Origin of the sequence: Aureimonas psammosilenae (genome assembly GCF_009176975.1) — a bacterium.
In the GTDB taxonomy this organism is placed as follows: domain Bacteria; phylum Pseudomonadota; class Alphaproteobacteria; order Rhizobiales; family Rhizobiaceae; genus Plantimonas; species Plantimonas psammosilenae.
This window is the reverse complement of sequence record NZ_WEZG01000010.1, coordinates 1-175,627: the sequence shown is the minus strand read 5'-3', so window position 1 is coordinate 175,627 and position 175,627 is coordinate 1. Positions and strand designations below refer to the sequence as shown.

The window sequence follows — 175,627 nt, the reverse complement described above, 5'->3', positions numbered from 1 at the left end:
AGGTCGTCATGGGAAGGCTCCGTCCGGGTAAAGGAGCCGGGATCGTCCGCCCGCACCGGGCGACGCTCAATCAGCGCAACGCGCTCGCATCATTCCGCAAACGACGAAGCCGCCGCCCTTCCCGCGGAAGCGGGTTCGTTCATCCACCCTCCCCGGCTGTTCAAGCCGAATTCCGTGGAGGGCCGAAAGCGGGATGCCCGCTTCTGGCTAGCCGATGCGGGAAAGCTGCCGTTCAGTTCACGACAAAAGCAGATGTCGCACCTACATGCTGGGACCAAACATCTACGCGGCCCGGTTCAAATCTGCTGCGTGATGGGCTTGTCAGCGACGTTTGTGGTGCCCGGCGACTTCTAGAAGCATCTGCTAAGGCGGCATGCTCCTTGCATGTTGGAGCTTCGACGATCAGTCTGGTCGCGCAGCACCCCATGCAGAGGTCCGACTATGTCGAACATATCTTCCTCTCAGACCCCAATTCTCGAAGTGGAGGGCCTGACGGTTGCGCTGCCTGGCGGAATGGATCGCCGTTACGCGGTGAGGGACATTTCTTTCACTCTCAACGAGGGCGAAATCCTTTGCATTATCGGCGAGTCCGGTTCCGGCAAGTCGGTGACGGCCAATGCCGTGATGGGCCTCCTGCCGCCGACGCTGACGATCGAAGCCGGCCGCATCCGTTTGAAGGAGACGGACATTCTCGCCGCCCCGGCGCGGGACCTGCGTTCTTTGCGCGGCCGCATCGTCTCCATCGTGTTCCAGGACCCACTTTCGGCACTGAACCCTCTGATGACGATCGGCGCGCAGATCGAGGAAGTGCTGACAGCCCATCCCGGTCATGCCCCGAAGGACCGGACGGCGCGCGTTCTCGAACTTCTAGGAGAGGTCGGGCTGCCGGAGCCGGGGACGCTCCGCCACCAATATCCGTTCCGTCTCTCCGGCGGACAGCGCCAGCGCGTGATGATCGCGATGGCGCTGGCGCTCGACCCCGAAATCCTCATCGCCGACGAGCCGACGACGGCGCTGGACGTCACGACGCAGGCGCAGATCCTCGATCTCATCGCCCGCCTGCAAAGCCGCAAGAGGATGGGCGTCATGTTCATCACCCATGATTTCGGCGTCGTCGCCGACATCGCCGACCGGGTGATCGTCATGGAGAAAGGCGCGATGGTCGAGGAAGGGCCGGCGGAAACCGTCCTCGGTCATCCGACCCATCCCTATACGCGCCGTCTCATCGCAGCGGTGCCGAAGATGCGCGGCGAGACCCGCGCCGCCAACGAGGACGGCCCGGTCGTGCTCGACGTCCGCAACCTCAGGAAGACCTACCAGCTTTCCGGCTCGCTCTTCGGGAAGGGGCGCGAGGTGAAGGCTGTGGACGATGTCTCCTTCACGGTGCGCAAGGGCCAGACGGTCGGCATCGTCGGCGAGTCCGGCTCCGGCAAGTCGACGCTCGGCCGGCTCGTGATGAAGCTGCTGGAGGCGGATGGCGGCAAGATACATTTCGACGGCCGGGAGGTTGCCGGCATGAGGCAAGAGGATTTCCGCCGGCTGCGGCCCTATATCCAGATGATCTTCCAAGACCCCTTTGCGTCACTGAACCCGCGCATGACGATTGGGGGCATCCTCACCGCCGGGCCGGCGGCGCATGGCGTGCCGACGGCCGAGGCGCGGCGAAAGGCCCTCGATCTTCTTGGCCGTGTCGGCCTCGACGCCGGGGCCTACGACCGCTTCCCTCATGAATTTTCCGGCGGCCAACGCCAGCGTGTCGGCATCGCGCGGGCGCTGATGTTCGATCCAATCCTCATCGTCGCCGACGAGGCCGTCTCGGCGCTCGACGTCTCGATCCAGGCGCAGATCCTTGACCTTCTGGAGGCGATCCAGCGCGAGACGGGGGTGGCGATGATCTTTATTACCCACGACCTGCGCGTGGCGAGTCGGCTTTGCGACGAGGTGGGCGTTATGCATCGCGGGCGCATGGTGGAATTCGGCCCGCCCGCGCAAATCTTCCATGCGCCGGAGCACGATTACACGCGATGCCTGATCGCTGCCATTCCAGGCACCGAGTGGGATGCTGCCGTCGCCTGACGGGCCAGTGCCTACCGCCTTATCAGTCTGAATGAGTTGCCTGCCAAGCGGGTCGGTTCGTAGGCATGCGGGCGCGACTAATGCCTACGATCTATGCAAACTTTGGCAATGCCAAATAAAAGCTCTACACCGACGAAAAATTAGTTGTGCTCGTCCACTAACAGGTGAATAGTCGAGGCATCGAAGCCGCTTTTCCTGCAGTTCCGGCCCGCCGGAAACGCCGTCTTCCCTAACGGGAAGCCGAACGGGAGAGGTATGTCCGAGGTATTCATGGCGGATGATGCGAAATCGCCGGTTCGGATCGACCCAGCTCCCTTGCGAGCCGAGGATGTCGATCTCGGCGTTTTGGACGGGACGCTTAGCTACTTCATCCGCTCGATCAACATCGCCGTTACCCGCGATCTCGACCAGCGCCTGGAAGGGCTCGACGTCGCGCGCGGCACCGGCAAGATCACGACGCTCTTCCTGGTACAGCGCCATCCAGGCATCCGCCCCTCCGTGATCGCCGACGTGATCTTGAAGGACCGGTCCGCGATGGGCCGCGTCCTCGACGACATGGAGGCGCATGGCCTCCTAAGGCGCGAGACGGCCGAGGACGCGAGAGCCCAGGCGCTTTTCCTGACCGAAAAGGGCGAGGCACTAGCGGACGAGGTCCGCACGATCGTCGCCGGCTCCCGCGACTTCTTCGCCGATATCGACGACGCCGACTACGACGCCGCGATGGCGGTGCTGCGCCGCATCTACTGGCGGATCGTGCGCAAGAGGAAGACGGTATGACGAAGGTCGCCCTTATCTCCGGCGCGTCACGCGGCATCGGTCTCGCCATCGCGCGGCGGCTCGCGGCGGACGGTTGGAGCCTATCGCTCGGCATGCGCGAGCCGGCGCTGCCGGACTTCGCCGACGAAAGCCGCACACATCTCCAACGCTACGACGCGGCGGAGGGCGGCGAAGACGAATGGGTTGCCGCGGCGCTCCGACGCTTCGGCCGGATCGACGCAATTGTCGCCAATGCCGGGCTGATGATCGGCAAGACGGTGATCGAGGCGGAAGACGAGGAGTTCGACGCCATGCTCGCCGTCAACGTCAAGGCGCCGCGCCGGCTGGCGAAGGCCGCCTTCGAGCCCTTGGCTGCGACGGGCCGGGGCCGCGTGATCGTCATCGCCTCCCTTTCCGGCAAGCGCGTGAAGTCGGCGAAGTCCGGCCTCTACGCCATGACGAAATTCGCCGCCGTCGCGCTGGCCCACGGCATCCGGCAGGCCGGCTTCGATCGCGGCATCCGGGCGACGGCCGTCTGCCCCGGTTTCGTCGCCACCGACATGGCGCGGCCGATCTCCGGCCGGCCGGACGCGGCGATGACCGATCCGGGGGAACTGGCCGATGTCGTCGCCATGCTGATCAGCCTCTCCAACACGGCGAGCGTCGCGGAATTCGCCGTGAACTGCCAGCTCGAGGAATTCTTCTGATGCCCGGTCCTTTTGTCGATCCGTTCCACGGCGATGCGGAACTTCCCGAGAAGGTCGATGTCGTCGTCATCGGCGGCGGCATCATCGGCACGTCCACGGCGCTGGAACTCGCCGAGCGCGGCGTCTCGGTGGCGCTTTGCGAAAAGGGCGGCATCGGCCACGAGCAGTCGAGCCGCAACTGGGGCTGGGTGCGCATCTCACGGCGCGACCCGCGCGAGGTGCCGCTGATGGCAGAGGCGCTGCGGCTCTGGCAGGGAATGGACGCCCGCATCGGCCGGCCGACCGGATATACGCGCGCCGGCATCGTCTTCACCTGCGCCGACGACAAGAGCATGGCCGAACACGAGCGCTGGGGCCGCAATCTCGAACCCTACCAGCTCGAGCACCACATGCTTTCAGCCCGCGAACTGGAAGAAATGATGCCGGGCTCCGCATTCGACGTGAAGGGCGCACTCTACACGCCGGCGGACGGTCGGGCCGAGCCGCAGAAGGCCGCGCCCGCCATCGCGGAAGCGGCGCGCGACAAGGGCGCGCATGTCCTCACCGAATGCGCGGTGCGCGGCATCGAGACGGCCGGCGGGCGCGTTTGCGGCGTCGTTACCGAACGCGGCTCCATCGCCTGCTCCTCGGTAGTGCTGGCCGGTGGAGCGTGGTCGAACCTCTTTTCCGGCCGCTTCGGCATCGACCTGCCGCAGCTGAAGGTCATGAACACGGTGGTGAGAACCAAGCCGCTCGAAGGCGGTCCGACGCAGGCGCTGTGGCACAAGGACTTCGCCTTCCGCAAGCGCCGCGACGGCGGCTACACCGTCGCCTCCGGCCACGAGAACATCGTCGATCTGGTGCCGGCCTCCTTCCGCTATGCGAAAGCCTTCCTGCCGGCGCTGAAGGAAGAGTGGCGCTCGCTCAACTTCCGCCTCGCCGGGCGCTTCCTCGACGAGGTTCGCATCCCCCGCAACTGGGCCTTGGACGAGGCCTCGCCCTTCGAATATGCGCGCGTCCTCGACCCCAAACCCTCCAAGGTGATGACCGACAAGTTCGTTTCCGCCTTGAAGCGGCACTATCCCTTTTTCGAGCAGGCCGAGATCGCGCAAAGCTGGGCCGGCTATATCGACGTGACGCCGGACGCCGTGCCCGTCATCTCGCCCGTCGACGCCATTCCCGGCTTCCACATCGCGACAGGCTTTTCCGGCCATGGCTTCGGCATCGGGCCGGCCGCCGGCAAACTGATGGCCGACCTCGTCACCGGACGCACGCCCATGGTCGATCCGGCCGACTTCCGCTTCTCCCGCTTCTCGGACGGCTCCAAGATCGAACTGATCAGCGGATTCTGACGACAATTCCTGGCTCTGAGGGCCGGGCATGACGGCACCTATCTGGCACACAAAGGGGAATGGCATGACTGACGCTGATCGACCCTCCTTCCGCCCGAACCGCCGGCAGACGCTCGGGCTCATGGCCCTCGGCTCCGCTGGCATCGTGATGCCGGGCCTTTTCGGCCGTGATAAGGCGCTCGCCGCGACGCCGCCGTCCGCACCGACCGGTCAGCTTGTCGTCGCCTTCAGCCAGGAGCCGACGGTCTTCAACCCGCACATGCTGCATATCGAGGTGGACGAAGGCATCCATTTCAGCGTCTTCGATCCGCTCTTCGCGGTCGATCCGGAAGGCAAGTTCTTCCCCGGCCTCGCGGCCGAGGTGCCGACCGTTGAGAATGGGGGCATCTCCGCCGATGGCCTGCAATGGAAGGTCAAGTTGCGCGACGGCGTGAAATGGCACGACGGCAAGCCCTTCACCGCCGAGGACGTGAAGTTCACGCTGGAGCTTCTGGTCGATCCGAACTTCCGCGCCGCGCGCCGCACCGGCCATGACTTGATCCGTGACCTGAAGGTCGTCTCGCCGACCGAGATCACCTGGCGGATGGAAAAGACCTACGCGCCCTACCCTTCCCTTCTCGCCGCGACCTTCATCGTGCCGAAGCACGCCTTCGAGGGCGTCGCCGACAAGAACACCGCGCCCTTCAACAACGCGCCGATCGGCACCGGGCCGTTCAAATGGGTCAGCCGCACCGCAGGCGACAATATCCAGCTTGCCGCCAATGCCGATTATTTCGGCGACGGCCCCTATATCGAGCGGCTGATCTACAAGTACATTCCGGACCTCAACGTCCTCTACACCCAGTTCAAATCCGGCGACATCGACGTCACCGGCCTGCAATGGATCACGCCCGATCATTACGAGGAGGCGAAAACCCTGCCGGGGACGGAAGTCTCGCTGGTGCCGGGCTCGACGGTCGAGTCCTTCTCCTTGAACATGGGCAAGCCGCAGTTCCAGGACCTCGCCGTGCGGCAGGCTCTCTATCACGCGATCGACAAGCAATCGATCATCGACGCGCTCTATTACGGCCTGCCGACGCCGACCGAGAGCTACACGCCGCAGCAGAGCTTCTATTACAATTCCGATCTACCGAAACACGAATATTCGATCGACAAGGCCAAGGCGATCCTCGACGGGGCGGGCTGGAATCCGGGCGCGGGGGGCATCCGCGAGAAGGACGGCGTGCGCCTCGCCTTCACCAATTCCACTACCGCCGGCAACCATATCCGCGAGCAGGTGCAGCAGTTCCTGCAGCAGTCCTTCCAGGAGATCGGCGTCGAGATGACGATCTCCAACCTGCCGCCCGCCGTGATGTGGGGCGACTACTGGATGCAGTCGCAATTCGATTCCGTCGTCGTCGGCATCGACTTCCTGACGGGGCCGGACCCGGATGTTTCAGACTATCTTGGCTCGGCTTCGACCAATGCCAAGGGCGGCTCCGGACAGAACAACTGGCAATATTCCAACCCGGAGGTGGACAAGCTTCTCACCGAGGGCGGCAAATCCTTCGTGCCGGAAGAGCGCAAGACCTCCTACCTCAAGATCCAGGAAATGGTGCGCCACGACCTGCCGCTCTTGCCTATGTTCCAATACACCACCGTTCGCGGCCGCAAGGCGGGCGTCACTGGCTTCCAGCCGAACGTCAACACGCGCATCGACACCTGGAACGTCGGCACATGGTATCGCGCCTCATGATTTGAAGAACGGGAGCGGGCGAGCCCTCCGCTCGCTCCCGCCGGTCCGCCCGCCCTTCTTTCGCATCCAGCCGAGGGAATGCCGCCATGTCCCGCTTCCTCCTCAGCCGTCTCTGGCAGAGCATCGTCCTTCTCTTCCTGGTCTCGCTGATCGGCTACAGCGTTCTCCTTCTCGCGCCCGGCGGGCCGATGTCGCAATTCGCGCTGACGCCCGGCATCACCAAGGAAGACCTCGACCGGATCGCCGCCCAGATGGGCCTCGATCGGCCGGTGATCGTCCAATATGCCGACTGGCTCTGGCATCTCGTCCAGGGCGATTGGGGCCGCTCCTTCCGCGGCGGCGAGCCGGTGCTTGGGATCATCCTCGGCCATTTGCCGGCGACACTGCTCCTGATGGGCACCTCGACCGCCATCGCGGTCGGCCTGGGTACGACGATCGGCATTCTTGGCGCAATCCGCCGCCATTCCGCCTTCGACTACGCTTCGACGGTCGGGGCCATGGTAGCGCTCTCGGTGCCGACCTTCTGGTTCGGCCTCGTCGCCATCTACCTCTTCTCGCTGAAGCTTGGCTGGTTTCCTGCCGGCAACATGTACACGATCGGCAACGGCTCGCTCGCCGACTACCTGCACCATCTCGTGCTGCCGGCGACCGTCCTGGCGCTCGTCGATGTTGCGGTCTGGAGCCGCTACATGCGCACCGCGACGCTCGACGTGATCCACCAGGATTTCGTTCGGACGGCCAGGGCCAAGGGCCTGACGCGTCGCCGCGTGCTTTTCAAGCATGTCGTCGGCAACGCCCTTTTGCCGATGATCACGCTGGCCGGCCTGCAGCTTCCGACGATCCTCGGCGGCGCGCTCGTCACCGAAACGGTCTTCACCTGGCCCGGCATGGGGCGGCTCTTCCTCGATAGCCTCGGCTACAACGACTATCCGGTCGTGATGGGGCTCCTGATGTTCTCCGCGGTGCTCGTGCTCGTCGGCAGTCTTCTCGCCGACCTTCTGAGCGCGATCGCCGATCCGCGCATTCGTCTGGCTTGAGGAACGACCTATGAGCGACGCCGCGCCCCTCGCCGTCATCGCCGCCCCGAAGCCGGGGCTCCTTCAACGCAACCGCACGCTGAAGCGCTTCCTTCGTCATCGCCTCGCCATGGTGGGGCTGACGATCATCGCGGTGCTGACGCTTGCGTGTGTTATCGGCCCCTACCTCCTGCCCTACAACCAGTTACAAATCGACATCCGCGCGCGCTTCGCCCCGCCCTTTTCAGGCGCGCATATCTTCGGCACCGATCCGCTCGGGCGTGACGTCGCTGCCAGACTCTTCATGGCCGGGCGAATCTCGCTCCTCGTCGGCTTCTTCGCCATGCTGATCTCGACGCTCATCGGCATGGGGATAGGCATCGTCGCTGGCTATCGCGGCGGCTGGCTCGGCAATGCGCTGATGCGCGTCGTCGACGCCTTCCTGGCCTTCCCGTCGATCTTCCTTCTCTTGGCGCTTGCCGCCTTCATCAAGCCCGGCCCCTACACGATCACCCTCATCATTGCGGTGACGAGTTGGATGGAAATCGCGCGCATCGTCGCCTCCGAAGTACGCTCTTTGCGAGAGCGTGACTTCATCATGGCAGCGCGGATGCTCGGTCTTTCCAGCGGCTGGATCATGTTCCGCGAAATCCTGCCGAACGTCGTCGGCCCGATCATCGTCGCCGCCTCACTCACCGTTGCACGGGCGATCCTGCTCGAAGCCTATGTCAGCTTCCTCGGCTACGGCATCCAGCCGCCGCTCCCTTCCTGGGGCAACATGCTGAACGGGGCGCAGCAATATCTTCAAAGCGCGCCCTGGCTCGCCATTGTGCCGGGCATCGCGATCACGCTGGCGGTCACTGGATTCAACTTCGTCGGCGACGGTTTGCGCGACGCGCTCGATGCGCGCAGCGACATGCATTGAGGAGGACAATCATGGCACCCCGATTCTCGCCCTTCGATGCGAGCCTCTGGCATGCCACCGCCGAACCCGCACCGGCGACAGGGGTGCTCGAAGGCGAGACGAGAGCCGATGTCTGCGTCGTCGGTGCCGGCTATACCGGCATGACGACGGCCCTCGAACTCGCCAAGGCAGGAACGGATGTCGTGCTCCTTGAGGCGCAGGAGACGGGCTTCGGCGGCTCGGGGCGCAATGCCGGCCATTGCACGCCGACCTTCACCCATTACTCGCTGGCGAACCTTCGCCGCATGCTGGGTGAGCCTTGGGCCGAGCGGCTGATCGCGCGGCAGACGCGGGCGAACGAACGGGTCGGCGCGATGGTCCGCGATTACCAGATTCAGTGCGAATGGGTGCAGAACGGCTATGTGATGGGCGCGCTGCATCCAGGCGGCATCAAAGTGCTGCGGGAGAAAGAAGCGAGCTACAACGCCGTCGGCGCGCGGACGCGGCTGATCGATAAGGCGGAAGTCGAGGAGATCACCGGCTCGCCGCGTTTTACCGCCGGCTGGTTTCATGAGGAGGCCGGGCATCTCAACCCGCTCAGCTATGCGCGGGGTCTCGCGAGAGCCGCGATGCAGGAAGGCGTCCGGCTGTTCACGCGTTCGCCGGTCTCCGGGGTCGAGCAGGAAGGCGGGCGCTGGCGCGTTCGGACGCCCAATGGCTCGGTGCTTGCGGAGAAAGTGATCTTCACGAGCGGCGCCTATACGGTCGGCGGCTGGCCGAAGCTCGACCGGACCTTCCGCATCCTGCGCGTCTTCGTGGCGGCGACGCACCCTTTGTCGGAGGAAACGCGCCGCACCGTCCTACCGAGGAACACGACGATCCATGACGGGCGCGGCGACATCTATGTCTATAAATACAACGCAGAAGGGCGAATCGTCGCTTCGATGTTCCCGATGGGCCGGCGTGGGCAGGACATAGCCTATACGAAACAGGTGATGACCGACCGCTTGAAATGGCTCCATCCGCAGATCCGTGAGGAGATCCGCTGGGACTATCTTTGGTTCGGCGAACTCGACATGCAGAAGAAGACCGTGCCGCGACTCTACGGCCTCGCGCCCGGCGTCGTCGCGCTGACCGGCCTCTCCGGCCGGGGCGTCCCAACCGGTTCGATGCTGGGCTCAATACTCTCCGAATGGGCGCTAGGCGTGCCGGAAAGGGAACTGTCACTGCGCGTCGAGCCTTTGCGGGAAGCACCTCTCTACATGCTGTTCGCCCCGCAGCTTTCGCTGCGCTACCACCGCGCTCTCGACAATTTCGCAGCGCGGCGTCGCGGCAGCGAGGCTTTGCCACCTCATGCGTGATGCGGAACGTGCCGCGTCACCGGAAAGGTGCAGCGCTATTCCCGCTACGAGTCAATGACGGACGCGCCATGGACCTCGGACCGCGCTATAGATAAGCTCGGCGTTGCCTCGCAGGATCGCGATCTGCTCTTCGGGCATGAGATCGGCGACCATATCGTGGATGGCCGCGAGGATGCGGGAAGGCGGCGCGAAAAGCGAGTCCACCGGCAGGTTGGTGCCGATCATCGCGCGCTCCAACTGCTCGAAACAGTCGAGCGCATGGACGGGCAGCGTACGTAGGTCTCTGCTCGTCCAGTCGCGATGGCTTAACCCGAAGCCGACGGGCGCGATGGCAACTAAACCCGTGATGAGTACAAACTAGGAGCCTGTCCGAGTATTCTGCTCGACGTTGGTTCTTGATGCTGATTCACTTGTCTTATGACGAAGGTGTTTCGAACGTGAGATGTTGAGCAGGGCTGGCTTTTGCCACCGTCGCTGCATGAGTTCGTAGCGCTTGGGCACATGGCGCGTTTCGTGCGCGATACGGTGCGAGCGGTCCTCGACCTTTCCGCCATCTTAGAGTCCGTCCGGAAAGTCACGCCGTCCGCGCGATCCGGCGTAGGAGGATCATGACGGAGGCTGCGTAGAGGAAGGCGCTGGCGGAAGCGGGGGTGGCTTCGGTATCCTTCCAAAGGCGCCGGTTTCGGCTGATCCAGGCGAAGAAGCGCTCGACGACCCAGCGCCTGGGATGAACGGCAGAACCGACCTGATCAAGCGGCTTTCTGACGATCTCGACGTCGATCAGCGTAGCAGTGCGCGGCCGCTCGCCGGCAAAGCCGGCATCGGCGAAGGCTTTCGTCACGAAAGGGAAGGACCGCTTCGACAGGCGCAGAACTGGAACGGCGCCGTCGCGGTCCTGGACGCTAGCAAACTGAGGATCGAGAACGAGGGCTCGCCCGTCCGTGTCGACCATGGCTTGGCGCTTTCTGCCCTTCACCTTCTTCCCGGCATCGTAGCCGCGCGGGCCACCAGCCTCCGTGGTCTTGACGCTTTGGCTGTCGATCACGGCAGCGCTGAACGAGGCCTTGCGCCCAACCCGCTCGCGGTCCATCAGATAAGGCGATGGTTGATCCGGGCGAAGACGCCTTCGTCACGCAAGCGGCGGAAGTGGTCGAACACCGTGCTTTTGGGTGGCAGGTCCTTCGGGATCAGGCGCCAGGGAATGCCGCCCCGCAGGACATAGAAGATCGCGTTGACGATCTCGCGCAAAGACCATTTCGCCGGACGGCCTCCCTCCAGCGGCGCCGGCAGCTTGGGCTCGATGATCACCCATTCGGCATCGGTCAGATCGGTTTCGTATCGCAGGTGATGCGGCTATGCTGCCGTCGGGTGGGCGGGGTCGAGATGGCGCTTCCAGGTCAGGCGTCAGATACCTTCCTGGAATCAGCCGTGCCCCGGTCACTCAACCCTTTCCGGACGGGCTCTAATGCGCCCTAAGAACTACGCCTATGGGCTAGCAAAACGTGATCGCACGCAAGCACTGTCTCGCCACGATGGTTAACTACCCGGCAGGTTTCGACCACCCGCCCTTTATCCGGCCGCTTTGGGTCGGGTTCGAGGGCGGAGACGGTCAGTACCGTGTGAATCGTGTCGCCAATAAATACAGGCTTCGGGAAGCGCAGGCGCTCGTAGCCGTAGGTGAAAGCGTGCGGATTGATCTCGCTCGCTGTCAGTCCTATGCCAATCGCAAAAGTCATGGTGCCGTGCGCGATGCGCTGACCGAAGGACGTGGCCTTCATGTGCTCGGCGTCCATGTGATGCGGAAAAAAGTCGCCGGTGTGCCCAGCATGAACCACGAAGTCGGTCTCGGTAATTGTGCGCCCATGCGTGCGCCGTTCTTCACCGAGCGTGTAGTCCTCGAAGTGGCGAGGCCGTTCCATGCCGCTCTCCTAACCCTGAAAGCTCGCGGCGAAAAGCCTGTCGAGGTCGGCGAGCACGGAGCTGGCCGGCTCCTTGGCCCGAAGTCCCGCCGAAATGCGGTGGGAGGCGGCTTCCTGAAAGGCCATGTAGCCGTTGTGGCGGGGGCGGAGGTACGATCCCTCCAGCGTCGCACGCGTGTCCCGATAGAAACTGTGGACGGGGACGTTGACGGCCTCATCCTCCCAGGCCGCCGCGTGTCCCGGCTGGCCGCCGCCGGCCGCATAGGGCCCTCGCTGCGTTTCCGCGCTGGCGATGAAATAGGCGAAGTCGAGCGCCGCGACCGGATGGCGCGAGAAGGCCGAGACGGCGATGCCCGTGCCGCCGAGCGTGGCGCCAACTGGTTCTCGGCCTTTCGCCCGCACGATGTCTGCGAAGGCGAGGCGGCGGGCGCGGAAGCCCTCACGCGCATAGGAAATGTAGCCGTAGAGGTAGGGCGTGCAGTCGGCCGGCGAGTCCGGTTCGGCAAGGCGCTCGTAGACCGCGATCGGGTCGCGCTCGAAGTCGCCGGGATCGAGGTTCTCAGCGAGTTCACCGAGAAGCGACCAGACAGCCTTGCCTGCGGTCCGGTCGATCAGGGGACCCGGCTCCACCGCGCAGGGAGTGCCAAAATGGGCGGCGAGGGTGAAGAAAGTCATCAGCGCGTGCGGCGAGCGAAGCGGCAAGGCGAGGCGCTTCTCGCGGGATAAGGCGCGGATCTCTTCAATTGTCTCGGGCGCACGAGCGAGGCGGTCGGGACGATAAGCGAGTATCTGCGTCGCTGCATCAACGGGAAAGCCCCATTGCCGCCCGTGCCAGAAATAGGACCGGTAAGAGGGACCGACGCTGCCAGCCTCCATCGCCTCCCGCTCGGCCTCGCGGCCGGCCACGTCGAGCGGAAGAAGGCATTTCTCACCGGTGATCTGGCCGACATGAGGATGATCGATCACGAGGAGGTCGTAGGCCTTCGCCAACTCCTCAACGGGAAAGCTCTCGAAATCCTGTAGCGAGCGCTTGTCCCACTCGACCTTGACGCCGGTCTTGGCCTCGAAGAGTGGTGAGCAGGCAAGCATCGGGTCGATGCCGCGCGGGTGACTCCAGGTCATGCCTTTAAGGATCGTCACAGGCCGAACTCCCGTCGAATGCGTTCCGAATGCTCGCCGATGCGCGGCGCCGCCGCCGTGACCTCCGCCCGGTGCCCGTCGAAGCGAAGCGGCACGCGCGTGGTGCGGATCGAGACGTCGTCTCCCCGCGTCACCGTCTGCAGCATGTCGAGGGTGCGGAACCCCTCGTGCTCCATCAGCTCGGCCCAGTTCAGCACCTTGGCGCACCAGATGTCGGCGGGCTCGAGAATACCGAGCCAATGGTCGGAGGTTTCGCGAGTCAGCACCTGAGCGAGGATCGCCTTGATCTCGTCGCGCGCGGTGAACCAGGTCGCCGGGTCGTCGCGATAGGGGGCGAGATCTTCGATTGCCAACAGGTCCGCCAGCTTGGCGATCGGCGTCATCGCGAGGGCGAGGAAACCGTCCCTCGTCGGGTAAACACCGTAGGGCGCCGAGAGATAAGCGTGCGCCGAGCGGAAGGACGAGCGGCGCGGCAGGCGCCCACCGTCGTTGAGATGCGTCGTCAGCACCTCGAACTGCAAGTCGACCAACGCTTCGAGGAGGCTCGTCTCGACGTGCCGCCCCCGGCCCGTAACGCCACGCCCGACGAGGGCGGCGAGGATGCCATGGGCAAGCGCCGCGCCCGCCAGCATATCGCCGACCGCGAGGCCGAAGGGCACGGGCCCCTGCGTCTCGTCACCGTTCAGCCACATGACGCCGGAGCGCGACTGCGCGAGAAGGTCCTGCCCCGGCCGCTTCACCCAGGGACCGTCGTTGCCGTAGCCGGTGATCGAACCGTAGACAACCCGGGGGTTGATCGCCTTGACCGCCTCGTAGTCGAGGCCAAGGCGCTCGATGACGCCGGGGCGGAAATTCTGGATGACCACGTCGGCCCTGGCGATCAGCGTGCGCAGGGCCTTCAGATCCGCCTCGTTCTTTAGGTCGACGGCAAAGCTCTCCTTGGCACGATTGATCGCGTGGAAAATCGTGGAGTCGCCCCCGATCTCGGTGTCGGAAAGGTAGAGGCGGCGCGACAGGTCGCCGCCGTCCGGGCGCTCGACCTTAATGACGCGCGCGCCCATGTCGAGGAGGCGGAGCGAGCAGTAAGGCCCACTGAGGAACTGGCTCATGTCGACGACGACAAGCCCATCGAGCGGCAGGGCGTCTTCAGCGGGCATAGGAGGCGGTCTCCGATGGTACGGACTGGACAAGGAACGGCATCAGGCCTCGGGCAGCGGGGCGAGCGGCGTCGCAGGCGCGGCGCTGGAGGCGAAGCACGCCTCGACGAGAGCCATGGTGCCGAAGGCGTCCTCGACGCTCGTCACGAGGCGCATATCCTCACCGGCCGCGAAGCGCTGGAGGTTCGACATGGTGCCGATGAAGGCGTGGGGGAACCACGCTCCTTCCAGCGGCACGCTCTCCCACCCCCCGCCGCGTGCGCAGATCAAGAGCTCGTCCGACTCGCCGCGAGGATAGTCGAGGTTAACGCCAAGCTTGGCGACCGCCGCGCCATTCGTGCCTTCGAGACGGAAGGAGCAGTCCTGGAAGCGGCGGCCGAAATCGTGGTTGTGGTTGATCGACATCACAGCCCGCACGGTGTCGCCGTAGTCGAGGATCGCCGAGGTGCGGGTCTGCGCGACGTCGCTCGACGGGTGGCCGAGGGTCTTGGCGTGCACCCCTGCCGGGTCGCCGAGGAAATGGCGCATGAGGTCGAGATAGTGGATCGAATGCACCGCGATCTCGACGCGCTTCATGCCCTTGAGGAACGGCCAAAGGCTCCAGGGCGTCATGACGTTGGAGTGCATCTCCACCTCGACCAGCCGGCCGAGCCGCCCCTTCGCGACGGCGTCGGTCAGCGCCAGCATCATCGGCGCAAAGCGGAGCTGGAAGTTCACCGCAGCGACGAGCCGGCGCTCGCGCACAGCCTTCAGGATCGCGGTCGCCTCGGACAGGTCCGTGCCCATCGGCTTCTGGAGCAGCGCGGCGCTGCCCTCCGGCAGTCGGTTCAACACGGAGAGGTGAGCGGAAGGCGGCAGCGCGAGGTCGAAGACGGCGTCCCGCACGGCCAAAGCTTCGTCCAGCGTCGCAAAGGCCGGGACGCCGAAGCGTCCGGCGACGCCGCGGGCCTTGTCCGCGTCGAGATCGAAGACGCCGGCGACCGGAAGCTCGGCGAGGAGATAGGCCGGGAGGTGGGCGTCGGAGACGATGGTGCCGGCGCCGATCACGACGATCGGCCGCGGTGCCGACGGCCGCGACCAGACCTGTGCCAGCGCCTCCCCCATGATCCCCTCCGTATGATCCTTCTTATGTGAATAAGGATTTCATATACGGATCGATGGTGCAAGTGGCTGCGTTAGTCGTGGTGGAAGACCTCCTGCATCGGGGCCCACCATTCCCCGTGCCCACGCGTGTCCAGCGGCGCCTGCATCGGCATACAGAGCGCCCACCAGTCCTGCGTCACCGGGTCGGCAGCCATCTTCGCCATGTCGGCCGTGTAGTCGGTGCCGTGGTACTCGTAGACGGAAAAGAGCAGGTCCTCCGGCTCGCGCAAGAAGATCGTGTAGTTACGGATGTGGCAGGCCGAGATGGTCGCAAGAACCTTTGGCCAGACCTCGGCATGGAGCCGGCGGTATTCCGCCTTGTGCTCGGGTCGAAGCGCGATGACGCCGCCGTAGCGTTGCATAAAAACCCTCCGCTAGAGTCGGTAGATACGCCGGGCGTTGCCCGACAAGACTGCGGCCTTCTCGTCCATTGAGCAGTCGTCGAGCAGCGCGTGCGTCGCCTCGACCCAGCGGGTGAGGCTGGCGGTCAGGGTACAGACGGGCGCGTCGCTGCCCCAGACGATCCGGTCGAAACCGAACTCGGCGATGACGTGGTCCGCGAAGGGTCGGAGGTCCTCGACCGTCCAGTCGGGTTTCGCATAGGCGACGATGCCGGAAAGTTTCACGCAGACATTGGCGCGCTCGGCGAGCGCCGAAATTCCTTCCCGCCAAGGATCGAGCGCCTCCCCCGCGATGTCTGGCACGCCGCAATGGTCGAGCACGAACGAGACGTTCGGGCAGGCGTCCGCCAGATCCACGCCCAGGTGAAGCTGGCGGGCGAGGAGACAAAGGTCGAAGGAAAGCCCGAGCGGGACGAGGCGGCGCAGGTTCTCGGCGAAGCGCGGGGTCTGCGAAAGCGCGTCCGGCGATTGGTGGAGGATGCGGCGAAGGCCCTTCACGCCGGGCTTTGCCGCCAGCCGCTCCGCCTCGATGGCAAAGCCCTCTTCCTCCGGCCGGCAGGCGGCGAGCGCGCCGATCACCGGCGCGCCGTGCGACAGGGCGAAGTCCGTTTCGCGCTCGCGATCCCGCGGCGCGACGTCGACCTCCATGTGGAGCATCGCCTCAATCCCGAGCGGGCTCGCTTCGGCGAGGTAGTCCTCCAGCCGGTAGGGGCGGTTCAGCTTGGGCGCGTCCTCCAGCCAGGGATAGGAGAAACGCTCGGGGTAGACGAGGTGGAGATGGGTGTCGATGATCGTCATTCGCGTCCTCCCTCGGGACCATCAGGCCAATCGCCTCCGGCGGCGGCGGTTATCTCGCGCGCAGCCGCTTCCAGCCGCTCGCGCACCTCGTCCGTCGAGCGCGGGTTGTCGACATCGAGGCGGGGGAGATGGGCGCAGGTCAGGGCCGCGAGCACCCGCCCACTTGGCCCCATCAAAGGCATGGAAATGTTGGTGATGCCGGCCGTCTGCTGGCTCGGCATCATCTCGTAGCCCTGCGCGCGGACCCGGTTCAACCTCTCGTCGAAGTCGGCGACGCGGATCTCATGCGGCATCACCTCACGCTCTTCCAGCATCAATGCGCGCTCGGCGGGGGGGGCGAACGCAAGAAGGAGGTGGCCGGAGCCGGTGTTGAGGAGGCTGATATGCGACCCGACCCTGATCGCGATGCCCCAATATCCCGGCGCGTCGACCTGCGCGATCACGACAAGGCTGCCGCGGTCGTAGACCGTCATGTGACAGGACTGCTCGGCCTCGCGGGCAAAGCAGCGCATGACGGGCAGCGACTGGCTGACGAGCCGGCGCATCGGCGGGTGACGGTGCGCAAGGCCGAAGAGCTTCAGCGTCATCTCGTAGCGGTCCGCGCTGGTGCGCGCGACATAACCCCGGCGCACGAGGCGGTCGAGCATGCGGTAGATCTCGTTCGAGCTGCGGTCGAGCGCTTTGGCGATCTCGGACTGCGACATGCTTTCTTCGACGCCCGACAGAAGCTCGATGATGTCGAGCCCCTTGTCCAGGGCCGGCGCCCGGTAGCGTTCGTTGGTCTCGTCCGTCTTGGACATCGGGGCTCCTTCTCCTCCCGCGCGGCTCATGGCGAGTCTTGCGCTGATTGTGACCGGTTGACCGGACCCGCGCCACCGTGCTTACCTGCGAATTGATCTTTCAAATATGGAAAATCCGGCAAGCTGCGTTCTGGGAGGAACCAATGTCTTTGCGAAACATGCTGGGCGCGCTTGTCGCCTGCACCACGCTGGCCGGAGCCAGCCCCGCGCTCGCCGCTTTCGACTACGGCAAGTTCGACGGCACGACGCTGAAGGTGAAGCTCATCGGCGGTACGCAGTACGAGAAGCTCTACACGCGCACTCCCGAGTGGGAGAAGCTGACGGGCGCCAAGGTCGAGATCGTCTCGTCCAAGAACCACTTCGACCTCGACCGCGAGATCAAGCAGGATATCGCGGGGGGCACGATCAACTGGTGCGTCGCCTCCAATCACACGAGCTTCGCGCCCCAGTACGGCGACATCTACATTGATCTGAAGGAGAAGATACCGGCCGAGGAACTCGCCCTCTACGTGCCGGGCACACTTAAGTCGGCCGAGATAGACGGGCGGCTGGTGCAGCTCCCGCGCGTCACCGACGTCTCCAACCTCTACTACAACAAGCGCGTCTACGGCGATCCAGCGATCCAAACGAAGTACAAGGAGAAGTTCGGCACCGACCTCGCCCCGCCGAAGACCTACGAGGAATACAAGAGCCAAGCGATCTTCCTTTCCAGCCCGCCGAATCTCTACGGCACGGCGTTTCCCGGCAAGGACGAGGGCATGACCGGGCGCTTCATGGAGCTGGTGCGCGCCAACGGCGGCGACATGTTCGACGAGAACTGGAACCCGACCTTCAACGGGCCGGAGGGCGTCGCAGCCGTGCAATGGTTCGTCGACCTCTACAAGGCCAAGGCCGTGCCCGCCGGCACGGTGAACTACACCTGGGACGACATCGGCCAAGCCTTTGCCGCCGGCACCATGGCGATCGACCTCGACTGGCCGGGTTTCGCCGCCTTCTACAACAACAAGGAAACGTCCAAGGTCGCGGGCGACGTCGGCTTCGCGGTCGCACCCGTCGGGGCGTCCGGCAAGCGCGGCGGCTGGTCCGGCTCGCACTCCTTCTCCGTCACCAAGGACTGCCCGACGCAGGACGCCGCCGTTTCCTTCGTCGTCTTCATGACGAACTACGATTCGGAGATGCTGGAGGCGAGCGCCGGCAACCTCCCGACCCGCACCAAGGTGTTCGAGGACGTCGTCGCGAAGTTCAAGGCCGACGGCGACACCTACATGGCCGACATGTTCCAGACCTGGGAGTCCTCGCTCGGCGAGGCGCGCACGCCCCCGCTGGTGCCGCAGTGGATCGAAGTCTCCAACGTGATCTGGCCGCAACTCCAGGCCGCGATCGTCGGCGAGAAATCGGCCAAGGACGCTCTCGACCAGGCCGCGAACGAGGCCCGGACCATCCTCGAAGACGCCGGCATGATCAAATAGCGGCGGGCGGCGAGGCGGCTCTTCCGGCCGCCCCGTTCTACCATCTCGCGGCGGCATGAGGTCGCCTTCCTGTCATCCCAGGACACCCATGCGCTTTCTCCGCTCGCCGCGCGCGATCCCCTATCTCCTGCTTCTGCCCGCGATCGTCGTGATCCTCGGCGTCGTCGCGGTGCCGCTCTGCGTCTCGCTGTGGTCGAGCTTCACGCCCTACAACCTGACGCGCCCGGCGACGCTCTACACCTTTGTCGGCTGGCGCAACTACGCCAGGCTGATGGAGAATGCCGACTTCTGGTGGGCCTTCGGGCGCACCATCCTTTTCATCACGGTGACGCTGAATCTGGAACTCGTGCTCGGCCTTGGCCTCGCGCTACTCGTCAACCAGATCACTGTCGGCCAGCGAGCGCTGCGCACGGTGATGATGTTCCCGATGATGTTCTCGCCGATCCTCGTCGGCTTCCAGTTCAAGTATATCTTCAACGACGCCGTCGGCCTCCTCAACAACGCCCTGTTCGACCTCGGCCTGATCGAGACGCCGATCCCCTGGCTGGTGGAGGGAACGCTCGCCAACCTCTCGATCATGGCCGCGGAAGTCTGGATGTCGACCTCGGTCTTCGCGATCCTCCTCCTTTCCGGCCTCCTCGCGCTGCCGAAAGAGCCGATTGAGGCGGCGAAGGTCGACGGCTGCGGGTCGATCCAGGTCTTCCGCCACATCACCCTGCCCTTCCTCATGCCCTTCGTCTTCATCGCCATGACGATCCGCTCGCTGGACGTGGCGCGCGCCTACGACATGGTGCGGATCATGACGAACGGGGGGCCGGCGGGGCGGACCGAACTCCTGTGGACCCTGATGGCGCGCACGGGCTACCAGAACTCGCAGATGGGGCTCGCCAACGCCATGGGCTACGTGTCGATCCTCACCTCCATCCTCTTCACCGTCTACTTCTACCGCAAGCTCGCCAACGCCCGCCGCTACATGGGAGGGGCGGAATGAGCGCGCGGCCCCTCACCATCGAAAAGCCCTGGCAGCGCTGGTTGATCCGCCTCGGCGTCTTCGTGGCGATGTCAATTCTCTGCATCCCCGGCCTCTGGGTGGTGCTGACGGCCTTCCGCCCGAATATCGAGATCCTTGCGCGCCCGCCGATCTGGATCCCGCAGAACCCGACGCTGTCGAATTTTCAAGGCATCTTCGGCCTCCTGCCGGAGCAGCAGCAGGGCTTGCCGGTCGCGCGCTACTTCCTGAACTCTCTCGTGATCTCGCTGACCTCGACGGCGGTCGCCATCCTTGTCGGAATGATGGGCGGCTACGCATTCGCGCGCTACCGCTTCAAGGCGAAATCCGCCTTGTTCGTTTCCTTCATGCTGTCGCGCACGGTGCCGGGCATCGCCCTGTCGCTGCCGCTCTTCATCGTGTGGAGCCGGCTCGGCATCCTCGACACGTCCTTCGGGCTGATCCTCGTTTATCTCGCGATCAACATCCCCTTCACGATCTGGCTGACCGATGGTTTCTTCCGCCAGATCCCGGTGGACCTTTCGGAGGCCGCGCAGATCGACGGCTGCACGCGCTGGCAGGCCTTCTGGCGGATCGAATTTCCGCTGGCGCGTTCGGGGCTGGCGTCGGCCGCGATCTTCGCTTTTCTCACCTCGTGGAACGAGTACGCGCTGGCAAGCCAGCTCACCCGCACCACGGCGTCCAAGACCATGCCGGTCGGGCTCATGGACTTCACCGCCCAGTTCACCGTCGACTGGGCCGGCATGAGCGCCATGGCCGTCCTGATCATCGTACCGGCCCTCGTCCTCACCTTCGTCGTGCAGAAGCACCTCATCGCCGGCCTCACCTTCGGCGGCGTGAAGTAGAGTATTCGCCCATGGCCAACGTCACCCTCCGAAAGGTCGTCAAGCGCTACGGAGCGGTCGAGACCGTGCACGGCATCGACCTTGCGATCGCGCACGACGAGTTCGTCGTGCTGGTCGGTCCGTCCGGCTGCGGCAAGTCGACGACGCTGCGCATGATCGCGGGGCTAGAGGAGATTTCCGGCGGCGAGATCGAAATCGGCGCGCGCGTCGTCAACGCCCTGCCGCCGCGCGAGCGCAACATCTCCATGGTGTTCCAGAGCTACGCACTCTACCCGCACATGAGCGTCGCCGAGAACCTCGCCTTCGGCCTCAAGATCGCCGGAACGCCGCAAGCAGAGATCGACCGAAGGGTGAAGGACGCGGCCGCCATCCTCGGCCTCGACCCCTACATGGACCGCCTGCCGGCGAACCTTTCCGGCGGCCAGCGCCAGCGCGTCGCCATGGGGCGCGCGATCGTGCGCGAGCCCGACGTCTTCCTGTTCGACGAGCCCTTGTCGAATCTCGACGCCAAGCTCCGCGGCCAGATGCGCGTCGAAATCAAGAAGCTGCATCAGCGCGTCAGGACCACCGTCGTCTACGTCACGCACGACCAGGTCGAGGCGATGACGCTCGCCGACCGGATCGTGATCATGCGCGACGGCCATATCGAACAGGTCGGAACGCCGACGGAGGTTTTCGAGCGCCCGGTGAACCTCTTCGTGGCGGGCTTCATCGGCTCGCCGCCGATGAACCAGCTCGAAGCGCGCGCCGAGGTAAGGGAGGGCCGCGCCTTCGCCGTGCTGACCGACGGCACGAGGATCCCGCTCGCCCCCCTGCCGCTCGACGATGGCCAGCCGGTCGTCGTCGGCTTCCGCCCGGATGCACTGGCGCCGGAAGGCCACGCTCTCTACGGCGACGGCGAGGCGCTGCGGCTGGAGCGCATCGTCTCGCTCGCCGAACCGCTCGGCACCGAGACGATCCTCTTCCTGCCGCTCGGCGGACGCGAGGTCCTGTCGCGCATGCTGAATCCGCGTGTGGTCCAACCGGGCGAGACGCTCGCTTTCCGCCTCGACCTCGCCCATCTCCACGTCTTCGATGCGGCGAGCGGCCGCCGGCTGGAGGCCTGACGCCATGGCGAGGATCGCGCGCGTCGAGTTCCTGATGGTGGACCTGCAGCCGAAAGTGAAGCGGGTCGATGCCATCCAGAGCTTCGTCAGCCAGGAAACGCCGATCGTGCGCATCACCGACGCGGACGGGGTTAGCGGCACCGGCTACAGCTACACGATCGGCACGGGCGGCCCGGCCGTCCTCTCGCTGATCGAGAGGACGCTCGCCCCCGCGATTCTCGGCCGCGAGGCGGGGGAGATCGAGGCGATCTGGCGCGACCTCCTGTTCCTGACCCACGCCACCACCGTCGGCCCCCTCACCGCCATCGCCATGGCGGCGATCGACACCGCGCTCTGGGACCTTCGCTGCCGCCGCGCGAACCTGCCCCTCCACCGCCTCGCAGGCGGGGCTCAAGGATCCGTGCCGCTCTACACGACCGAGGGCGGCTGGCTGCACCTGCCCGTCGAGGCGCTGGTCGAGGATGCGCTGCGGGCGAAGGCGGAGGGCTTCACCGGCGCCAAGTTGAAGGTCGGGCGCCCCGTCCACGAGGATGTCGCCCGCATCGCAGCGGTGCGCGAGGCGGTGGGGCCGGGCTTCGAGATCTTCACCGACGCCAACCAGGCGTTCCGCGTTGACGAGGCGATCCGCAGGGCGCGGCACTACGAGGCGCTCGACATCGGCTGGCTGGAGGAGCCGCTGCCGGCCGACGACATCGACGGCCATGTCCGCCTGTCGCAAGCGACGACGCTTCCCGTCGCGGTCGGCGAGAGCCTCTACAGCCCCTCGCACTTTCGTGAATACCTGCAGCGCGGCGCCTGCTCGGTGGTACAGGTCGATGTCGGGCGCATCGGCGGCATCACGCCCTGGCTGAAGGTCGCCCATCTCGCCGAGTGCTTCAACGTCGCTGTGTGCCCGCATTTCCTGATGGAGCTGCACGTCGCGCTCTGCGCCGCCGTGCCGAACGCGCGCTTCGTCGAATACATCCCCCAGCTCGACGAGATCACGACGGAGGGCCTTCGCATCGAGGCAGGCTGCGCGATCCCGAGCGAAGCGCCGGGTCTCGGGATCGCCTGGGACTGGCCCGAGATCGAACGCCGCAAGGTGTCGGGCTCCGGCGTTCTCCTTGTCTGACGCGTGCCCGCCCTACCGCCGGCGGAAGACGGGCGCACGCTTCTCTTTGAATGCGGCGCGCCCTTCGGCCGCGTCGGCGGTGCCGAAGCAGATCGTCTGGAGGTCGCGCTCGTATTCCGTCGCCTGCTCGCGCGACATGGCATAGGCGGCCTTGATGTTCGCCTTCGCCGTTTCGGCGGCGATGGGCGCACGCGCGGCGATGACCTCGGCGAGCGCGCGGGCGCGGGGCATGAGCGCGTCCGGGGCGAGAACCTCGCTGACGAGGCCCCAGCGCTCGGCCTTCCCGGCGTCGATCGGATCGCCGGTCATCAGCATCAGCGCGGCGTTGGAGGCACCGACGGAATGGGCGAGGCCGGCCGCCATGCCCCCGCCCCCGATCCAGCCGAGCTTGACCTCGGGGGCGGCGAACACGGCCTTGGCGGAGGCGAGGCGGATGTCGCAGCTCATCGCCGTTTCCAGCCCCCCGCCGAAGGCGTAGCCGTTGACGGCCGCGATCGAGGGCTTGAGGAGACGGCGGATCGCGTCGCAATAATCCGAGCGGTTGCGGAAGGCCCAGGGGGTCTCGTAGGCGTCGAGCGTGGCGATGTCGGAGCCGGCGCAGAAGGCCCGTTCGCCCGCCCCGGTGACGATCACGCAGCGGATCGCGTCGCTGGCGTTGCACCGCTCCACGGCGTCAACGATCGCGTCCGCCATCGCCGGCGTCACGGCGTTGAGCTTTTGCGGCCGGTTGAGCGTAATGACGGCGACCGCGCCTTCGATGGCAAAGAGGATGTCGTCCTCCATCCTCAAGCCTCCCCGAGCGAGACGGCGCCGGCATCGGCGAGTCCAGCGATGCGCGCCACGTCGTAGCCCGCCTCCTCCAGCACTTGCCGCGTGTGCTCGCCGGTGAGAGGCGCGCCGCGAGCGACGATGGAAGGGGTCTTGGAGAACCGGATCGGGAAGCCCGGCGTCTTCACGCGCCCTTCCGTCGGATGGTCGTATTCCACGAAGGTGCCGTTGTGGCGGATCTGCTCGTCGGCGACGAGATCGCCATAGCCGTAGACCGGCCCGCACCAGATGTCGGCGGCGCGCATGAGCGCCAGCCATTCCTCCGACGTCTTGGTCTTCAGCTTCTCGCGCGTCCTGGCGAAGATCTCGTCGCGGCGCGTCCAGGTATCAACATCGTCGGCCATGGTGAGGAAGCTGTCTTCGCCTATCACCTCGCCGAGGGTCTTCAGCTTCGGAAAGGCGACGATGATGAAGCCGTCGCTGGTGGCGAACGCGCCGTAGGGCGCGCGGATGAAGACGTGGGCGTGCGGCTCGGCCGAGCGCTGCTGCGGCTTGCCGCCGACGGTGAAGACGGAAAGCTCCTGCATCTGGATCGTCGTGATCGCGTCCAGCATGTTGACCTGCACGAGTTGGCCCTCGCCTGTCCTTTCGCGGTGGAGCAGCGCGGCGAGAGCGCCCTCGAAGGCGCTGTAGGCGGTGACGGCGTCGACGAGATACTGCCCGGCGGCTGTCGGCGGCTCGCCCTCGCGGCCCGCCGACAGCATCGCGCCGGACATGCCCTGGAGCACGAGGTCCTGGCCCGGGCGGTTCACGTAGGGACCGTCCTCGCCATAGCCGGAGATCGAAACGTAAACGAGGCGCGGATTGATCGCGGAAAGCGTTTCGTAGTCGACGCCGAGGCGTTTCGCGACGCCCGGCCGGTAGTTCTGCAGGAAGACGTCGGCGCTCCGCACGAGATCGAGCAGCACCTCGCGCCCGCCCAGCGACTTGAGGTCGACGGCGAGGGAGCGCTTGTTGCGGTTCAGCGACAGAAAGGAAACGTTGACCTTGTTGCCCTCCGCCCCGCCCGCCGCGACATGGCGCTGCCACTCGCCGGCAAGCGGCTCGACCTTGACGACGTCGGCGCCCAGATCGCCGAGGCGCTGCGCCGCGAAGGGGCCGGCCATGGCGATCGAGCAGTCGAGGACGCGGTAGCCCGAAAGAATTCCCATACGTGTCCTTTTCCTGGTGCGGAAGCGTGAAGCGGCATCGAGGGTAGACGAGATTTGCGTCTTGTCTAGAGTGAGCGCTAACATTTCCGGCGGCGCGGAAGAAAGGTGAGCGCTCACTTCGTCGTTGACGCCGTTGCAGTATGTGAATAATCATTTCATGAATGAAGAACGGCGGGAGGCCGTTCTCCTCGGGGGAGGAAGACACGATGCGGACGCTGCACGCGGCCATGGGCCTGACCGTCTCCATGCTGGTCCTGTCGACGGCGCAGGTCCTCGCGCAGGACCGCTCCGGCGCACTCGGCAAGCTGCCGGCGGAGCTTCAGGCGCTCTACACCGACGCCGTCGAGGTCGGGCCGTCGCAATACGCGGACTTCAAGGCGCCGCCGAAACCCTGGCGCTGGTGCCATTCGGAATCCTACATGGGCAATCCGTGGCGCGTGACCTTCAACGCCGAGCTTTCCCGCCTCGTCGACGCTGCCAAGGCGTCGGGCGACGTATCGGAGTTCGTGGTCTCCGATTCCAACGGAGACGCCACGCAGCAGATCTCGCAGATCCGCGCCTTTGTCGAGCAGGGCTGCTCCGTGATCACGACGATCGCGGGTTCCCCGACGGCGCTGAACGCAGTGATCGAGGACGCCTACAAGGCCGGTATCCCCGTCGTCACCAGCGCCGGCGCGGTGATGACGCCGGCCGCCGTCAACGTCATGCACAACCAGAACCTCTGGGGCTACGACATGGGCAAGGGAATCGCCGCCGCCCTGCCGAACGGGGGCGCGATCCTTCAGGTCGAGGGCATTTCGGGTCATCCGCTGGTGCAGCAGGAAAATGCCGGGCTGGACAAGGCTGTGGCGGAGGCCGGCAACCTTACGATCGCGCGCAAGGTCAGCGGCGAGTGGACCGGCTCCACCACCAAGTCCGCCGTTCTTCAGGCGCTCGCGACGACGCCGCAGCCGATCGACGCCGTCTGGTCGACGGGCAGCGAGGCGCGCTTCATCGCGGAAGCCTTCGGCCAGGCCGGCCGCCCGCTGCCGCTGATCGCGGCCTCCATCTCCGGCGACGCTCTCGGCTACTGGAACGAGAACAAGGACACGTTCAAGTTCACCGGCGGCGAGGTCTCGCCGCATGTCGCCGCGCAGAACGCTTTCCGCGTCGCCCTGCGGCTCCTCGACGGGCAGAAGCCCCTCGTCAACACGCTGATCGCGCCGATGCCGAAGGTGACCGAGGCCGATCTACCCACTTGGTACAAGGACTGCATGAAGCCGGACTCGGCCGCGATCTTCCCGATCCCGCCCTCCGATCCGTTTCCGGAAGAGCTGATGAACGGTTATTTCGAGGGCGGCAAGGCGACTCCGGCCTACGACTTCGCCAAGGTCCCTGCGTCCTGCCCACAGTGAGGACCACCGGGGGCGTGCCCTCGCTCTCGTCCCGGAAAGCCTGAAATGCCCGAGCCGACGCAGACCGACCGGGCGACCTCGCGCGTCCACCAGACGATGGCGGCGGCCGCGCGCGGCCGGGTCCGCCCGGCCCCGCCCGTCGAAACGCTCGCGCTCGACGGCATCGCTAAGCGCTACGGCGAGACCGTTGCCCTTGCCGGTGCCTCGCTGACCTTCACGCCCGGCATCCACACGATCCTCGGCGAGAACGGCTCGGGCAAGAGCACCATGCTGAAGATCCTGTCCGGCGTCGTCGACCCCAGCGAGGGTCGCCTTCTCCTGGGCGGGCGGGAATTCACCGCCGGCTCGCCGCGCGAAATGCGCGACCGTGGCCTCTCGACCGTGTTCCAGGAGGTGCTGATCGCCCCGCACCGGTCCGTCGCCGACAACGTCTTCCTCGGCACCGACGGCTTCTTGCGCCGCACGCTCGCCCGAGCCGAGGCGTGGGAGGCGGCGCGAGCCCTTCTCGGCCTTCTCGCCCGCTTCCCCATCGATCCCGATGCTCTGGCCGGCACGCTGCCGCTCGCCTCCCAGCAGATCGTCGTGATCGCCCGCGCCCTCGCCCGCCTGCCCTCGATCCTTCTTCTCGACGAGGCGACGGCCGCGCTCGACTACGCCGACCGCGATCGCGTCTTCGAAGTGGTGGAGGACTATGCGAGGCATGGCGCTCTCGTGATCTTCATCTCGCACCGGATGGAGGAGGTGAAGCGCCTGTCGGACCGCGTCACCGTCCTGCGCAGCGGCCGGCTGGTCGAGACACTGGCGCGGGGCGAGGTGACGAGCCGGCGCCTCCTCGACCTCATGGCCCCGGAGGCCCGTCTTCATGTCGCCTGACGCGCGCGAAGTGCTTGTCTACGAGAACGTCGTCCTCGCGCCCGGTCGCGCCCCGCTCTCCGGCGCCCTTCTGGCCGGCGAGATCGTCGGCTTCGCCGGGCTCGAAGGGCATGGGCAGGAGGAGTTCCTCCTGACGCTCGCCGGGCTTCGCAAGACGGGCGGCGGGCGCATCGCGGTCCAGAACGCCGACCGGGGCTTGGCCGCCTATGCCGACCATCATGCCGCCGCCCGCCACGGCGTCGTTTATCTTCCGCGCGACCGGCGGGCGACGGGCATCTTCCCCGTCCTCCCGGTGCTGGACAACTTCGGCCTGCCCTCCATGCGGCGCTTCTCGATCGCCGGGATCCTCGACCGCAAGCGCCAGCGCGAAGCGCTCGCGCGCTACACCGAATTCCTCTCCATTCGCCATCCCGGCCCCGGCGCGCCGATTTCGGCGCTTTCGGGCGGCAACCAGCAGAAGGTGCTGCTCGCCCGGCTCCTGGCGCTCGAGCCGCGCGTGATGCTCCTCAACGACCCGACGCGCGGCGTCGACCTCGCGACGCGGCTGAAATTCTATGCCGCCTTCCGCGATCTGGCACGCGAGAAGAACATCGCCCTCGTGGTGCTTTCCACCGAGATCGAAGAGATTCTGCAGGTCTGCGACCGCGTCCGGATCTTCCACGATTTTTCCGAGACCGCCGTGATCGAGAAGAAGGACATGACCATGAACGGCGTCATCGCCGCGATGTTTGCGCAAGGGAGCCCCACGCCGTGAGCCTGTCGCGCCTGTTTCGCGGTCGCGAGGACACGCGCCTCGCCGCCCTCCTCTTCGTCCTCCTCCTCGTCGCGAACGCCGTGCTGAACCCCGCGCGCTTCGCGCCGTCGAACTGGGGCTCCGTCCTTGGTCTCGCCGCGCCGCTTCTCCTCACCTCACTCGCCGTGACGCTGCCCTTCCTTGCGGGCCGAGGCTCGATCGACGTCTCGGTCGGTCCGCTGATCGGGCTCGTCAACGTCCTGATCGTCAAGGGGCTGATCCTCGGGGCCGGCCTTCAGTCGCCGCTCGCGATCGTGCCGGCCGCGCTCCTTCTCGGCCTCCTTTCCGGCGCACTGAACGGCTTCCTCGCCGCGATCCTGCGCATCCAGCCGATCGTCGCGACGCTCGGCACCTATCTCGTTTATTCCGGCCTCGCCCTCACGGTCCTCCCCTCGCCCGCCGGCAGCGTGCCGGACTGGCTGCGCGCGCTCGCCGGGCCCTTGTCGGTCCTTCCGGTCGGGGCGGCGGTGCTTCTCTGGCTCGTCCTTCGCCGCCTTCCCTTCCACGACCTCCTGATGGCGACAGGCAGCGACGACCGCGCGGCCTACACGGCCGGGATCGACGTGCCGCGCGTACGCTTTACGGCCTATCTCCTCGCCGGCCTCTTTGCCGGCCTCGCCGCCCTGTCGCTGACGGCCCTCATCGGCTCGGGCGATCCCAATATCGGGCCGGGCTACACGCTGATCGCGATCGCGGCGGCGGCGCTCGGCGGCGTCGGCCTTGCCGGCGGCGTCGGCGGACTGGTCGCCGCCTTTCTCGGCGCGGCCGACATCTTCCTGCTCCAGAGCGTTCTGACGAGCTTCAACGTCTCGACCTTCGTGCTGCAGATGACCTACGGCGCCGTGCTCGTCCTTGCCGTCTGCCTGAACTCGGAAAAGCTGAAACGGCGCCTCGCCCGGCGGAGGGCTGCGGCATGACCGCCTCCTCGCTCACCGGCAACCGCGCGCTGGTCGCGGTCGCGGGCGCCGTTCTCGTCTTCGCGGCTGGAGCGGTGATGATTCCGGGCTTCGCCAGCCTCTTTTCCGTGCGCGCCACCCTGATCCTCGCAGCATTGCTGGCCATCGCCGCGCTCGGCCAGACGCTGGTGATGATTCTCGGCGGCATCGACCTCTCGATCCCCTTCGTGATCGGCTTCGCCAACGTCGTCTTCGCGAGCCTCTACGGCGAAGGCATACCGGCCCCGCTCGCCTTCGCGATCGTGATCGGCTGCGCCGGCCTGATCGGCGCGGTCTCCGGCACGCTGTCCGCTGCGCTCTCGATCCATCCGCTGATCGTGACGCTCGGGATCGGCACGATGGTGCAGGCGCTGGTGCAGATCTGGACGCGCGGCCTGCCGACCGGCTCGGCCCCGCCCTTCGTGAACGGGTTCGTCTCGCTCGGCGGCTCGGTCGGCCCGCTGCCCTTTCCACCGCTCGTGCCCTTCACAGCACTTCTCGCGCTCGCCACGCTCTTCACGCTCCGGCGCACGATCTACGGGCGCAAGCTCTTCGCCCTCGGCTCGAACCCCAAGGCTGCAGAGCTTGCGCTGGTGCGCCCGGTTGCAACCTGGGCAACGACCTTCGCCCTCAGCGCGGTCTTCGCGGCGTTGGCCGGGATCCTCCTTCTCGGCTTCACCGGTTCCTCCAGCGCTGGCGTCGGTGCGCCCTACTTGTTCCAGACAGTCTCGGCCGTCGTGATCGGCGGCACGGCGCTTGTCGGCGGACGCGGTGGCTATGTCGGCACGGTCGCGGGCGCCGTGGTGCTGGTGGAATTGCGCACCATCCTCATCGGCCTCGGCCTGTCGGAAGCGAACGTCCAGGCCGCGCTCGGCCTCCTGATCCTCGGGCTCGTCGCCGTCTACGGCCGCGACCAGCACATCCGCAACCTGATCTGAAGGAAGCCGACCCATGGACGAGCGCCTCCAGCGAACCGCCGCCGCGGTCCGGGCCGCCGGGGCAGACTGGGCGGTCCTGACGAGCCCGGACGCGGTCGCCTACGCCACCGGCCACGTCGTTCCGATTGAAGCCGGCCCCTCGCCCTTTTCCGGCGGCCCGGCCGTCGCGATGGTCGGTGCCGACGGGGCCTGCGGCCTCCTCGTCACCAACCTCGAAGCCGGAACGCCAAGCTGGGCCGCGCGCGTCGTCTCTTATGTCGGATTCTCCCACATGGCGCCCGCCGATATCCCGGCCAACTACCGCGCGGCAACCTCGACACTCGCGCGGGACATGGGCTTCGGCGGCCGGATCGCGGTGGAGGAAAGCTTCCCCTTCGCCCTTCGCGACCTCCTCGGATTGCAGGAGCCGATCCCGATCGACCCGCATCTGCGCGAGGCGCGCGCCGTGAAGACGGCGGCGGAGATCATGGCGCTTCGCGAAGCAGCGCTCACCGCCTCCGCCGGCCAGCGCGCCTTCCTCGCCGCCGCGCGCGCGGGCCGGAGCGAGCTGGAAATCTTCGCCGACATCCGCCTCGCAATGGAAACGCGGGCCGGCGCGCGCCTGCCCGTCACCGGCGACCTCGTCTCGGGGACCGAGCGCACTTCGGCCTTCATGGGCTGGCCGGGCAACCGGCGGCTGGCAATGGGAGATCCGATCATCTGCGATCTTGCCCCGCGCGTCGCAGGCACCTGGGGCGACAGTTGCGCGTCCGCAATGCTCGGCGGCGCGTCGCCGGCCTTCCGCAGGCTCTTCGATGCGGCGAAGACGGCGCTGGACCTCGCCATCGCGACCCTTCGCCCAGGCCTCGTCGCCGGCGATCTCGACGCCCTCCTGCAGGCCCATGTCGCGCGGCACGGCTACGGCTACGCCCACCATTCCGGCCATTCGATCGGCAGCGGCGTCCACGAATGGCCGCGCCTCGTCGGGCACGAGCGCGCTGCCTTGCGCGAAGGCATGGTGCTGATGGTCGAGCCACAGGCCTTCGATCCCGCAATTGGCGGCGTGCGGCTGGAGCACATGCTGCATGTCACTGCGACGGGCTGCGCGGTGATGACGGACTTCCCGCACCAGCCGGACGTTTAAGCGCTGTCCCGAATCATGAGGCGGAAGCCGACATCGATGCGCTTGTCGGCTAGCGGGCGCCCGCTCATGCCTTCGAGGAGGAGGCGCCCGGCCTCGCGCCCGATGGTCGCGGCGGGGACGGCGACCGTCGTCAGCGCCGGGTTGAGGTGGCGGGCGAGCTCAAAGTCGCCGAAGCCGGTGATCGCGATCTCGCCCGGCACCGCGATCCCCTGCCGCCCGGCGGCGAGGAGCGCGCCGGCAGCGATGACGTCGCTCGAGAACATCACGGCGTCGGCGTCCACGTGCTCGGCCCGGACACGCTCCAGAAGGCACGCGCCGGATTCCATCGCCAGCGGCAGGTCGGCGGCGATGCAAAGACGCGGAGCCTCGCCGGGAAACAGCGTTGCCATCGCGGCCAGGAACCCATCCCGCCGCTCGGCCGCGCGCGCGTCGCCCCGGCGCAGGACTCCCGCAAAGACGATGCGCCGCCGGCCCGTATCCGCCAGATGCTTGGCCATCGCCGCGATCGCCGCCTCGTTGGAGAAGCCGACGAGCCCGTCGATTGGCCGGCGCGTCTGGTCCCAGCCCTCGACAACAGGGATGCCGGCGCGGCGGAGCAGTCCGGTGCAGGCGCGCGTGTGCTGCGTGCCGATCACGAAAACCCCGTCCGGCCGGCGCCCGAGGAGGCTGCGCACCACCGCCTCCTCCCGGTCCGGCCGGTAGTCGGTGTTGCCGAGGAAGATCTGGTAGTTCGCGGCGTTCAGCACCTGCGAGAAGTGCTGGATCGTTTCGGCGAAGACCGACGCGGAAAGCGTCGGGATGATCGCGGCGACCGTGTTGCTGCGCGCGGAAGCGAGATGGCTCGCCGCCAGATTCTGGACATAGTGCGTCTTCTCGATCGCCGCCTCGATCGCTTGGCGCGTTTCCGCCGTCACCGTCCCCGGCGCCCGCAGCGCCCGCGAGACCGTCTGCATGGAAACGCCGGCGGCGGCGGCGACCTCGGCCATGGTGACGGCCGAGCCCTTGCGCCGCGCCTTGCGAACGGAAGGCGACGCTGCCTCGCTCACAGGCGGAAGGGGCGCACGCAGACCGGACTGCCGATCGCGATGCGCCGGCCGCTGTCGCGCAAGGTCCCCGCCACCTCGTCGCGGCGGAAGATCGCGATCTCGTCGCTGTTCTGGTTGGCCATAAGAACGAGGCGTCCGTCCGGCGAGAGGGCGAAGTTGCGCGGCGTCCGGCCGCCGGAGGGCACCTGCCCACGCGGCTCCAAGCGCCCGGTCTCGGCATCCACCACGAAGACGGCGAGGCTGTCGTGCCCGCGATTGGACGTGTAGAGGAAGCGCCCGTCCGGCGCGAGATGGATATCCGCGCCGTGGCTCTCGATCCCCAACGGCACGGCCGGCACTGTCTGGACGAGGGTGAGCGCCTCGCCCTGCCGCTCGATCACGGAGACGGTGGAGTCGAGTTCGTTGGTGACATAGGCGAAACGTCCGTCGCGCGACTGGGCGATATGGCGCGGCCCGGCGCCGGGCGGCAGTTCCACGGACCCGGCCAGCGACAGCGCGCCCTCGGCGCCAAGGCGGTAAAGGAGCACGGTGTCGAGGCCGAGATCGGCGACGAGCACCGCCCCGCCTTCCGGCGTCTCGATCACGCAATGGGCGTGCGAGCGCTCCTGCCGGTCGGGTACGCGGCCCGCGGCACCGGGATGGGCGACGCTCGCGACCGGCGCGCCGAGACCGCCTTCATCGAGAACGGGAAGAACGGCGAGCGACTTGTCCGGGCCGCCTTCGCCCATCGCGTAGTTCGCCACGAGAAGGAAGCGCCCGTCCCGGCTGATGGTGTTGTGGGCGGCGATGCTGCCCAGCGTCGGCTGCTTGTTGAGATAGAACAATGCCTGCCCGTCGAAGCGATAGGCGCTGACTGTCCCCTCGTGCCAGCCGAACACCTCGGAATTGGCGTAGATCGTGCCTTGCGCGTCGACGCTGAGGAAGGTCGGGTTGTCGATCGTCGAGGTGCCGGCGACGCGCGTCACCGTCAAGCTCTCCTCGTCGAGCGCGAAAATCGTCAGCCCCTCGCCCCGCGCGCTCTGGAAATAGGGTGCTTCCCGGTTCACCGAACCGACCGCCAGATAAAGATCCAATACCATCCTCCCCGCCTTGCGGCCCTGCACCCCTTCGCGCTCCGTGGAGCGTCGCTCTCCGCGAAGCGCCGTCGCATCCCTTTGCGCCCTCAGCCTTCGGGGATGTTCTCCTTAAACACCGCCTGCATACGCACGAGGAAGCTCGCGAACTGCCGCTGCCCACCGGCCGCCAGGATGAGCCGTTCCACCGCTTCGCGCGCCTCAACGCGCGGATTCTGGTCGATGGCGACGTCCATGGTGCCCGACAGGAGGAAGCGGCGCGAGAACGCCGTCACTTCGTGCCCGACGAAAAGGACGGAGCGCGCGCGGCCCGCCTCCTCCAGCGCCCGCGCGATGCCGCGGTTGCCGGCGCCGATATTGTAGATGCCGGCAAGATCGGGCGTTTCCTTGAGGATGCGCGTCGCCTCCGCATAGGACCGCTCCCAGTCGTCGCGGCTCTCGGCGCGCGCGACGATCTCGAAATCCGGAAATTCTTCGGCGAGGATGTGGCGAAAGCCCATCTCGCGCTCCTCGTGCCCGCGATAGGCGAAGGATCCGGCAAAGAGCGCGATCCTTGCCGGACGCTGCCCGTGAAGGCGGCCGAGGAGGTAGCCGGCGAGACGCCCGGCCGCGCGGTTGTCGATGCCGACATAGCCGGCGCGCGGGGCATGGCTGATGTCGGAAACGAGCGTCACCACGGGCACGCCCGCCGCCTCCAGCATGCGCACCGCCTCGCGCACGGCCGGATGGTCGAGCCCGACGAGGCCGACGCCGCGGCTCGTTTCCGCCAGGCCTTCCAGATGCGCGCTGAGCGCCTGCGGGTCGAAGCCTTCCATCTGATGGACACGCACCTCCGCCTCCGGCCGCCGGGTAGCGGCGAGCGCGTCGGCCAGATTGGCGATGAAGCTGTTGCTGCCGCTCGGCAGCACGAAGTCGAGCGGCAGACGTGCGGCGCCTTCGCGGCCGGCGGTCGGCCCCTCGTCGGACACGTAGCCGAGATGTCGCGCAACGCCGAGCACGTGCTCGCGCGTGCGTGCCTTGACGCCTGCTCGCCCATTGATGACCCGGTCCACCGTCGCCGCCGACACGCCGGCATCCCGCGCGACGTCGGCGAGTGTGGCGGCAGGGCGGCGGGAGATCATGAACATCGGGACGAGCCTGTTGGCGGCGCGGACGAAACGCGCCGCCAAAGGAGGATGCCGCAGCCGGCCCCGCCGCGTCTACCCCTCAGAACACATCAATATCCATCATCTTCTGCCGTCTCGAACATCCCGTTATTGCAAGCGCGAGATCTCGCGTCCACGCAAGGTTTTGAAGCATGGGGACCATCGATGATGGTATTATGCATCGCAATGACGTTTTTATATTGACTTGATGACATCATTTCGCATCAATCTGGTCCGTGCGGTGGAGGCCGCGCGATATCCTTGGGAGGGGATGCATGACCGACGCACTGGGCTTCTCGCCCGACGTCACGGTGCGCGAGCGCGGCTTCACCATCGGCTGCGTCGGGGCCGGCATGATCATGGCGGAATGCCATCTCGCCGCCTACGATCTCGCGGGCTTCCGCGTCGGCGCCATCGCCTCGCGAACGCGCGGCAAGGCCGAGGCGGTCGCCGCGCGCTGGAAGATCCCGGTCGTCCACGACACGCCGGAGGCTCTGATCGAGGATGCCTCGATCGAGATCGTCGACCTCGCATTCCCGCCCGACCGCCAGCCGGCGCTGATTCGCCATGCGCTCAGGCAGCCGCACATCCGGGGCATCCTTGCCCAGAAGCCGCTCGCCCTGTCGCTGGAGGAGGCGAAGGCGCTGCGCGACGAGGCGCAGGCGGCCGGGAAGATCCTCTCCGTCAACCAGAACATGCGCTACGACCAGTCGGTGCGCGTTCTGAAGGAGATCCTCGATCGCGGCGAACTCGGCGACACCGTGATCGCCACGATCGAGATGCGCGCGATCCCGCACTGGCAGGGGTTCTTGGAAGACTACGACCGGCTGACGCTCGCCAATATGAGCGTCCACCATCTCGACGCGCTGCGCTTCCTGTTCGGCGAGCCGGACAGCATCTTCACCGCCGCGCGGCAGGACCCGCGGACGCGCTTCCCGCACGAGGACGGCATCGTCGTCTCGACACTGCGCTTCCTCTCCGGCGTCCTTGCGGTGTCGATGGAGGACGTCTGGTCGGGCCCGCGCGAGGAGGGCTTCGAATCCGACATCTACATCAAGTGGCGCGTCGAAGGGACGGACGGCGTCGCGCAAGGCACGATCGGCTGGCCGGACGGCAAGCCCTCGACGCTCACCTACGCTTCCAAGCGCACGACCGACGGGCGCTGGGTGACGCCGGCCTGGGACACGCACTGGTTCCCGCACGCCTTCATCGGGGTGATGGAACAGCTGCAATACGCGCTTGCTTCCGGCGAGCCACCCGCCCTTTCCGTCGCCGACAACGTGCGCACGATGGCCCTCGTCGAGGCGGGCTACCGCTCGATCCGTGAGCGCCGCGCCGTCGCACTGTCCGAAATCATCGTCTGAAACAGTTCTTGGGAGGAACAACCACCATGATGCAGACCGGTATCTTCAGCGGCTACTTCCCCTATGGCCTTCAGGAAACGGCGCAAAAGATCCGCGCCCTCGGCTTCAACACGGTGCAACTCGACCTCCACTTCAAGGACGTCGACCTTTCCGCCGGGCAGATCACGATGGAAAAGGCTCGCCAGGTGCGCGAGACCTTCCGCGACCACGACCTGCCGGTGTCCTGCATTTCCGGCTACACCAACATCATCCATCCGGACGCAAGCGAGCGCGAGAAGCGCGTCGGCTATCTGAAGGAGATCATCCGCAACGCGCGCCACTTCGGCAGTCCCTACGTCATCTCCGAGACCGGCACCTACAACACCGAGTCCGACTGGGTGCACGACCCGAAGAACAAGACGGAGGAAGGCTTCGAGACCTGCGCGGCGGTCATCCGCGACCTCGCCCAGACCGCCTACGACCACGGCGCGGTGTTTCTGCTCGAGACCTATGTCAACAACGTCGTCGGCTCGGTGGAGGAAACGGTGCGCATGTTCGCGGCCGTCGACCATCCCGGCCTTGGCCTCCTGATGGATCCGACAAACTACTTCGAGACCCACAACATAGATGCGATGGACAAGATCCTCAACCAGGTCTTCGACACGCTGTCGGACAAGATCCGCATCGCCCATGCCAAGGACGTCAAGCGCTCGGGTGACGACAAGTCCGAGAAGCACGCCGATATCGGCGACGCGGACGCGCTGGAAAGCCACACCTTTCGCGGCGTCGGCGAGATCGAGCTCCCCGCCCCCGGCCTCGGCTCGTTGAACTACGACCTCTACCTGAAGCGCCTCTCGGAGAAGCACCCGAACATCCCCATCATCATCGAGCACCTGTCGGAGGACGACGTGCCGCGCGCCAAGCGCTTCCTCGACGGCAAGCTGCGCGCCCTCGGCGTTTGAAACGGGAGCGGGCTGGAATGGTGAAGCTCTTCGGCCGCCAGATGTCGCGCCGCGACGTGGCGGCCCATGCCGGCGCGCTTTCGCAGTTCGCCGGCGTGCGCATGATGACGCTCGGAGACGGGCTGGAACGGGGCATCCGCATGCTGGAGTTCCGCACCGGCACGGGTTTGCGCTTTACCGTCCTCGTCGACCGGGCGATGGACATCGCCGATTGCGAGCACAAGGGCCGGGCAATCGGCTGGCATTCGCCGGCCGGCTTCCGCCATCCCGGCCTTCACGACTACGAGGGCGAAGGGGGCCTTGCATGGCTGCGCTCCTTTTCCGGCCTCCTCGTCACCTGCGGGCTCGACCACATCCTGTTCATGAACGAAGTACCGGCGCAGGCCTACAACTACGGTCCGCGCCGGACGGCGAGCCATTCCCTGCACGGGCGCGTCGGCACCATTCCCGCTCGGCTGACGGGCTATGGCGAGCGCTGGGAGGGCGACACCTGCATCCTTTGGGCGGAGGGGATCGTGCAACAGGCCGCCGTCTTCGGCGAGGACCTGCATCTCGTGCGCCGCATCGAGGCGGTCGTCGGTACGGACGAGATCCACCTCCACGACCGGGTCGTAAATCACGGCTTCTACGAGACGCCGCACATGTACTGCTACCACATCAATCTAGGCTATCCAGTGCTTGCCGAGGGCGCGCGCTACCTTGCGCCCGTCGTCGAGACCGTCTGGGCAGCACATGCAGGCGAGGCTTACCGGCGCCAGGGCGCCGGCTACCGGACGATGCCGGCACCGCAGGAGCGGTTCCACGAGCAGGTCTGGCAGCACGAGATGGCCGCTGGAGCGGACGGCGTCGTCTCCGCCGCCCTGGTCAACGACACGCTCGGCCTCGGCTTCGAAGTGGAAACACGCAAAGACCAATTCCCCTGCCAATACGAGTGGCAGAATTTCCAAGCCGGCCAGTATGCGCTCGGCATCGAGCCCTCGACGCACCACGTCCTTGGCAACAACGCGGCGCTCGAGCGCGACGAGGCGATCCGCCTCGGCCACGGCGAGGCGCGGGCCTACGACACTATTTTCCGCATCCTCGACGGGGAAGAGGAGATCGCCGCCTGCGAGTCGCGCATCCGCACAGCGGGACCGCAGCCGGACGAGGATTATCCCGAGCCGACCAGTCACCACCGTCTGCTAAGGGGGTCGGCATGAGCGCGGCCTTGGATCGCCTCGCGGGGCGCTGTATCCTCTTCACGGGCGCCGCCGGCGGGCTCGGCCGGCCGACGGTGCTGGCCTTCTTGCGCGAGGGCGCGCGGGTGGTCGCCGTCGACAACGATCCCGCCAAGCTCGACGCCCTCCGCGCGGCCGCGGATATGGCCGGGCTCGGCGCGCGGCTCGTCCCCACCGCCCTAGACCTTTCCGACCTCGCGACGCTTCGCACGGGCCTTGACAACTCCTCGGCCGAGACCGGCGGCTTCGATACGGTGATCAACAACGCCGCGATCTATCCCTCGAAACCCTTCGAGGACTACACGATAGAGGAGATTCAGCACGTCCAGCGCGTCAACGTCGATGCGGGAATCGTCTGCGTCCAGGCGGCGCTTTCGCATATGCGGGCGCGCGAGTTCGGGCGCATTGTCAATGTCGCGAGCGTAACGCTCTCCGGCGGCTGGGCGCTGCTGTCGCCTTATGTCCAATCCAAGGGCGCCCTTCTCGGCCTGACGCGCGCCTGGGCGCGCGAGTTCGGCCCCTATGGCGTCACCGTAAACGCTATCGCCCCTGGCGCCTTTCCGACCGACGCCGAGGCGATTCACCCCGATCCCGAAAGCTACCAGCGCTACGTCCTGGAGCGCCAGGCGGTGAAGCGCCGGGGAATGCCCGACGACATGGCGAACGCCTTGCTGTTCCTGATCGCGGCCGAATCTGGCTTCGTCACCGGCCAGATGCTGAACGTCGACGGCGGCTGGTGGATGGGGTAATCTGCTTAGGTGTTCAGTCCCAGCATCTGGTGGATCGGATTGACAATGAATCGGTCTGGCTCTGAGGTCCAGTTCATCGACGAACACGTCCATCAGCCGGACCGGGTTCTCCGCGCCGACGTAATCCTCGACGCAATCCGCCGAAAGAAGGGGCTGGTGTCGCTCGCACCCTTTGACGAAACGGTCCATCCCAGCCCTCCAGTGTTAAAAAGGTAGCCTAGCGTTTCCACATAGCCTCCGTTGTTCGCGGGATGGCCGCCTCTAGGCTCGACTGCCTCATAGCTGCCGGACAGCTCCCGGCCGAACGCTGATGTAGAAACATACCAGCTCGTTGAATGGCTCGAGTTCGGTGAACTCTGAACTCGCCATCGAATGGCGCTAGGAGCCAAGGCCACGCTCCGGCCTGAGTTCTCCGTTCGCCTATAGCCGTTCTCGATTCACTCGCCGCTGAGTTGCTGTAGTTCCAAAAGGTCAATCCGACCCTCCAGGTAATCGGACTGTGCCTTCCGTGCAGTTGATGACACCTCGCGACCGTGCACGATTGCTCGCAGCTCGAACTCCCTCACGACTGCGCTGCGGTCCGGCGTGCCGACTGCTTGCAGGAAGCTGACATCAGGGCCATCAATGACCGCAGCCGTCAGAATACCTGATTGGAAGGCGCCGGTGTCGATGGAGATGCGGTTCGCGGTGAAAACCGGCAAATCGCCGATGATCGTGTGACCGTGCACCACCCGACGCGGCAATAGTCCGTCGTGGTCGAGGAACTCATGCCGGATCCAGAGCAAATCCTGTTCGGCTTGCAGTTCAAGCGCTACTCCCGGCCTGATACCTGCATGCACAAAAAGATGCGTACCGTCATCGTGCGTTAAGGGTAGGGCTGCGAGGAATTCCGCATGGCGATTGAGCGTCGGATCCAAACTGCGAGCTGTCTCACGATCGAGCCCATAGCTGATGATGGTGTGCCAGTAAAGAAGCCATGCCCATTCCGGCAGCCCTTCGCCCGACGTGACAGCTCGGACGAACAGATCGTCGTGATTTCCCCGCAAGCAGACGAATTCGTCCTGTGAACGTTTCGGACCTGCCATCAGGCGTTCGGTAACCCCGCGAGAGTCTGCGCCGCGGTCGACGTAATCGCCGGTGAAGATGATCTTGGCACGTGCGCCACGGATCTCGGCGTCACTCTCGACCTTGCCGAGGAGATTTTCCATGAGATCGAGGCGGCCGTGAATGTCCCCGATCGCATATGTGACAGTGTGCATGCGTGCCGCTCTACAGACCGCCTTTCCAGGGTGCAACTTCAAAGAACCTCGCCCCTTCGGTTACGGTCGGCCTATCCTGTTTGAGCTCAACATCGCGACATGGCTCGCAATCTCGTTAATTGCTTGCCTCCCATAGCCATGCGACGAGGGGCCGGACCCGGTCGCCTTCAGGGTCTCACCTTGGGTTTATCGATTGTCATTTCCACATGTCGCGCATGGACGCAGCTTCCAGCGCTCGCCTTTGAGCCTCGGCGAGGCCGAAATTCGACGCCTATCGCGTCACTGCCTTCGGTACCGTGATGCTGACGACCGTACAGCTTGGTTTCAGCTCAGTACCACGCTCGGCCTGTTCCTTCTCGCGGCGGGACTGATGCTGTATGGAGCGACGTCGGGGGTCTATGCGCTTCTCATGCTGTTTCTTCCGGCCGGTGGACTTCTGGTGCGTTTATTCGGCATTCAGCATGACTGCGGCCACAACTCATTTTTCTCATCCAAACAAATTAACCGTCTCGTCGGGCGCCTCCTCAGCGTCTTCACTCTGACGCCCTTCGGCTATTGGAGCCGCTCACATGCCGTGCATCATACAACGGCGGGTGATCTTGGACGGCGCGGGATTGGCGACGTCGACACTTTGACGGTCGACGAATACGCGGCGCTGCCGGGCGGTGCGAAGCTGCGTTACCGCATCTATCGCCACCCGCTGTTTCTCCATGTGCTCGGGCCGCCGCTCTACTTCATCCTGTTGCAGCGCTCGCCCTTCGGGCAGGCGCTTCCAGTTCAAGATGCTTGGCGCAGCATCATGGGGCTGAACCTCGCCCTCTTGCTCATCTACAGTGGTTTGGCCGCTGCTCTGGGCGGTGCCGTAGTAGCTCTTGGGGTGCTACCGACGGCCTTCGTCGCATCTTGGGTCGGCGGCTGGCTCTTCTTCGTGCAGCACCAGTTCGAGGACACGCATTGGGAAACATCGGAGGATTGGACCCTGCAGCGCGCGGCGCTCAGCGGTAGCTCCTACTACGTGATGCCGAAGGTCCTGCAGTGGTTCACCGGTAATATCGGGCTTCATCACATCCACCATCTGAACCCTCGGATCCCAAACTACCGCCTGCAGTCGTGCCTCGACGACGAACCAGCGTTGGGAGCCCTGTCGCGTTTGACGATCCGCGAGAGCCTTCAGTGCATTGGACTAGCATTGTGGGACCCCGCCCGGCGTAAACTCGTCGCCTTCTGAAACGTTACGGTCCCTTGGGCCGGCGCCAGGAGCACATTCGCGTACGCCTTCTCCATTTGGTAGCCTGCGGGACCGACTGTCTTGGAAGGGTTGTCAGCGTTGCTTGCCGCGGCCTCTGCCGGCCTGACCGCCTGCGCCTCGAGGCTTCGTCCGGTCGCTCTCTGCATTCTCGTTCTGGAGAAGACGCCAGCGCTCCAGCCGCTGAGGATTGATGGTGCCCTCTGTCACAGCCGCCAGCACCGCGCAACCGGGCTCATGCGCGTGGGTACAGTCGCGAAAGCGGCAGCGCGCCGCGAGTTCTGTGATCTCGGCGAACAGAACGTCCAACCCGTCCGCGAGGTCGCTGACCTGCAAGCTGCGGATGCCCGGCGTGTCAATCACCCAGCCTCCACCCCGGATGGGGTGAAGCGAGCGGGCCGTCGTGGTGTGACGCCCCTTGGCATCCTGTTCTCGGATGGAACCTGTTTCCTGTGGCGGCTCCTCAGTTGCGCCGACTAGCGTGTTTACTAGAGTCGATTTGCCGACGCCCGAAGAGCCCACCAGCGCGATCGTCTGCCCGCTTCCGCACCACCGCGTGAATGTGGCGACGGTCTGTGCCGCCTTGGGATGGACCGCAACAACATCGAGCTCGCGTTGCAGTGCCCGTGCCCCGTCCTCGTAGAACGAAAGATCTTCCGCCAAATCGGCTTTGGTCAACACGATCACCGGCTCGATCCCGGCTTGATTGGCCCATGCCAGATACCGCTCCAACCGGGCCGGATTGAAGTCCAGGTTGCACGACGTCACGATGAAGAGCGTGTCGATGTTGGCTCCGCCGAACTGCGGGACGCTGCCGCCAGAAACGCGACGCTCGATCACGGACCGTCGTTCGAGACGCCGATGGAGATGCGCCGTCACGGGATCGATGAGAACGAAGTCGCCCACCGCGAAATGGCTGGTCTCGACGTTTGGCCCAAGCACTGGCTCGACAATCCCGCGCTCGGACAGTGCGGTCAGGCGCGAGCGGTGAACCCGAGCGATTCGAGCTGGCTCGAGACCCGCATCGTCCGGCGTGATCTGCTCAGCGAAGAATGTGCTCCAGCCTAGAGCGTTGAGGGTCTCATGCTCGACATGCTGTCCCAGCGCGTTCAACGTCCAGCTCGATACGGGAAGGCGTGCGAGTTCGGGTTCTCACCCGCTTGGTCAAATCCCGTTGTCATGATGTCTCGTTCCACTTCGCTGCAGGCGCTGGTTCCAACGGCTTCTCGCACCATCCCCTGCATAAGTGTGCGAGCCCGAGGTGGATAGTTGAATGGCAGCTTTTTCGCATGAGATGCCAAGAAGTCGACGTTCCGCTTTCGGCCGGCCCTCCTACCAAAACCGATCGTTCCTCCGGCCTTGTTCTTTAGGCGGCGCTCTCGCCCTCAGCCGTCCTGGCCGTGGGCGAACGACAATGGGACACTCACATTTCGACCCGGCGACGGGAACACGCAGGGCATGGAATGCCGGCCGCACCGTCGGCGCCAAGCGGGCGCTCAAGCCCCAGCAGGTCTGGGCCATTCGGTTCTGACTCGACTATAAGGGTCGTCTGCGAGACCAAGCCCTCTTCGATCTGCTCATTAACAGCAAGCTGAGAGGCTGCGACGTGGTGAAGGTCAAGATTGGCGACCTGGTATCGGGCGGGCGCATCCGTGCCCGAGCGATAGTGGTGCAGCACAAAACGAAAAGGCCGGTGCATTTCGAGCTTATGGAGGCAGCGCGGGCGAGCCTTCTTGCTTGGCTGAAGCGTCGCGGTGGCACGGTTGATGACTACGCCTTTCCGAGCCGCATCGATCACGCGATGCACATCAGCATGCGGCAGTATGCCCGCCTCGTTGATGAGTGGGTGACAGCGATCGGCCTTCGGAAAGAGGACTACGGCACTCATTCGCTCCGGCGGACAATGGCGTCGATTATCTAAAAGGCGACCGGCAACCTGAGAGCCGTCCAGATGCTACTTGCCACACTAAAGATTGAGAGCACCGTGCGCTACGTCGGCGTTGATATCGCGGATGCACTGACCCGTGCTGAAGGCACCGATGTGCCGCCTTCGCATCGCCTGGCAAAATTGTTGCTCGGACTGGCTCCTTGGGGAGCCTATAGAGAACGGATACGACCAGGGGTGGCAGACAGCACGACGATATTCCTGCCAGCGACTACCGTCCCGTAGTGTGGTGCAACGCTTAACGAAAGCTGAGTTTGTGCGAAAACGTTCGGCGTCGAACCACAACATCCAACATACTTTTTGGTAGGATTGCTGGTATCCTCCTTTGTTGCGTCTCAAAATATTAATGAACAACAACACCATGAATGGAATATGTGGTGCCGTCCCTGGGCACCACTTTCCAGCTAAGCATCGCTAGTGTTGTCATGCCCCGAGTGGGGATTGAATGTTGTTTCGTCGGCCCTTGCGCGGCCGATGAACATGCGCCTTGCCGCAAGACATTATGGGGCGCCTGCCAAAGACGCTACCAAAGGCGGAGGCACAAAGGCTTCCATCCACCTTTTGGGTCGCTCGTTTTTCGGGAAGGCTACCGTCCCGTCCGGCCGTCTTTGGAAAAATTCGGGTCTTCGGCGTCCTTCTTTCCCTCCCCCTCTCGTTTGCCTTCGGACGGTGCGTCCCAGCCGCCGCCTTCCGGCACGGCGGTTTCGGGGTCGAGCGGTTTGCCTGGCGGCATCTTGTGGTTCGGGTTCTCGGTTGCGGTCATCAAAGGCTCTCCAAAGACAAGGAAGCGCATCTGGCAGAGCTTGCGTTCCCCCGGAAAACCTTGGCCGCACGAGAAAGCTCTTCTTAAAATCCTGCCGCCGTCACGGTCAGGGTGCGCACGAAGCGCGCCGTGCGCTCGTCCTTGGGGGCGCGCAGCACCTCCTGCGGGGGGCCGGCCTCGACCACCTCGCCGCCTTGCAGAAAGGCGACGTGGTGCGCAATCCGCCCGGCCAGGCGCAGGTCGTGCGTCGCCATCAGCATCGTGGTGCCGCCGGAAGCGAGGCGTCCCAGAACCTCCACCACTTCCGCCGCGAGTTCGGGGTCGAGCGCCGAGGTCGGCTCGTCGCACAAGAGCACCTTGGGCGAGGCGGCGAGCGCCCGGGCGATGGCGACACGCTGTTGCTGACCGCCCGACAAGGTGGCGGGATAGGCATCCGCCTTCCCCACCATGCCGACGCTTTCCAGAAGCTCCATTCCGCGCGCCCGCGCCCGGTCCGCCGGCCATTTCAGGACCGTGGTGAGCCCTTCCGTGACGTTCTCGATCGCGCGGCGGTGAGGAAAAAGCTGAAAGTTCTGGAACACCATTCCGGTGGAGCGGCGAACGGCGAGGATGTCGGCGGGCGGAAGGCGGCGTTTTCCGTCAAACTGGACCGAAAGCTGGTCGATCTCGAGCCGGCCGGCCTCCGGAATCTCCAGAAGGTTCACGCATCGAAGCAGCGTGCTCTTGCCGCTGCCGGAGGGCCCGATCAGCGCCGTGACGCGCCCCGGCGCCACAATGAGATCGACGCCGGCGAAAATGCGGTTCGCCCCGAAGCTCTTCTCGATTCCGGACAGACGGATCACGGGCGGCCCTCCAGATAACCGCCATAGGTGGCGAAGCGGCGCTCCAGCCGGGCCTGCAACGCGGAAAGCACGGACGAAAAGACGAGGTAGAGTAGCGCGGCCTCGATATAAAGCACCAGCGGCTCGTAGGTCACGGCCACCACGCGCTGGGCCTGCTGGAAGAGTTCCGGCACGGTGATCGCGGCGGCGAGCGAGGTGTCCTTCACGAGCGAGATGAAGGAGTTGCCGAGGGGCGGCAGGGCGACGCGCACGGCCTGCGGCACGATCGTGCGCGCCATGGCCTGCCGCCTCGTCATGCCGATGGAAAAGGCCGCTTCCCACTGACCCTTCGGGATCGAGGACAGGGCCGCGCGGATGATTTCGGACGTATAAGCGCCGACGCTCAGCGAAAAGCCGATCAGGGCTGCCGGAAAGGCGTCGATCAGGATGCCGACGCTCGGCAGCCCGTAGAAGATCACGAAAAGCTGCACGAGAAGCGGCGTGCCGCGGATGAACCAGACATAGAAACGCGCCACCGCCGCGATCGGGGCGGGCGCGAAGAGCCGCGCCACGGCGGTCGCGAATCCGAGCGCGAGGCCGAAGGCGAAGGACAGAAGGGCGAGCGGGATGGTGAAGACGAGCCCGGCCCGTACGAGCGGCCAGAGCGAATCGAGCATCAGTTGCAGACTGGGGTGCACGTCGGTCCGTTCCGGTCGCGGGGACAAGGAAACATGCCCCTGTCCCCCGCTTCTTCAATGGTCGGGCAGCCGGGCCGCCCGTTGCTGCTTACTTCGAAACGTCGGCGCCGAAATATTTCTGCGAGATCGTTTGATAGGTACCGTCGGCCTTGATCTCGGCCAGAGCCTTGTTGATCGCGGCCACCAGTTCCGGATTGTCCTTTTGAACGATGATGGCGGAGGCGGAAGCCTCGTCTTCGCTCGCCGCGATCGCGACGGGCGCATTCGGCTTCTGCTTCTTGAAGTCGAGGAAGGACAGGCTGTCGTTGACCGTCGCATCCGCCCGGCCCGTCAGGACGAGCTGGATCGACTGGTCGAAACCGTCCGTGCCCACGAGTTCAGCGCCCGCCTTTTCGGCGATCTTGCCGAAATTGGAGGTCAGCGACTGCGCCGACTTCTTGCCCTTGAGGTCGGCGAAGGACTTGATGTCGGTATTGCCTTGCTTGACGATCAGGACGGCCTTCGAGACGATGTAGGGGTCGGAGAAATCAAAGCGGGCCTTGCGCTCCTCGGTGATGCCGACCTGGTTGATCACGGCGTCGTAGCGGTCCGCGCCAAGGCCCGCGATCAGCCCGTCCCACTTGCCTTCAACGAAGACCGGCTCGACGCCAAGGCGCTTGGCGACCGCGCGGCCGATCTCCACGTCGAAGCCGACGAGTTCGCCGGAAGCGTCGTGGAAGGTGAAGGGCGCATAGGTGCCCTCCGTGCCGATGCGCAGCTTCTTGGCGCTTTCGACGTCCTTCAGGCTTCCTGCCGACGCCGTTCCGGTCAGGGAGGCGAGGGCCAGGGCGACGGCCAGGATTTTCTTCACGGGGTGCTTCCTCTTCAAGAACGAACCGGCGCGGCGTGGAACGGGGGCGAACCGCCCTTGTCCTTCGCGAACCGTCGAATGTGATGCCCGAGGGAAGGTGGGGTCGCCGAGGATTTTGCAACCGTTTTTCGTGGGTTGACGAAAATAGCCAGCCTTGACGGGCGTCGATTCCGGCCTTGTCGGCGGTGAGAGATACACCTTCGAAGCGGTGATCGCACGACGGCCATTTCTTTGCGCGCCAAGGACGCCAAGTCACACGCGAAGGAGAGACCGAGCGTTGGACCGCGAAGACCCGATCATCACCGTGCTGCGCCTCGTCGACGAGATCGAGGGAAACGATGCGGAAGAGCTCGTTTCACGGTTCAAGGCCGTACATCCCGAACTCGACCGGCAGGCCTTTCTCGACGCCTGCACCGTGGCGCTCGACATCATCGACAGCCGGCCGAAGCATCTTCATTAAGAGCGTTTTCGCGTCGGGTAGCGTCGATTGGAGGGTAGAGCCGAACCAACGATCGACGCGCTCCGGCAAACCGTTGGAACGCCGATCCCGCTCTTCCTTCCGGATGAATGGCGCGACTTCCTTAAAGCCGCCGGTTACGACATGAACTGCTCGGCAAACGCTTCAAAATTCTTCCCAATCGTCCGTGCGAGACTGCGGGGCGGCCCCTCCCCTCCCCATGTGCTTCAGTTGCGGCACTGCGGCGCGGGGCGCGGCGCTCGTCCCGGTGAGGGGCGGGATGGGGCGACGGGTTGCGGATGCAGACCTGTCGGCCGAATTTGCCCCGCGAACCTGGAACCGGCCGGCAAGCGACGCCAGTTCCTGCGTTTCGGCGGCAAGCGACTGAGCGGCGGCGGTCGTTTCCTCCACCATGGCCGCATTCTGCTGCGTGACCTTGTCCATCTGGTCGGCGGCGCCGGACACTTCTCGCAGCGAGCCCGCCTGGTTCTTCGCCGCCCGTGCGATCTCCTCCACAATACGCGCCATGTCCGCGACCTGAACGACGATTTCCTGAAGGCTCTGGCCGGACGCCGATACCAGGGAAACGCCTTGACCGACCTGCGCGGCCGACATCTGGATCAGCGCCTTGATCTCTTTGGCCGCTTCCGCCGAGCGCTGGGCGAGGCCCCGCACTTCCTGCGCCACCACCGCGAAGCCCCGGCCCGCCTCACCCGCCCGCGCGGCTTCGACGCCCGCGTTCAAGGCGAGAAGATTCGTTTGAAAGGCGATTTCGTCGATCACGCCGATGATCTTGCCGATCTCGGCCGAGGAGCGCTCGATCTCGCTCATGGCGGAGATGGCTTGAGCGACGATCCGGCCACCCTTTTCGGCGTTCGCCTGCGCCGTGCTGGCAGCGCCCTGCGCGGCTCCCGCGCCGTCCGCCGTCTGGTTCACGCCGCGCGCGACTTCCGACAAAGCCGCCACCGTTTCTTCGAGATTCGCAGCTTGCTGCTCGGTGCGTTGCGCGAGGTCGCCCGAAGCGGTGGCGATCTCGCCGAGGCCGCTGCGAATGGAGCCGATCGAGCCGGTCACGGAGCCGATCGCGTCCTCCAGCGCCTCGACGGAAGCGTTGAAGCGCTGCCGGATCGGCTCGAAGGCCGCCGCCACCGCACCGTCCATGCGCACCGTGAGATCGCCGACGGCGAGACGCTCGAAGCTTTCCTCCACCGCATGCACGAAAACGCGAAGTTCCTCGGCCTTGGCATTGTCGATCGCCGTTTGCCGCTCGCGAGTGGAAGCCTGCGCCTGCCGGCTTTCCTCCGCTTCGGCCTCCAGCCGCCGCTTCTCGCGTGCGGCGTTTCGGAACACGAGCACGGCTTTGGCCATGGCGCCGATCTGGTCACGGCGGTTTTCGCCCGGAACGGTCACGTCGAAATCCCCGGCGGCGAGCCTGCCCATCGCCGCTGTCATGGCGGTGACAGGGCGGATCACCAGGCGGCTCAGGCACATGGCGAGAAGTCCGATCATCGCCACGACCGCCAGCACGGTGGCGAGGATGGCGATCATCTGCATCTGGCCGATGGAGGCATAAGCGGTATCGACATCCACCACGAAGCCGAGAGACCAGTCCACGGACGGCAAGCCGGCAACCGGAACGAAGCTCACCAGCTTGGAGACGCCATCCACCTGCGTGGTCATCAGGCCAGATTGGATCGTCGGGGTCTCGATGGGAAAGGCGTCGGCGAGCGTCTTCATGACAAGCGCGGGATTCTTGTGAACCAGGATCTTGCCGTCCTTGCTGATCAGGAAGACCTGTCCCTTCGCACCGACGTCGATCCCGCCGATCATCGACTGCAGGGTGTCGAGCGTGAAGTCGCTGCCGAAGACGCCCAGCAGCTTGTCGCCGTTCCTGACCGGGATAACGGCCGAAACGATCGTCTTCTGCGTGACGGCATCGGCATAGGGTTCGGTCAGAGCGAGCTTGCCCGCTTGTGTGGCGGCGGCATACCAAGGGCGCTTGCGCGGATCGTAGCCGCTGGGCAGTTCGCCGCGGTTACCGTCGAACATCTTCCCGTCCTGATCGAGCCCGTAGTAGCTGTCCTCGAAGTTCGATTTCAGAACCTTGTTGTCGAGAGTGCGCCATACGGCTGCATCGTCCTGCGCATCCGTCAGAAGATGGCTCCCCATCGTCACGAGCAGCACGCGCCCTTCGATCCAACTCGCGATGCTCTGCGCCGCCTGTTGCCCGGCCTTCGCGATATTGCCCTCGATGGATTGCGCCATCGAATGGCGTTGCAAGCTGAGCATGTAGCTCGAGAAGGCCGCGAACGAGAAGATCACGGCGACGGAAGCGGCGATCAGAATGCCGCTCATCAAGCTCTTGGGCTTCATCATGAAAATCGCGCCTGAGGAGAACCCGTTGTTTTCACGAGGTTAATCCACGGCCATTAAATCGAGTTTAATCGACTTTCCGAAATCCGGGGCCGCGTCGAGGCGAGGCGCTTTCAAGTCCCGGCCGGCGTTGCTCTTCGGTCGCGATAGGGCGGCATCGCTTCCTTCTCGCGCCGAGCTCAGCGCCGCAATCCCTCGGCGTGCCGACGATCCGACCGGTGACGATGCGGCGGCGGAACAAACGCCGCCGCATCGAGCTTGCGGACTTTTCGGATAGCCTCCCACCCTCAGGAGGAAAGCTGCACCGTGCGCAGCGACTTCTTGAAAAGCGCGTTCATGGCGTCGTCGATGCCCTCGGTGGGGCTCACTTCGTAGTAAAGGCCCGGCGAAGCGCATTCCTGCATCTTCGCGCCGAGTTCGGCCTGGAACGGCTTGATCCAGTCATTGTACCATCCGTTGGAAGGGAGCGGCAGATAGGTCGTATAAAGGGCCGCGATCTTGATGCCCTTGGCCTTGATCTTCTTGCAGATCGATTGCGCGACATCGATCGGCGCTTGGCATCGTGTTCCGGTCAGCTTCTTGGTGCAGCCGGTCAAGGGCACGAACCCGTCGTTCACCCCGTCCGACACGAGAAACAGGATTTTCTGCGGCGTTTCGCTGCTGTTGCCATCACCGGCGGCGGTCAGCTTCCCCTCCATCTTATCGAGCGTGGAGTAGAAGTCCGTGGTCTGGTCGTTGTTGAAGCCGTTGAAGGGAATGCTCATCAGATCGACGGCATTGGCTTCGTCGCGCACCTTCTTCATGTCCGAGGTCGGCGAAATGATGGTTTTCAGGCCCATCGTCAGCGCCGTGTCGCCGAAAGTATAGACGCCCATCCGGAACTGGTTGTCGACCTCCATGTTGTCGCCTGCCGTTTCGGTCAGCTTCTTCACCGCCATCCGCACCACGTCGATGCGCATGTTCGCACCGAATGACTTGGCCTTCTTGTAGGCGTTGTTCGCATTGCTGAGATCGTGGCACGCAAAGGCGCAACCCGTCTTGGCTTCGAGGATCGCTATGTCGGCGGCCGTCGCACCGACGCCCATGGAAGGCGTGTTGTCGATGAGGATATGGAAGTCCACGAACTGCGCGAGCATGTACTCGCCGGCGGACCGCCCCTTCATGGAACTCGAATTCTGTCCGAAAATCGCCAACAGCGAGGTTTGCGAATCCACGCCGAAATTAACCTCGGAGCGCAGTCGATTGCCGACCTTCTCCACTTTCACGGTCACGCTGGTCACCGCGGCCCGGTCGGCGGCGTTCAGGTTGGAATAGAAGATTTGCCGCCCGTCGGCCTCCCCGGCCGCCACCACGCCGTCTCCAGCCATCTTCTGAGCTTCCAAGGCAGCGGGCGACTTCACCGCGATGGACGCCAACGCCGCCGCATCGGCCGCGACCTGAAGGCGGTTGCGCAGAAGCGTCGCCCGCGCGAAATCCACCGCCAAGCCCGTGACGCCCATGAGGGGCATCAAGGAAAGGGCGAAGATCACCGCGACGTTGGCCTCGCGGGATTTGAAGAAACCGCAGCGTGGTGCCGGCCTCGGCGCGCCATTTCGAAAGAAAGCGAGCATTCGAGCGAGGATATCAGGACGCATATCCGGGACAGTTCTTTGTAGAGGTGACGTTTTCGAGGTAGCGCGGGCGGAAATAGGAGGAGCGCTTGAACGACACTTCGCCGGTGAGGAAGCTGGTCGCGAAAGGCTTGAAATGCGTTTCGACATCGACCACGACGATCGAATTGGCGCTGAACACCTCGGCCGGAAGGGTGGTGGGGCTGTTGGTGGAGCCGGCGCTGAGTTTGCCGCATTCCCGCACTGTCCCCGAAAGCGTGCGGCTGAAGACCACGCCGGCTTCGTATTGGCATGTCGTGGCGCAGGAATTGCCGATCGGCGTGAAGGCGACGCTGGTGATGGTGATGCTCGCCGCGTTCTCGACCGCGACATCGGCGGCGCGGGCATAGGAGAGGATGTCGGGATCGACGAGCGGCGCCGCGTTGAGGATCTGATTGATGTCGTTTTCCGTCAGCGTCACCTTGGCTTGCGAAACGAGCTGACCCATCGTTTCCGCGAGCTTGGTGGCCTGTTTCGCGGCCGAAACGACGCCGACGACATCCGGCAGACTGCCTAGAAGCAGGATCATGATCGGCGCGATGAGCACGAATTCCAGGGCGGCGATTCCCCGGCGGTCGGCAAGGAAGCGTTTGGCCTCCCCGATCGACCGGCTTGCCCGTCTTTCGGTCAGCATGACGCGCCTCCGGTGGCGAAGGGCTCGTTGCGGAAAAGGCTGGTGGAGCGGATCGTCTTCAGTCCGCCGCCCGTCAACCGATCGAACAAGGCCGACAGGGCGTTGGTGAAGGTATAGGAAACGTCGAGAAAGACGTAGTCGTTGGCCGCGCCGATGCAGAAGCCCCCCGCCGATGAGGGCGAACGCAGAGCCTTCTTGGTCTTGTCGACGAACTGGTAGATGCCTGTCCCGGTCTTGGCATCGGAGGTCAACCCGATCCGGTAAGCGTCCACCTTGATGGCGGAGCATTCGAGGCCGAACAGAAGCCTCGGGCAAAGAAGAGTGTTGCGGAACGCTTCGGCGCTCTGGGTGCTCGCGGGAACTTTTCCCACCATGATCTGGCGCGAGGCGCTGCGCACGGCATCGTCGAGCGATTCCTTGGCGAAGTAGAACAGCGAGATCTGGAACAGCATCATCAGAAGCATCAGAAACGGCGTGGCAACGAGCGCGAACTCGATGGCCGAGGCACCCGAGCGCCCCCGCAGGAACCGCGATGCAACCGATGCCCGTCCCGCGCTCCTTCCACCGCCGCCCATCAAGCCTCGCCCCTTTCCGCGAAATTCAACGCAAGTCTTCGCGCAGGAGAGGGAAAGTTTTCCCTTAAATTTCCCGGCTGGTTCGAATGAAACCCGACCAAGTCAGGTCGTCGTTAATGATTCCAAATCCATCCACCTCATGGCTGAGGGCGGTCGGGCCGACGTCGTGACCCGGACGGAAGTCACGGGTTCACAGAGCATTAGCGATAGTCGGGAAAGTCGGTCGGAATCCCTTCGCCGACAAGGAATGCTGCAAGAATCAGGTCATAGAACCGATCTCGAACGGTGGCGGGAAATCCGATGATCAACAGAAGACAGATACTCATAGGGTTGGGGGTGTCGGCGATGGCCGGCGCCCTGTCATCCCGTCCGGTATTGGCCGACGAGACCATCCTCACGCTTCGCGGGCGCTTCCCGAAGGCCGGCCCGGACGGCAGCGTGTCCAGCAGCCTTTCGGATCTCGACGCCCTGGGCCGAACCTCGTTCTCCACCGCGACGCCGTGGCACGACGGGGTGAACGAATTTTCCGGCGTGTCGGTGAAGAACTATCTCGGCGCGTTCGGCGCCGCGCCCAAGACCATCCGCCTCGTTGCGCTGAACGACTATTCGGTAGAAACGGACGTCGCCGAACTCATCGAGGCCGATGCCCTTCTGGCGACGCGCCGCAACGGGCAGGCCATGCCGATCAGCGACAAGGGCCCGGTCTTCCTGCTCTTTCCCTTCGACGACCGGCAGGAACTGAAGCACCAGTCCTATTACAGCCGCGCCGTGTGGCAGCTCACCGAAATCGACATCGTCGCATGACGGGCGGGGCGAACGGCGTGTTTTTCGGCGGCAGGAACCGCCTTCGTCCCGCATTGCTGGGCATCACGGTGATTCTGGCCGTTCTGGCGGTGGTCTCGTCGTTGCTCGCGGTTCGCTATCAAAGAAGCATGACGGAAGCCTCCCGCTACAACGTCACCTTCGATCTTTCCCAGGCCGCGAGCGAACTCCTGCGGTTCGAAGCGGCGCTCGGGCTGGCGCTTCGTCGCGACAATACGGCCGAGGTCGAACTGCGCTTCGGCATCTTCAAGAATCGGACCGGCGTCTTTCACGACCAGGCCATTGCCGGAGACCCGGACCGGGTCGCCCTTTTCCGGGAGATCGGCGCCGAACTCGCGCGGATCGACCCGCATCGTCTCGGCAACCCTGCCAGCAGCGCCGCCATCACGGCGACCATCGATCGGTTGCGGCCCTTCGTGCCGCGCATCCTGCGTCTTTCTTCAAGCTCCCATTCGCAAGCCGGCGACGAGGTGCAGGAGAATCAGCGCAAGCTGGAGATCATTCTCGGGCAGATCTGCGCCACGACCCTCGCGCTCGTCCTGTTCGGCGCCATTCTTCTGCTCGTCGTGTCGCGCCAGAACCGCCGGCTCGACCGGGTGGTGCGCACCGACGCGATGACGGGTCTTGCCAACCGCTTCGCCTTCAACGCGGCTTTGGGCGAGGCGGAAGGGGAAGCCAAGGCGGTGGTTCTGGTAGGCCTGGATCATTTCAAGGCCGTGAACGATACGCTCGGCCATGAAGCGGGCGACCGCGTTTTGGTGGATCTGTCCCGGCGGCTGGAAGCGGCGGTGCCGGACGCGACGCTCATCGCCCGCACCGGCGGCGACGAATTCGCCATTCTGCATTTTGGCCGCGATTGCGCGCAGCGAAGTTCGGTCGCCGCGAGGGCCATTCTGTCGGCGGTCGCCGCGCGCCCCTTCTCCATCCCGGGCCGCACGGTCGCAGCCACCGTCAGCCTCGGGCTTCAGGTGGCCGAGAACGCGGCGGCGTCGGCCTCGCTTCTCGATGACGCCGACATCGCCCTTTCCTGCGCCAAGCTCGCCGGACGGGCGCGGGCGCTCGCCTTCGAGCCGGCCATGAAGCAGGCCCTTCTCCACCGCCAAAGGCTCTTGGAAGACCTGCGGGGCGCGGCGGCGCGCGGCGAGCTTTTCCTTGCCTATCAACCCATCGTAGACCTCGCGAACACTCGCACGCAGGGCTTCGAGGCGCTTCTGCGCTGGCGCCATCGCGAGTTCGGACTGATCCCCCCGGCGGAGTTCATTCCCCTGGCCGAAGACAGCGCGCTGATCGAATCGATCGGGCTTTGGGTGATCGACGAGGCTTGCCGCCAAGCGGCCTCCTGGCCGAAGGATATCTTCGTCGCGGTAAACGTTTCGGCCCGCCAGCTCTGCGAGCCGTCCCTCGTGGATCATGTCGCCCGGTGCCTTGCCACCCACGACATCGCCCATGGACGGCTGGAGATCGAGATCACCGAAAGCACGCTGATCGAGAACGACGCCACCGCCGCCGAGGTGCTTCTGCGTCTTCACGCCCTGGGCTGCCGCATCTCGCTGGATGATTTCGGCACGGGCTACGCTTCCTTGAGCTATCTGACCCGCTTCCCCTTCCACAAGATCAAGATCGACCGCTCCTTCCTGGGGGGCGGAGCGGACCGGCAGAGCAACGAGGCGATCGTCACCATGGTGTGCGCCCTTGCCGAGAAGCTCGCTCTCGACGTCGTCGCGGAAGGCATCGAAACGGAACATCACCGCCAACTGGCGAAAGCGGCCGGCGGGCGGCTCGGACAAGGCTATCTCTTCGACCGTCCCTTGTCGCCGGATGCCGCCGAACGCCGTTTGGCCGGCGAGGCTCGCGCGCCCGAAGCCGTGTCAGCGGCTGCCTGAAACGCCCGCGAACCGCGCCGGCGGCGCTTGGCTGCATTGACTTCGGCCGTGCGAGCGCTTCCTTTGCGCTTCGTCACTTCAATGGAATCACCAAGACATGGGCGCGAGCATTCGCCTTCAGAGTTCCGCGCTGAACGTCGAGATCCTGCCGGCCGGCGCATCGATCCGCTCGGTTTATCTGGAAGGCGTGCCCTTCCCTCTCGTGATCGGCGCGCAGGACAAGGCGTTCTACGGCCCGGCCAACCGAACCTTCTTCGGCGCCACCATCGGGCGCAACGCCAACCGCCTCGATCGCGGCCGCCTGCCTATCGGCGGCGAGGTGCATCAACTGTCGATCAACGAGCCGCCGCATCATTTGCACGGCGGCACCACCGGCGCGTGGTCGCGTCCATGGACGGTGGAAAGCGTTTCCTCCACCGATGCCGTCCTGGCTCTCGAACTGCCGGCGGGCGAGGACGGCTATCCCGGCATCGCGCGCTTGACGGCCATGTTCGCGGCCGAGGACGAGATGCTGACGATCGTCTACGAGGGCGAGGTCACGGCCCCCTGCCCCGTGAACATGACGTCGCACCTTTATTTCAACCTTTCCGGCCACGCGGAAACGCGCGACCATTGCCTGGAAGTGGAAGCCGACCGCTATCTGCCCGTAGGCTCCGACCTCATCCCCACCGGCGTCGCCGAGCCGGTCGAGGGCACGCCCTTCGACTTCCGCGACGGGCGGGTGATCGGGCGCGGTCCTTCGCTTCTCGACCATAATTTCTGCCTGTCGTCCGAACGCTCCTGGACGCCGCGCCACGCGGCGCGATTGTTCTGCGAATCGAGCGGCGTGTCGGTGGAGATCGCCACCACCGAAAGCGGTCTTCAGGTCTATGACGGCGCTTATCTCGACGGCACGATCCTCGGGCTGGACGGCAAGCCCGTCGCACGCCATGGCGCGATCGCCATCGAACCGCAGAACTGGCCGGACGCGCCCAACCACGAGCATTTCCCGTCCGCGATCCTGCAGCCGGGAGAACGCTACCGACATGAAAGCGTGTACCGCTTCGTCAAAGGCTGAGCTTTCCTGCCCGGCCTCCGGCATGGTGAACGAGGAAATCCGCCTCGTTCATCGGACAGTCAGTTTATTGCGTGCATAGCCTGCCGAGGGGCGGTGGCGCATGCTTTCGCATGTGCTAAGTCCTGTGAGCAGATGCAAACCTGCGAAGGACCGACCGTTTCGTGACAAAGCAGAATTCCATTTCCCGACGCTCAGCCTTGAAGTCCGGCCTTGCACTCGCCGCTTTGATGGCCGGAAGCCGGGCGGGTTTTGCCCAGGAGGCATCGCCGCCTCCGCCGCCGGGCGCGGTTCCCGGAGCCGCCGCCGGTGCCGACGGCACGGTGGTCGAGAATTTCGACTTCGAAGCTTTTTCGGCCATGATGCGCCGGCGCGCCGAGCAGCCCTTCGTGGAAACGCCGATCCAGCTTCCCGAAACGCTGACCGGCCTCAGCTACGACGAGCATCGGGCGATTCGCTTCATTCCCGATCACGCCCTTTGGCGCACCGATCCGATCAATTTCCAGCTTCAGGCCTTTTATCCCGGCGCCCAGGCGCGCGACCTGACGCGCGTCTTCATCGGCGACGGCAAGCGCTTCCAGCTCCAGCCCTTCACGGGCGCGGATTTCGAATATCGCGCGCCCCTCGACCCGTCGCGCTTCCAGTCCCTAGTGCTACCCGGCATCGCCGGCTTCCGCCTTCATTATCCGCTCGAGCGGCCGGATTATTTCGACGAACTCGTGACCTTTCTCGGCGCGTCCTATTTCCGGGCGCTGGGCATGGGCACGCGCTACGGCCTGTCGGCGCGGGGTCTGGCCATCAACACGGCGACGCAGACGCCGGAAGAGTTTCCGCGCTTCTCGGCCTTCTATATCGTCAAGCCGGAGCCCGGCGTGAACGAGATCCGGCTTTTCGCCGAACTCGACAGCGCCAGCCTGACGGGCGCTTATTCCTTCGTGATCACGCCCGGTCCCCAGACGGTGATGGAGGTCACGGCCCGGCTCTTTTTCCGCAACGCGGTGGATCGCCTCGGCGTCGCGCCCCTCACCTCCATGTTCACCTTCGGCGAGAACGACCGGCGCCAGCGCGACGATTTCCGGCCCGAAGTCCACGACAATGACGGGCTCGTCATCCATCGCCGCAACGGCGAGCGCCTGTGGCGCCCCTTGCGCAACCCCGAAACGCTGGCGCTGTCCTATTTCCGCGAAGCCTCGCCCGTGGCCTTCGGCCTCCTTCAGCGCGACCGCGTGTTCTCGCATTACGAGGACACGGAGTCCCGCTACGAGATCCGCCCCTCCCTTCTGATCGAGCCGATCGGCGACTGGGGCCAGGGCATGATCGAGCTCGTGGAGATTCCGACCAAGGCCGAGATCAACGACAATATCGTGGCTTTCTGGGTGCCCGAGAAGCGCCCGGAAGCGGGTTCGCAATACGAGTTCCGCTACCGCATGCGCTGGGGCCTCGATGTCGAGACCCCCTATCGCCTCGCGCAGGTGACCGGCACCTATGGCGGCGTCGGCGGCAATGCGGCCGACGAGACACCGCCCGACACGCGCCGCTTCGTGATCAACTTCACCGGCGGCACGATCGGCAACCTGCCGCCCGGCGCGAGCCTCGATCCGATCGTCGACGTGCCGGAGGGCGCCGAACTCGTTCACACCGCGCTCGACCGGCTTCCGGACGGCGGTTGGAGGCTGTCTATCGAATTGCGGAGGCGTAATGACGCAGCCGTGGAACTGCGCGCGAAACTTTCCACGATGCAACGCATTGTGAGCGAGACGTGGCTCTATCAGTGGACGGGCGCATGACCTCGCACGCCTCCATCTTGCCCAAGCGCTTCGATGCTGCGAAGCATCGCGCCGTTGTTCTGTCCTTGAAACCCGATCCAAAGCGAGCGTCGGCACCGGAAATGCCTTCAGCGAGAATTTATCAGTCGGCCGGCGAGATCGTAGGACGCCGGGACCTTTCCGACGACGTGCTGTTGAAGGCGATCGCCGAGCGCATGGTGTTCGAGCGCCGCGACCCCAAACAAGCTCGCACCGTGTTGAACGCCGCCCTTGCGGGCAAGCAGATCGCCGTGAATTTCGTGCGCAGCCTCGCCTTGCCGATGCCTTCCGCGCCCTTGGAAATGCCGGTTCAAGCGCTTCTCGACGACAAGCCGGAAAAGCCGGCGGGCCGCCGACGCTTTCTTTCGTTCAGTTGGTGAAAGCGGGCGTCCCGCGCTTTCGCCGCATTGATCCGTCAGCCTGCCGCAGCGCGGTTGTTGCCGCTCGTGCCGAGTTTTGCCTGCCTTCTCTTCGGATGATCGTTCGTTGATCGCCTTTCGCCGCTTCCTTTTCGCCGCAACGGCGGTCATCCTGGCTTTGGTCGCCGGGGGACTGTTCGCGGTCGTCGTCACCGCCAGCGGCACGAGCCGCCTTCAGGTTCTGCAGGTTTCGCTTCTGACAATCTGCTGCGTCTGGCTTGCCTGGGGCTTCAACACCGCTTTGTCCGGCATCATCTCGGCGAGCCGGGAGCGTCGCCGCTCGGTTCCGGTGCCGAGCCGCATGACCATGAGCCGCACGGCGGTTCTGGTGCCGATCTACAACGAGGATGCCGACTCGGTCTTCGCCCGCGTCGCCGCCATGATGGAGGGCCTCCGCTCGGTCGGGCGCCTCGACAATTTCGACTTCTACGTTCTGTCCGACTCCACCAAGGCCGAGCATGTCGAGCACGAAAAGCGCTCGACCTTCACGCTTTTGTCCGAGCTTCACGTCGCGGGGCATCTTTATTACCGCAACCGTGAGAAGAACACGGGCCGCAAGGCCGGCAACATCGCCGATTTCGTGACCAAGAACGGCGGCGCATACGAGTATATGCTGGTGCTGGACGCCGACAGCCTGATGCGGCCCCAGACCATTCTGGAGATGGTGACGCGCATGGATGCCGAGCGCGATCTCGGCCTTCTCCAGACCCAGCCGCTCATCATCGGCCGCCGCACCCCGTTCGGCCGCGCGCTGCAGTTCTCGGCGGCGCTGTATTCGCCGATCTTCTCGCGCGGCATCGCTTCGCTGCAAGGGCGCGAAGGGCCGTTCTGGGGCCACAACGCCATTATCCGCGTCAAGGCCTTCGCCGATTGCTGCGGCATGCCGAGCCTGCCGGGCAAGGCGCCCTTCGGCGGCCACATCCTCAGCCACGATTTCGTGGAAGCCGCGCTCCTGTCGCGCGGCGGCTGGCGCGTGCGCGTCGATCCCGATCTCGAAGGCTCCTACGAGGAAGCGCCCTCCAACCTCATCGAATATGCCAAGCGCGACCGGCGCTGGTGCCAGGGCAACCTTCAGCACGGCAAGCTCGTGCTCGCCCCGCGCTTCAATCTCTGGAGCCGGATCTCGATGATCACCGGCATCATGGCCTATGCCGCTTCGCCGATCTGGCTGATGTTCATCATCGTCAGCCTGCTCGATCCGATCATCGCCGCCGATCCGAACTATTTCCCCGCCGACTCGCTGTTTCCCGTCTTCCCGACGCCCGAAACCGGCAAGGCGCTGCTGCTTCTCTTCGGCATCTTCCTTCTTCTCCTTCTGCCGAAGTTCCTGATCGCCATGGCCTCGGCCCTGACCGCGCGTCGCCGCGCCTTCGGCTCGCCGGGACAGGTGCTGGCCGGGGCCTTCGTGGAACTCGTGATGACGAGCATCCTCGCGCCGGTCATGATGATGTTCCAGTCGAAGGCTGTCGCCGAGATCCTGCTGCGGCTCGACAGCGGCTGGCCGTCCACCGACCGCGACGACGGCAAGCTGCCGCTATCGGCCGCTTTCAAGGCGTCGTGGTGGATGGTGATCGCCGGCCTGATCCTCGCCGTGACGACGCTCGCCTATTCGCCGGAACTCTTCCTTTGGATGCTGCCGATCGCCGGGCCGCTTCTCGTGTCGCCCGTTCTCATCAGCCTGACCGGCGACCCCGATCTCGGCGACGCCATGCGCCGCGCAGGGCTCCTGTCGACGCCGTTCGAGATCGATCCGGAGCCGGTGATCCGCGCCTCCGAATCCTGGCGCCGCCGCCTGGAAGCGATTTCCGGGCGCCATGCGGCAGGGGCAGTCCAAAACGCGGTCGCGCCTGACAAGACGGGCATGGCGCCGAGCCCCGCTTGAAGGGGATGTTCATCCAAGGTTCACGCCGGGCTCCCTAAGCCTCAACCGTGAAGCAAGCATCCACTCATTCCCTCGGGCGCGATCACCGCGTGGATTTCTTCCGCGGCATCGCCCTCGCCATGATCTTCGTGAACCATGTCCCGGGCAATCTCTGGGAGAACTTCACGACGAGGAATTTCGGCTTTTCCGATTCCGCCGAACTCTTCGTGTTCCTGGCCGGCTTCGCCTCGGCCTTCGCCTATGCCAAGCCGTTTCTTGCAGGCCATCGCCTTCTGGCGACGCTGAAGGCGTGGCGGCGGGCGGGCATTCTCTACCTCGTCCACGCGACCCTGACGCTCTTCGCCATCGGCCTTTTCGCCTGGGGCGCGCTCGCCTTCGGCGACGGGGGGCTCCTGCGCGAGAACAATCTGGCCGCGCTGGAAGCCGCGCCGGTGGACACGCTGATGGGTCTGGCGACGCTCGGCCATCAGCTCAAGTTCGTCAACATCCTGCCCATGTACATGGTGCTGCTTCTCGCCCTGCCGGCGCTTCTGGCGCTTTGCGACCGGTTCGGACGCGGCGGGATGATGCTGGCATCCTTCGCGCTCTGGGTGGCCTCGGCGCTGTTCTGGCTGAACATGCCGAACCACCCGGCCGATGGCGGCTGGTTCTTCAACCCCTTCTCCTGGCAACTCATCTTCGCGGCCGGCCTTTACTGCGGCCTGGCGCGCTCGGAAGGCGGGGAAGGGCTTCCCTTCTCGTCCACGCTCTACGGCGCGGCACTGGCCTTTCTCCTGTTCGCCTTCCTGTTCGTGGAATTCGAGCTTTGGGGCATGGACCGCGCGCTTGGCCTGCCGGTGATGCTGGCGGGCTTCGACAAGACCTATGTGTCCGTGCCGCGCCTTCTGCACCTTCTGGCACTCGTTTATGTCTTCGCTCATGCGCCGCGCTCGTCGGTGCTGTCGCGCGTGTCGGGCGACAATCCCTTCACGCGCCTCGGCCGCCATTCGCTGCCCGTTTTCGCCACCGGCACGGCCCTCGCCCTGATGGCGCAGGTGGTGAAGTTCGAGGAGCCGCCGGAAATCATGCGCGACACTGTTCTGATCGCGGGCGGCCTTGGCCTGCAATTCGCGCTCGCCCATTTCCTCGACTGGTGGCGCGAGGCGGAACGGCAGTTGAAGGCGAGCGCGGCTTCCAAGGCGAACCCGGCAACCGCCCGTCCGGCACTCGCCGCACCGCGCCGGGAGGACAAACGCCCCGCCGCCCCGGCCTTGCCGTCAGGCAAGAATGCGGGCATCGTCGCCTCGATCATGAAGCGGTGACGATGACCCCCAGCGAACGCAATATAGCCTTTTTCCGCCCCCTTTGGCGGCGCGTCCTTCTACTGGTGGTGCTCGCCGTCTGGACCGGCGTCGAGCTCTTCTACGGAGACCAGCTCTGGGCCTGGATCACCGGCGGTATCCTCGTTTACTCGGTCTGGACCTTCTTCATCACCTTCCCGAAGGACGGCGTGCCGAAGGAAGACGCCAAGGGCTGAGCCTCAGCCCCGATCGGTGACGCCGGCCGCATCGAAGGTCGCCATGCCGGAATGGCAGGCGACGGCGGCCTTGACGATGCCGGCCGCGAGCGCCGCGCCCGTTCCCTCGCCGAGCCGCATGCCGAGCGCCAGAAGCGGCACCTTGCCCATCGCCTGCAACGCCCGCATATGGCCGGGCTCGGCCGAGACATGGCCGAAAAGGCAGTGGTCGAGCGCGCTTGGGTTCAGCTTCCAAAGAACGGACACGGCGGCGGTCGCGACGAAACCGTCGACGATGACGGGCACGCGCTGAAGACGCGCGGCTAGAACGACGCCCGCCATCGCGGCAAGCTCGCGCCCCCCGAGGCGTCGCAGCACTTCCAGGGGATCGCGCAGGTGTGCCCCATGGAGTTCCAGCGCCTGATCCACTACGGCCGCCTTCAGCGCCATGCCGGCGGCGTCCTTGCCGGTGCCCGGCCCCACCCAGTCCGCGCCCGTGCCGCCGAAAATGCCGGCGCAAACCGCCGCCGCGATCGTGGTGTTCGCGATGCCCATCTCGCCGATGCAAAGAAGATCCGGCTCGCCCATCAGCGCTTCCATGCCGAAGGCCATGGTGGCCGCGCAGCCGCGCTCGTCCATCGCCGCTTCCTCGGAAATGTCGCCGGTCGGCACCTCCAGCGCGAGGTCGAAGACCTTGAGCCCGAGATCATAGGCGAGGCAGATCTGGTTGATGGCCGCGCCGCCGGCGGCGAAGTTCGTCACCATCTGCGCCGTCACTTCCGGCGGAAAGGCGGAAACGCCCTTTTGCGCGACGCCGTGATTGCCCGCGAAGATCGCGACGAGCGGGCGTGTCACGGCGGGCGCACGGCCCTGCCATGCGGCCAGCCATTCGGCGATCTCCTCCAGGCGCCCGAGCGAGCCGGAGGGCTTGGTCAGGCTTTCCTGGCGGTGGCGCGCCTCGTGCCGCGCCGCATTGTCCGGTCCGGGCATCCGGGCCAGAAGCGCGCGGATGTCGTCGAAAGGCAGGCCGGTGGTGGACATGACGTGTTTCCTTCTCGGAATGCTTGAAGGAGCCTGTAAGGAAAGACCTTGCCGAGGCCAAGCGATTCCCATGATGCGCCAACTCTTGCCCGCGACGCTCCGCGCCCTCGGCTTTCTGACCCGCCTCCCCATTCCGCCTTCCGTCTTCGCCGAAGGGCGGCCGCTCGGCGCGGACGCCCATGCCTTTCCCTTGGCCGGCCTCGCCGCCGCGCTGCCCTCCGCGATTCTCGTGCTTCTCGGAGCCGCTTTGGGGCTTTCGCCGACAACCACCGCGGTCGGCGCGATGACGCTTCTCGTGATGCTCACCGGCGCCCTCCACGAAGACGGGCTCGCCGATGTCGCGGATGGGCTTTTCGGTCACAAGCCGAAGGAACGCGCTCTTCTGATCATGAAGGACAGCCGCATCGGGGCCTACGGCGCGCTGGCGCTCGTGTTTTCCGTGCTGTTGCGGGTGTCGCTCCTCGCCGATCTCCTGGCGACGAGTGCGGAGGCGGGCGCCGTCGCGCTTCTTCTCGTCGCCGGTTTTTCGCGCGGGCTGATGGTCTGGCTCTGGTCGAGCCTGCCGAGCGCCGATCCGAACGGGCTTGCGGCGAGGGTGGGGGCACCGGACGGAGCCGCCGGGCGTTTGTCGGCGGCCATCGGCACCGGAATTCTGGTTCTGCCGGTCCTTGTTCTCTTCGGCCTCGGCGCGGCGCTCCTGCCGGTTGCTCTCGCCGCCCTCGCGATCCTCGCCTTTCGCGGCTTCCTTCTTCGCCGGCTCGGCGGGCAAACGGGCGACTGTCTCGGCGCGGGGCAGCAGATCGCCGAGATCGCGGCGCTTCTCGGCTTCGTGCTGGCGATCAGATGAGGCTGCCGAGCGTGAAAAGAACGAGTGCGGCGATCAGGAGGTCCGACAGGCGGCGAAGCAGCACGAGGGCGGCGTCGATATCCTCCGGCACCGCATCCCCGCGTCCTTCGGGGTGGAGTTCGGGCGCGTCCACCACCACTTCGCCGTAGCGGCGCGGACCGCCGAGGGCGAGACCGAGCGCGCCGGCCATCGCGGCTTCCGGCCAGCCGGCATTGGGCGAGCGGTGGAGCCGCGCGTCGCGCCATGCCACGCGGATCGCGTCGCGGAACCTGCCGCCGGCGAAGGGCGCCAGAAGCGCGAAGGCGAGCGCCGTCAGCCGCGCCGGCACGATGTTGGCGAGATCGTCCAGCCGCGCGGAGGCCCAGCCGAAGGCGCGGTGGCGCTCGCTCATATGGCCGATCATCGAATCGGCGGTGTTGAGAACCTTGTAGGCGAAGATGCCCGGCAGCCCGAAAGCGAGATAGAAGAGCCAAGGGGCCACCACGCCGTCCGAGGCGTTTTCGGCCAAGCTTTCCACCGCCGCGCGGCAGACACCGGACTCCGACAGCCCCTCCGGATCGCGCCCGACGATGCGCGAAACGGCGACGCGCCCTTGCCTGAGGCCTCCCTCGCGAAGGGCTTTGCCCACATCGCTCACGTGAACCGACAAGCTCTTCTGCGCCAGAAGCACCGCAACGATCAGCGCTTCCACAAGAACGCCGACCGGACCGATCGCCATCAGGAGCCAATGGAGATCGTAGCCGACGAGAACGGCGAGGAAGAGAAGGAGGAGGATCGCGCCGACGCCCCGCCAGCGGCGCGCGGAGGAACGCAGGCGCGGATCGTTCCAGCGCTTGTCCATCCAGTCGATCGCCCGTCCGATCAGGACAACCGGATGGGGCACGCGCCGCCAAGCCCAAGGCGGATCGCCGACCAGCCGGTCGACCAGCGTTCCCAGAAGCAGCGTGAACAGATGGACGATCATGCCCCATCCATAGCGTCGATGACGTGACAGAACGAGCCGGCGACCCGCCCGCGCCGCAGACCCATCGCGCCCAGGGGTTCGCGGAGTGCGTCCTCGGCCTCGAACAGGCGCTCCGCCTCGCCCTCATGGGTGACGGTGGCGTAATGGAACTCGTGGGCCGTCAGGGGCATGGCCCAGGGAAAGGACCCGAGGGGGCGAAGGCGGCGATAACCGAGATGCCGCTGGCGTTTGGCGAAGCTCGTTTGGAGCGGCAAAAGGCCGAGCATGGGATGGGACGCGCCGTCGGCGTCCTCCAGCGCCTCGCCGAGAACCATGTAGCCGCCGCACTCGCCGTAGATCGCGGCGCCCGCTTCGGCCTTCGCGCGCATCGCAGCCTTGAAGGTTTCGGCCCCCGCCAGCCGGCCGGCGTGAAGCTCGGGATATCCGCCGGGCAGGAACAGGGCATCGGCCGAGGGCTCCGGCGCCTCGTCGTCGAGCGGGGAAAAGAAGGAGAGTTCAGCCCCCTGTTCCCGCCAGCCGTCGAGGAGATGCGGATAGCAAAAGGCGAAAGCCTCGTCGCGGGCAACCGCGGTCCTCTGGCCGAGCAGCGGCAGGCGCGAAACGGGCTCAGCCACCTTCGGCCGGATGGCGGCGAGTGCAGCGACGGCCTCCATATCGAGGCCACCCACGATCCAGTCGGCGGCGCGCTCGATGAAGGCGTCGAGATCGCGGTGCTCACCGGCCTGCACAAGGCCGAGATGGCGTGAGGGCAAGGCGAGGTCGGTTCTGGCGGGAAGCGCACCGAGAACCGGCAGGCCCAACGGCTCCAGCGCGCTTCGCAGCAGCATCTCGTGGCCGGCACTGCCGACACGGTTGAGAACGAGGCCGGCAATTCCGAGTTCGGGCCGATGGTCGCGAAAACCGCGCACGAGGGCGGCGACCGAATGGGACTGGCGCGCGCAGTCCACCACGAGAACGGTGCGCAGCCCAAGGGCGAGGGCGAGATCGGCCGCCGACCCCTGCCCGTCCGCCGCGCCGTCGAAAAGCCCCATCATGCCTTCCGCGACGAGAAGGTCGGCTTCGTTGCACGCCTCGTCGACGAGCGCATGAAGCAGCGCCGGCCGCATCGCCCAAGGGTCGAGATTGACGCTTTCTCTCTCGCTCGCAGCGGCGTGAAATGCCGGATCGATATAATCCGGGCCGGCCTTGGCGCTCGCCACGCGGTGGCCGGCGCGTTTCAAGGCGCGCAGGAGCCCGAGCGTCACCGTGGTCTTGCCCGAACCGGACGATGGCGCGGCGACGAGAAGCCCCGTCATCGCTTTGCACGCCTTCCCGTGCGGTCTATATGGCGGGCATGGACTTCCATCCCGGCGCAGGCGCCCCTCAGGACGGACGCGTGCTGCGTCGCGGCTGGACCACCGGCGCCTGCGCCACCGCCGCGACGAAGGCGGCGCTCACCGCGCTTTTCACCGGCGAGTTCCCCGACCCCGTGGAAATCGTACTGCCGAAGGGCGAGACACCGAGCTTCGTTCTGTCCCGGCAACGCCTCGACGCGAACGAGGCCACCGCCGCGATCGTAAAGGATGCCGGCGACGATCCGGACGTGACGCATCTGGCCGAAGTCAGCGCGACGCTTCGCTTGGGTCAGCCCGGCAGCGGCATCTCCTTCCATGCGGGCTCCGGCGTCGGCACGGTGACGCTGCCCGGCCTGCCGATCCCTCCGGGCGAGCCCGCGATCAATCCCGTGCCGCGCCGCATGATGCGCGCCGTGGTCGAGGAGCTCTGCGCCGCCCATGGCCGGACACCCGATGTCGCGATCACGCTCAGTGTCGCGGATGGCGAGCGGCTGGCGGAGAAGACCTGGAACCCGCGCCTCGGCATCCTGGGCGGGCTGTCCATTCTCGGGACGACGGGGATCGTGCATCCCTTCTCCTGTTCGGCCTGGATTCATTCCATCCATCGCGGCGTCGATGTGGCGCGCGCCGCCGGGCTGTCCCATGTGGTGGGCGCGACGGGCTCCACCAGCGAGGACGCGGTTCGCCGTCTTTATCCCGATCTTCCCGCCATCGCCTATCTCGACATGGGCGATTTCGCCGGTGGCTTGCTGAAATATCTGCGCGCCCATCCCCTGCCGCGCCTGACGGTGGCCGGCGGCTTCGCCAAGCTGGTGAAGCTCGGCCAAGGGGCGATGGACCTTCATTCGGGCCGCAGCCAGGTGGATTTCGCCCATCTCGCCCGGCTCGTGCGCGATCTCGACCCCGCGATGGGCGAAAGGCTGGAAGGCGCGATCCTGCAAGCCAACACGGCGAAGCAGGTGCTGGATCTCACGCGAAGCCACGGCATCGATCTCGCCTCCCTCGTCGGCCGAGCCGCGCTCGCCGCGGTGCGCGAGGTCCTGCGCGACGCGCCGGTGGCGGCGGAAGTGATCGTCGTGGATCGCGCCGGCGCGGTGGTCGGCCATGCCCGCTGAAACCGTTCTCGTTCTCGGCGGCACGGCGGAGGCGTCGATCCTCGTCCAGCGTATCGCCGCCGCGTTCCCGCGCTGGCGGGTCATCCTGTCGCTCGCCGGCCGGACGCTTGCGCCCGTCCTGCCGGGTGGCGGGGAAGTCCGCATCGGCGGCTTCGGCGGGCGGGAAGGGCTCGCCGCCTTCATCCGCCTCGAAGGCGTGACCCATCTCGTGGACGCGACCCACCCTTTCGCCGCCGGCATCTCGCGCAACGCGGCCGAGGCGGCGGCGACGACCGGTGTGAGGCGCATCGCGCTCCTGCGCCCCGCTTGGGAAGAGCAACCGGGAGAGCGCTGGATCAAGGTGGACTGCTTGGCGGCGGCGGCGGAAAGCCTTCCCCCCGGCGCCCGCACCTTTCTGGCGCTCGGCCGCCAGCATCTTTCGCCCTTCGCGCGGCGGAACGATGTTTCCTTCACCGTCAGGATGGTCGATCCGCCAACCGAGCCCCTGCCCTTCCCGGCCGAATTGGTTCTCGGGAAACCCGGTCCGGCGGAGGCCGAGGAAGAGCTTTTCCGCGCCTTGGCTGTCACGCATCTCGTGTCGCGCAATTCCGGCGGCGCGGCTTCATATGCCAAGATCGAAGCCGCGCGGCGCTTGGGGCTTGCCGTGGTGATGATCGAGCGCGCCGCCGCGCCGCCCCCGCCCCTCGCCGCCACCTTGGGCGAAGTCATGGCTTGGCTGAACGCCTAGGCCTCAGCACATGGACATGGGCGGCGTCGTAGAGCTTGGAATCGATGAAGCCCGTCGCGCCGAGCGCGCGCCCGACGAGGATCAGGGCGGTGCGCGTCAGCTTGGCGGCGCGCACCTTCTCGTGGATGTCGGCAAGCGATCCCCGGATGAAGCTCTCGTCCGGCCAGCCGACGCGATAAGCGACGATCACCGGACAATCCGCGCCGTATTTCTCCAGGGGCGTGAGTTCGCGCTGGATATGCGGGATGTTGCGCACCGATAGGTGGATGGCGAGCGTCGCGCCGCTCGCGCCCAGCGTCCGCAACTCCTCGCCGTCCGGCATGGCCGAGGACTTCATCGCGGTGCGGGTGACGATCACGGTCTGGCAAATTTCCGGGATCGTCAGCTCGGTCTTCAGCGCCGCCGCCGCGGCCGCGAAGGCCGGCACGCCGGGCGTCACGTCATAGGGGATGGCGAGGGCATCGAGCCGCCGCATCTGCTCGGCCGTCGCGCCGTAGATCGACGGATCGCCCGAATGAACGCGCGCGACATCGAGGCCCGTTTCATGCGCGGCGGCCATTTCCGCGACGATCTCGCCCAAGGTCATGGAGGCCGTGTCGAGAACGCGCGCGCCTTTCGGCGCGGCCGCCACGATCTTGGCCGGCACCAGCGAGCCGGCGTAAAGGCAGACCGGACAGCGTTCGATGAGCCTCAGCCCCCGCACGGTGATGAGGTCCGGCGCGCCCGGCCCAGCCCCGATGAAGTGAACCGTCATGCGGCGTTTCCGATCCCCGTTCCCGCCTTGTCGGCATAGCCGCGCGGCGTATAGGCCCATTTGCGGCCGTCGCCGGTCGTGACGGTTCGCGTGTGCGACGAGCCGACGATCACCACGGTCAGCATGTCGACATCCGCAACATCGAGTTCGGCGAGCGGCACGATGCGAACGGATTCGCCGTTCCGCCCGAGATTGGTGGCGAGGATGACCGGCGTGTCGGCGGGGCGGTGGTTGAGAAGCTCGTCGCGCGCCCAGACGAGCTGCGTGCGGCGCTTGGCGGAAACCGGGTTGTAGAAGGCGATCACGAAGTCGCCCTCCCCCGCTGCGCGCACGCGCCGCTGGATGGCGGCCCAGGGCGTCAGGAGATCGGACAGCGAGATCGTGCAGAAATCGTGCCCGAGCGGCGCGCCAGCCCGCGCGGCCGCCGCCTGAAGCGCCGAAATGCCGGGCGAAACGTGGATGGCGATGCGCCGTGCCCCATCCGGCAAGCCACCCTTTTCCAGAAGCTCGAAGACCAGCGTCGCCATGGCGTAGATGCCGGCATCGCCCGAGCAAACGAGCGCGACGGTGCGGCCTTCTCCGGCAAGCTCCATCGCGTGGCGCACCCGCGCTTCTTCCAAGCCTAGGTCGAAGTCGTGGCGCGTTTTTCCGGTAGTTAGGGGGCCGAGAAGATCGAGGTAGAGCGAATAGCCGACGAGGTCGTCGGCTTGTGCGACCATCGTGGAGACTTCGGGCGAGCGCCACCCATCTGAGCCCGGCCCGATGCCGACCACGAACAGCGTCCCCCGCGCACGGCCGAGTGCTGCCGGATCGACGGGCATGGAGGCCTGCCCGAGCGCTGCCGTCACCCGCGCGGACTTGCGCTTTTCGACGAGCAGCCGCCCGTCCGGCCCCGCACCGGCCAGCGCCGCGCCTTCCGCGACCCCGTGGCAGCCGACCTCGGCGAAGACGATGGCCGAGGGATTGGCGAGGCGCGGCGTTTCGGCTTCGAGCGTCGGTGCATCGAAGAACCGCGCCGGAACGCCGAAATGCGCCGCGACAGCATGAACGGCGGGCTCGTCGGCCTTTACGTCGAGCGAGGCAACGAGGCCAAGCGACGAAGGCGATACGCCGGCTTCCGCGATCACGCTTTCGGCGAGCGCCACCGCCTCTTCGATCGGGGCGCCGCGCTCCGCGCCGAGCCCTAGAACGAGGGTCCGGGGCCGATACAGGAGTTCGCCGGGGACGGGTTCACGCTTTTCTTCCGTCACGCTCAAGGTCACGCGACCGTCGTCGCTGATCGGCAAGTTGGAAGCTTCTAACCAAGGTGCCTTGCCTTCGATCCAAGCATATTCGCCGGACACGAGGTCCGCCATGACGGTCTTGGCGTCGCCCTCGTTTTCTAGGAGCCAGCCGGGCGGCGGCTCGTCCAGCGCCACGCCGAAGCGCAGGTCCCCTGCCGTGGTGATGGCCGCCGCGCCCCCGGCAAGGCTCGCGACGCGCCGCGCCAGATCGTTGGCGCCGTGATGGCCGCCGAGCAGCGGCACGGCGCTCGACCCGTCCTCGGCGAGCGCCACCACCGGCGGCTCGGCGCGCTTGTCGGCGAGAAGCGGCGCGAGAATGCGGATCACCGCGCCCGTCGCCATCAGGGCGACGATCGGGCGGCCGGCCTCGAACAGCGTCCTGATATGCGAGCCCGCATGGTCGAAGAAGATATCGGCCTCGCCGACGCGCGCCCGCGCGCCGTGAAGCTCGGCATCAAGGCCATCGGCGATGCGGCGCGCCAAGGGCAGCGCGGAAGCGGACAGAACGACGATGGCGGGCTTCATGCGAAGGCGGTCTCGCGGGGTCGCGTCGTCATGGCGGGCTCCAGCCCGCGATAGCCGACGATCATCGAGAAGTAAGGCGCGGTCTCGACTGCGCTGAGCGGCAGGATGCGCTCGTCAGGCAGGGTCGCACGCTCGACATAGGTGCAGGCGTCGAGAAGGCCGGCGGCGGCGAGAAGCGCTTTCACCCGCGAAAAATGCCGGCCGAGCTTCAGGATGGCGAAGCCTTCGGCGCTTTCCACGAGACGCAGGATCGCCTCGTCGGGAAGCGGCGCGGGGATCACGCAGAGCGCGTCGTTGCGCGCGACGAGGGGCTGGAAGGCGCGGGCTGCGGCGGCGGTCAGCGACGAAACGCCCGGCACGATCTCGACGGGAAAGCGCGTTGCCAGCCGCTCGAAGAGATACATGAACGAGCCGTAGAAGAAGGGGTCGCCCTCGCATAGCGCGGCGACGTCGCGGCCGGCGGAAAGATGCGCCGCGATGGCCTCGGCGGCTTCCGCGTAGGCGCTTTGCGCCGGCTCGCGCGCCGTCGACATGCAAAGGGAGATGGCGATCTCCTCCTGCCCGCCCGGCAGATGCGGCGCGGCGATGGCGCGCGCGAAGCTCCCACCGCCTTCGGCCGCCGGATAGGCGATCACCGGCACGGATCGCAGGATGCGCGCGGCCTTCAGCGTCAAAAGTTCGGGATCGCCGGGACCGAGGCCGAGGCCGAACAACCGGCCCGTCATCGCTTGGCTCCCTTCGTCAGGTGCCAATGCAGGACCGGCATGGACGGCCGCCAGCCATGGAAGGGCCCGACCGGTTCGGCCACCTCCACCGACAAGCGCATGAGGTCGCCGCCGAGCCGGGCATGGGCGTCGAGAATGATGCGCTCGGATTCCAAGGTCACGGCATGGGCGACGAGACGGCCGCCCTCGCGCAAGGCGGCGAAGGCAGGCTCCAGAACGCCGTCCGACAGCCCGCCGCCGATGAAGATCGCGTCCGGGGGCTCCAAGCCTTCGAGCGCGTCCGGCGCGGTGCCGGCGACGATCTCGATCCCCGGCGCGCCGAGCGCTTCGGCATTCTGGCGGATCATCTCGCGACGCTCGGCGCGCGGCTCCACGGCAATCGCGCGCATGACCGGCGACACGCGCGACCATTCCACCGCGATCGAGCCGGAGCCCGAACCGATATCCCACAAAAGCTCGCCCGGCATCGGTTCGAGGCTGGCGATGGCGAGCGCGCGCGTCACGCGCTTCGTCATCTTGCCGTCGTGGATGAAGGCGTCGTCGGGCAGTCCCGGCACCGGGGCGCGCGGGATCGCGCCACGCCCGGCGACGCATTCCACCGCGACCGTGTTGAGATCGGCGACGCCACCCAGTTCGAAGCCGGACGCGGTGGTCTCGCGCACGCGCTCGCCCGGCCCCCCGAGATGTTCGAGGACGACGAGCCGGCTCGGGCCGTAGCCGCGCATGGTGAGGCGGCGGGCGATCTCGCGCGGGGTCGTGCTGTCGCTCGAATAAAGGAGGAGGCGCGCGCCGGGCAGGACATGGGGGTCCATGCGCGCGACGGGTCGGCCGTGAACGGATACCGCAACGCAGTCCTCCAGCGGCCAGCCGAGGCGGGACGCGGCGAGCGAAAAGGCGGCAACGCCCGGCAGGACGCGCATCTCGCCCGGATCGACATGGCGCGACAGGGTTCCGCCGACGCCGAACCACATCGGGTCGCCGGTGGCGAGCACCACGACGCGCTGCCCCCGCCGCGCCAGAAGATCGACCATCGCTTCCTCGAAGGGCGAACGCCAGGGCACGAGTTCCTGGCGCGAGGGCTCCAGCATGGAAAGATGGCGCGTGCCGCCGAACACCGTCTCGGCCATGTCGAGGGCACGTGCTTGTTCGGGCGTCAGCGTGTCGAGACCGCCGTCACCGATGCCGATCACGGTGAGCCAGGGCACCGTCATGGCGCGGCCAGGGCGTTGACGGCGGCGGCCGCCATGGCGGAACCCCCGCGCCGGCCGAGAAGCGCCGTGAAGGGAGTGCCGCGCGGATCAGTGGCAAGCTCGGCCTTGGATTCGGCCGCGCCCACAAAGCCGACGGGAAAGCCGAGGATCGCCGCCGGCTTCGGCCAGCCGGCATCGAGCTTTTCCAAAAGCGCGAAAAGCGCGGTCGGCGCGTTGCCAATCGCGACCACCGCCCCTTCGATATGCTCTTGCCAAAGCTCGACCTGCGCCGCCGAGCGCGTGGTAGCCAAACGCTCGGCGAGTTCGGGAACGCGCGGATCATTCAGGGTGCAGACGACGGCGTTCGCGGCGGAGAGGCGCGAGCGGATGATGCCGTGCGACACCATCTCCGCGTCGCAGATCACCGGCGCGCCAGACTTCAGCGCGGCTCCCGCCGACGCCACGAGATCGCGCGACAGAACGAGATCGGCGAGGATGTCGGTCATGCCGCAGGCATGAACGAGCCGGATCGCCAACGGGTGCGCTTCCTCCGCCAACGCCGACAAGTCGGCTTCCGCGCGGATGGTGGCGAAGCTCGCCGCATAGATCGCAGCCGGATCGCGCAGGTAGTCGGCTGCCGCGCTCACCCCGCCGCCTTCAGGGAGCGCGGCCCCAGCGGATGGTCGGCATGGGGATAGGGATGGTGGTGATGCCCGCCATCGCCATGCGAATGGCCATGCCCGTGGTCATGCGCATGATCGTGGGAATGACCCTGATCGCCGTGATGGTGGTGGTGCCCATCGTCGTGGTGATGATGATCGTGGTCGCCGTGAGCGTGATGGTGGTGACCATGACCATGATCGTGTCCATGGTCGTGGGAGGTGCCGATGCCTTCCACGTGATGGTGGTGGCTTTCTTGGGCGAGGCCCACTTCCGCCTCGAAGCCCAGCACCTGCTCGCGGTACTTGCACAGGCCGCAATTCATGTTGTTCGTGCCTTCCTGAATCTCGCGAAGGCGATCCACGAAGGTTTCCACCACGAGGTCGTGCGCGCCGAGATAGGGCGCCTTCAGGAAGGCGATGCCGGGATGGCGCGCGGCGACCAAGTCCGTGTGCTCGTAGATGCGGCGCACCAGGATGCCGGTGAACAGAAAGTACGGAAACACCACGATCCGCTTGTAGCCGAGGCGCGACACGTGCTCGAGCCCGGGCTCCACCAGCGGAAAGGTCACGCCTGAATACACCGTCTCGCCCCAGCCGAAGCCGAGCCCTTCCCAGAGCATCCGCATGACCTTGGCGACATTGGAATTGGCGTCCGGGTCGGACGCGCCGCGCCCGACAACCACCAGCATCGTGTCGTGCAGCGGCTCGCCGTCGCGCCAGCCCCCAGTGCGCAAGGCTTCGCGGATGCGCTCCCCGGCGGCGCGGATCATCTTCGGGTCGATGCCGAGCTCGCGGCCGTAGTCGATGGGAAGGCCGTTGGCGGCGGCATACGTGTTGAGAACGCTCGGAATGTCGTTCTTGGCGTGGCCGGCGGCGAACAGCATGCCCGGCAGGGCGAGAACGCGCGTCGCGCCGCCCGCTTTCAACCGGTCGAGCCCGTCGCGGATGATCGGCCGGGCGAATTCCAGATAGCCGTATTCGAGCGGCCAATCGGGCAGGCGGCGTTTCAGCTTTTCGGCGAGGCCCGAAAACTCCACCATGGCCCCGCCGTCCCGGCTGCCATGACCGCAAAGCATGATTGCTTGGCTCAAAACTCGTCCTCCGTTCATGTGCGCCGGAGGAAGCGCTTCGGTGGAAAACCGCCGCGCCGATCCGACAGTCCACGCGGCTCGCCCCCGGCTTGGGTCGGCTCGCCCCGCGATCGTATCCGGCCCGAGACCATCCTCGGGCACCGTCAGTTGAAGGGCGACGTAAACAGGAGGACGGGGCGAAGGTCAAATCGCAGCTTGCGCCGGGTGGTGGAATCGTCCGACTTCAGGCGATGAGACTTGTCCTCGATACCGCAACGATGGTGGCGGCGATCCGCAGCGATGCCGGCGCGTCGCGGCGTTTGTTGCGGGGCGCTCTCGACCGGCGCTTCACGCTGCTGGCGTCCGTGGCGCTGCTGATCGAGTACGAATCTGTCCTGACGCGACAGGACCATCGTTCGGCTTCGGGTCTTTCGGTCGATGACGTGCAGAAGCTTCTCGACACCGTCGCGAGCGTCATCGAGCCGGTCAGTCTCGACTATGCATGGCGTCCGCAATTGGCAGACCCGGACGACGACATGGTTCTCGACGCCGCGATCAACGGCCGAGCCGACGCTATCGTGACGTTCAATATTCGAGATTTTCGTGAAGGCGCAGCTCGATTCGGGATAAGGATCGTCTCGCCGGGCAACGCCGTCCGGATGATGAAAGAAAGCCAATGAGCCCTAAGGACGCTTTATCCATCGACCCGGCATTGCTCGACGACGCGCGCCAAGCGGCAGCGGCTGCAGGGGTGGACCTTGGCAGTTTCGTCAGCCGTGCCGTCCAGGAAAAGCTCTGGTCGATGCGGCCGGAAAACTACATGCGCCGCCGTGCCGAGCGAGCCGATATGGACGCGGCGAAAGCGATTCTCGACCGAGCTGGCCGTGGGAACCCTCCCATGCCCGGCGACGAGTTCGAAACAGACGATCGCTGAACGGCTTCCTCCCAGCCGCCCCGCATTCCAGACCGCAGCCGAACGACAGGCTCCATGCCCCCCGAAATCTTCCTTCTGCTCGTCGCGGCAGCGTTTCTTGCCGGCTTCATCGATGCGATCGCCGGCGGCGGCGGGCTCATCACCATTCCGGCCCTGCTTCTGGCGGGTGTGCCGCCCATCCAGGCGCTCGGCACCAACAAGCTCCAGGGGCTTTTCGGGTCCGGCTCGGCGACGCTCGCTTATGCCGCAAAGGGCCATATGGACCTGAAGAAGCTCCTGCCGACCGCCGCCCTGTCAGCGCTCGGCTCTGTCTTTGGAGCGCTCGCCGCGCTCGTGATTCCGACGGAAGCGATGGAAGCGCTTCTGCCTTATCTTCTGATTGCCATCGCGCTCTATTTCGCCTTCCGGCCCGGCCTGTCGGACCAGGATGCCGGCCGGCGCATCTCGCCGAAGGTCTTCGCGCTCGGCCTCGTGCCGCTGATCGGCGCTTATGACGGCTTGTTCGGCCCCGGCACCGGCTCCTTCTTCATGATGGCCTTCGTGACGCTCGCCGGCTTCGGCATCCTGAAGGCCACCGCCCATACCAAGCTTTTGAACTTCGCTTCCAATATCGGCGCCTTCACGGTCTTCGCGCTGTCGGGCTCGATCCTCTGGACGCTGGGCCTCGCCATGGGCGCGGCGCAGTTCGCAGGCGCGCGGCTGGGAGCGGCCTTCGCCATGCGGTTCGGGGCGCGCATCATCCGGCCGCTTCTCGTGGTCACCTGCCTCGCGCTTGCCGCCAAGCTCCTGTTCGGCTGACGCCCGCCATGCCGCTCGTCGCTTCCATCATGCTGCAAGGCACCGGATCGGATGTCGGCAAGACGGTGCTCGTCGCGGGGCTCTGCCGGCTGTTCGCTGCCCGAGGCCTTCGCGTTCGCCCCTTCAAGCCGCAGAATATGTCGAACAACGCCGCCGTGGCGGCGATTCCCGGCACGGGCGAATGGGGCGAGATCGGGCGCGGGCAATGGTTTCAGGCGCTGGCCTGCCGCGTTGCCCCGAGCGTTCACATGAATCCCGTTCTTTTGAAGCCGCAATCGGAAACGGGCAGCCAGATCGTTCTCCAGGGTCGCGTCCACGGTTCGGCGCAGGGGCGCGACTACCAGCGCTTGAAGGCGGGCTTCCTCGAACGGGTGCTGGAAAGCTTCGCCATCGTCTCGGAGGACGCCGACCTCGTTCTCGCGGAAGGGGCGGGCTCGCCGGCCGAGATCAACCTTCGCGCCAACGACATCGCCAATATGGGTTTTTCGCGCGCGGCGAACGTGCCGGTGGTGCTTGTCGGCGACATCGACCGGGGTGGCGTCATCGCCTCGCTCGTCGGCACCCATGCGGTTCTGGAAGAGGCCGACCGCCAGATGATCCGGGGCTTTCTTGTCAACAAGTTCCGGGGCGATCCGAGCCTCTTCGAAGAGGGCGTGCAGGCCGTCACGCGCTTCACCAGTTGGCCGAGCCTTGGCGTCCTGCCCTATCTTTCCGCCGCCGGACGGCTGCCGGCTGAGGATTCCGTCGCGCTGGAACGGCTGGCCCGCCCACCGAGCGGAGGCCTTCTCGTCGCCGTGCCGGTGCTCGGGCGGATCGCCAATTTCGACGATCTCGACCCCTTGCGGGCGGAGCCTGGCCTGCGGGTCGTCTTCGTGCGGCCGGGCGAAAGGCTTCCCGAAGAAGCGCGGCTCGTGGTTCTGCCGGGCTCCAAGGCGACGATCGCCGATCTTGGCGAATTTCGCCGCCTCGGCTGGGACCGCGACCTCCACGACCATGTGAAGCGCGGCGGCCATGTGGTCGGCCTTTGCGGCGGTTTCCAGATGCTCGGCCGCCGCATCCTCGACCCCGACGGCATCGAGGGGCCGGTGCGCGAAGCCGAAGGGCTCGGGCTTCTCGATGTCGAGACCGTGCTCGAACGCGAGAAGGTGGTGCGCGAAACCCGCGCCGTATCCCTCTCCGGCCTGGCGTTAGAGGGCTACGAGATTCATCTCGGCCGCACGGAAGGGCCGGACCGCGCGCGGCCGCTCGCTCTTGTCGATGGCCGCCCGGAAGGCGCGACGAGCGCCGACGGGCTCGTGTCCGGCACCTATCTCCACGGGTTTTTCACCAGCGGCGAATGGCGGCGCGAGTTCCTGGGCCGCTTCGGGCTCGATGCCGACCCACGCGACCATCGCGCCGAAGTGGAAGCCGCTTTGGACGAGATCGCCGAGGCGCTTTCCCGCCATCTCGACGTGGACGCCCTTCTGCGCATCGCCGAAAGCCGCATCGGGCGGGCGTGACGCATCTTTCCTTTGCCGCAGAACCTCCCATCATGGTCGAACTGGAACCTTTCCAGATTCGGAGCTGAGAGAACGCCATGGTCACGGCCGCGCCTTTGCGGGACAGTCACGAGGGCTTCGGGCTCGTTTCCCGCACCTTCCATTGGGGGATGGCGCTTTTGTTCGTCTGGCAGTTCACCAGCGCCATTCTGCATGCCTTCGCCGAAGGGACAGTGCTCGACGCCTTCTTCTGGCAGACGCATTATTCGGTCGGTTTCACGCTTTTCGTTCTGGTGCTGCTGCGCGGGCTTTGGGGCCTTGCCAACATCCGCAACCGCCCGCCCCATGCCGGACCGCCCTTCGAGCGCTTCGCGGCCACCACCGGGCAGGTCGTTCTCTACGCCATGATGGTGGTGATCCCGCCCCTCATGGTCTACCGGGCCATCGCATCTGGCCGGGGCTTTCGCGTCTACGGCCTCCAACTCGTCGCGCCGGGCGAGCCGACCGCTACCCGCGAGGCCCTCGCCCCGCTGGCGACGCTCCACATCTATCTCGCCTGGACGCTTCTGGCCTTTATCGTGATCCATGCCGGCATCGCGCTCTACCACGCCTATGTCCGGCGCGACGCGACGCTCGACCGCATGACCAAAGGCGCGAGTCCGCTGCCGCTCAATCCCGGTTCACATAGGTACTGAAGCGCTCCGCCCAGTCCTTGTGCCAGCGCGACAAGGGCGGGCGGTTCTCCACGATGTCGCCGGCGGCCCAGGCGATGCGCTTCTCATCGAGCGCGCGCGGCACGTCGTTGTCCGGACAGAGGATGTAGAAGTCGCCGCGGCCGAGGCTTTGAAGCGCGAAGTCGGCGGTTTCCTCCGGCGTCCAGGCCGCTGCCGGCTTTTCCGTGCGCCCGCCCTTGGTCAGGCCGGTATACACGAAGCCCGGAATCAGGAGATGGGCCGAGATGCGCGCGCCCTCCCGGTTGCGCAGATCATGCTCCAGAGCCTCGGTGAAGGCCTTCACGCCGGCTTTCGCGACATTGTAGGCCGGGTCGCCAGGCGGCGTGGTGATGCCCTGCTTCGAGCCCGTGTTGATCACGACGCCTTCTTCACCCGCAGCCAACATGCGCGGCACGAAGACTTGCGTGCCGTTGACGATCCCGCCGAGATTGACGGCGAGGACATGGTCCCAGTTGGCATCGTCCAGAACCGTGGAGCCCGGCTGGATTCCGGCATTGTTGACAAGGACGTGGAGCCCCTCCCAAGCGCCGAAAAGACGGTCCGCAGCCAGTTCCAGCTCGCCGCGATGAGCGACATCGAGCGCGAAGGATTTGACGCGATCGCCCGCGCCGAGAATGTCGACCGCTTCTTCCAATGCGGCCTCGTTCTTGTCGGCGATGGCGACGCGCATGTCCGCCTCGATGAAGCGTCTGGCGAGAGCGAGGCCGATGCCGGCGGCGCCGCCCGTGACGAAGGCGACGCAGCCGGGCGCGATCAGGGGATGGTTCATGGTGCTTTTTCGCTCTCCCGTTCTTTTCGGGAAGGCAGATAGTCCGCATGGATCGATCTGGAACCTTTCCGCATCGCCGTTGACTGGCGGCTTCGAGCCTTTATGCTTGAGAGCGGATGGTCTTGGCGACTCTTCGGGGACGCCAAGCTAAGAGGGAATGCGAAGGGCCGACCCATATCGGGGGTCTTCATCGCAGCCGACCCCGCGACTGTAGAGCGGCGAGGTTCTTTCACCGGCGTCCATGCCGGAAACGCCACTGGGGGAAACCCTGGGAAGGCAGAAAGACACCGATGACCCGCGAGCCAGGAGACCTGCCATCCCTTGGAAGGCCCGCGCAATGGTGTGCGGGCTTCACGGAGGTTGAACCGATGATCGCGTCCCACGACGCCGCCGGCACCCATACGGGTGCCCTTCCCTTGTCCAGCCGGCTCCTCGCCGGCTTCGCCGCTCTGATTCTCGGTGCCTTCTTCATCTGGGGCGCGGGCTTTGCCGGCGCGACCACGATCCACGACACCGCGCACGACGCTCGCCACGGCTTCGGTTTCCCCTGCCACTAAGGCAGGCAGGCTCACCCGAATCCAAGGTTTGAACCAGCCACGGCCCGCCCGCATCGATGCGGCGCGGCCGATGAGCGTTTGTTTGCGAAAGAGGTCCTCCGTGATCGTCCGAACCCTTCTGGCCGCGCTTTGTGCCGGCCTTCTTGCCGGCATCCTGATCCTGCCGGTCCAGTATGCGCGCGTCGTGCCGCTGATCGTCCATGCCGAGTCATACGAAAACGGCGGAGCGCACGAGCACCATGCGGCGTCCCCAAGCTTCTTCGTCTCCCCCGCCTACGCGCATGGCGCCGGGGGCGCGCATGAGGAAGGCGAAGGCGGCGGCACGTTGGTTGAAAGCCGGCTTCTCGGCACGCTTCTCGCCGACCTCGTCGCCGGGGCCGGCTTCGCGCTGCTTCTCGCCGGTGCGAGCCTCGTTCTAGGGCTGCCGCTGAACAGGCGGAACGGCGTGTTCTGGGGCTTGGCGGGCTTTGCCACCGTCACGCTTGCCCCCGCCCTCGGCCTTGCGCCCGAACTTCCGGCGATGCCCGCCGCCGAGCTTGGGATGCGGCAGGCCTGGTGGTTGGCAACCGCTGCCTTCACCGCGCTCGGGCTCTTCCTTCTCGTCACCCGGCGCTCGGCCGGTCTCAAGGCGGCGGGAATCTTCGCGCTTCTTCTTCCCCATCTCTGGGGGGCACCGCAGCCGACCGATCTCGCGAGCCCCGTTCCGCCCGCGCTCGCCGCCGAATTCGCGGTCGCCTCGCTCGTCACCTCCGCGCTTTTCTGGGTGATGATCGGCACGTTTGCCGGCCGGTTCCTCGACAGGGCCGCGACGCGCTCGCCCTTGCCGGCATGACGCTCGCTGAGGGCCTCACCCTGATCCTCGGCGGCGCGCGCTCCGGCAAGAGCCGCCATGCAGAGGAACTGGCGGAAGGCTCGAACCTCGAGCCGGTCTATATCGCGACGGCTCAAGATTTCGGCTCCGACGGCGAGATGGCGGCGCGCATCGCCCACCATCGCGCGCGGCGCGGGGGCATCTGGCGCGACATGGAGGTGCCGCTTGAACTCGGGAGCACCATCCGCGCCGAGGCCGCCCCGAAACGCGTTCTCCTCGTCGACTGCCTGACGCTCTGGCTCACCAATCTGATGCTCGCCGGGCGCGACGTGGACGCCGAAGCTGAGGCCCTCGCCGCGCTCTTCGACCATCCTCCCGCCGGCCCCGTGATCCTCGTGTCCAACGAGGTGGGGCTCGGCATCGTGCCGGACAACCGGATGGCGCGGGACTTCCGCGACCATGCCGGCCGGCTTCACCAACGACTGGCCCAAAAGGCGGAGCGCGTCCTGTTCGTCGCCGCCGGGCTGCCGCTCGTTCTGAAAGGCTGACCCCATGAAGAAGATTCCCGCCACCGTCGTCACCGGCTTTCTCGGCGCCGGCAAAACGACGCTGATCCGCAACCTCCTCCAGAATGCCGAAGGGCGGCGCATCGCGCTCGTCATCAACGAGTTCGGGGACCTCGGCGTCGACGGCGACCTCCTGAAGGGCTGCGGCGTGGAAACCTGCCGCGAGGAGGACGTCGTGGAACTCACCAACGGCTGCATCTGCTGCACGGTGGCCGACGACTTCATTCCCACCATGGAAAAGCTGATCGAGCGCGCCGACCGGCTCGACCATATCGTGATCGAGACCTCCGGGCTGGCGCTCCCCCAACCACTGGTCGCCGCCTTCAACTGGCCAGAGGTGAAGGCGCGCGTGACGGTGGATGGCGTCGTCACCGTGATCGATGCCGCGGCCGTCGCCGCCGGCCTCTTCGCCGACGACGAGGCGGTGATCGCGGCCGCGCGCGAGAGTGACGAGGCGATCAGCCACGACAACCCGCTGGAAGAACTCTTCGAGGACCAGATCCGCGCGGCCGATCTCGTGATCTTGAACAAGGCCGATCTCGTCGGGCTGGACGAGATGGCGCAAGCCCGCGAAGCGGTGGAGAAGGCGGGCGGTTCTCGCGCGATCAAGATCGTGCCGGCCTCCGGCGGGCGACTGGCGGCGGACGTTCTCCTCGGCCTTGGCGCGGGGACGGAGGACCTCATCGCGACGCGCCGTTCCCACCACGAGATCGAGCATGAAGGGGGCCTCGCTCACGATCACGACGACTTCGAGAGCTTCGTCGTGGACGCCCCGGCCCTCTCCGATGTTGCGGGTTTCACGGAAGGTTTGAAGGCGCTGATCGCGCGCGAGGACATCCTGCGCGTCAAGGGTTTCGCCGAAGTGAGCGCCAAGCCGACGCGTCTCGTGGTGCAGGCGGTCGGCACACGCATCGAGACCTATTTCGACCGGCCGTGGAAGCCGGACGAGGCGCGGGGCACGCGTCTCGTGGTGATCGGTCTCCACGACAGCCTCGACGAGGCGGCCGAGGCGCGCATCCGAACCGAGATCGAAGGCCTCGCGGCCGGCTTGGAAGTCGCCGCCTGATGCACCTTCTCGCCGCCGGGCGGGGTGTCATCGCGGAAGGCGGCGAGGCCATCGATCTTGGGCAATCGCCGGCAGACATCCTCGTTCTGTCGGCAGCCGATACCGAGCTTGCCTGTCTGTCGGCGGCAGCACACCGGTTGGGGAACGAGGCGCCGTCCCTGCGCCTCGCCAACGTTCTGCGCCTCCAACATCCGATGTCGGTCGACACCTATGTCGAGCGGACGGCGCGCCATGCCAAGCTGATTGTCCTGCGGCTTCTCGGCGGCGCCGCTTATTGGCGCTACGGCGTCGAGCGGCTGGCGGCTCTCGCCCGTGAACGGGGCATCCGCCTCGCCGTGTTGCCCGGCGACGACAAGCCGGACCCGGAACTTGAGCTTTTCTCGACCCTGCCCGAAGCGGACCGGCTATGGCCCTACCTCCACGAGGGCGGAGCGGAGAATGCCGAGAACTTCCTCCTCGCCTGCCGCGCGATCCTTCATGGCGGCGACTGGGCGGCCGAGCCACGGCCGATCCTGAAGGCCGGCGCGCTCGAAAGGCGAAGCGTCCCCGACCGCCCGCTCGCGGCAGTCGTCTTCTACCGCGCGCTTCTCCAGGGCGGGCAGACCGCGCCGGTGGAAGCCATGGGCGAGGCGCTGGAAGCGCGCGGGCTTGCCGTCTTGCCGGTCTATGTGACGAGCCTGAAGGACCCGGTTTCGGTGGAAACCGTCCGCGCCCTTTTCGCCCGCCGCCCGCCGGATGTCGTCCTGAACCTCACGGGCTTCGCGGTCGGGAGCGAAACCGGCACGGTGCTCGACGAAGGCGGCGCGCCGGTACTCCAGGCGGTGCTCGGCAGCGGCACGGAGGAAGCGTGGCGTGCGTCCCCTCGCGGCCTCAGCCCCCGCGATCTCGCGATGAGTGTCGCCCTGCCGGAAATCGACGGCCGGGTGATGGCCGGCGCGATCGCCTTCAAGTCGGCCGGTGCCTTCGACGAGCGCTGCCAGATCGACGTGGTGCGTCACGAGCCGGTGCCCGAAACCGTCGCCCATGTCGCGGCCCTCGCCGCCAACTGGGTGCGCCTTCGACGGACGCCCGTTGCGGAGCGGCGCGTTGCGGTGCTTCTCGCGAACTACCCGAACCGGGACGGGCGCATCGCCAACGGCGTCGGGCTCGACACGCCGGCCGGCACGGTGCGGGTGCTCGGCGCGATGCGGGAAACGGGCTACGCGGTCGAGGATGTGCCGGCGGACGGCAACGCGCTGGTGCAGCATCTTCTCGCGGGGCCGACCAATGCCGGGATCGCGGGCCGGACGATTCGCGAAACCCTTCCGCTGACGGATTATGAGAGTTTTTTCGCCGGCTTACCGAAATCCATCCGCGAGGCCGTGACGGAGCGCTGGGGTGCTCCCGAAACGGACCCGTTCTTCTTAGCTGGACGCGGCTTCGCCCTGCCGCTCGCTGCCTTCGGCAACGTCGTGGTCGGCATCCAGCCGGCGCGCGGCTACAATATCGACCCGAAGGAGACCTATCACTCGCCGGACCTCGTGCCGCCGCACAACTATCTGGCGCTTTACGCCTTTCTGCGCCGCAGCCTCGATGTCCATGCCGTGATCCACATGGGCAAGCACGGCAATCTCGAATGGCTGCCGGGCAAGGCGCTGGCGCTGTCGCAAAGCTGTTTCCCGCGACCGCTCCTCGGCGCGCTGCCGCATCTCTACCCCTTCATCGTCAACGATCCCGGCGAGGGTAGCCAAGCCAAGCGCCGGACCAGCGCGGTGATCGTGGACCATCTGACGCCCCCCCTCACCCGCGCCGAAAGCTACGGCCCCTTGCGCGAACTCGAAGCGCTGGTGGACGAGTATTACGAGGCGAGCCAGGGCGATCCGCGCCGCTCGACGCTTCTCCGCAGGCAGATTCTCCGCCTCGTCGCCGACCTTGGCCTCGACCGCGACATGGGCCTGTCGGAAAGTGAGGACGACGATGCGCGCCTCGAAAAGCTCGACGCCTGGCTTTGCGAGCTAAAGGAATTGCAGATCCGCGATGGACTGCATGTCTTCGGCACGGCCCCGGAAGGCCAGCTTCTCCACGACCTCGTGGTCGCGCTCGCTCGCCTGCCGCGCGGTTTCGAGCCGAAGGACGCATCGCTCACCCGCGCCATCGCGGGCGATCTCCGCCTCGATGTCGATCCCCTGTCCTGCGATATGGCCAAGCCTTGGGAAGGCGAGCGTCCACAGGTTCTCCAAGACCTTTCCACCGATATCTGGCGCACCTGCGGCGACACGGTGGAGCGGATCGAATTCCTGGCCGCCCGGCTCGTTTCGAACGATATGCCGCCCGCCGAAGACTGGCTTTCGGCAAGAGCCGTTCTCGATGAGATCGAAACGCGGCTGAAGCCCGCCGTGGTAATCTCGGGCGAAGCCGAGATTGCCGGGCTTCTCCGAGGCCTCGACGGGCGTTTCGTTCCCCCCGGCCCCTCCGGCGCGCCGACGCGCGGGCGGCCGGACGTGTTGCCGACGGGGCGCAACTTCTTTTCGGTCGATACCCGTGCCGTCCCGACGCGCACCGCCTGGGAACTCGGCCGAAAGTCCGCCGAGCTTCTCGTGTCCCGCCACCTTCAGGACCATGGCGATTACCTGCGCTCCGTCGGGCTTTCCGCCTGGGGCACAGCGAATATGCGCACCGGCGGCGACGACATCGCACAAGCCCTGGCGCTCGTCGGCGTGAAACCGGTCTGGGATGGCGGGTCGGGGCGCGTGTCCGGCTTCGAGGTGATCCCGCCGGCCGCGCTCGGGCGGCCGCGCGTCGATGTGACCTTGCGCGTGTCGGGTTTCTTCCGCGACGCCTTTCCCGACCAGATCGCTCTGTTCGACCGGGCGGTGCGCGCGGTCGGCGCCCTGGACGAGGACGAAGGCGACAACCCGATCGCGGCGCGGATGCGCGCGGATGCGCGGGCGCTCGCCGCTTCGGGCGTTTTGCCCGAGGAGGCGGAAAAACGCGCGGGTTATCGCGTCTTCGGCTCCAAGCCCGGCGCTTATGGCGCGGGCCTCCAGGCGCTGATCGATGAGCGCGGCTGGACGGACAAGAGCGATCTCGCCGAAAGCTATCTCGTCTGGGGCGCCTATGCCTATGGCGCGGGGGTCGAGGGCGCGCCGGAGCGCGAAGGGTTCGAGAATCGCTTGTCGAGCCTGGAAGCGGTGGTCCAGAACCAGGACAACCGCGAGCACGATCTTCTGGATTCCGACGACTACTACCAGTTCGAGGGCGGCATGACGGCGGCCGCCGAGCACCTGTCCGGCCATCGCCCCGCCGTCTACCACAACGACCATTCGCGGCCCGAACGCCCGGTGGTGCGGACGCTCGAACAGGAGATCGGCCGCGTGGTGCGGGCGCGCGTCGTCAACCCGAAATGGATCGCGGGCGTCATGCGCCACGGCTACAAGGGCGCCTTCGAGATGGCCGCGACGGTGGACTATCTTTTCGCCTTCGCCGCGACCACCGGCGCGGTGTCCGACCATCATTTCGAGGCGGTCCACCGCGCCTATCTTCTGGACGAGGCGGTCGCCCGGTTCCTGCAGGACAACAACCCTGCGGCCCTTGCCGAGATGAAGGAGCGCTTGGCGGAAGCGGTCCGGCGTGGTCTCTGGCACCCGCGCTCGAATTCAGTTCTAAGCGATCTGGAGGAATGACGATGGCCGAGAAATCGCCGGTGCTTGCCGCGATGAGTGAGGAAGAACTCGACGCGCGCCACGCCGAGAAGATGCGCAAGAAGAAGGCCGCGCGCGACAAGATCCTCGCCACCAAGACGGAGGAGAAGGGCCTCCTTATCGTCCATACCGGCAAGGGCAAGGGCAAATCCACCGCCGCCTTCGGCCTCGTCTTCCGCGCGCTCGGCAACGGCATGAAGGTCGGCATCGTCCAGTTCGTGAAGGGCAAGTGGGAAACGGGCGAGCGCGCCGCGCTGGAACGCTTTCCGGGCGAGGTGACGATCACCGCGATGGGCGACGGCTTCACCTGGGAAACGCAGGACCGACGCCGCGACATCGAGGCCGCGAAAGCCGCCTGGGAACGCGCCAAGGCCTTCATCATGGACGACGAGCACCAGCTCGTGCTGCTGGATGAACTCAACATTGTCCTGCGCTACGACTATCTCGACGTCGCCGAAGTGCTGGAGGTGCTGGCCGCCCGCCCACCGATGAAGCACGTCGTCGTCACGGGCCGCAACGCCAAGGAAGAGTTGATCGAGGCTGCCGATCTCGTGACCGAGATGGAAGCCGTGAAGCACCCCTTCCGCTCCGGCGTGAAGGCGCAGAAGGGCATCGAGTTCTAAGGAGCCCCTCCCTCGTGCGCCGAAAGCGGAGCGCCCCTCTCGTGGCAGCGATCCGCGCCGTCAGGAAAGGCGTGGACGGCGATCCGAGCCTCCGGAGCGGACGCGCCAAACCCAGCCGGCGAAGGCGAGCAGATAGGCGTAGGCCGCAAGCTCCATCATCTCCTCCACATCCACGAGGGCATGGCGCTCTGCGATGGCGCCCGCGCCGAGAATGAACAGCATCATTCCCAGCGGCCAAAGCCACAACAGGTTGCGAAGGCGCAGGAGGTCGCGCCATGCGAACCGGAACACGATGAGGGAACCGGTGATCGCCAGCACTGCCGATATCGCGATGGCGGCCTTGACGGAGGAACTCGCGCAGATCCCGCCCCCGTAATAAGCGCTGGCGCAGTTCGGGATTTCCCGTTGGAAGGCGATCAGGAGAACCGAGGCCAGAACCACGCAGAGCCAGCCTGCCAATCCCGTCGAACGCTTCCCGGCGAACATGAAGAAGATGGCCGCCGACAGGATCGCGAGCACCTGCAGGGTTTCCACGGGGCCGTTTTCCCCGAAGGCTTCGTCACCGAGGATATCGCAGATCGCTACGAGATAGACGACGGGGACGAGGAGCGATACGGCGATCGCCGCAGGAACCCATACCGCAGCGGAGGGAAGCCAGGGAGCGGACCGGGGCGCTGGAAGGATATGCTCGCTCGCCATGAAGACATCCGCTGGAATCGAACCGATAGCGGGCATCGAAACGGCACCCGTTGAAAGTGTCTATATCCGACGCTCGGCCAACTGAAGAGCCCCGACCTCGTCACGACGCGACAGCATCGCGAGGCGACCGGCCGCAAGCCTGCCATTGCTTGGCATCTCAAGCCTTCGCTGGCCCGATGCGATAAGGCGCGACCAAACGCGCTTTTGGCTCAACCATATCGCGCCAGCCGCGTTCAGCCTCCTTGGAATGGTTACAAGGAGCGCGGCTTTGGTTCGATTGAACGTCAACGGCGAAGTGCGCGAGGTCGAGCTCGACATCCGCACCTCCCTGCTCGACGCCCTGCGCGAGCATATCGGCCTCACCGGCTCCAAGAAGGGCTGCGATCACGGCCAGTGCGGTGCCTGTACCGTTCTCGTCAACGGCCGGCGCATCAATTCCTGCCTGACGCTCGCCGTGATGCACGAGGGCGACGAGATCACCACGATCGAGGGCCTCGGCCGTCCCGGCAAGCTGCACCCGATGCAGGAAGCCTTTCTGGAACATGACGGCTACCAGTGCGGCTACTGCACGCCGGGGCAGATCGTGTCGGCCGTCGGCATGATCGGCGAAGTCGCGGAAGGCTGGCCGAGCCATGCCAGCGCCGATCTTTCGGCGACCCCCACATTGAGCGAGGCCGAGGTTTCCGAGCGCATGAGTGGCAATCTCTGCCGTTGCTCGGCCTATCCCAACATTGTCAACGCGATCCGCGAGGCGGCCCCGGCCGTCCAGACGGCCAAGCCCGATGCGAAGGTGGCGGCATGAGACAGTTCGATTACGCCAGGGCCACGTCGCCGGCCGAGGCCGCGCTCGCCGCCAAGGGTGCCGAAGCCCGCTTCATCGCCGGCGGCACCAACCTGCTCGATCTCATGAAGCTGCAGATCGAGGTGCCGCAGAAGCTTGTCGACATCTCGCGCCTCGATCTCAAGGGGATCGAAAGGCAAGACGAGGGTTTGAAGATCGGCGCTCTCGTGTCCAACAGCGATCTCGCCGTGGACGAGCATGTGAAGCGCGATTACCCGCTTTTGTCGCGCGCGCTTCTGGCGGGCGCCAGCGGCCAACTCCGCAACAAGGCCTCCACCGGCGGCAACTTCCTGCAGCGTACCCGTTGCGGCTATTTCTATGAGACCTCCGCCCGCTGCAACAAGCGGAACCCAAGCTCGGGCTGCGATGCGATCGGCGGCTTCAACCGCATCCATGCGATCCTCGGCGCCAGCGACAAGTGCATCGCGACGCATCCGTCCGACATGGCGGTCGCTATGCGCGCCCTCGACGCGGAGATCGAGACGGTGAAGGCGGATGGCTCGACGCGCCGTTTCAACGTCGCCGAACTGCATCGCCTCCCCGGCGATACGCCGGAGATCGAGACCAATCTGGAAGCGGGTGAACTCATCACCGCCATCCACCTGCCCGCCCCTCTGGGCGGAACGCAGATCTACCGCAAGGTTCGCGACCGCGCGTCTTATGCCTTCGCGCTGATCTCGGTGGCGGCGGTGGTGAAGATGGAAGCCGGGCGCATCGCCAAGGCCCGGCTCGCCTTCGGCGGCGTCGCCCATGTGCCCTGGCGCAACGAGGCGGTGGAACAGCTTCTGATCGATGAGGCTCCCAGCGAGAAGCTGTTCGCGGAGGCCGCCGACATCCTTTTGAAGGATGCCAAAGGCCAGGGCGACAACGACTTCAAGATCGAACTCATGCGGCGCACGCTCCCGGCGGTGCTGCTGGAGGCGACCGGAACCCGGACTGAGGGGCAAGCGGCATGAGCCTTTCCTACGACTACAAGATGGACAAGCCGGTCGGCGAAACGCGCCTCGACCGCAACGGCCAGAACATCATCGGCCGCGCCCTGCCGCGCTTCGAGGGACCGCTGAAGGTCTCGGGAACCGCGAAATACGCCTACGAGCAGATCGTCGGGCGAAACGTCGCCTATGGTCATCTCGTCACCGCGCCGATCGGCTCGGGCAAGATCAAGCGTATCGATCCGCTGCGCGCCCTTTCCACCAAGGGCGTCCTTCATGTGGTGGTGGACGACAAGGCGGCGCGCGCTTCCGCCGACCCGAGCGATTCAAAGCCCGCCGCGATCAAGGGCGAAGTGAACTACCATGGCCAGCCGGTCTGCATGGTGGTGGCGGAAAGCTTCGAAATCGCCCGCGACGCCGCGCGCCTCGTGGATATCGAATACGAGGAAACGGAAGGCCGCTACGACCTCTTCGCGGTGGCCGACGAGGCCTACGATCCGGGCGAGCAGCAGATGCCCTCCACGGTCAAGAAGGGCGATGTCGACAAGGCGTTCGAGGCGGCCGAGGTGCAGTTCGAGGCGACCTATACGACGCCGAGCCAGAACTCCTCGGCCATGGAGCCCCATGCCTCCATCGCGTCCTGGAACGGCGACGAGCTGACGCTTTACGGCTCCTATCAGCTCGTTTCCACCAATGTCGGGCAGCTCGCCGCGGCGCTCGGCATTTCGCAGAGCAAAGTGCGGATCGTTTCGCCTTATGTCGGTGGCGGTTTCGGCTCGAAGCTCGGCATCGCGCCGGAATCGGTCTTCGCCGCGCTCGGCGCGAAAGCGGTGGATCGGCCGGTGAAGGTCGCCCTCACCCGCCAACAGGTCTACCAGACGACGGTGCGCCGCACCGACACCATCCAGCGCATCCGCATCGGTTGCACGAAGGAAGGCCGGATCACTGCGATCGCCCACAACACGATCTGCGGCAATCTCGCGGAGAACCCGGTGTTCGAGCCGGCCGGCATTTCCACCGTGTTCCTTTATGCCGGCGAGAACCGCGAGGTCACGCACCGGAAAGCCGACGTCAACGTCCTCCTCGCGGCGTCCATGCGCGCGCCGGGCGAGGCGGTCGGCATGCTGGCGCTCGAAAACGCCGTGGACGAGATGGCGGAAAAGCTGGGGCTCGATCCGATCGAGTTCCGCAAGCTCAACGAGCCGACCGAGGACCCGCAGGACGGCCTGCCCTTCTCTTCCCGCAAGCTGTTGGAATGCTTTGACGAAGGCGCCAAGCGTTTCGATTGGGCCAGCCGTCCCAAGACCCCGATGAGCCGGCGCGAAGGCGAATGGTATATCGGCGTCGGCATGGCGGCGGCCTCGCGCAAGAACATGCTCCAGCCTTCTTCCGCTCGTGTGACGCTCAGCCCCGACGGCACGGCGCTGGTGGAAACCGATATGACGGATATCGGCACCGGCACCTACACGATCCTCCAGCAGATCGCGGCCGAGATGCTTGGGCTGCCCCGCGAAAAGGTGGAGGTGAAGCTCGGCGATTCGGCCCTGCCACAAGGGGCGGGTTCGGGCGGCTCCTGGGGCGCGAACTCTTCCGGCTCATCCGTTTTCGCGGCCTGCGAGGGCATCGTCGCGGAGATCGCCAAGCGGCTTGATGTCGAGCCGGACGACATGACCTTGAAGGACGGCACCGTGATCGCCGGCAACCGCCAGCGTCTCGTCTCCGAGGTCGTCGGCAGGGCGCCGATCGTCGTCACCGGCAACTTCAAGCCGGGCAAGCAGTACCAAACCACGCACCAGGCGAGCTACGGCGCGCATTTCTGCGAGGTGGCCGTCAATTCCGTCACCGGCGAAACGCGCGTCCGGCGCCTCCTTTCGGTGGTCGCCGCCGGCCGCATCCTCAACGAGAAGACCGCGACTTCGCAATGTTACGGCGGTCAGATCTTCGGCATCGGTGGGGCGCTGACGGAAGAGCTCATCATCGACCCACGCACCGGGCTGATGGTGAACCACGATCTGGCCGAATACCACGTGCCGGTGAATGCCGACGTGCCGCAGCTCGACGTCGTGCTTCTGCCCGAGCGCGACCATGCCGCGAGCCCGCTGGCGAGCAAGGGCATCGGCGAGTTGGCGCTGTCGGGCGTCGGCGCGGCGGTGACGAACGCCATCTACAACGCGACCGGCGTTCGGGTGCGCGATTACCCGATGACGCTCGACAAGGTGCTCGCCGGCTGGGCCAAGCAGCGCTGAACAGCGGCGAACCGGACAAGGGCGGTGCGGGTTTCTCGCGCCGCCCTTTTTCTTGCGCGCTCGATGTTCTAAGCCCCAACGGCAACAAGCTTGGAAGACCCGAATGGCGGAACTCGACGTCCTGACGATCGGCAATGCGATCGTCGACATCATCGCGCAGGTGGACGAGGACTTTCTCGTCCGGCACGAGGTGCGCAAGGGCTCGATGACCCTGATCGACGCGGCGCGGGCGGAAATGCTCTACGAGTCCATGGGGCCGGCGGTGGAAACGTCGGGCGGCTCGGCGGCCAACACGGCGGCGGGCGTCGTGAGCCTCGGGGGCCGGGGCGCCTATATCGGCAAGGTCGCGAAGGACGCGCTCGGCACCGTCTACACATCCGACATCCGCGCCCAGAAAGTGCGCTACGAGACGGCGGCCTTGGAGGGCTCCGCGCCGACCGCGCGCTCCATGATCCTGGTGACGCCCGACGGCGAGCGTTCCATGTCGACCTATCTCGGCGCCTGCATGGAACTGACGCCCGCCGATATCGACGAAGCTTTGGTCGCCTCCGCCACCGTCACCTATTTCGAAGGCTATCTCTGGGACCAGCCGAGCGCCAAGGAAGCGATCCGCCTCGCGGCCCGCTTCGCCCACAAGCACGACCGGACCATGGCCTTCACCCTGTCGGATGCCTTTTGCGTCCACCGTTATCGTGACGAGTTTCTGGAACTGATGCGCTCGGGAACGGTGGATATTGTTTTCGCCAACGAGGCCGAAGCGCTGGCGCTCTACGAAACCGACGATCTCGATCTCGCCCTCGCCCGCCTCGGTCAGGATGCAGGCAAGCTCGCGCTTGTCACGCGCTCGGAAAAGGGCTGTGTGGTGGTGGAGAAGGATCAGACATTCGCGGTTCCCGCGACCCCCGTCCGCCAGCTTCTCGACACGACGGGCGCGGGAGATCTCTTCGCCGGCGGGTTCCTGCGCGGCTATACGGCGGGGCTTTCACACGAGGACTCGGCCAAGCTCGGCACGGTGGCCGCCGCCCATATCATCGAGCAGATCGGGCCGCGTCCGCAGCAGCAACTGGCGCGGCTGCCGGCGGCGAAAGACATTCTCGCCGGGATCGCCTGATCAGGAGCCCAAGAGCTTGCGGTATTGCACGAAGCCCGACCGGTCGGCGATCCGGTCGTAGAGCTTCATCGCGTCCGCGTTGGTCTCGTGCGTCAGCCAATGAACGCGCGAACAGCCTTCCGCCGCGGCCGCCTCGTAGACATGCTCGATGAGGCGGCGGCCGACCCCTGCGGCCCGCGCCTCCGGGGCGACGAAGAGATCCTGGAGATAGCAGTAATCGCCGATCGTCCATGAAGAGCGGTGGCGGATGCGGTGGACGAGACCGACGGCATCGTTTCCGCGCCAAGCGAGCGCACCCGCCATGGGCTCGCCCGGATCGAGGAGCCGGCGCCAGGTGATGTCCGTGACCTCGTCTGCGATATCGGCCTTGTAGAAGGCGAGATAGGCCTGCCAGAGCGGTGCCCAGAAAGCGCGATCCGCTTGCGCCAAAGGCCGGATGTCGATGGCGGTCATGATCGTCCTCGCTGTTCAGATTCCCGCTGGCGACAATGACGGCTCGATCACGTTGACGCCAAGTCCTTTCCTTATCCCCGCCTCGACCCGAAATCTTCTTTCAGGATTCCGGGAGTTGGCCATGCCGCATCGTTTCGAATTCTTCAGCCTCGTCGCCGGGGCGACGCTTGTTTCCACCGCCGCCTTTGCCGTGGACGACACGGTTCGAACCGAGGCCGGCGACTTGAAGGTGACCACCGTCACCAGCGATCTTTCGCGCCCCTGGGGCTTCGAGTTCCTGCCCGATGGTTCGATGCTGGTTACCGAGAAGGGCGGGACGATGCGGGTGGTTTCCGGAGACGGAAAGGTCGGCGAGCCGATCTCGGGCGTGCCGAAGGTGGAAAGCGGCGGCCAGGGCGGGCTTCTCGACGTCGCGCTCGATCCGAAATTCACCGAGAACCGTCTCGTCTACTTCACCTATTCGGCCGCCGGGGAAGGCGGCAACTCCACCGCCATCGGCAAGGGGCGGCTGTCGCCGGACGGCACGCGCCTCGAGGAAGTCTCGAAGATCTTCACGCAGGAACCGCGCTACGACGGAAACAAGCACTTCGGCTCGCGCATCGTCTTCGACCGCGAAGGCCATCTCTTCGCCGGGCTCGGCGAGCGGTCGGATAAAGGCATCCGCGAGAACGCGCAGAAGCTCGACAACCATATCGGCAAGGTCATCCGCATCAATGCCGACGGCTCGGTGCCAGCGGACAATCCGTTCGTGGGACAAGAAGGCGCGAGGCCCGAAATCTGGTCTTACGGCCACCGAAACATCCAGGGCGGCGCGCTGAACCCTGAGACCGGCGCTGTCTGGTTCTCCGAGCATGGCCCGAAGGGCGGCGACGAAGTGAACGTCGCCGAGCGGGCCAAGAACTACGGCTGGCCGATGGTCTCTTATGGCGTCGAATATTCCGGCCAGCCGGTCGGCACGGGCAAGCAATCGGGCGAAGGCTTCACGCAGCCGGTCCTCCACTGGACGCCGGTGATCGGGGCCAGCGGCATGGCCTTCTACACCGGCGATGCGGTGCCCGGATGGAAAGGGAGCGCCTTCTTCGGCGGCCTCGCCACGAAGGACCTCGTGCGCGTGACCTTCGACGGCACGAAGGTCGTCGGCGAGGAGCGGCTTTTGAAGGATTTCGGCAAACGTATCCGCGATGTGAGGCAAGGCCCGGACGGGGCGATCTATGTCGCGACGGACGAGGGGGATATCATGCGGGTTGGTCGTGCGAAGGGATAAGACGATTTGATCCTATCCTGCTTTCCAATAGGCCCAACCTTCGCGAAGCCAACTCCCTCAACCCGAACTCATATCGGTTTCCAGATAGAAATCGCCGAATAGATGATCCGTATACAAGCCGCCAATATCGCTTGAGCGCCGCTCCCCGACATACTTTGCCATTGAACCGGTGGGATCGTAGACCAACGTCCTTATAACCGCGCCGTCGCTGACCAAAGCAGCATCATCCCCCCAGTCGAACCGAACTTGCTGATTAGGATTTCCAGACCTGCGGATTTCAGCTTTGTAGTACGGATAGAAGAGCACAAGATGGATGTAATCCCCTGCCCTAACAGCAGGCACGAAGATGGCCAACGTCAAAGCAATGACGAAAACCCTTTGCAGCGCCTTCACCCATCTCAGTCGGAACAGATCGGCGAGAATGATAAATGCTCCAACCGATGTCATGATCAGCACAATGGCACCAGCGAGCAATAGAAGTGTCGCCGTCCCAAACCCCGGAAATATGGAGATAATTGCACCCAAGCCCAAAGGCGCAAGCAACACAAAAATCAGCCTGCCGAGGAACGAACGTTTGCTCCAAGCACCGTCCGAATGAAGCTTCGCAACAATCGTATTGATGTTTGCGGAATCGCTACTCGGCAGCAGTGAACGCGACCTATCCAACCCTGAATACGTAAAATTACGATCCTTGAACAATTGGGAATCCAGGTCTTTCCGTAGCATCACGCCGCCGCCTGCAATCGCTCGCCCGCCATCCGGAACGAGATCGCCTCGGCGAGATGCGTCGAGCGCACCGTGGTCTCGCCTTCGAGATCGGCGAGGGTGCGGGCGACTTTCAGGATGCGGTGATAGCCGCGCGCGGAGAATTTCAGCTTCTCCGCCGCATCGTGGAGGAGCTTCAGGCCGGCCGCGTCGGGTGCTGCGACCGTTTCGATGAGGGCAGCCGAACAGCGGGCGTTGACCGTAGAGCCGGGAAGGCCTTTCGCCTCGTAGCGCACCGTTTGACGCGCTCTGGCGGTTGCGACGCGCGCGGCGACGGTGGCCGATGATTCCGCCGTGCCGCCGCGCATCAGGTCCATGGCCGTCACGGCCGGCACATCGACGCGAATGTCGATGCGGTCCATCAGCGGCCCGGAAATGCGGGCCTGATAGTCGGACACGCAGCGCGGCCCGCGTGCGCAATGGTGGCCGGGCTCTCCCGCCATGCCGCACCGGCACGGATTCATCGCCGAGACGAGCTGGAAGTCGGCCGGATAGGTGACGTGGTGGTTCGCCCGCGCGATGACGCTTTCCCCGCTTTCCAGCGGCTGGCGCAGGGAATCCAGAACAACGGGCGTGAACTCGGGAAACTCGTCCAGGAAAAGGACGCCGCGATGGGCGAGCGACACCTCGCCGGGTTTTGCCTTCAACCCGCCGCCGACCATCGCCGCCATGGAGGCCGAATGATGGGGCGCGCGGAAAGGGCGGCGATCCGTCAGCCGCCCGCCGGCAAGCTCGCCGGCGATGGAGGCGATCATCGACACGTCGAGAAGTTCGCGGGCTCCGAGCGGCGGCAGGATGGAGGCCAGCCGCTGCGCCAGCATGGACTTACCGGAGCCCGGCGGCCCGACCATCAGCAAGGTATGCTACATTAACAGCATCGAACCCGACGGACGGTTACCGATGCCCAAGGCTTTCAGCTACATACGCTTCTCGTCGCCGGAGCAGGCACGCGGCGACTCACTCCGTCGTCAGCTATCTAGGGCGAGGGACTGGTGCCAGGCTCGCGGGCTGGAGTTGGACGACAGCCTCCGGGACCTGGGCATATCTGCGTACAAGGGCGCTCACCGGGACATCGGCGCCCTCAAGCGATTCCTTGCTTTGGTTGAGGCGGGGGAGGTCCCGCACGGCTCGTACTTAGTGGTCGAGTCCTTGGACCGTCTGTCCCGAGAGGCTGTTCTGGATGCCGCGGCGCGGCTGTTCGACCTGATCCGCGCGGGAGTCATTGTTGTGACTCTCTCCGACGGTCAGGTCTACTCCGAGGAGCGCCTGCGCACGGACTGGACGCCGCTGATCGTGTCGATCGCAGTGATGGCTCGCGCCCACGAGGAGTCCCGGACGAAGGGAGAGCGAGTTGGGGCCGCCTGGGCAAGGAAGAAGGCCGCGGCACGCGATGAGGGCCGGCCCCTCACGCTGCGCTGTCCCGAGTGGATCGCGATCGAGGACGGCAAGTTCGTCCTCCGCGAGGACCGCGCCGAGATCGTGCGCAGCATCTACCACATGGCGATCGAGGGCTACGGGCAACGGCAGATCGTATCTCGGCTCAACGCGGCCGGAACCCCGACATGGCGAGGCGGCATCGGCTGGCAGACGTCCACCGTCGCCAAGATTCTCAGCGGACGCCTCGCGCTCGGCGAGTACCAGCCGCATTCGGGCACCCACCGCGGCGGCAACCGCCAGCCCGAGGGCAACCCAATCAGGGGCTACTACCCCGCCGTCGTGGACGAGGAGACCTACTGGCGGGCCCGGCAGGCATCGAAGGGCCGCCGCATCGCAGCCGGTCGACGGGGACGCGGCGTCGCTCACCTTCTCCTCGGGCTTGGCAAGTGCGCCCGCTGCGGCGGGTCCATGTACGTGATCGACAAGGGACCGCCACCGAAGGGCGGGACGTACTTCGAGTGCGCCACGCAACGGCGCGGCGCGGGGTGCGAGAACGGCACGAGGTGGCGTGCCGACCGCATCGAACGCCGCCTCCTCCGGGGGCTGGCCTACCTCGACGCAGGGGCGGTCCTCCGCGGCGCGCAGCCCACCGCCGAGGCCGATCGCGTGACCATCCTCGGCGCTCGCCTCGCCGAGGTCGAGGGCCGCCGCAAGCGCCTCCTCGGACTGGTCGAGGACGGGGACGACGGGGCGGCCGACCGCTACCGGGCGCTCGGCGAGGAGGCCAAGACCATCCAGCGCGAGCTCCGCGAGGCCGAGAAGGCCGCCGCGACGGCCGCCGCCGACCCCGGCCTACGCGCCCGTCTCGGTGAGGCCGTGGACCTGTCACGGGCGATGGAGGAAGCGGAGGGCGACGACCGGCACGCGATCAGGACGCGTCTCGCCGAACAGCTTCGCCAACTTGTGGCCGAGGTTCGATTCGATCCCGACTTGGGGGTGCTCGCGTACCTCACCCCGCGGCCGGGCGTCCCCGCCGAGGACGTGCCCGCGATCGTCGGCGCCCGCCACATGCTGGCTTGGCAGATGTGGCTCAACGACGACACGGACCCGTCCGGGTTCGTCGGCATGGATGACACACCCGACCCCGACGAGGAGACCCGCAACCTCCGTACCCTTGCGAAGATGCGCGGGCGGAGAGCGTCGGCGTAGCCGGCGCGACCCGCCCGCACCCGGCAACGCCCCTGCGAGGGGCGTGAACCCCTCCCCGCGGGGAGGGGTGGAGCTGGTCCGAAGGACCGGGTGGGGGTTCGGCGACCCGGGCCCTACTCGGCCGCTTCGAGGAATGCCGCCGACGCCGGAACGCGGACAGGCGCGCCGAGCGGGCGGCGCGGGACAGGCGTGCGCAGCTTCTCAAGCCTTGCCTCGGCCCGAGCCTTGCGCTTCGCGGCAACCTCCGCGCGCCACTTGGCATGCGAGCGCAATGCGCGCCGCAGGTCCGACTTCGCGTTCGTCGACAGCGTCGAGAAACCTTCGGCGCGCTCCAGGAGCGCCAGCTCGGCGTCGAGGTCCGCAAGGATTCGACCGCCCAACAGCTTCCGTGCCTGCTTCAGGTGCAGCCGCCGGTTCCGAAGGGACTGCCCGGTAAGACCCCTGCGACCCTTCTGGAGCCAGGCGTCGAATGCCTTCTCCGTCGTCGGGATCGACTCGCCCCGTTCGCGTGCGAGGATTACCCGCCCGACTGCCTCCGCCAACGGAGGGGGGACCGCGTTGGCGATCATCAACATCCTCTGCCTGGTCGCCGGGATGTCGAGCCAGTCCCAGTCCGCGGGGAAGCCCTGGATGCGGGAAAGGACATCCATCGGCAGCGGGTCGACGAGTGCCGACGGCGCCATGTCGCGCTCGTGGTCCGTGTACCAGTTCTGCGGTCCCTCATGCGCACTGCGCAGGAGCGTTGGGCACGGGAGGTCGATCGACCGGACGCCCGAATGCCCTGTGTAGGGCCGCATGAAGAATGCGCGGGCCTCTGGCGGATGGTCCCCGCCCGGGTGAACGCCCACGTCGTCGCCGAGGGCATCGCGGATCGACATGCGACGGGGAGAGGCGGCCTCGGCGATGGCCGACGTGAGGAAGCCGTCGGCCTCCCCGAGCCTTCCCACGGCGAAGAATCTTTTGCGCATCTGCGGCGTGCCGTAGCGGCTGCCGTCGAGTACGACTTCCGTCAGTCCGTAGCCGGCCTTGACGAACAGGGCGCGCGCCTTCGCGTACGTCTTCGTTTTCCGGGCGCGGGGAACGTTCTCCATGACGAACCACGCGGGCCTTGCGGTGATGATCGCCACGGCGAAGCCGAGCGTCAGGGACGCGTTGCGTCCCTCCTGACGCTTGCCGGCCGAGGAGAAGTCCTGGCACGGCGGGCCGCCGACGATGATGTCGGGCTCCAGGGCGGCGATGGTGGGCGCCATCGTCAGGAGGTCCGCAAGGTCCGCCTTCCGGTGGCGGTCGCGCTTGAAAAGCCGATCGAGCGGCCGGCGGAGGTTCGCGCCGTGGACCCTCAGGGCCTTCTCGTTCGCGTCGTACCCCTGGACGATCTGGAAGCCAGCCCGTGTCAGACCGAGGGACATGCCCCCGGCACCGCAGAAGAGATCGATTGCCCGCATTGGTTCGCCGTCACGTTGTTGCTCGTGACAGTTGCCTACCGCGTGGTCCGTTCGTTTCGGGTCAAGGAATCAGGTGAACGGTCGGTGACCGACGACCCGGTCGCCCCCGTTGACGCACAGGCTCCGGGGCACCTTCGGCGCCAGTTGAGGGGCGCTGCGCCCCTCCGCCTGCTCCGCCTTCGGCTTCGGCCCGTTCGGGCTGGAAAACGGGGACGGCCGTAGCCTTCCGCAACTGAGGGTCAGCTAGTCAGAGGGATGGAGCAACTTCCTTGTGGTGCCACACCCCTGAGTCGCAACGGACGACCCAACGATTCCCTGCAACACAAAGAACTGATTGTCGCAACGGCATCGAACGGATCAAACGACACGCTGCTTACGAGTGTGGGTTGTGTATAATCATCGAACCTAGATTCCCGAGCGGCAATCCGAATCATGTGGCGCGACAGCGAGAGCGAGCAGGACTTCCTGAACTTTACCGAGGTGGCGGACCAGATCGCCACCCTCGCGACCACTCCATCCCTGTTGCCCATCTCGATCGGCGTGTTCGGAACGTGGGGCACGGGAAAGTCGACCGTGCTGAAGCTCGTCGAGGCACGCCTGCCCGCCCCGAGAGACGGGGACGCGGCTGCCGTCGTCGTCAGGTTCGACGCCTGGATGTACCAAGGATTCGACGACGCGCGTGCCGCCCTGATGGAGGTGGTCGCCACCGAGCTTCTCGCGTTGGCGGAGGAGAAGAAGACCCTTGTCGAGAAGGCGAAGGAGTTCGCGGGACGGGTCAATTACTTCCGTGGTTTGGGGATGATCGCCGACTTCGGCGTCGGAATGGCCCTCGGCATCCCCCCGGGCCTCCTGACGAGGGCGGGCGCCGCAGTGTCCTCGGCTCTTGCGGGCGGTCTGACCGAGGAGCAATACGGTACGGCTAAGGAGGACGCGGCCGAGGCTCGGAAGGGGCTCGGCGAACTGATCAAGCCCGCCGAGAAGCGGACGCCGCCAAAGGAGATCGTGGCCTTCCGCGAGGAGTTCGGCTCCTTGCTAGAGGGGCTAGAGACGACGTTGGTCGTCTTCGTCGACAACCTTGACCGATGCCTTCCCGACGTCGCGATCGGCACGCTTGAGGCGATCCGGCTGTTCCTGTTCATGCCTCAGACGGCGTTCGTCATCGCCGCCGACGAGGATATGATCCGCCATTCGGTCGCGAAGCACTTCGACGATCCCAACGCGTCCCACGTGCGCGACTATCTCGATAAGGTCATCCAGGTGCCGATGCGCGTACCGAGGGTCGGGGCGGAGGACCTGCGAGCCTACATGTACTCGCTCTTCGTCGGCCTAGCCGCGCCCGACCGCCTGCCCGCCGTGCAAGAGCGGCTCCTTTCCGCACTGCAAGAAGGATGGCGCAACGAGACATTCGAGAAGGCCGAGATCGCAGGACTCGCGGGAAACCCTCCCGACCTCTTGGACAACCTCGCCATCGCCGACAGGCTGGCGCCGATGATGGCGTCGGCGCCGAAGATCCAGGGCAACCCCCGCATCGTGAAGCGGCTTCTCAACGCCGTGTCGCTCCGGCGTACCCTGGCCGCGAAACGGCAGATGAACGTCGACTTCGCGACCTTGGCGAAGCTCGCCATCTTCGAGCGCTGCACCGACGGTCCGGCAACGCTCGCGCTGTTCCAGCTCATCATGGATGGAAAGGACGTCGAGAAGGTCCTCCTGCCGGGCGGCAAGGATAAGGCCAAGCCGTCCCCGTTGCCCAAAGAGTGGGAGCCGCATGCCGATTTCGTCGAGGAGTGGCGAAAGCTCGACCCGCCGTTCGAGAACGCCGAGAGACTGAGGCCGGCCGTCTTCCTCAGCCGCGACGTCATGGCACCGGCGCGGGCACGCTCGGACATCAGCGAAGCGGCCCGAACCGCCATCGATGCCTTGCTCAAGATCGACGGCATCGCGTCCCCGGTCGGAAAGAGGATCGTCGCCGGCCTGACGCCTGACGACAAGCGCGCCGTCATGTCCGGGCTGGTGGCGACCATGCGGGAAGCCGACTGGACCTCGGCGGTCCCGGGCCTCTACGGCGCCTTGATGATCGCGGAGGCACTTCCGGAGACCAAGACGGAACTCAAGGCCTTCATTGGCAGCCTCAACACCGGCGAGATGACCAAGGGGATTCAGTTCCTCCTTCGCAAGACCGGCATGCTGGAGACCAAGTGATGGGAACCTCGCGCTCTAAGCCTGACGCTCCTCCGGCGGCTCCCCTCGTTCCGCCATGGGCCGACCAAGACCCAGCACCACCTCCGCCGCTACCGGATCCTCTTCCGGAAGATCCCGTCCCCGAGCCGGAGGACGACGACCCCGGCCCGCTGGCCGACGACGTCGTCGACGGAGAAGAGGTGGAGGAGGTTGCCGAGCCTGCTCGGTTCCGCCCCTTCCGGATGGCGCTGAGTAGGTTCGGGGCGTCGAACGATCGTGCGGATGCCAGGGCGGCCCTGGGCCGATGGGCAAACAAGTCCGTTGGGGGCGGTCCAGCCGGAGCCCGGCGCGTCGCACGGGCAGCGCGCACCGGTGGATCCGCGCTGGCGGGCCTCGCGCGCGCCGGCGCGGGAGAACCGCCCGAGGCCGGCCAGATCGACATCCGCGAACTCGCGGGACAGCCTTTGGACGTGGCAGTCGCGGCGATCGTCGACGCGTTCATGCCGGCCGGCATCATCGACGAGGTAACAGCCCGCCTTTCGATGGAGGTAGCCGTCGCGGAAGCGCTAGGCAACGCGGGGGCCTTCGATCCCGCCGCGCTCGACGCCGAGGCGGTGCAGACCGCCACCCTGGCCTTCGTGGCAGAGCTCGTGTTCACGCAGGTCGCAGGCGACGCCGGCAAGGCCCTGGCCGCGATCGGCCCCGTGGCGGCGGCACAACGGGAGGCAGACATCCGCTCTCTCGTGAAAGAGGTTGTCGACTTGGTCGGCGCTCCGATCCTGGTCGCCGCGGGAGCTGTCCTTAGCGGACAGCGGATGTCCGCGTTGGTCGCGCGGACCGTGCAGGTCGCGCTCGAGGAGATCTCGACATGGTGACCCGCATCCCTACCCGCGTGCTCGCCACGCCGAATGCCATGCGCGCGACGGCCGCGGTCGCCCACGGCGACGTCGGCGTTGCCTTGCATCACATCGGTCGCCCTGAACTCGCCGGCCTCGGCGGCACGCTTAACCAAGCGGCGGCCGCACTCCCGAGAACCCCGTCGGTCCTGGCGTGGGACTTCCTCTCCATCGCCCTGGCGGTCCATGCCGCCGACCGTTTCGTCATCCGCAAGGAAGCAGCCGACTCCTGGACGCGCATGATCGCGCTGGAGGTCGAGCTTGCCGATCCCGAGCCGTGGGCGGCCCAGGCCGGGGCGATCGAGGACACTCTTCGCTTCCTTTCGAGCGATATATGGAGCGTCAGGTTCCGCGGCGGGGGCGCACGCCCTCCGGCCGTCGCAGACCGGCCGACAGACCGGGATTGCGCATGCCTGTTCTCCGGCGGCCTCGACAGCCTGATTGGCGCGCTCGACCTACGCGCGGAAGGCCGGAGGCCCCTCCTCGTCAGCCAGGCGTCGCCGAAGGAGGGGTCGGTCCAGCGCACCTTGGCAGGGCTGATCGGCATGGACGCTGAACGTTTCTCGGCGCGTGCCTCGGAGCGCTGGCGGCAGCCGTACGAACCGTCGTCACGGGCACGATCCATGCTGTTCCTCGGCTACGGGGCCGTGGCGGCGGCGTCGCTCGCCCGGGATGGGGCGCCGGTCGACCTCTTCGTTCCCGAGAACGGACTGATCTCGATCAACGCGCCGCTGACGCATCGGCGCATGGCGAGCCTCAGCACGCGGACGACGCACCCGCACTTCATCTCGTCCCTCCAACGTGTCCTCGACGGAGTAGGCCTGCCTGCGCGCATTCGCACGCCCTACGCCCTCAAGACTAAGGGGCAGATGCTTGCCGAATGCCGAGACGAACTTATCCACGAGCTCGCGCACCGCTCCTATTCGTGTGGGAAGGGAAAACGCCTCAACCAACATTGCGGTCGCTGCGTGCCATGCCTTATACGCCGGGCTTCCTTCGAGGCAGCGGGCATGCGGGACGGTACGGATTACTGGGCGAACGACCTTTCCGAACACGCGTCGAACGAGGACGTGGCGGCGGCGAGGTTCGCGGCGGCGACGCTTGAGCGCCGCGACGTGGCACGTTGGGCAAGCGAGGCAGGCCCGCTCCCGACGGATCCGGACTTGCGGCGTGGCCATGTCGACGTGGTGCGCAGGGGCACCGCGGAGGTGAAGGCGTTCCTCGACGCGATCGCCTGGCCTTGATCGACTTGCACTGCCATCTCGACCTGTATCCCGATCCGTCGGGAATGGTCGCGGAGTGCATCACACGGCGCCTCTACGTCCTGTCGGTGACGACTGTTCCCAGCGCGTTCGAGGGCACCGCAGCGCTGGCGCCCGACGGAAGCAGGATCAAGACGGCGCTCGGACTGCATCCGGAACTCGCCGCCGCGCGAGCCCGGGAGTTGCCGTTGTTCGAGCGCCTGCTGCCCCGAACGGACTACGTTGGGGAGATTGGGCTCGACGGATCGCGGGAGCACCGCGACACGATGGATGCCCAGCTCGGGGTGTTGCGGGACATCCTCCGAATGTGCTCGCTCGCAGGTGGGCGGGTGATGTCCATGCACAGTAGGGGCGCCATCGACTGCGTGCTTGACGCCCTGGAGGCCGAGCCAAGCGCCGGCCGCCCGATCCTGCATTGGTTCGTGGGCACGAAACGCCAAGTGGAGCGTGCCGCTGAAATGGGCTGCTGGTTCTCCGTCGGCCCAAGCGTGCTGCTCGGGGAGCGTGGACGGACAGCCGTGCGTGCGATGCCTTGGGATCGGGTCCTCACGGAATCCGACGGGCCATTCGGGCAGTACCAGGGACAACCTACTAAGCCATGGGATGCCTGGGCAACCGTGGAGGGGCTTGCCCAGCTTTGGAACGCAAGTCGGGAAGAGGTCCAGTCGCGCCTTGTGTCGAACTTCCGGAAGATTGTGGCCGAGAAGTAGCTCATCCGAATGATGAGTAGGACGGCCTGCCTTCGCATCGAAGAGGGGCTTCGCAAACCTCTTGCAAGATGCGCCGCCAGCGAAAGAGGATTGTGAAAGGCCGAACGCCCGGCGCGACCGCACCCTGCCGATCGAATCTGAAAACGGCCGTTTACGAAAGGCTCCCCGTACCGTGCTCCTCGGCTACGCTCGCGTGTCCACCGTCGACGACCAGTCCACCACCGCCCAGGCCCGCGCCCTGCGCGACGCCGGATGCGAGCGAGTGTTCGAGGAAGTCGCATCCGGTGGCCGCTGGGACCGCCCAGAGCTTCAACGCCTACTCGATCACCTGCGGCCCGGCGACACGCTGGTCGTCTGGAAGCTCGACCGCCTGTCGCGGTCCCTCAAGGACGCCCTGACGGTCATGGAGCGGGTCGAGGCAGCCGGCGCAGGCTTCCGTTCGCTGACCGAGGCCGTCGACACCACGAGCCCCGCCGGCCGCATGATGGCGCACATGCTCGGGGCGTTCGCCGAGTTCGAGCGGTCCATGATCCGCGAAAGGACGGCCGCCGGTCTCCGTCAGGCCCGAGCCGAGGGGCGCGTCGGAGGGCGGCGCCGGAAGCTATCCACCGCCCAGCGTCGCGAGATCGTCGAGAGCGTCGTTTCGGGCCGGCGAACGGCGGCCGACATGGCGCGGCTTTACGGGGTGTCCCAGCCGACGGTCAGCAGGATCGTCGCCGACGCGCGCGCCGGACGAATGGACGCTTGAACATTACAACGATGTTTGCAATATCGCAGGGATGAACGACGACTCAGCCGTTGCCGCCCTATCCGCCCTTGCTCACGCCGATCGCCTCGCGGCCTTCCGGATGCTCGTCCGCGCCGGCCCGAACGGCATGCCGTCCGGGGAAATCGCCGAGGCGCTGTCGATCCCGCCGACGCGGATGAGCTTCCACCTCGCGACGCTCGAACGCGCCAAGCTCCTGCGCTCGTGGCGCGACGGGCGCCGCATCCTCTACGCCGCGAGCTACGACGACATGCGCCAGCTTCTCGCCTTCCTGACGGAGGACTGCTGTTCGGGGAACCCGGAGATCTGCGGGAACCTCGGCGCCGACCTTCTCGCCCCCTCCTGCTCGTCGGAGACCTGCTCGTGACCGTCACGATCTACCACAACCCCGCCTGCGGCACGTCCCGCAACACGCTGGAGATGATCCGCCAGTCCGGCGAGGAGCCGCAGGTTATCGAGTACCTGAAGGAGCCGCCGAGCTGCGAGCGGCTGGTCGAACTGATCGATGCCATGGGTATCCGACCGCGCGACCTCCTTCGCGAGAAGGGCACGCCCTACGCCGAGCTCGGCCTCGGGGACGAGACCCTGTCCGACGATGCCCTCCTCGACGCGATGATGGCGCACCCGATCCTGATCAACCGCCCGATCGTCGTGACGGACAAGGGCGCCGCGCTCTGCCGCCCGTCGGAGAAGGTGCTGCCGCTCCTCGCCAACCCCGTTGCCACCTTCACCAAGGAAGACGGGGAGACCGTCGGAGGCTCCCGGGCATGATCCCGACGCTCGTCGCGACGCCCGTCGACGATCCGGCCGGTCTCGTCGGCCTCCTGTCCACGGCAGGGCTGCCGACCGAGGACGTGGCCGAGCCCGGCCGGGTGTTCCTGCGCTACGCCACCGAGGACGGCGAGTTCGTCGGGATCGGCGGCTTCGAACCCCTCGGCGCCGCCGTCCTCCTGCGATCCATCGCCGTCGTTCCCGAGCATCGCGGGCGCGGCATGGGCGGCGCGATCACGGCGGACCTGATGGAGCGCGGCCGCGGGCAAGGCGCGGCCGACGCCTTCGCCTTCACGACAGGGGAACGGACCTTCCTCGCGGCGCTCGGCTTCCGCCGCGTCGAACGGACGGAAGCACCCGCCGCTGTGCTGGCGACACGGCAGGCCATGGGCCTGTGTTCGGCCTCGGCGGTCCTGTGGCGGAAGGAGACCGGACGATGATGGATCCCGTTGCCCTCGACCTGCCCTCCGTCGACATCGACCAGCTTCGACCGATCGACGGGAACGCGCTCGCCAGCCCTGGCGCCTCGACGCACCCGCCGCGCATCCTCGTCCTCCACGGCTCGATCCGCGAGCGGTCCTACTCCCGCCTCCTGTCCGAGGAGGCCGGTCGCCTGCTTCGCTGGTTCGGCTGCGAGGTGCGCACGTTCGACCCTCGCGGTCTGCCGCTCCCCGACGGGGCCGAGCCGGACCACCCGAAAGTCGCAGAGCTGCGCGACCTCGCCGACTGGTCCGAGGGCATGGTCTGGGTCAGCCCGGAGCGCCACGGCGCCATGACCGGCATCATGAAGGCGCAGATCGACTGGATCCCGCTGGCGCTTGGCGCCAAGCGTCCGACGCAGGGCAAGACCCTCGCCGTCATGGAGGTGTCGGGCGGCTCGCAGTCCTTCAACGCCGTGAACCAGATGCGCATCCTCGGCCGCTGGATGCGCATGGTGACGATCCCGAACCAGTCGTCGGTCCCGAAGGCGTTCCTCGAGTTCGACGAGGCGGGACGCATGAAGCCGTCCGCTTATCTCAGCCGCGTCGTCGACGTCTGCGAGGAACTGGTGAAGTTCACCCACCTCGTGCGCGGTCGCTCGGACTATCTGACGGATCGCTACTCCGAGCGGGTCGAGAGCGCCGAGAAGCTGTCCGAGCGCGTGAACCAGCGCACCCTCTGATCCTCTCGTCCCCGGACCGTCCATGCTCGCCCTCGCGATCTTCGTCGCCACCCTCATTCTTGTCATCTGGCAGCCCCGGGGCCTCGGCATCGGCTGGTCGGCGCTCGCCGGCGCCGCGGTCGCGTTGGCGACCGGTGTCGTCGGCTGGGGCGACGTCGGGACGGTCTGGGAGATCGTCTGGGACGCGACGTTCACCTTCGTCGCGCTGATCGTCATCTCGCTGGTCCTCGACGAGGCCGGGTTCTTCGGCTGGGCCGCGCTCCACGTCGCCCGCTGGGGCGGGGGCAACGGGCGGCGGCTGTTCCCGCTCGTCGTCCTTCTGGGCGCGGCCATCGCCGCCGTGTTCGCCAACGACGGGGCGGCGCTGCTCCTCACCCCGATCGTGCTCGCCATCCTCCTGCGCCTCGACTTCCCGCCGGCTGGGGCGCTCGCCTTCGTCGTCGCCTGCGGGTTCGTGGCCGACACTACCAGCCTGCCGCTCGTGGTGTCGAACCTCGTGAACATCGTCACCGCGAACTTCTTCGACGTGTCCTTCGGCCGCTACGCTGCGATCATGGTGCCGGTGAACCTCGTCTCGCTGGCGGCGACGCTCCTCGTCCTGTGGGCGTACTTCCGAAGGGACATCCCGGCGACCTACGACGTCGGCCGGCTCGAAGCCCCCGGCAGCGCGATCCGCGACCCGGCCGTCTTCCGCGCCGCGTTCCTGCTCCTCGGACTCCTGCTCGTCGCCTACTTCGTGACGGGGCCGCTCGGCGTGCCGATCGCTTATCTCACCGGCGCCGCCGCCCTCATCCTCGTGGCAGTCGCGGGACGTTGGTTCTCCGGCGGGCGCGGTGCGGTGATCGACTTGGCCAGGGTCCTGCGCGGCGCGCCCTGGCAGATCGTCCTGTTCTCGATCGGCATGTACCTCGTCGTCTACGGCCTCGGGAACGCCGGGCTGACCGACATCGCGGCGGGCATCCTGCGCTGGCTCGCCGATCGCGGCACGCTCATTGCCACCGTCGGGACGGGGTTGGTCGTGGCGGCTCTCGCCTCCGTCATGAACAACATGCCCGCCACGCTCGTCGGGGCGCTCGCCATCGACCGGGCGGACGTGGCGCCGCTCACCCGCGAGCTCATGGTCTATGCCAACGTCATCGGCAACGACCTTGGCCCGAAGTTCACGCCGATCGGCTCGCTGGCGACCCTCCTGTGGCTCCACGTCCTCGCGGGCAAGGGGCAGCGGATCACCTGGGGCCAGTACATGCGGGTCGGCCTCGTTCTGACCCCGCCCGTGCTGCTGGCGACGCTCGTCGCCCTCTGGGTGTGGCTCCCGCTCGTGCCGTCCCCGTGAGGGACGCGCGCAGCGCCCGGGCGGACATCGCCGCCCTCGGGGTCAGCCAAATCGTCGGCTACGGCACCCTCTACTACAGCTTCGGCATCCTCGCCCCCGCGATGGCGCGCGACGTCGGATGGCCGACCGAGTGGGTGTTCGGCGCCCTGTCGGCCGCGCTGCTCGCGGGCGGGCTGGTCGCTCCTTGGACGGGGCGCTGGCTCGACCGCTTCGGCGCCGGTCGCGTCATGGCCGCGGGGTCCGTCGCGGCCGCCGCCGCACTGGTCGGCGCCGCCCTCGCTCCCGCGGCCCCCGCCTTCGTCCTCGCGCTCATCGCGATCGAGGTCGCGTCGACCTTCGTCCAGTACGGGGCCTCCTTCCCCCTGTTGGTCCAGCGTCACCCGGGCACGGCGCAACGGAGCATTCTGTACCTTACCCTGATCGCCGGGTTCGCCTCGACCCTGTTCTGGCCCCTGACGACGTGGCTGCACGGGACGATGTCGTGGCGCGAGGTCTACCTCGTCTTCGCGGCCATGAACCTCGCGGTCTGCCTGCCCATCCACCTGTGGCTCGCCCGCCGACCGAAGGCCTCGGCGCTCTCGCCGACTGAGGCTGAACCCTTCGCACCTGTCGCCCCGGCCAAGGGCCTCGTGCCGCCGTCCCTTCGGTCCCGGGCCTTCCTCCTGATGGGCGTCGCCTTCGCCTTCCAGAGCCTCGTGGTCTCGTCCGTGCTGGTCCACATGCTGCCGATCCTGTCGGCGCTCGGGCTGGGGCTCGCGGGCGTCATGGTCAGCGCCGTGTTCGGGCCTGCGCAGGTCGCGGGTCGCTTCACACTCATGGTGTTCGGGCGCGACCTGTCCCCGCTGACGCTCGCGGTGATCTCCGCCGCCCTTCTGCCCGCCTCCTTGGTGCTCCTCGTGGCCACCGCGCCGTCGCCCGTCGGCGCCGCCGTCTTCGCCGCCCTGTTCGGCCTCGGGAACGGCCTCTACAGCATCGTCGGGGGCACCCTGCCGCTCGCGCTCTTCGGCCCCGAGGGGTACGGCGCGTTGCAGGGGCGGGTCACGTCCATTCGGCTGATCGTCGGCGCGGCGGCGCCGTTCGCCTTCGCCCTAGCGACGGACTGGATGGGCGTCGGCGGCGGCCTGCTGGTCACGGCGTTCCTCGGCTGCGGGGCGGTCATCGCCTTCGCCGCCGTTAGGTTCCTCGTCTCGACGACGGAGCGGCGCCCCTGACCTGTCCGGGCAGACGGAACGCCCGAGCGCGCCGCCGAGAGCGTCCCGCCGCCGATCGAGCCGTAACGGCGACGTTCGTTACGGCCGCCGTCGCCCGTACGTCTATTCCGCCATGAACTCCGCCGCGGCCGAAGCCATCGTCGCCTCCAGCGCTCGGTCGAAGGTTGCCTTCTCCTTCGCCGACAGGCCGACCTTTTTGATCCCGGCGAGGATGCGTCCCTCGGGTCCCGTCCCCGAGAAGAACGCGTAGGGCGGCACCCCGAGGCCATGAACGGCTTGCTGGTCCACGCTCGCCGACACGATGTCGAGGGCAGCGCACTCGGCGAGCTTCCCCGCCGCCGATCGCTTGAGGGACTTGTAGCAGGCCCGGACGGCATCGGATGCCGCGGCGATCCCGCCTTCCTTGTAGATCGCGTCGAACCGCTCCGCGCCGCGCTGCACCCCGGCCGAGACCTGCCGGGACATGTCGGGGCCGGCGACGGCGGCGGCGGACGACAGCCAGAGAAGGGCGACGAGGGGAAGGCAGGCGGCGTGGCGCATGGAGGCTCCTGTCAGATGGCGCCGCCACTCTGGCACGCCGGGGCGAAGGAGCGGTTTCCAGAACCGATCGAATTCCTTCGAATTTCGAAGCGATCCGCCCTGTCTGGCGACCACGTTGTGACCGAGCGAGAAAGCTCGAAACCCCTGCGCCACAAGGCTTTCGATAGCCTTCCCGCTCGTCTCCGCCGAAATGCCTTTATAAGGATGGGGGCTTGGGCCGGGAAGGAGCGGAGCGACGCTCGGCCCGCCGCGCGAACTCGTCGGCGCGGCGGCGCTTGACGCGGGGGCGATCCGCCCGGACCCTGAAACGCAAAGACCCGGCCATGTGGGGTTGCCGCCCCGGCCGGGTCATGAAGCGTGTTTACGGAGGCGACGATGCGCGATGGGACCGCGACCGTCAAGACGAGATGAGCGTCGAGACCGACGCGTTCGAGTGGGTCCGCGAGCGCGCCTACCAGCGCTGGGGCAGGACGCCAAAGGCCGAACGACGGGTCGAGGAGGTCGCGGCTTGGTGCGCCGACGCGTCCCGGGCGTGGCGCGCCGGGGGTGAGGGTAGGCATGAGCTATCCGATGCCCAGATCGGCAGCATGTCGCGCAGCATCGCCAGATTCGTCGTCGATCAGCTCGTGGAGTTTCGGAAGCGTCCGCCGGCCCGCACGACGGCCGAAGGACGGGCGACGGAGCGCCTGCTGATGGCGACCGCCATTCCCGACTGGATCGAGGAGGACGGCGAGCGCGTCACGGCCCGGAAGGTCGCCGCCATCGCGCAGGTCAGTGAACGGAAGGCCTCCCGCGCGCTTGCCGAGCGCCGCGGCGCGCCGAAGCGCGAGGCCCAGGCCGCGGCGCTCGACGGGCACGAGCGCGCGCTGTTCGACGTCGCGAATGCACTTCTTCCCGACGACGGCTTCTGCGTCCTGCGCGTGAGCGACCTGGAGGCGCGCCTCTGGCCCGAGCCGGCCGAGACCGACGCGGCCCGCCGCAAGCGCCGCTCCCGTCTCCTGAAATCGTTCGAGGCCCTTCGACTGTTGTCGTTCCACGTCGTCGCGAAGGGCGACCTCTTGGCCCTTCGCCGTGGCAGGACGTGGAAGCCCGACGACGCGGCGGCCCGGCTGGCTGCGGCGGCATCGAAGCCCGGTCTCGTCGCCTCCCTCCCGGCTCCTCCGTCGCGTGCCACGTTCTGGACCTCGACCGAGGTCCGGGGCCTCGTGGCGACGCTGCGAGTAGCCCTGAAGAAGGGCTATGATCCCGACGTGTTCCGGGACTTCATCGCGATCCAGCGCGTCGTTCTCGACGGGCGCGCCACGGAGAATCTTCACCGCTTCGCCCATCGGATCAGCGGCGGCTACGGGTACTGGAGCAACGACCTGCCGACCTTCTTCTCCTTCGCGGCCGCGGGGCACTGGGGCATCCGCCTTGAACCGGGCGTCCGCGACGCGGTCGCCGAACTGGGGCGCCGCATCACCCTGCTGGAAGAGGACGGAAAATGGGGCCGATCGGCCGAGAGCGTCATGCACTCGCTCGAATGCTTCCAGTCCCGCGGCTCGCCCCTGTTCGAGTGCTTCGAGGCCGAGGGTCGGGCGCGGATCACCGCGTTCCGGGCAATCATCGAGGTTCGCGACCGCGCCGGCGACTGGATCGACATCGATCAGGCGCTCGCCCTCTGCGATCGTCTTGCGCGCGAGGAGGAGGCGGGACGCTGGTCGGCCGAGCCTTATCTCAATCCGGACTGCCCATTCTGATCGTTTCGAATTTCGAAGCGATCCGCCCTGTCTGGCGACCACGTTGTGACCGAGCGAGAAAGCTCGAAACCCCTGCGCCACAAGGCTTTCGATAGCCTTCCCGCTCGTCTCCGCCGAAATGCCTTTATAAGGATGGGGGCTTGGGCCGGGAAGGAGCGGAGCGACGCTCGGCCCGTCGCGCGAACTCGTCGGCGCGGCAATGGAAACAAAGTCGTGTTTGACGTGTCAAACATCCATTGCAACTCTTGGGGAGCGGCGGCACCATTGTCCTGAGACCCGCTCCAGGACCGCCCATGACCAGCCGCGTCGCCGACCCTCTGCACACCCTCTACGACGCGCTGGCCGCCCAGCAGGCGGCCCAGCCTACCCCTGTCCGTCACCTGCCCGCCGACGAGCGCCGCGCGTACATGCGCGAGGCCAAGCGCCGTTCGCGCGAGCGCCAGCGCGAGGCGGCCGAGGCCGGGTCTCCACAGGCGACGGACGACGCGATCCGGGCGGCGCTGGCCGACGCCGCGCTGATGATCCTCGCCACCGACGCTCCGGGCGCCGAGCAGGTCATGTCCGCGCTGCGCAGCGCCTTCCCCGGCCGCGGCGGGGTGGCCGGCACCGTCCGCGCCCGCTGCCGATCGGGGACGCTCCGGCCGACCCTCCTGCGGCCCTGACGGGATTTCCGAACCGGAACAAGGGCTTCAAATTGTTGACACCAATCTGGCTCAAATTGTTAACAAGCCTCTGTAAACGCTCAGGAATTTTTCATCGGGAGCGTTGACGCCAGCGGAAGGCCGTGGGATAACGGGTCTGTCGAGGCGGCAACGCCGAGACGCCGATCCGATCCCCGCAGGGGGTTAGAATTTTCGAGGCTCCGGCCGAGAGGTTCGCGTTTTCGATCCCCCTTGAGGGGTTTTGTGATCGGTCCCCTCGGGGGTCAGGAGAGAGCCGTCATAAGGCGGATCGAACCTAATGATCGTTCCGCGTAGCGGGTCCCGCATTCTGCCTCGGCTGAATGGGGGGGAAGGCGCTGGCACCGCGCCGTAGGATTACCCCACGGGGGATTCCTTTTACGGTGCCGACCGCCCTGCGCGAGCAGGGCTTCCCCTGTAAACGCAGGGGTCAACCAGTGTACGACGGTTCACCCGGCGCGCTGGCTCTACCCTCCCTGCGCAAGCAGGGTTCCTCCCTTCGTGGGAGGTTGTCTCCTCGGCGACGGGGAGTGGATCGAAACTTATAGAAACCGCTGCACAAGCGGCTCTGAAATATACGTTGTCGCGAGACATCGTTCACCGCCGAACAGGCGGCTCCTCCCTTCGCGGGAAGGTGTTTCTGCCCTGCGAGAGCAGGGACCCGTTCTCCCCACACGTGGGAGGGCAAACCGAGGTGGGTAAAGCAGAGGTCTGCTGGTCCATCGGTCTCCCCACATGCGGGAGGGAAATCGCCCTGCGGAAGCGGGGCCATCTGCAAGACGGGGCGCTCCGGAAACGGGCGCCCCTTCGGCGTTTCTGAGGCCGAACCGCGGCCCCGCCCATCTCCTCACCGCCCGAAGCCTTGCGAGTCCTAGCGCCCGGCCGCCCCGGATTGTACGCAACCAAGGATTGCGACCCCCAATCCTTGTCAAGCCGCACCTCCCAATCCTTTGGGCGGTGAGCGTGAGAAAAACGTTCCGGTTTTCGTGATTTGGAGCCTTCGGATAGGTACGATTTTCCAGCGAGTCCTACCGCGTCGACAGCGTTTTCCGGCGAGTCCTTGTCAATGTTTTCCCATAAAAATCAGTGCCTTAAATTATTTTTCTTTGCGTCCGAAGCCCTGGACGCCGGGCCGCCTCCTGGGCATTTTCACTGACGACGGAGCCGCCCGGTCGCGGGCAATTCCGTCAACGTTCAGGATGCAACTTTAAGGAACATTCGATGTCCGACGTGGACGACAAGCAGGCTGCGGAGACCGCCTTGGAGACGCCGATGCGCGGCGAGGTGATCGCGCTGGACGGCGGGGCGCTCGAAAACCCCGCGTTCGTGAGCCACAAGCGCGGCCGGAACTGGGGCGCAATCCTGACGGGGCCGAACGCCGCTCGCATGGAGCGGCGGTTCCTGCCGGCGCGCGGGGCGACGGTGGACCTGTCCGACGTGCAGCCCGGACAGGTGATCGAACTCGGCGGGGACTACGTCACCTCCGGCGGCAACAGGCACTACGACCGCCGCTACTACCTCGTGCTGGCGACGGACGGCGTCGATCAGATGACCGTCGAGCGCCACAGCACCGCCGCGCAGGCGCTCCGGGCGGCCCGCGAGCTCGCCAAGGCCGTGCCGGTCATCCAGTCCGCCGCGACGACGGCCGACGCAGCACCGGTGCTGTGATGGAGGGCGCGACTCTTTCCATCGGCCCGGGCGGGCTGGTCATGTTCGTGCAATTCTCGGACCCGACCTCCGTCGAGGTCGCAGACCTTCGCCGAGGCAAGTTGGACATCGGAATCCTCACGGTGGGCGGCACGGGAATCCTCCTGACCCGCTTCGGTGCGGCTATGGACACCCCGAGGTTTCCGCCACAGGACGCCATCGTGCTGGAGTGCCCGTTCCACATCGGACTCCTTCCGCCCGACCAGCGCCATCTCCCGACGCGCGAGGGTGGTCTGTCGCTCGCCCTGACGATCATCGTCCAAGACCAGTACGGCACGCAGCGCGGCGGCCGACACCTCGGCCTCGCCATCCCGACCGCCGAGGCGATCGAGCGCATCGTCGCCCGGCAGGCCAAGGAGGCGGCTCGGCCGGGGTGGACGAGGGCGAGCCACGATGCGGAGGTCGATCGCTTCTACGAGCGCAACCCCGACATCGGCCGGGCAGCCGACCGCCTGTTCGCGAAGGCGTGGGCGCGGGAGACCGTCCAATGACGACACCCGACGAACTACTCACGTACATCGACCGCGCAGGCTACGAGCGCGCCTGCGCCGACACCGGGACCATGCCGCTGCCCGACAACGAGACCGCCCGGCTGGCCGAGACCGGGTACGAGCGACTGGCGGAACTCGCGTCCGCCGGCGCCCCGATGGCCACGAAGGCGGCCCTCGCCACGCACCTCCGCCGGGGCTGGTCGCTCCACAGCGGCCGGCCGGAGACGACCCCGGTCGGGACTCGGCTTCTCGAAGGGTTGTTGTGATGAAGGACGACGCTTTCGCACCCGTCGTCGTACCGGAGTCCTCCGGTACGACGCAGCGCCCGCGCCTGTCGCCCGAAGAGCTGACCGTGGTTGCTAAGGCGATGCGCGAGTCCGCCGCACGCATGGATGCCGTCCTCGGCACCGACATGATGCTCGCGCTCGCCCACCTGGAGGGGCGGCCGGAGGACCCGCTGGCGGCCTTCGTCGAGTATTGCGGTCTCCCCGACATGCCGGAGGCCCGTTAGCCATGCGCGCGCTTCCAGCCACCCTCCGGGCGATCCTCCTCGACCCCGACGCGGACCCCGGCCACGCCGCTTCCGTCCTCCTGCTGCCGTGGCAGCGGGAGGAGGAAAGCCCTTTCCCTCGGCTGGTGACGGCCGTCGTCCGCGATGGCCGGACGGTTGCCACGGTGTCGGTCACGAGCGTGGTCGAATGCTGTCACGTCGTTATCATGCGGCGCGGACGCGGCGGCCCTGGCCGGCCGCGCCACTTCCTGACCCTGCCGGCGGCGCTCGCCGCCGCCGAGACCATCGCCGTCGGCTATGCCCTTGGGCTCAAACCAAGGATGTCCGCATGAGCGACCCGATGAATGCCCCGGTGGCGGGCGGCTTCCTCGCCGTGGTCATCGAGCTTTACGGCGTCGACATTGTTGCCGACGTGCTGCATGTCGACGCCGCGCAGGTCGCAGCGTGGCTTGAAACCGGACCGCCTCTCTGGACCTACATCCGCATTTCGGAGTTTGAGGACAAGGTCGAGCGGGCCTCGAAAGACGTCCGACAGGCCTGACCTGGACGCCCGGACTGCCGGGCCTCACGCTTGTCTCCCGACCCCAAGGAGGCCCCCCATGCTGCCGATCGTCCTGACCAACGCCCTCCACCGCCGCCCCTGGACGCGGCGCCTCGTCCTCGCCGCGGGCTACCTCGGCGGGACCGTCGCGCTCGCCTACGGCGGCCTCCTGTTCTGGACGGGCAGCATGAATGACGCGATGGAGTCTGGCTGGTGGATGGTCGGCGGGATCGCCGCGTGGCACTACACCGCGGAGGCCCAGACCCTATCCCAGCGCGAGCGCAGGGCCGCGTTGCCTGCTGTCAGCAAGCCCGATCCGATCGAATCCTAAGCCGCCTGGACGCCGTTCCGTAACGCCTCTACGGCATCCTCGGTCGCGGGCGCCGATGCCCAAGCGCGAGCGTCGCCGACACGTCGGCGAGGCAGCTACCCCCGGCCGGGATGCCGCTGGTCGAGGCCGGAACGGCCGCCGGGGCGGCCAGCAGATCGAGGAAACGACCATGGGACAGGCAGCCATCCAGATCACCGCAGGCATCCGCAGCCGCTGGGTCCGCGCGCTGGCGGTCATGGGGCTGATGGCCCTGCCGCCCGTCATGCTCCTGAGCGCCCCCGTCGTGGTCTACGCCGTCTGGAAGGCCCTCTACGGCTAAGGCCGGCAGGGTTCGCCGGGAACGACGAAGGGCGCCCGCATGGGGCGCCCTTTCGCATGTCTGCCGCGTCCTCGAGCACCTAGGCCGCCGCTCCGGGGCCGCCGGCCGCCGTCGCCGCAGCCTTCGCCCCGAGCTTCATCCCGGCCTTCGCGCCGTGCCCGCCGTCCTCTGACCCGCCGCCCGTCCTGCCGGACCCTCCGCCGCCCGGCTTCGGAACGTGGCGGGCGCCGCCCGTGACCCCGGCGACGACCGTGTTCCCGGCGTCGTCGTCGCCCCACGACGAGGCGCTGTAGCCGATGAACTCGGCGACCTTGGCGGGCATCTGCGTGACCATCCGGTACGACCACTGGATGATGGACCACTGGACGTAGAGCATCACGACGACGGACACGATCACCCCGACCGCCCCGATCGTCTGGCCCGCCTGCGAGGACTTGAAGGCGGCGTTGTAGCCTTCCAGGAAGGCGTTGAGGATCACCGCGTTCATCATGTGCATGGCGACGAAGGCGCCGACGGTCACGATCGGTCGGAGCATCACGCCGACCAGCAGGGAGACGTAGCCCTGACGCTGCGCCTGTCCGACGAGCTCCGGCTCGTCCAGCCTCACGTGTAGGAAAGCCCATATCGGAACCGCGATCGCCGATTTCACGACCTCCCACGCCCATGCGGCCAGCGCGAACGTCATGTAGATGAACGGGACGAGCGGCACGAGGTAGCAGAGCATCGCCCCGACGACGACGGCGCCCGCGATCAGCGGCCAGCCAGCCAGCATCACGAAGTCGAGCAGGCCGCCGCCGATCCCGCCGAACACCGCGCTGCCGCTATAGGCGACAAGCGCCGTGGCCCAGGCTGCCTGCCCAGACACGAGCAGCAGGGACCCGAGCGACATCAGGTCCCCCATGGGATCGACGCGCACGCCGTCGTACCCCGTCAGGTAGTCGGTGACGGGCAGTGTGATCGACTCCACGACCGCCGACAGGAGGTTGCTTCCCTGCGCCGCGTCCCCCGTCAGCGCCTCGCTCGTCGAGAGGGCGGCGAGCGCGGTTCCACGCCGTAGCTGGCCGTCCAACGTCGCAAGGGCAGTTCCGACCGCCCCGTCCAGCGTCTCCCACGCCGCAGGGTCCGGCTTGGTGCGTTCCGCGCGTTCGGCGACGGCCTCGGCGGACACGAGCGACGAGTGCGCCAAGGTCCGGTAGTAGCTCCCAAGCGCGTACCAGCCCCGCTCCTTGATGTCCCGGAGGACGAGCGTGCGCATGTCGCCGTCGTCGCCGTTCGAGAGCTTGGCGGCCACCGCCGACAGGCCCCGGTCGTAGCGCTCGCCGGCCTCGCGCAGCGCGGCATCGACGCCCTCTCGAAGGTAGCCGAGCCGCGCGTAGGCCGTCTCCGCGTCCGGCCCCGCGACATGGGTCTCGGACAGCGTCTTGACCGCCTCCGCGAGCCGCGGAATCCACGCCATCGCGCGGGCCTCCGAGATTACCGCGGCGACCGCCGCACGCCGCGCGTGACCGAACTCTCCGGCGCCGAACGCGTCCGCCGTCGACAGCGACAGCGACCCGCAGGCCGGACCCCACGACCACGCGTAGCCCGTCACCCGCGCGGGCTGGTCCTCGCCCCACGGGAACCAGCTTGCACGAGCCGGCGAGACGACATCCATGCCGGCCGGCGGGGGCAGCACCGCCGCCCCGTCGCCCTCGATCATCTGGTTCGCCCGCGCGGCGGCATAGGCCTGCGCGCAGACCTCGGACTCGATCACCGCGAGCACGACGTCCCGGCCGTTCGCCGACACGGGCGAGAGCGGATGCCCGTCGCGCAGCACGTACTCCGCCGCGCCGGCGGCGGCCGCGTTCGCCATGTTGAGGCCCGGCCGCGCGAACCCGTCCCGCAGCACGTAGTGGACGACGGACAGGCCGCCCGCGACCGGCACGAGGCACCCGAGGCCCAGGACGACGCGGATCATCGCCGCCGCACCCGACTGGCGCTCGGACAGCGCCTCGCCGCGCTCGGCCGCGCGCAGGACCATGGACAGCAGGGCGTAGGAGAGAACGCCGCAGGCGACGACGAGCAGGCCGGCCGAGAGGTAGCGGACGACGGTCGCGAACGCCGTGGTGTCCGACGACAGCGGCAGGATGGTGGTGACGATCCGCCACCCCACGTCCGTCGCGGGCGGTTCCTTCAGGAGGTCAGCCGGGCTCACTGTCCCGCCCCCTCGAACTCGGGCACGGGACCTCTCGCCATGTCGGCGAACAAGGCCGCGTCCCGCGGCTGCATCCGACCAACCAGCGCCGACAGAATCCAGTCCGGCGCAGTGCCGTCGCGCAGCGCCGCGAGCAAGGCGCCGCCGAGGACGACCTTGCGCCTCGTGTCGTCGCGGCGGCGAGCTTCCCGGAGCGCGGTGTCCGCGCTGGCGAGGGCCGCTTCGAGGCGCGCCTTCTTCTGCGCGAGCCGGTTGAGGTCGAGTGCCATGCGGTGTCCTCCCGTTCGTGCCGATCGACTCATCGCCGCCGGCGGAATCCGAAGCGCGGATCGGAAAACTCTTCCGCTCCGAGCGGGCCAACCGCCAGTTTTGCGAGGTTTCGTGCGGCCCGCAGGCACCCACGCGGAGCGCCCGACAGCCATGGTTCGGCGTCGGCTTGCGTCGCGCAAATCGGCGCCTGACGCTCTGCGTGGGGAAACCGGGAGAACCCGAAGGGCGCACTTATGCAAACCCCCTTCGGGAGTTTGCGCGCGGCCTACGGCGCTGGCCCCCGTCGCCGACGAGGAGGGACTACATGCCGACCGCACATCGCCAGATCGCCGACGCCGCGCGCGCCGCCTGGGACCATGCCACGACGCTCATCCTCGCGGCGCGGATCGACGGCACGTCGCGCGCCGACCTCGACGCGATCGCCGACTATGCCGACGAGCAGCGCGACCGCTGGCTGCGGGCGGACTGTCAGGCGCGCCGCGAACAGGACCGCAGTCCCGATCCGCTGACGGTTCTGTCGGCGCTCGACTACGGTATCAACGATCCGTTCGGCGAGCCGGGAGATGGTCGATGAGAGCGGTGCTCCTCCTCGCCGCTGCGGTCCTCGCGGGCTTCCCTGCCGCGAGTGCCGCCGACTACGTCTTCCGGGGCAAGCTTGCGCCGATCGAGGCGATGAACGCGCCCACGCCATCCGCACCCGCGGCGCCGGAATGGACGGCCGAGGGGATGCTCGCCTTGCGCCCCGGCGTGACGTACCTGACCGGGCCGACCTACCACGAGCTCATGGCGACAGGACTGCCGTCGCTCGTCGGCAATCGGATTGCGTCAATGCGCAACGAGCCGAAGTCCGGCGCCGTCTACCTCCAGACGTACAACTGGCGCCTTGGCCTTGGCTACATGGTCCGGTCGATGGACGAGGCACTGTCCCCGTTCGGCGTCCGCGCGTCCGCGCGTGGCGACCGGATCACGCTTCGCGTCGGGACGCGCGGCCTGTGGCTCAACCCGGCCTCGCAGGCCGGCGAAGGTCTGCTGCGCCTTCTCGGGCTGCGGGAGGCGGTGCCTTGACCTCGCTCCCGTCCAACGAGGCGTTGTTCCACCTGAACGCCAAGGTCATCCAGCGCTCCCGCGGCAAGAGCGCTGTCGCCGCTGCCGCCTACCGCGCCGGCGCGCGCCTCACCGACGCCCGCACCGGTTCCGTCTGGGACTACACGCGCAAGCGCCACATCCTGGACTCCTACGTGACGGCCCCGGCCGGCGCGCCTGCCTGGGCGCTGGACCGCGAGACGCTGTGGAGCCGCGTGGAACTCGCCGAGGTCCGCAGGAACTCCCAGACCGCACGCGAGATCGAGGTCAGCATCCCGCGCGACCTCCCACCGGCCGCGTGGCGCGCCTTTCTCGCCGACGTGGCGCGCCCCTACGTCGAGGCCGGGGCCGTGGTGGACACCTGCATCCACGTCCCGCCTGCCGCCGACAAGGCGCTGAACGCCCACGCGCACATGCTGATGACCTGCCGTCGGCTGGACCCCGTCAGCGAGACCGGGTTCGCGAGGACCCGGAACAACGACCTCGCCGCCTTCTTCGAGAGCGGCGGGCGGCGCGGCGGGACACGCGGCGACGCCCTGAAAGCCGAGCGCGGGCGCGTCGCCGCGGTGGTCAACGACCACCTCCGCCGCGCCGGGTCCCGCCGCCGCGCGGACCATCGCAGCTACGAGGCCCGGGGCGACCCACGCCCCCCCGAGCCGCACATCGGCGAGGGGCGGAAGTCCGCGACGATGCGGCGCCGGTCCCACGACCGTCGAACGATCGTCGTGGCGGGGCTCCGCCGGACCAAGACCCTCGAAAACCAGATCATCGAAGTGGAGAAAGAGATGGCACTGACCGCCCGAGGGTTCGCCCGCGCGCCTGCCCAAGACAAGAAGGCCCCGCGCCAGCAGGACTACAAGCTTTCGCTCCTTCGCGATCGCTTTCCGGACGGCGACTTCACGCCCTTCCGCGATGTCCTCTACCTCGTGGACGCCAAGGACCCGAGGCGCACCCGAGTCCTGACCCGCGACGGCGCATGGGTGGAGGCGGACGACGAAAGCGGCACCGTGTCCCTGTGGGGGCCGCGCAGCGCGCAGGCCGCCGCACTCGCCGACGCGATCAGCGTTTCCACCGGCTACGGCGTCGACAGGATCGAGCGCACCGCAGCGGCCGGGAAGCCAGGCAAGAGCCGCCGCAAGGGCGCCATCCCCGAGGAGGAGGCCGTCAGTCTCGCGGACCGCTGGCGGCGGCGAGGTTTCTCGGACGTGACAGAGTCCCCGGCCGGGGTCCGCGTCGGGCTCGGCGGGCGCAGCCGCCTCTTGGACTCCGGCGACCACATCGACCTGATCGGCCCTGTCTCCGACCAAGCCCTACGCGCCCTCGCGTCGAAAGCCGCCGAGGACTGGGGCGGGACGCTCGAACTCGACGGCCCGTGGCCTCCGGAGGCGCAGGCTCGCCTCTGGACGGAGTGCCAGCGGCAGGGCGTGACCCTGGCCGGCTACACCCCGCCGCCCGCCGTCGCCGCCGCATGGGCGGCCGAAAGCGGTTCCGTCGCCGACACGTCAACGAAATTGCGAGCCGTACGGTCGGAGACGGCCGAGGCGGACCTCCTCCTAGGCGCAGCGGCGGGCGACGTTGCGTCCCTCAAGCGCCTCGAACCCTCCCTCCGGGCCTTCGTGTCGGGCCACTGCGACGACGAACAGCGCCGCGACCTCGCGCGCGCCGACCGCGAGGACATCGTTCAGGCCCTCGCGGAGTTCCGGAAGTTGGGCGCGGCCGAGTTCGAGCGCCAGAAGGCTGAACGCCTCGCCGGGCGCCCGTCCATTTTCGATGCTCCGGCGAAGCCCGCCGATGCGCCGGCGCGGGATGCCGCCCCTGCGTTCGGGCGACGCTCGAATCCGATCGACTGAGGAGACCGCCATGCGCACCACCGACGACCTTTCCACCGTCCCGACATACCGTTCCCGTGCGATCGTGCGGGACCTTCAGGCCCTTGCGGTGCAGCCCGGCCTCGCGATCTCTGGACGCCACCCACTCAAGGATTTTCCCGCTCTGTCGGACGACCTGGCGCTCCGCCGTTTCGCGGCCGACCTTAGAGCGGGCGACTGGCATCGAATCGCCGATGCCGATCCCCACGACCTCGCCGCCCGGCTGCCCGCTTGGCGCGAGCAGGGGCGCGACCTCATCGCACGCGACCATGCCATCGCGACCGATTTCGTGGCGGCGCTGGACGGTGACAAGGCGGCGCTCGACCGCCTCCGGGCGCCAGAGTCCGAGGGCGGCTATGGAGAGGACTGGCTCGCCCGGCAGGTCTCCAGCCAACGCGGCCGTGCAGATGCGTGGCGCGAGCGCCTGACCGATTTGGACGTATTCAATGAGGAGCTTGGAGAGCTGGCTGCCGATGCGTATTTTGCCAGCCGCGAGCCTCTCCACGACAACGACTACGACGAGTTGGACGACTACGATCGCATCCGCGACTACGAGGACGGCGACAAGCCGGGACGGTACTACGGATGACCACCGCCGCCGACGTTCTCGAATCCCGCCGCGAGGCAGTCGCGCTCCGGCGGTACGTCCGCGAGCAAGCGGCCGGCAGGGCCGCCCCCGAATGGGTCATCTACGACGATCGGCTCGGTGCCTGGCTCTCGACCAGTGAAGCCCAAGCCACTGGCGGCGGTCGGGACTGGCGGCGCGTTCGGCAGCCCGGCGAGCCATGGTGCAGCACGCTCGGCCGCGACCTCACCATCGCGACCGACGACTCGCTCCAGGCCGTTTTCGCCACGATCGGCGAGGACGACCCCGGCGCATGGCGGCGCCTGTTCCTCGACGTCGACCGCGCCCCTGCGCGCTGCCTGTCGGACTGGCGCGCCCGCGGCCGACGCCTCCTCGCCGCGGTGTCCGGCGATCCCGTCGCGACGGGCGGAAACCTCGCCGGGCGGTTCGCCGCGCGGGGTACGGGCAAGCGGTCCTTGGCGGGCGTCTGAAACGGCCGCCCGGCACCCTCTCGCCGCAAGGACTCGACGGGGTGGTCCGATGCCGCCCGGCAAGGACTCACCGCTCTCGCGGCTCGCAGGAAGGCCCTTAAGAGCGACGGAAGTTTCAAGGGGTAGGAATGTGCCGCCCAACCTCACTTCGTCGTTCTGGCGGCTCGCACAGAAGCCTCCAGAACGCTCCGGCCTCTTCAGACGGCCTCGGGCACGTCCTCGCGGTCCCCGCCGCCCTCGTGCCGGGCAGCGCCCCGCCTAGGGGCCGGCGGGACGGGGGAGGCCCCTCACGGGACTATTGCCTGCTCGCCGGGGGCAGTCGGTCCCGCGCCTGTCTGCGGCGGCGCTCCTGCGGCTACCCCGAGAACCGGTCTCGCAGCCGAGAACTCCCGCAGCCGTGCCGGCCGCTCCGGTGCTCTGAGTCCTGCGTCGGCTTCGCCAGGGGGCATCTGCCGGTCGTCCGTGCAACGTCCTTCTACGCCGCAAATTGTTGACAAGCGGTCCGGTTAATGTCGCACACCATCAGTATGACGCGGACGCCGGATTTTAGTCAGCGTAACGTACCTCTCAGTGACGCATCTGAGTAAAAAGCTTCCTGCCCAATTTAAGGGAGTGTCGGTCGACTACCTGACATCAACTCAATTGCAGCAACGGAAGCATCACCCGTGGTACGCGACCAGCACGGCCCCCGCCGCGATGAGCCCGACGCCCAACCAGTTCGGGCCAGATAGCCGTTCGCCGAGGAACAGTGCGCCGAGGATCGCCACCAGAACGACACTCAGCTTGTCGATCGGTGCGACGCGGGCCGCATCGCCCATCTTCAGGGCGCGGAAGTAGCAGAGCCACGAGCCGCCCGTGGCCAGCCCGGAAAGGACCAGGAACAGGTAGGTCCGTCCCGACACCGCCCCCGGCCATTGCAGACGCCCGGTAACGGCCAGGATGCCGGCAAGAACGAACAGGATCACCACGGTGCGGATCAGCGTCGCGAAATCGGAATCGATGTTGGCGACGCCGACTTTGGCGAGAATCGCGGTCAGGGCGGCGAACCCCGCCGAACACAGTGCCCAGAACTGCCAGGAGGCAAGAGCGAGTTTCATGATGTGACTCCTCTTTTGAGACGGGGACTTCGTTGCGGAACACGCTATCCGACGCGGGCGACGGCCACGTCGTCGGTCTCGGGGGCCGGCGTCTTCTCCTCGAGCGCGCCGTCGCCCGCCCCGACCGTCCAGCGCTCGATATGCTTGAACACGATCACCTTGTCGCGCAGCAGCGCGCCGTGATGTCGGCAGAACGCCTCGAGGTCCGGCCGATGGCCGACCAGCTCGACGCACATCGTCAGCTCGGGGTTCGGCGTCTCGCTACCCTCGGGCTGCACGGGGCCGTGGTTGCTGAAGCCGTAGTGCGTGTGGTGGGCGACCGCGTTCACGATGCCCGCCTTCTTCGCCAGGAGCACGAGTTCACGATAGAGCGGCTTGGCGCCCCAGGAGGCGAAGCGCCCCGATCCCGGCGCCTTGTCGCGTGGCCTCAGGTAGATGCGCAGCATCCCGACGTCGCTCGGGATGAGGTAGTGGGTGTCGGTCATGGTGGTTCCTTCGGTGGCATAAGAGACGATCGGAACGACGACACCCGGACGGGCGCGTCGGCGGGGCAGCGACACGTTCGGGCGGGGACGCGGCAGGGCGCGCACCTCGCGCAGCGACACGTCGGGGGGCACGAAGCCGTGGTCGAGCTTCGGCACCCCGACGCGCTGGGACAGGTAGATGCCTGAATGGCCGCTGAAGACGTAGGCGAGGAAGCATCCGGTCGCGATGTAGACGGCGTTGTCGGCGCCGAAGAGTTCGATGCCCATGATGGTACAGGCGATCGGCGTGTTGGAGGCGCCTGCGAATACGGCGACAAAGCCGATCCCGGCGAAGAGGTCGACCGGCGCACCGATCGTGTGGCCGATCGATGCCCCGAGGCCGGCGCCGATGAAGAACAGGGGTGTGACCTCGCCGCCCTTGAACCCGCAGCCGAGCGTGACGACCGTGAACAGAAGCTTCCAGGCCCAGGCCCACGCATCGGAACGGGCGGGATCGAAGAAGCCGGAGATCGTCACGTCGGCCGGGTTCGGCGACCAGACCCCTAGGCCGAGATACTCGCGGGTGCCGAGCGCATGGACCAGCGCGATCAGGACAAGACCGCCGAGGACAGGGCGCAGCGGCGCGAACGGCACGACGCGCTTCACCAGCCCCTGCACGGCGTGAAGGCTTTCGGCGAAGAACTGGCTGACGAGCCCGAACGCGACGCCCGCGATCGCAACTTGGGCGAACAAGAGGATATCGAGCCGGAACCCTGGCCCGTCGGCACCGAACCCGATCAGGAAGTGGGTGTGCTCGATCCCCCATTGGAGGCAGACCCAATCTCCGACCACTGCCGCGACGAGACAGGGCACCAGCGCCTCGTACTGGATGCGACCGACGGTCAGCACCTCGAGCGCGAACACCGCCCCGGCGATGGGGGTGCCGAACACCGCACCGAAGCCCGCCGCGATGCCGGCCATGAGCAGGAGGCGAACCTCGCCCAACTCGAGGCGCAAAGCTTTGCCGAAGCCGGAGGCCAAGCTCCCGCCGAGCTGGACCGCCGTGCCCTCGCGTCCGGCAGAGCCGCCGAACAGGTGCGTGGCGACCGTCGAGACAAGGATCAGCGGCGCCATGCGCAAGGGCACGCCCGCGCCGGGCTCGTGGATCTGCTCGACGATCAGGTTGTTGCCGCTCTCGGCCGAGCGGCCGAACCAGTGGTAGACGAGGCCGACCGCAAGACCGCCGACGGGCAGCCAGTAGAGGAGCACCGGGTTGTCGAAGCGCGTGCGCGTCGCGACGTCGAGCGCCCACAGGAACAAGGCGCAGGCCGAACCGACGGCGGCCGCCATCGGCAGGACGAAGAGCACCCATCGGGCGAGAGCGAACGCCTGTAGGGTTCGGTTGGCGAGGGCGTTGGGCGGCATGGTCTGGCTCCGGATGAGGGCGGAGCGATCAGACGGAGTGTCGGGAAACACGGGCCGGACATGACTACTCGCCCGCGTGTGTTGCGGGTGGAGTAGGAGTCATCAGCCCATCGGGGAGCGGTTCGGCGCGAGGCCCGGCAGAATCCATTGCCGTTCATGACGTCTACGTGATCGCCGCGAGCATTGTCAACGCGGGCCTCGTGCGTCGCGAGATACGCCAACGGGGAACTGGTAGGCGAAGGGAATGTTGCTCTCTCCTGACGCAGTTTCCTGCGCCCTCGGAGATGTCACCATGCTCACAAGACGCGCCGTGCTCCAGGGGGCAAGTTCCATCGCAGTGGCTCGTACGACATGGCCCGCTTCCGCCGCTTCGGCGTCGGCGACCATGGCGGCACCCTCCGAGCCTTCCAGCGACTTGCTCGTCCACAGCAAGCTTCCCCTGAACGCCGAGACGCCGATAGCCAAGCTCCGGTCCGCCTTCGTCACGCCCCAGGCCGAGTTCTATATCCGCGACCACGGCACCGTGCCGACGATCGAGGAGGCGGGCTACAGGCTGACGATCGGCGGCAAGGTGAGAGCGCCCATCGAGCTGTCGCTCTCGGATCTCAAGTCACGCTTTCCCGAGCGCAAGGTGATGGCCGTCATGCAGTGCGCCGGCAACCGCCGGGCCGACATGGTCGACGTCGGGTATGTCGAGGGTGATCTCTGGGGTCCCGGAGCGATCGGCAATGCGGAGTGGACAGGCGTTTCACTTGCCGACGTCCTGAGCGCTGCCGGCGTCGAAGACGGTAGCGGGTTGCACGTCGCCTTCTCCGCTCACGACGAGGTGGTCATGAAGGATGACCGCTTCGACTACGGCGTTTCGATCCCGCTCGAGAAGGCGATGACGCCGGACGTGCTCCTCGCATGGGCCATGAACGGCGAGCCGTTGATGGCCGAGCACGGCTTTCCCCTACGCGTCGTGGTACCCGGCTATGCGGGAACGCGCAGCCCCAAATGGTTGGCCTCCATCATGGTGCAGGACGAAGAGGCCGATACCCCGATCCAGCGCAAGGAGTATCGGCTCTTTCCCCCGACGACGACGAAGGAGACGGCCGACAAGGACCCGAACGTCGTCATCAACGACATGCCGCTGAATTCCGCGATCTGCATGCCGGCGGCCGGGGCAACATTGAGGCCGGGAACGACGACAATCGAGGGTTACGCGATCGGGACGCAAAATGGCGTCGCGAAGGTCGAGGTCTCCTACGACGGTGGCGAGAACTGGCACGAGGCCGCCATCGACAAGCGGGCCGATACTCAATGGGCGTGGGTCTTCTGGTCCGTTGTCCTCGACCTGCCGGCCGGTCAGCACCAGCTCGCCGTCCGTTCCTTCGACGAGGTCGGCGGTTCGCAACCCGAGGACATCGCGAGGATCTGGAACTGGAAGGGCTACCTCGCCAATTCATGGCATCGCGTCTCGGTCAGCGTCGGCTAAGCTCTCGGGCTCTGACAATTACAACTCAACGCATCCGGTTGGCTTGGGCAGAGAAAAGCGCCGACCGAGATGCGGTGGGTTGGAGACCTGCGGACCGTATGATGAGGGGAACTGTCATGAGCAAACCAGACGGCTGGGAAGATCCGGAGGGGCTCGAGATGAAGGAGCTAGCCCAAATTGAAGATCGGAAGGCCGCAGCCAGAGGCGCGTCCCGATCGACCGTAGGCTCGGGTCTGACATGGCTTCTCATCGCAGGTTCGTTGCTGGCGGTCTGCGTCGTCCTGTGGATGACGCTTCGCTAGCGATGCAATGCTGGTCCACCCTTCTAGCGGCTGCTGAGGACCGGGGCGGCGGTGGCTTTCAGACCCTCGACCACGACCAGCCGCGGCTCCTCCCCCGCCGTCGGCTCCCCCGGGACGGCAAGCGTGCGCACCGGGCCGATGCTGGAGGCCATGCCGGCTCCCTTGTCGTTGGTCTTCAGCACCACGACGGGCTCGTCCTGTCCTTCGAAGAAGACGCCGTACTCCGTCATCGGCTTCAGCTTGGCGACGCTGACATCGATCGCGTCGACGAGCCCGAGATTGCGCGACACGACCATCCCGGAGCCAGTGGCCCCCTCAGGCGCCTTCAGCGAAAGCGTTAGGTTCTCCGGACCCGCCTTCAGCGGCACAAGGTTCTCGGTGCCCGCACCATCCGGGACCGCGCCCGGCACGAAGACGAGCGCCTGCGGGGCCTGTCCGATCGGGATCTCGGCGACGACCTTCTGCTCGGCCGTGTCGATCACATCGACCCGATCGTCATTCTCGAGCCCGACGAAGATACGGCTGCCGTCGTCGGATCCCCAGATGCCGTGGGGCAGGGCGCCCACCGGAATGGTTGCGACGAGTTCTGTCTTCTCTCCGGGCTTGTAGACCTTCACGACGTTCTCGCCGCCGATCGTGACATAGACCAGCGTCTCCCCGTTTACCGTGCCGAAGCCGAGATGGTTGGAGATCGGCCCGCTGTCGATGACCTCCTTCACCTCGAGCGTCCTAGCATCGACGCGCGTGACCTTGCCGACGTCCTTGTGCGTCAGCCAGACGTCGCTGCCGTCGGGGCTGACCTGCACGAAGGGCACGAAGGGCGAGACGACAGGAATGCGCTTGACGAGCGCGTGGCTCGCGACGTCGAAGACCTCCAGCACCGGATTGAACGAGTTCGCGACGAAGGCGAACTTGCCGTCGCGGGAGAACTTCGTCATGCCCGGACCGCTCGTCGTCGGGATGCGACCTGTTTCCTTGAAGGTCGCGGCATCGATCACCGAGAGGTAGTCCTCCCCGCGCACCGTCGCCCAGACTTGCGCGCCGTCCGGCGTGAAGAAGGCCTCGTGCGGGTTGCGCCCGACATAGGTCGTGCCCTTCACCGCGTTGGTCGCCGTATCGATGAAGGTGACGGAGTTCGTGACGGTCGAGACGACGACGAGCGTCTTGTGGTCCGGCGAGAACCCGAGGCCGTGGACGTTGACCTCGCCCTTGTAGAGCGGGCTCAGAACGTCCGGGCGTGGATTGCCGAGGCGGATCTGGCCGAGCAACGTGTTCCCGACGGGGTCGATGACAGACACCGTGTTGGAGTTCTGGTCGGCGGTATAGACGCGATCGGAGGCGGCAGGCAGCGCGAAGGCCGATGTCGAGACGACGAGCGCGGCGGCGAGGATGGCGGTGCGGGTCATGGGGTCGTCTCCGGAACGGGTTTCGCGGTGTCGGCTGATGCGGCAAGCATCGAGCGCATCAGCGTGATCTCGTAGGTCTGTTCGGTGATGATGGACTGGGCGAGGTTGCGGATCGCCGGGTCCTCGGTCGATCCGAGGACAGCCTTCGCCATGTCGATCGCACCCTGATGATGCGGGATCATCTGGGACAGGAAGTCATGATCGGGGTCGCCGGTCACCGGCGCCGACATCATGCCTGCGTGCATCGTCTCCATCGCCGCCGCGGTCGCTTGCGCATAGGGCGAGCCGTCGGGCGAGGCTGGTGCCATCGTCGCATGCTGATGGGCACGAGCGTCCTGCGCTTCGGCCGAAGTCAATGACATCCCGGCGAAGGCGAGGGCGAGGAGGAGCGTCTTCAACATGGGGCTGGCGTTTCCTTCGAGCACGGGCTGGAAGGGAAGACGCTCGGCGAACGCTTTCATTCCCGACGTCGCGACTTTTTTCCGCGACGCGGAGCCGAGAGCGCGTCCGCCGCTGCCGGTCCGACGCTGGAAGCAACCGATCGATGCAACCGATCGGAAAGACCGGAACAACGCGTTGGATGAATCCGTCGCCGCCGCGCATGGTCTGAGCAGAAAAAGGACCTCCGCCCATGACCTTCGAACAGATGCGTGCCGTCTCGCTCGGCCTCCACCCGCTGTCGCGCCTCGACAGCCCCCGCGAGGTGGTGCGCCAGTTCACCCCGAACTGGTTCGCCGCCACCATGGGGACGGGCATCCTGGCCATCGCGCTCGCGCAGTTCGGGACCGCGGTCCCGGTCCTCCATGCGATCGGGGAAGGGCTGTGGATGCTGAACATCGGGCTCTTCGCCCTGTTCACCGCGCTCTACGCCGCCCGCTGGATCTTCTTCTTCGACGGGGCCAAGCGCATCTTCGGCCATTCCGTCGTGTCGATGTTCTTCGGCTGCATTCCGATGGGGCTCGCCACCATCATCAACGGTTTCCTCGTCTTCGGACTACCGCGCTTCGGCTCCGCCGCGGTCGGGATCGCCGAGACGCTCTGGTGGATCGACGTCGCAATGGCGGCGGCCTGCGGGATCGCGATCCCCTACATGATGTTCACGCGCCAAAGCCACTCGATCGACCAGATGACCGCGGTCTGGCTTCTGCCGATGGTGGCGGCCGAGGTCGCCGCGGTGTCGGGCGGGCTGCTTGCACCCCATCTCGCCGACCCGCAGAGCCAGCTCCTCGTCCTCACGCTGTCCTACGCGCTCTGGGCCCTGTCGGTACCGATCGCGATGAGCGTCCTCGTCGTGCTCGTTCTGCGGCTCGCCGTCCATAAGCTGCCGCACGCATCCATGGCCTCGTCGAGTTGGCTGGCGCTCGGCCCCATCGGCACCGGCGCGCTTGGCCTGATGACGCTGGGCGGAGCCGCCCCCGCGATCCTCGCCGCCAACGGGCTGGACCGCTTCGGGGCGACGATGGAGGGCGTTGGCCTCGTCGGCGGCCTGCTTCTCTGGGGCTACGGCCTGTGGTGGCTCGCCATCGCGACGCTGGTCACGGTCCGCTACGTCAGGGAAGGCCTGCCGTTCAATCTAGGCTGGTGGGGTTACACGTTCCCGATCGGCGTCTACGCCGTGACGACGCTGAAGCTCGGCACCATCCTGCCCATTCCCGCGATCCACGGCTTCGGCGTGGCGCTGGTCGCACTTCTGGCCGTGGTTTGGTCGATCGTGGCGGTGCGCACGGTCCGGGGCGCGTGGCGCGGCGACCTCTTCGTCGCTCCCTGCCTCAAGGCCGGCTGATCCACCTTTGTGCTGACCCGATCATGCCCTCGGAACCCGCCCTGAAGGAATGCGGGCGGGGCTGGCGAGCGTCCTTCCCGACACAGCCAAGAACCGACTGTCGTCACGACCCTTCAGAACGAAACGCAGCCGCGCCAGCCTGGAACTTTGCCGCACCGCCCTGGGCGGGATGGCGGACGTAGGTGACCGGTACGCCGAACCCTTCGCTCGCGCCTTCCGCCACTCGACCGATGGCGAGGATGCGACGGGGTCGGATGGCTTCGACGAGAAGCGCCAGTGTGTCCCGAGACCTAGTGATCTCGGACCGGGACGGCGTTCGGTTGCGCACGGGTATCCCCGTCCGGTGCGGGTGGTGCATCACCGCGTTCCAGAACAGGGGCAGCCGTTCCGGCAGTGCATCCCAGATCTGGCGCGAGGTGCCGGACGGCGGTGCGGCGGAGGCGTCGGCCGTCGTGGCGATCTCGAACGGTGCGATGGCAAGGCGCGAGGAGAGGTCGACCAGTCGGCCTTCGCCCGTGAAGGGCACGCCCGTGCGCCGGGCTCCGAACCTCGAAGGCGCTTCACCGAGCCATAGGTCGATGCCGTCCCGTCCGGCAAACGCATGGAGGTATCGCCGAAGGTTGCGGCAGCGGATCGAAGCGGCATCCGGAACATCGACCGCCGGGTCCGTGTCGGCGTAGGGATTGAAGAGGGTCGGCATCCCGGCCGATGCGGCCATGTGCATGACGAGACGATCCAGCCCCGTCTTCTGGTTGCCTGTCACGCGCCCGGACCCGGATGGTCGTTTCGAAGCTCGTGCAGGAACGCCGATGCCGCTCGGCTGAGGCTGCGCTCCTTCATCTCCACCGCATGGAAGCCGCGAGCGGGAAGCGCAAAGGCGATCTCGATCAGCGTCCGGCTCCGCAGTCCCGGCTGAGCCACTGCGAGCGGCAGGACGCCCACGACGCCGCCGGCCTCGATGGCTGATCGCACGGCCTCGTTGGACGGGAGTTCGAGATCGACCGACAATGCGGCGGGATCGATGCCCGCGCCCCGCAGCGCGTCTTCCAGAATGCTACGCGTGCCGGATCCGGGCTCGCGCATGACCCATCTCACCCCTGCAAGCTCCGGGACGCGTGGCGGGGCGCCCTTGGGCGATTCAGCACCTGGGGATGCGACGAGAACGAGCCGGTCGTCGGCGACACGGGTCGTGCGCAGACGCGGATCGCGCAGTTCGTCCTCGACGAAGCCGAGATCGGCATCCCCGGCGGCCACCGCCTCGCTGACCTCCAGTGTGTTGGCGATCCGCAGGGAGAGGGTGATGCCGGGATGGCGTTCGCGGAAGTGCCGCATGCGAGGTGGAAGCCAGTGGTTGGCGACCGTCTGGCTGGCTGCCAGCGCGACATGCCCGCGCCGAAGGTCGGTCAGATCGTCGAGTGCCTTGGCCGCCTCCGCGGCCCGTGCGAGGACCGAGCGCGCTTCCGGGAGGAACAACCGTCCCGCCTCGGTCAACTCGATGCCGCGCCCGACCCGGTCGAACAGACGGACGCCGTGACGGCTCTCCAGCGCGGCCAGCGCCGAGCTCGTGGCCGACTGCGTGAGGTTCAACGACCGCGCCGCCTCGGTCACGTGTTGGCGCTCGGCGACCGCGACGAAGATGCGAAGCTGTTCCAGCGTCACGGGCGCTCCTCAAAGCTGGTTCGCGGGCTTGGGCTCCGGCGGTCGCTCCAGTTCGTCGTAGACGAGCCGGGCGACCGGCATCAACGCCTCGCGGGCTGTCGCGGCCGTCACGACATAGCCAAGGCCGCGGTCGCGCCACAGGAAGGCGGATACGCCGTCCTCCTCGACGAACTGGAACGACGTCTCCTCCGTCTCATCCGTCTTGACGTACAGCGTCAGCCGCGTGCCCGCGTCATCGTCGTACATCAGCATCGCGGCCGGACCGGAACGACCCGGCAGAAGGCGGCCGCCCATCAGGCGGTAGCCGAGCCGGGTAAGGTCTGGGACGGTGATCGGCGTTCGCAGCCGCTTCGACAGCCAGCCCACGAGATGGGCTCCCTCGTCGGCCCTGACCTCGACGGGATGGACGACCTCGACCACGAAGGTGCGGTAGGCCGCGATCGCGTCGTCCGCCATGCGGGCGGTGCGGACGGGTTCGGCGTTCGGGGCGCCGAGGATGCCGTTCGCCATCCAGCCCCCGAGCCCGCCGAGTGCGAGCCAGGCGCAGACGGCCGCGACCGACCGTAGATGAAGCAGCCGGCGACGGCGCACCCCGGCGCGGATGCTGGAGATGCGAAGGCGAGCCGGGATGGGTTCGGCGGCCTTGGGCCCAAGGCGGTCGCGCAACTCGGCGAGCAGCCTGCGATCCCGCTCCAGGTCGGCGGCGATCGCAGGGTGGTCCACGAGATAGCGTTCCACCGCTTCGACGCGTTCGGCACCGAGACGCCCGTCGAGATAGGCCTGGAGGTCGTCCTCGCCGACGGGAAGATCGATCGGGTTCACTTGACCCTCCTGAGGTTCGGCCTCGCGCCATGGTCGAGATAAGAGCGCAAGCGCTCCCGGGCACGCGACAGGCGCGACATCACGGTTCCGATCGGCAGTCCCGTGACCTTGGCGGTCTCCTCGTAGCTCAGGTCTTCGACGCCGACGAGAAGAAGCACCGTGCGGTGCTCCTCGCTGAGCGTCTCTAGGCCGGCGAGGACGTCGCGGAACTCGGCCTTGCCCAACTGGCCGCCATCGACTCCGGGCGGCTCGGCCATGTCGTCGAGCCCGACGTGCTCGCCGCGCCGGCGGCCCTGGCGCAGAGCCGACAGGTGAAGGTTGCGCAGGATGGCGTAGATCCAGGCGCGCAGGTCGCCGTCGGGGCGGCGCAGGTGCCAGCGCCCGACGACGCGCTCCAAACAGTCCTGGACGAGATCGTCGGCGGCTGTGGCGTCCCGCACTAGGGCGTAGGCATAGCGCCGCAGCCCCGGGATCAGCGGTTCCACCAACCGTGCGATCTCATCCTCGCTCATGGCGGCCCTCGCTTCCCGGCCTTACTTCGCGAGCGCCGGGTCGACCTGCCAGATCTCGTCGGCAAGCTTGCCGTCGCGGAACAGCATGACGTAGCGCACGGGAATCTTGTCCTTGCCCGCGAACACGACGTTCGCGGTGACGGTCGCACCCTTCGGGTTCATCGCCTCCGAGACGCCCATGACGTTCGCGGTCAGGTTCGGCTGGGCCTTGGCGAACTTCTCCCAGACCGCCTTGATCTCGGAACCCTTGTAGGTGCCGTCGAGCGGGCCGCCTACCCAATGAAGGGTCGCGCCGTCACCGTAGGCGCCTGCGACTGCGGCGGTGTCCCCCTTGGCGATCGATGCGATGCGGGCCTGCGCCATGTCGGCGGCAGGGCCGGCATGGGCTGCGGTTGCCGTGATCACGGCCATGGCCGCGGTGGCGAGAAGGGTCTTCATGGGTGTTCGTCCTCGACGTCGGAGATTGCTGACCATGCCGAGACGCTGCCGACGATCCCTTATTCCCGTGCGATTGGCAAAAATCTCGGGTGCGTCTCGCGGAATAAACTCCGGCGGGCAGCGTCCCTTTCTTGAACCGCCCGGTCTTTGGGGCACCCACCACCCGACGCAAACCGCCAGGAGTTCCGATGTTCCGCCTTCCACTTCTTGCTGCCGGCGCCGTGCTTGCCGCATGCGCTTTCGCGCAGGCCGCCGACACCGAACTGTTCGATCCCACCATCCGGCACGAGCCGAAGGACGGCGTCGTTCGCCTCTACGGTGCGGGCGGACCCAACACGGCGTTCCAGAAGGTCGCCGACCTTTGGATGCGGCAGACCGGGAACAAGGTCGAGATCACCGCCGGCCCGGAGGGCACGTGGTCGAAGAAGGCCCAGGGTGATGCCGACATCATCTGGGGCACGTCCGAGCAGTCGATGACGGCCTTCCTCCAGACCTACAAGACCTTCTCGTCGACCCAAGTTCAGCCGATCTACGTCCGTCCCACCGTGATCGCGGTGAAGAAAGGCAATCCGAAGGGGATCCAGGGCTTCGAGGACCTCCTGAAGGACGGCATGCGGATTGTCGTCACGGAAGGGTCGGGCGTCGCCAACACGTCGGGCACCGGAACCTGGGAGGACGTGGCGGGCCGTCTCGGCAGGCTGTCGGACATCGAGCGCTTCCGCCGCAACATCGTCAGCTTCTCCACCGGCTCTGGCGCCAGCTTCAAGGCGTTCGGGGATCTCGATGCGGACGCCTGGATCACGTGGCCGGACTGGACGGTGACGAAGGCCGACGTGCTCGACGCCGTGCCGATCGAGACGGACCGCCGCATCTGGCGCGACCTGAACATTGCGGTCGCTCCGGACGCCGATCCGCAGGCGAAGGAGTTCGCCGAATTCCTGGTCACACCGGAGGCGCAGGCTTTGATGCGCACGGAAGGGTGGGAGCGGTGACTTCCCAACCTCGCGAGAGCGCGTTACCGTCTCATCGCTACGGGGATGGGGTTCCCCCACAACCGCCCGCGTCGGGCTGATGACTCCTATCGAAACCGCGGCGCATGCTTGGATTTCTCCGAGCATGCGAACCCATGTCGATAGGAGACCCGCATGTCCTTCACCAGTTGCGTCATCGTCATGCTGGGCGGTGCGCTCGGCACGTTCCTGCGCTACGCCATCTCGGTTGTCGCCCTGCCGATCAGCCGCGACCTGCCCTGGGGCACGATCCTCATCAACATCGCGGGCTCCTTCGCGATCGGCCTGTTCGGGACGCTCACGCTCGCTTCGGGCCGTTTCCCGGCTTCGGAGAACCTTCGTCTGTTCGTGATGATCGGCCTCTGCGGTGGCTTCACCACCTTCTCCTCGTTCAGCCTTCAGACGCTCGATCTCCTGCGGGCCGGTGCCGTCCCCCGCGCCATGCTGAACGTTGCCCTGTCGGTGGTCCTGTGCGTGGCGGCCGTTGCCGTTGGTCACTTCGTGGCTTCACGCTACAACGACAGCGCCCAGCGTATCGCGCAGATCGACATCGAGGAGGATGCGTAGCCTTGTGCGGCGACCGGCGCTGTCCTGTTGAGGGAAGTTACAGAAACACGCGTGTTGTCTCCGAAGGGTCGATGGCTGATGGTCTGCTACAGGAGGCTCGTTTCGTAGTGCCGATCGTGCGAAAGGGATGGCACCCGGTCGGTCGATTTCGGGTGTGGAATGTGGTCGACCGGACGGGCCGAAGCAGCACCCAGGGTGCCGTATCGTTCGACGAGGGCGCATGGTCCTGCGACGCCTAGCGCTTGCCGTCGGCGGAAGTGCCGTCGCGTGGGCCTGCATGGCGTATCTCGTCCTGCCGTTCGCGCTGCGCCACTACGAGCATCAGACCGCGCTGAACGGCTTGGAGATGGTGACGCGTACGGCGGACGGGCTGTCGGGCGATCCTCTCAACGTCGGCGTCGTCGGATCCCGGAGCGAACTCGTGACGGCCATGGCAGCCGCAGGTTGGACGCCGGCCGATCCCGTGACGCTTCGCACCAGCATCGAGATCGTCGGTAGCGTGGTTCTCGACCGCGCTTATCGCGATGCGCCCGTAAGTCCGCTGTTCTACCAAAGGCGACAACAGGACCTCGCCTTCGAGAAGGCGGTCGGACTGAGCGCAGACCGGCGCCAGCATGTGCGTTTCTGGAATGTCCTGTCAGCCGGGGCGGAGGGCCGACCTGTCTGGCTCGGATCCGCCTCGTTCGATGTCGGCGTCGGGTTCAGCCATTACACGGGTGCCGTGACCCATGCCATCTCTCCGGACGTCGATGCGATGCGTGACGAGTTGGCGGCCGATCTTGCCAGGACCGGGCGTGTTGCGGAGGTCTACGAGGTGACGGGCGTCGGCTTGACCTTGAACGGTCGCAATGGCGAAGGGGACCGCTACTACACGGACGGCGAGATCCGCTTCTCCATCCTGGCGCCTCCGGGGGTGGCGGGACGCCAGCCGCCTCCCGTCCTGCCCAACCCGCCGCTCATCGACCTCAAGAACGCGTTGTGGAACGCCGCCACCAACTGAGGACGTGCAACGCTTTGGCAAAGTGCGCCTAGGAATCGTATCGTCCGCTAGGGAGCGGATTTATGAGAGGTACCTACGGCGCGAACGGGCCGGAAGCAGATGGGCCGCAGGCCGACGCCTACCCGATCGTCTGTATCTTTGATGGCGAGGCATTCTTCGTGACGCCGAACAACCTCTTCCGCGCCACGGTGGGGGCCGTCGTGCTGGGCCTCGGCACGATCACCTCCGTCGAGGCGTTCCCGAACGGCGGCGACACCGTCGCCGGCACGGAGGCAGTCCTGCGGACGCGCTGAACCGACGACGATCCGGCTTCCCCGTCACGCGAACATGCGGGCAGCCATCCAAACCGCCATCCCGACCATCATGAGGTTCTCGGTGAGGGACACGAAGCCGAGGGGCACGTTGGAGTCCCCGCCGACGCACGCGCACTTCAGTTCGCGCTTCTGGACGTAGACAGCCTTGAAGACCGAGATGGCTCCGACCGTGCCGATGAACAGCGCGACCGGGACGGACAGCCACATCGCGGCGCCTGCCAGCATCAGCACGCCCGCCAGCGCCTCGCCGAAGGGGTAGAGGTAGGCGTAGCGGACCCAGCGCTGGGCCAGGAGATCGTAGCCAAGGAACATCGTGGCGAAGCCCTCCACGTCCCGCAGCTTCTGCACAGCCAGGAGGCACATCGCGATCGAGACGAACCACTCGACGGTTCGCACCGTCAGCAGGGTTTCGAGAAGCGCCCAGGTCACCGCCATCGCCATCAGGGCGGCCATGGCGAAGATGGCGATAACGGGCTTGTAGGTGACGGCCTTGGGGTCGGCGACGGACTTGCCGAGGAAGCGCCGGAGGTCGTCGTACCCGCCGACCCGCTTCCCGTCCACGAACGTCTGGGGCGTCGTCTCCACGTGGTGCTCTGCCTTGAAGGCGTCGGTCTCGTCGCGGGTCGTCAGCCAGCGGTCGTCGACCTCGAAGCCCTCGCGCTTGAGGAGGTCGACGGCGCGCAGGCCCCAGGGGCAGATGTGTTTGGGCATGACCATCCGGTAGATGGTCGCCCGCTTGGCCTTCACCGCGCTTGAGGGAGCCGTGCTGCCGTCTGCAATCGTCGTGGACATGTCGGCGTCCTTTCCTTCGCTCAATTGCCGGCCGCGATGGCGGCCTCGGGCATCCGCGGCGGCAGGTCCGGTGCGCCGTCGGCGGGCGGGTTGGCCTCGAGGTCGGCGATGAGGCGCTCCATCTCCCCGATCTCGCGGACCTGCGCCTCCACGATGCCGTCGGCGAGCTCGCGGACCCGCGGGTCGCGAATGTGTGCGCGCTCGCTCGTCATGATCGCGATGGAGTGGTGGGGGATCATCGCCTTCATGTAGGCGACGTCGTGGACGGTCTCCTGGCTGCGCACGAGCCACAGGGCCCCGGCGAAGACGACGACGCCGGCCGCGACGATGGCCGCGTTGGTACCCTTCCTGGGGTACATCCCCCACATGAAGCCGATCATGATCAGTGCCATCACGGCACCCATCACCACGGCCATCCACGTCCGCGTCTGGCTGTAGAAGACGTGGTCGAGCGCGTATGTGTTTAGGTACATCAAGCCGAACATCACGACCGTCGAGGTCGCGATCATCGCGGCGAACCGTCCGTAACCCATAGCTCCTGCTCCGTTCGTTGGTGTGTCGAGATGCCCCGGAGGCGGCCGCCCCCGGGGCACGGGTCCGCCGCTTACTTCGCGAGCGCCTCGACGCGGGCGGTCATCTCCTCGATTTCCTTCTTCTGCGCGTCGATGATCATCCGGGCCATCTCCTTGGACTTCTCGTCCTTGCCCGTCTTGAGCTCGACCTCGGACATGGCGATCGCACCCTGGTGATGGGCGATCATCCCGCAGTTGAACGCGAGGTCCGGGTCCTTGATCATGGCCGCCTTCATCATGGGGCCGTGCATCTTCATCATCGCGTCCATGTTGCCCTTCTGGACCTCGTCCATCTGGCCGCCGGACATCATGCCCTCCATGCCGCCCATCATCTTGGACATGTCCATGGACCCGGCGGCGGCCTCGCAGGCGGCGGGGAGCGTCACCTGCTCCGACGACGCCGCCATGCCGTGCTGGTCCTGCGCGGAAGCGTGGGAGACGGCGGCGGCGAGAAGAGCGGCGGACAGGATCGTGATCTTGCGCATTGGTTCGTTCCTATGGATGGGGTCCCTCGGGACCTTTTGCTGGATGTCAGCGTGCGGCCGCGGGAGCGCGGCGACGCCGTTGCTTGTTCGCTCAGTGACGGCGGACCGGGTGCTCCGGCCCCGCCGACGGCATGCGTCGTCATGGATGGGGATTCGTGCCGATCCGGTCGCCGACGCCGCGGCGACCGTCGTCGGACGGGGACGGTGAGCGACGCCATCGGACTCGGACCGCCTCGCGGCCGCGAGGGCTCGGCACGGTCGGTCGGGCCTCTCGAGACGGCTCAGGCGGTCTTTGGGGGACGCTTCGGGCCGGGCGGCAGGATGCCCTTGCCGTCCTGGTACAAGGTTGGGGCGGGATCGGCCTCGAGGGCCACGCGGACGAAGCCGGGCGGCGCCGGGAACGGCAGGAGGCTGGTGCAGGACTTCCCGCAGCAGGACATGCCAGACGTGTCGCCGTCGGGCTTGTGTGCCCCGCCATGGGCATGCGTCGACGGACTCGGCGCGCAATCGGCGGCCGGATGGTCGTGGACGCTCACGCCGGCCGTCGCCGTTCCGTGCCCGGCGAACGCGGCGACCGCAACCAGGGACAGGATGACGACGAGACTACGCAGGCATGCGCCGAGCATGGGACGTTCCGACTTCCGATCCGTCGAGAACAGGCGGCGGCGGAAGGAGTTCCATTCGATCGGCACGAGGTGCGAGGAACGACGACCCAGGAGTGGCCGTATGCGTGTCTCCGGTGGGGCCATCGGGTCTCACTCCCGTCCAGCGCGGTAGAAGACCCCGGGGGCGGTCGACACGTCTCCGAACGACAGGACGTCGGACCGGGCCTTCGGGTCTTGCCATGCCGGGCGATCCCGCTGGCATGCCCGGTGCCGCGATGCCCGCAACCCTCGGCCTGTCGACATGAGCCTGTCGACGCCATCCATGGGCACGTGCCCTTCAATCACGTAGCCGCCGATCCTGGCCGTGTGGCAGGATTCGACCGCCTCCAAGACGCCGAGCAGGCGCTTCTGCCTTGCCATGTCATCTCGTTTGCTCTCGCCCCGACGTGCTTCGTTCTGCTCACAATCTGGAAGGCGCCGCCGTGGCTGGTCGTGCCCTTCGGTGCGCTGGGGGCGTGGCGATCGGGGTTTAGTAACTCAGACTGCGGAACGGCCGCTTTCGGGTTTCTAGTGAACCCCGTCGAACGGCGAGCTTGGGTCGGTCGGGGTCGGTGTATACGTGTCAATTAATGTAGCACACCCTCAGAAGATTGTGCCCGCCGGCAGCCGCGACTTCCAGCGCGCGCTTGGCCGTTCCCTGGCCCTTGATGTCGGCGAGATCGGGCAGCGCCTCGCCGGCGATCCGGATCGCGGGCTCGGGCCGGCTCATGATTTGCGTGCCGCGAAAATGATTGGCCATCTGGATCAGGCTGCGGGGCGCGAGAATCGCCATCTCACCGCTGGCCCAGGCCGCTTCCGGGCCGCAAGCCGCCGGGCAGATCAACCCGAGGCCGGCGGCATTGGCCGCCATCGCCGCCGGTAGAACGCCGGAAACGGGCGCCACCGTGCCGTCGAGCGAGAGTTCGCCGACCACCGCGAAACCGGCCAGCGCTTCGCCCGGCACCGCGCCGAGCGCCGCCATCAGCGCGAGCGCGATGGGGAGATCGTAGTGCGAGCCTTCCTTCGGCAGGTCGGCGGGGGCAAGGTTCACCGTCACCTTCTTCGGCGGCATGGACAGGCCGGATGCGTGGAGCGCCGCCTGGACGCGCTCCCGGCTTTCCGCCACCGCCTTGTCGCCGAGGCCGACGATCTGCATCCCCATCTTGCCGGGCGCGACCATCACCTGAACATCGACCGGAATCGCCTCGACGCCCTGGAACGCGACCGTCCTCACCCGCGACACCATCGAAGACGCCCCACTCCTTCGCCGGCGAACACAAGCCGGACGTGCATGGCGAAAACTAGCGAAGCGGATGACGGACCACAAGAACATTCATCGAACGGACACACCCTGCCGCGCTTCGAACCCTCGGCCCCCACCCGGCGTTGGGTGATCGAGCAAAGACGATAGCAGGAGGCGGTCATGCCCCAGGGCGACAAGAGCAAATACACCGACAAGCAGAAGCGCGAGGCCGCGCATATCGAGGAAGGCTACGAGAGCCGGGGCGTGCCCGAAAAGGAGGCCGAACGGCGGGCCTGGGCGACGGTCAACAAGCAGTCCGGCGGCGGCAACAAATCGGGCTCGGGACGCGGGCATCCCGACAACAACGAGTCTTCCAAGCGCGGCGGCAAGCTCGGCGGCGAGGCCTCCGCCAATCGGTCGGCAGCGGACCGTTCGGCCTCGGCGAAGAAGGCTGCCGCAACGCGCAAGCGCAACGCCGAGAACCAAGCCCATCATTGAGCGGGCTTCAAAAAGAAAAGGCCGGACGCTTCCCCCGAAGCATCCGGCCCTTGGAGATGGAAGGAAACCATCCATTCTCCCGAGCGGTCCCCCGCTCCATGAACTTGAGAGCCCGGCGCGAAGCCGAGCCTGGAAGGGCCTCAGCCCTCCTTCTTGGTCGTGTTCGACGCGATCTTGCGCGTCTTGACGGGCTTCGGCGCGACCATGCGCTCGGCGCCCTGAAGCACCACGACGCGGGCTTCCAGCGGCACGCGCTCGTAAAGGTCGATGATGTCCTGGTTCATCAGGCGGATGCAGCCCGACGAAGCCGCCTTGCCGATGGACTGCCATTCCGGCGTGCCATGGAGACGGTAAAGCGTGTCGCGGCCGTTCTGGTGCAGGTAGAGAGCGCGCGAGCCGAGCGGGTTCGACGGGCCCGGGTCCATGCCCTTGCCATCGCGGAACTTCTCGAGGTCCTTGCGGCGATCGATCATCTCCATCGGCGGGAACCAGCGCGGCCAATGCTGCTTGTCGCCGATCTTGGCCTCGCCGGCCCAGGAGAAGCCGTCCTTGCCGACGCCGATGCCGTAGCGCATGGCGGTGCCGCCGCGCTCGATCACGTAAAGAAAGCGGTGCGGGGTATCCACGACGACCGTGCCTTCCTCGTAGCCGCCGGCATCGTAGACGACGCGCTGGCGCAGGAACTTCGGGTCGATCTTGGAAGCGGGGATGGCCGGCAGGTGGAAGCCGTCGTCGTCCAGCGACGCATAGGACTCCGCCGGCGCCGCGCCGAAGGTGCGGTCCTCATAGGCCGTGGGCGCGGCATAGGCGGTGATGCGGGCGACGGCGGCCGTCGCGTCAGCCGTCAGCTTCGGCTTCTCGGTGGTGGACATGCAGCCCGATGAAAGGGCTATCGCAACAAGCGCCAAGCTTGCCGCAAGGAATTTCCGAGACATCAGCATGATCGCCCGATCCGGTCGTATGATTTTATCGGCCTTAAGCGCCGCGCGAGCGCGCGACATCCGGACGAAGGCCTTGTCAGCCTGAATATGTCCTGCCGCGAGCCCTGGCAACGCCGCTATTGCAGCGCAATATGGTTAATAAAATCCTTGTTGCCCTCCTGTCACAGTTGACCGGGGGGCGGGGCCGCACATTTCCCGTGTCTCCAACACGGACCAGCCGGTCGACACGACAACGAGGACGTCCGATGAATATCGGTGAAGCGTCGCGGCGTTCGGGACTGCCGCCCAAGACCATCCGCTATTACGAGGAAGTCGGTCTCATCCGGCCCTCGAGGGCGCAAAACGGCTATCGCGATTATCGCGAGCGCGACGTTCATCTCCTGCGCTTTCTCCAGCGTTCGCGCTCGCTCGGCTTTTCCATCGAGGAAGCGCGCAAGCTCCTGGCGCTTTACGGCGACGAGAAGCGCCATTCGGGCGATGTCAGGGCCATGGCGAGCGGGCGCATCGCCGAGATCGACCGCAAGATCGAGGAACTCCAGTCCTTGAAGCGCGCGCTCGGGGTTCTGGCCGAGCAATGCCCCGGCGGCGACGGCCCCGATTGCCCGATCCTCGAAGAGATCGCCGGAAGCGCCACGCTGCTTTCGCAAGCGGAGAAACGGGTCTGAGTGGACCGTGACCATTCTTGCTCTTGACCATATCCAACTCGCCATGCCGCCAAATCGGGAGAAGGATGCCCGCGCCTTTTATTCCGACCTCCTCGGCCTGTCAGAGCGACGCAAGCCTGACAATCTGATCGGGCGCGGTGGCTGCTGGTTCGAGCGAGGCGAGGTTCGCGTTCATCTCGGCGTGGAAGAGGATTTTCAGCCGGCTCGGAAGGCGCATCCGGCTTTTCTCGTTGATGATCTGGGGGTGGCGGCCGCGACGCTCGAAGCAGCGGGATACGCCATCGCCTTCGATCAACCGTTGGAAGGATACGACCGTCGTTACGTATCCGATCCGTTCGGCAATCGGATCGAACTCATGCAGCGCCTCGCTCCATCTGCCTGAGTCATTCTGGCCGCTTGCCGCCCCTCCCCTTCGGCGTTTACGATTTGTTTCATGCCGATCGTCTCCCCCCACCTTCTCGACCTTCTGGTTGACGGCCGCCAGTCCGAGCGCGCCATGCTGGTGCGGCGCGGCGTGCAGCGCCTGATGGGTGCCTCGCGCGTTTCGCTCCTGCCCGAACTTTCCCTCGATTCCGGCCGGCGCGCCGATCTCGTCGGCCTCACCGAGAAGGGCGACGTGGTGATCGTGGAGATCAAATCCTCCATCGAGGATTTCCGGGTGGACCGGAAATGGCCGATCTACCGCCTTCATTGCGACCGCCTTTATTTCGCGACCCATCCGGGCGTGCCGGCCGAAATCTTTCCCGAAGATTGCGGACTGATCCTGTCGGACGGCTACGGCGCGGAGATCCTGCGCGAAGCCCCGGAGCACCGTTTGCCCGCCCCGACGCGCAAGGCCATGACCCTGCGTTTCGCCAGAGCCGCCGCCGATCGGCTCCAGGTGGCGGAATGGGCCGCCAATCCCTATCTGACGGGCTTGAACGACACGGCCCCGCGTTAGCCGTCCAACAGCGGAATTCGTTTTGCGCGAGCGGCTTGCGCGGCAAAAGGCCCCTTCATATATACCCCGCAGCCTCGGTGAGGCCGGCCTTTCCCGGCCGATCCCCCGCCGGACTTCAACACTCAGACAACCCAAGGGGCCGCCCCTTCGGAACGCCTCGATGAGGGTCCGGGCGACCTGCTAACAAGGAGAGTTTTCATGGCGAAAGTCATCGGCATCGATCTCGGGACGACCAATTCCTGCGTCGCGGTGATGGACGGCAAGACCGCCAAGGTCATCGAGAATGCCGAGGGCGCGCGCACGACGCCTTCGATCGTCGCCTTTTCGGACGACGGCGAGCGCCTCGTCGGACAGGCCGCCAAGCGCCAGGCCGTCACCAATCCCGAGAACACGCTGTTCGCGGTCAAGCGCCTGATCGGCCGTCGCTTCGACGATCCGACGGTCGCGAAGGACAAGGGCCTCGTGCCCTATAAGATCGTCAACGCCCCGAACGGCGATGCCTGGGTGGAAGCCCATGGCGAGAAGCAGTCCCCGAGCCAGGTCTCGGCCATGATCCTTCAGAAGATGAAGGAAACCGCCGAGGGATATCTCGGCGAAAAGGTCACGCAGGCCGTGATCACCGTTCCGGCCTATTTCAACGACGCCCAGCGTCAGGCCACCAAGGATGCCGGCAAGATCGCGGGCCTCGAAGTCCTGCGCATCATCAACGAGCCGACGGCGGCGGCGCTCGCCTACGGCCTCGAGAAGAACGACGGCAAGACCATCGCGGTCTACGATCTGGGCGGCGGCACCTTCGACGTGTCCGTGCTCGAGATCGGCGACGGCGTCTTCGAGGTGAAGTCCACCAACGGCGACACGTTCCTCGGCGGCGAGGACTTCGACATGCGCCTCGTCGATTACCTTGCATCCGAGTTCAAGAAGGACCAGGGCATTGACCTCAAGAACGACAAGCTCGCGCTTCAGCGGCTGAAGGAAGCTGCCGAAAAGGCCAAGATCGAGCTGTCCTCGGCCTCGCAGACCGAGATCAACCTGCCGTTCATCACGGCGGACGCTTCCGGCCCGAAGCACCTGACGATGAAGCTGACGCGCTCGAAGTTCGAGAGCCTCGTGGACGATCTCGTGCAGCGCACGGTCGGCCCGATGAAGGCGGCCTTGAAGGATGCCGGCCTCAGCCAGAGCGACATCCACGAGGTGGTGCTCGTCGGCGGCATGACGCGCATGCCGAAGGTCCAGGAAGTCGTGAAGAACTTCTTCGGCAAGGAGCCCCACAAGGGCGTCAACCCGGATGAGGTCGTCGCGATGGGCGCCGCCATCCAGGCGGGCGTTCTCCAGGGCGACGTGAAGGATGTCCTTCTTCTCGACGTGACCCCGTTGTCGCTCGGTATCGAGACGCTCGGTGGCGTTTTCACGCGCTTGATTGATCGCAACACGACGATCCCGACCAAGAAGAGCCAGGTCTTCTCCACCGCCGAGGACTCCCAGAACGCGGTGACGATCCAGGTCTTCCAGGGCGAGCGCGAGATGGCGCAGGACAACAAGCTGCTGGGCCGCTTCAACCTCGAAGGCATCCCGCCGGCGCCGCGCGGCGTGCCGCAGATCGAAGTCACCTTCGACATCGACGCCAACGGCATCGTCAACGTGTCGGCCAAGGACAAGGGCACCAACAAGGAGCAGCGGATCACGATCCAGGCTTCCGGTGGCCTGTCGGACGCCGACATCGAGAAGATGGTGAAGGAAGCGGAACAGAACGCCGACGCCGACAAGAAGCGTCGCGCGGGCGTCGAAGCCAAGAATCAGGGCGAAAGCCTCGTTCATTCGGCCGAGAAGTCGCTGAAGGAATATGGCGAGAAGGTCTCGGCGGACGATCGCCGCGCCATCGAGGACGCGATCGCAGGCTTGCGCGCCGAGCTCGACAGCGCCGAGCCGGATGCCGAGGCGATCAACGCCAAGAGCCAGACGCTGGCCGAAGCCTCGATGAAGCTTGGTCAGGCCATGTACGAGGCCAACCAGGGCGAAGGCGCTCCCGGCGCGTCGGCCACGGGCTCCGCGCCCAAGGACGACGTGGTCGACGCCGACTTCGAGGAAGTCGACGAGGACCGCAAGAAGTCGGCCTGATCGGCTTCGAGCTTCAATCGGAACCAAAAGCCCCGGCGAGCCATCGCCGGGGCTTTTTCATGTATAATTCCTGGTTGGAAGCCTAGTCTCCAAGGCCCCGATTGACGGTCTTTGCCTCCCGGCTTTCTGAAGGATCGCTTCGAAAACCGGAGCTTTAGCCAGAATGGATGCTCTATGCGAGAGGTTGTCGAACGCCGGGCGGTTCGCGCTCTGCTTCTCTACGAGAACAAAGCCATCCTGCTGCTGCAGATCCGAAGTCCGGACGGTCGAAGCTTCTGGATCGCTCCCGGCGGAGGCATCGAACAGGGCGAAGAAGCAGAGACAGGTCTGCGCCGCGAGCTGTTCGAGGAATTAAGCCTCAAGAACGTCGAGATCGGCCCGATCGTCTGGCGAAGGCATCACATTTTCGATTGGAATGGACGACGCATTTCCCAACGCGAAGAATATCGCATTGTCGAAACGGACTGGTTCGAACCCAGGATGCTCGACCTTCAGGAAGGTGCCTACGTTCAAACGTTACGCTGGTGGCCTCTCAATGAGCTTGGAAGCGCCAGGGAGCCGCTGACGCCATTGTCCCTCGATGCGATCGTTAGAGACTACCTGTTGAACGGTGCGCCCGATCCCATTCCTCCCGAAGAGGTATTGTCGGACTAAGCCGGCGCGACAATGCCGGGGCCTTCGGCTATGAAGCGGCGATGTCGCGAGCCAGCCGTATTCTCGATCTTCTGCAAGTCCTGCGAGGGTTTCGCCGGCCGGTGACGGCCGCACGGCTTGCGGAGGAAACGGGCGTGTCGCTCCGCACGATCTATCGCGACATCGACACGCTGCGCGGCCAGGGCGCGGTGATCGAGGGCGAGGCGGGCTTTGGTTACGCCCTCAAACCCGGCTTCACTCTTCCCCCGCTGATGTTCGGCGACGACGAGCTGGATGCGCTCATCCTTGGCCTGCGCCTCGTGATGAAGCGGGGCGATCCGGATCTGGAAGAAGCCGCGACGAAAGCCCTTGCCAAGATCGAGGCGGTTCTGCCGGAGGAGCGTTGGGACGAGGTGGCATCGAACGGCCTTCGCGCCGGCCCGGCGGAAGCTTCGGAAGCCCCCCATCTCGGTGCTGTTCGGCGGGCCATGCGCGAGGAAACGAAACTTCGGCTGCATTACACGGACAAGAAAGATGCAGTCTCCATCCGTGTCGTCTGGCCGATCGTGGTCGGCTTCTTCGCCGGGTCCGAGGTTCTGGCGGCCTGGTGCGAGCTCAGAGGCGACTTCCGCCATTTCCGGCTCGACCGGATCGCGGATGCGGGGGTTCTGGGCGAGCGCTATCCGAGACGTCGCCGCGTGCTTCTAGCCGAATGGCGGGCGCAGGAAGGCATCGACGTATGAAGGCTGCCGTCCGCTGCTGCCGGAATCTGGCACTCGGAGGCCTTACGGAAGAGGGGCATCTCAACGGAGACAGACCCCGATGTTCGAAACCGCCCTTCTCATCCTCTACGTCAACGATCCCGCCGCGAGCGCTCGGTTCTATCGCAACCTCCTGCGGGAGGAGCCGGTCGAGCAATCGCCGACCTTTGCGATGTTCCGTTTGTCGAACTGGCTGCGGCTCGGCCTTTGGTCCCGTCACACGGTCGAGCCCCCGGCGCAGGCGACCGGTGGCGGAGCGGAACTCGCCATCCTTGCAGAGGATGTCGAGGCGGTCCATGCCGACTGTTCGGCGCGCGGGGTCCCCATCGCCCAACCGCCGGCAGACCTCGATTTCGGGCGCAGCTTCGTGGCGAACGATCCGGATGGGCACCGCATCCGCGTTTATCGGCCGAACGCGCGGTAGCCTCGCGAAAGCCGTGCCTCCATTTCGCGCGGCGATTTGCTTTGGAACCATCCTATGGTAACCGCGCCACGCCATTCCCACATTGCGGCGAGCGCGGGGCAAAGGGCTCTCGTCAAGCCCGGTGCCCCGCTTTAGAGCTTTTCGGCAAAGCCGAAGATGCTCTTCGCTTGGATATCCCGGAACCAACGGACGGACCCATCTTGGTAAAGGCCGATTATTACGAAGTCCTCGGTGTGGTGAGAACCGCCGACGACAAGGTCCTGAAGACCGCCTATCGCAAGCTTGCGATGGAGTTCCATCCCGACCGCAATCCAGGAAACGCATCCGCCGAGGCGCGCTTCAAGGAAGTCGGCGAGGCCTATGAGATCCTGAAGGACCCGCAGAAGCGCGCGGCCTACGACCGGTTCGGCCATCAGGCCTTCCAGAACGGCGGGGGCGGCGCCGGGTTCCGGGGCGATTTCGCGTCTTCCATGGCCGATGTATTCGACGACATCTTCGGCGAGATGATGGGCCAGCGGCGCGGCGGCGCGCGCTCCGGGGGCGCCAGCGGCCGCGAGCGCGGTTCCGATCTTCGCTACAACATGGAAGTCAGCCTCGAAGAGGCCTTCGCCGGCAAGACCGCCGAGATTTCCGTGCCGACCACCATTCAGTGCGATGTCTGCACCGGCACCGGGGCGCGTCCGGGCTCGGGCGCCAAGACCTGCCCGACTTGCGCCGGCCAGGGCCGCGTGCGCGCCGCCCAAGGCTTCTTCGCCATCGAGCGCACCTGCCCGACCTGTCAGGGCCGCGGCGAGATCGTCGCCGATCCGTGCACGAAATGTCATGGCGAGGGCCGGCTGCCGGAAGAGCGCAAGCTCGGCGTCAACATCCCGGCCGGCATCGAGGACGGCACGCGCATTCGCCTCGCCGGCGAAGGCGAAGCGGGCCTGCGTGGGGGGCCGGCGGGCGATCTCTACATCTTCCTGTCGATCCGGCCGCACGAATTTTTCCTGCGCGACGGGGCGGACCTTCATTGCCGCGTGCCGATCTCCATGACCACCGCCGCGCTCGGCGGCGGCTTTGAGGTGCAGACGCTCGACGGCGTGACGACCCGCGTGAAGGTGCCGGAAGGCACGCAGACCGGCAAGGAATTCCGGGTGAAGGCCAAGGGCATGCCGGTGCTGCGCTCGTCGCAGGTCGGCGACCTTTTCATTCAGGTTGCCGTGGAAACGCCGCAGAACCTGTCGCGCCGCCAGCGTGAGCTTCTGGAGGAGTTCGAGCAAATCTCGTCCTCCGACAATTCCCCGCAGTCCACCGGCTTCTTCTCGCGCATGCGCGGCTTCTTCGAAGGACTCGGCGAGAACTGAGGGCGATGTCGCAAACGGAGCGTCGCGATCCTCCGTTTGCGCCAATCTTCATCCAGGGTGCGACGTCGCCTGTTGCGTGTGCTATAGGCGATTCGCCCGCATGAGGAGGATTGCATGTCGACACGCAAAGACGCGCCATCGAGCAAAGGCAATAACGGCGTCGCCGACAGCCTGCGCTTCTTCGCGACGTGGCTGCGCCATCCCCTGAAGCTCGGCGCCGTCGCTCCGTCTTCGCCCCGATATTGCGCCACCATGGCGGCCTGCGCTTCCACCGAGATCGACGGCCCGATCCTCGAACTCGGGCCCGGCCTCGGCGTCGTCACCAAGGCGCTTCTCGACAAGGGCGTTAGTCCGGAGCGCATTACCTCCATCGAATACGATCCGGGTTTCGCCGAAACCCTGAAGGCTCGCTTTCCCCGCGTGAACTTCATCCAGGGCGACGGCTTCGATCTGGATAAGACGCTTGGGAGCCGGCGGAACGAGAAGTTCGCGGCGATCCTCTTCGCGATCCCGATCGTCAACCAGCCGCAAGAGCTCCGCCAGAAACTCTTTTCCGATTATTTCGGCCGTCTCCTTCCGGGCGCGAACCTGACGCAGCTTTCCTATCTCCAGAAGGCACCGGTGAAGCCGATGCCCGGCGTGTTCAGCGTGTCGTCCTCGCCCATCGTGTGGGACAACATCCCCCCGGCCCGCGTTTGGATCTATTCGCAGGACGGAGCCGAGCGCATGGCGGCTTGATGCCGGCCATCTCGCGCATCCTCGTTCTGGTGGCGACGTCAAAGGCCGGCTCGCCGTCAGGGGTGCTGGCTTTCGAGATCGCCCGCCGCCTCGCGGTCGACAACGCGGATGTCGCCGTTGTTTCGCTCGAAGATTATCCGCTGCCGCTTCTGGACACGGAAGCGCCCGCCCCCGTGCCACTGAGAGCCGCGAAGCTTTGCGCCCATCTCACCCTTCAGGATGCGCTGGTTCTCGTGTCCCCACCCGCCAACGGCTCGCTCGCGCCCTTGGCGAAGAATGCAGTGGACTGGATCGCGAAGGCAGGCGGCGACGGGGCGAAGGCGGCCGACCCTTTTCGCGGTCTGGTGGTCGCCGTGGCGGCAACCACGGATGGCGAAGAGGAAGCGGCCCATGCCGCGCTGGAAGCCTGGAATCCGGTCTTCGCGGCGCTCGGCACCCTGTCGCCGCAAACCCCGCTCGCGGTCGATGCGGCGCGCCTTCGCCTGTCCGCCGAAACACCGGACGAGGAACTCGCGAACGCGCTGGATGGCTTTGCCCGGAGCATCGCTGCGCGCGTCGCTAACGAGGGGCGGCGCAACGCCTGAACTTGCCGACGGAAGGGCGCTCCGCGGCCCCAAGCGTTAAGACCCCGTTAATTCGCCGCATTTAGCTTGCATCCGACCGAAGCGTTCCGCGCGCCGATGGGGGCTGCGCGCGGGCTTGGAATTCGAAGCTGGATCAGGTCGGGCGCCGTTGGGCTTCCCGCATATGCCGGAAGGGGACCAATGGCCGGACGTCGCAAGGGCGAGCGCGTGGAACCGAGCTTCGGCGACGAGGATCGGCCCGACCAGATTCGCGTGTCTCCCGACGACCGGACCGTTTTCGGGGCATCCGACAAGCCCTCCCCGCGCCGGCGCGAGCCCCGCGCCGCGCAAGACCCCGCCATGGCGCGCGAGGACGGCGGCGACCGGGGTCGTAAGGCCGAAGGGCGACGCCGCTTTTTCGGCGGCGGCGGTGGTGGCGACAACGGCGGGACCGAACGTCCGCGCCGCAAAAGGCGCAGCTTCCTTGGCCATGTCTTCCGGCTCGGCCTTTTCGCCACCTTCTGGGGATCGATCGCCGCCGTCGGCCTCGTGATCTATTTCGCCGCGAGCCTCCCGACCGAAGCTTGGCGGGTTCCGGCCCGCCCGCCCAACGTCAAGGTGGTTTCCGTTTCCGGCGAGCCCTTCGCCAATCGCGGCACGACGGGCGGCGAATCCCTGTCCCTTGCCGAGATGAGCCCGTTCATCCCCAAAGCGGTGATCGCCATCGAGGACCGCCGCTTCTACGACCATTACGGCGTCGATCCGCTCGGCATCCTGCGCGCCTTATCGGAGAATCTGGCCGCCGGCACGACCGTCCAGGGCGGCTCGACGCTGACGCAGCAGCTCGCCAAGAACATCTTCCTGACGCCGGAACAGAGCTTCAAGCGCAAGGGCCAGGAAGCGATCCTGTCGCTTTGGCTCGAAAGCCAGTTCTCCAAGGATCAGATCCTGGAGATGTACCTCAACCGCGTTTATTTCGGCTCCGGCGCGACGGGCGTGGAAGCCGCCTCGCAGCGCTATTTCCGCAAATCCGCCAAGGACGTGACGTTGAGCGAAGCCGCGCTTCTGGCCGGCCTTCTGAAGGCACCTTCGCGTTTGTCGCCCGCCAACGACCCGCAGGCCGCCAAGGACCGCGCCGATGTCGTTTTGCAGGCGATGCGCGAGGAGAACGTCATCAGCCAGGCCGAGTTCGAGGCGGCGCGCGACGCCAAGCCCATCAAGGCCAAGAGCTACTGGAACGGTGCGGAGAACTATGCGGCCGATCTCGTGATGCGCGACCTGCCGGCGCTGGTCGGCGAGGTGAAGGGCGACGTCGTGGTGGAAACTACCATCGATCTCGGCCTCGAGCGCGACGCCGAAAAGGCGATCCGCGACACGATCGACGGGGCCAAGCAGAATGTCAGCCAAGGCGCGCTCGTCGCCATCGACGGCACCGGTGCGATTCGCGCGCTGGTGGGCGGCCGCAACTACGCCGATTCGCAGTTCAACCGCGCCGTGGACGCCAAGCGCCAGCCGGGCTCGGCCTTCAAGCCCTTCGTCTACGAGACGGCGCTGGAAGCCGGCTGGCGGCCGGAAACGGTGATCGACGACGCGCCCACCAAGATCGGCAACTGGTCGCCGCAGAACTACGACCAGCGCTATCGCGGTCCGGTGACGCTCGCCGACGCGCTCGCCCATTCGCTCAACACGATCGCCGCCAAGCTGACGGAAGCCGTTGGCACGAAGGCCGTGATCGAAACGGCGACCCGCATGGGCGTGAAAACGCCGCTCGTCGACAACGCCTCCATCGCGCTCGGCACGTCCGAAGTGACGCTGACGGAGCTGACCGGAGCCTTCGCGCCCTTCGCCAATGGCGGCTATCAGGCGAGCCCGCACCTCATCAACCGCGTGACGGACACGGCGTCGGGCAAGGTGCTCTACGAGCGCCCGGCGGGCGTTCCGCCGGTGATCGTGAAGCCCGAGATCGTCGGCATGATGAACGCCATGCTGACCGGCGTCGTCCAGAAAGGAACGGGTCGCAAGGCTGCCCTGAAGGATTGGCAGGTCGCGGGCAAGTCCGGCACCACGCAGGATTTCAAGGACGCTTGGTTCGTCGGCTACACGGCCAATCTCACGACGGGCGTCTGGCTCGGCAACGACAACGGCGCGCTGATGAAGAAGGTGACAGGCGGCTCGCTGCCGGCGGTCGCGTGGCACCAGTTCATGACGGCGGCGCACGAAGGGCTGCCGCCGATGCCGCTGCCGGGCGATTACACGATCGGCGGCGACCACGGCGCGCCGCTCACCGCCTCCAACGGCATGGACGGACTCGATACCGAAATCGGGGGCGGTCTTCCGGGGGCCGGGAACGGGGCGATCGCGCCGCCGGGCGAGATCCCGCCGCAAGGCAATGGTCAGCCGGAATCGCAGGACGGCGCCGTCGGGGCCATCGCCCGCCGCGAGCTACCGCCCGAAACGCGCCGCGTCATTCGCCGCGACGACGGCTACCTGCCGCCGGAAGAACGGGATTATCGCGAGATCCCGCCTGATGACGAGGAGATCTACGGCGTCGCGCCCCTGCCGCCGGACAGCGACCCCTATGGCGACAGCCGCGATCTGCCGCGCGACGATGGCTATCCGCTTCCGCCGCGGGAAATCGCGCCCGAACGCGGGCCCTCGCGTCTCGTTCGTCGCGACCAGCTTCCCCCCGACGCTGTTCTGGAAGGCCCGGTGGAACGGGTGCGCCCGCTCGACCGCTCGCTATTTAACGACTTCTTCGGCGGCTAGAACGGGTGCGAGAATGCGCGGCGCGGGCTCGATGCGGGCCGCGCCGGCAAGACCCGCCGCGATATCGGCAATGCGGTCGAACACGAGATTGGGGCGATGGGCGAGAAGCGCGGCGCGCGTCGAGTAGCCCCAGGTCACCGCGCCAAAGCCGAGACCGGCCTTGTCGGCCGCTTCGGCGTCGCGCGTCTCGTCGCCGATATAGATCGCTGCCGCGCCGGGGATGCGCGCCTGCGACAACACCTGCCGAAGCTTGGCAGCCTTGCCGAAAATCGAGGCGGAGCAATTGTAGCGCGACACGAGCGCGGCGATCTCCGGCCCGAGCGTGCGGCGAACGCTGCCTTCGGAGTCGGATGACACGATGGCGATGGCGATGCCGCGCAGGCGCAGCGCCTCGAGCATCTCGCGCACCCCATCGAAGAGCGGCACGGGCGGCACCGCTTCGAGCTTGCGGTTGCGCAGATCACGCGCGATGGCGGGCACCTTCCAAAGCGGGATGCCGAGTTCCTTGAGGATCGCGGTGGTTTCCATGGTCCGGAGCCGCAGGGCTAGCTCCTCGTCCACCTTTCGAAAACCGTGGCGAAGCGCCACCGCGTCGAGAATGCCGATGAACCATGGGACCGAGTCGGCGAGAGTGCCGTCGAAATCGAAGATCGCCAGACGGCAAGGGGCGTGCGAGTCCATCCCTCGTCAATGCGTGTCCCGTCGGGCGTCGTCAATCCGCCCGAGCAGCCGTTCGTTGGATCGAACGGCAACCGGGGACGGAAATATGCTTGTTCCTCAGCGCGGCGCCCGCTTGGCGAGGATGCGCTGAAGAGTGCGGCGATGCATGGACAGGCGGCGCGCGGTTTCCGAGACGTTGCGCTCGCAAAGCTCGTAGACCCGCTGGATATGCTCCCAGCGCACCCTGTCCGCCGACATCGGGTTTTCCGGCGGCACCGCCCGGTCGCCGGGTTCGTGCAGCAGGGCGCCGATCACCTCCTCCACATCGGCCGGCTTGGCGAGATAGTCGATCGCACCGAGCTTCACGGCGGTCACCGCCGTCGCGATGTTGCCGTAGCCGGTCAGAACGATGGCGCGGGCATCGGCGCGCGAGCGGCGGAGTGCCTCGATGACATCGAGACCGTTGCCGTCTCCCAAACGCATGTCCACCACCGCATAGGCCGGGGGCTTGGCACGAATGGCCGAAACGCCCTCCGCCACGCTGTCGGCCGTGGCGACATCGAAGCCGCGCTGTTCGAGCGCGCGGCCGAGACGTTGAAGAAAGGGCTTGTCGTCGTCGACAAGAAGAAGAGTCCTGTCGCCCGCCGGAAGCTGCGTCCGGGACGGGGTCGAAACGTCATGTTCGATCAGCATGAGCACGCTTTCCGTTGCGCCGACTGCGGAGTTGGTTCGGATCAACCGGTTGTCCAGTATGTCCGTTCCCGGACCGCGGCGATTGCGGTCTGCGGCATGTCGGCTTTGATGGGCGAGTGCTCGTTAAGTGGCGACGCCGAAACGGATTTTCAACCGCGAACCCATGTTTGCATGGCTGGCTACGGCTATAGTGTCGCAAGGCTCGGTTGGGGGGCCGCAAGGGCGCCGACCGGCCAGGAAACCGCAACGGTCGCGCCGGTTTGCGGGCCGTCCTGATTGGCGCAGGAGAAATGCCCACCCGAGCGCTCCAACAGCGTCTTGGCGATGAACAGGCCGAGGCCGAGACCACCCCCGCCGTTCCGCTCCTGCCGGCGATAGGTCATGTAGGGATCGCCCACCCGCGCGAGGGCATCCTGCGAAAAGCCGGGGCCGTCGTCGTTGACGGTCACGTGAAGTTCCTTGTCGCTCCAGCCGACGCGCACGACGACTCGGTTCGTCGCGAAATCCACGGCATTCTCCACGAGGTTGCCGAGCCCGTAGAGAACGCCGGCATTGCGGCCGACCACCGGTTCCGCTCCCCGTCCGGTCTCCACCTCGACATCCACAAGGATGCCGAAATCGCGATGGGGCGCCACGACTTCCTCGATGAGCGCCAGGAACGGCAGACGCGCCATGTGCTCCTCGGACGAGGAGGACAGGGAGCTCAGCCGCCCGAGAATATCGCGACAGCGCTCGGTCTGCTGGATCAGGAGGTCCACATCCTCGCGCTGCGGATCGTCGGCGGGCACGGTGCGGCCCATTTCCTTGGCGACGAGCGAGATGGTGGCGAGCGGCGAGCCGAGTTCGTGCGCGGCGGCCGCCGCCAGTCCATCGAGAGCGTTCAGATGCTGCTCGCGCTGAAGGACCAGCTCGGTCGCCGCCAGCGCATCGGCGAGCGCCCGGCCTTCAGCGGCGACGCGGTAGATGTAGATGGCCGAAAACACGAGAACCGTCATGATCGCGAACCACAATCCCCCAACATAGGGCGGCGGCAGCACGAGGAGGGTTCCGTCCGGCCAGGGCAGCGGCAGATGCCAGAAGGTCAGGATCGTGACGGAAACAACGGCGAGAGTGCCGAGCGCCACGGTGGTCAGCGGCGGCTGGGTGGCCGAGGCGATGATCACGGGCACGACCAGAAAGGCCGCGAAGGGATTGTGCAGCCCGCCCGTCAAGAACAGGAGCAGGCTCGGCTGCAGGATGTCGAAGGACAGAACCGCCGCCGCCGCCGAGGCCGACAAGCGCCGGCTTTTCGGGATGGCGAGATCGAGCCCGATGTTGAGGACGATGGAAAGCGCGATCAGCGCAAGGCAGAAGGCCACCGGATAGGGCCACCAAAGGCCCCAGGCGACAAAGACGCAGGCCGCCGTCTGCCCCGCGACCGACAGCCAGCGCAGTCGCGTCAGCGTCGCCAGCCGCAACCGCTGGCTTTCGCTGACACCGGTGGCGAAGGCCGAAGGGCGAACCGCAAAGCGGCCGTCGGCGATCTGGTCCATATGATGACTCTAAACCCGTGATACCAAAGGGTTGTAGAGCGCGGGACCCCTTCCGCACAGCCGCCGTTGCGCCGCGTGTCGAGCGGTCGCAGGCAATGGCTGTTCCGATGGCGACGCCATTCGCCCGTTCAACCGGTCCCGCGACCGCTCAGCGGTTCCCTCAACGGAAGCGGATCAGGTCGCGACAGCAGCCGAGGGCGCGGTCGCCCTTCTCCGGTTCATGAATTGCGTGAGCGGCTTTTCGGCCACGACATGCGCGACCATGCCGACCGCGCAGCAACCGAGCGTCACGAGCGGAACCATGTAGACCTGCGGCCAGTCGCCGATTGCCGTGGCCTTGATCAGGAAACCATAGGCGATCATGCCGAAGACGTGCGTTAGATAAAGCGAATAGGACGCGTCGCCGAGATGCTCCAAGGCCTGTCCGAGCCAGGAGCTTCCCCGAATCCAGTTCACGGAAGAGGCCACGATGCAGGCGGCGGGGACACCCCAGCCCAGAACCCTTGCCCATCCCTCCAGACCGTTCGTGGACGCCGCAGGGATCATGAGCGAGGACGCGAGGATTCCAGCCATGCCGGCGCAAAGAAACACCGCAGTCCACGGCCGAAGCATCTGGGCCGGCACCAGCGCCAGAACCGCCCCGAGACAGAACTCGATCAGGATCGGGCTGGAGAAGAAGGACGAGATTTCCCCGGACGAAAGCAACGGCGATACCAGCATGATCGCCGCCAGCGCCAAGATGGTGATCAGAACGGTCCGCAACTTGGACGCCGACAGGAGAGCGACCGCGAAGACGACATAGAAGAAGACTTCGTAGCGAAGCGTCCAGGCGACGTCGATGATCAGGTCTTCTCCCGGCAGAAGAAGAAAGGAATGGATGACATTGCCGGGGGTCAGAGGATGATTCCGCATGAAGCCGACGAGATGCAGGCTCATCATCGCCAAAAGGCAAAGCCAGTAGAACGGATAGATACGGATCAATCGGCGCTTCATGAAATCGACAGGTCTCATGGGGTCTCGCCGGGGACGAAACGCGCTGTAGACCATGATGAAACCGCTGATGACGAAGAAGATGTCGACGCCGGCAGCCCCGCTCAGCGTAAACCAATCCGGACTGAAGCTTCCCGTGCTTCCGTTGGAAATTTCCAGCGTGTGATGGACAACAACCAGTAAAGCCGCAACCCCTCGCAGCATCTGAATGCCAACGAGCTCAGAATTATTTTTAGCGACCATCTGTCCGGTCTCGAATTTTCAAGAACGATTTCTTCCATACCACGCGACCGGCGACATGCAATGTCCGAGGGGCCGTCAGCATTCCTTTGGGGCAGAATGGTTACCATGCACGTGGCATTTGCTGCCGAAAAGGACGGGCGGGTCACGAGACGTTCGGGCGGTCGAAAACGCGCTGCGCAAAGCCTGCCTTCCCTGCGGCATGGAGCCAGCGACCCGAGCCTCTCTTGCCCCCGTTCGACAAGCGGAGCCGTTCAGGATCGCGGCTTGGCGCGGGTCACGAGACGTTCGGGCGGTCGAAAACGCGCTGCGCAAAGCCTGCCTTCCCTGCGGCATGGAGCTAGCGACCCGAGCCTCTCTTGCCCCCGTTCGACAAGCGGAGCCGTTCAGGATCGCGGCTTGGCGCGGGCCGTCGGGGCGGCGGTGGCGGGGTCCTCCGGCCAGAAATGCTTGGGGTAGCGCCCGCGAAGATCGGCGCGCACATCGCGCCAGGAGCCGGCCCAGAAGCCGGGCAGGTCGCGGGTGATCTGGATCGGTCGATGGGCCGGGGACAGGAGTTCCAGCGTCAGGGGAAGACGCCCGCCGGCGATGGCGGGATGGCTTGTCAGGCCGAAGAGTTCCTGGACGCGCACGCTCAGGACCGGCTGGTTCTCCTCGTAGCGGATCGGCAGGCGCGAGCCGGTGGGCGCTTCGAAATGCGAAGGGGCGAGCGCCTCGATCCGCCGTCGCTCGCCGTCCGGCACCAGCGCCATCAGCGCCTCGTGCAACGCGCCCGCCCCGATCGCGGCGATCCGCGTCGCGCCGGGAAGAAAGGGCAGAAGCCAATGCTCCAGCGTTTCGAGAAGCTGTTCGTCCGACACGTCCGGCCAGGGGTCACCCAGCGATCGGCGCAGAAAAACGAGACGGCGGCGCAGGCGCTCGCCTTCGGAGCCGAAGGGCAAGGCGGCGAGCCCGCGCGCGCGGATGCCCTCGGCCAAGGCTGTCGCCCCCTCTCCCGTCGGCACGGCGACGGGCCGCTCCACCAGAACGGCGCGTCCGAGGCGGCGAAGGGCGCGAGCGCGGACCTCGCCTCTTTCAGCATCGAAGGCAGTGACCGTTTCCTCGACGATGCGGTCCGCCAGAAGCGTTTCGATCGCTTCGCGGGAGATCGCGGCGGCGGCGGTGATGCGGGCCGCCTTGGCCGCGCCTTGAAGGTCGGCGGCGACGATGAAGGTCTCGGCGGCGAGGTTCGAGATCGCGTCCACGACCCCGCCCCGGCCGTTGGCGAGAACGAATGCGCCCCGGCTGCCGCGCGCCTGCGCCACGCGGTCGGGAAAGCCGAGCGCCAGAAGGCCGCCGATCTCGTCCTCGTTCGAGCCGGCGCCCTCACCCGCGATGCGCCGCGCGAGGGCCTCCGCCGCCTTGGCTCGCCCGCCCCGCTCGGCGCGAAAGCGCCGGAGCCTCTCGCCGAGATCGACATCGACCCCGCCGAGACCGCGCTCGGTGAGAAGCACGGCCAAACGGGCCGCCGTCATTTTCGCTTCGCGCGGGGCCGACACCACCATGCGCGCCAAGCGCGGCGGCAGGGGCAAGGCGCGCATCGCCTCGCCGGTCGGCGTCAAACGGCCCTCGCCGCCCAGCGCACCGAGATCAAGGAGAAGCGCGCGCGACTCGGCGAGCGCGGGCGCCGGCGGGGGATCGAGAAAGGCGAGTGCGCGAGGGTCCGACACACCCCAGGCGGCGCAGTCGAGAACGAGACCGGACAGATCGGAACTCACGATTTCCGGTCGGTCGAAGGGCTCCAGCGCAGCGGTCTGTTCCTCGCGCCAAAGCCGGATCGCGACGCCCGGCGCGGTGCGCCCGGCGCGCCCGGTGCGCTGGTCGGCGCCCGCTTTCGACACGCGCACCGTTTCCAGCCGCGACAGGCCGGTGGCCGGCTCGAAGGCGGCTTGTCGCCGAAGCCCCGAATCCACCACCACCGACACGCCGTCGATGGTGAGCGAGGTTTCCGCGATGGCGGTGGCCAGCACCACCTTGCGGGTGCCAGTTGGGGCGGGGCGGATGGCGAGATCCTGCTCCCGCCCTTCCATCGCGCCGAACAAGGGAGCGATGGCGAGGACCGGGGAACTCAATGGCGCGAGGCGCTCATGGACGCGCTCGATCTCGCGCTGGCCGGGAAGAAAAACGAGAATGCTCCCCTCCTCCTTCGCCAAGGCATCCCTGACTGCCTCGGCGGCCGCGTCCTCGACACTCACCGTTCCCGGCCGTTCGCGGTAGCGGACTACCACGGGAAAGGCGCGACCGAGGCTGGTCACCACCGGAGCCTCCCCAAGCAGCCCCGCGACCTTCGCCCCGTCCAGCGTCGCCGACATGACGAGAAGCCGCAAATCCTCGCGCAGCGCCCCCTTCACGTCGAGGGCGAGCGCCAGGGACAGGTCCGCGTCGAGCGAGCGCTCGTGGAACTCGTCGAGAACCACCAGCGAAACGCCGGAAAGCTCCGGGTCGGACAGGATCATGCGGGTGAAGACGCCTTCCGTCACGACCTCGATGCGCGTGCGCCTGGTGATGCGGGTGTCGAGCCGCATGCGCCAGCCGACCGTTTCGCCGACCTCCTCACCCAGCATCGCGGCCATGCGCCGGGCGCTCGCCCGCGCGGCGAGGCGTCGCGGCTCCACGAGGATGATCCGACCATCCGCCATGAAGGGCGCATGGAGGAGATGTAGCGGCGCGAGCGTCGTCTTGCCGGCACCGGGCGGGGCGACCAGAACCGCGCTGCCATGGCGCTCCAAGGCTTCGCTCAGGTCGGGCAGCACGTCGGAAACCGGCAGACGCGGCAGCGATGTCAGCGGCATGGGAGAGGCATGAGAAGCATCGAGTTTCGGTTCCGGCCTTTGCGTGTCGCGCCATTCCGTGCCATCGCCTTCCCTTCGGCGAAAGCCCTGTTTCCGCGACAGGCGTTTTTCGCACGGCGAACGGCCCGGCGGCCAAGGAGACGGCGATGCAGGACGAGGCGACGGACAAGCGCAAGACCCTGGTTCTGACGGGCGCGTCGCGCGGCATCGGCCATGCGACGGTGAAGCGCTTTTCGCGCGAAGGTTGGCGGGTGATCACCTGCTCGCGCCAGCCCTTCGCCGAGGACTGCCCCTGGCCGGCGGGACCGGAAGACCACATCAAGGTCGATCTCGCCGACCCCGAGGACGTGGGCTTCGCCATTTCCGAGATTCGCCGGCGGCTGGAAGCCAACGGCTCCTGCCTTCATGCACTCGTCAACAATGCCGCGATCTCGCCGAAGGGCGACGGCGGGGCGCGCCTCGATTCCATCCGCACGCCCATGCATATGTGGCGCGACGTCTTTCAAGTGAACTTCTTCGCCCCGATCATGCTGGCGCGCGGTCTCCAGAAGGAACTCGGCGCGGCCAAGGGCTCGATCGTCAACGTCACGTCGATCGTCGGTAGCCGCGTCCATCCCTTCGCAGGCACCGCCTATGCGACCTCCAAAGCGGCGCTCGCCTCGCTGACGCGAGAGATGGCGGCCGATTTCGGCCCGTCCGGCATCCGCGTCAACGCCATCGCGCCCGGCGAGATCGACACCGCGATCCTGTCGCCCGGCACGGAGAAGATCGTGGAGAACATCCCGCTGCGCCGCCTCGGCAAGCCGGCGGAAGTCGCGGACATCATCTTCTTCCTGACCTCCGACCAGGCGTCCTACGTGACGGGCTCGGAGATCCACATCAATGGCGGCCAGCACGTCTGACCGCCGTTCGGCTAGAGGTTCAGAAGAGGTCGAGAGAGAAGCGCTTCGAGATGCCGAGGCCGACCGTGTACTGGTTCTCGTCGCCGGTCTTCACGATCGGCGAATCCTCCGCGTCGCCGATGAAGCGGTTCCAGGACGCGTCGGCGTTGAGGAACCAGGTCGGGCGGAACTCGTAGCGCGCGGAAGCAGCCACGCCCGCCGACTTGAAGCCGCCGTCGGCGTCATAGGCGTCGAGACGCCCGCCGGTGGCGATGGATTCGCTGTCGCTGACGCCGAAAAGCGCGTTCATGTACTTGCCGGACGCGAAGGAAAGCGTCGGGCCGGCCTTCAACTGCCATTCCTGCGAGGGACGCGCCACGAGATTGGCCCCGACATCGCCGACGAAGCCGTCCGCGCCGCCGAAGGCATAGCGGAACTCGCCGTAGACTTCCGCGAAATCCCATTCGTAGCCGAGCTTCACGCCCGCCTCGTAGGTCGCGTCGACATCGCGAAGGCCCTGAAGCTCGTCGTAGTCGGCGGCATTGCGCTTGTCGATGAACTCGAAGGACGGGCCGATGGAGAAGCCGCCGCGCTGCGGGTCGATGCTGCCGAAGGTGAAGAGGCCCGGAAGGCTCAGGTAATCGACGCTGACGATCGGATAGGGCGAGAACTGGTAGTCCTTCGCGCCGGCATATTCGGGCATCATTCGGCCGCCGACGCCAAGCTCGATCACGAGATCGGTGGTGGTCGGACGGGCGCTTGCCGCTTCCTCGTAAACATCGGCGGCGCGCGCATGGCCGGCGAGGAAAAGGGACAGAAGGCAGAAGCCCAGGGCGGCTTTTGTCATGGAACGAAACTCCGACGCGCCGACCCTTTGGGATCGATCTTGCGGACGGTTTTATCGACCGGTTCTCGCCGAACAATGGACGAGGCCGAAATCAGTCACCCGGCGGCTCGTTTGTGGCGCCGAGCGTTGCATCCAGGCGACAGGGCCGCTCGGCGAATGCGTCGGTTCCTCCCCTCGACGCCGTTCTTTTTTCGTTTCTGGATGGAGCGGAAAAGTTCCCCAAGGTGAAGTCGAAAATCTCCCCCATTTGGGTGATCCGTTACATCGAGTCGTCTCAGCGTTCTCCTTCGCCGTGGAGAAGCAGCGCGAGTTCGGTCTGGCGATTCGTTCCGGTGCAGGCGAAAAGCGCTTTCAGATGGGTGCGTACGGTTGCCGAAGACAGGTCCAGCGCGTCGGCGGCCTCCGCCACGGACCGGCCTTGGCGCAACTGCATCGCGACGCGGGTCTGCATGGGGGTGAGGCCGAAGCGGCGGCGAAGGCGCGCCTCGATCTTTCCCTCGTCCTTTCCCAAGCCCTCCACCATCAGAACCACGCAAGCGGCGCGGTCCGGCGCGAAAGGATCGAAACGCTCCGAAACGGCGACGACCCGCGCACTCGCCCGCGGCCCCCCATTGCGGTTTCGCAGCGTCACGCGGGCGCTTTCAACCGAGCTCGCGATGCGCGGATCGAGAGCGGCGGCGATCAACCTGTCGAGCGGTGCCTGATCCTGCACGATCGTGGCCCGCAGCCGGCCACCATCGCTTCGCAAAACGGTGCCGCTCGCCAGCATCTCGTCCGCCGCCGCGTTCGCCTGCCGGACACGGCCGTCACGGCCGAGCGTCAAAACGGCGGATGGTATGCGCTCCAGCACCGTTTCCATCTCGGCCTGCGCCGTGCACAGGCGCGCGCCGATGTCGAGCGCGCGGTTGAGATGCCGGCTGATCCGCTCCAGCGTCCCCATCTCCTCCTCGCTATAGAAGCCCGCATCCGCAGGACGCCAGAAGTTGACGGTAAGGATCTTGTCTTCGCTGAAGCGGAGCCGCTGGCCAACGACGTGGCGGATACCCTGCGGTCGGACCCAGTCGCGATAATATTCGGTTTCCTCAAAACACACCGTCCCGCGCTGTTGCGCTTCAAGGCTGGCTTCGGTGAGAACACCGCTCTCGCTCTGCATTGCACATGAATTGAACGGGTTGAGAGCATCGTAATAGCCGAGATAAGACGCGATGGCGGACGGGCCGAAGCCGACGATGGAAATTGGCTCCAGCAGGCGAAACCGGTCGATATCGCGTTCTTCGACGTAAAGAACGCCGGATGCGGCATGGAAGAACTCGGTGACGGCGCCGATGGCGCTTTCCCAGGCGCCGGGGCGCGCCGATGCCTCGTAGATCCCGTCGATCACCCGATCGATTGTCGTCATGTTGACCAGCTCCCATGCCTGCCGCGGCACGAGCGATCGCCCGTGGGCATCCTCTTCCTCGCCATGCGTCAGCGCCCTTCCCGTTGCAGAAGCAGCGCGAGCTCCATCTGGCGCTTCGTGCCGGTGCGCGCGAAAAGGGCCTTCAGATGCGTGCGCACGGTTTCCACCGACAGACCGAGCGCTGCGGCAGCTTCCGTCGGCGTTTTGCCGTCCCGCATCTGCATGGCGACGCGGACCTGGGCCGGGCTCAGGCCGAAACGCCGCTGAAGGCGCGCTTCCGTCAAAGGCTCCTCGTCCGGATAGCCATCGACGGTCAGGATCATGGAGGCCGAACGATCGAGGCCGAAGGGATCGAAGCGCCCCGCCACCACGATGGCGCGGGCCACCAACGGCGGTTTGCCGTCCGAGCGGCGAAGCGGCAGCCGCGCGCCTTCGGCCCAGGCGGCGAACTTCGATTCGAAGGCGCAGGCGAGCAGGCGATCCAGCCCCGGCTGATCTTCCGGCGTCACGGTTCGCAGCCGGCCCCCCTCGTTCCGCAAGGCGATGCCGGCCGTCAGAAGCGCGTCGGCCGCCGCATTGGTCTGCCGGAGACGCCCGTCGCGCCCGATGGTGAAGACGGCGGACGGCATTCGCCCGATCAGCGTTTCCATTTCCGCTTCCGCCGCGCGCAAACGCGCGCCGACATCGAGCGCCCGCGAGATATGCCGGTTCAAACGGCCGAAATCCGCAGCCTCCTCCGGCAGATAGCCTCCTTCCGCCGCCGTCCGCCAAACGGCCATGATCAGAACACCGTCGTTCTGACGCTCCAGAAACTCGCCCATGACGTGCCGCAGACCTTGGGGACGAGCCCAGTCCACGTAGAATTCGCTGTCGAGATAGGGCCGAGCCTGGGGGAAGCGAAGCGTGTCGGCTTCGGTCACCACGCGCCCGGTGCCGAGCCGTTTGGTCAGCTCGAACATCGGGTTGCTGGCATAATAGCGCTCGAAATACAGTTGCAGCCAGTTGCGATCGTAGCCGAGCGCGATGGCGGCCTCGGCGCCTGACATCGGTCCGGCGTTCTGACGCAGGCTCTGCACGTAGAGGCCGCCGGACTGCGAGCGGAAATGGCGATGCGCGGCGCCGACGGCGTTGGGAAGAATGTCCGGCCGTTCGGATGCCTCGTAGAAGCCGTCAATCACGTCGTCGATCGACGCCATGTCCCTTACTCGTCCCACCAGTCAACGACGCAGTGAACAGAAGCTCCATGTCCGGCGTCAAGACCGGCGCGATAGCTGGCCAATATCTTCGGTTTCGACAAGTTCGACGACTGGCCGGGACGCAACAGACCGGAACCCGGCCCCGCCGTCGGCACGGACTGCGAACAGCCCGCAAACGCTCGAATGGATAGAATCGCGAGAATCGGGAGGCTTCTCGGCATGTCGCTTTCTCCGATCGCGGAACGAAAGACTCCGCCGAAGAAAGGGGACGCGATTCTCGAAGGGCTGTCGTCACCTGAATTGATGACACGGGGACGATCGGCGTTTGAAATGCGAAAAACCCGCGGCGCTGGTGCGCCGCGGGTTCCGATGTTTGCCGATCGAGACGACTGGGGATCAGCCGTTACTCGTCCTCGCCACGGCCCTTGAGGGCGGCGCTGAGGATGTCGCCGAGCGAGGCGCCCGAGTCGGACGAACCGTACTGCGCGACGGCTTCCTTCTCTTCCGCGATCTGCAGCGCCTTGATGGACACGCCGAGACGACGAGCCTTCTTGTCGAACTGCGTGACACGCGCATCGACCTTCTGGCCGACCGAGAAGCGCTCCGGGCGCTGCTCGTCGCGATCTCTGGCGAGATCGGCGCGACGGATGAAGGAGGTCATGTCCGAGTCGGTGAGCTTCACCTCGATGCCACCGTCGTTGACCGCGATGACCTCGCAGGTGACGATCGCGCCGCGACGAAGATCGCCGGCTTCCGGCGCCGCGAAGGAATCGGTGCCGACCTGCTTGATGCCGAGCGAGATGCGCTCCTTCTCGACGTCGACGTCGAGAACCTGCGCCTTCACCACGTCACCCTTGTTGAAGTCGTCGATGACCTGCTCGCCCGGACGGTTCCAGTCGAGATCCGACAGGTGCACCATGCCGTCGACGTCGCCGTCGAGACCGATGAACAGGCCGAACTCGGTCTTGTTCTTGACCTCGCCCTCGACGATCGTGCCGACCGGATGGTTCTCGGCGAAGACTTCCCACGGGTTGCGGAGCGTCTGCTTGAGGCCGAGCGAGATGCGGCGCTTGACCGGATCGACTTCCAACACGACGACCTCGACCTCCTGGGTGGTGGAGAGGATCTTGCCGGGATGGACGTTCTTCTTGGTCCAGCTCATCTCGGAAACGTGGATGAGGCCCTCGATGCCCGGCTCCAGCTCCACGAAGGCGCCGTAGTCCGTGATGTTCGTGACGCGACCCACGACCTTGGTGTCGACCGGGAACTTCGCACCGATATCCTGCCACGGATCGGCCTCGAGCTGCTTCATGCCGAGCGAGATGCGGTGGGTTTCCTGGTTGATGCGGATGATCTGGACGCGAACCGTCTGGCCGATCTGCAGGATCTCGGTCGGATGGTTGACGCGACGCCACGCCATGTCGGTGACATGGAGGAGACCGTCGATGCCGCCGAGGTCCACGAACGCACCGTAATCGGTGATGTTCTTGACCACGCCGTCGACGACCTGACCTTCCTCGAGGTTCTGCACGATTTCCGAGCGCTGTTCGGCGCGCGACTCTTCCAGAACGGTGCGGCGCGACACGACGATGTTGCCGCGGCGCTTGTCCATCTTGAGGATCTGGAAGGGCTGCGGCGTGTTCATGAGCGGCGTCACGTCGCGGATCGGACGGATGTCGACCTGGGAACGCGGCAGGAAGGCCACGGCGCCGTCGAGATCGACGGTGAAGCCACCCTTGACCTGGTTGAAGATCGTGCCTTCGACCTTCTCGTTGGCGTTGAACTTGACCTCGAGGTTGACCCAGCTTTCCTCGCGGCGCGCCTTGTCGCGCGACAGGACGGCTTCGCCGAGCGCGTTCTCGATGCGCTCCACATAGACCTCGACGGTGTCGCCGATCTTCAGCTCGCCTTCGCGGCCCTTCGCGCCGAATTCCTTCAGCGCCACGCGACCTTCGACCTTCAGGCCGGCGTCGATGACGGCCATGTCCTTCTCGATGCCGACGACCGTACCCTTGACCACGGTGCCTTCGGCGACGTCATGATCGTGGTAGGAAGCTTCGAGCAGTGCCGCGAAATCGTCGCGCGACGGGTTCAGATTTGACATTCGTTCTCCTTGGGGAGCCTTCCACGGCCGGCTTGGCGGCTGGGAAGACGGCGCCGTTCACGGGGTTCGCGTTGCGTTTCGCCGGCGATCGGTCCACCCGAGACCGGCCTCGTTTCGGAGGCTGGGATCGGGCTCCGGGGCGGCCGCGCTTTTCGCGGCTCCCGGTCGGCGCTTGAGGACCGGCCGTCGGCAGGGTTCATAGCTGAAAAGGGCGCGCTCTCACAAAGAGAGCCGCCCTCATGTCATGCGTTCCGGCCAGCCAGGAACCGATCGATCAGCTCGCAAGCGGCCTGGAACGCGGCTTCTATATCCAGTTCGCTCGTGTCGAGCAAGTGCGCGTCGGGCGCGGGCTTCAAGGGTGCCACAGTGCGTCCGGCATCGCGCGCGTCGCGCTCGCGCACCTCGGCCAGGATGCGCTCGTAGTCCACCGGGCGGCCCTTGGCGGAAAGCTCCTCCGTGCGCCGCCGGGCGCGCACCTCGGCGCTGGCGGTGACGAAGATCTTCACCTCCGCATCCGGCGCGATCACCGTGCCGATGTCGCGGCCGTCGAGAACAGCGCCGCCCGGCCGGCGGGCGAAATCGCGCTGGAAAGCGTCGAGCGCGGCGCGCACTTGAGGGTGTGCGGCAACGCGGCTCGCCAGTTCCCCCGCTTCCCGGCCACGCAGCGAACCGTCGTCGAGGGCGCTCGGGGTCAGCGCCCGCGCCACCGCGCCGGCCGCCTCGCCATCGTCGAGGTCGACGCCTTGTGCGAAGGCCCGCCGGCCGACCGCGCGATACAGAAGCCCCGTATCGAGATGGGCAAGGGCGTAGCGCTCCGACAAGCGCTTGGCGAGCGTGCCCTTGCCGGCCGCCGCCGGGCCGTCGATGGCGATGGTGAGCCGTGCCGTCATGCCGAAGCGTTCCTTTCCGGGCTGCGGCCCGCTCGAACCCGCCCCATTGCCGCTCTCGTTTCCATCCCGCAAGGGCGGCGCGGCATTCTCCCCGAAATATCCCGCCAGCGCAGCGACGACGCCGAAGACGCGTCCGAGAACGAAGGGCACGGCGACGAAGAACAGCACGAGCGCCGCGCCGCCGAGAAAATCGATGAGAGCAAGCGCCGCGTCGAGCGTCGCCCAGCCGCTCGTCGCGCCCTCTGCCCGCCCGCCGAGCGCGCGATAGATCAGCGCCGCGCCGACAAGAACCGGCCAAACGAGCTTCGGCCATCCGAGCGCGAAGCGCGAGCGCCCGCGCGCCGAGGCCTCGCGCGCGATGCGTGAAGCGACGCTCCGCCCGTAGATGAAGGACAAGGGCGCAAAGAACACGAGAAGCGCGAGAAAGGCTGCGAGACTTCCCACCGTCGCTTATCCCGCTTCGCCGAGGTGCAGAACCTCAGGCAAGGCGAGTTCCGGCACCGCCCGCAGCGCGCCCTGCCCTTCGAGGCGCAGAACCCTTTCGCCGCCCGCATTCGTCTCGACGGCAAGCGCGGCGCCGAAAACCGTCAGAAGCCGTTCCACGGGGTCGGGCACACTGCCGGGCTCAGCGAGGCTCGTCGTGCCCGGCGCATTGAGGCCGGCGAGAAGAAGAGCCGCTTTCAGCCCTTGCGAAGGAACGTCCGGGCGATGGGCCACCGGGGCGGCGACGCGCGGTCCCCGAATGCACAGGCCAGCGCCGCCATTTTTCTTGGCGATCTCGGCACCGACGAGGCGCAGGGGTGCGGCGAGCCGATCCAGGATGGGCGACAGGGTTTCGCCGACGATCAGCGTCGTCGGAAAGTCGTAGGCCGCCACCAGCCCGGCGAGGAGCACGGCGCTTGCCGGGTCGCCCAATAGATCGAGCGGTTCCCTCGGCTCCAGAAGGCAGCCGTTGCCGACGCCATCCACGATCCAATCCTCGCTTTCGCGCCGCACGAGCGCGCCGAGACCACGCAAGGCAGCGGCCAGGTGGGCCAGTTCTTCAGGCCTCGCAAAACCCCTCAAACGGGTGCGGCCGGATGCGAGGGCAGCCAGAAGAAGCGCAAGGCGAAACGCCGTCCCCAAGCCCTCCAGCCGCGCGCCATCCGGCAGGGGCGAGACGTCTGCGACACCCGCCGAACGGTCGGCCGCGCCTGCCTTCACCATGGCTTGCCATCCCTTTCCCGCCCGCGCGACTAGGCGCGCTCGGCTGCTTTGACAAGGAGCGGTCGAGGTCCTAAGGGACCCCGTTTTTCCAATGCCCCAGTTCCCGGCCGAACGGCCGAACTCTTAGCCCGCGAGGTGAGAATGGCCAAATCCGAACTAGGCACCAAGCGCATCTGCCCCGAAACGGGTCGCAAGTTCTACGACCTCGGCAAGGACCCGATCGTGTCGCCCTATACCGGCACGTCCTATCCCCTTTCCTTCTTCCAGGCGAGCGCGCCCGCGCCGCGCGGCAAGGTCGTGGAAGAAGACGAGGAAGCCGAGACCGAGACCGTCGAAGCGGCGGACGACGCGGCCGAGACCGTTTCCTTGAGCGAAGTCGAGGAAGACGACGATACGGGCGCCAAGAACAGCGTCGACGTCGATGACGACGAGGATGTCGAGGTCGAGGATGGGGGCGACGACGATACCTTCCTCGAAGAAGAAGACGAGGACGACGATGACATGACGGACATCATCGGCTCGCGCGAGGACGACGACGATTGATGCCTGAGGGCTGCCGGCAGGTCCCGGCGGTTTTCTTCCGCCAAGCGCGATTTGGCGCTTGATCTCTCCGGGCGGCTTCTTTATGAAGCCGCTCCAGCAGGACGAAACGAGCGCATCCCAGGCGCTCCGGTCCGGCGGCGGAAGGGTCGAAAGACCCGCCGAAAAGGATGGGGCTATAGCTCAGCTGGGAGAGCGCTACAATGGCATTGTAGAGGTCAGCGGTTCGATCCCGCTTAGCTCCACCATTTCACCGATCTAAGTTACTGCAGTTACTATAGTTTGTGCCATCACTGGCGAAGCTTCCCCACTTTCTTCCCCATTCCGTCATCACGCAGTGCGCCATTGTGCGCTGTTGTCTTCCTGCGTTCGGTTCAGCCTCCACCAATCTTGCGCGCCCTCCCCTCTTGGGTAGCGTGAGGGCATGTCCGACCATCCGCCTCACCTTCGCGTCGTCTCAGAACGTAGCTCGGCAGACATCCAGCACGAGCACCGACTGGCTGAACTTCGATGGAGCCTCGTCACTCTGACGGCGAACCTGCTGCGGGTCACACGCGGCGCGGGTCGGTCCTGGGAGATCGTCACCCAATGCATCGAGACCGCGCATGCCTACCACGCCTATGTGCAGGCGATCGGGCACCTGCCCCCGTCTTTCGAAATTGAGCAGATCCTGAACCTGAAGCGCGAGTTTGGCGACTTCTCCTCGGATGCGGATATCGACTGCGGTCGATCGATGCTGGTTGCCGGCGCGCTTCAGTTCACGGCCTCGACGCTTCTAGGCCAGCGCACGCAGGTGGCGGCAGGGCAGCGCGAGATGTTCGAGGGCGAAAGGCTGATCGTCCAGGCGCGGGAGCGTCAACGAAAGGAGCGCTTGGAAGAGGAGCGAGCCGCCAGGACACCGCGTCGAAAGACGAGCAAGAGGCCAAAGGCCAAACCGAAGCGGGCGAAAATCGAACTCTAAGCGGTCATACCGTCGCTCTTGCCAGCCAGCCCCATCCCTCTGCCGTCGCCAATGTCGCGACGGTCCACACACCGCAGCGGAGATGAAGCTTGCCGTCGATCCGTAGGAAGCAGCATCTCGGCACCGCCGAACATGGTGAGGTATCGCCGTAAGGTTGCGGAAGATCCGCAGCGCCTTCAATGTCCCGGCGAACGATATCAAGACAGGGGGATGGCGTCGGGTTTGCGAACAGGTCTTACCGAAGGCGGCTGAGCATCTTCGCCAAGATGGCATCCATTTGTCTAATGACCGGGGCTGTATCTGCGGCGTCGGCAAATAACAACGTCAGCTCTTTCTCGAACACCGACGTGACCGTCTGAACTTTATGCGCTGCAGCTACGCCTTCGTCAGTCAGATCAAGATAAACCTTGCGGTGATCGTCCTGGCCTGCGGCACGCCGAACCCACCCCTTTCGCTCGCAGATATCGGCCATCTTTGAGACCGTCGACGGTCTGACGTTGAGTGATCTACCTACGGCAACACTCGATCGGGATCCACCTTCTAAAAGCGTAAGGAGGAAATGGTCTTGCCCCGCTGAAACACCGATTGGCGCTAGAACGAGACCTTGCAGCTGCCGGATAGTCTTCGTGATATGTAACAGGTAGCCGACAATCTCTGCGTTCGGCGGCGGGTTTTTAGTTTCGATGGTCGAAACGGAACGTTGTCCTGTCATCGAACCCTCCTTCGAAAAATAGTTGGCCTGCTCCTGAGCTAACTAAAGCAGCCGCAGCGTTTGCAGATCCGAAAGAAACTCGTCTTTCAAGATATGAAGCTTGGTTCGCATCAGCTTGCTGACCTTCCAACAGCAGAACGTGTTCTACCAATTCAAAAAGCGTTAAAGAACTGTTTGTTCGGTTATACGCTCGATGAAGCTGTCGGGCGGATTGCCCGCCCGACAACGAAACGAGTGACCTCAAATGTTTCGTTCGATAGCGCCTTCGATCCGGCCTAGAAGGCCTTCGGATCCCGACTTGGACGTCTGCCCTGTCTGAGCCCCTCCATCTGGACGTGCGGGCGCGAGCGACGGCTTGCCGCCCATCGGCTCGGACTGCATCGCAGTAAACTCACCCTTGCCGTCAATAGATGGGCCGGAGGTCCAGCGCCCTTCAGGGATCGAACCGTCGGTCATGTGGCCGAAATAGGCGTAAGAGAATTTCTGGTTCTCTTCCGACTGGGGGAAGGAGTTTGGGATCGGTAGGTTCATTTGATCACCTCCCATGTCTTCCAATGCAGCCAGCCATTGCTGTTGATGCATCGTGTCGCGTGCAATCATGAAACTCAACATCTCCTTCATTCCAGGATCGTCGGTCATGTTCCACAGCCGCACGGCCAGAGCCCTGCCTGTGCTTTCGGCGCAGACATTCGAATACATGTCGGCCGCGATATTCCCTGACGCGTAGACATGAGACATATCGAATGGCACACCGTTAGCATCGACTGGCATGGCAGCGAGCCCAGCCGATAGAATATGACGCATATCCATGCCGTTTAGGACTGCACCGCCCGCCACATCGGCGGAGATATCCTCCTTCAGGGACAAAGGCGCGCCTTCGAGGTTCAAAGCGACGGCAGTTGCCAGCATCTCGATGTGGCCGAGCTCTTCTGTTGCAGTGTTCAGAAGCATGTCGCGATACTTGGCGGGACCGCGTGCTCCGAAAGCCTGGAACATGTACTGCATCGCGACGCGGATCTCACCTTCGACCCCGCCAATCGCCTGCTGCAATGCCTTTGCGAAGACCGGGTTCGGCTTTTCGACCCGGACGGGAAACTGCAGCTTACCATCTGTGTAGAACATCGTATTCCTTGTTGATCACGCCGTTTAGGGACGGCAGTGACGACGAAAGGAATTGCGGGAAAAGGACGTTCCAAAACTACGCTTCCGATTATCCTGCGCCAGCCATGAGCATAAGAGGGAACATTTATCGATCGTCTGGCGGACAAGGGTCGGTTCATGGAACGGACTTACTTCGTCAGATGCAATGGCGAAGGTCGGCGATTAAACGTTGTATGCGCCTTCTCGACGGACTGGAAATCCTGAGCCAACTCCGGCCTCTTTTCGGTGGCGGTGTAACACTACCTCGCCCGGGCAATGACTACACTGTTGTGATCGCGAGACGTTAGACGGCACATCCTTCGTCATCTGACCGAATACAGTAAGTGCCAGTGCGCTGGACCACCGATCACGCGCCGCCAATACCTTCCTGGACGATGCCAGTTCCTTGGCAGACTGGACAATCCATTCCATCTATTATCCCGGATCCAACACAATCGGGGCAAAGATTTTCCCCAGTGCCAGGTGTGCCTTCCGGGGCATCATCTCCAAACTTCAACGGCCCTGTTTTAGGTTCGTCCTGCATAACGCCTCCTGACGATGGCTGTACACATTGGCGAGATCAACACGTGACAGTGTTGATAGGTATGTGCCTCCGGTGAGACGTCGATCCAGCACCAATCTTGCGAGAATGCTTCGCTGACTGCAGTAGCGCTCCCAGTGGCACAAGCGCGACGACGGCCGAAGACATGTCGGGTGCCCGCCTTAGTACCTCCGGTTCACCTGCAACGATCAGAGCCAACTTAGGATCAATATCGTAAATGGGTCTCGGCTCGCTCCTTTGCCGATAGCCAGCACGGAACGGAAGAGTTCGCCGTGGCTTGCCCTGCCATAGGAGCTTCTCGAGGGCGTTCGCAAAGCTCGGCTATCGGCATGAATGAGGTGACAACATGAAGTACGTACAAGCACTCGGCATCGCTCTTGCGATGTCCATTCCTACTGTATCGTTTGCGCAAAATGCGTCCGAGCAGTCTGCAACTTCGGTTGCGATGAAAAGCATGACAGCCAAAGAGTATGTTTCGATGGCGGCGTCGTCTGACATGCTCGAGATTGCATCGAGTAAGGAGGCTTTGGAGAAGTCCAAGTCGGACAATGTCCGCAAGTTTGCCCAGCAGATGATCACGGATCACACGATGACGACGAAGGAGATCACTGCCGCAGCCAAGACCGACGACATCTCTGTTCCGAAAGAGATGATGCCCAAGCATGCCGAAATGCTGAAGCAGCTACAAAGCGCACCGGCTGCCAGCTTCGATGAGAAGTATATGCAGCTTCAGGTCATGGCACATCAGGAAGCCGTGGATTTGCATTCTGACTATGCGCAGAATGGCGACGATGCCGCTCTGAAGGCAGTGGCTACAAAAGCGGTGCCGATTGTCAGCGAACATTTGAAGCACGCCCAGGCAATGGCGTCGAAGGCCTGACAACTATCGAACCACAGTGACCGACAAGGCTGCGTGGGCTAGGACTTGACCACGTAGCCTTCACTTTGCGCATTTCCCTTGGAAACGGCTTTCGAGAATATTATCAACCGCGCTTCACTGTTTGTTAGCCACCGTCAACTTCTTCCGCCGCTCAATTATGTCCGTGGTCTCGATGGCTTTTTGCTACGCCTCGGTAATCAACTCGAGGCGCAAACGAATTCCCATTCCATTCGACGTCCTATGGTCGTGTCATACATCGTCTGAAGCGGCAGGCTGCGTCGCCATCGTCTCGTGAGCGAGTTCACGTCCCGCGTGAAGCACAACGGCTTCAATCAACCGGACGAGCATTCCCTGGCTTGGCGATCGCTGCGCAGCCTCCAAAGCTGCCATCAAATGAGTGATTGCCTCACGCAGTGGACCTTCAGAACCGTGGCTATCGATTTCCATAACGAAAGTCGCCTTATCGGTACCACAATGAAACTGTCAGCACTGAGTGCTTTGGATGCAATGAACATTTGCTGCACGTACTTCAGGTTGAGTTCTAGGGGCGGTGATGCTGCAAGCAATGAACGACGACTGTAAGCTGTCTACGGAAATGCAGAATGCGACGACTTCTGAGCAGGACGAGCTGTTGAACCGCCTTTGCAATGTTGTTGGAATTGCGCGGGCCGACATGCTTGCACCCTACGACCCATCATTCGTCCTAAGCCCGGCTGCCCAAGAGCAGTTGAAAGCCGTTGAGGACCCAGACCTGCGGCAATGCTTGGCTCGTCTTTTGTACCTGCAGGAACGGCAGACCGGCCGGTAAGTCGATGAGTTCGATCGAAGGCAGCAAGTGATAGCGCACTTAAAGCGATTAAGCGCCGTTTCGTTACACCTTAGATGTCAACGGAGACAGGTTGCCCTAGGCCTTCAATTTCTCAGTTCGCTGATTGGCGTTCCAGAACATCCGCTTCGCAATTTTTCGGCAACGAACGGACAATGTTTTTGCGTCAAGTCGGCAGGCGTATCGACCAGTCGCCTCAAACATCAGGACCTGCCGCCGTTTTCGAACACGCCCGCGTCCTGTTCCAAGACGGCACGCCGCATGTCGGTGTCGGAGGTCAGCTACGGAAAAGGAAATGAAGGTGGCGAAGCTTAATACTTCTCCAAAAGGTGCTGCCATTTCTATGGACGACGTCGCCAACCGGAAGCCCTTCGAAAGCGTAGAGCTCACATGGCAGCTCCTGTTGATATCGAAATACACCCGAGCGTTCATGGTGGCGAAGCTTGAAAAGATTGGCCTAGAAGCCGGCCAAGACCAGCTCATTCACGCTTTACCTCTCGATGGTTCCGTGGGGGTTAGCGGCGTTGCTGATGCGTTGAACGTCCGCGCATCCACTGTCTCGAAGATGGCTGATCGCTTGGTTAGAGATGGACTGATACAGAGGGTTCCGCACCCTTCAGACCTCAGGAAAACCAATCTCGTTTTGACGCCAGACGGCATCGCCAAGAGGGCTCAGATAGAGGAGTTGATGGTTGGCGTAGAACAGGAATTGAGCGCCGGACTTGGTGATAGCGGGGCCGAAATCGCCAGCATGTTGGATCGTCTTGACGCGACCCTTCTCAAAAAGCTGAAGCGTCTGCGTTAGTCTGAACGTCTAGGTGATGACGTTCTGCCCGCTACCAGCGACAATGGGCAGAACTGCCAGTGAACTGGTTAGGCGGGCCATCTCATCTCTGTGATCGTTGCGGATATGGCGCCAGCCGCTGGGCTAGCGCCATTATTCCATCTGATAACTAGGCTGCCTTAAGCGACATAGTTGTTATCGAAGCCAGTAACTCCCTCAAGCACGACAGGAAGAGGCGGAAGCGGAGCGTAAGCGCGAGTACGAACGCCGTAAGCAGCGGAAAGTCGATCTACGAGCCGATGCCAAAGCATGGAGGGAAGCTTGCGACCTTCGCGCATACGTGGAAGCCGTGCAGGTAGAAGCGGCGGCCGGCCGAACGCTGCGCTTGCATGTGCCTCTTCCTGAATGGGTGGAGTGGTCGCTGGCAGTAGCGGATGAAATAGACCCGCTGAAACGGACGCTGTGAGCCAGCGGTGCTCACACCACCACCATCGCAAATTTTCTAGATTTGCCTGGATCGCAAACCCTCAAAACCTTCGAAACCCCATCGGCCGGCGCCGAAAATTAGTTCGACCCCTGCGAATGTTGCGAAAGTTGCGAAGGTTCGGCGCGCTGGAAATCAGTTCAGGGCTTGCGACAGTTGCGGCGTTTGCGACAGTCTGCCGACACCACGCGAGAAACCGCATGCCGATTGGAAACGTCCCCTCCTAAGTCAACATTAAGACGCTCGCCTCCGAACTGGAGATCAGCGAAACGCAGGTTTACGCACTCGTGCGAGGTGGCGTTCTTCCAAAGCCGCTGAAGCTCAGCGCTGGGTGCGTCCGCTGGTCGTGGGCCGCTATCGAGACAGCTCTTGCCTCCATGCAACCTGGAAGCCAAGCAAACGGCAATCACGACCCTGATCCGATAATGCAAATGATACGCGATGCCCAAGCCCGTGAACTCGAAGAAAAGGCGCAGAAGGCGTTGGCAAACGGATCCGGCAAGCCGAAACTTAGGCCATGAGCCGAGGCTTACACACCTTCGAAAAGCCGGATCTTGCAAGTGCCACTGTGGTCTCCAGACCGAACGGCATATGCCGACGTAAAGCCCACGTTCACCGTTACGCGTCCGGAACTGTTGGCCGGCAAATTTAGTAGTTGAAGGTAAACTCTCACCCATCTTGACGGGTTAATAATGCAGTAACGGTAGGGGTTTAGACCAAAATTACTTTCAAGCTAAGAGTTGAGCATGCGATCACATCGAAAGCTCAGTAGGCTAACTCATTTCGTCTGGCACGATCGAGGGGCATCGGCAGTTGAGTTTGGTCTACTAGCAGTGCCTTTCTTCTTGGTACTCGCAGTTTGTATGGAAAGTGGCGTCTCTTTCCTAGCAGAAGTCAGCCTCATACATGCGGTTGAGAAGATGGGGCGGCAGGTAAGAACGGGAGAAGTGAAACTCTCAAACCTGACGGCAACCGACTTCCGTAGCCGAATGTGTTCGGTGGCTGGGACTATGTTCGATTGTTCGAAGTTGAATATCGATCTGCGTGAATACGCTTCTTATAAAGACTTACCAGATGGCCCGCCTGTCACGGGGGCGGCAGGAAGCAAGACACTCAACACGGCTGGCTTTCAATATATGCCAGGCGCTGCTTCCAAAATCATGGCACTCCAAGTCTACTACGAATGGCCTCTCGTCTTCGATAAGGCGCGGGTCTTTCTCGCTGGTCAAAAGAACGGAACGTTCCTGATTGGCTCGACCGTCGCGTTCAAAAACGAGAACTTCGAGTGAGTATTATTCGCGACCGCCAAGGCTTTACCGCTGGCTTCAGATGGCTGTTTGAAGCAGTAACGTCTCAATCTCCATACCGCTATCTGAAAAACCGAGACGGCACAGGTGCGATTGAATTCGCACTCGCGTTACCGATCCTGCTCTTACTGTACATCGGAGGCTTGGACGTATGCCTTGCTATGGCAGCGCATAAAAAAATGCAGCACGCAGCAAGCGTTGTCAGTGACCTTGTAACTCGTGGCACAAGCGTCACTTCAGCCGAAATCGATGGAATGTTTCACCTTTCGAACGCAATTATGAAACCGCGAGCTGAGCGCCTAAGCTCAATTAAAGTAAGCGGTATCCAAATTGATGGAAACGGGAAGGCCACTATCGCTTGG

173 protein-coding genes, 1 tRNA gene, 5 pseudogenes and 3 riboswitches are annotated in these 175,627 nt (G+C 66.1%); of the genes and pseudogenes, 108 read left to right on the top strand and 71 right to left on the bottom strand.

Going from position 1 to position 175,627, the window contains the following annotated elements; translation table 11 throughout:
* The 9 genes from F9929_RS24320 to F9929_RS17320 form a co-directional block, all read left to right on the top strand.
* Positions 1–354: hypothetical protein (locus F9929_RS24320; RefSeq protein WP_210251355.1), on the top strand; the 354-nt coding region annotated here is incomplete at its 5' end.
* A gap of 87 nt (positions 355–441) precedes the next feature.
* A complete protein-coding gene (locus F9929_RS17355) occupies positions 442–2,076 on the top strand; it encodes an ABC transporter ATP-binding protein (protein ID WP_152047816.1) in 1,635 nt (544 codons plus the stop codon).
* Between the two features lie 255 nt (positions 2,077–2,331).
* Positions 2,332–2,853: a MarR family winged helix-turn-helix transcriptional regulator gene (locus tag F9929_RS17350; RefSeq protein WP_328596000.1), complete on the top strand. Its 522-nt coding sequence runs from the start codon at positions 2,332–2,334 to the stop codon at positions 2,851–2,853.
* Positions 2,850–3,539, top strand: coding sequence for an SDR family NAD(P)-dependent oxidoreductase (locus F9929_RS17345; protein ID WP_152047815.1), 690 nt, complete (start codon positions 2,850–2,852; stop codon positions 3,537–3,539). Before F9929_RS17350 ends, F9929_RS17345 begins: the two co-directional genes overlap by 4 nt.
* The gene (locus F9929_RS17340; protein WP_152047814.1) at positions 3,539–4,870 is read left to right on the top strand and encodes an NAD(P)/FAD-dependent oxidoreductase; all 1,332 of its coding nucleotides are present in this window, start codon (positions 3,539–3,541) and stop codon (positions 4,868–4,870) included. The genes F9929_RS17345 and F9929_RS17340 overlap by 1 nt, the downstream gene beginning before the upstream one ends.
* 64 nt (positions 4,871–4,934) lie before the next feature.
* Positions 4,935–6,605 (top strand): peptide ABC transporter substrate-binding protein, encoded by a 1,671-nt coding sequence (locus F9929_RS17335; RefSeq protein WP_152047813.1) that lies wholly within the window; start codon positions 4,935–4,937, stop codon positions 6,603–6,605.
* 86 nt (positions 6,606–6,691) lie between these two features.
* Positions 6,692–7,642: an ABC transporter permease gene (locus F9929_RS17330; protein ID WP_152047812.1), complete on the top strand. Its 951-nt coding sequence runs from the start codon at positions 6,692–6,694 to the stop codon at positions 7,640–7,642.
* 10 nt (positions 7,643–7,652) lie between these two features.
* Positions 7,653–8,546: an ABC transporter permease gene (locus F9929_RS17325; protein ID WP_152047811.1), complete on the top strand. Its 894-nt coding sequence runs from the start codon at positions 7,653–7,655 to the stop codon at positions 8,544–8,546.
* A gap of 11 nt (positions 8,547–8,557) precedes the next feature.
* Positions 8,558–9,886, top strand: a complete 1,329-nt coding sequence (locus F9929_RS17320) for an NAD(P)/FAD-dependent oxidoreductase (protein ID WP_152047810.1) — start codon at positions 8,558–8,560, stop codon at positions 9,884–9,886.
* Positions 9,887–9,937: 51 nt separating this feature from the next.
* On the opposite strand, the gene F9929_RS24115 is transcribed toward F9929_RS17320, so the two are convergent.
* The 9 genes and pseudogenes from F9929_RS24115 to F9929_RS17275 form a co-directional block, all read right to left on the bottom strand.
* Positions 9,938–10,111 carry a hypothetical protein gene (locus tag F9929_RS24115; protein ID WP_193227813.1) on the bottom strand — a complete coding sequence of 58 codons (174 nt, stop codon included), beginning with the start codon at positions 10,109–10,111 and terminating at the stop codon, positions 9,938–9,940.
* Between the two features lie 349 nt (positions 10,112–10,460).
* Positions 10,461–11,271 (bottom strand): annotated as a pseudogene (locus tag F9929_RS17310) (IS5 family transposase).
* Positions 11,272–11,358: 87 nt separating this feature from the next.
* Entirely contained in the window at positions 11,359–11,805 is a 447-nt protein-coding gene (locus tag F9929_RS17305; protein WP_152047808.1) for a MaoC/PaaZ C-terminal domain-containing protein, read from the bottom strand.
* A 9-nt stretch (positions 11,806–11,814) separates the two neighbouring features.
* Complete coding sequence (locus tag F9929_RS17300; protein WP_152047807.1) at positions 11,815–12,927, bottom strand: type 2 periplasmic-binding domain-containing protein; 1,113 nt, start codon at positions 12,925–12,927, stop codon at positions 11,815–11,817.
* 14 nt (positions 12,928–12,941) lie between these two features.
* Positions 12,942–14,102 carry a CaiB/BaiF CoA transferase family protein gene (locus F9929_RS17295; RefSeq protein ID WP_152047806.1) on the bottom strand — a complete coding sequence of 387 codons (1,161 nt, stop codon included), beginning with the start codon at positions 14,100–14,102 and terminating at the stop codon, positions 12,942–12,944.
* Positions 14,103–14,144: 42 nt separating this feature from the next.
* Positions 14,145–15,206 (bottom strand): Gfo/Idh/MocA family protein, encoded by a 1,062-nt coding sequence (locus F9929_RS17290; protein ID WP_152047805.1) that lies wholly within the window; start codon positions 15,204–15,206, stop codon positions 14,145–14,147.
* A gap of 71 nt (positions 15,207–15,277) precedes the next feature.
* Positions 15,278–15,607 (bottom strand): L-rhamnose mutarotase, encoded by a 330-nt coding sequence (locus F9929_RS17285; RefSeq protein WP_152047804.1) that lies wholly within the window; start codon positions 15,605–15,607, stop codon positions 15,278–15,280.
* A 12-nt stretch (positions 15,608–15,619) separates the two neighbouring features.
* Positions 15,620–16,444, bottom strand: coding sequence for an amidohydrolase family protein (locus tag F9929_RS17280; RefSeq protein ID WP_152047803.1), 825 nt, complete (start codon positions 16,442–16,444; stop codon positions 15,620–15,622).
* Entirely contained in the window at positions 16,441–17,244 is an 804-nt protein-coding gene (locus F9929_RS17275; protein WP_152047802.1) for an IclR family transcriptional regulator, read from the bottom strand. The genes F9929_RS17280 and F9929_RS17275 overlap by 4 nt, the downstream gene beginning before the upstream one ends.
* Before the next feature lie 143 nt (positions 17,245–17,387).
* On the opposite strand from F9929_RS17275, the gene F9929_RS17270 reads away from it, so the two are divergent.
* The 5 genes from F9929_RS17270 to F9929_RS17250 all read left to right on the top strand — a co-directional run bounded on the left by F9929_RS17270 (position 17,388) and on the right by F9929_RS17250 (position 22,784).
* The gene (locus tag F9929_RS17270) at positions 17,388–18,713 is read left to right on the top strand and encodes an ABC transporter substrate-binding protein (RefSeq protein WP_152047801.1); all 1,326 of its coding nucleotides are present in this window, start codon (positions 17,388–17,390) and stop codon (positions 18,711–18,713) included.
* 88 nt (positions 18,714–18,801) lie between these two features.
* Complete coding sequence (locus tag F9929_RS17265) at positions 18,802–19,704, top strand: carbohydrate ABC transporter permease (protein ID WP_152047800.1); 903 nt, start codon at positions 18,802–18,804, stop codon at positions 19,702–19,704.
* A complete protein-coding gene (locus tag F9929_RS17260) occupies positions 19,701–20,567 on the top strand; it encodes a carbohydrate ABC transporter permease (protein ID WP_152047799.1) in 867 nt (288 codons plus the stop codon). Before F9929_RS17265 ends, F9929_RS17260 begins: the two co-directional genes overlap by 4 nt.
* 11 nt (positions 20,568–20,578) lie before the next feature.
* Complete coding sequence (locus tag F9929_RS17255; protein ID WP_152047798.1) at positions 20,579–21,673, top strand: ABC transporter ATP-binding protein; 1,095 nt, start codon at positions 20,579–20,581, stop codon at positions 21,671–21,673.
* Between the two features lie 4 nt (positions 21,674–21,677).
* Positions 21,678–22,784 (top strand): mandelate racemase/muconate lactonizing enzyme family protein, encoded by a 1,107-nt coding sequence (locus F9929_RS17250; RefSeq protein ID WP_152047797.1) that lies wholly within the window; start codon positions 21,678–21,680, stop codon positions 22,782–22,784.
* 12 nt (positions 22,785–22,796) lie between these two features.
* On the opposite strand, the gene F9929_RS17245 is transcribed toward F9929_RS17250, so the two are convergent.
* Positions 22,797–23,567 (bottom strand): enoyl-CoA hydratase/isomerase family protein, encoded by a 771-nt coding sequence (locus F9929_RS17245; RefSeq protein WP_152047796.1) that lies wholly within the window; start codon positions 23,565–23,567, stop codon positions 22,797–22,799.
* A gap of 2 nt (positions 23,568–23,569) precedes the next feature.
* Positions 23,570–24,763, bottom strand: coding sequence for a CaiB/BaiF CoA transferase family protein (locus tag F9929_RS17240; RefSeq protein WP_152047795.1), 1,194 nt, complete (start codon positions 24,761–24,763; stop codon positions 23,570–23,572).
* A gap of 206 nt (positions 24,764–24,969) precedes the next feature.
* On the opposite strand from F9929_RS17240, the gene F9929_RS17235 reads away from it, so the two are divergent.
* The 6 genes from F9929_RS17235 to F9929_RS17210 are packed head-to-tail and all read left to right on the top strand — an operon-like array spanning position 24,970 to position 30,819.
* Positions 24,970–26,157 (top strand): substrate-binding domain-containing protein, encoded by a 1,188-nt coding sequence (locus tag F9929_RS17235; protein ID WP_152047794.1) that lies wholly within the window; start codon positions 24,970–24,972, stop codon positions 26,155–26,157.
* 45 nt (positions 26,158–26,202) lie between these two features.
* Positions 26,203–27,030, top strand: coding sequence for an ATP-binding cassette domain-containing protein (locus tag F9929_RS17230; protein WP_152047793.1), 828 nt, complete (start codon positions 26,203–26,205; stop codon positions 27,028–27,030).
* Positions 27,020–27,784, top strand: a complete 765-nt coding sequence (locus F9929_RS17225) for an ATP-binding cassette domain-containing protein (RefSeq protein WP_152047792.1) — start codon at positions 27,020–27,022, stop codon at positions 27,782–27,784. The genes F9929_RS17230 and F9929_RS17225 overlap by 11 nt, the downstream gene beginning before the upstream one ends.
* Complete coding sequence (locus F9929_RS17220) at positions 27,781–28,740, top strand: ABC transporter permease (RefSeq protein WP_152047791.1); 960 nt, start codon at positions 27,781–27,783, stop codon at positions 28,738–28,740. Before F9929_RS17225 ends, F9929_RS17220 begins: the two co-directional genes overlap by 4 nt.
* Positions 28,737–29,696, top strand: a complete 960-nt coding sequence (locus F9929_RS17215; protein ID WP_152047790.1) for an ABC transporter permease — start codon at positions 28,737–28,739, stop codon at positions 29,694–29,696. Before F9929_RS17220 ends, F9929_RS17215 begins: the two co-directional genes overlap by 4 nt.
* A gap of 13 nt (positions 29,697–29,709) precedes the next feature.
* Complete coding sequence (locus tag F9929_RS17210; protein WP_152047789.1) at positions 29,710–30,819, top strand: M24 family metallopeptidase; 1,110 nt, start codon at positions 29,710–29,712, stop codon at positions 30,817–30,819.
* Here the strand turns inward: F9929_RS17210 and F9929_RS17205 are convergent.
* The 3 genes from F9929_RS17205 to F9929_RS17195 form a co-directional block, all read right to left on the bottom strand.
* Entirely contained in the window at positions 30,816–31,865 is a 1,050-nt protein-coding gene (locus F9929_RS17205; RefSeq protein WP_235919378.1) for a LacI family DNA-binding transcriptional regulator, read from the bottom strand. The genes F9929_RS17210 and F9929_RS17205 overlap by 4 nt on opposite strands.
* Positions 31,862–32,944, bottom strand: a complete 1,083-nt coding sequence (locus F9929_RS17200; protein ID WP_152047788.1) for a lactonase family protein — start codon at positions 32,942–32,944, stop codon at positions 31,862–31,864. Before F9929_RS17200 ends, F9929_RS17205 begins: the two co-directional genes overlap by 4 nt.
* Positions 32,945–33,027: 83 nt before the next feature.
* Positions 33,028–34,059 carry a LacI family DNA-binding transcriptional regulator gene (locus tag F9929_RS17195; protein ID WP_152047787.1) on the bottom strand — a complete coding sequence of 344 codons (1,032 nt, stop codon included), beginning with the start codon at positions 34,057–34,059 and terminating at the stop codon, positions 33,028–33,030.
* Between the two features lie 299 nt (positions 34,060–34,358).
* On the opposite strand from F9929_RS17195, the gene F9929_RS17190 reads away from it, so the two are divergent.
* From F9929_RS17190 to F9929_RS17175, 4 genes are read left to right on the top strand one after another with little or no spacing between them, the layout of a single operon-like run.
* A complete protein-coding gene (locus F9929_RS17190) occupies positions 34,359–35,447 on the top strand; it encodes a Gfo/Idh/MocA family protein (protein WP_152047786.1) in 1,089 nt (362 codons plus the stop codon).
* Positions 35,448–35,473: 26 nt separating this feature from the next.
* Positions 35,474–36,388 (top strand): sugar phosphate isomerase/epimerase family protein, encoded by a 915-nt coding sequence (locus tag F9929_RS17185; protein ID WP_152047785.1) that lies wholly within the window; start codon positions 35,474–35,476, stop codon positions 36,386–36,388.
* Between the two features lie 17 nt (positions 36,389–36,405).
* The gene (locus tag F9929_RS17180) at positions 36,406–37,587 is read left to right on the top strand and encodes an aldose 1-epimerase family protein (protein ID WP_152047784.1); all 1,182 of its coding nucleotides are present in this window, start codon (positions 36,406–36,408) and stop codon (positions 37,585–37,587) included.
* Complete coding sequence (locus F9929_RS17175; RefSeq protein WP_152047783.1) at positions 37,584–38,354, top strand: SDR family NAD(P)-dependent oxidoreductase; 771 nt, start codon at positions 37,584–37,586, stop codon at positions 38,352–38,354. Before F9929_RS17180 ends, F9929_RS17175 begins: the two co-directional genes overlap by 4 nt.
* A 437-nt stretch (positions 38,355–38,791) precedes the next feature.
* Here the strand turns inward: F9929_RS17175 and F9929_RS17170 are convergent, their stop codons facing one another.
* Positions 38,792–39,613 (bottom strand): metallophosphoesterase family protein, encoded by an 822-nt coding sequence (locus F9929_RS17170; protein ID WP_152047782.1) that lies wholly within the window; start codon positions 39,611–39,613, stop codon positions 38,792–38,794.
* Between the two features lie 241 nt (positions 39,614–39,854).
* Between F9929_RS17170 and F9929_RS17165 the strand changes: the two genes are divergently transcribed.
* Positions 39,855–40,841, top strand: a complete 987-nt coding sequence (locus tag F9929_RS17165) for a fatty acid desaturase (RefSeq protein WP_235919377.1) — start codon at positions 39,855–39,857, stop codon at positions 40,839–40,841.
* Positions 40,842–40,934: 93 nt separating this feature from the next.
* Here F9929_RS17165 and rsgA read toward each other — a convergent pair whose 3' ends face one another.
* The gene (gene rsgA / locus F9929_RS17160; RefSeq protein ID WP_152047780.1) at positions 40,935–41,972 is read right to left on the bottom strand and encodes a ribosome small subunit-dependent GTPase A; all 1,038 of its coding nucleotides are present in this window, start codon (positions 41,970–41,972) and stop codon (positions 40,935–40,937) included.
* A 301-nt stretch (positions 41,973–42,273) separates the two neighbouring features.
* Here rsgA and F9929_RS17155 point away from each other — a divergent pair.
* Positions 42,274–42,903 (top strand): annotated as a pseudogene (locus F9929_RS17155) (tyrosine-type recombinase/integrase); the annotation flags it as partial.
* Between the two features lie 487 nt (positions 42,904–43,390).
* On the opposite strand, the gene F9929_RS24110 reads toward F9929_RS17155, so the two are convergent.
* From F9929_RS24110 to F9929_RS17140, 4 genes are all read right to left on the bottom strand, one after another.
* Entirely contained in the window at positions 43,391–43,567 is a 177-nt protein-coding gene (locus F9929_RS24110; protein ID WP_193227812.1) for a hypothetical protein, read from the bottom strand.
* A gap of 83 nt (positions 43,568–43,650) precedes the next feature.
* The gene (locus tag F9929_RS17150; RefSeq protein WP_152047779.1) at positions 43,651–44,409 is read right to left on the bottom strand and encodes an amino acid ABC transporter ATP-binding protein; all 759 of its coding nucleotides are present in this window, start codon (positions 44,407–44,409) and stop codon (positions 43,651–43,653) included.
* On the bottom strand, positions 44,406–45,065 hold the full coding sequence (locus F9929_RS17145; protein ID WP_407922250.1) for an ABC transporter permease subunit: 660 nt from the start codon (positions 45,063–45,065) through the stop codon (positions 44,406–44,408). Before F9929_RS17145 ends, F9929_RS17150 begins: the two co-directional genes overlap by 4 nt.
* 109 nt (positions 45,066–45,174) lie before the next feature.
* Entirely contained in the window at positions 45,175–45,897 is a 723-nt protein-coding gene (locus F9929_RS17140; RefSeq protein WP_407922249.1) for an amino acid ABC transporter substrate-binding protein, read from the bottom strand.
* A gap of 316 nt (positions 45,898–46,213) precedes the next feature.
* Here F9929_RS17140 and F9929_RS17135 point away from each other — a divergent pair, with 316 nt between their 5' ends.
* On the top strand, positions 46,214–46,396 hold the full coding sequence (locus tag F9929_RS17135) for a hypothetical protein (protein WP_152047776.1): 183 nt from the start codon (positions 46,214–46,216) through the stop codon (positions 46,394–46,396).
* A gap of 162 nt (positions 46,397–46,558) precedes the next feature.
* Here the strand turns inward: F9929_RS17135 and F9929_RS17130 are convergent, their stop codons facing one another.
* From F9929_RS17130 to F9929_RS17115, 4 genes are all read right to left on the bottom strand, one after another.
* Positions 46,559–48,769, bottom strand: a complete 2,211-nt coding sequence (locus tag F9929_RS17130; RefSeq protein ID WP_152047775.1) for a methyl-accepting chemotaxis protein — start codon at positions 48,767–48,769, stop codon at positions 46,559–46,561.
* 284 nt (positions 48,770–49,053) lie between these two features.
* Positions 49,054–50,376, bottom strand: a complete 1,323-nt coding sequence (locus tag F9929_RS17125) for a pilus assembly protein (protein WP_152047774.1) — start codon at positions 50,374–50,376, stop codon at positions 49,054–49,056.
* 13 nt (positions 50,377–50,389) lie between these two features.
* On the bottom strand, positions 50,390–51,049 hold the full coding sequence (locus F9929_RS17120) for a TadE/TadG family type IV pilus assembly protein (protein ID WP_152047773.1): 660 nt from the start codon (positions 51,047–51,049) through the stop codon (positions 50,390–50,392).
* Positions 51,043–51,624, bottom strand: a complete 582-nt coding sequence (locus F9929_RS17115; protein ID WP_152047772.1) for a TadE/TadG family type IV pilus assembly protein — start codon at positions 51,622–51,624, stop codon at positions 51,043–51,045. Before F9929_RS17115 ends, F9929_RS17120 begins: the two co-directional genes overlap by 7 nt.
* A gap of 345 nt (positions 51,625–51,969) precedes the next feature.
* On the opposite strand from F9929_RS17115, the gene F9929_RS17110 reads away from it, so the two are divergent.
* From F9929_RS17110 to F9929_RS17075, 8 genes are all read left to right on the top strand, one after another.
* Complete coding sequence (locus F9929_RS17110; RefSeq protein ID WP_152047771.1) at positions 51,970–52,428, top strand: hypothetical protein; 459 nt, start codon at positions 51,970–51,972, stop codon at positions 52,426–52,428.
* Positions 52,425–54,329 (top strand): putative bifunctional diguanylate cyclase/phosphodiesterase, encoded by a 1,905-nt coding sequence (locus tag F9929_RS17105; protein ID WP_152047770.1) that lies wholly within the window; start codon positions 52,425–52,427, stop codon positions 54,327–54,329. Before F9929_RS17110 ends, F9929_RS17105 begins: the two co-directional genes overlap by 4 nt.
* A 97-nt stretch (positions 54,330–54,426) precedes the next feature.
* Complete coding sequence (locus F9929_RS17100; RefSeq protein ID WP_152047769.1) at positions 54,427–55,386, top strand: aldose epimerase family protein; 960 nt, start codon at positions 54,427–54,429, stop codon at positions 55,384–55,386.
* 197 nt (positions 55,387–55,583) lie between these two features.
* Entirely contained in the window at positions 55,584–57,170 is a 1,587-nt protein-coding gene (locus F9929_RS17095; RefSeq protein ID WP_235919374.1) for a glucan biosynthesis protein, read from the top strand.
* Complete coding sequence (locus F9929_RS17090) at positions 57,167–57,568, top strand: hypothetical protein (protein WP_152047768.1); 402 nt, start codon at positions 57,167–57,169, stop codon at positions 57,566–57,568. The genes F9929_RS17095 and F9929_RS17090 overlap by 4 nt, the downstream gene beginning before the upstream one ends.
* A 106-nt stretch (positions 57,569–57,674) precedes the next feature.
* Positions 57,675–59,489: a glucans biosynthesis glucosyltransferase MdoH gene (mdoH, locus tag F9929_RS17085; protein ID WP_152047767.1), complete on the top strand. Its 1,815-nt coding sequence runs from the start codon at positions 57,675–57,677 to the stop codon at positions 59,487–59,489.
* 89 nt (positions 59,490–59,578) lie between these two features.
* Positions 59,579–60,790: an OpgC family protein gene (locus F9929_RS17080; RefSeq protein WP_152047766.1), complete on the top strand. Its 1,212-nt coding sequence runs from the start codon at positions 59,579–59,581 to the stop codon at positions 60,788–60,790.
* A gap of 2 nt (positions 60,791–60,792) precedes the next feature.
* Complete coding sequence (locus F9929_RS17075) at positions 60,793–61,005, top strand: DUF3329 domain-containing protein (RefSeq protein WP_152047765.1); 213 nt, start codon at positions 60,793–60,795, stop codon at positions 61,003–61,005.
* Between the two features lie 3 nt (positions 61,006–61,008).
* Here F9929_RS17075 and cobT read toward each other — a convergent pair whose 3' ends face one another.
* Positions 61,009–62,025 (bottom strand): nicotinate-nucleotide--dimethylbenzimidazole phosphoribosyltransferase, encoded by a 1,017-nt coding sequence (cobT, locus tag F9929_RS17070; RefSeq protein WP_152047764.1) that lies wholly within the window; start codon positions 62,023–62,025, stop codon positions 61,009–61,011.
* 70 nt (positions 62,026–62,095) lie between these two features.
* On the opposite strand from cobT, the gene F9929_RS17065 reads away from it, so the two are divergent.
* Complete coding sequence (locus F9929_RS17065; protein WP_193227811.1) at positions 62,096–62,872, top strand: adenosylcobinamide-GDP ribazoletransferase; 777 nt, start codon at positions 62,096–62,098, stop codon at positions 62,870–62,872.
* On the opposite strand, the gene cbiB is transcribed toward F9929_RS17065, so the two are convergent.
* On the bottom strand, positions 62,865–63,836 hold the full coding sequence (cbiB, locus tag F9929_RS17060) for an adenosylcobinamide-phosphate synthase CbiB (RefSeq protein WP_152047762.1): 972 nt from the start codon (positions 63,834–63,836) through the stop codon (positions 62,865–62,867). The genes F9929_RS17065 and cbiB overlap by 8 nt on opposite strands.
* Positions 63,833–65,131 carry a cobyrinate a,c-diamide synthase gene (locus tag F9929_RS17055; RefSeq protein WP_152047761.1) on the bottom strand — a complete coding sequence of 433 codons (1,299 nt, stop codon included), beginning with the start codon at positions 65,129–65,131 and terminating at the stop codon, positions 63,833–63,835. The genes cbiB and F9929_RS17055 overlap by 4 nt, the downstream gene beginning before the upstream one ends.
* 38 nt (positions 65,132–65,169) lie before the next feature.
* Here F9929_RS17055 and F9929_RS17050 point away from each other — a divergent pair, with 38 nt between their 5' ends.
* Positions 65,170–66,285: a cobalt-precorrin-5B (C(1))-methyltransferase gene (locus tag F9929_RS17050; RefSeq protein WP_152047760.1), complete on the top strand. Its 1,116-nt coding sequence runs from the start codon at positions 65,170–65,172 to the stop codon at positions 66,283–66,285.
* Positions 66,275–67,012 carry a cobalt-precorrin-6A reductase gene (locus F9929_RS17045; protein ID WP_152047759.1) on the top strand — a complete coding sequence of 246 codons (738 nt, stop codon included), beginning with the start codon at positions 66,275–66,277 and terminating at the stop codon, positions 67,010–67,012. Before F9929_RS17050 ends, F9929_RS17045 begins: the two co-directional genes overlap by 11 nt.
* Here F9929_RS17045 and cobM read toward each other — a convergent pair.
* From cobM to F9929_RS17015, 6 genes are read right to left on the bottom strand one after another with little or no spacing between them, the layout of a single operon-like run.
* The gene (cobM, locus tag F9929_RS17040; RefSeq protein WP_152047758.1) at positions 66,990–67,766 is read right to left on the bottom strand and encodes a precorrin-4 C(11)-methyltransferase; all 777 of its coding nucleotides are present in this window, start codon (positions 67,764–67,766) and stop codon (positions 66,990–66,992) included. The genes F9929_RS17045 and cobM overlap by 23 nt on opposite strands.
* Positions 67,763–69,574: a precorrin-3B C(17)-methyltransferase gene (gene cobJ, locus F9929_RS17035; RefSeq protein WP_152047757.1), complete on the bottom strand. Its 1,812-nt coding sequence runs from the start codon at positions 69,572–69,574 to the stop codon at positions 67,763–67,765. Before cobJ ends, cobM begins: the two co-directional genes overlap by 4 nt.
* Positions 69,571–70,299, bottom strand: coding sequence for a precorrin-2 C(20)-methyltransferase (cobI, locus tag F9929_RS17030; RefSeq protein ID WP_152047756.1), 729 nt, complete (start codon positions 70,297–70,299; stop codon positions 69,571–69,573). The genes cobJ and cobI overlap by 4 nt, the downstream gene beginning before the upstream one ends.
* Positions 70,296–71,510, bottom strand: a complete 1,215-nt coding sequence (gene cbiE / locus F9929_RS17025) for a precorrin-6y C5,15-methyltransferase (decarboxylating) subunit CbiE (RefSeq protein WP_152047755.1) — start codon at positions 71,508–71,510, stop codon at positions 70,296–70,298. The genes cobI and cbiE overlap by 4 nt, the downstream gene beginning before the upstream one ends.
* On the bottom strand, positions 71,507–72,136 hold the full coding sequence (locus F9929_RS17020; protein WP_152047754.1) for a precorrin-8X methylmutase: 630 nt from the start codon (positions 72,134–72,136) through the stop codon (positions 71,507–71,509). Before F9929_RS17020 ends, cbiE begins: the two co-directional genes overlap by 4 nt.
* Entirely contained in the window at positions 72,133–73,260 is a 1,128-nt protein-coding gene (locus F9929_RS17015) for a sirohydrochlorin chelatase (protein ID WP_152047753.1), read from the bottom strand. The genes F9929_RS17020 and F9929_RS17015 overlap by 4 nt, the downstream gene beginning before the upstream one ends.
* A 212-nt stretch (positions 73,261–73,472) precedes the next feature.
* Here F9929_RS17015 and F9929_RS17010 point away from each other — a divergent pair, with 212 nt between their 5' ends.
* The 5 genes from F9929_RS17010 to F9929_RS16990 all read left to right on the top strand — a co-directional run bounded on the left by F9929_RS17010 (position 73,473) and on the right by F9929_RS16990 (position 77,126).
* Positions 73,473–73,901 carry a putative toxin-antitoxin system toxin component, PIN family gene (locus F9929_RS17010; protein ID WP_152047752.1) on the top strand — a complete coding sequence of 143 codons (429 nt, stop codon included), beginning with the start codon at positions 73,473–73,475 and terminating at the stop codon, positions 73,899–73,901.
* Positions 73,898–74,155 (top strand): hypothetical protein, encoded by a 258-nt coding sequence (locus tag F9929_RS17005; protein ID WP_152047751.1) that lies wholly within the window; start codon positions 73,898–73,900, stop codon positions 74,153–74,155. Before F9929_RS17010 ends, F9929_RS17005 begins: the two co-directional genes overlap by 4 nt.
* Before the next feature lie 54 nt (positions 74,156–74,209).
* Positions 74,210–74,953, top strand: coding sequence for a TSUP family transporter (locus F9929_RS17000; protein WP_152047750.1), 744 nt, complete (start codon positions 74,210–74,212; stop codon positions 74,951–74,953).
* Between the two features lie 8 nt (positions 74,954–74,961).
* Positions 74,962–76,452 (top strand): cobyric acid synthase, encoded by a 1,491-nt coding sequence (locus F9929_RS16995; protein WP_152047749.1) that lies wholly within the window; start codon positions 74,962–74,964, stop codon positions 76,450–76,452.
* A gap of 77 nt (positions 76,453–76,529) precedes the next feature.
* Positions 76,530–77,126, top strand: coding sequence for a cytochrome b (locus F9929_RS16990; RefSeq protein ID WP_152047748.1), 597 nt, complete (start codon positions 76,530–76,532; stop codon positions 77,124–77,126).
* On the opposite strand, the gene F9929_RS16985 is transcribed toward F9929_RS16990, so the two are convergent.
* Complete coding sequence (locus tag F9929_RS16985) at positions 77,101–77,934, bottom strand: SDR family NAD(P)-dependent oxidoreductase (protein ID WP_152047747.1); 834 nt, start codon at positions 77,932–77,934, stop codon at positions 77,101–77,103. The genes F9929_RS16990 and F9929_RS16985 overlap by 26 nt on opposite strands.
* Before the next feature lie 100 nt (positions 77,935–78,034).
* Positions 78,035–78,267: riboswitch (cobalamin riboswitch) on the top strand.
* A gap of 35 nt (positions 78,268–78,302) precedes the next feature.
* Between F9929_RS16985 and F9929_RS16980 the strand changes: the two genes are divergently transcribed.
* From F9929_RS16980 to cobO, 6 genes are all read left to right on the top strand, one after another.
* Entirely contained in the window at positions 78,303–78,491 is a 189-nt protein-coding gene (locus F9929_RS16980; protein ID WP_152047746.1) for a CbtB domain-containing protein, read from the top strand.
* A gap of 100 nt (positions 78,492–78,591) precedes the next feature.
* Positions 78,592–79,323 (top strand): CbtA family protein, encoded by a 732-nt coding sequence (locus F9929_RS16975; protein ID WP_152047745.1) that lies wholly within the window; start codon positions 78,592–78,594, stop codon positions 79,321–79,323.
* Positions 79,320–79,850, top strand: coding sequence for a bifunctional adenosylcobinamide kinase/adenosylcobinamide-phosphate guanylyltransferase (cobU, locus tag F9929_RS16970; protein WP_152047744.1), 531 nt, complete (start codon positions 79,320–79,322; stop codon positions 79,848–79,850). The genes F9929_RS16975 and cobU overlap by 4 nt, the downstream gene beginning before the upstream one ends.
* A 4-nt stretch (positions 79,851–79,854) precedes the next feature.
* A complete protein-coding gene (gene cobW, locus F9929_RS16965) occupies positions 79,855–80,934 on the top strand; it encodes a cobalamin biosynthesis protein CobW (protein ID WP_152047743.1) in 1,080 nt (359 codons plus the stop codon).
* On the top strand, positions 80,934–84,596 hold the full coding sequence (gene cobN / locus F9929_RS16960) for a cobaltochelatase subunit CobN (protein WP_152047742.1): 3,663 nt from the start codon (positions 80,934–80,936) through the stop codon (positions 84,594–84,596). The genes cobW and cobN overlap by 1 nt, the downstream gene beginning before the upstream one ends.
* 2 nt (positions 84,597–84,598) lie before the next feature.
* Positions 84,599–85,237 (top strand): cob(I)yrinic acid a,c-diamide adenosyltransferase, encoded by a 639-nt coding sequence (gene cobO, locus F9929_RS16955; RefSeq protein ID WP_152047741.1) that lies wholly within the window; start codon positions 84,599–84,601, stop codon positions 85,235–85,237.
* Positions 85,238–85,297: 60 nt separating this feature from the next.
* On the opposite strand, the gene F9929_RS16950 is transcribed toward cobO, so the two are convergent.
* The gene (locus tag F9929_RS16950; protein ID WP_152047740.1) at positions 85,298–85,936 is read right to left on the bottom strand and encodes a hypothetical protein; all 639 of its coding nucleotides are present in this window, start codon (positions 85,934–85,936) and stop codon (positions 85,298–85,300) included.
* A 247-nt stretch (positions 85,937–86,183) separates the two neighbouring features.
* Between F9929_RS16950 and F9929_RS16945 the strand changes: the two genes are divergently transcribed.
* The 4 genes from F9929_RS16945 (at position 86,184) to F9929_RS16930 (ending at position 91,066) form a co-directional block, all read left to right on the top strand.
* Entirely contained in the window at positions 86,184–86,738 is a 555-nt protein-coding gene (locus tag F9929_RS16945) for a 2Fe-2S iron-sulfur cluster-binding protein (protein ID WP_152047739.1), read from the top strand.
* Positions 86,735–87,733 carry an FAD binding domain-containing protein gene (locus tag F9929_RS16940; protein ID WP_152047738.1) on the top strand — a complete coding sequence of 333 codons (999 nt, stop codon included), beginning with the start codon at positions 86,735–86,737 and terminating at the stop codon, positions 87,731–87,733. Before F9929_RS16945 ends, F9929_RS16940 begins: the two co-directional genes overlap by 4 nt.
* Entirely contained in the window at positions 87,730–89,955 is a 2,226-nt protein-coding gene (locus tag F9929_RS16935; RefSeq protein ID WP_152047737.1) for a xanthine dehydrogenase family protein molybdopterin-binding subunit, read from the top strand. Before F9929_RS16940 ends, F9929_RS16935 begins: the two co-directional genes overlap by 4 nt.
* A gap of 103 nt (positions 89,956–90,058) precedes the next feature.
* Positions 90,059–91,066: an adenosine kinase gene (locus F9929_RS16930; RefSeq protein WP_152047736.1), complete on the top strand. Its 1,008-nt coding sequence runs from the start codon at positions 90,059–90,061 to the stop codon at positions 91,064–91,066.
* Here F9929_RS16930 and F9929_RS16925 read toward each other — a convergent pair whose 3' ends face one another.
* Positions 91,067–91,519: a GNAT family N-acetyltransferase gene (locus F9929_RS16925; RefSeq protein WP_152047735.1), complete on the bottom strand. Its 453-nt coding sequence runs from the start codon at positions 91,517–91,519 to the stop codon at positions 91,067–91,069. It lies immediately after the preceding gene.
* A 121-nt stretch (positions 91,520–91,640) separates the two neighbouring features.
* On the opposite strand from F9929_RS16925, the gene F9929_RS16920 reads away from it, so the two are divergent.
* Positions 91,641–92,783 (top strand): PQQ-dependent sugar dehydrogenase, encoded by a 1,143-nt coding sequence (locus F9929_RS16920; RefSeq protein ID WP_152047734.1) that lies wholly within the window; start codon positions 91,641–91,643, stop codon positions 92,781–92,783.
* A 57-nt stretch (positions 92,784–92,840) separates the two neighbouring features.
* On the opposite strand, the gene F9929_RS16915 is transcribed toward F9929_RS16920, so the two are convergent.
* On the bottom strand, positions 92,841–93,509 hold the full coding sequence (locus F9929_RS16915; RefSeq protein ID WP_152047733.1) for a hypothetical protein: 669 nt from the start codon (positions 93,507–93,509) through the stop codon (positions 92,841–92,843).
* Positions 93,509–94,411 (bottom strand): annotated as a pseudogene (locus F9929_RS16910) (YifB family Mg chelatase-like AAA ATPase); the annotation flags it as partial. The gene F9929_RS16915 and the pseudogene F9929_RS16910, both read right to left, overlap by 1 nt.
* Between F9929_RS16910 and F9929_RS16905 the strand changes: the two are divergent.
* Positions 94,344–96,134, top strand: a complete 1,791-nt coding sequence (locus tag F9929_RS16905) for a recombinase family protein (RefSeq protein ID WP_407922248.1) — start codon at positions 94,344–94,346, stop codon at positions 96,132–96,134. The pseudogene F9929_RS16910 and the gene F9929_RS16905 sit on opposite strands and share 68 nt — an antisense overlap.
* Positions 96,135–96,247: 113 nt before the next feature.
* Here F9929_RS16905 and F9929_RS16900 read toward each other — a convergent pair whose 3' ends face one another.
* Positions 96,248–97,579, bottom strand: a complete 1,332-nt coding sequence (locus F9929_RS16900; RefSeq protein WP_019994354.1) for a DNA cytosine methyltransferase — start codon at positions 97,577–97,579, stop codon at positions 96,248–96,250.
* Between the two features lie 432 nt (positions 97,580–98,011).
* On the opposite strand from F9929_RS16900, the gene F9929_RS16895 reads away from it, so the two are divergent.
* From F9929_RS16895 to arsK, 11 genes are all read left to right on the top strand, one after another.
* On the top strand, positions 98,012–99,778 hold the full coding sequence (locus tag F9929_RS16895) for a KAP family P-loop NTPase fold protein (RefSeq protein WP_019994353.1): 1,767 nt from the start codon (positions 98,012–98,014) through the stop codon (positions 99,776–99,778).
* A 179-nt stretch (positions 99,779–99,957) separates the two neighbouring features.
* Complete coding sequence (locus F9929_RS16890; RefSeq protein WP_019994352.1) at positions 99,958–100,632, top strand: hypothetical protein; 675 nt, start codon at positions 99,958–99,960, stop codon at positions 100,630–100,632.
* On the top strand, positions 100,626–101,897 hold the full coding sequence (gene qatC / locus F9929_RS16885) for a Qat anti-phage system QueC-like protein QatC (protein ID WP_019994351.1): 1,272 nt from the start codon (positions 100,626–100,628) through the stop codon (positions 101,895–101,897). Before F9929_RS16890 ends, qatC begins: the two co-directional genes overlap by 7 nt.
* The gene (qatD, locus tag F9929_RS16880) at positions 101,894–102,625 is read left to right on the top strand and encodes a Qat anti-phage system TatD family nuclease QatD (RefSeq protein ID WP_152047731.1); all 732 of its coding nucleotides are present in this window, start codon (positions 101,894–101,896) and stop codon (positions 102,623–102,625) included. The genes qatC and qatD overlap by 4 nt, the downstream gene beginning before the upstream one ends.
* A 172-nt stretch (positions 102,626–102,797) precedes the next feature.
* Positions 102,798–103,373, top strand: coding sequence for a recombinase family protein (locus F9929_RS16875; protein WP_119540929.1), 576 nt, complete (start codon positions 102,798–102,800; stop codon positions 103,371–103,373).
* 31 nt (positions 103,374–103,404) lie between these two features.
* Complete coding sequence (locus F9929_RS16870) at positions 103,405–103,758, top strand: ArsR/SmtB family transcription factor (protein WP_119540930.1); 354 nt, start codon at positions 103,405–103,407, stop codon at positions 103,756–103,758.
* Positions 103,755–104,162, top strand: a complete 408-nt coding sequence (gene arsC, locus F9929_RS16865; protein WP_119540931.1) for an arsenate reductase (glutaredoxin) — start codon at positions 103,755–103,757, stop codon at positions 104,160–104,162. The genes F9929_RS16870 and arsC overlap by 4 nt, the downstream gene beginning before the upstream one ends.
* Positions 104,159–104,602, top strand: coding sequence for a GNAT family N-acetyltransferase (locus F9929_RS16860; protein WP_119540932.1), 444 nt, complete (start codon positions 104,159–104,161; stop codon positions 104,600–104,602). The genes arsC and F9929_RS16860 overlap by 4 nt, the downstream gene beginning before the upstream one ends.
* Positions 104,599–105,324 (top strand): arsenical resistance protein ArsH, encoded by a 726-nt coding sequence (arsH, locus tag F9929_RS16855; RefSeq protein WP_152047730.1) that lies wholly within the window; start codon positions 104,599–104,601, stop codon positions 105,322–105,324. The genes F9929_RS16860 and arsH overlap by 4 nt, the downstream gene beginning before the upstream one ends.
* A gap of 22 nt (positions 105,325–105,346) precedes the next feature.
* The gene (locus tag F9929_RS16850; protein WP_152047729.1) at positions 105,347–106,657 is read left to right on the top strand and encodes an arsenic transporter; all 1,311 of its coding nucleotides are present in this window, start codon (positions 105,347–105,349) and stop codon (positions 106,655–106,657) included.
* Positions 106,654–107,868 carry an arsenite efflux MFS transporter ArsK gene (arsK, locus tag F9929_RS16845; RefSeq protein WP_193227810.1) on the top strand — a complete coding sequence of 405 codons (1,215 nt, stop codon included), beginning with the start codon at positions 106,654–106,656 and terminating at the stop codon, positions 107,866–107,868. The genes F9929_RS16850 and arsK overlap by 4 nt, the downstream gene beginning before the upstream one ends.
* Before the next feature lie 102 nt (positions 107,869–107,970).
* On the opposite strand, the gene F9929_RS16840 is transcribed toward arsK, so the two are convergent.
* Positions 107,971–108,408, bottom strand: coding sequence for a hypothetical protein (locus tag F9929_RS16840; RefSeq protein ID WP_119540935.1), 438 nt, complete (start codon positions 108,406–108,408; stop codon positions 107,971–107,973).
* A gap of 407 nt (positions 108,409–108,815) precedes the next feature.
* Here F9929_RS16840 and F9929_RS16835 point away from each other — a divergent pair, with 407 nt between their 5' ends.
* From F9929_RS16835 to F9929_RS16790, 10 genes are all read left to right on the top strand, one after another.
* Positions 108,816–110,147, top strand: a complete 1,332-nt coding sequence (locus tag F9929_RS16835; RefSeq protein ID WP_152047727.1) for a hypothetical protein — start codon at positions 108,816–108,818, stop codon at positions 110,145–110,147.
* Positions 110,148–110,440: 293 nt separating this feature from the next.
* On the top strand, positions 110,441–110,809 hold the full coding sequence (locus F9929_RS16830) for a hypothetical protein (protein ID WP_119540937.1): 369 nt from the start codon (positions 110,441–110,443) through the stop codon (positions 110,807–110,809).
* A gap of 1,239 nt (positions 110,810–112,048) precedes the next feature.
* The gene (locus tag F9929_RS16825; protein ID WP_168990546.1) at positions 112,049–112,495 is read left to right on the top strand and encodes a hypothetical protein; all 447 of its coding nucleotides are present in this window, start codon (positions 112,049–112,051) and stop codon (positions 112,493–112,495) included.
* 41 nt (positions 112,496–112,536) lie between these two features.
* Complete coding sequence (locus tag F9929_RS16820) at positions 112,537–113,025, top strand: hypothetical protein (RefSeq protein ID WP_152047726.1); 489 nt, start codon at positions 112,537–112,539, stop codon at positions 113,023–113,025.
* Positions 113,022–113,291, top strand: coding sequence for a hypothetical protein (locus F9929_RS16815; protein ID WP_119540939.1), 270 nt, complete (start codon positions 113,022–113,024; stop codon positions 113,289–113,291). Before F9929_RS16820 ends, F9929_RS16815 begins: the two co-directional genes overlap by 4 nt.
* A complete protein-coding gene (locus F9929_RS16810) occupies positions 113,291–113,536 on the top strand; it encodes a hypothetical protein (RefSeq protein WP_119540940.1) in 246 nt (81 codons plus the stop codon). The genes F9929_RS16815 and F9929_RS16810 overlap by 1 nt, the downstream gene beginning before the upstream one ends.
* Before the next feature lie 2 nt (positions 113,537–113,538).
* The gene (locus F9929_RS16805; RefSeq protein WP_119540941.1) at positions 113,539–113,868 is read left to right on the top strand and encodes a hypothetical protein; all 330 of its coding nucleotides are present in this window, start codon (positions 113,539–113,541) and stop codon (positions 113,866–113,868) included.
* Positions 113,865–114,077, top strand: coding sequence for a hypothetical protein (locus F9929_RS16800; protein WP_119540942.1), 213 nt, complete (start codon positions 113,865–113,867; stop codon positions 114,075–114,077). Before F9929_RS16805 ends, F9929_RS16800 begins: the two co-directional genes overlap by 4 nt.
* A gap of 58 nt (positions 114,078–114,135) precedes the next feature.
* Entirely contained in the window at positions 114,136–114,408 is a 273-nt protein-coding gene (locus tag F9929_RS16795; protein WP_019996277.1) for a hypothetical protein, read from the top strand.
* Between the two features lie 55 nt (positions 114,409–114,463).
* Positions 114,464–114,727 carry a hypothetical protein gene (locus F9929_RS16790; protein WP_152047725.1) on the top strand — a complete coding sequence of 88 codons (264 nt, stop codon included), beginning with the start codon at positions 114,464–114,466 and terminating at the stop codon, positions 114,725–114,727.
* A gap of 79 nt (positions 114,728–114,806) precedes the next feature.
* On the opposite strand, the gene F9929_RS16785 is transcribed toward F9929_RS16790, so the two are convergent.
* Entirely contained in the window at positions 114,807–116,921 is a 2,115-nt protein-coding gene (locus F9929_RS16785; RefSeq protein WP_168990547.1) for a DotA/TraY family protein, read from the bottom strand.
* Positions 116,918–117,190: a hypothetical protein gene (locus F9929_RS24105; protein ID WP_019996274.1), complete on the bottom strand. Its 273-nt coding sequence runs from the start codon at positions 117,188–117,190 to the stop codon at positions 116,918–116,920. Before F9929_RS24105 ends, F9929_RS16785 begins: the two co-directional genes overlap by 4 nt.
* Before the next feature lie 305 nt (positions 117,191–117,495).
* Here F9929_RS24105 and F9929_RS16780 point away from each other — a divergent pair, with 305 nt between their 5' ends.
* Genes F9929_RS16780 through F9929_RS16765 form a run of 5 tightly spaced genes read left to right on the top strand, consistent with a single transcriptional unit; the run spans position 117,496 to position 121,198 of the window.
* A complete protein-coding gene (locus tag F9929_RS16780) occupies positions 117,496–117,765 on the top strand; it encodes a hypothetical protein (protein ID WP_119540944.1) in 270 nt (89 codons plus the stop codon).
* Entirely contained in the window at positions 117,762–118,256 is a 495-nt protein-coding gene (locus F9929_RS24100; RefSeq protein WP_168990548.1) for a hypothetical protein, read from the top strand. Before F9929_RS16780 ends, F9929_RS24100 begins: the two co-directional genes overlap by 4 nt.
* The gene (locus F9929_RS16775; RefSeq protein WP_193227809.1) at positions 118,253–120,124 is read left to right on the top strand and encodes a MobA/MobL family protein; all 1,872 of its coding nucleotides are present in this window, start codon (positions 118,253–118,255) and stop codon (positions 120,122–120,124) included. Before F9929_RS24100 ends, F9929_RS16775 begins: the two co-directional genes overlap by 4 nt.
* Positions 120,125–120,134: 10 nt before the next feature.
* Positions 120,135–120,731, top strand: a complete 597-nt coding sequence (locus F9929_RS16770) for a hypothetical protein (RefSeq protein ID WP_119540946.1) — start codon at positions 120,135–120,137, stop codon at positions 120,729–120,731.
* The gene (locus tag F9929_RS16765) at positions 120,728–121,198 is read left to right on the top strand and encodes a hypothetical protein (protein WP_119540947.1); all 471 of its coding nucleotides are present in this window, start codon (positions 120,728–120,730) and stop codon (positions 121,196–121,198) included. The genes F9929_RS16770 and F9929_RS16765 overlap by 4 nt, the downstream gene beginning before the upstream one ends.
* Before the next feature lie 659 nt (positions 121,199–121,857).
* On the opposite strand, the gene F9929_RS16760 is transcribed toward F9929_RS16765, so the two are convergent.
* Together F9929_RS16760 and F9929_RS16755 are read right to left on the bottom strand one after the other, a co-directional pair.
* Positions 121,858–122,295, bottom strand: coding sequence for an EamA family transporter (locus tag F9929_RS16760; RefSeq protein ID WP_019996270.1), 438 nt, complete (start codon positions 122,293–122,295; stop codon positions 121,858–121,860).
* Between the two features lie 44 nt (positions 122,296–122,339).
* On the bottom strand, positions 122,340–124,184 hold the full coding sequence (locus F9929_RS16755) for a DUF190 domain-containing protein (RefSeq protein WP_019996269.1): 1,845 nt from the start codon (positions 124,182–124,184) through the stop codon (positions 122,340–122,342).
* Between the two features lie 86 nt (positions 124,185–124,270).
* Positions 124,271–124,345: riboswitch (Fluoride riboswitch) on the bottom strand.
* A gap of 224 nt (positions 124,346–124,569) precedes the next feature.
* Between F9929_RS16755 and F9929_RS16750 the strand changes: the two genes are divergently transcribed.
* Positions 124,570–125,661, top strand: coding sequence for a molybdopterin-dependent oxidoreductase (locus tag F9929_RS16750; protein WP_026358493.1), 1,092 nt, complete (start codon positions 124,570–124,572; stop codon positions 125,659–125,661).
* A gap of 325 nt (positions 125,662–125,986) precedes the next feature.
* Here F9929_RS16750 and F9929_RS16745 read toward each other — a convergent pair whose 3' ends face one another.
* Positions 125,987–127,369, bottom strand: a complete 1,383-nt coding sequence (locus tag F9929_RS16745) for a YncE family protein (RefSeq protein ID WP_019996266.1) — start codon at positions 127,367–127,369, stop codon at positions 125,987–125,989.
* Positions 127,366–127,770, bottom strand: coding sequence for a DUF305 domain-containing protein (locus F9929_RS16740; protein WP_040408462.1), 405 nt, complete (start codon positions 127,768–127,770; stop codon positions 127,366–127,368). Before F9929_RS16740 ends, F9929_RS16745 begins: the two co-directional genes overlap by 4 nt.
* A 230-nt stretch (positions 127,771–128,000) precedes the next feature.
* Here F9929_RS16740 and F9929_RS16735 point away from each other — a divergent pair, with 230 nt between their 5' ends.
* A complete protein-coding gene (locus tag F9929_RS16735; RefSeq protein ID WP_019996264.1) occupies positions 128,001–129,152 on the top strand; it encodes a TDT family transporter in 1,152 nt (383 codons plus the stop codon).
* Between the two features lie 103 nt (positions 129,153–129,255).
* On the opposite strand, the gene F9929_RS16730 is transcribed toward F9929_RS16735, so the two are convergent.
* Genes F9929_RS16730 through F9929_RS16710 form a run of 5 tightly spaced genes read right to left on the bottom strand, consistent with a single transcriptional unit; the run spans position 129,256 to position 132,583 of the window.
* A complete protein-coding gene (locus F9929_RS16730) occupies positions 129,256–129,915 on the bottom strand; it encodes a uracil-DNA glycosylase (protein ID WP_019996263.1) in 660 nt (219 codons plus the stop codon).
* Positions 129,912–130,811, bottom strand: a complete 900-nt coding sequence (locus F9929_RS16725) for a LysR family transcriptional regulator (RefSeq protein ID WP_019996262.1) — start codon at positions 130,809–130,811, stop codon at positions 129,912–129,914. Before F9929_RS16725 ends, F9929_RS16730 begins: the two co-directional genes overlap by 4 nt.
* Positions 130,812–130,820: 9 nt before the next feature.
* A complete protein-coding gene (locus F9929_RS16720; protein WP_019996261.1) occupies positions 130,821–131,633 on the bottom strand; it encodes an anti-sigma factor family protein in 813 nt (270 codons plus the stop codon).
* The gene (locus F9929_RS16715) at positions 131,630–132,145 is read right to left on the bottom strand and encodes an RNA polymerase sigma factor (protein ID WP_019996260.1); all 516 of its coding nucleotides are present in this window, start codon (positions 132,143–132,145) and stop codon (positions 131,630–131,632) included. Before F9929_RS16715 ends, F9929_RS16720 begins: the two co-directional genes overlap by 4 nt.
* A 21-nt stretch (positions 132,146–132,166) precedes the next feature.
* Positions 132,167–132,583: a nuclear transport factor 2-like protein gene (locus F9929_RS16710; protein WP_019996259.1), complete on the bottom strand. Its 417-nt coding sequence runs from the start codon at positions 132,581–132,583 to the stop codon at positions 132,167–132,169.
* A gap of 188 nt (positions 132,584–132,771) precedes the next feature.
* On the opposite strand from F9929_RS16710, the gene F9929_RS16705 reads away from it, so the two are divergent.
* The 4 genes from F9929_RS16705 (at position 132,772) to F9929_RS16690 (ending at position 135,453) form a co-directional block, all read left to right on the top strand.
* Complete coding sequence (locus F9929_RS16705; protein ID WP_019996258.1) at positions 132,772–133,575, top strand: substrate-binding domain-containing protein; 804 nt, start codon at positions 132,772–132,774, stop codon at positions 133,573–133,575.
* Between the two features lie 32 nt (positions 133,576–133,607).
* Positions 133,608–133,671: riboswitch (Fluoride riboswitch) on the top strand.
* A 57-nt stretch (positions 133,672–133,728) separates the two neighbouring features.
* A complete protein-coding gene (crcB, locus tag F9929_RS16700) occupies positions 133,729–134,160 on the top strand; it encodes a fluoride efflux transporter CrcB (RefSeq protein WP_062236508.1) in 432 nt (143 codons plus the stop codon).
* A 277-nt stretch (positions 134,161–134,437) separates the two neighbouring features.
* Complete coding sequence (locus F9929_RS16695; RefSeq protein WP_019996256.1) at positions 134,438–135,160, top strand: LssY C-terminal domain-containing protein; 723 nt, start codon at positions 134,438–134,440, stop codon at positions 135,158–135,160.
* Between the two features lie 62 nt (positions 135,161–135,222).
* A complete protein-coding gene (locus F9929_RS16690; protein ID WP_019996255.1) occupies positions 135,223–135,453 on the top strand; it encodes a hypothetical protein in 231 nt (76 codons plus the stop codon).
* Between the two features lie 24 nt (positions 135,454–135,477).
* On the opposite strand, the gene F9929_RS16685 is transcribed toward F9929_RS16690, so the two are convergent.
* The 6 genes and pseudogenes from F9929_RS16685 to F9929_RS16655 form a co-directional block, all read right to left on the bottom strand.
* The gene (locus F9929_RS16685; RefSeq protein WP_019996254.1) at positions 135,478–136,266 is read right to left on the bottom strand and encodes a glutaredoxin family protein; all 789 of its coding nucleotides are present in this window, start codon (positions 136,264–136,266) and stop codon (positions 135,478–135,480) included.
* Between the two features lie 20 nt (positions 136,267–136,286).
* Positions 136,287–136,799: a DUF305 domain-containing protein gene (locus F9929_RS16680; RefSeq protein WP_019996253.1), complete on the bottom strand. Its 513-nt coding sequence runs from the start codon at positions 136,797–136,799 to the stop codon at positions 136,287–136,289.
* 71 nt (positions 136,800–136,870) lie between these two features.
* On the bottom strand, positions 136,871–137,323 hold the full coding sequence (locus F9929_RS16675) for a DUF305 domain-containing protein (protein WP_019996252.1): 453 nt from the start codon (positions 137,321–137,323) through the stop codon (positions 136,871–136,873).
* Between the two features lie 281 nt (positions 137,324–137,604).
* Positions 137,605–137,949 carry a hypothetical protein gene (locus F9929_RS16670; RefSeq protein ID WP_019996251.1) on the bottom strand — a complete coding sequence of 115 codons (345 nt, stop codon included), beginning with the start codon at positions 137,947–137,949 and terminating at the stop codon, positions 137,605–137,607.
* A 129-nt stretch (positions 137,950–138,078) separates the two neighbouring features.
* Complete coding sequence (locus tag F9929_RS24810) at positions 138,079–138,252, bottom strand: hypothetical protein (RefSeq protein WP_328596001.1); 174 nt, start codon at positions 138,250–138,252, stop codon at positions 138,079–138,081.
* Between the two features lie 313 nt (positions 138,253–138,565).
* Positions 138,566–139,213, bottom strand: a pseudogene (locus tag F9929_RS16655) (magnesium chelatase domain-containing protein); the annotation flags it as partial.
* A 177-nt stretch (positions 139,214–139,390) separates the two neighbouring features.
* Here F9929_RS16655 and F9929_RS16650 point away from each other — a divergent pair.
* Positions 139,391–139,708 carry a plasmid stabilization protein gene (locus F9929_RS16650; protein WP_152047723.1) on the top strand — a complete coding sequence of 106 codons (318 nt, stop codon included), beginning with the start codon at positions 139,391–139,393 and terminating at the stop codon, positions 139,706–139,708.
* 140 nt (positions 139,709–139,848) lie between these two features.
* On the opposite strand, the gene F9929_RS16645 is transcribed toward F9929_RS16650, so the two are convergent.
* On the bottom strand, positions 139,849–140,643 hold the full coding sequence (locus F9929_RS16645) for a L,D-transpeptidase (protein WP_235919369.1): 795 nt from the start codon (positions 140,641–140,643) through the stop codon (positions 139,849–139,851).
* A 251-nt stretch (positions 140,644–140,894) separates the two neighbouring features.
* On the opposite strand from F9929_RS16645, the gene cueR reads away from it, so the two are divergent.
* The 11 genes from cueR to F9929_RS16590 all read left to right on the top strand — a co-directional run bounded on the left by cueR (position 140,895) and on the right by F9929_RS16590 (position 151,600).
* Positions 140,895–141,314 (top strand): Cu(I)-responsive transcriptional regulator, encoded by a 420-nt coding sequence (gene cueR / locus F9929_RS16640; protein ID WP_152047721.1) that lies wholly within the window; start codon positions 140,895–140,897, stop codon positions 141,312–141,314.
* Between the two features lie 7 nt (positions 141,315–141,321).
* On the top strand, positions 141,322–141,696 hold the full coding sequence (locus F9929_RS16635) for a VOC family protein (RefSeq protein ID WP_152047720.1): 375 nt from the start codon (positions 141,322–141,324) through the stop codon (positions 141,694–141,696).
* Positions 141,697–141,747: 51 nt separating this feature from the next.
* Positions 141,748–142,254: an MmcB family DNA repair protein gene (locus F9929_RS16630; protein ID WP_152047719.1), complete on the top strand. Its 507-nt coding sequence runs from the start codon at positions 141,748–141,750 to the stop codon at positions 142,252–142,254.
* A gap of 198 nt (positions 142,255–142,452) precedes the next feature.
* The gene (dnaK, locus tag F9929_RS16625) at positions 142,453–144,369 is read left to right on the top strand and encodes a molecular chaperone DnaK (protein WP_152047718.1); all 1,917 of its coding nucleotides are present in this window, start codon (positions 142,453–142,455) and stop codon (positions 144,367–144,369) included.
* 174 nt (positions 144,370–144,543) lie between these two features.
* Positions 144,544–145,023, top strand: coding sequence for an NUDIX domain-containing protein (locus F9929_RS16620; RefSeq protein ID WP_152047717.1), 480 nt, complete (start codon positions 144,544–144,546; stop codon positions 145,021–145,023).
* A 41-nt stretch (positions 145,024–145,064) separates the two neighbouring features.
* Positions 145,065–145,745 carry a helix-turn-helix transcriptional regulator gene (locus F9929_RS16615; RefSeq protein ID WP_152047716.1) on the top strand — a complete coding sequence of 227 codons (681 nt, stop codon included), beginning with the start codon at positions 145,065–145,067 and terminating at the stop codon, positions 145,743–145,745.
* A gap of 79 nt (positions 145,746–145,824) precedes the next feature.
* A complete protein-coding gene (locus tag F9929_RS16610; protein ID WP_152047715.1) occupies positions 145,825–146,187 on the top strand; it encodes a VOC family protein in 363 nt (120 codons plus the stop codon).
* A 200-nt stretch (positions 146,188–146,387) separates the two neighbouring features.
* Positions 146,388–147,533, top strand: coding sequence for a molecular chaperone DnaJ (dnaJ, locus tag F9929_RS16605; RefSeq protein ID WP_152047714.1), 1,146 nt, complete (start codon positions 146,388–146,390; stop codon positions 147,531–147,533).
* A gap of 114 nt (positions 147,534–147,647) precedes the next feature.
* Positions 147,648–148,271 carry a class I SAM-dependent methyltransferase gene (locus F9929_RS16600; RefSeq protein WP_152047713.1) on the top strand — a complete coding sequence of 208 codons (624 nt, stop codon included), beginning with the start codon at positions 147,648–147,650 and terminating at the stop codon, positions 148,269–148,271.
* Entirely contained in the window at positions 148,271–148,855 is a 585-nt protein-coding gene (locus tag F9929_RS16595) for an NADPH-dependent FMN reductase (RefSeq protein WP_152047712.1), read from the top strand. The genes F9929_RS16600 and F9929_RS16595 overlap by 1 nt, the downstream gene beginning before the upstream one ends.
* A gap of 180 nt (positions 148,856–149,035) precedes the next feature.
* Positions 149,036–151,600 carry a transglycosylase domain-containing protein gene (locus F9929_RS16590; protein WP_152047711.1) on the top strand — a complete coding sequence of 855 codons (2,565 nt, stop codon included), beginning with the start codon at positions 149,036–149,038 and terminating at the stop codon, positions 151,598–151,600.
* Here F9929_RS16590 and F9929_RS16585 read toward each other — a convergent pair.
* The 5 genes from F9929_RS16585 to hrpB form a co-directional block, all read right to left on the bottom strand.
* Entirely contained in the window at positions 151,574–152,281 is a 708-nt protein-coding gene (locus F9929_RS16585) for an HAD hydrolase-like protein (RefSeq protein WP_152047710.1), read from the bottom strand. The genes F9929_RS16590 and F9929_RS16585 overlap by 27 nt on opposite strands.
* 96 nt (positions 152,282–152,377) lie before the next feature.
* Positions 152,378–152,953, bottom strand: coding sequence for an ActR/PrrA/RegA family redox response regulator transcription factor (locus F9929_RS16580; RefSeq protein WP_152047709.1), 576 nt, complete (start codon positions 152,951–152,953; stop codon positions 152,378–152,380).
* Positions 152,954–153,138: 185 nt separating this feature from the next.
* Positions 153,139–154,485 carry an ActS/PrrB/RegB family redox-sensitive histidine kinase gene (locus tag F9929_RS16575; protein ID WP_152047708.1) on the bottom strand — a complete coding sequence of 449 codons (1,347 nt, stop codon included), beginning with the start codon at positions 154,483–154,485 and terminating at the stop codon, positions 153,139–153,141.
* Positions 154,486–154,659: 174 nt separating this feature from the next.
* Positions 154,660–155,679, bottom strand: a complete 1,020-nt coding sequence (locus tag F9929_RS16570; protein ID WP_193227808.1) for an acyltransferase family protein — start codon at positions 155,677–155,679, stop codon at positions 154,660–154,662.
* A gap of 422 nt (positions 155,680–156,101) precedes the next feature.
* Positions 156,102–158,540: an ATP-dependent helicase HrpB gene (hrpB, locus tag F9929_RS16565; protein ID WP_193227814.1), complete on the bottom strand. Its 2,439-nt coding sequence runs from the start codon at positions 158,538–158,540 to the stop codon at positions 156,102–156,104.
* Between the two features lie 152 nt (positions 158,541–158,692).
* Between hrpB and F9929_RS16560 the strand changes: the two genes are divergently transcribed.
* Positions 158,693–159,448 carry an SDR family NAD(P)-dependent oxidoreductase gene (locus F9929_RS16560; RefSeq protein ID WP_152047705.1) on the top strand — a complete coding sequence of 252 codons (756 nt, stop codon included), beginning with the start codon at positions 158,693–158,695 and terminating at the stop codon, positions 159,446–159,448.
* 19 nt (positions 159,449–159,467) lie between these two features.
* On the opposite strand, the gene F9929_RS16555 is transcribed toward F9929_RS16560, so the two are convergent.
* The 6 genes from F9929_RS16555 to F9929_RS16530 form a co-directional block, all read right to left on the bottom strand.
* The gene (locus F9929_RS16555; RefSeq protein WP_152047704.1) at positions 159,468–160,274 is read right to left on the bottom strand and encodes a MipA/OmpV family protein; all 807 of its coding nucleotides are present in this window, start codon (positions 160,272–160,274) and stop codon (positions 159,468–159,470) included.
* Positions 160,275–160,548: 274 nt separating this feature from the next.
* Positions 160,549–161,673 (bottom strand): helix-turn-helix transcriptional regulator, encoded by a 1,125-nt coding sequence (locus F9929_RS16550; protein ID WP_152047703.1) that lies wholly within the window; start codon positions 161,671–161,673, stop codon positions 160,549–160,551.
* Positions 161,674–161,741: 68 nt separating this feature from the next.
* Positions 161,742–162,869 (bottom strand): helix-turn-helix transcriptional regulator, encoded by a 1,128-nt coding sequence (locus F9929_RS16545; protein ID WP_152047702.1) that lies wholly within the window; start codon positions 162,867–162,869, stop codon positions 161,742–161,744.
* 403 nt (positions 162,870–163,272) lie between these two features.
* Positions 163,273–164,973, bottom strand: coding sequence for a 30S ribosomal protein S1 (gene rpsA / locus F9929_RS16540; protein ID WP_152047701.1), 1,701 nt, complete (start codon positions 164,971–164,973; stop codon positions 163,273–163,275).
* A gap of 242 nt (positions 164,974–165,215) precedes the next feature.
* A complete protein-coding gene (gene cmk, locus F9929_RS16535) occupies positions 165,216–165,863 on the bottom strand; it encodes a (d)CMP kinase (protein ID WP_152047817.1) in 648 nt (215 codons plus the stop codon).
* Positions 165,864–166,313: 450 nt separating this feature from the next.
* Positions 166,314–167,069 carry a 3-phosphoshikimate 1-carboxyvinyltransferase gene (locus F9929_RS16530; RefSeq protein ID WP_152047700.1) on the bottom strand — a complete coding sequence of 252 codons (756 nt, stop codon included), beginning with the start codon at positions 167,067–167,069 and terminating at the stop codon, positions 166,314–166,316.
* 141 nt (positions 167,070–167,210) lie between these two features.
* Between F9929_RS16530 and F9929_RS16525 the strand changes: the two genes are divergently transcribed.
* From F9929_RS16525 to F9929_RS16515, 3 genes are all read left to right on the top strand, one after another.
* Entirely contained in the window at positions 167,211–167,612 is a 402-nt protein-coding gene (locus F9929_RS16525; protein WP_152047699.1) for a TIGR02300 family protein, read from the top strand.
* 169 nt (positions 167,613–167,781) lie between these two features.
* Positions 167,782–167,857, top strand: a tRNA-Ala gene (locus F9929_RS16520).
* Positions 167,858–168,033: 176 nt separating this feature from the next.
* Positions 168,034–168,570, top strand: coding sequence for a hypothetical protein (locus F9929_RS16515; RefSeq protein WP_152047698.1), 537 nt, complete (start codon positions 168,034–168,036; stop codon positions 168,568–168,570).
* Positions 168,571–168,805: 235 nt separating this feature from the next.
* Here F9929_RS16515 and F9929_RS16510 read toward each other — a convergent pair whose 3' ends face one another.
* Positions 168,806–169,282, bottom strand: a complete 477-nt coding sequence (locus F9929_RS16510) for a MarR family winged helix-turn-helix transcriptional regulator (protein ID WP_152047697.1) — start codon at positions 169,280–169,282, stop codon at positions 168,806–168,808.
* A gap of 240 nt (positions 169,283–169,522) precedes the next feature.
* The gene (locus F9929_RS16505; protein WP_152047696.1) at positions 169,523–170,404 is read right to left on the bottom strand and encodes a manganese catalase family protein; all 882 of its coding nucleotides are present in this window, start codon (positions 170,402–170,404) and stop codon (positions 169,523–169,525) included.
* A gap of 926 nt (positions 170,405–171,330) precedes the next feature.
* On the opposite strand from F9929_RS16505, the gene F9929_RS16500 reads away from it, so the two are divergent.
* From F9929_RS16500 to F9929_RS16485, 5 genes and pseudogenes are all read left to right on the top strand, one after another.
* Positions 171,331–171,864, top strand: coding sequence for a DUF4142 domain-containing protein (locus F9929_RS16500; RefSeq protein ID WP_152047695.1), 534 nt, complete (start codon positions 171,331–171,333; stop codon positions 171,862–171,864).
* Between the two features lie 1,121 nt (positions 171,865–172,985).
* The gene (locus tag F9929_RS16495; RefSeq protein WP_152047694.1) at positions 172,986–173,495 is read left to right on the top strand and encodes a MarR family winged helix-turn-helix transcriptional regulator; all 510 of its coding nucleotides are present in this window, start codon (positions 172,986–172,988) and stop codon (positions 173,493–173,495) included.
* Between the two features lie 1,209 nt (positions 173,496–174,704).
* Positions 174,705–174,863: pseudogene (locus F9929_RS24875) on the top strand (TadE/TadG family type IV pilus assembly protein); the annotation flags it as partial.
* A 123-nt stretch (positions 174,864–174,986) separates the two neighbouring features.
* The gene (locus tag F9929_RS16490) at positions 174,987–175,247 is read left to right on the top strand and encodes a hypothetical protein (RefSeq protein WP_152047693.1); all 261 of its coding nucleotides are present in this window, start codon (positions 174,987–174,989) and stop codon (positions 175,245–175,247) included.
* Positions 175,244–175,627: TadE/TadG family type IV pilus assembly protein (locus tag F9929_RS16485; protein ID WP_193227807.1), on the top strand; the 384-nt coding region annotated here is incomplete at its 3' end. The genes F9929_RS16490 and F9929_RS16485, both read left to right, overlap by 4 nt.

Coding starts and splice junctions, on each gene's coding strand:
- F9929_RS16595 (WP_152047712.1), top strand. CDS start 148,271: ATGCCGGCCATCTCGCGCATCCTCGTTCTGGTGGCGACGTCAAAGGCC.
- F9929_RS17185 (WP_152047785.1), top strand. CDS start 35,474: ATGATGCAGACCGGTATCTTCAGCGGCTACTTCCCCTATGGCCTTCAG.
- cbiE (WP_152047755.1), bottom strand. CDS start 71,510: ATGACGGTGCCCTGGCTCACCGTGATCGGCATCGGTGACGGCGGTCTC.
- F9929_RS17115 (WP_152047772.1), bottom strand. CDS start 51,624: ATGGGCGGCGGTGGAAGGAGCGCGGGACGGGCATCGGTTGCATCGCGG.
- F9929_RS16905 (WP_407922248.1), top strand. CDS start 94,344: ATGGAGGCCAGCCGCTGCGCCAGCATGGACTTACCGGAGCCCGGCGGC.
- F9929_RS16545 (WP_152047702.1), bottom strand. CDS start 162,869: ATGGCGTCGATCGACGACGTGATTGACGGCTTCTACGAGGCATCCGAA.
- F9929_RS17210 (WP_152047789.1), top strand. CDS start 29,710: ATGGACGAGCGCCTCCAGCGAACCGCCGCCGCGGTCCGGGCCGCCGGG.
- F9929_RS17290 (WP_152047805.1), bottom strand. CDS start 15,206: ATGGGGGAGGCGCTGGCACAGGTCTGGTCGCGGCCGTCGGCACCGCGG.
- F9929_RS16600 (WP_152047713.1), top strand. CDS start 147,648: ATGTCGACACGCAAAGACGCGCCATCGAGCAAAGGCAATAACGGCGTC.
- F9929_RS17340 (WP_152047814.1), top strand. CDS start 3,539: ATGCCCGGTCCTTTTGTCGATCCGTTCCACGGCGATGCGGAACTTCCC.
- F9929_RS17355 (WP_152047816.1), top strand. CDS start 442: ATGTCGAACATATCTTCCTCTCAGACCCCAATTCTCGAAGTGGAGGGC.
- F9929_RS17000 (WP_152047750.1), top strand. CDS start 74,210: ATGCCCCCCGAAATCTTCCTTCTGCTCGTCGCGGCAGCGTTTCTTGCC.
- F9929_RS17125 (WP_152047774.1), bottom strand. CDS start 50,376: ATGCTCGCTTTCTTTCGAAATGGCGCGCCGAGGCCGGCACCACGCTGC.
- F9929_RS17225 (WP_152047792.1), top strand. CDS start 27,020: ATGTCGCCTGACGCGCGCGAAGTGCTTGTCTACGAGAACGTCGTCCTC.
- cueR (WP_152047721.1), top strand. CDS start 140,895: ATGAATATCGGTGAAGCGTCGCGGCGTTCGGGACTGCCGCCCAAGACC.
- F9929_RS16735 (WP_019996264.1), top strand. CDS start 128,001: ATGACCTTCGAACAGATGCGTGCCGTCTCGCTCGGCCTCCACCCGCTG.
- F9929_RS16915 (WP_152047733.1), bottom strand. CDS start 93,509: ATGCTACGGAAAGACCTGGATTCCCAATTGTTCAAGGATCGTAATTTT.
- cbiB (WP_152047762.1), bottom strand. CDS start 63,836: ATGATCGTCCATCTGTTCACGCTGCTTCTGGGAACGCTGGTCGACCGG.
- F9929_RS16835 (WP_152047727.1), top strand. CDS start 108,816: ATGAGCGTCGAGACCGACGCGTTCGAGTGGGTCCGCGAGCGCGCCTAC.
- F9929_RS16580 (WP_152047709.1), bottom strand. CDS start 152,953: ATGCTGATCGAACATGACGTTTCGACCCCGTCCCGGACGCAGCTTCCG.
- F9929_RS16900 (WP_019994354.1), bottom strand. CDS start 97,579: ATGCGGGCAATCGATCTCTTCTGCGGTGCCGGGGGCATGTCCCTCGGT.
- F9929_RS17175 (WP_152047783.1), top strand. CDS start 37,584: ATGAGCGCGGCCTTGGATCGCCTCGCGGGGCGCTGTATCCTCTTCACG.
- F9929_RS17045 (WP_152047759.1), top strand. CDS start 66,275: ATGCCCGCTGAAACCGTTCTCGTTCTCGGCGGCACGGCGGAGGCGTCG.
- F9929_RS16505 (WP_152047696.1), bottom strand. CDS start 170,404: ATGTTCTACACAGATGGTAAGCTGCAGTTTCCCGTCCGGGTCGAAAAG.
- F9929_RS17100 (WP_152047769.1), top strand. CDS start 54,427: ATGGGCGCGAGCATTCGCCTTCAGAGTTCCGCGCTGAACGTCGAGATC.
- F9929_RS16705 (WP_019996258.1), top strand. CDS start 132,772: ATGTTCCGCCTTCCACTTCTTGCTGCCGGCGCCGTGCTTGCCGCATGC.
- F9929_RS16495 (WP_152047694.1), top strand. CDS start 172,986: ATGAAGGTGGCGAAGCTTAATACTTCTCCAAAAGGTGCTGCCATTTCT.
- cobJ (WP_152047757.1), bottom strand. CDS start 69,574: ATGAAGCCCGCCATCGTCGTTCTGTCCGCTTCCGCGCTGCCCTTGGCG.
- F9929_RS16850 (WP_152047729.1), top strand. CDS start 105,347: ATGCTCGCCCTCGCGATCTTCGTCGCCACCCTCATTCTTGTCATCTGG.
- F9929_RS16690 (WP_019996255.1), top strand. CDS start 135,223: ATGAGAGGTACCTACGGCGCGAACGGGCCGGAAGCAGATGGGCCGCAG.
- dnaK (WP_152047718.1), top strand. CDS start 142,453: ATGGCGAAAGTCATCGGCATCGATCTCGGGACGACCAATTCCTGCGTC.
- F9929_RS17270 (WP_152047801.1), top strand. CDS start 17,388: ATGTCTTTGCGAAACATGCTGGGCGCGCTTGTCGCCTGCACCACGCTG.
- F9929_RS16795 (WP_019996277.1), top strand. CDS start 114,136: ATGCTGCCGATCGTCCTGACCAACGCCCTCCACCGCCGCCCCTGGACG.
- F9929_RS17245 (WP_152047796.1), bottom strand. CDS start 23,567: ATGGAGGACGACATCCTCTTTGCCATCGAAGGCGCGGTCGCCGTCATT.
- F9929_RS16575 (WP_152047708.1), bottom strand. CDS start 154,485: ATGGACCAGATCGCCGACGGCCGCTTTGCGGTTCGCCCTTCGGCCTTC.
- F9929_RS17345 (WP_152047815.1), top strand. CDS start 2,850: ATGACGAAGGTCGCCCTTATCTCCGGCGCGTCACGCGGCATCGGTCTC.
- F9929_RS16570 (WP_193227808.1), bottom strand. CDS start 155,679: ATGCTGCGAGGGGTTGCGGCTTTACTGGTTGTTGTCCATCACACGCTG.
- cobN (WP_152047742.1), top strand. CDS start 80,934: ATGCACCTTCTCGCCGCCGGGCGGGGTGTCATCGCGGAAGGCGGCGAG.
- cobW (WP_152047743.1), top strand. CDS start 79,855: ATGAAGAAGATTCCCGCCACCGTCGTCACCGGCTTTCTCGGCGCCGGC.
- qatC (WP_019994351.1), top strand. CDS start 100,626: ATGGTGACCCGCATCCCTACCCGCGTGCTCGCCACGCCGAATGCCATG.
- F9929_RS24105 (WP_019996274.1), bottom strand. CDS start 117,190: ATGGCACTCGACCTCAACCGGCTCGCGCAGAAGAAGGCGCGCCTCGAA.
- F9929_RS16525 (WP_152047699.1), top strand. CDS start 167,211: ATGGCCAAATCCGAACTAGGCACCAAGCGCATCTGCCCCGAAACGGGT.
- F9929_RS17130 (WP_152047775.1), bottom strand. CDS start 48,769: ATGATGAAGCCCAAGAGCTTGATGAGCGGCATTCTGATCGCCGCTTCC.
- F9929_RS16805 (WP_119540941.1), top strand. CDS start 113,539: ATGCGCGCGCTTCCAGCCACCCTCCGGGCGATCCTCCTCGACCCCGAC.
- F9929_RS17015 (WP_152047753.1), bottom strand. CDS start 73,260: ATGAACGGAGGACGAGTTTTGAGCCAAGCAATCATGCTTTGCGGTCAT.
- F9929_RS16870 (WP_119540930.1), top strand. CDS start 103,405: ATGAACGACGACTCAGCCGTTGCCGCCCTATCCGCCCTTGCTCACGCC.
- F9929_RS16990 (WP_152047748.1), top strand. CDS start 76,530: ATGGTCACGGCCGCGCCTTTGCGGGACAGTCACGAGGGCTTCGGGCTC.
- F9929_RS16800 (WP_119540942.1), top strand. CDS start 113,865: ATGAGCGACCCGATGAATGCCCCGGTGGCGGGCGGCTTCCTCGCCGTG.
- F9929_RS16830 (WP_119540937.1), top strand. CDS start 110,441: ATGACCAGCCGCGTCGCCGACCCTCTGCACACCCTCTACGACGCGCTG.
- F9929_RS17300 (WP_152047807.1), bottom strand. CDS start 12,927: ATGACCTGGAGTCACCCGCGCGGCATCGACCCGATGCTTGCCTGCTCA.
- cobT (WP_152047764.1), bottom strand. CDS start 62,025: ATGTCCACCACCGGCCTGCCTTTCGACGACATCCGCGCGCTTCTGGCC.
- F9929_RS17305 (WP_152047808.1), bottom strand. CDS start 11,805: ATGGAACGGCCTCGCCACTTCGAGGACTACACGCTCGGTGAAGAACGG.
- F9929_RS16745 (WP_019996266.1), bottom strand. CDS start 127,369: ATGACCCGCACCGCCATCCTCGCCGCCGCGCTCGTCGTCTCGACATCG.
- F9929_RS17190 (WP_152047786.1), top strand. CDS start 34,359: ATGACCGACGCACTGGGCTTCTCGCCCGACGTCACGGTGCGCGAGCGC.
- F9929_RS16710 (WP_019996259.1), bottom strand. CDS start 132,583: ATGAAGACCCTTCTCGCCACCGCGGCCATGGCCGTGATCACGGCAACC.
- F9929_RS16510 (WP_152047697.1), bottom strand. CDS start 169,282: ATGACAGGACAACGTTCCGTTTCGACCATCGAAACTAAAAACCCGCCG.
- F9929_RS16590 (WP_152047711.1), top strand. CDS start 149,036: ATGGCCGGACGTCGCAAGGGCGAGCGCGTGGAACCGAGCTTCGGCGAC.
- cmk (WP_152047817.1), bottom strand. CDS start 165,863: ATGACGGCACGGCTCACCATCGCCATCGACGGCCCGGCGGCGGCCGGC.
- F9929_RS24110 (WP_193227812.1), bottom strand. CDS start 43,567: ATGACCGCAACCGAGAACCCGAACCACAAGATGCCGCCAGGCAAACCG.
- F9929_RS16895 (WP_019994353.1), top strand. CDS start 98,012: ATGTGGCGCGACAGCGAGAGCGAGCAGGACTTCCTGAACTTTACCGAG.
- F9929_RS17195 (WP_152047787.1), bottom strand. CDS start 34,059: ATGATCTCCCGCCGCCCTGCCGCCACACTCGCCGACGTCGCGCGGGAT.
- F9929_RS16815 (WP_119540939.1), top strand. CDS start 113,022: ATGACGACACCCGACGAACTACTCACGTACATCGACCGCGCAGGCTAC.
- F9929_RS17010 (WP_152047752.1), top strand. CDS start 73,473: ATGAGACTTGTCCTCGATACCGCAACGATGGTGGCGGCGATCCGCAGC.
- F9929_RS16620 (WP_152047717.1), top strand. CDS start 144,544: ATGCGAGAGGTTGTCGAACGCCGGGCGGTTCGCGCTCTGCTTCTCTAC.
- F9929_RS17145 (WP_407922250.1), bottom strand. CDS start 45,065: ATGCTCGATTCGCTCTGGCCGCTCGTACGGGCCGGGCTCGTCTTCACC.
- F9929_RS17250 (WP_152047797.1), top strand. CDS start 21,678: ATGGCGAGGATCGCGCGCGTCGAGTTCCTGATGGTGGACCTGCAGCCG.
- F9929_RS16930 (WP_152047736.1), top strand. CDS start 90,059: ATGGCGGAACTCGACGTCCTGACGATCGGCAATGCGATCGTCGACATC.
- F9929_RS16685 (WP_019996254.1), bottom strand. CDS start 136,266: ATGTCCACGACGATTGCAGACGGCAGCACGGCTCCCTCAAGCGCGGTG.
- F9929_RS17005 (WP_152047751.1), top strand. CDS start 73,898: ATGAGCCCTAAGGACGCTTTATCCATCGACCCGGCATTGCTCGACGAC.
- F9929_RS16940 (WP_152047738.1), top strand. CDS start 86,735: ATGAGACAGTTCGATTACGCCAGGGCCACGTCGCCGGCCGAGGCCGCG.
- F9929_RS16840 (WP_119540935.1), bottom strand. CDS start 108,408: ATGCGCCACGCCGCCTGCCTTCCCCTCGTCGCCCTTCTCTGGCTGTCG.
- F9929_RS17105 (WP_152047770.1), top strand. CDS start 52,425: ATGACGGGCGGGGCGAACGGCGTGTTTTTCGGCGGCAGGAACCGCCTT.
- crcB (WP_062236508.1), top strand. CDS start 133,729: ATGTCCTTCACCAGTTGCGTCATCGTCATGCTGGGCGGTGCGCTCGGC.
- F9929_RS17350 (WP_328596000.1), top strand. CDS start 2,332: ATGTCCGAGGTATTCATGGCGGATGATGCGAAATCGCCGGTTCGGATC.
- F9929_RS17295 (WP_152047806.1), bottom strand. CDS start 14,102: ATGCCCGCTGAAGACGCCCTGCCGCTCGATGGGCTTGTCGTCGTCGAC.
- F9929_RS16935 (WP_152047737.1), top strand. CDS start 87,730: ATGAGCCTTTCCTACGACTACAAGATGGACAAGCCGGTCGGCGAAACG.
- F9929_RS16630 (WP_152047719.1), top strand. CDS start 141,748: ATGCCGATCGTCTCCCCCCACCTTCTCGACCTTCTGGTTGACGGCCGC.
- F9929_RS17240 (WP_152047795.1), bottom strand. CDS start 24,763: ATGGGAATTCTTTCGGGCTACCGCGTCCTCGACTGCTCGATCGCCATG.
- F9929_RS16750 (WP_026358493.1), top strand. CDS start 124,570: ATGGCGGCACCCTCCGAGCCTTCCAGCGACTTGCTCGTCCACAGCAAG.
- F9929_RS17230 (WP_152047793.1), top strand. CDS start 26,203: ATGCCCGAGCCGACGCAGACCGACCGGGCGACCTCGCGCGTCCACCAG.
- F9929_RS17280 (WP_152047803.1), bottom strand. CDS start 16,444: ATGACGATCATCGACACCCATCTCCACCTCGTCTACCCCGAGCGTTTC.
- cobO (WP_152047741.1), top strand. CDS start 84,599: ATGGCCGAGAAATCGCCGGTGCTTGCCGCGATGAGTGAGGAAGAACTC.
- F9929_RS17120 (WP_152047773.1), bottom strand. CDS start 51,049: ATGCTGACCGAAAGACGGGCAAGCCGGTCGATCGGGGAGGCCAAACGC.
- F9929_RS16920 (WP_152047734.1), top strand. CDS start 91,641: ATGCCGCATCGTTTCGAATTCTTCAGCCTCGTCGCCGGGGCGACGCTT.
- F9929_RS16770 (WP_119540946.1), top strand. CDS start 120,135: ATGCGCACCACCGACGACCTTTCCACCGTCCCGACATACCGTTCCCGT.
- F9929_RS24115 (WP_193227813.1), bottom strand. CDS start 10,111: ATGATCGGCACCAACCTGCCGGTGGACTCGCTTTTCGCGCCGCCTTCC.
- F9929_RS16765 (WP_119540947.1), top strand. CDS start 120,728: ATGACCACCGCCGCCGACGTTCTCGAATCCCGCCGCGAGGCAGTCGCG.
- F9929_RS24100 (WP_168990548.1), top strand. CDS start 117,762: ATGAGAGCGGTGCTCCTCCTCGCCGCTGCGGTCCTCGCGGGCTTCCCT.
- F9929_RS17235 (WP_152047794.1), top strand. CDS start 24,970: ATGCGGACGCTGCACGCGGCCATGGGCCTGACCGTCTCCATGCTGGTC.
- F9929_RS16950 (WP_152047740.1), bottom strand. CDS start 85,936: ATGGCGAGCGAGCATATCCTTCCAGCGCCCCGGTCCGCTCCCTGGCTT.
- F9929_RS17075 (WP_152047765.1), top strand. CDS start 60,793: ATGACCCCCAGCGAACGCAATATAGCCTTTTTCCGCCCCCTTTGGCGG.
- F9929_RS16980 (WP_152047746.1), top strand. CDS start 78,303: ATGATCGCGTCCCACGACGCCGCCGGCACCCATACGGGTGCCCTTCCC.
- F9929_RS16860 (WP_119540932.1), top strand. CDS start 104,159: ATGATCCCGACGCTCGTCGCGACGCCCGTCGACGATCCGGCCGGTCTC.
- rpsA (WP_152047701.1), bottom strand. CDS start 164,973: ATGTCAAATCTGAACCCGTCGCGCGACGATTTCGCGGCACTGCTCGAA.
- F9929_RS16995 (WP_152047749.1), top strand. CDS start 74,962: ATGCCGCTCGTCGCTTCCATCATGCTGCAAGGCACCGGATCGGATGTC.
- F9929_RS16715 (WP_019996260.1), bottom strand. CDS start 132,145: ATGAGCGAGGATGAGATCGCACGGTTGGTGGAACCGCTGATCCCGGGG.
- F9929_RS17325 (WP_152047811.1), top strand. CDS start 7,653: ATGAGCGACGCCGCGCCCCTCGCCGTCATCGCCGCCCCGAAGCCGGGG.
- F9929_RS16500 (WP_152047695.1), top strand. CDS start 171,331: ATGAAGTACGTACAAGCACTCGGCATCGCTCTTGCGATGTCCATTCCT.
- cobM (WP_152047758.1), bottom strand. CDS start 67,766: ATGACGGTTCACTTCATCGGGGCTGGGCCGGGCGCGCCGGACCTCATC.
- F9929_RS16555 (WP_152047704.1), bottom strand. CDS start 160,274: ATGACAAAAGCCGCCCTGGGCTTCTGCCTTCTGTCCCTTTTCCTCGCC.
- F9929_RS17090 (WP_152047768.1), top strand. CDS start 57,167: ATGACCTCGCACGCCTCCATCTTGCCCAAGCGCTTCGATGCTGCGAAG.
- F9929_RS16645 (WP_235919369.1), bottom strand. CDS start 140,643: ATGTCTCGGAAATTCCTTGCGGCAAGCTTGGCGCTTGTTGCGATAGCC.
- F9929_RS17170 (WP_152047782.1), bottom strand. CDS start 39,613: ATGCACACTGTCACATATGCGATCGGGGACATTCACGGCCGCCTCGAT.
- F9929_RS17260 (WP_152047799.1), top strand. CDS start 19,701: ATGAGCGCGCGGCCCCTCACCATCGAAAAGCCCTGGCAGCGCTGGTTG.
- F9929_RS16925 (WP_152047735.1), bottom strand. CDS start 91,519: ATGACCGCCATCGACATCCGGCCTTTGGCGCAAGCGGATCGCGCTTTC.
- F9929_RS16680 (WP_019996253.1), bottom strand. CDS start 136,799: ATGGGTTACGGACGGTTCGCCGCGATGATCGCGACCTCGACGGTCGTG.
- F9929_RS17215 (WP_152047790.1), top strand. CDS start 28,737: ATGACCGCCTCCTCGCTCACCGGCAACCGCGCGCTGGTCGCGGTCGCG.
- F9929_RS16780 (WP_119540944.1), top strand. CDS start 117,496: ATGCCGACCGCACATCGCCAGATCGCCGACGCCGCGCGCGCCGCCTGG.
- F9929_RS16515 (WP_152047698.1), top strand. CDS start 168,034: ATGTCCGACCATCCGCCTCACCTTCGCGTCGTCTCAGAACGTAGCTCG.
- F9929_RS17110 (WP_152047771.1), top strand. CDS start 51,970: ATGGCCGGCGCCCTGTCATCCCGTCCGGTATTGGCCGACGAGACCATC.
- F9929_RS16945 (WP_152047739.1), top strand. CDS start 86,184: ATGGTTACAAGGAGCGCGGCTTTGGTTCGATTGAACGTCAACGGCGAA.
- F9929_RS16695 (WP_019996256.1), top strand. CDS start 134,438: ATGGCGTATCTCGTCCTGCCGTTCGCGCTGCGCCACTACGAGCATCAG.
- F9929_RS17200 (WP_152047788.1), bottom strand. CDS start 32,944: ATGGTATTGGATCTTTATCTGGCGGTCGGTTCGGTGAACCGGGAAGCA.
- F9929_RS16985 (WP_152047747.1), bottom strand. CDS start 77,934: ATGAACCATCCCCTGATCGCGCCCGGCTGCGTCGCCTTCGTCACGGGC.
- F9929_RS16615 (WP_152047716.1), top strand. CDS start 145,065: ATGTCGCGAGCCAGCCGTATTCTCGATCTTCTGCAAGTCCTGCGAGGG.
- F9929_RS16790 (WP_152047725.1), top strand. CDS start 114,464: ATGCCCAAGCGCGAGCGTCGCCGACACGTCGGCGAGGCAGCTACCCCC.
- F9929_RS17320 (WP_152047810.1), top strand. CDS start 8,558: ATGGCACCCCGATTCTCGCCCTTCGATGCGAGCCTCTGGCATGCCACC.
- F9929_RS17265 (WP_152047800.1), top strand. CDS start 18,802: ATGCGCTTTCTCCGCTCGCCGCGCGCGATCCCCTATCTCCTGCTTCTG.
- F9929_RS17065 (WP_193227811.1), top strand. CDS start 62,096: ATGATGCGCCAACTCTTGCCCGCGACGCTCCGCGCCCTCGGCTTTCTG.
- F9929_RS16650 (WP_152047723.1), top strand. CDS start 139,391: ATGCCCCAGGGCGACAAGAGCAAATACACCGACAAGCAGAAGCGCGAG.
- F9929_RS17285 (WP_152047804.1), bottom strand. CDS start 15,607: ATGCAACGCTACGGCGGCGTCATCGCGCTTCGACCCGAGCACAAGGCG.
- F9929_RS16825 (WP_168990546.1), top strand. CDS start 112,049: ATGTCCGACGTGGACGACAAGCAGGCTGCGGAGACCGCCTTGGAGACG.
- F9929_RS16810 (WP_119540940.1), top strand. CDS start 113,291: ATGAAGGACGACGCTTTCGCACCCGTCGTCGTACCGGAGTCCTCCGGT.
- F9929_RS24810 (WP_328596001.1), bottom strand. CDS start 138,252: ATGGATGGCGTCGACAGGCTCATGTCGACAGGCCGAGGGTTGCGGGCA.
- F9929_RS16530 (WP_152047700.1), bottom strand. CDS start 167,069: ATGGTGAAGGCAGGCGCGGCCGACCGTTCGGCGGGTGTCGCAGACGTC.
- F9929_RS16560 (WP_152047705.1), top strand. CDS start 158,693: ATGCAGGACGAGGCGACGGACAAGCGCAAGACCCTGGTTCTGACGGGC.
- F9929_RS16740 (WP_040408462.1), bottom strand. CDS start 127,770: ATGTTGAAGACGCTCCTCCTCGCCCTCGCCTTCGCCGGGATGTCATTG.
- F9929_RS17055 (WP_152047761.1), bottom strand. CDS start 65,131: ATGACGGGGCTTCTCGTCGCCGCGCCATCGTCCGGTTCGGGCAAGACC.
- cobU (WP_152047744.1), top strand. CDS start 79,320: ATGACGCTCGCTGAGGGCCTCACCCTGATCCTCGGCGGCGCGCGCTCC.
- arsH (WP_152047730.1), top strand. CDS start 104,599: ATGATGGATCCCGTTGCCCTCGACCTGCCCTCCGTCGACATCGACCAG.
- F9929_RS17335 (WP_152047813.1), top strand. CDS start 4,935: ATGACTGACGCTGATCGACCCTCCTTCCGCCCGAACCGCCGGCAGACG.
- F9929_RS17275 (WP_152047802.1), bottom strand. CDS start 17,244: ATGTCCAAGACGGACGAGACCAACGAACGCTACCGGGCGCCGGCCCTG.
- F9929_RS16820 (WP_152047726.1), top strand. CDS start 112,537: ATGTTCGTGCAATTCTCGGACCCGACCTCCGTCGAGGTCGCAGACCTT.
- F9929_RS16670 (WP_019996251.1), bottom strand. CDS start 137,949: ATGCTCGGCGCATGCCTGCGTAGTCTCGTCGTCATCCTGTCCCTGGTT.
- F9929_RS16585 (WP_152047710.1), bottom strand. CDS start 152,281: ATGGACTCGCACGCCCCTTGCCGTCTGGCGATCTTCGATTTCGACGGC.
- F9929_RS16760 (WP_019996270.1), bottom strand. CDS start 122,295: ATGAAACTCGCTCTTGCCTCCTGGCAGTTCTGGGCACTGTGTTCGGCG.
- F9929_RS16755 (WP_019996269.1), bottom strand. CDS start 124,184: ATGCCGCCCAACGCCCTCGCCAACCGAACCCTACAGGCGTTCGCTCTC.
- F9929_RS17255 (WP_152047798.1), top strand. CDS start 20,579: ATGGCCAACGTCACCCTCCGAAAGGTCGTCAAGCGCTACGGAGCGGTC.
- F9929_RS16550 (WP_152047703.1), bottom strand. CDS start 161,673: ATGACGACAATCGATCGGGTGATCGACGGGATCTACGAGGCATCGGCG.
- F9929_RS17050 (WP_152047760.1), top strand. CDS start 65,170: ATGGACTTCCATCCCGGCGCAGGCGCCCCTCAGGACGGACGCGTGCTG.
- F9929_RS16675 (WP_019996252.1), bottom strand. CDS start 137,323: ATGCGCAAGATCACGATCCTGTCCGCCGCTCTTCTCGCCGCCGCCGTC.
- F9929_RS17330 (WP_152047812.1), top strand. CDS start 6,692: ATGTCCCGCTTCCTCCTCAGCCGTCTCTGGCAGAGCATCGTCCTTCTC.
- F9929_RS17180 (WP_152047784.1), top strand. CDS start 36,406: ATGGTGAAGCTCTTCGGCCGCCAGATGTCGCGCCGCGACGTGGCGGCC.
- cobI (WP_152047756.1), bottom strand. CDS start 70,299: ATGACGGGCCGGTTGTTCGGCCTCGGCCTCGGTCCCGGCGATCCCGAA.
- F9929_RS16610 (WP_152047715.1), top strand. CDS start 145,825: ATGTTCGAAACCGCCCTTCTCATCCTCTACGTCAACGATCCCGCCGCG.